This is a genomic window from Rhizobium chutanense (assembly GCF_002531935.1).
Lineage (GTDB): Bacteria > Pseudomonadota > Alphaproteobacteria > Rhizobiales > Rhizobiaceae > Rhizobium > Rhizobium chutanense.
The window spans coordinates 57,197-279,541 of the sequence record NZ_NWSV01000006.1; the positions used below are offsets into that span (position 1 = coordinate 57,197).

General features: G+C 62.3%; 223 protein-coding genes, 2 tRNA genes, 1 other RNA gene and 3 pseudogenes (1 of these 229 running past the window's edge). 90 read left to right on the forward strand and 139 right to left on the reverse strand.

What is annotated here, in order from left to right:
• The 7 genes from truB to rimP form a co-directional block, all read right to left on the reverse strand.
• Positions 1-275: the start of a tRNA pseudouridine(55) synthase TruB gene (truB, locus tag CO666_RS11915; protein ID WP_097612338.1), read on the reverse strand. Its footprint begins 658 nt before the window's first position; the window shows 275 of its 933 coding nt (coding positions 1-275); it begins with the start codon at positions 273-275; the stop codon falls past the left edge of the window.
• 13 nt (positions 276-288) lie between these two features.
• Positions 289-693 carry a 30S ribosome-binding factor RbfA gene (gene rbfA / locus CO666_RS11920; RefSeq protein WP_097612339.1) on the reverse strand — a complete coding sequence of 135 codons (405 nt, stop codon included), beginning with the start codon at positions 691-693 and terminating at the stop codon, positions 289-291.
• 113 nt (positions 694-806) lie between these two features.
• Positions 807-1,439 (reverse strand): YcxB family protein, encoded by a 633-nt coding sequence (locus CO666_RS11925; protein WP_097612340.1) that lies wholly within the window; start codon positions 1,437-1,439, stop codon positions 807-809.
• A 7-nt stretch (positions 1,440-1,446) separates the two neighbouring features.
• Positions 1,447-4,206, reverse strand: a complete 2,760-nt coding sequence (gene infB / locus CO666_RS11930) for a translation initiation factor IF-2 (RefSeq protein WP_097612341.1) — start codon at positions 4,204-4,206, stop codon at positions 1,447-1,449.
• A gap of 102 nt (positions 4,207-4,308) precedes the next feature.
• Complete coding sequence (locus CO666_RS11935; RefSeq protein WP_179869667.1) at positions 4,309-5,004, reverse strand: RNA-binding protein; 696 nt, start codon at positions 5,002-5,004, stop codon at positions 4,309-4,311.
• Positions 5,001-6,608, reverse strand: a complete 1,608-nt coding sequence (nusA, locus tag CO666_RS11940; protein WP_097612342.1) for a transcription termination factor NusA — start codon at positions 6,606-6,608, stop codon at positions 5,001-5,003. Before nusA ends, CO666_RS11935 begins: the two co-directional genes overlap by 4 nt.
• 59 nt (positions 6,609-6,667) lie before the next feature.
• Entirely contained in the window at positions 6,668-7,273 is a 606-nt protein-coding gene (rimP, locus tag CO666_RS11945; RefSeq protein WP_097612343.1) for a ribosome maturation factor RimP, read from the reverse strand.
• Positions 7,274-7,470: 197 nt separating this feature from the next.
• On the opposite strand from rimP, the gene CO666_RS11950 reads away from it, so the two are divergent.
• The gene (locus tag CO666_RS11950; RefSeq protein WP_179869668.1) at positions 7,471-9,150 is read left to right on the forward strand and encodes an MFS transporter; all 1,680 of its coding nucleotides are present in this window, start codon (positions 7,471-7,473) and stop codon (positions 9,148-9,150) included.
• Positions 9,151-9,163: 13 nt separating this feature from the next.
• Here CO666_RS11950 and CO666_RS11955 read toward each other — a convergent pair whose 3' ends face one another.
• Positions 9,164-10,423 (reverse strand): lytic murein transglycosylase, encoded by a 1,260-nt coding sequence (locus CO666_RS11955; RefSeq protein WP_179869669.1) that lies wholly within the window; start codon positions 10,421-10,423, stop codon positions 9,164-9,166.
• A gap of 11 nt (positions 10,424-10,434) precedes the next feature.
• Positions 10,435-11,040 carry a recombination mediator RecR gene (gene recR / locus CO666_RS11960; protein WP_097612345.1) on the reverse strand — a complete coding sequence of 202 codons (606 nt, stop codon included), beginning with the start codon at positions 11,038-11,040 and terminating at the stop codon, positions 10,435-10,437.
• Between the two features lie 57 nt (positions 11,041-11,097).
• Here recR and CO666_RS11965 point away from each other — a divergent pair, with 57 nt between their 5' ends.
• Positions 11,098-11,715 (forward strand): MOSC domain-containing protein, encoded by a 618-nt coding sequence (locus CO666_RS11965; RefSeq protein WP_179869670.1) that lies wholly within the window; start codon positions 11,098-11,100, stop codon positions 11,713-11,715.
• A 43-nt stretch (positions 11,716-11,758) separates the two neighbouring features.
• Here CO666_RS11965 and CO666_RS11970 read toward each other — a convergent pair whose 3' ends face one another.
• From CO666_RS11970 to ffs, 4 genes are all read right to left on the reverse strand, one after another.
• Positions 11,759-12,334: a hypothetical protein gene (locus CO666_RS11970; RefSeq protein ID WP_097612556.1), complete on the reverse strand. Its 576-nt coding sequence runs from the start codon at positions 12,332-12,334 to the stop codon at positions 11,759-11,761.
• A gap of 164 nt (positions 12,335-12,498) precedes the next feature.
• Complete coding sequence (locus CO666_RS11975; protein ID WP_004676719.1) at positions 12,499-12,822, reverse strand: YbaB/EbfC family nucleoid-associated protein; 324 nt, start codon at positions 12,820-12,822, stop codon at positions 12,499-12,501.
• 23 nt (positions 12,823-12,845) lie between these two features.
• Positions 12,846-14,720 carry a DNA polymerase III subunit gamma/tau gene (locus tag CO666_RS11980; protein WP_097612347.1) on the reverse strand — a complete coding sequence of 625 codons (1,875 nt, stop codon included), beginning with the start codon at positions 14,718-14,720 and terminating at the stop codon, positions 12,846-12,848.
• A 46-nt stretch (positions 14,721-14,766) separates the two neighbouring features.
• Positions 14,767-14,863: signal recognition particle sRNA small type (ffs, locus tag CO666_RS11985), an RNA gene on the reverse strand.
• 89 nt (positions 14,864-14,952) lie between these two features.
• Between ffs and CO666_RS11990 the strand changes: the two genes are divergently transcribed.
• From CO666_RS11990 to CO666_RS12010, 5 genes are all read left to right on the forward strand, one after another.
• Entirely contained in the window at positions 14,953-15,363 is a 411-nt protein-coding gene (locus CO666_RS11990; RefSeq protein WP_097612348.1) for an HIT domain-containing protein, read from the forward strand.
• On the forward strand, positions 15,360-16,319 hold the full coding sequence (nudC, locus tag CO666_RS11995) for an NAD(+) diphosphatase (RefSeq protein WP_097612349.1): 960 nt from the start codon (positions 15,360-15,362) through the stop codon (positions 16,317-16,319). Before CO666_RS11990 ends, nudC begins: the two co-directional genes overlap by 4 nt.
• A 4-nt stretch (positions 16,320-16,323) precedes the next feature.
• On the forward strand, positions 16,324-17,019 hold the full coding sequence (locus tag CO666_RS12000; RefSeq protein WP_097612350.1) for a helix-turn-helix transcriptional regulator: 696 nt from the start codon (positions 16,324-16,326) through the stop codon (positions 17,017-17,019).
• A 68-nt stretch (positions 17,020-17,087) separates the two neighbouring features.
• Positions 17,088-17,348 (forward strand): hypothetical protein, encoded by a 261-nt coding sequence (locus CO666_RS12005; protein WP_097612351.1) that lies wholly within the window; start codon positions 17,088-17,090, stop codon positions 17,346-17,348.
• Positions 17,349-17,480: 132 nt separating this feature from the next.
• Positions 17,481-17,849 (forward strand): VOC family protein, encoded by a 369-nt coding sequence (locus CO666_RS12010; protein ID WP_097612352.1) that lies wholly within the window; start codon positions 17,481-17,483, stop codon positions 17,847-17,849.
• A 21-nt stretch (positions 17,850-17,870) separates the two neighbouring features.
• On the opposite strand, the gene CO666_RS12015 is transcribed toward CO666_RS12010, so the two are convergent.
• Positions 17,871-18,725 carry a prephenate dehydratase gene (locus CO666_RS12015; RefSeq protein ID WP_085735542.1) on the reverse strand — a complete coding sequence of 285 codons (855 nt, stop codon included), beginning with the start codon at positions 18,723-18,725 and terminating at the stop codon, positions 17,871-17,873.
• Positions 18,726-18,735: 10 nt separating this feature from the next.
• Positions 18,736-19,491 (reverse strand): 3-deoxy-manno-octulosonate cytidylyltransferase, encoded by a 756-nt coding sequence (locus CO666_RS12020; RefSeq protein ID WP_097612353.1) that lies wholly within the window; start codon positions 19,489-19,491, stop codon positions 18,736-18,738.
• Between the two features lie 154 nt (positions 19,492-19,645).
• On the opposite strand from CO666_RS12020, the gene CO666_RS12025 reads away from it, so the two are divergent.
• Positions 19,646-20,212: a c-type cytochrome gene (locus tag CO666_RS12025; protein WP_085735546.1), complete on the forward strand. Its 567-nt coding sequence runs from the start codon at positions 19,646-19,648 to the stop codon at positions 20,210-20,212.
• Between the two features lie 67 nt (positions 20,213-20,279).
• Here the strand turns inward: CO666_RS12025 and CO666_RS12030 are convergent, their stop codons facing one another.
• A complete protein-coding gene (locus CO666_RS12030; RefSeq protein ID WP_097612354.1) occupies positions 20,280-21,227 on the reverse strand; it encodes an AEC family transporter in 948 nt (315 codons plus the stop codon).
• 416 nt (positions 21,228-21,643) lie between these two features.
• On the opposite strand from CO666_RS12030, the gene CO666_RS12035 reads away from it, so the two are divergent.
• A complete protein-coding gene (locus CO666_RS12035; RefSeq protein ID WP_097612355.1) occupies positions 21,644-22,636 on the forward strand; it encodes an adenosine kinase in 993 nt (330 codons plus the stop codon).
• Here the strand turns inward: CO666_RS12035 and CO666_RS12040 are convergent.
• Complete coding sequence (locus CO666_RS12040; protein ID WP_097612356.1) at positions 22,629-23,168, reverse strand: SH3 domain-containing protein; 540 nt, start codon at positions 23,166-23,168, stop codon at positions 22,629-22,631. The genes CO666_RS12035 and CO666_RS12040 overlap by 8 nt on opposite strands.
• Before the next feature lie 184 nt (positions 23,169-23,352).
• Between CO666_RS12040 and CO666_RS12045 the strand changes: the two genes are divergently transcribed.
• Positions 23,353-24,354, forward strand: a complete 1,002-nt coding sequence (locus CO666_RS12045; RefSeq protein ID WP_097612357.1) for a 2-hydroxyacid dehydrogenase — start codon at positions 23,353-23,355, stop codon at positions 24,352-24,354.
• An 8-nt stretch (positions 24,355-24,362) separates the two neighbouring features.
• Here the strand turns inward: CO666_RS12045 and CO666_RS12050 are convergent, their stop codons facing one another.
• The 3 genes from CO666_RS12050 to recF are packed head-to-tail and all read right to left on the reverse strand — an operon-like array spanning position 24,363 to position 26,793.
• The gene (locus CO666_RS12050) at positions 24,363-24,851 is read right to left on the reverse strand and encodes a GNAT family N-acetyltransferase (RefSeq protein ID WP_097612358.1); all 489 of its coding nucleotides are present in this window, start codon (positions 24,849-24,851) and stop codon (positions 24,363-24,365) included.
• Complete coding sequence (locus CO666_RS12055) at positions 24,848-25,672, reverse strand: molybdopterin-synthase adenylyltransferase MoeB (protein WP_097612359.1); 825 nt, start codon at positions 25,670-25,672, stop codon at positions 24,848-24,850. The genes CO666_RS12050 and CO666_RS12055 overlap by 4 nt, the downstream gene beginning before the upstream one ends.
• A complete protein-coding gene (gene recF, locus CO666_RS12060) occupies positions 25,669-26,793 on the reverse strand; it encodes a DNA replication/repair protein RecF (protein ID WP_097612360.1) in 1,125 nt (374 codons plus the stop codon). Before recF ends, CO666_RS12055 begins: the two co-directional genes overlap by 4 nt.
• Positions 26,794-27,241: 448 nt before the next feature.
• Here recF and CO666_RS12065 point away from each other — a divergent pair, with 448 nt between their 5' ends.
• Positions 27,242-27,604, forward strand: a complete 363-nt coding sequence (locus CO666_RS12065) for a helix-turn-helix domain-containing protein (protein WP_097612361.1) — start codon at positions 27,242-27,244, stop codon at positions 27,602-27,604.
• A 135-nt stretch (positions 27,605-27,739) separates the two neighbouring features.
• On the opposite strand, the gene CO666_RS12070 is transcribed toward CO666_RS12065, so the two are convergent.
• The 6 genes from CO666_RS12070 to CO666_RS12095 all read right to left on the reverse strand — a co-directional run bounded on the left by CO666_RS12070 (position 27,740) and on the right by CO666_RS12095 (position 35,605).
• Complete coding sequence (locus CO666_RS12070) at positions 27,740-27,940, reverse strand: hypothetical protein (RefSeq protein ID WP_097612362.1); 201 nt, start codon at positions 27,938-27,940, stop codon at positions 27,740-27,742.
• Positions 27,941-28,255: 315 nt separating this feature from the next.
• Complete coding sequence (gene dnaJ / locus CO666_RS12075) at positions 28,256-29,386, reverse strand: molecular chaperone DnaJ (RefSeq protein WP_085735555.1); 1,131 nt, start codon at positions 29,384-29,386, stop codon at positions 28,256-28,258.
• An 85-nt stretch (positions 29,387-29,471) separates the two neighbouring features.
• The gene (gene dnaK, locus CO666_RS12080; protein ID WP_097612363.1) at positions 29,472-31,388 is read right to left on the reverse strand and encodes a molecular chaperone DnaK; all 1,917 of its coding nucleotides are present in this window, start codon (positions 31,386-31,388) and stop codon (positions 29,472-29,474) included.
• A gap of 384 nt (positions 31,389-31,772) precedes the next feature.
• Entirely contained in the window at positions 31,773-34,127 is a 2,355-nt protein-coding gene (locus CO666_RS12085) for a transglycosylase domain-containing protein (protein ID WP_097612364.1), read from the reverse strand.
• Between the two features lie 143 nt (positions 34,128-34,270).
• Positions 34,271-34,492: a hypothetical protein gene (locus CO666_RS12090; RefSeq protein WP_097612365.1), complete on the reverse strand. Its 222-nt coding sequence runs from the start codon at positions 34,490-34,492 to the stop codon at positions 34,271-34,273.
• A gap of 441 nt (positions 34,493-34,933) precedes the next feature.
• Positions 34,934-35,605 carry an SH3 domain-containing protein gene (locus CO666_RS12095; RefSeq protein WP_097612366.1) on the reverse strand — a complete coding sequence of 224 codons (672 nt, stop codon included), beginning with the start codon at positions 35,603-35,605 and terminating at the stop codon, positions 34,934-34,936.
• Between CO666_RS12095 and CO666_RS33625 the strand changes: the two genes are divergently transcribed.
• Positions 35,568-35,912, forward strand: a complete 345-nt coding sequence (locus CO666_RS33625) for a hypothetical protein (RefSeq protein WP_143540291.1) — start codon at positions 35,568-35,570, stop codon at positions 35,910-35,912. The two genes, CO666_RS12095 and CO666_RS33625, sit on opposite strands and share 38 nt — an antisense overlap.
• 84 nt (positions 35,913-35,996) lie before the next feature.
• Here the strand turns inward: CO666_RS33625 and CO666_RS12100 are convergent, their stop codons facing one another.
• Positions 35,997-37,385: a dipeptidase gene (locus CO666_RS12100; RefSeq protein ID WP_097612367.1), complete on the reverse strand. Its 1,389-nt coding sequence runs from the start codon at positions 37,383-37,385 to the stop codon at positions 35,997-35,999.
• Between the two features lie 214 nt (positions 37,386-37,599).
• On the opposite strand from CO666_RS12100, the gene CO666_RS12105 reads away from it, so the two are divergent.
• A complete protein-coding gene (locus CO666_RS12105; protein WP_097612368.1) occupies positions 37,600-39,978 on the forward strand; it encodes a bifunctional diguanylate cyclase/phosphodiesterase in 2,379 nt (792 codons plus the stop codon).
• Positions 39,979-39,984: 6 nt separating this feature from the next.
• Here CO666_RS12105 and CO666_RS12110 read toward each other — a convergent pair whose 3' ends face one another.
• A complete protein-coding gene (locus CO666_RS12110) occupies positions 39,985-40,401 on the reverse strand; it encodes a MarR family winged helix-turn-helix transcriptional regulator (RefSeq protein WP_097612369.1) in 417 nt (138 codons plus the stop codon).
• A 427-nt stretch (positions 40,402-40,828) separates the two neighbouring features.
• On the opposite strand from CO666_RS12110, the gene polA reads away from it, so the two are divergent.
• Both polA and CO666_RS12125 read left to right on the forward strand, forming a co-directional pair.
• The gene (gene polA / locus CO666_RS12120; protein WP_097612371.1) at positions 40,829-43,828 is read left to right on the forward strand and encodes a DNA polymerase I; all 3,000 of its coding nucleotides are present in this window, start codon (positions 40,829-40,831) and stop codon (positions 43,826-43,828) included.
• 273 nt (positions 43,829-44,101) lie between these two features.
• The gene (locus tag CO666_RS12125) at positions 44,102-46,459 is read left to right on the forward strand and encodes a DNA translocase FtsK (protein WP_097612372.1); all 2,358 of its coding nucleotides are present in this window, start codon (positions 44,102-44,104) and stop codon (positions 46,457-46,459) included.
• Between the two features lie 56 nt (positions 46,460-46,515).
• Here CO666_RS12125 and CO666_RS12130 read toward each other — a convergent pair whose 3' ends face one another.
• The 4 genes from CO666_RS12130 to CO666_RS12145 form a co-directional block, all read right to left on the reverse strand.
• Positions 46,516-47,304: an ABC transporter permease gene (locus CO666_RS12130; RefSeq protein ID WP_097612373.1), complete on the reverse strand. Its 789-nt coding sequence runs from the start codon at positions 47,302-47,304 to the stop codon at positions 46,516-46,518.
• Position 47,305: 1 nt separating this feature from the next.
• Entirely contained in the window at positions 47,306-48,475 is a 1,170-nt protein-coding gene (locus CO666_RS12135) for an ABC transporter permease (RefSeq protein WP_097612374.1), read from the reverse strand.
• Positions 48,472-49,545, reverse strand: coding sequence for an ABC transporter ATP-binding protein (locus CO666_RS12140; protein WP_097612375.1), 1,074 nt, complete (start codon positions 49,543-49,545; stop codon positions 48,472-48,474). The genes CO666_RS12135 and CO666_RS12140 overlap by 4 nt, the downstream gene beginning before the upstream one ends.
• Positions 49,546-49,655: 110 nt before the next feature.
• Positions 49,656-50,681 (reverse strand): ABC transporter substrate-binding protein, encoded by a 1,026-nt coding sequence (locus CO666_RS12145; RefSeq protein ID WP_179869671.1) that lies wholly within the window; start codon positions 50,679-50,681, stop codon positions 49,656-49,658.
• Positions 50,682-51,228: 547 nt separating this feature from the next.
• On the opposite strand from CO666_RS12145, the gene CO666_RS12150 reads away from it, so the two are divergent.
• Positions 51,229-52,167, forward strand: coding sequence for a LysR substrate-binding domain-containing protein (locus tag CO666_RS12150; RefSeq protein ID WP_245436781.1), 939 nt, complete (start codon positions 51,229-51,231; stop codon positions 52,165-52,167).
• Here the strand turns inward: CO666_RS12150 and CO666_RS12155 are convergent.
• The 15 genes and pseudogenes from CO666_RS12155 to phnG all read right to left on the reverse strand — a co-directional run bounded on the left by CO666_RS12155 (position 52,097) and on the right by phnG (position 64,750).
• Positions 52,097-52,632 (reverse strand): annotated as a pseudogene (locus CO666_RS12155) (GrpB family protein). The gene CO666_RS12150 and the pseudogene CO666_RS12155 overlap by 71 nt on opposite strands.
• Positions 52,633-52,652: 20 nt before the next feature.
• Positions 52,653-53,246 carry a phosphonate metabolism protein/1,5-bisphosphokinase (PRPP-forming) PhnN gene (phnN, locus tag CO666_RS12160; protein WP_097612378.1) on the reverse strand — a complete coding sequence of 198 codons (594 nt, stop codon included), beginning with the start codon at positions 53,244-53,246 and terminating at the stop codon, positions 52,653-52,655.
• Positions 53,243-54,382, reverse strand: a complete 1,140-nt coding sequence (locus CO666_RS12165) for an alpha-D-ribose 1-methylphosphonate 5-triphosphate diphosphatase (protein WP_097612379.1) — start codon at positions 54,380-54,382, stop codon at positions 53,243-53,245. The genes phnN and CO666_RS12165 overlap by 4 nt, the downstream gene beginning before the upstream one ends.
• Before the next feature lie 13 nt (positions 54,383-54,395).
• Entirely contained in the window at positions 54,396-55,091 is a 696-nt protein-coding gene (locus CO666_RS12170) for a DUF1045 domain-containing protein (protein ID WP_097612557.1), read from the reverse strand.
• Between the two features lie 141 nt (positions 55,092-55,232).
• The gene (phnE, locus tag CO666_RS12175; RefSeq protein WP_097612380.1) at positions 55,233-56,576 is read right to left on the reverse strand and encodes a phosphonate ABC transporter, permease protein PhnE; all 1,344 of its coding nucleotides are present in this window, start codon (positions 56,574-56,576) and stop codon (positions 55,233-55,235) included.
• A 7-nt stretch (positions 56,577-56,583) separates the two neighbouring features.
• Complete coding sequence (gene phnE / locus CO666_RS12180; RefSeq protein WP_097612381.1) at positions 56,584-57,543, reverse strand: phosphonate ABC transporter, permease protein PhnE; 960 nt, start codon at positions 57,541-57,543, stop codon at positions 56,584-56,586.
• Positions 57,544-57,609: 66 nt separating this feature from the next.
• Entirely contained in the window at positions 57,610-58,515 is a 906-nt protein-coding gene (phnD, locus tag CO666_RS12185; RefSeq protein ID WP_097612382.1) for a phosphonate ABC transporter substrate-binding protein, read from the reverse strand.
• 83 nt (positions 58,516-58,598) lie between these two features.
• Entirely contained in the window at positions 58,599-59,444 is an 846-nt protein-coding gene (gene phnC, locus CO666_RS12190) for a phosphonate ABC transporter ATP-binding protein (RefSeq protein WP_179869672.1), read from the reverse strand.
• A gap of 117 nt (positions 59,445-59,561) precedes the next feature.
• The gene (locus tag CO666_RS12195) at positions 59,562-60,179 is read right to left on the reverse strand and encodes a DapH/DapD/GlmU-related protein (RefSeq protein ID WP_097612384.1); all 618 of its coding nucleotides are present in this window, start codon (positions 60,177-60,179) and stop codon (positions 59,562-59,564) included.
• The gene (gene phnL / locus CO666_RS12200) at positions 60,176-60,883 is read right to left on the reverse strand and encodes a phosphonate C-P lyase system protein PhnL (RefSeq protein WP_097612385.1); all 708 of its coding nucleotides are present in this window, start codon (positions 60,881-60,883) and stop codon (positions 60,176-60,178) included. Before phnL ends, CO666_RS12195 begins: the two co-directional genes overlap by 4 nt.
• Positions 60,884-60,909: 26 nt before the next feature.
• Positions 60,910-61,686: a phosphonate C-P lyase system protein PhnK gene (phnK, locus tag CO666_RS12205; RefSeq protein WP_097612386.1), complete on the reverse strand. Its 777-nt coding sequence runs from the start codon at positions 61,684-61,686 to the stop codon at positions 60,910-60,912.
• Positions 61,683-62,558 carry an alpha-D-ribose 1-methylphosphonate 5-phosphate C-P-lyase PhnJ gene (locus CO666_RS12210; RefSeq protein ID WP_097612387.1) on the reverse strand — a complete coding sequence of 292 codons (876 nt, stop codon included), beginning with the start codon at positions 62,556-62,558 and terminating at the stop codon, positions 61,683-61,685. The genes phnK and CO666_RS12210 overlap by 4 nt, the downstream gene beginning before the upstream one ends.
• Positions 62,555-63,661, reverse strand: coding sequence for a carbon-phosphorus lyase complex subunit (locus CO666_RS12215; protein WP_097612388.1), 1,107 nt, complete (start codon positions 63,659-63,661; stop codon positions 62,555-62,557). Before CO666_RS12215 ends, CO666_RS12210 begins: the two co-directional genes overlap by 4 nt.
• A 4-nt stretch (positions 63,662-63,665) precedes the next feature.
• Complete coding sequence (gene phnH / locus CO666_RS12220; protein ID WP_097612389.1) at positions 63,666-64,274, reverse strand: phosphonate C-P lyase system protein PhnH; 609 nt, start codon at positions 64,272-64,274, stop codon at positions 63,666-63,668.
• The gene (gene phnG / locus CO666_RS12225) at positions 64,274-64,750 is read right to left on the reverse strand and encodes a phosphonate C-P lyase system protein PhnG (protein WP_097612390.1); all 477 of its coding nucleotides are present in this window, start codon (positions 64,748-64,750) and stop codon (positions 64,274-64,276) included. The genes phnH and phnG overlap by 1 nt, the downstream gene beginning before the upstream one ends.
• A gap of 115 nt (positions 64,751-64,865) precedes the next feature.
• On the opposite strand from phnG, the gene phnF reads away from it, so the two are divergent.
• The gene (gene phnF, locus CO666_RS12230) at positions 64,866-65,603 is read left to right on the forward strand and encodes a phosphonate metabolism transcriptional regulator PhnF (protein ID WP_097612391.1); all 738 of its coding nucleotides are present in this window, start codon (positions 64,866-64,868) and stop codon (positions 65,601-65,603) included.
• 39 nt (positions 65,604-65,642) lie between these two features.
• Here the strand turns inward: phnF and CO666_RS12235 are convergent, their stop codons facing one another.
• The 6 genes from CO666_RS12235 to mepA all read right to left on the reverse strand — a co-directional run bounded on the left by CO666_RS12235 (position 65,643) and on the right by mepA (position 71,686).
• Positions 65,643-66,278: a 2,3-bisphosphoglycerate-dependent phosphoglycerate mutase gene (locus CO666_RS12235; RefSeq protein WP_097612392.1), complete on the reverse strand. Its 636-nt coding sequence runs from the start codon at positions 66,276-66,278 to the stop codon at positions 65,643-65,645.
• A gap of 21 nt (positions 66,279-66,299) precedes the next feature.
• Positions 66,300-67,124: a 4-hydroxy-tetrahydrodipicolinate reductase gene (gene dapB, locus CO666_RS12240; RefSeq protein WP_097612393.1), complete on the reverse strand. Its 825-nt coding sequence runs from the start codon at positions 67,122-67,124 to the stop codon at positions 66,300-66,302.
• 19 nt (positions 67,125-67,143) lie between these two features.
• Entirely contained in the window at positions 67,144-68,931 is a 1,788-nt protein-coding gene (locus CO666_RS12245; protein ID WP_097612394.1) for an ABC transporter ATP-binding protein, read from the reverse strand.
• Positions 68,932-69,082: 151 nt separating this feature from the next.
• Positions 69,083-70,108, reverse strand: coding sequence for a glucokinase (locus tag CO666_RS12250; protein ID WP_097612395.1), 1,026 nt, complete (start codon positions 70,106-70,108; stop codon positions 69,083-69,085).
• A gap of 17 nt (positions 70,109-70,125) precedes the next feature.
• Entirely contained in the window at positions 70,126-70,506 is a 381-nt protein-coding gene (locus CO666_RS12255; protein ID WP_088676452.1) for a methylglyoxal synthase, read from the reverse strand.
• 85 nt (positions 70,507-70,591) lie between these two features.
• Entirely contained in the window at positions 70,592-71,686 is a 1,095-nt protein-coding gene (gene mepA / locus CO666_RS12260; protein WP_097612396.1) for a penicillin-insensitive murein endopeptidase, read from the reverse strand.
• Positions 71,687-71,975: 289 nt separating this feature from the next.
• On the opposite strand from mepA, the gene CO666_RS12265 reads away from it, so the two are divergent.
• From CO666_RS12265 to pncB, 7 genes are all read left to right on the forward strand, one after another.
• On the forward strand, positions 71,976-73,808 hold the full coding sequence (locus tag CO666_RS12265) for an extracellular solute-binding protein (RefSeq protein ID WP_097612397.1): 1,833 nt from the start codon (positions 71,976-71,978) through the stop codon (positions 73,806-73,808).
• Positions 73,809-73,958: 150 nt separating this feature from the next.
• A complete protein-coding gene (locus tag CO666_RS12270; protein WP_097612398.1) occupies positions 73,959-75,047 on the forward strand; it encodes a microcin C ABC transporter permease YejB in 1,089 nt (362 codons plus the stop codon).
• Positions 75,047-76,195 carry an ABC transporter permease gene (locus CO666_RS12275; protein ID WP_097612399.1) on the forward strand — a complete coding sequence of 383 codons (1,149 nt, stop codon included), beginning with the start codon at positions 75,047-75,049 and terminating at the stop codon, positions 76,193-76,195. Before CO666_RS12270 ends, CO666_RS12275 begins: the two co-directional genes overlap by 1 nt.
• Positions 76,192-77,829: an ABC transporter ATP-binding protein gene (locus CO666_RS12280; protein WP_097612400.1), complete on the forward strand. Its 1,638-nt coding sequence runs from the start codon at positions 76,192-76,194 to the stop codon at positions 77,827-77,829. The genes CO666_RS12275 and CO666_RS12280 overlap by 4 nt, the downstream gene beginning before the upstream one ends.
• Before the next feature lie 8 nt (positions 77,830-77,837).
• Positions 77,838-78,797 (forward strand): 2-hydroxyacid dehydrogenase, encoded by a 960-nt coding sequence (locus CO666_RS12285; protein ID WP_097612401.1) that lies wholly within the window; start codon positions 77,838-77,840, stop codon positions 78,795-78,797.
• Between the two features lie 91 nt (positions 78,798-78,888).
• The gene (locus CO666_RS12290; RefSeq protein ID WP_179869673.1) at positions 78,889-79,227 is read left to right on the forward strand and encodes a hypothetical protein; all 339 of its coding nucleotides are present in this window, start codon (positions 78,889-78,891) and stop codon (positions 79,225-79,227) included.
• A 200-nt stretch (positions 79,228-79,427) separates the two neighbouring features.
• Positions 79,428-80,732, forward strand: coding sequence for a nicotinate phosphoribosyltransferase (pncB, locus tag CO666_RS12295; RefSeq protein WP_097612403.1), 1,305 nt, complete (start codon positions 79,428-79,430; stop codon positions 80,730-80,732).
• Here the strand turns inward: pncB and CO666_RS12300 are convergent.
• Positions 80,714-80,953 (reverse strand): CrpP-related protein, encoded by a 240-nt coding sequence (locus CO666_RS12300; protein WP_097612558.1) that lies wholly within the window; start codon positions 80,951-80,953, stop codon positions 80,714-80,716. The genes pncB and CO666_RS12300 overlap by 19 nt on opposite strands.
• Before the next feature lie 357 nt (positions 80,954-81,310).
• On the reverse strand, positions 81,311-81,520 hold the full coding sequence (locus CO666_RS12305; protein ID WP_097612404.1) for a KTSC domain-containing protein: 210 nt from the start codon (positions 81,518-81,520) through the stop codon (positions 81,311-81,313).
• A 285-nt stretch (positions 81,521-81,805) separates the two neighbouring features.
• Between CO666_RS12305 and CO666_RS12310 the strand changes: the two genes are divergently transcribed.
• Positions 81,806-82,564 carry a hypothetical protein gene (locus tag CO666_RS12310; RefSeq protein ID WP_097612405.1) on the forward strand — a complete coding sequence of 253 codons (759 nt, stop codon included), beginning with the start codon at positions 81,806-81,808 and terminating at the stop codon, positions 82,562-82,564.
• Positions 82,565-82,806: 242 nt separating this feature from the next.
• On the opposite strand, the gene CO666_RS12315 is transcribed toward CO666_RS12310, so the two are convergent.
• Positions 82,807-82,896, reverse strand: a tRNA-Ser gene (locus tag CO666_RS12315).
• Between the two features lie 229 nt (positions 82,897-83,125).
• On the opposite strand from CO666_RS12315, the gene CO666_RS12320 reads away from it, so the two are divergent.
• The 9 genes from CO666_RS12320 to deoA all read left to right on the forward strand — a co-directional run bounded on the left by CO666_RS12320 (position 83,126) and on the right by deoA (position 91,833).
• Positions 83,126-83,443, forward strand: a complete 318-nt coding sequence (locus CO666_RS12320) for a hypothetical protein (protein ID WP_097612559.1) — start codon at positions 83,126-83,128, stop codon at positions 83,441-83,443.
• Between the two features lie 316 nt (positions 83,444-83,759).
• On the forward strand, positions 83,760-84,752 hold the full coding sequence (locus CO666_RS12325) for a BMP family lipoprotein (RefSeq protein ID WP_097612406.1): 993 nt from the start codon (positions 83,760-83,762) through the stop codon (positions 84,750-84,752).
• An 88-nt stretch (positions 84,753-84,840) separates the two neighbouring features.
• Positions 84,841-86,352 (forward strand): ABC transporter ATP-binding protein, encoded by a 1,512-nt coding sequence (locus tag CO666_RS12330; RefSeq protein WP_097612560.1) that lies wholly within the window; start codon positions 84,841-84,843, stop codon positions 86,350-86,352.
• Positions 86,353-86,359: 7 nt separating this feature from the next.
• Positions 86,360-87,463, forward strand: coding sequence for an ABC transporter permease (locus CO666_RS12335; protein WP_097612407.1), 1,104 nt, complete (start codon positions 86,360-86,362; stop codon positions 87,461-87,463).
• Positions 87,464-87,473: 10 nt separating this feature from the next.
• A complete protein-coding gene (locus CO666_RS12340; RefSeq protein ID WP_097612561.1) occupies positions 87,474-88,445 on the forward strand; it encodes an ABC transporter permease in 972 nt (323 codons plus the stop codon).
• 1 nt (position 88,446) lies between these two features.
• Positions 88,447-88,836, forward strand: coding sequence for a cytidine deaminase (locus CO666_RS12345; protein WP_097612408.1), 390 nt, complete (start codon positions 88,447-88,449; stop codon positions 88,834-88,836).
• Entirely contained in the window at positions 88,833-89,633 is an 801-nt protein-coding gene (locus CO666_RS12350; protein ID WP_097612409.1) for a purine-nucleoside phosphorylase, read from the forward strand. The genes CO666_RS12345 and CO666_RS12350 overlap by 4 nt, the downstream gene beginning before the upstream one ends.
• Before the next feature lie 114 nt (positions 89,634-89,747).
• Positions 89,748-90,524, forward strand: a complete 777-nt coding sequence (gene deoC, locus CO666_RS12355) for a deoxyribose-phosphate aldolase (protein ID WP_097612410.1) — start codon at positions 89,748-89,750, stop codon at positions 90,522-90,524.
• A 1-nt stretch (position 90,525) separates the two neighbouring features.
• Positions 90,526-91,833 (forward strand): thymidine phosphorylase, encoded by a 1,308-nt coding sequence (gene deoA / locus CO666_RS12360; RefSeq protein WP_097612411.1) that lies wholly within the window; start codon positions 90,526-90,528, stop codon positions 91,831-91,833.
• A 3-nt stretch (positions 91,834-91,836) separates the two neighbouring features.
• Here the strand turns inward: deoA and CO666_RS12365 are convergent, their stop codons facing one another.
• From CO666_RS12365 to CO666_RS12395, 7 genes are all read right to left on the reverse strand, one after another.
• A complete protein-coding gene (locus CO666_RS12365) occupies positions 91,837-92,406 on the reverse strand; it encodes a TIGR02281 family clan AA aspartic protease (protein WP_097612412.1) in 570 nt (189 codons plus the stop codon).
• Between the two features lie 127 nt (positions 92,407-92,533).
• Positions 92,534-93,163, reverse strand: coding sequence for a uracil phosphoribosyltransferase (gene upp / locus CO666_RS12370; RefSeq protein WP_097612413.1), 630 nt, complete (start codon positions 93,161-93,163; stop codon positions 92,534-92,536).
• A 102-nt stretch (positions 93,164-93,265) separates the two neighbouring features.
• A complete protein-coding gene (locus CO666_RS12375; protein WP_097612414.1) occupies positions 93,266-94,234 on the reverse strand; it encodes an adenosine deaminase in 969 nt (322 codons plus the stop codon).
• Positions 94,231-95,451, reverse strand: a complete 1,221-nt coding sequence (locus tag CO666_RS12380; protein WP_097612415.1) for a phosphopentomutase — start codon at positions 95,449-95,451, stop codon at positions 94,231-94,233. Before CO666_RS12380 ends, CO666_RS12375 begins: the two co-directional genes overlap by 4 nt.
• A gap of 109 nt (positions 95,452-95,560) precedes the next feature.
• Positions 95,561-96,142, reverse strand: coding sequence for a TadE/TadG family type IV pilus assembly protein (locus tag CO666_RS12385; RefSeq protein WP_097612416.1), 582 nt, complete (start codon positions 96,140-96,142; stop codon positions 95,561-95,563).
• Entirely contained in the window at positions 96,142-96,777 is a 636-nt protein-coding gene (locus tag CO666_RS12390) for a TadE/TadG family type IV pilus assembly protein (protein ID WP_097612417.1), read from the reverse strand. Before CO666_RS12390 ends, CO666_RS12385 begins: the two co-directional genes overlap by 1 nt.
• Before the next feature lie 114 nt (positions 96,778-96,891).
• Positions 96,892-97,302 (reverse strand): pilus assembly protein N-terminal domain-containing protein, encoded by a 411-nt coding sequence (locus tag CO666_RS12395; RefSeq protein ID WP_097612418.1) that lies wholly within the window; start codon positions 97,300-97,302, stop codon positions 96,892-96,894.
• Between the two features lie 379 nt (positions 97,303-97,681).
• Between CO666_RS12395 and CO666_RS12400 the strand changes: the two genes are divergently transcribed.
• The 10 genes from CO666_RS12400 to CO666_RS12445 all read left to right on the forward strand — a co-directional run bounded on the left by CO666_RS12400 (position 97,682) and on the right by CO666_RS12445 (position 107,296).
• Positions 97,682-97,870 carry a Flp family type IVb pilin gene (locus tag CO666_RS12400; RefSeq protein WP_003555874.1) on the forward strand — a complete coding sequence of 63 codons (189 nt, stop codon included), beginning with the start codon at positions 97,682-97,684 and terminating at the stop codon, positions 97,868-97,870.
• A 122-nt stretch (positions 97,871-97,992) separates the two neighbouring features.
• Entirely contained in the window at positions 97,993-98,505 is a 513-nt protein-coding gene (locus CO666_RS12405) for an A24 family peptidase (RefSeq protein WP_097612419.1), read from the forward strand.
• Positions 98,506-98,615: 110 nt separating this feature from the next.
• A complete protein-coding gene (gene cpaB, locus CO666_RS12410) occupies positions 98,616-99,431 on the forward strand; it encodes a Flp pilus assembly protein CpaB (RefSeq protein ID WP_097612420.1) in 816 nt (271 codons plus the stop codon).
• A gap of 12 nt (positions 99,432-99,443) precedes the next feature.
• Entirely contained in the window at positions 99,444-100,943 is a 1,500-nt protein-coding gene (locus CO666_RS12415) for a type II and III secretion system protein family protein (protein ID WP_097612421.1), read from the forward strand.
• Positions 100,940-101,698, forward strand: coding sequence for a CpaD family pilus assembly protein (locus CO666_RS12420; protein ID WP_097612422.1), 759 nt, complete (start codon positions 100,940-100,942; stop codon positions 101,696-101,698). Before CO666_RS12415 ends, CO666_RS12420 begins: the two co-directional genes overlap by 4 nt.
• Before the next feature lie 14 nt (positions 101,699-101,712).
• Complete coding sequence (locus CO666_RS12425) at positions 101,713-102,990, forward strand: CpaE/TadZ family protein (protein ID WP_097612423.1); 1,278 nt, start codon at positions 101,713-101,715, stop codon at positions 102,988-102,990.
• A gap of 110 nt (positions 102,991-103,100) precedes the next feature.
• Entirely contained in the window at positions 103,101-104,576 is a 1,476-nt protein-coding gene (locus tag CO666_RS12430) for a TadA family conjugal transfer-associated ATPase (protein ID WP_085735648.1), read from the forward strand.
• Positions 104,577-104,581: 5 nt separating this feature from the next.
• Positions 104,582-105,589: a type II secretion system F family protein gene (locus tag CO666_RS12435; RefSeq protein WP_097612424.1), complete on the forward strand. Its 1,008-nt coding sequence runs from the start codon at positions 104,582-104,584 to the stop codon at positions 105,587-105,589.
• 15 nt (positions 105,590-105,604) lie between these two features.
• Positions 105,605-106,591, forward strand: a complete 987-nt coding sequence (locus CO666_RS12440) for a type II secretion system F family protein (protein ID WP_097612425.1) — start codon at positions 105,605-105,607, stop codon at positions 106,589-106,591.
• 72 nt (positions 106,592-106,663) lie between these two features.
• The gene (locus CO666_RS12445; protein WP_097612426.1) at positions 106,664-107,296 is read left to right on the forward strand and encodes a LysE family translocator; all 633 of its coding nucleotides are present in this window, start codon (positions 106,664-106,666) and stop codon (positions 107,294-107,296) included.
• A 41-nt stretch (positions 107,297-107,337) separates the two neighbouring features.
• On the opposite strand, the gene CO666_RS12450 is transcribed toward CO666_RS12445, so the two are convergent.
• Entirely contained in the window at positions 107,338-108,177 is an 840-nt protein-coding gene (locus CO666_RS12450) for a tetratricopeptide repeat protein (protein WP_097612562.1), read from the reverse strand.
• A 142-nt stretch (positions 108,178-108,319) separates the two neighbouring features.
• Between CO666_RS12450 and CO666_RS12455 the strand changes: the two genes are divergently transcribed.
• The 3 genes from CO666_RS12455 (at position 108,320) to CO666_RS12465 (ending at position 111,111) form a co-directional block, all read left to right on the forward strand.
• The gene (locus CO666_RS12455; protein ID WP_097612427.1) at positions 108,320-109,711 is read left to right on the forward strand and encodes a leucyl aminopeptidase family protein; all 1,392 of its coding nucleotides are present in this window, start codon (positions 108,320-108,322) and stop codon (positions 109,709-109,711) included.
• 168 nt (positions 109,712-109,879) lie between these two features.
• Positions 109,880-110,230: a MarR family winged helix-turn-helix transcriptional regulator gene (locus CO666_RS12460; RefSeq protein ID WP_097612428.1), complete on the forward strand. Its 351-nt coding sequence runs from the start codon at positions 109,880-109,882 to the stop codon at positions 110,228-110,230.
• Between the two features lie 23 nt (positions 110,231-110,253).
• The gene (locus tag CO666_RS12465; protein WP_097612429.1) at positions 110,254-111,111 is read left to right on the forward strand and encodes a C40 family peptidase; all 858 of its coding nucleotides are present in this window, start codon (positions 110,254-110,256) and stop codon (positions 111,109-111,111) included.
• On the opposite strand, the gene CO666_RS12470 is transcribed toward CO666_RS12465, so the two are convergent.
• The 12 genes from CO666_RS12470 to CO666_RS12525 all read right to left on the reverse strand — a co-directional run bounded on the left by CO666_RS12470 (position 111,112) and on the right by CO666_RS12525 (position 126,958).
• Positions 111,112-112,503, reverse strand: coding sequence for an amidase (locus CO666_RS12470; RefSeq protein ID WP_097612430.1), 1,392 nt, complete (start codon positions 112,501-112,503; stop codon positions 111,112-111,114).
• A gap of 31 nt (positions 112,504-112,534) precedes the next feature.
• The gene (locus CO666_RS12475) at positions 112,535-113,395 is read right to left on the reverse strand and encodes an ABC transporter permease (protein WP_097612431.1); all 861 of its coding nucleotides are present in this window, start codon (positions 113,393-113,395) and stop codon (positions 112,535-112,537) included.
• Positions 113,396-113,398: 3 nt separating this feature from the next.
• A complete protein-coding gene (locus CO666_RS12480; protein WP_097612432.1) occupies positions 113,399-114,346 on the reverse strand; it encodes an ABC transporter permease in 948 nt (315 codons plus the stop codon).
• Between the two features lie 394 nt (positions 114,347-114,740).
• Positions 114,741-116,270 carry an ABC transporter substrate-binding protein gene (locus CO666_RS12485; protein ID WP_179869676.1) on the reverse strand — a complete coding sequence of 510 codons (1,530 nt, stop codon included), beginning with the start codon at positions 116,268-116,270 and terminating at the stop codon, positions 114,741-114,743.
• 139 nt (positions 116,271-116,409) lie between these two features.
• Positions 116,410-117,330 (reverse strand): LysR family transcriptional regulator, encoded by a 921-nt coding sequence (locus CO666_RS12490; RefSeq protein WP_097612434.1) that lies wholly within the window; start codon positions 117,328-117,330, stop codon positions 116,410-116,412.
• Between the two features lie 56 nt (positions 117,331-117,386).
• Positions 117,387-118,382, reverse strand: coding sequence for a P1 family peptidase (locus tag CO666_RS12495; RefSeq protein ID WP_097612435.1), 996 nt, complete (start codon positions 118,380-118,382; stop codon positions 117,387-117,389).
• Between the two features lie 230 nt (positions 118,383-118,612).
• Entirely contained in the window at positions 118,613-118,807 is a 195-nt protein-coding gene (locus tag CO666_RS12500) for a hypothetical protein (RefSeq protein WP_008525170.1), read from the reverse strand.
• A gap of 521 nt (positions 118,808-119,328) precedes the next feature.
• Positions 119,329-122,250: an aminotransferase gene (locus CO666_RS12505; protein ID WP_097612436.1), complete on the reverse strand. Its 2,922-nt coding sequence runs from the start codon at positions 122,248-122,250 to the stop codon at positions 119,329-119,331.
• A gap of 115 nt (positions 122,251-122,365) precedes the next feature.
• On the reverse strand, positions 122,366-123,250 hold the full coding sequence (gene purU, locus CO666_RS12510; RefSeq protein ID WP_097612437.1) for a formyltetrahydrofolate deformylase: 885 nt from the start codon (positions 123,248-123,250) through the stop codon (positions 122,366-122,368).
• Between the two features lie 311 nt (positions 123,251-123,561).
• Positions 123,562-124,578 (reverse strand): acyltransferase family protein, encoded by a 1,017-nt coding sequence (locus CO666_RS12515; RefSeq protein WP_097612438.1) that lies wholly within the window; start codon positions 124,576-124,578, stop codon positions 123,562-123,564.
• Positions 124,579-124,625: 47 nt separating this feature from the next.
• Entirely contained in the window at positions 124,626-125,906 is a 1,281-nt protein-coding gene (locus tag CO666_RS12520) for a hypothetical protein (protein WP_097612439.1), read from the reverse strand.
• Positions 125,907-125,908: 2 nt separating this feature from the next.
• A complete protein-coding gene (locus tag CO666_RS12525) occupies positions 125,909-126,958 on the reverse strand; it encodes a glycoside hydrolase family 5 protein (RefSeq protein ID WP_097612440.1) in 1,050 nt (349 codons plus the stop codon).
• A 135-nt stretch (positions 126,959-127,093) separates the two neighbouring features.
• On the opposite strand from CO666_RS12525, the gene CO666_RS12530 reads away from it, so the two are divergent.
• Both CO666_RS12530 and CO666_RS12535 read left to right on the forward strand, forming a co-directional pair.
• Positions 127,094-128,731, forward strand: a complete 1,638-nt coding sequence (locus tag CO666_RS12530; protein WP_097612441.1) for a GumC family protein — start codon at positions 127,094-127,096, stop codon at positions 128,729-128,731.
• A gap of 71 nt (positions 128,732-128,802) precedes the next feature.
• On the forward strand, positions 128,803-129,135 hold the full coding sequence (locus CO666_RS12535; RefSeq protein WP_097612564.1) for a hypothetical protein: 333 nt from the start codon (positions 128,803-128,805) through the stop codon (positions 129,133-129,135).
• Positions 129,136-129,148: 13 nt separating this feature from the next.
• On the opposite strand, the gene CO666_RS12540 is transcribed toward CO666_RS12535, so the two are convergent.
• The 8 genes from CO666_RS12540 to rfbF form a co-directional block, all read right to left on the reverse strand.
• Positions 129,149-129,814 (reverse strand): GNAT family N-acetyltransferase, encoded by a 666-nt coding sequence (locus CO666_RS12540; RefSeq protein WP_097612563.1) that lies wholly within the window; start codon positions 129,812-129,814, stop codon positions 129,149-129,151.
• Positions 129,815-129,836: 22 nt separating this feature from the next.
• Positions 129,837-130,595: a cephalosporin hydroxylase family protein gene (locus tag CO666_RS12545; RefSeq protein ID WP_097612442.1), complete on the reverse strand. Its 759-nt coding sequence runs from the start codon at positions 130,593-130,595 to the stop codon at positions 129,837-129,839.
• Positions 130,596-130,627: 32 nt separating this feature from the next.
• A complete protein-coding gene (locus CO666_RS12550) occupies positions 130,628-131,776 on the reverse strand; it encodes a DegT/DnrJ/EryC1/StrS family aminotransferase (RefSeq protein ID WP_097612443.1) in 1,149 nt (382 codons plus the stop codon).
• A 76-nt stretch (positions 131,777-131,852) separates the two neighbouring features.
• The gene (locus CO666_RS12555; RefSeq protein WP_097612444.1) at positions 131,853-133,091 is read right to left on the reverse strand and encodes a glycosyltransferase family 2 protein; all 1,239 of its coding nucleotides are present in this window, start codon (positions 133,089-133,091) and stop codon (positions 131,853-131,855) included.
• On the reverse strand, positions 133,088-133,630 hold the full coding sequence (gene rfbC / locus CO666_RS12560; RefSeq protein ID WP_097612445.1) for a dTDP-4-dehydrorhamnose 3,5-epimerase: 543 nt from the start codon (positions 133,628-133,630) through the stop codon (positions 133,088-133,090). The genes CO666_RS12555 and rfbC overlap by 4 nt, the downstream gene beginning before the upstream one ends.
• Positions 133,627-134,862 (reverse strand): class I SAM-dependent methyltransferase, encoded by a 1,236-nt coding sequence (locus CO666_RS12565; protein WP_097612446.1) that lies wholly within the window; start codon positions 134,860-134,862, stop codon positions 133,627-133,629. Before CO666_RS12565 ends, rfbC begins: the two co-directional genes overlap by 4 nt.
• Positions 134,859-135,923 carry a CDP-glucose 4,6-dehydratase gene (rfbG, locus tag CO666_RS12570; RefSeq protein ID WP_097612447.1) on the reverse strand — a complete coding sequence of 355 codons (1,065 nt, stop codon included), beginning with the start codon at positions 135,921-135,923 and terminating at the stop codon, positions 134,859-134,861. The genes CO666_RS12565 and rfbG overlap by 4 nt, the downstream gene beginning before the upstream one ends.
• On the reverse strand, positions 135,914-136,687 hold the full coding sequence (gene rfbF / locus CO666_RS12575) for a glucose-1-phosphate cytidylyltransferase (RefSeq protein ID WP_097612448.1): 774 nt from the start codon (positions 136,685-136,687) through the stop codon (positions 135,914-135,916). Before rfbF ends, rfbG begins: the two co-directional genes overlap by 10 nt.
• A 370-nt stretch (positions 136,688-137,057) precedes the next feature.
• On the opposite strand from rfbF, the gene CO666_RS12580 reads away from it, so the two are divergent.
• On the forward strand, positions 137,058-137,354 hold the full coding sequence (locus tag CO666_RS12580; RefSeq protein ID WP_097612449.1) for a DUF982 domain-containing protein: 297 nt from the start codon (positions 137,058-137,060) through the stop codon (positions 137,352-137,354).
• Between the two features lie 145 nt (positions 137,355-137,499).
• Here the strand turns inward: CO666_RS12580 and CO666_RS12585 are convergent.
• Positions 137,500-137,586 (reverse strand) — tRNA-Leu (locus CO666_RS12585).
• A 168-nt stretch (positions 137,587-137,754) separates the two neighbouring features.
• Here CO666_RS12585 and CO666_RS12590 point away from each other — a divergent pair.
• On the forward strand, positions 137,755-138,171 hold the full coding sequence (locus CO666_RS12590) for a BA14K family protein (RefSeq protein ID WP_097612450.1): 417 nt from the start codon (positions 137,755-137,757) through the stop codon (positions 138,169-138,171).
• Positions 138,172-138,220: 49 nt separating this feature from the next.
• On the opposite strand, the gene CO666_RS12595 is transcribed toward CO666_RS12590, so the two are convergent.
• Complete coding sequence (locus CO666_RS12595; RefSeq protein ID WP_071084390.1) at positions 138,221-138,514, reverse strand: Rdx family protein; 294 nt, start codon at positions 138,512-138,514, stop codon at positions 138,221-138,223.
• A 125-nt stretch (positions 138,515-138,639) separates the two neighbouring features.
• Here CO666_RS12595 and CO666_RS12600 point away from each other — a divergent pair, with 125 nt between their 5' ends.
• The 4 genes from CO666_RS12600 (at position 138,640) to CO666_RS12615 (ending at position 141,064) form a co-directional block, all read left to right on the forward strand.
• Entirely contained in the window at positions 138,640-139,377 is a 738-nt protein-coding gene (locus CO666_RS12600; RefSeq protein ID WP_097612451.1) for a type 1 glutamine amidotransferase, read from the forward strand.
• 11 nt (positions 139,378-139,388) lie between these two features.
• Positions 139,389-139,937: a sugar O-acetyltransferase gene (locus CO666_RS12605; protein ID WP_097612452.1), complete on the forward strand. Its 549-nt coding sequence runs from the start codon at positions 139,389-139,391 to the stop codon at positions 139,935-139,937.
• Between the two features lie 73 nt (positions 139,938-140,010).
• Positions 140,011-140,493, forward strand: a complete 483-nt coding sequence (locus CO666_RS12610; RefSeq protein WP_097612453.1) for a GFA family protein — start codon at positions 140,011-140,013, stop codon at positions 140,491-140,493.
• Positions 140,483-141,064 carry a hypothetical protein gene (locus tag CO666_RS12615; RefSeq protein WP_143540292.1) on the forward strand — a complete coding sequence of 194 codons (582 nt, stop codon included), beginning with the start codon at positions 140,483-140,485 and terminating at the stop codon, positions 141,062-141,064. Before CO666_RS12610 ends, CO666_RS12615 begins: the two co-directional genes overlap by 11 nt.
• A 33-nt stretch (positions 141,065-141,097) precedes the next feature.
• On the opposite strand, the gene CO666_RS12620 is transcribed toward CO666_RS12615, so the two are convergent.
• The 4 genes from CO666_RS12620 to tenA form a co-directional block, all read right to left on the reverse strand.
• On the reverse strand, positions 141,098-141,397 hold the full coding sequence (locus tag CO666_RS12620; protein ID WP_097612455.1) for a CcdB family protein: 300 nt from the start codon (positions 141,395-141,397) through the stop codon (positions 141,098-141,100).
• On the reverse strand, positions 141,397-141,627 hold the full coding sequence (locus tag CO666_RS12625) for a type II toxin-antitoxin system CcdA family antitoxin (RefSeq protein WP_097612456.1): 231 nt from the start codon (positions 141,625-141,627) through the stop codon (positions 141,397-141,399). The genes CO666_RS12620 and CO666_RS12625 overlap by 1 nt, the downstream gene beginning before the upstream one ends.
• Positions 141,628-141,685: 58 nt before the next feature.
• The gene (lepA, locus tag CO666_RS12630) at positions 141,686-143,518 is read right to left on the reverse strand and encodes a translation elongation factor 4 (protein ID WP_097612457.1); all 1,833 of its coding nucleotides are present in this window, start codon (positions 143,516-143,518) and stop codon (positions 141,686-141,688) included.
• Between the two features lie 76 nt (positions 143,519-143,594).
• Complete coding sequence (tenA, locus tag CO666_RS12635; RefSeq protein WP_097612565.1) at positions 143,595-144,293, reverse strand: thiaminase II; 699 nt, start codon at positions 144,291-144,293, stop codon at positions 143,595-143,597.
• 139 nt (positions 144,294-144,432) lie between these two features.
• Between tenA and CO666_RS12640 the strand changes: the two genes are divergently transcribed.
• Complete coding sequence (locus CO666_RS12640; RefSeq protein ID WP_097612458.1) at positions 144,433-145,002, forward strand: helix-turn-helix domain-containing protein; 570 nt, start codon at positions 144,433-144,435, stop codon at positions 145,000-145,002.
• Between the two features lie 23 nt (positions 145,003-145,025).
• Complete coding sequence (locus tag CO666_RS12645) at positions 145,026-145,544, forward strand: GNAT family N-acetyltransferase (RefSeq protein WP_097612459.1); 519 nt, start codon at positions 145,026-145,028, stop codon at positions 145,542-145,544.
• A 15-nt stretch (positions 145,545-145,559) separates the two neighbouring features.
• Here CO666_RS12645 and CO666_RS12650 read toward each other — a convergent pair whose 3' ends face one another.
• Positions 145,560-146,171, reverse strand: a complete 612-nt coding sequence (locus CO666_RS12650) for an HAD family hydrolase (protein ID WP_097612460.1) — start codon at positions 146,169-146,171, stop codon at positions 145,560-145,562.
• A 145-nt stretch (positions 146,172-146,316) separates the two neighbouring features.
• On the opposite strand from CO666_RS12650, the gene CO666_RS12655 reads away from it, so the two are divergent.
• The 3 genes from CO666_RS12655 (at position 146,317) to CO666_RS12665 (ending at position 148,888) form a co-directional block, all read left to right on the forward strand.
• Entirely contained in the window at positions 146,317-147,342 is a 1,026-nt protein-coding gene (locus CO666_RS12655) for a histone deacetylase family protein (protein ID WP_097612461.1), read from the forward strand.
• Between the two features lie 7 nt (positions 147,343-147,349).
• Entirely contained in the window at positions 147,350-147,901 is a 552-nt protein-coding gene (recX, locus tag CO666_RS12660) for a recombination regulator RecX (protein ID WP_097612462.1), read from the forward strand.
• Between the two features lie 93 nt (positions 147,902-147,994).
• Positions 147,995-148,888: an EamA family transporter gene (locus tag CO666_RS12665; RefSeq protein WP_097612463.1), complete on the forward strand. Its 894-nt coding sequence runs from the start codon at positions 147,995-147,997 to the stop codon at positions 148,886-148,888.
• Positions 148,889-148,891: 3 nt separating this feature from the next.
• Here the strand turns inward: CO666_RS12665 and CO666_RS12670 are convergent, their stop codons facing one another.
• A complete protein-coding gene (locus CO666_RS12670) occupies positions 148,892-149,359 on the reverse strand; it encodes a group III truncated hemoglobin (RefSeq protein WP_097612566.1) in 468 nt (155 codons plus the stop codon).
• A gap of 170 nt (positions 149,360-149,529) precedes the next feature.
• On the opposite strand from CO666_RS12670, the gene mbfA reads away from it, so the two are divergent.
• Positions 149,530-150,513 carry an iron exporter MbfA gene (mbfA, locus tag CO666_RS12675; protein WP_085735703.1) on the forward strand — a complete coding sequence of 328 codons (984 nt, stop codon included), beginning with the start codon at positions 149,530-149,532 and terminating at the stop codon, positions 150,511-150,513.
• Between the two features lie 374 nt (positions 150,514-150,887).
• Here the strand turns inward: mbfA and CO666_RS12680 are convergent, their stop codons facing one another.
• Positions 150,888-151,487 (reverse strand): transglutaminase-like cysteine peptidase, encoded by a 600-nt coding sequence (locus CO666_RS12680; RefSeq protein WP_097612464.1) that lies wholly within the window; start codon positions 151,485-151,487, stop codon positions 150,888-150,890.
• A 164-nt stretch (positions 151,488-151,651) separates the two neighbouring features.
• The gene (locus tag CO666_RS12685; protein ID WP_097612465.1) at positions 151,652-152,476 is read right to left on the reverse strand and encodes an alpha/beta hydrolase; all 825 of its coding nucleotides are present in this window, start codon (positions 152,474-152,476) and stop codon (positions 151,652-151,654) included.
• Between the two features lie 179 nt (positions 152,477-152,655).
• On the opposite strand from CO666_RS12685, the gene infC reads away from it, so the two are divergent.
• The 5 genes from infC to pheT all read left to right on the forward strand — a co-directional run bounded on the left by infC (position 152,656) and on the right by pheT (position 157,921).
• Complete coding sequence (infC, locus tag CO666_RS12690) at positions 152,656-153,192, forward strand: translation initiation factor IF-3 (protein WP_097612567.1); 537 nt, start codon at positions 152,656-152,658, stop codon at positions 153,190-153,192.
• Positions 153,193-153,504: 312 nt separating this feature from the next.
• Positions 153,505-153,708: a 50S ribosomal protein L35 gene (rpmI, locus tag CO666_RS12695; protein WP_003570998.1), complete on the forward strand. Its 204-nt coding sequence runs from the start codon at positions 153,505-153,507 to the stop codon at positions 153,706-153,708.
• A gap of 38 nt (positions 153,709-153,746) precedes the next feature.
• Positions 153,747-154,151 carry a 50S ribosomal protein L20 gene (gene rplT / locus CO666_RS12700; RefSeq protein WP_097612466.1) on the forward strand — a complete coding sequence of 135 codons (405 nt, stop codon included), beginning with the start codon at positions 153,747-153,749 and terminating at the stop codon, positions 154,149-154,151.
• Positions 154,152-154,398: 247 nt separating this feature from the next.
• Positions 154,399-155,481: a phenylalanine--tRNA ligase subunit alpha gene (pheS, locus tag CO666_RS12705; RefSeq protein WP_097612467.1), complete on the forward strand. Its 1,083-nt coding sequence runs from the start codon at positions 154,399-154,401 to the stop codon at positions 155,479-155,481.
• A 16-nt stretch (positions 155,482-155,497) separates the two neighbouring features.
• Positions 155,498-157,921: a phenylalanine--tRNA ligase subunit beta gene (gene pheT / locus CO666_RS12710; protein WP_097612468.1), complete on the forward strand. Its 2,424-nt coding sequence runs from the start codon at positions 155,498-155,500 to the stop codon at positions 157,919-157,921.
• Positions 157,922-157,975: 54 nt separating this feature from the next.
• Here pheT and CO666_RS12715 read toward each other — a convergent pair whose 3' ends face one another.
• Positions 157,976-158,335 (reverse strand): nuclear transport factor 2 family protein, encoded by a 360-nt coding sequence (locus tag CO666_RS12715; protein ID WP_097612469.1) that lies wholly within the window; start codon positions 158,333-158,335, stop codon positions 157,976-157,978.
• A 104-nt stretch (positions 158,336-158,439) separates the two neighbouring features.
• The gene (locus tag CO666_RS12720; protein ID WP_097612568.1) at positions 158,440-159,435 is read right to left on the reverse strand and encodes an aldo/keto reductase; all 996 of its coding nucleotides are present in this window, start codon (positions 159,433-159,435) and stop codon (positions 158,440-158,442) included.
• A 178-nt stretch (positions 159,436-159,613) separates the two neighbouring features.
• Here CO666_RS12720 and CO666_RS12725 point away from each other — a divergent pair.
• Positions 159,614-160,527: pseudogene (locus CO666_RS12725) on the forward strand (LysR family transcriptional regulator).
• Between the two features lie 22 nt (positions 160,528-160,549).
• Here CO666_RS12725 and CO666_RS12730 read toward each other — a convergent pair.
• The gene (locus tag CO666_RS12730) at positions 160,550-161,047 is read right to left on the reverse strand and encodes a YciE/YciF ferroxidase family protein (RefSeq protein WP_097612471.1); all 498 of its coding nucleotides are present in this window, start codon (positions 161,045-161,047) and stop codon (positions 160,550-160,552) included.
• Positions 161,048-161,195: 148 nt separating this feature from the next.
• On the opposite strand from CO666_RS12730, the gene CO666_RS12735 reads away from it, so the two are divergent.
• Entirely contained in the window at positions 161,196-161,813 is a 618-nt protein-coding gene (locus tag CO666_RS12735) for a hypothetical protein (RefSeq protein WP_097612472.1), read from the forward strand.
• Here the strand turns inward: CO666_RS12735 and CO666_RS12740 are convergent.
• The 3 genes from CO666_RS12740 to CO666_RS34140 form a co-directional block, all read right to left on the reverse strand.
• Complete coding sequence (locus CO666_RS12740) at positions 161,803-162,246, reverse strand: GNAT family N-acetyltransferase (protein ID WP_097612473.1); 444 nt, start codon at positions 162,244-162,246, stop codon at positions 161,803-161,805. The genes CO666_RS12735 and CO666_RS12740 overlap by 11 nt on opposite strands.
• An 11-nt stretch (positions 162,247-162,257) precedes the next feature.
• A complete protein-coding gene (locus CO666_RS12745) occupies positions 162,258-163,205 on the reverse strand; it encodes an aldo/keto reductase (RefSeq protein ID WP_097612474.1) in 948 nt (315 codons plus the stop codon).
• Positions 163,206-163,283: 78 nt separating this feature from the next.
• Positions 163,284-163,430 carry a hypothetical protein gene (locus CO666_RS34140; protein WP_164740569.1) on the reverse strand — a complete coding sequence of 49 codons (147 nt, stop codon included), beginning with the start codon at positions 163,428-163,430 and terminating at the stop codon, positions 163,284-163,286.
• Here CO666_RS34140 and CO666_RS12750 point away from each other — a divergent pair.
• Positions 163,429-164,415 carry a Gfo/Idh/MocA family protein gene (locus CO666_RS12750; RefSeq protein WP_097612475.1) on the forward strand — a complete coding sequence of 329 codons (987 nt, stop codon included), beginning with the start codon at positions 163,429-163,431 and terminating at the stop codon, positions 164,413-164,415. The two genes, CO666_RS34140 and CO666_RS12750, sit on opposite strands and share 2 nt — an antisense overlap.
• Positions 164,416-164,516: 101 nt before the next feature.
• On the opposite strand, the gene CO666_RS12755 is transcribed toward CO666_RS12750, so the two are convergent.
• Both CO666_RS12755 and CO666_RS12760 read right to left on the reverse strand, forming a co-directional pair.
• The gene (locus CO666_RS12755) at positions 164,517-164,894 is read right to left on the reverse strand and encodes a GtrA family protein (RefSeq protein ID WP_097612476.1); all 378 of its coding nucleotides are present in this window, start codon (positions 164,892-164,894) and stop codon (positions 164,517-164,519) included.
• The gene (locus tag CO666_RS12760) at positions 164,891-165,901 is read right to left on the reverse strand and encodes a glycosyltransferase (RefSeq protein ID WP_097612477.1); all 1,011 of its coding nucleotides are present in this window, start codon (positions 165,899-165,901) and stop codon (positions 164,891-164,893) included. Before CO666_RS12760 ends, CO666_RS12755 begins: the two co-directional genes overlap by 4 nt.
• A 159-nt stretch (positions 165,902-166,060) precedes the next feature.
• On the opposite strand from CO666_RS12760, the gene CO666_RS12765 reads away from it, so the two are divergent.
• Complete coding sequence (locus tag CO666_RS12765; RefSeq protein WP_097612478.1) at positions 166,061-167,902, forward strand: hypothetical protein; 1,842 nt, start codon at positions 166,061-166,063, stop codon at positions 167,900-167,902.
• Positions 167,903-167,925: 23 nt separating this feature from the next.
• Here the strand turns inward: CO666_RS12765 and CO666_RS12770 are convergent, their stop codons facing one another.
• The gene (locus CO666_RS12770) at positions 167,926-168,171 is read right to left on the reverse strand and encodes a hypothetical protein (protein WP_097612479.1); all 246 of its coding nucleotides are present in this window, start codon (positions 168,169-168,171) and stop codon (positions 167,926-167,928) included.
• 298 nt (positions 168,172-168,469) lie between these two features.
• Here CO666_RS12770 and xseA point away from each other — a divergent pair, with 298 nt between their 5' ends.
• Positions 168,470-170,050, forward strand: a complete 1,581-nt coding sequence (gene xseA / locus CO666_RS12775) for an exodeoxyribonuclease VII large subunit (RefSeq protein ID WP_097612480.1) — start codon at positions 168,470-168,472, stop codon at positions 170,048-170,050.
• Positions 170,051-170,397: 347 nt separating this feature from the next.
• Here xseA and CO666_RS12780 read toward each other — a convergent pair whose 3' ends face one another.
• Positions 170,398-170,895: a MarR family winged helix-turn-helix transcriptional regulator gene (locus CO666_RS12780; protein ID WP_097612481.1), complete on the reverse strand. Its 498-nt coding sequence runs from the start codon at positions 170,893-170,895 to the stop codon at positions 170,398-170,400.
• A gap of 81 nt (positions 170,896-170,976) precedes the next feature.
• On the opposite strand from CO666_RS12780, the gene CO666_RS12785 reads away from it, so the two are divergent.
• Entirely contained in the window at positions 170,977-171,900 is a 924-nt protein-coding gene (locus CO666_RS12785) for an EamA family transporter (RefSeq protein WP_097612482.1), read from the forward strand.
• Here CO666_RS12785 and CO666_RS12790 read toward each other — a convergent pair.
• Together CO666_RS12790 and CO666_RS12795 are read right to left on the reverse strand one after the other, a co-directional pair.
• Complete coding sequence (locus tag CO666_RS12790; RefSeq protein WP_097612483.1) at positions 171,848-173,101, reverse strand: aminopeptidase; 1,254 nt, start codon at positions 173,099-173,101, stop codon at positions 171,848-171,850. The two genes, CO666_RS12785 and CO666_RS12790, sit on opposite strands and share 53 nt — an antisense overlap.
• Before the next feature lie 250 nt (positions 173,102-173,351).
• On the reverse strand, positions 173,352-174,035 hold the full coding sequence (locus tag CO666_RS12795; RefSeq protein ID WP_097612484.1) for a glutathione S-transferase family protein: 684 nt from the start codon (positions 174,033-174,035) through the stop codon (positions 173,352-173,354).
• 79 nt (positions 174,036-174,114) lie between these two features.
• Here CO666_RS12795 and CO666_RS12800 point away from each other — a divergent pair, with 79 nt between their 5' ends.
• Positions 174,115-174,558: a MarR family winged helix-turn-helix transcriptional regulator gene (locus tag CO666_RS12800; protein ID WP_097612485.1), complete on the forward strand. Its 444-nt coding sequence runs from the start codon at positions 174,115-174,117 to the stop codon at positions 174,556-174,558.
• Here CO666_RS12800 and ybaK read toward each other — a convergent pair whose 3' ends face one another.
• From ybaK to CO666_RS12820, 4 genes are all read right to left on the reverse strand, one after another.
• Positions 174,559-175,032, reverse strand: a complete 474-nt coding sequence (ybaK, locus tag CO666_RS12805) for a Cys-tRNA(Pro) deacylase (RefSeq protein WP_097612486.1) — start codon at positions 175,030-175,032, stop codon at positions 174,559-174,561.
• A gap of 3 nt (positions 175,033-175,035) precedes the next feature.
• Positions 175,036-175,386, reverse strand: a complete 351-nt coding sequence (locus tag CO666_RS12810) for an ArsC family reductase (protein WP_097612487.1) — start codon at positions 175,384-175,386, stop codon at positions 175,036-175,038.
• A 100-nt stretch (positions 175,387-175,486) separates the two neighbouring features.
• Complete coding sequence (locus tag CO666_RS12815) at positions 175,487-176,548, reverse strand: M14 family metallopeptidase (RefSeq protein WP_097612488.1); 1,062 nt, start codon at positions 176,546-176,548, stop codon at positions 175,487-175,489.
• A gap of 91 nt (positions 176,549-176,639) precedes the next feature.
• A complete protein-coding gene (locus CO666_RS12820; protein WP_097612489.1) occupies positions 176,640-177,248 on the reverse strand; it encodes a 2'-5' RNA ligase family protein in 609 nt (202 codons plus the stop codon).
• A gap of 169 nt (positions 177,249-177,417) precedes the next feature.
• Between CO666_RS12820 and CO666_RS12825 the strand changes: the two genes are divergently transcribed.
• Positions 177,418-177,981, forward strand: coding sequence for a methylated-DNA--[protein]-cysteine S-methyltransferase (locus CO666_RS12825; RefSeq protein ID WP_097612490.1), 564 nt, complete (start codon positions 177,418-177,420; stop codon positions 177,979-177,981).
• 16 nt (positions 177,982-177,997) lie between these two features.
• Here CO666_RS12825 and CO666_RS12830 read toward each other — a convergent pair whose 3' ends face one another.
• Together CO666_RS12830 and CO666_RS12835 are read right to left on the reverse strand one after the other, a co-directional pair.
• Positions 177,998-178,732, reverse strand: a complete 735-nt coding sequence (locus CO666_RS12830) for an SDR family oxidoreductase (protein WP_097612569.1) — start codon at positions 178,730-178,732, stop codon at positions 177,998-178,000.
• Positions 178,733-178,787: 55 nt separating this feature from the next.
• Positions 178,788-179,027 (reverse strand): annotated as a pseudogene (locus CO666_RS12835) (Atu4866 domain-containing protein); the annotation flags it as partial.
• 110 nt (positions 179,028-179,137) lie between these two features.
• Here CO666_RS12835 and CO666_RS12840 point away from each other — a divergent pair.
• Positions 179,138-180,034, forward strand: a complete 897-nt coding sequence (locus CO666_RS12840) for a LysR family transcriptional regulator (protein ID WP_097612491.1) — start codon at positions 179,138-179,140, stop codon at positions 180,032-180,034.
• 55 nt (positions 180,035-180,089) lie between these two features.
• Here CO666_RS12840 and CO666_RS12845 read toward each other — a convergent pair whose 3' ends face one another.
• Positions 180,090-182,582, reverse strand: a complete 2,493-nt coding sequence (locus CO666_RS12845; RefSeq protein ID WP_097612492.1) for a DEAD/DEAH box helicase — start codon at positions 182,580-182,582, stop codon at positions 180,090-180,092.
• 322 nt (positions 182,583-182,904) lie between these two features.
• On the opposite strand from CO666_RS12845, the gene CO666_RS12850 reads away from it, so the two are divergent.
• Together CO666_RS12850 and CO666_RS12855 are read left to right on the forward strand one after the other, a co-directional pair.
• Positions 182,905-183,759, forward strand: coding sequence for an AraC family transcriptional regulator (locus CO666_RS12850; protein WP_097612493.1), 855 nt, complete (start codon positions 182,905-182,907; stop codon positions 183,757-183,759).
• Positions 183,760-183,798: 39 nt separating this feature from the next.
• Positions 183,799-184,344, forward strand: a complete 546-nt coding sequence (locus CO666_RS12855) for a YbhB/YbcL family Raf kinase inhibitor-like protein (protein WP_097612494.1) — start codon at positions 183,799-183,801, stop codon at positions 184,342-184,344.
• On the opposite strand, the gene CO666_RS35150 is transcribed toward CO666_RS12855, so the two are convergent.
• The 3 genes from CO666_RS35150 to CO666_RS12870 are packed head-to-tail and all read right to left on the reverse strand — an operon-like array spanning position 184,332 to position 186,140.
• A complete protein-coding gene (locus CO666_RS35150) occupies positions 184,332-184,517 on the reverse strand; it encodes a hypothetical protein (protein WP_179869674.1) in 186 nt (61 codons plus the stop codon). The genes CO666_RS12855 and CO666_RS35150 overlap by 13 nt on opposite strands.
• Positions 184,518-184,549: 32 nt before the next feature.
• Positions 184,550-185,452 (reverse strand): MBL fold metallo-hydrolase, encoded by a 903-nt coding sequence (locus CO666_RS12865; RefSeq protein ID WP_179869675.1) that lies wholly within the window; start codon positions 185,450-185,452, stop codon positions 184,550-184,552.
• Between the two features lie 55 nt (positions 185,453-185,507).
• On the reverse strand, positions 185,508-186,140 hold the full coding sequence (locus CO666_RS12870) for a DsbA family protein (RefSeq protein ID WP_097612496.1): 633 nt from the start codon (positions 186,138-186,140) through the stop codon (positions 185,508-185,510).
• Between the two features lie 114 nt (positions 186,141-186,254).
• Between CO666_RS12870 and CO666_RS12875 the strand changes: the two genes are divergently transcribed.
• Positions 186,255-187,160, forward strand: a complete 906-nt coding sequence (locus tag CO666_RS12875; RefSeq protein WP_097612497.1) for a LysR family transcriptional regulator — start codon at positions 186,255-186,257, stop codon at positions 187,158-187,160.
• Positions 187,161-187,356: 196 nt separating this feature from the next.
• On the opposite strand, the gene rpiB is transcribed toward CO666_RS12875, so the two are convergent.
• The 4 genes from rpiB to CO666_RS12895 all read right to left on the reverse strand — a co-directional run bounded on the left by rpiB (position 187,357) and on the right by CO666_RS12895 (position 190,631).
• Positions 187,357-187,806 carry a ribose 5-phosphate isomerase B gene (gene rpiB / locus CO666_RS12880; protein ID WP_097612498.1) on the reverse strand — a complete coding sequence of 150 codons (450 nt, stop codon included), beginning with the start codon at positions 187,804-187,806 and terminating at the stop codon, positions 187,357-187,359.
• Between the two features lie 60 nt (positions 187,807-187,866).
• A complete protein-coding gene (guaA, locus tag CO666_RS12885; RefSeq protein ID WP_097612499.1) occupies positions 187,867-189,429 on the reverse strand; it encodes a glutamine-hydrolyzing GMP synthase in 1,563 nt (520 codons plus the stop codon).
• A 117-nt stretch (positions 189,430-189,546) separates the two neighbouring features.
• Positions 189,547-190,185 (reverse strand): 5'-methylthioadenosine/S-adenosylhomocysteine nucleosidase, encoded by a 639-nt coding sequence (locus CO666_RS12890; RefSeq protein WP_097612500.1) that lies wholly within the window; start codon positions 190,183-190,185, stop codon positions 189,547-189,549.
• Complete coding sequence (locus tag CO666_RS12895) at positions 190,182-190,631, reverse strand: PaaI family thioesterase (protein ID WP_003544704.1); 450 nt, start codon at positions 190,629-190,631, stop codon at positions 190,182-190,184. The genes CO666_RS12890 and CO666_RS12895 overlap by 4 nt, the downstream gene beginning before the upstream one ends.
• Before the next feature lie 219 nt (positions 190,632-190,850).
• Here CO666_RS12895 and CO666_RS12900 point away from each other — a divergent pair, with 219 nt between their 5' ends.
• Positions 190,851-191,927: a DUF2252 family protein gene (locus tag CO666_RS12900; RefSeq protein WP_097612501.1), complete on the forward strand. Its 1,077-nt coding sequence runs from the start codon at positions 190,851-190,853 to the stop codon at positions 191,925-191,927.
• On the opposite strand, the gene CO666_RS12905 is transcribed toward CO666_RS12900, so the two are convergent.
• From CO666_RS12905 to CO666_RS12945, 9 genes are all read right to left on the reverse strand, one after another.
• The gene (locus CO666_RS12905) at positions 191,909-193,006 is read right to left on the reverse strand and encodes a DUF1513 domain-containing protein (RefSeq protein ID WP_097612502.1); all 1,098 of its coding nucleotides are present in this window, start codon (positions 193,004-193,006) and stop codon (positions 191,909-191,911) included. The genes CO666_RS12900 and CO666_RS12905 overlap by 19 nt on opposite strands.
• Before the next feature lie 4 nt (positions 193,007-193,010).
• A complete protein-coding gene (locus CO666_RS12910; RefSeq protein WP_097612503.1) occupies positions 193,011-194,111 on the reverse strand; it encodes an imelysin family protein in 1,101 nt (366 codons plus the stop codon).
• A complete protein-coding gene (locus CO666_RS12915) occupies positions 194,111-195,886 on the reverse strand; it encodes a di-heme oxidoreductase family protein (RefSeq protein ID WP_097612504.1) in 1,776 nt (591 codons plus the stop codon). The genes CO666_RS12910 and CO666_RS12915 overlap by 1 nt, the downstream gene beginning before the upstream one ends.
• 46 nt (positions 195,887-195,932) lie before the next feature.
• On the reverse strand, positions 195,933-197,210 hold the full coding sequence (locus CO666_RS12920; protein WP_097612505.1) for an imelysin family protein: 1,278 nt from the start codon (positions 197,208-197,210) through the stop codon (positions 195,933-195,935).
• Positions 197,211-197,538: 328 nt separating this feature from the next.
• Entirely contained in the window at positions 197,539-198,828 is a 1,290-nt protein-coding gene (locus tag CO666_RS12925; protein ID WP_097612506.1) for an RsmB/NOP family class I SAM-dependent RNA methyltransferase, read from the reverse strand.
• A 196-nt stretch (positions 198,829-199,024) separates the two neighbouring features.
• Positions 199,025-199,387, reverse strand: a complete 363-nt coding sequence (locus tag CO666_RS12930; protein WP_097612507.1) for a septal ring lytic transglycosylase RlpA family protein — start codon at positions 199,385-199,387, stop codon at positions 199,025-199,027.
• Between the two features lie 408 nt (positions 199,388-199,795).
• Entirely contained in the window at positions 199,796-200,665 is an 870-nt protein-coding gene (locus CO666_RS12935; protein ID WP_097612508.1) for an SDR family oxidoreductase, read from the reverse strand.
• Positions 200,665-201,825, reverse strand: a complete 1,161-nt coding sequence (queG, locus tag CO666_RS12940) for a tRNA epoxyqueuosine(34) reductase QueG (protein WP_097612509.1) — start codon at positions 201,823-201,825, stop codon at positions 200,665-200,667. The genes CO666_RS12935 and queG overlap by 1 nt, the downstream gene beginning before the upstream one ends.
• Before the next feature lie 12 nt (positions 201,826-201,837).
• Positions 201,838-202,530 (reverse strand): glutathione S-transferase family protein, encoded by a 693-nt coding sequence (locus CO666_RS12945; RefSeq protein ID WP_097612510.1) that lies wholly within the window; start codon positions 202,528-202,530, stop codon positions 201,838-201,840.
• 230 nt (positions 202,531-202,760) lie between these two features.
• On the opposite strand from CO666_RS12945, the gene CO666_RS12950 reads away from it, so the two are divergent.
• Entirely contained in the window at positions 202,761-203,558 is a 798-nt protein-coding gene (locus tag CO666_RS12950) for an undecaprenyl-diphosphate phosphatase (protein ID WP_097612511.1), read from the forward strand.
• 703 nt (positions 203,559-204,261) lie between these two features.
• On the opposite strand, the gene CO666_RS12960 is transcribed toward CO666_RS12950, so the two are convergent.
• The 6 genes from CO666_RS12960 to dnaN all read right to left on the reverse strand — a co-directional run bounded on the left by CO666_RS12960 (position 204,262) and on the right by dnaN (position 208,933).
• On the reverse strand, positions 204,262-205,242 hold the full coding sequence (locus CO666_RS12960) for a complex I NDUFA9 subunit family protein (RefSeq protein WP_097612512.1): 981 nt from the start codon (positions 205,240-205,242) through the stop codon (positions 204,262-204,264).
• 109 nt (positions 205,243-205,351) lie between these two features.
• On the reverse strand, positions 205,352-205,639 hold the full coding sequence (locus CO666_RS12965; RefSeq protein WP_085735767.1) for a DUF1330 domain-containing protein: 288 nt from the start codon (positions 205,637-205,639) through the stop codon (positions 205,352-205,354).
• Positions 205,640-205,661: 22 nt separating this feature from the next.
• Positions 205,662-206,369 (reverse strand): orotidine-5'-phosphate decarboxylase, encoded by a 708-nt coding sequence (gene pyrF, locus CO666_RS12970; RefSeq protein ID WP_097612513.1) that lies wholly within the window; start codon positions 206,367-206,369, stop codon positions 205,662-205,664.
• A gap of 6 nt (positions 206,370-206,375) precedes the next feature.
• On the reverse strand, positions 206,376-206,957 hold the full coding sequence (locus CO666_RS12975) for a histidine phosphatase family protein (protein ID WP_097612514.1): 582 nt from the start codon (positions 206,955-206,957) through the stop codon (positions 206,376-206,378).
• Entirely contained in the window at positions 206,958-207,557 is a 600-nt protein-coding gene (gene pmtA / locus CO666_RS12980; protein ID WP_097612515.1) for a phospholipid N-methyltransferase PmtA, read from the reverse strand.
• Positions 207,558-207,814: 257 nt separating this feature from the next.
• Positions 207,815-208,933: a DNA polymerase III subunit beta gene (gene dnaN, locus CO666_RS12985; RefSeq protein WP_097612516.1), complete on the reverse strand. Its 1,119-nt coding sequence runs from the start codon at positions 208,931-208,933 to the stop codon at positions 207,815-207,817.
• Between the two features lie 93 nt (positions 208,934-209,026).
• Between dnaN and CO666_RS12990 the strand changes: the two genes are divergently transcribed.
• The 4 genes from CO666_RS12990 to CO666_RS13005 all read left to right on the forward strand — a co-directional run bounded on the left by CO666_RS12990 (position 209,027) and on the right by CO666_RS13005 (position 211,076).
• Complete coding sequence (locus CO666_RS12990) at positions 209,027-209,185, forward strand: methyltransferase (RefSeq protein WP_097612571.1); 159 nt, start codon at positions 209,027-209,029, stop codon at positions 209,183-209,185.
• Complete coding sequence (rsmI, locus tag CO666_RS12995; protein ID WP_097612517.1) at positions 209,182-210,099, forward strand: 16S rRNA (cytidine(1402)-2'-O)-methyltransferase; 918 nt, start codon at positions 209,182-209,184, stop codon at positions 210,097-210,099. The genes CO666_RS12990 and rsmI overlap by 4 nt, the downstream gene beginning before the upstream one ends.
• The gene (locus tag CO666_RS13000; RefSeq protein WP_097612518.1) at positions 210,089-210,457 is read left to right on the forward strand and encodes a YraN family protein; all 369 of its coding nucleotides are present in this window, start codon (positions 210,089-210,091) and stop codon (positions 210,455-210,457) included. Before rsmI ends, CO666_RS13000 begins: the two co-directional genes overlap by 11 nt.
• A gap of 115 nt (positions 210,458-210,572) precedes the next feature.
• A complete protein-coding gene (locus tag CO666_RS13005; RefSeq protein WP_097612519.1) occupies positions 210,573-211,076 on the forward strand; it encodes a cupin domain-containing protein in 504 nt (167 codons plus the stop codon).
• On the opposite strand, the gene CO666_RS13010 is transcribed toward CO666_RS13005, so the two are convergent.
• Complete coding sequence (locus CO666_RS13010) at positions 211,073-212,095, reverse strand: LacI family DNA-binding transcriptional regulator (RefSeq protein ID WP_097612520.1); 1,023 nt, start codon at positions 212,093-212,095, stop codon at positions 211,073-211,075. The two genes, CO666_RS13005 and CO666_RS13010, sit on opposite strands and share 4 nt — an antisense overlap.
• Before the next feature lie 335 nt (positions 212,096-212,430).
• Here CO666_RS13010 and CO666_RS13015 point away from each other — a divergent pair, with 335 nt between their 5' ends.
• The 5 genes from CO666_RS13015 (at position 212,431) to CO666_RS13035 (ending at position 218,975) form a co-directional block, all read left to right on the forward strand.
• Positions 212,431-213,414: a sugar ABC transporter substrate-binding protein gene (locus tag CO666_RS13015; RefSeq protein ID WP_097612521.1), complete on the forward strand. Its 984-nt coding sequence runs from the start codon at positions 212,431-212,433 to the stop codon at positions 213,412-213,414.
• Between the two features lie 144 nt (positions 213,415-213,558).
• Positions 213,559-215,094 (forward strand): sugar ABC transporter ATP-binding protein, encoded by a 1,536-nt coding sequence (locus CO666_RS13020; RefSeq protein ID WP_097612522.1) that lies wholly within the window; start codon positions 213,559-213,561, stop codon positions 215,092-215,094.
• Positions 215,078-216,112 (forward strand): ABC transporter permease, encoded by a 1,035-nt coding sequence (locus CO666_RS13025; RefSeq protein WP_097612523.1) that lies wholly within the window; start codon positions 215,078-215,080, stop codon positions 216,110-216,112. The genes CO666_RS13020 and CO666_RS13025 overlap by 17 nt, the downstream gene beginning before the upstream one ends.
• 85 nt (positions 216,113-216,197) lie before the next feature.
• Positions 216,198-217,145, forward strand: a complete 948-nt coding sequence (gene gshB / locus CO666_RS13030; RefSeq protein ID WP_097612524.1) for a glutathione synthase — start codon at positions 216,198-216,200, stop codon at positions 217,143-217,145.
• 297 nt (positions 217,146-217,442) lie between these two features.
• Entirely contained in the window at positions 217,443-218,975 is a 1,533-nt protein-coding gene (locus tag CO666_RS13035) for a YifB family Mg chelatase-like AAA ATPase (protein ID WP_097612525.1), read from the forward strand.
• A gap of 205 nt (positions 218,976-219,180) precedes the next feature.
• On the opposite strand, the gene CO666_RS13040 is transcribed toward CO666_RS13035, so the two are convergent.
• The 3 genes from CO666_RS13040 to CO666_RS13050 form a co-directional block, all read right to left on the reverse strand.
• Positions 219,181-219,642 carry a hypothetical protein gene (locus tag CO666_RS13040; RefSeq protein ID WP_245436782.1) on the reverse strand — a complete coding sequence of 154 codons (462 nt, stop codon included), beginning with the start codon at positions 219,640-219,642 and terminating at the stop codon, positions 219,181-219,183.
• Positions 219,643-219,844: 202 nt separating this feature from the next.
• A complete protein-coding gene (gene cysK / locus CO666_RS13045) occupies positions 219,845-220,807 on the reverse strand; it encodes a cysteine synthase A (protein WP_097612526.1) in 963 nt (320 codons plus the stop codon).
• A 143-nt stretch (positions 220,808-220,950) separates the two neighbouring features.
• The gene (locus tag CO666_RS13050) at positions 220,951-221,568 is read right to left on the reverse strand and encodes a LysE family translocator (protein ID WP_097612527.1); all 618 of its coding nucleotides are present in this window, start codon (positions 221,566-221,568) and stop codon (positions 220,951-220,953) included.
• Positions 221,569-221,800: 232 nt separating this feature from the next.
• Between CO666_RS13050 and CO666_RS13055 the strand changes: the two genes are divergently transcribed.
• The gene (locus CO666_RS13055; RefSeq protein WP_097612528.1) at positions 221,801-222,313 is read left to right on the forward strand and encodes a Dps family protein; all 513 of its coding nucleotides are present in this window, start codon (positions 221,801-221,803) and stop codon (positions 222,311-222,313) included.
• Positions 222,314-222,345: the final 32 nt, after the last annotated feature.

Genomic DNA, 222,345 nt, shown 5'->3' on the forward strand with positions numbered 1-222,345 from the left:
AGATCGTCGGTCGCGCGTTCCTCGCCCCAGCTGACTGTGAATTCATAGACCTTGCGGCCGTCCATCACATAGGGAACGGTCTTCGTCGCATCGCCGAGCGCGATCGGCAGCATGCCGGAGGCCAGCGGATCGAGCGTGCCGGCATGACCGGCCTTCTGTGCCTTGTAGAGCCACTTGATCTTGGAAACAGCTTCCGTCGAGCCGAAATCCACCGGCTTGTCGAGGATCAGCCAGCCGGAAATCGGCCGGCCCTTGGGTTTGCGTGGTTTGGACATCAGTCTCTTCTGTTTATTGTTCGTCATTATCGCTGTCGAGGTCGCGGCGCACCTCGGGCGAGCGCAGCAGCTCGTCGATCTTCTTGTAGTTGTCGAAGCTGGTATCATCGCGGAAGCGCACCTCCGGCATGTATTTCATTTGCCGAAGCTGCTGCCCGAGCCGGCCGCGGATATACTTCGCATGACGGTTCAAGGCCTCGATGACGACGCTGTGGTCGGAAACGCCGAGCGGCGTCACGTAAGCCGTGGCGATCTTGAGGTCGGGCGACATGCGCACTTCCGAGATCGAGATCACGGTCGCTTCGATGACGTCGTCGCGCACTTCGCCCCGCTGCAGCACCTGGGTGATTGCGGCGCGAACCTGTTCGCCAACGCGCAGCATGCGCTGCGAAGGCGCGGAAGAAGTTGCTCTGGTCATTGTTATCTCTATTTGCCGCTGCGGCTGGGAATCGAACCCGTCAAAGGAGAGCGTCCATGACTCTTTTGGCCGAAAAGGTCAAGTCGGCAGGTATCAAAAGTGAAGCCACCATCCTACTGACTACGGGCGGCGGCAAGCGCATTACGGCACAGCTCTGCGAAAGAGGCGGCATCGGCTTCGTTCAAAAATGCGGATCGTGGAACAGCGACGAAGTAGCCGACCGTATGAGTTATGAAAAAATAGCTTTTTGTCTCGATGAACTCCGAGACGGCAGTCCAATGCCACTCGCTTCTCGCGTTTGGCAGTTCGTTGACGATCGTATGTTTCCCTATGATTTGGACTCGCGGAAGTGTGACCTTGCTACCGGGCGGCAACATAGAACGGTTATGGTATCGATAGAGATTTGGAAGCAGCAGATAGAGCGACAGCATCGCTGCCCAGAACAGGAAGGCGAAATAATGTCCGAACAACGCCGTGTCGAAGCTGGAGGGGCTGAGCTTGAAGACAACGCCGGCGATCAACAGCGACGAAGCAAAAATCGCTGCGAAATAAAATAGGATAAGCCAAATGACAAAAATCCGCGTTACGAACGTCCAGATTTTCGGTCGGTTCAATCGGCGAACGACATCCAGCGCTTGAGAGGCCGCTGTCGTATCGCTCAAACTCGATTCGGTTTCGACATGCCAAAAGCCATCCACCAATTTGGCGGATGGCTTTCTTAGGAGCTTGCTGTCGTGTTGAGACATTTACCGTTTAGAGCGTGCGCGTAATATGCTCGACGCGGAAGCACTCGATGACGTCGCCGGCGCGCATGTCTTCGTAGTTTTCGAAGGCCATGCCGCATTCCTGGCCCATCGGCACTTCGGACACTTCGTCCTTGAAGCGCTTGAGGGTCTTGAGCTTGCCTTCGTGAACGACGACATCGTTGCGGATGAGACGCACGCCCGCACCGCGTTCGACCTTGCCTTCGACGACGCGGCAGCCTGCGACCTTGCCGACCTTGGTGATGTTGAACACCTCGAGGATTTCGGCATTGCCGATGAAGGTCTCGCGCCGTTCCGGAGACAGGAGGCCCGACATCGCTGCCTTCACGTCATCCACCAGGTCGTAGATGATGTTGTAGTAGCGGATTTCGATGCCTTCGCGCTCGGCGAACTGGCGTGCCTGGGTATTGGCACGAACGTTGAAGCCGATGATGGCGGCGTTCGAAGCTTCGGCGAGCGAGATATCCGACTCGGTGATGCCGCCGGCGCCCGAATGGACGATGCGGGCACGGACTTCGTCGGTGCCGAGCTTTTCCAGTGCGCCGGCAATCGCTTCGATCGAGCCCTGCACGTCGCCCTTGATGACCAGCGGGAACTCCTTGATGCCGGCGCTCTGGCGCTGCATCATCATCTGTTCCAGCGAGCCGCGCTGTCCCGACTGGCGGGCAGCCGCCTTGTCGCGGGCAAGACGCTGACGATATTCCGAGATCTCGCGGGCGCGGCTTTCGCTTTCGACGACGGCGAACTTGTCGCCCGCCTGCGGCGTGCCGGAAAGACCGAGAACCTCGACCGGGGTTGCCGGGCCGGCTTCCTTCACATGGTCGCCCTTGTCGGTGACCAGCGCACGCACGCGGCCCCAGACGTCGCCGGCGACGATGATCTGGCCCGGACGCAGCGTGCCCTTCTGGACGAGCACGGTCGCGACCGAACCACGGCCACGATCGAGCTGGGCTTCGATGACGGTACCTTCCGCCGTCCGGTTCGGATTGGCCTTGAGGTCGAGAATTTCGGCCTGCAGCAGGATCGCTTCGAGCAGCTTGTCGAGGTTCTTGCCCGTCTTGGCCGAAACCTCGACGTCGAGCACTTCACCGCCCATGGATTCCACGAAGACTTCGTGCTGGAGCAGCTGGTTGCGGACCTTCTGCGGATCGGCCTCGTGCTTGTCGACCTTGTTGATCGCAACGATGATCGGAACACCGGCCGCCTTGGCGTGGTTGATCGATTCGATCGTCTGCGGCATCACGCTGTCGTCGGCCGCGACCACCAGGATGGCGATGTCGGTCGCCTGCGCACCGCGGGCACGCATTGCCGTGAAGGCGGCGTGACCGGGTGTGTCGATGAAGGTGATCTTCTGGCCGTTCTGCTCCACCTGATAGGCGCCGATATGCTGCGTGATGCCGCCGGCTTCGCCGGAGACCACGTTGGCATGTCGGATGGCGTCGAGCAGCGAGGTCTTGCCGTGGTCGACATGGCCCATGATGGTGACGACAGGCGGGCGCGAAACCAGTTCGCCATCCTCGTCGGACACGTTGAAGATGCCAAGCTCGACGTCGGATTCCGACACGCGCCGGACCGTATGGCCGAATTCGCCGGCGATGAGTTCGGCAAGGTCGGCGTCGATGACGTCGCCCGGCTTCATCATCTGGCCTTCCTTCATCAGGTACTTGATGACGTCGACGGCGCGTTCGGACATGCGCTGCGACAGTTCCTGAATGGTGATGGTCTCAGGCAGAACGACCTCGCGCGAGATCTTCTCGCGGGTTTCCTGCATCTGGCCGCGGCGAAACTTCTCCTGCCGGCGGCGCATCGCCGAGAGCGAACGTCCGCGAGCATTGTCCTCGCCGTCGACGTTGGCGGTGGAGATCGTCAGCTTGCCGCGACGGCGTTCGTCATCGGTCTTCGGACGGGTCGTGACCGGCTTTGCCGGTTCCGGGCGAACGACGCGGCCACGGACGGGACCGCCGCGCGCTGCGCCGCCACGATCGTCGTCTTCTTTTTCGTCGCGACGGCCGCGAACGGCGCCGGGGGCAGCCGCGCCCGCTGCCGGACGGGCAGCAGCAGGTGCTCCAGCCGCATCGGACCGGCGGGCGGCAGGTGCCGACGAAGCAGGCTGCTGCGGACGCTGCGTTTCAGAGCGTGCTTCGGCCGGAGCCGGTGCGGCGGCTGCCGGCTCGGCAACGGTGGCCGGTGCCTCGGCCTGCCGGATCGCCTCTTCGGCGGCCCTGCGGGCGGCTTCTTCGGCTTCGGCTGCCTTGCGGACAATCTCTTCGGCGGCCCGGCGCTTTTCTTCCTCGGCGCGGCGGATCGCATCCTGGGCGTCACGCGCCTGGGCGTCGGCCAGCGCGCGGCGGCGGGCGTCCATCTCTTCCGGCGACAGATGGTTCAGCACCACCGGCCGCGGGCGATCGTTCTGGCGCGGCGCCTGGTAAGACTGCTGCGGACGCTGGTTGGCCTGGCTGCTATTGCTCGGCTGAACCCGCGGTGCCGGCGTCGGCTGGGGTGGGCGGGCCTGCACGGGTGCGGGCGCCGGTTCGGCAGCACGGATGGGGGCCACCGGCGCGGCTGGTGTAATCGGCTTTTCGTCTTCCGGGCGCATCGGGCGCCGCTTGCGGGTCTCGACGACGACCGCCTTGGTGCGACCTCGACCCATATCCTGGCGAACGGTGCCCTGGCTCATCCCCGATGGTTTCAGGGTAAGCGTCTTTTTGCCCGTCACGCTGATTGTCTTGTCGTCGTTACTATCGGTCATTCGTTCCCGTTCCTTCGGACAGGGAGCGATGACTAGATCAGACCCTGTCGTTCAAATACTGTCGATCAATGAGAATAGGACCGGCCGATGCCGGTGACCGCCTCATTGTTTTTGCCGGCCAGCGCCGCCCGCTGCCCGGGACTGACCGCCAATACGGTACTGTTCGAGCATCTTTGCGCGCTTCACTACACCCTCACCCGCCTGCCCTGCAAGCACTGCGGCATGGATAAAAGCATTCTGGCCCATCAGGCCTTCCATTTCGCTCTCCGAGAAGAGACGGAAGGAAGGTATCTCCTCCTCGGTCTCCATTCCGAGGTGCCAGGCCTTGCGGGCCTGGTCGATTTTCCGCACACCGTCGTCCGCTGCATCGGTCGCGTGGAACACCGCAACGGCTGCTCCGCTTCTGACCGCGGCATCCACTTTCGCGGACCCGCTGACGAACTGGCCGGCTTTGCGCGCCATGTTCATCATCTGCATCAACTGCGCTGCGAGCAGCCGGTCGACGCTCGCACCGAGATCGTCCGCCGCCTTCACATCCATTTTCAGCGCGCGGGCGAAGAGTTTCTTCGCCACCGCCCTGTCGACCAGCGACCGGTCGATCTTCACCCAGCATCCGCGTCCCGGAAGCTCGCGCTTCAGGTCGGCGACGATGGTTCCATCGGGAGCGGCAACGAAGCGGATCAGTTCTTCCGGCGATCCGCTTTCGCGCGTCACGATGCACATGCGTCCGTTCACGTCATAACCTGCAAGATCGTCGTCCTCATCAGGGAGAGCGTCCGGCTCATGCGCGGTCATCATGCTTCTTGTTCGGCTTCAGCGTCGGTGACCTCTTCTTCGGTCTCCTTCGCCAGATCCTCTTGCGTGATCCAGCCGGCCGAAAGGCGGGCCTGGACGATCATCTGCTCGGCCTCGACGCGCGAGACGTCGAACTTCGAGAACAGGCCTTCGAACTTCTTGGTTTCGCCGTTCTTGCGTTCCGTCCAGCCGACCAGATCGTCGGCGGCGCAACCGGCAAAGTCTTCGATGGTCTTGATGCCGTCTTCGCCGAGCGCCACCATCATCTGGGCGGTGATGCCGTCGATTTCGCGCAACTCGTCCTGAACGCCGAGCGCCTTGCGCTTCTCGTCCATCTCGGCTTCGAGACGCTCGAGGAATTCGCGGGCGCGCTGCTGGATTTCCTGCGCCGTCTCTTCGTCGAAACCGTCGATCGAGGAGATTTCGTCGAGATCGACGTAAGCCAGTTCTTCAACCGCGGCAAAGCCTTCCGAAGCCAGAACCTGGCCGACCATTTCGTCGACGTCAAGCGAATCCATGAACAGGTTGGTGCGCTCGTTGAATTCCTTCTGACGGCGTTCCGATTCCTCGGCTTCCGTCATGATGTCGATATCCCAGCCGGTCAGCTGCGAGGCGAGGCGGACGTTCTGGCCGCGGCGGCCGATCGCCAGCGACAGCTGCTCGTCGGGAACGACGACTTCGATGCGCTCGGCATCCTCGTCGAGAACGACCTTGGCGACTTCGGCCGGCTGCAAGGCGTTGACGACGAAGGTCGCCGGATCCTGGCTCCACGGAATGATGTCGATCTTTTCGCCCTGGAGCTCGCCGACGACGGCCTGGACGCGCGAGCCGCGCATACCGACGCAGGCGCCGACCGGATCGATCGAACTGTCGTTCGAAATCACGGCGATCTTGGCACGCGAACCGGGATCGCGGGCGACCGACTTCACCTGGATGATGCCGTCGTAAATTTCCGGCACTTCCATGGTGAACAGCTTCACCATGAACTGCGGATGCGTGCGCGACAGGAAGATCTGCGGGCCGCGCTGCTCGCGACGGACGTCGTAGACATAGGCACGGACGCGGTCGCCGTAACGGACGTTTTCGCGCGGGATCATTTCGTCGCGGCGGATGATGCCTTCGCCACGGCCGAGATCGACGATGACGTTCCCGTATTCGACGCGCTTGACGGTGCCGTTGACGATTTCGCCGGTGCGATCCTTGAATTCGTCGAACTGGCGGTCACGCTCGGCTTCACGCACTTTCTGCACGATCACCTGCTTGGCGGACTGTGCGGCGATACGGCCGAAATCCATCGGCGGCAGCGGATCGGCGATGAAATCGCCGAGGGCGGCGTCCGGGTTGCGGTCGCGGGCGAGTTCCAGCGGGATCTGCGTCGAATAATCCTCGGCCTTGTCGACGACTTCGAGCAGGCGCTGCAGACGGATTTCGCCGGTCTTCGGATTGATGTCGGCCCGGATGTTGGATTCGGTGCCGTAACGGGAGCGTGCCGCCTTCTGGATAGCGTCGGCCATTGCGGCCAGCACGATCTCGCGGTCGATGACCTTTTCGCGCGCCACTGCATCTGCGATCTGCAGAAGTTCGAGCCGGTTCGCACTGACTGCCATTGTCTTGTTTCTCCGTCTTTACTCCAGGGTTCCCGTCCCTGGAGCGGTCTGTTGATCGGTTATTCCTGGTCGTCCGCTTCGTTCTGGTTGGCGGCCTGGGCTTTCGCCAGCTTGTCGGCGCGCAACGCGTCGCGGATCAGGTCGTCGGTCAGAATGAGCTTCGCATCGCTGAGCGCCGTGAAGGGAATGGTGACCTTCTGCTCTTCCCCGTAAGCGACCTGGTCACGCTCGAGCGTGAAACCATCTGCGCCTGCTTCGACGATCTTGCCGCGGAAGCGCTTGCGATTATCGATCAGGATCGACGTTTCGCATTTCACAAGGTGGCCCTGCCAGCGGACGAAATCAGATTTCCGCACCATCGGACGGTCGATGCCGGGCGAAGACACTTCGAGATGATACTCTTTATCGATCGGATCTTCCACATCGAGGACGGGAGAAATCGCCATCGAGACTTCTTCGCAGTCCTGAACCGTCATCGTGCCGTCGTTGCGTTCGGCCATGACCTGCATCGTCGCGCCGTTCTGGTTCAGCATCCGGACGCGGATCAGCCGGAAGCCCAGGCCGATGAGGACGGGTTCGATGATATCGGCAAGACGCTGGTCAAGCCCGGTTTCGGTAATCAGCCGCGGCTCAAGTTCGTTGTCTGCGTTCGTCATGTCCGACAAGCGGTGTGCTCCTCGCAATTTCATGCTGTTCGGGCGATCGAGCTAATAAAAAAGAGCGGGTCCTTGCGGCCCACTCTTCATCAAGCGATCAAGAATTTGAGAGCCATATAGTCGGGTTTTTCCGAAATTGCAAGGTCCGCGACCGATTCCGTCAATTCGCTCGCCGCGCGTCAACAGACCTATGGCCAGCGCCGGTCTTGCGCATATATTGCCGGTGCGGCGCAATAACAAAAACGGGAGAAATCGTGGCCTACACTTCCTCGACCTTGGCGCCGTTGCGCCACGATACCTACCGCACCATCTGGTTCGCCAGCCTGTCCTCGAATTTCGGCGGCCTGATCCAGGCGGTCGGTGCTGCCTGGATGATGACGACGATCACCGCCTCGGAGGATATGGTGGCGCTGGTGCAGACGTCGACCGCGTTGCCGATCATGCTGTTTTCGCTGATATCGGGCGCCCTGGCCGATAATTACGACCGCCGCCGGGTCATGCTGACGGCGCAGTGCATGATGCTGGCGGTTTCTGCGCTGCTGACAGCCACAGCCCTTCTCGGCTGGATTACCCCCTGGCTGCTGCTCTTTTTCACCTTCCTGATCGGCTGCGGCACCGCGCTCAACAATCCCTCCTGGCAGGCCTCGGTCGGCGACATGGTGCCGCGCGCCGATCTGCCGGGCGCCGTCACCCTAAACAGCATGGGTTTCAACATCACCCGCAGCGTCGGCCCGGCGATCGGCGGCGTCATCGTCGCAGCCGCAGGCGCCGCCGCGGCCTTCGCGGTGAACACCGCAAGTTACCTCGCATTGATCTATGCTCTGCTGCGCTGGCGCCCGAGTACGCCGGTCTCTACTTTGCCGCGCGAGGCGCTCGGCAGCGCCATCTTCGCCGGCCTGCGTTATGTCTCGATGTCGCCCAATCTCGAGAAAGTTCTCGTCAGGGGATTGCTCTTCGGCATCGGCGCCAGCTCGATCCTGGCACTGCTGCCGGTCGTCGCCCTCAACCTGGTTGCCGGCGGCCCGCTGACCTACGGCTTCATGCTCGGCGCCTTCGGCATCGGCGCGATCGGTGGCGCGGTGCTGAGCGCGAGAATTCGCCAGGCGTTTTCCAGCGAGACGATCATCCGCCTGGCCTTTGCCGGCTTTGCGCTGAGCGCCGTCATCGCCGCCTTCAGCCCAAGCGCTATCCTCACCTCCGCCGGGCTGCTCGTCTCCGGCGCCTGCTGGGTCTCCGCCCTGTCGCTGTTCAACACCATCGTCCAGCTGTCGACGCCGCGCTGGGTGGTCGGCCGGGCGCTGTCGCTCTATCAGACCGTCACCTTCGGCGGCATCGCCGGCGGCAGCTGGCTCTGGGGCGTGGCCGCCGATCGCTACGGCGTCGCCGACGCGCTGTTGATGTCATCCGTTGTCATGTTGCTCGGCATCGCCATCGGGCTGCGTTTTTCCATGCCGGCCTTCGCCTCGCTCAACCTCGATCCGCTGAACCGCTTCACCGAGCCGGCCTTGAGCCTCGACATCACGCCGCGCAGCGGCCCGATCGTCATCCAGGTGGATTACGAGATTGGCGATGACGACCTTGCCGAGTTCATGGAGCTGATGGGCGAGCGCCGCCGTATCCGCATCCGCGACGGCGCCCGCAACTGGGCGCTGATGCGCGATCTCGAAAATCCCGGGCTCTGGACGGAAACCTACCATACGTCGACCTGGGTCGAATATATCAGGCACAACCAGCGGCGCACGCAGGCCGATGCCGAAAACATCGACAGGATTCGCGCCCTTCATCGCGGCGAAGGTCTGCCGCATGTCCACCGCATGATCGAACGCCAGGCGATCCCGCCCGACAACGACGTCTTCCATAAGGCGCCGATCGATCTGCATCATTGAGAACAGAAGCCGGTTACTTCAGCTTGCCCTTCATCGTCGCCTCGGGAAAACAGGTCGGCTTCATGCCGTTCTTTGCCTGCCACTGGCCAATCGAACGCCGCGTCTTGTAGCCCGGCAGGCCGTCGGAACCGCCGACATCGTAGCCCTGCCGTTCCAGCGCCTTCTGCATGGCGGCGACATCCGAGCGCAGCATCTTGCCGACATCGCCCCATTGGCCCTCGAAGGTGCCGCCGTTGGAGGCAATGCGGTCGGCGAGATTGCCGATATAGAGGGCATAGAGGTCGGAGTTATTGTACTCTTTGATGACGTAGAAATTCGGCGTGACGATGAATTCCGGCCCGTCGCGGCCGGCCGGAACCAGCATCATCCCCTGAGCCTTCATCTCCGACGACGGAAAATCCTTGCCGGAGATGCGCTCGATGCCGAGCGAGGCCCAGTGCGACAGCGGTTTTGCCAGATCGGGTCCTTCCTGGGCGCAGGAGACCGCTTCGGGGATCGACACCTCGAAGCCCCAGTCGCGGTCGCGCTGCCAGCCTTTCCTAACCAGGAAATTGGCGATCGAGGCGAGCGTATCGGGCACCGAGGTCCAGATGTTGCGATGGCCGTCACCGTCGAAATCGACGGCATATTTCAGATAGCTGGTCGGCATGAATTGCGGCTGGCCGAGCGCGCCGGCCGACGACCCTTTGAAATCGGCAGGTGTGACGTCGCCGCCGTCGAGAATATGCAGCGCGGCCACCAACTCGGTGCGGAACATCTCCTTGCGCGTCGACATGAAAGCCTTGGTCGCCAGCACCTCGACCGCCGAATTCGGGATCTTCGCCGCGCCGAAGCCGGTCTCCCGGCCCCAGATGGCAAGCACGATCGAGCCCGGCACGCCATAGGTCTTCTCGATCCGCTTCAGCGTCGAGCCGTATTGCGCGGCAAAGCTCCGCCCTGTCGCGGCAAGCTTCCTCAGCCGGTCCTCGTTGAAATAGGGACCGGGCGAGGAAAACTCGGCCTGCGTCTGCTTCTGCTCCTTCGGCGGCGGGAAGCCGGGCGGAGCGAGATCGGGCAGGTTCCAGTTCAGCGTGACGCCGGAGAAAGCCGCCTGGAAAGTTTTTTCGGAGATACCACCCGCCTTCGCCTCGGGCCAGAGGTCTTTCTGCACCCAGGTTTCGAACTGCGCTTCGACATCGGCTTTCGAAGGGGCTGCGTAGCAGGGGAGAGGGAGGAGGGCGGCTGTTATAGCGAGTGCGAGTATTCGCAGCCGGCGTGGAATACTCTTCGGCATACGAATCCCCCTCATATCACCGTCCGCGCCCGAAGGGCCGCTGCCAGCGTGCCCTCGTCGAGATAGTCGAGTTCACCGCCGACCGGCACGCCATGCGCCAGCCGGGTGATCTTCACCTCGAGCCCCTGCAACTGGTCGGTGATGTAATGCGCCGTCGTCTGACCCTCGACGGTCGCATTGACTGCGATGATCAGTTCCCGGATACCGCCTTCGCCGATCCGGTCGATCAGCCCGCGAATATTGAGATCGTCGGGCCCGATCCCGTCGAGCGGCGACAGCGTGCCGCCGAGCACATGATAGGCAGCGTTCATCGCGCCGGCCCGCTCCAGCGCCCAGAGGTCCGAAACGTCCTCGACGACGATGATGACGGACTGATCGCGCTGCGTATCGGTGCAGACGGTGCAGGGATCTGTTGTATCGACATTGCCGCAGCGCGAGCAGATTTTCACCTTGTCATAGGCCTCGCCCATCGCATTCCATAGGGGCCCCAGCAGCTGGTCCTTCTTCTTGATCAGATGCAGCGCCGCTCGGCGGGCCGAGCGCGGCCCGAGGCCCGGCACCTTCGCCAGAAGCTGGATGAGTTTTTCGATTTCGGGGCCGGTGACTCGTTTTGCCATGCGCCGTTCTTAGCTGATATGGAACGAAAACGGAATCGCGGAAGGATCGGCCATCCCATGAAAATCCTGGCGCTCTGCACCGGCAATCCGGAAAGGCTGGCCGGCAAGAACTACAAGACCGGCATCTTCAAACACGCGGTCAACGGCGCGGTGATGATCGATACCGAAGGTCTGGTCGGCGATGCCATCTGCAACCGCAAACACCATGGCGGCGTCGATCAGGCAGTCTATATCGAGGGATCGCTGACACTCGACTGGTGGAGCAGGGAATTACGCAGGCCATACGAGCCCGGCACCTTCGGTGAAAACCTGGTGATCTCAGGTCTCGACAATCGCGACGTTGCCGTCGGCGACCGCTTTGTGTCAGGCGATCTCACCCTCGAAGTCACGTCGTGCCGCATGCCTTGCGCCACCTTCGCCGCCAGGATGGCCGATCCGAAATTCGTCAAGCGCTACACCGCCGCCGCCCGCCCCGGCCTTTATTGCCGCGTTATCAGCGGCGGCGTCGCCGAGGCCGGAACGCCGGTGGAGCATCAGCCCTTTTCCGGAGAGAAGGTGACGATGCCGGAGCTGATGAAAACATTCGGGCGGCAGCTTTCGGAGGTGGACCGGGCGCGATATCTCGCCGCTCCAATTCACTACAAGCTGCGGGCGATTCTGGAAGCGCAGTGCTAAAAGCAGTTTCTAGCCGCGCATCGAAGCCGTGGATAAGTATCAGTTATTTCAAGCACGGAACTCGCCGGACGAAAGAGGGCAACAGGAACATACCCTTTCGCTCATCCTCATTTAGGAGCGCCTTCCGTTCAACGTGAATGTTCATATGCTTGCCGCACGCTACGGATAGAGCAGTCAAAAAGCCGAATGCGATGTGCGACGTTTCGTCTTTTGCGGAAATCTCGGTCACGGGGATCGCAAAGGATATCGCTACTTTCGGCGTGTCCTGCTCCTGGTTCTGTTCTAACTCCTTAAGGCAGTCGTAAACCGCAGAATCGGGTTCACTTTTATTGGAGGAGGCCAAGGTCAAATTGCAGATCGGAATGACATCGCTGCATATTACATTGCCATCGATAGACCAGACTAGCCTGGATTTTCGCCAGGTTTCAAATTTGACCAGCTCCATATACCACTTGTGTTCGCCATCGCGAACTTTGTAGAAAATCTTGGTGTCGTCACCCGGTTTAAATTGGTCAAAGACATAAACGGGTTTGCTTGGATCGCATTGACTTGCATTGACAGCAGTTGGCGCGGCCAGGGTAGCGGCGAGGAAAAGGCGAAAAACGCCCGCGATCTTCATGAAAAACCTTATGAGATCTGTGAAATTACTTGCTGAAAAATTGAGAGCAATTCCAGCAAAAGTATGGCGTGGCTTCGCGCCAGGAATTGCTTGAAACAAACGTATAGAGCATTTCCCGTGATCTGCGGAAAACGGAAATGCTTTGAGGGTCGACCCGCTGCTTGTCAGAACGGCAGCTTGAAGCCCGGCGGGATCGGCAGGCCGGCGGTCAGCGCCTTGGTCTTTTCGGCGGCGAGCGCCTCGGCCTTGTCCTTGGCGTCCTTGTGGGCGGCGACGATCAGGTCCTCGAGGATCTCGACGTCGTCTTCCTTGAACAGCGAGGGGTCGATCTTCAGGCTCTTGAGTTCGCCCTTGCCGGAGATGACGACGGTAACGAGGCCGCCGCCCGCCTTGCCTTCGGCCGTGAGCTCGGCGATCTCCGCCTGCATCTGCTCCATCTTGGCCTGCATTTCCTTGACTTTGCCCATCATGCCCATGATGTCGCGCATCGTCTCGCTCCTTGTTGAAACTTCTAAAATTCTATGTCGTCGCCCGGCAGGATGTCGCCTTCCTCGGATTCGGCGGCATCAGGCGGTTTGACCTCGCCTTCCTCCTCCGGTTCGGGCGCCCGCACCCGCACGTCGATGATTTTCGCGCCCGGAAAATGCGCCAGGATCGCCGCCACGTCGGGGTCCTGGCGGGCATCGATGACGTGCTGTTCCCGGGTCCTGGCTTCCGCTTCGACAAGCGTCGGCTGGCCCGCGTCGCGGCTGAGGCTGACGATCCAGTGGATGCCGGTCCATTCCTTCAGCTTGACGGCAAGCTCGTTGAGCAGCGTCGTCGGCGCGCCCTCGCTGAGGCTGACGTCAAGCCGGCCGGGCTCGATCCGCACGGGGCGCACGAAATTGCGCACCAGTGCCTTCAGCTTGACATCCCGTTTCTCGGTGGCGAGGTTGACGATATCGCTGACCGAATTGACTCGAACGAGGGGCTTCGGGGCTTCCGCCGGTTTCGCCTCGATCCGCCCGACAGGCATCGTCTCCGGCTGGCTGCTCGGCACGGCGCGCAGCATCGCCACCGGCGCCGAAGGCTGCGGCTTGCTCGGCGCAATCTCAGGCGCCCGTGCCGCGACACTGCTTTGATAGGGGACTCGCGTGCCGCCGCCGCCATTGCCGGAAGGCGGGGAGGAGGGCCGCTGGCCGCCATTGTCGCCGGAAAAATCGGCAAGCCGCCGTGCCGCATCCTCGGGCGCCGGCAGATGCGCGGCATGCGCAAGCCGGATCAGCACCATTTCGGCAGCACCTGACGTCCGCGACGAGCCTTCCGTTTCCGGAATGCCCTTCAGCAGCATCTGCCAGATGCGCGACAGTGTCGTCACCGCAACGCCCTTGGCGAATTCCGCCGCCTTGGTGCGCTCGACTTCGCTGAGCGAGGGATCGTTTGCCGCATCCGGCACATATTTCAGCCGGGTCACCAGATGAGTGAAATCGGCAAGATCGGTCAGCACCACCACCGGATTGGCGCCGGCCTCGTACTGGTTCTGGAATTCGCCGAGGGCGGCGGCGACATCGCCTTTGATCACATGCTGGAAGAGATCGACGATCCGGGCGCGGTCGGCAAGGCCGAGCATGCCGCGCACGGCTTCCGCCTGCACGGCGCCGGCGCCATGGGCGATCGCCTGGTCGAGCAGCGACAGGCCGTCGCGGGCCGAGCCTTCGGCGGCGCGCGCGATCATTGCCAGCGCGTCCGGCTCCGCCTCGATGCCTTCCTTGGCGGCGATCGTCGAAAACAGCCCGACGAGATCCGACGCGCTGATGCGGCGCAGGTCGAAGCGCTGGCAGCGCGACAGCACGGTGATCGGCACCTTGCGGATTTCCGTGGTGGCGAAGATGAATTTCACATGCTCCGGCGGCTCTTCCAGCGTCTTCAACAACCCGTTGAAGGCCTGTGTCGACAGCATGTGCACTTCGTCGATGATATAGACCTTGTAGCGCGCCGAAACCGGACGGTAGCGCACCTGCTCGATGATCTCTCTTATATCGTCGATGCCGGTATGGGAGGCGGCGTCCATTTCGATCACGTCGACATGCCGGCCTTCCATGATCGCCTGGCAGTGCTCGCCGGGGACGCGCAGGTCGATCGTCGGCTTGTCTATGTCAGCCGTCTTGTAATTCAGCGCCCGCGCCAGAATGCGCGCTGTCGTCGTCTTGCCGACGCCGCGCACACCGGTCAGCATATAGGCCTGGGCGATGCGGCCGGTCTCGAAGGCGTTGGTGAGCGTGCGGACCATCGGCTCCTGGCCGACCATCAGGTCCGTAAAATCCTTGGGGCGGTATTTGCGAGCCAGCACCCGGTATCCGGTGCCCGTCGAGGCGGCATCTTTTGACTGTCGCTCGGTGTCGCTCATCGCCCTGCTTGTCGCCCGGGATCGTCGGGCATTTCGTGGAGAGAAGGTGGGAGGCTGGCACGATGACCCGTGCCGGGCTCGTTAGGGCTGCTTCCTTCCGGACCTGACCCGGTTGGCGAGTGGCTCGTCCACCACCAACCTCCCGAATGCACATATCGGCAATATCGTCATCAAAAGCAAGCCAACATGCAAAAAAACTGCTAGTCGTTGGAAAAGACAGGAGGAATGCCCCTTGAACGGCTTTACGCTCGACCCTCGGCTGGAAAACGACAGCATCAGCGTCATGGTCACCGGTCTCTGTGATCTGAGATTATCGCGGGATGCCCGCTGGCCCTGGCTCATTCTGGTGCCGCGCCGGGCCGATATCACCGAAATCTTCGAACTGACGCCGCTCGACCAGGTGCTGCTCACCTTCGAGACGGAGGTGGTCGCCAAGACCTTGAAGGAGATCACCGGCGCGACAAAAATCAATGTCGGGGCTCTTGGCAATATCGTCCGCCAGCTTCATGTTCATGTCATTGCCCGCTTCGAAGGCGATGCCAACTGGCCAGGCCCCGTCTGGGGCTTCGGGCGCGCGGAGCCTTACGAAGACGGAAAAAGAGACGAATTCATAGCGAAGCTGCGGGAAGCCCTTTCATCATGAGTCATTCGCTTTTCGATTCGGATGTGCCGCATCCCGAACCCAGCAATCTCACGGCCTTTGCCGCCAACGACCTCAATCGCGATTCCGAGCATCGCGACGAACGCTCCGTCGAAAAGGCGCTGGCCAAGGACGGCACCCATATCTTCGCCTTCGCCGGGGATAAGCTGGTGCTGAAGCATGACGGCCAGGTGCTCGATCCGCTCTTTGCCCGTTACGAACTCCAGGAATTGCAGCCGGATTGGGACGAGACGGTGCTTCTCGGCTACCGCAAATCCGGCGAGCCGCGCCTTGCCGTGCCCGTCGGCATCGGCGTCGACGACCTCACCAGCCAATACAAGCCTTCCGACGGCCGCACGCTGTTTCGCGAAATGCTGATCGACGAGGTGCTGCTCGGCGAATTCGCCCAGGCCGCAAGCCTCATCCGCTGGAATGGCGACAACCGCTTCTGCGGCCGCTGCGGCGCGGCGATGGAGATCCATATCGGCGGCTACAAGCGTGTCTGCGCCGCCTGCGAACACATGATCTTCCCCCGTACCGACCCCGTCGTCATCATGCTGACGATCGATGAGAGTCGCGACCTCTGCCTGCTCGGCCGCAGCCCGCATTTCGCGCCCGGCATGTATTCCTGCCTTGCCGGCTTCCTCGAGCCCGGCGAGACCATCGAGAATGCCGTGCGCCGGGAAACGCTGGAGGAATCCGGCATCCGCACCGGCCGCATCCGCTATCACGCCTCGCAGCCCTGGCCGATGCCGCATTCACTGATGATCGGCTGTTACGCCGAGGCCAAATCCACCGAAATCAGCCGCGACGAGACGGAACTCGAGGATTGCCGCTGGTTCACCCGCGAGGAAACCATCGAGATGCTGGAACGCCCGAGCGCGACAGGCAAGGCCTCGCCGCCGAAAGGGGCGATCGCCCACCGCCTGATGCGCGACTGGGTGGAGTGGAAGCGCTAGCGCCATGCCGGTCGCCCGCTCGGAACGGCTGCTGACGCTGCTCCAGACGCTTCGGCGTTACCGGCGGCCGGTGACCGGCACGGTTCTCGCCCAGGAGACCGGCGTCAGCCTGCGCACGCTCTATCGCGATATTGCCAGCCTCCAGGCCCAGGGTGCGATGATCGAAGGCGAAGCCGGCATCGGCTACGTGCTGAAGCCGGGCTTCATGCTGCCGCCGATGATGTTTTCCGAAGAGGAGCTGGAGGCGCTGGTGCTCGGCTCGCGCTGGGTCGCCCGCGCCGCAGAACCGCGCCTTGCCGGCGCCGGCGCCGATGCGCTTGCCAAGATTGCCGCCGTGCTGCCGGCGGATATGCGGGAGACGATCGATTCGGCGACACTCTTCGTTGGCCGCAAGCGCCAGGACGAGGACAAGGCCGACGTTTCGGCCATCCGCAAGGCGATCCGACTGGAGCGTATCCTGGAACTGCATTATGGCGACGAGCAGGGCCGGATCTCGCGCCGCCGCGTCTGGCCTTTCGCGCTCGGTTATTTCGAGCATGTGCGCATCATCATGGCCTGGTGCGAATTGCGCCAGGATTTCCGCCATTTCCGCACCGATCGCATCATCGATATGGCGGTCCATGAGATGCGCTATCCGCGCCGCCGCACCGCGCTCCTCAAGGAATGGCGCGAGACCCAAGACGTACCGCTGGAGACCTGAACGCTGCTGCCATAAACTGTCAGCAGGTAGCGTTATTATCAGTCTCAATTCACCAAGGAGCACTGATCATGGTAACGCCTCCAGTCATTCAACGGGCCGGCGATCGCTTCGCCTCCGATAGTTTTGCCGATATTATTTCGGCTGAAACCTTTGCCGACGTTCGGCAGTCGGCGCACTTCGGCCTGTTGCGCCTGGCCATGGACCTGTTCCGTATACCCAGGGGAAACCGCTCCAACCTCGACCTTGAGGCGATGCCGGATTCCCGCAAGCGCGATCTCGGCTTCATCGATGGACGCGACCCGCGCCGCGGGGGCCGTTTCTCGCTCTAATCCGTCTTATCATCGACATTCCGCCCGACGAGACCGGGGCGTTGCGATGGCAACGCCCTTGGCATGCTGCTGCCAGAAATTGTCAGCAGCTGATCCTCAGCGACCGCATTTCACAGCAAAGGGAGAACCGAAATGACCAGCCCCAACCTGATTATCCTCTACGTCAAGGACCCGGGCGAAAGCGCCAGCTTTTACCGGAGCCTGCTGAACCGCGAACCGGCGGTGGAAGCGCCGAATTTCGTCGCCTTTCCGCTGGAAGGCGGCTTCACGCTCGGCCTCTGGCGGCGCAGCAAGGTCGAACCGCAGCCCTCCGCCATCGGCAACCGCGGCGAAGTGGCCTTCATGGTGGCGGGCGAAAACGCCGTCGCCAGGCAATATGAGGATTGGCGCCAGCGCGGCCTGCCGATCGCCCAGGAATTGACCGAACTCGATTTCGGCCCGACCTTCGTCGTGCTCGATCCCGATGGTCATCGCCTTCGCGTCTGTGAGCCGGACAAATAACTGCCGAATGACGCGGCCTGCCTAAAGCAGGCCGCGCATCACATGTCCCTTGTAGACGCCGAGGATGCGGACTTTCTCGGAGAAGAACCGCAGCTCCTCCAAAGCCCGGCGGACGTTCGGATCGTTCGGATGGCCTTCGATATCGGCGTAGAACTGCGTCGCCACGAATTTTCCGCCGAGCTGATAGCTTTCCAGCTTCGTCATGTTGATGTTGTTGGTGGCGAATCCGCCGAGCGCCTTGTAGAGCGCGGCCGGAATGTTGCGGACGTTGAAGACGAAGGTGGTGACGACCTTTTCCTCGGCCGAATTGCGTTGCGCCCATTCCTCGTCGCGGGACAGGATCACGAAACGGGTGACGTTGTTTTCCGTATCCTCGACATTCTCGGCGACGATCTCCAGTCCATAGAGATCGGCCGCAAGGCGCGGGGCAAGCGCCGCCATCGACCGGTCGCCGGTTTCCTTCACCAGCTTTGCCGCCCCCGCCGTATCACCGGCGATGACAGGCTTCCAGCCGTGAGAGCGCACGATCTTGCGGCACTGGCCGAGTGCGTGGATATGGCTGTGCACCGTGCGGATCTCGTCCTTGGTCACTCCCGGCAGAACCATCAGCTGGAAGCGGATCGGCATGAAATACTCGCCGATGATGTGGAGGCGCGATTCCGGCAGCAGATGGTGGATATCGGCGACGCGGCCGGCGATCGTGTTCTCGATCGGGATCATCCCGATATCGGCGTCGCCGTTGTCGACCGCCGTGAACGCATCCTCGAAGGTCTGGCAGGGCAGCGGCTCCATGGTCGGAAACATGTCGCGGCAGGCCATGTCGGAATTGGCGCCGAATTCGCCCTGGAAGGCGATCCTGTTGGTCTTGATGTTCATGATGGTTCCGTCAGTTCGACTTTGCGGAGAGGATGCGCCGCGCTTTTTCGAGATCGGCCGGAGTATCGACACCGAGCGGAACCGTGTCAACGATCTCGGCGTCGATGCGCATGCCGGCCTCCAGTGCCCGCAATTGCTCCAGCGATTCGCGCCTTTCGAGCGTCGAGGGACCGAGCGAGACGAAGCGTTCGAGTGCGGCGCGCCGATAGGCATAGAGGCCGATATGATGGTAGAGCGGCCCTTTGCCGTAAGGCGCCGTGGCGCGGGTGAAGTAGAGGCTGCGCAGGCGGGTGGCGGAAATCGGCGATCCGATGACCTTGACGATGTGTGGCGCGGTCTTGTCCTCTTCATTGTCGATTTCGATGGTCAGCGTGCCGATATCGACCGCTTCGTCCTCGAGGGGGCGCAAAGCCGCCCGCACCGTTTCCGGCTCGATCGTCGGCAAATCGCCCTGGACGTTGACGATGAATTTCGCCTTCCCCTCCGGATCGACCTTGGTCAGCGCTTCGAAGATACGGTCTGAGCCCGATTGATGATCCCTGCTGGTCATGACGACCTCGAAGCCGGCGGCAGAAACGGTATCGAACACCTGCTGATCGTCGACGGCAACGACCACGCGGCCGATCGCTGCTTCCTTGGCGCGCAGCGCTACCTGCACAATCATCGGCAGGCCGCAAATGTCGGCGAGCGGCTTGCCCGGAAGCCGCGTGGAGGCCATGCGCGCCGGGATCAACACGAGCACGCCGTCTAAATTTGAATCACTCATTGTTCGGGCCTTCTATTCCGGGCTGAAAAGTGTCAAAAAGTCTCACGCACAAGACCATTTAGACAGTTGCAACGATCAACCAAAAGACATAGGTTCCGCGCGATTTCAAGATGGTCCGGTTTATGGTCTGCCGGCTGCAAGGGGAGCATTGCAGATGAATTCATACGTCAATACGGCCGTGGGGGCGCTGCTCGGAACGATTTTCGTTCTGATGTCGGTCTCTATCGCGTCCGAGGGGATCTTCCATTCCGAAGCGCCGGAGAAGGAAGGTTTTGCGATCGTTGCCGAAGAGGCCTCCGCCGCTGGCGGTGAAGCTGCGCCTGCCGCTGCTGCCGTTCCGATCGCGCAATTGCTCGCTTCTGCCGATGCCAAGGCCGGTGAAACGGTCTTCAAGAAGTGTCAGGCCTGTCATGACGGCACCAAAGGGGGACCGAACAAGGTCGGTCCCAACCTCTTTGGTGTCGTAGATCGCCCGATCGCCTCGCATGAAGGCTTCGCCTATTCCGCCGCCATGAAGGATTTCTCCAAGGGCAGCAGCGAGAAGTGGACTTTCGAATTCCTCAACAAATTCCTGATGGCGCCGAAGAAGGACGTTCCCGGCACCGCCATGGGCTTTGCCGGTCTCCCGAAGGATCAGGACCGCGCCAACGTCATCCTCTATCTGCACACGTTGGCCGATTCGCCGGTACCACTGCCGGATCCGAAGACGGCGACGCAGTAACGCTGCACCATCTTCCGATGACACTCGAGCCCGGCCACAAGCCGGGCTTTTTCATATGCGGTGAATTTCACGCGCCGAGGAAATAGGCCCAGAGCGAGACCGTGATGGCGCCGAGCGCCGTCGTCACGGTGATCGTCGAGGCGGCGAGGCTGTGGCCGACGCCGAAGCGATTGGCGATCAGCCAGGCGTTGACCCCTGTCGGTACAGAAGAGGTCAGCACGATCGCTGCCGTCCATTGGGGGCTGAGGCCGAGCAGGCGGCTCGCGGTCCAGACGCAGCCCGGCAGCAGCAGCAGCTTGCAGGCCGAGGTGACGCTGGCGATGCCGAGATTGCCGGAGACGCCGTATTTCTCCAGCGCCATGCCGAGCGAGATCAGCGCCGCCGGACCGGCAATGCCGGCGATCTGCCCGACGACCGATGCCATCGCCGTCGGCATGGTGAGACCGGAAAGATGCACGGCCATGCCGGCTGCAAGCCCGATCACCAGCGGATTGCGGATGAGATTGATGGCAATCTGGCGAAGGACGAACACCATGCTGCGGTCGCTTTTGCCGGCGATCTTCCGCTCCGCATGCTCCATCAACACCGTGCCGGCGACCATCATCACGGGCAGATGCACGGCGAGCAGGATCGACAATGCCACCAGCCCCTCGTCGCCGACGGTCCGCTGGACGAGCGGCAGTCCGATGAAAACATTGTTGGCGAAGGCCGAGGAAACGCCGGCCAGCACGCCGATCCGCTCGTCGCGGCCGAAAAAGCGGGTGGCGGCGACATGGCCGGCCGCCCAGGTGATGGCAACGCCGGAGAAATAGACGATCCACAGCCGGAAAGGCGAGGCGCCGTGAAAATCCGCCTCGGCGATGGTGCGGAAAAGTAAGAGCGGCACGGCGATCTTGAAGACGAATTCGCTGAGCGCATCGCCGACATTCGACGCCATCAAGCCGCTGCGGACGATCACCCAGCCGATGAGGATCAGGATGAAAATGGGAAGGACATCGAGAATGATGGCTGACATTGGGGGGCTGCTTTGCGCGGGGGGGAGTATCTGACCTCTAGCAGCAAACCGTCTGGATTGAAAAGGCAATCGCCGCCGATCGGGCAGCGGCGGCATCCGCAAAGCAAAAAAAGCGGGCATGGCCCGCTTTTCCGCTCCGGCGCTGCCGGAAGGATCGCGAAGCTGCCAGTTCATCCGTGGTCAGCATCGCGCCGGTAAGATCGAAGGGATCATCCCTCGTGCGCCCGGCTGCAATTGAAAGCTGCTCATGCCGGTCTTCCTGCGAGTATATCTAGATTTTGAAGATGACGGAGACATGACGAATAAGCGGCACTTTTGCGAAGAAATAGGCGGCGATGCGCCATTTATCCTTCCAAACCGCGGAAATATCGCTAAGACCGAACCCCGGCTATCACTAATCCGGGACTCCCCATTTCATGACAAGATTCGACGTTCTGACAGTCGGCAACGCAATCGTGGACATCATCGCCCGCTGCGACGACCAGTTCCTTATTGATAATCAGATCACCAAGGCGGCGATGAACCTCATCGATGCCGAGCGCGCCGAACTCTTGTATTCGCGCATGGGGCCGGCGCTCGAAGCCTCCGGCGGCAGCGCCGGCAATACGGCGGCGGGCGTGGCGAACCTCGGCGGCAAGGCCGCCTATTTCGGCAATGTCGCTGCCGATCAGCTCGGCGACATCTTCACGCACGACATCCGCGCCCAGGGCGTCCACTACCAGACGAAGCCCAAGGGCACGTTCCCGCCGACGGCGCGTTCGATGATCTTCGTCACCGAGGACGGCGAGCGTTCGATGAACACCTATCTCGGCGCCTGCGTCGAGCTCGGTCCCGAGGACGTCGAGGTCGATGTCGTGGCCGACGCCAAGGTCACCTATTTCGAAGGTTATCTCTGGGATCCGCCGCGCGCCAAGGAAGCGATCCTCGAATGTGCCCGCATCGCCCATGCAAACGGCCGCGAAATGTCGATGACACTGTCCGACAGCTTCTGCGTCGGTCGCTATCGCGGCGAATTCCTCGATCTGATGCGCTCCGGCAAGGTCGATATCGTCTTCGCCAATCGCCAGGAAGCACTGTCGCTCTACGAAACCGACGATTTCGAAGAGGCGCTGAACAGGATCGCCGCCGATTGCAAGATCGCCGCCGTGACGATGAGCGAGGACGGCGCCGTCATTCTCAAGGGCAACGAGCGTTATTACGTCGATGCGATCAGGATCAGGGAAGTTGTGGATACCACGGGCGCCGGCGATCTCTTCGCCTCCGGCTTCCTCTATGGCTACACGCAGGGACGGTCGCTGGAAGATTGCGGCAAGCTCGGCTGCCTTGCCGCCGGCATCGTCATCCAGCAGATCGGTCCGCGCCCGATGACCTCGCTGTCCGAGGCCGCCAAACAGGCTGGGCTTATTTGAAGGCTTCGCCGGGATAGGCGCCCCAGATCTCCGACTGCGCCACCCAGCCAGAGGCGCCGTCGGTTTCGGCGCGGCACCAGTCGCCGTTGCACTCGCCGATCGTCACCATCACGCCGGGTTCCAGCTTGGCGACGATCGAGGCGGAGGGCAACGCCTCGCGGCGCAGATTGACAAAGACGCCCTTGCCCTTGGCCTTCATCCACGGCGCGGCGATCGCCGCGCGCTGGCCCGACAGCAGCGACTGGTTGACCCAGCCTTCGGTGCCGTCGGCATCGCGGATGCGGCGCCAGTTGTCGTATTCCTGGATGATCTCGACCGGTAGGCCTGATTTCAGATACATCCATGAAACCGCGTAATCCGTTCCCGGGCCGATGCGCAGGTTGACGCGTTTGGATTTCAGCGTGACGAAACGCGGCAATGGCAGCCCGCTTGGCCCCTTGGCGGCCTGCGCATGGGCAAATTCGACGGTTCCCATGGATGCGGCCAGAGCGATGACAAGGGCGAGGCAGGACTTCAGGACTTTGCTGCGCATGGAAGTTTCCGTTTGCTCGAATTCGCGGGCAGGCCCGGCCTGTTCGCGGTCCGGGTTCTGACATTCCCCGGCTGCACCGCGAGTTTTGTTTGTCTTCGCGTGCGGGTCTGGTAGAAAATGCCCGGATGGGAAAATTATCACCCCTCTTGGTTAAAGACCTCTGAACAAGGCACCACAGTCAGCCATGACAGCGAAGAAAAAACCGAAGGTCTACATCACCCGCAAGTTGCCCGACGCCGTCGAAACCCGCATGCGGGAACTCTTCGACGCCGAGCTGAACATCGATGATACGCCGCGCTCCGTTCCCGAGCTGATCGCCGCCGTCAGAACCGCCGACGTGCTGGTGCCGACCGTCACCGATCGTATCGATGCGGCGCTGATCGATGCGGCGGGGCCGCAGATGAAGCTGATTGCGAGTTTCTCCAACGGCACGGACCACATCGACGTCGAGGCGGCGGCGCGCAAGGGCATCACCGTCACCAACACGCCGAACGTCCTGACCGAGGACACCGCCGACATGACGATGGCGCTGATTCTCGCGGTTCCGAGAAGGCTCGGCGAGGGCGCCCGGGTGCTGACCGACAAGCCGGGCGAATGGGCCGGCTGGTCTCCCACCTGGATGCTCGGCCGCCGCATTCACGGCAAGCGCATCGGCATTGTCGGCATGGGCCGCATCGGCACGGCGGTCGCCCGCCGCGCCAAGGCCTTCGGCCTGTCGATCCACTATCACAACCGCAAGCGTGTCAATCCGGCCGTCGAGGACGAGCTGGAGGCGACCTATTGGGAAAGCCTCGACCAGATGCTCGCCCGCGTCGACATCGTCTCGGTCAATTGCCCGTCGACGCCGGCGACTTTCCATCTGATCTCGGCGCGCCGTCTGGCGCTGCTGCAGCCGACGGCCTATCTCGTCAACACCGCGCGCGGCGACGTGGTCGATGAAGCCGCGCTGATCAAGTCTCTAAGGGAGGGCCGGATCGCCGGCGCTGGCCTCGACGTCTTCGAAAACGAACCCGCGGTCAATCCGAAGCTCGTCAAGCTCGCCAATGAGGGCAAGGTCGTGCTGCTGCCGCATATGAGTTCAGCGACGATCGAAGGCCGCATCGACATGGGCGACAAGGTGATCATCAATATCCGCACCTTCATCGACGGCCACAGGCCGCCCAACCGGGTGCTGCCGGGGCGTTAAAGGCTTAATCAGGCGGTGCGGGTCCGAGATGCAAGGACCTTGCGCATCTCGACGAAGGTCGTCCTGGCAAAGCCGGGATGCGCCTTCTCGACGGTTCTGGAAAATCCCCAGGCGGCAAAGACGGCGTGATTGTCGGTGAGCTCGATGCGCGTCTCGAGCCGCAAGGCGGCAAGCCCCAGTGACGCGGCCGTCTCTTCGGCAATTGCCAGCAGCCGTTTGCCGAGGCCCTTGCCCTGCACCTCAGGCAGAACGGCAAGCTTGCCGACATAGAGACAATCGGTTTCCGGCCGCAGGAACAGGCAGCCGATCAACTTTTCGCCGTCGAGGACGACATGGCCGATCTCGGCCCTGGCCTTTTCCGCCAGTGACTCGGTCGTCAGCTTGAGCGCCGAGGATGGGGGATCGATCCTGCCGTTCATCGAGGCGAAGGCGGCGAGGATGAGCGCCAGCAATTCGCCCCAGCGTGTGAAGTCCTGGTCGAGCCGGACGATCGTCATACGGCCTGTCTTTCCCGCGTGCGGCGTCTTCTATAGCGGACGGTGTCGAAGCGGGCCGCAAGCGCGTCATAGAGTAGCAGCCGTCCGACCAGCGGCTCGCCGGTGCCGGTGACGAGTTTGATCGCTTCCATCGCCATCATCGTGCCGATGACGCCGGTGAGCGCGCCGATGACGCCGGCCTCGGCGCAGGCGGGAATGAGCCCTGCCGGCGGGGCTTCCGGAAACAAGTCACGATATCGGGGGTTGGGGGTTCCGTCCTCGCCGCTCTCATAGGGCTTGAGAACCGTCAGCGAACCGTCGAAGCGCCCGACGGCCCCGGTGACAAGCGGGATGCGCGCATCTTCCGCCGCATCGGCGGCGGCGTAACGCGTGTCGAAATTGTCGGAGCCGTCGATCAGCAGATCGAAGCCGGAAAGTTGCCGGCGGGCAGCCTCTCCGGAAAAACGTTCCTCGAAGCGGATCAGCCGGACATGCGGATTGAGTCTCGTGATGGCAAGCGCGGCACTTTCCGTCTTCAATTCTCCGATCGTGCCGGAATCATGGATCACCTGGCGCTGCAGGTTCGAAAGCGACACTCGGTCGTCATCGACGATGCCGAGCGTGCCGACGCCGGCTGCCGCCAGATATTGCAGGATCGGTGCGCCGAGGCCGCCGGCGCCGATCACCAGCACGCGGGCGGCCTTCAACCTCTGCTGGCCCGCGCCGCCGATCTCCGGCAGCAGGATGTGGCGGTGATAACGGGCGATTTCGTCGGGGCTGAGCGGTTCCATGGCGCCGATGTTATCATGACGCGCGAGGCTGGGAAAAGCCGCTTCAGTCATTCGAACACCCTTCCGTCGGCCACTGTGAAGACCTGCGCTCTGTCGCCCAACGCCGAAAACATCGAGCGATCCGTGCCGGTCATGAAGGCCTGGCCGCCGAGACCGTCGATGAGATCGAACAGCGCGGCGCGTCTGTTCTCGTCGAGATGGGCGGCGATCTCGTCGAGCAGCAGGATCGGTGCGTGGCCGGTGAGATTGCCGACGAGGCGCGCATGCGCAAGCACCAGGCCGACAAGCAGAGCTTTCTGCTCGCCGGTCGAGCAGCGTTCCGCCTCCATCGCCTTTTCGCGGTGGTGCACGATGAGATCGGCCCGGTGCGGCCCGTCAAGCGTGCGCCCCGCCCCGGCGTCGCGGTAGCGACTCTCTGCCAGCATTGCCGCATAATCCTCCTCGAGATCGACCGAAGGGCGTGAAAACTGACCGTCCATGAAGCCCGAGAGCTGCAGCGAAGCCGATGGAAAAGGCGAACTCTCGCGGGTCTCCTCGATCAGCCGGGTCAGCAGGCCGAGCATTTCCTGCCGGGCGAGTGCCATGGCGATGCCGAGGCTTGCCATCTGTTCCTCGATGCCGGCAAGCCAGGAGGGATCAAAGCGGCCTTCATCCAGCAACTTGTTGCGGCTGCGCATGGCGCGCTCGAAATCGCTGGCGCGGCGGCCATGGGCGGGATCGAGCGACAGCACCAGCCGGTCGAGAAAGCGGCGCCGGTCGGAGGAGGCGCCGGTAAAGAGGCCGTCCATCGCCGGTGTCAGCCAGAGAAGACGCAGGTGGTCGGTCAGTTCGTCTGCTGTTTTGGCTGGGGTGCCGTTGATCCGCAGTCTGCGGGCGGTGTTTTCCTCGCCGGTTTCGATGCCGGTGCCGATCTCGACCTCGCCTTCCATGCCGTCGATCGCCGCGAAGATCGAAAAACCGCCGGCCGCGCCGACACGGGTAATGTCGCCATAGGCAGCGCGGCGCAGGCCGCGGCCAGGCGAAAGCAGCGAGACGGCCTCCATGAGATTGGTTTTGCCGGCACCGTTGTCTCCCGTCAGCACGGCATGCCGGCCGTCAAGGGTGAGCGCCGCCGATGCATAATTGCGGAAGTCTGTCAGCTTCAGACGGGAAAGAGAAACCTTGTGCGGCATCGAATGTCCGGAATCGTGAAACGTGACAGCTAAGCCTAAGCGGCGTTGATGGCAAGGCACTGAGCTTTGCCGCCCCGGATCGCCCACTGCTGCCGGAGGCAGGCAGCGGTAGTGGCGGATAGGGTAGGCTGCGGCCGACAAGGAGTACACGGAGGGATTTCGCAGAGGTCTCGTAACCGAGGTCCGGCTCCCCTTGATATCGCCGCTTTGCGAATTCTTCAAAAATACAACCACCGCGCGGATAGGCTGGCTTCATTGAGCCGGTCCGGCCCACCGCTAGTATCCGTCACCTCAAGCCCTGGATATCCGGGGTTTTGACGCGTCACTCCGCAGCTCCTGACGTAACGTAAAGCCCAAAAAAAGTCGGTTGAATTTTGCAACTGTAGGGTTGAGTTATCCTGTAAAAACGATATGGTAAACGAACTGTTAAGTATTAGAGAGCAATGAAGTGCCAGATCCGGTTGATATTATCGTTGGTCGCAACGTAAGGCAGTTCCGCGCCCTTCGCCGTGTTTCGCAGCTTGAGCTTGGCGAAGCACTCGGACTGACTTTCCAGCAGATCCAGAAATATGAAAAAGGCGCGAACCGCGTTTCCGCCAGCAAGCTGCATCAGATCGCGGTTTTTCTCGATGTCGAGATCTCTGCTCTTTTCGAGGGCGTATCGCAATTCGGCAGCCGGGTCGAACTCAGCCCTGACGCCTATGCGCTTGCTCTGACCTACGACAAGCTGAACTCATCGGCGGGCAAGGAAGCGGTCAAGACCATCCTCACCCTCATGGTTGGCGAAGCGGCCGAAGAAACCGCCGCCTGATTCCACCGCGTCTCACGGACAGCATGACCTCGGTCCGGGTGATATCCGGACACAGGCATCTGTGCGGCAATTTTGGGGGGCATCAAGACAAAGACCGGAAGCATCTCCGGGGCGTGCGGTTTTATGCCGTGCGCTTCAGTGAATCTCGCATTCGTGCAACGCCACCAGCAGATCGTCCTGCGTCTGGTAGCCGGCATGATAGAGGTCGATCGCGATACTGGCGATTGAGAGGCCCTGCTGGCTGCGAAGCTTGATGTTGCGCTCGGCGCACCATGTGTAGAGGGCGCCGGCGAGAACGTCGACATCTTCGGACTGAGAGGAAAAGGCTGACGCCATGGCAGATACCCTTGATTTTTTGTTGTTCCCGACTGACGGCAGAGACTGAATTCATTTGGAAAACTTGCAAGCGGCATCATCTGGCTGCGTTAACGTAAGTCATGCTCCGCCCCGTCGCCGTGCCGATCCGGGACAAATTGCTCAGCGCAAGCATCAAGTGTCGCAAATTGGAGCAATAGCAAAGCGCCTGAAGCGGGTCGCGCAAAAATGTGCAGCGGTTTGCGACAACGACATCCGTAAAAACAAAGATGGCGAATCAAAAAAGCCGGAGACGTTTCCGCCCCCGGCTTTCGAGATGGACCTATCGATCTCGGCTCAGCCTTCGAAAAATTCCTTCATGCGGGCAAAGAAGCCTGTCGATTCGGGATTGTTCTCCTTGGAGGAAAGCTGCTCGAATTCCTGCAGCAGCTCGCGCTGGCGCTTGGTGAGCTTTTGCGGCGTCTCGATCTGAATCTGAATGTAGAGGTCACCCGTCTGCGCCGAACGCAGCACCGGCATGCCCTTGTTTTTCAGGCGGAACTGTTTGCCGGCCTGCGTGCCCTCGGGCACGCTGACGCGCGACTTGGTGCCGTCGAGCGTCGCCACATCGAAGGTTCCGCCGAGAGCGGCCGTCGTCATCGAGATCGGAACGGCGCAATAAAGATCGGCTCCGTCACGCTGATAGAATTCATGCGGTTTGACGGACAGGAAGATATAGAGGTCGCCCGCCGGCCCGCCACGGGTGCCGGCTTCGCCCTCGCCCTGCAGGCGGATGCGCGTACCGTCCTCGATGCCGGCGGGAATATTGACCGAGAGCGAACGCTCTTCCGTCACCCGGCCCTGGCCGTGGCATTTCGGGCAGGGATCGGGAATGATCTGGCCGCGGCCGTGGCAGGTCGGGCAGGTCCGCTCGATCGAGAAGAAACCCTGTGCTGCACGCACGCGCCCGCTTCCCTGGCAGGTGCCGCAATTCTTCGGCTGCGTGCCGGGTTTGGCGCCCGAACCCGAACAGACGTCGCAGGTGATCGATGTCGGAACGCGGATCTGCGCCGTCTTGCCGGAGAAGGATTCCTCCAGCGTAATTTCCATATTGTAGCGAAGATCGGCGCCGCGCTCCCGGCCTCCCGACGAGCGCTGGCGCGCACGCCCTCCACCCATCATCTCGCCGAAAATATCCTCGAAGATATCGGAAAAACCGCCGCCGGCAAAACCGCCGCCACCGCCGCCGCCCATGCCGCCATGCTCGAAGGCCGCATGGCCGTAGCGATCATAGGCCGCCCGCTTTTGCGGGTCCTTGAGCATCTCGTAGGCTTCGTTGATTTCCTTGAACTTGCGTTCGGCGTCCTTGTCATCCGGGTTCTTGTCCGGATGGTATTTCATCGCCAGTTTGCGGAAGGCGCTCTTCAGCTCTTTCTCGTCCGCCGTCTTGGCTACACCCAGAGTTTCGTAAAAGTCCGCTTTTGCCATTAAGGATTAAACCCCGGAAATGGATTTCCGGCTGCCATGGTGAGCAGCCGGATCAGGTGTTGAAGCATAACCACGCCGTCGCGGATTACGCGGACTTCTTGCGGTCGTCGTCCTTGATTTCCTCGTAGTCGGCATCGACGACATTGTCGCCGCCTTCCGCGGAGGCATCACCGGCAGCGCCGCCTTCGGCCTGCTGCGCTTCGTAGATCGCCTGGCCGAGTTTCATCGACACTTCCATCAGGGTCTGGGTCTTGGCCTTGATGTCTTCGGCATCGGCTTCGGTTGCCTCGGTGGCGGACTTCAGAGCGGCGATCGCATCGGAAATCGCGGTACGGTCGGCTTCGGAAACCTTGTCGCCGTAATCCTTCAGCGACTTTTCCGTGGAGTGGATCAGGCTTTCGGCCTGGTTCTTGGCCTCCACGCCTTCGCGCCGCTTCTTGTCCTCGGTCGCATGGACTTCGGCATCCTTGACCATCTTTTCGATGTCGGCGTCGGAAAGACCGCCGGAAGCCTGGATGCGGATCTGCTGTTCCTTGCCGGTGCCCTTGTCCTTGGCCGAAACCTGCACGATGCCGTTGGCGTCGATGTCGAAGGTGACTTCGATCTGCGGCATGCCGCGCGGCGACGGCGGCAGACCGACGAGGTCGAACTGGCCAAGCAGCTTGTTGTCGGCAGCCATTTCACGCTCGCCCTGCGAAACGCGGATGGTCACGGCCTGCTGGTTGTCTTCGGCGGTCGAGAAGGTCTGGCTCTTCTTCGTCGGGATCGTCGTGTTGCGTTCGATCAGGCGGGTGAAGACGCCACCGAGCGTCTCGATGCCGAGCGACAGCGGCGTGACGTCGAGGAGCAGCACGTCCTTGACGTCGCCCTGCAGAACGCCGGCCTGGATGGCGGCGCCGAGAGCGACGACTTCATCCGGGTTGACGCCCTTGTGCGGCTCCTTGCCGAACAGCTGCTTGACGACTTCCTGGACCTTCGGCATGCGGCTCATGCCGCCGACCAGAACGACTTCGTCGATTTCGGCCGCGGTGACACCGGCATCCTTGAGGGCTGCCTTGCACGGTGCGATCGTGCGCTGGACGAGATCGTCGACCAGGCTCTCGAGCTTGGCACGGGTCAGCTTCAGCGTCAGATGCTTCGGGCCGGAGGCATCGGCGGTGATGAACGGCAGGTTGATTTCGGTCTGCTGCGAAGAAGACAGCTCGATCTTTGCCTTTTCGGCAGCTTCCTTGAGGCGCTGCAGGGCAAGCTTGTCGTTCTTCAGGTCGATGCCGTTGTCCCGCTTGAACTCGCCGACGAGATATTCGACGAGGCGCATGTCGAAGTCTTCACCGCCGAGGAAAGTATCGCCGTTGGTGGACTTCACTTCGAACACACCGTCGCCGATCTCGAGGATCGAAATATCGAAGGTGCCGCCGCCAAGGTCGTAGACGGCAATCGTCTTGCCTTCTTTTTTGTCGAGGCCGTAGGCGAGTGCGGCAGCGGTCGGCTCGTTGATGATGCGCAGCACTTCAAGACCGGCGATGCGGCCGGCATCTTTGGTTGCCTGGCGCTGCGCGTCGTTGAAGTAGGCGGGAACGGTGATGACGGCCTTTTCGACCTTTTCGCCGAGATAGGATTCGGCGGTTTCCTTCATCTTCTGAAGGATCATCGCGGAAATCTGTGCGGGCGAGTAGCCCTTGCCATTGGCTTCGACCCAGGCGTCGCCATTGTCGCCCTTGACGATGGTGAAGGGAACGAGATGCTTGTCCTTCTCGACGGTCGGGTCTTCGTAGCGGCGGCCGATCAGGCGCTTGACCGCAAAGAGCGTGTTCGTCGGGTTGGTGACCGCCTGGCGCTTGGCCGGCTGGCCGACGAGGCGTTCGCCATCATCGGAAAATGCCACCATGGAAGGCGTCGTGCGGGCACCTTCCGCATTCTCGATGACCTTCGCATCCTTGCCGTCCATGACCGCGACGCAGGAATTCGTCGTTCCAAGGTCGATACCAATTACTTTTGCCATGTCATTCTCTCCTTGAAGCAAGCTGTCGGAACCCCCAGAAGGCATTTCCCTGACAGCCCCTTACGGGATGGGTCTACTTAAGATTACGCAATAGTGATTGCGGTGATGCGGCGTATATAAGGAGCGGTTTTCGGGACTGCAAGGCGGGAAATGGCCCGGAATCCAGCAAAACGAATGTGTTGCATTCAATTTTCATCATCGCCGGGAACGAGGTCGTCCCATAAGCGGAAGGCAGCCGATTGCCCATGCGTGTCGCGCCGAAACGTGCAGCGGTTCCAGGATGAGGCCATCCATCGAAACCAAGCGCGAAAGGGCCTCGCTCGATCAAATCCGGGGCGACCCGTTTTGCGGCGTCGCGCGTGCATCGGTCCCGCAGCAAGGCTCTCACTTGCCCATGATCAGATCGAGCAGCGTCGTGCGCCGGGGCTGGACGGAAGAGGTCGTCGGCGGCGACCCGACATCCCCCGGCGGAATCATGTTCTCGTCGCCCGAACCGCCGCCTTCGGCAATGTCTGCAGGCGGAACAGGACCGTTGCCGGAGGTTGCCGACGGCTGCCGGACAGGCGCTTGCGGATAGCGGTTGGCATTGTCGTTGCCGCCGAAGACGCCGGAAATGATGCCGCTGATCGTCGATGGCGGCGCTTCGGCCGTCATCGGTTGCCCGCTTCCCGCTTGTCCATCACCCCCTTGTCCATCACCAGGGGCTGCCTGCGCCATCGGCTGGCCGCTGTTCGGATCGCCGATCAGCTGGCCGTTGCCGAAGAGCGGCGCCGGTGAAAGACCCTTGTGGGCGGCGATCATGAATTCCTTCCAGGCCTTGGCCGGCAGGCCGCCGCCGGTCACCTTCTTCATCGGCTTGCCGTCGTCATTGCCGAACCAGACCCCGGTGGTGAGGTTGCTGGTGAAGCCGACGAACAGGGCGTCGCGGGAATTCTGCGTCGTGCCGGTCTTTCCGGCCGCCTGCCAGCCCGGGATCTTGGCGCTCTTGCCGGTGCCGTTGTCGATGACGCCCATCATCATCGTGTCCATCTGGGCGGCGATCTGCTCGGACAGCACGCGCGGCGGGCTGTCATAGGTATTTTCGTAGAGAACCTTGCCCTCGGCGGTCGTCACCCGGCGGATGACGTGCGGCGTTGCCTTGTAGCCGCCGTTCATGAAGGCGGCATAGGAGGCGGTGAGCTCCATCAGCGACACTTCCGAGGTGCCGAGCGCGATCGAGGCGTTCGGCTGCAGCTCGCTTTCGATGCCGAGCCGATGGGCGAGTTTGATCACCTGGTCCGGCCCGTCATACATCACCAGCTGCGCGGCCACCGTGTTCAGCGATTTGGCGAGCGCTGTCGCCAGCGTCACCTCGCCATTGTATTTCTTCTCGTAATTTTCGGGCGTCCAGTCGCCGATGCGGATCGGCGCGTCGTTGAACACCGAAAAGGGCGTCAGCCCCTTTTCAAGCGCTGCGGCATAGACGAAGGGCTTGAACGAGGAGCCCGGCTGGCGTTTGGCCTTGACGGCGCGGTTGAACTGGCTCGCCGCATAATCCCTGCCGCCGACCAGCGCCCGGATCGCGCCGGTGCCGTCGATCGAAACGAGGGCCGCCTGCGAGGCGTCGAGCTTGCCGCCTTCCTTGTCGAGTACGTCGACCAGCGATTGCTCGGCCTTCTTTTCCAGCGATTTGTCGATGGTCGTGTCGACGACGACGTCTTCCTTGACGTCGCCGATCAGGCCCGGCAGCTCGTCCATCACCATGTCGGCGACATAGTGGCCGGCGCCCGACCAATAGCTTTTGGCCGAAGCCGGAGTCTGCGACATCGCCGTCTTGACTTCGGAATCGGTGATGAAACCCTGTTCGCGCATGGCCGCGAGTACAAGCTGGGCGCGTGCATTGGCGGCGTCCGCATCGCGGGCCGGCGAAAGCCGCGACGGCGCCTTGAGCAGGCCGGCCAGCACTGCGGCCTCGCCGAGGTTCACGTCACGCGCCGATTTGTTGAAATAGCGGCGTGAGGCCGCCTCGACGCCATAGGCGTTCGATCCGAAGAACACCCGGTTGAGATACATCGCAAGGATCTGGTCCTTGGTGTATTTCTGCTCCAGCCAGAGCGCCAGCAGCACTTCCTGCACCTTGCGTTCCAGCGTTCTCTCGGGGGAGAGAAAGAGGTTCTTGGCAAGCTGCTGCGTCAGCGTCGAGCCGCCCTGCACCATGTGGCCGGCCGTGAAGTTGGTGACGATGGCCCGGCCGAGACCGAGCGGATCGACGCCGAAATGCGAATAGAAGCGCCGGTCCTCGATGGCGATGACGGCTTCCGGAATATAGGGCGACATGTTTTCGAGCGACAGCGCCTCGCCGCCGGTGGCGCCGCGATTGGCGATGACACTGCCGTCGACGGCGGTGATTTTGACGTTCGGCGGCCGTTCCGGGATCGCCCATGTGCTGGCGCTCGGCATGCGCGAACCGTAATAGAGCACGAGCCCGGCAACACCGATGCCGGCCCAGATGAACAGCACGACGCACCAGTAGATCACGCGGCGCATAAAGCCGAACAGGCCGCCGCTTTCGCGCTCGCGCGGTTCTCGCCGCCGCCGCGGGGTGGGGCGTTCCGGCGGCGGTTTGGAACCGCGGCGCGGCGAAGATCTGTTTCCGACAACACGGTCATCGGCATCGAGCGAAAATTCGTCATCGTCGCGTGCCGGGCGGCCGCTGAAGGACGGTTCGATTCTGTCGCCTGATCTGCCTCTGCCTGCCATCGCCGACCGGTGATACCCCATGTTCGATCGCGCCCGACCTCGCGGGCGACGTAATCATCCGGTTGAACTGTAATTGCGGCGATTTAACGGGGTATTAAGGACGGCGCGCGAAGGGATCGCAGCACTTTCCTGAGAGCGGACTTTCAGAACTGGCGGGCTTCGTAATCGTCGAGCGTTTCCGGGTCCTGCTTATATTCCCATTCGCCCAGATGAAAGCGGCGCCAGATCTGGCCGGAAGGGTTGAGCCGTGCCCCATCGACAAGCCGCACAGGAAAGATTGGATTGTGTTTATGCCAGAGGGTCACATCTGTAGCGGCTGCCCGAGAGCCGAAAAGCCTTGGGAAAGCCAGGTAGTCTTGCGTCATCGGGATCCAGCCTCGAGCGGATCGAAATCAATCCGCAACGCCACAAAATTGCAACAAAGAATCCCGCAAGACAAGGGCATCACGATGCCCTCACAGCAAATTGTCGGCAATCTCTCGCAGGCGTAAATGCCGTTCATCGCGACTGTCACAAAAAAAGCATGTATCCCGTCGGCTTGCGCCCGCCGGCGCCGCGACAGACCGCTTTCGGCACTCCGCCGAATATCTTCTGTCAGGTTGGCGGAACCAATAGGCTCCGCGATTGTTTAAGAACAAGCGGGACAACCCCTCACGTCCCGCGCATGATCGGCCCGTCTCCCCTCAACACGTGCCGATCGACATCAGGCCCGGTGCATCCCTCACGGGAGCGCCGGGCTTTTTCTTCAAATTTTCCCTCGGTTTGGCAAAACTCGAAAGAGGGAGGCGTCGCCGCCCCTCTCGGCTTTATTCGTCACAGGAGGGATCGCCGGGGCGGCAATCGAAATCCCTGCGGTCCGGTCTGCGATCATCGCCTCTCCGGTCGTCCCATCGCCGGCCATCCCGTTGCCGGTCACCCCTTTGCCGGTCATCCCCTTGCCGGTCATCCCCTTGATTGTCGTCGCGCCAGTCCCGGTCACGATTGCGGTCGCGCCAATCTCTGTCGCGATCCCGGTTATCCCGATCACGATCTCGGCCATCCCGATCCCGGTTGTCGCGATCGCGGTAATAATAATCCGGGCCGCGGCTCCAGCGGTCACGCTCGCGATAGAAATCGCGATTGCGGTAGTAACGGTCCCAGTAATTGTCGACGTTGAAGCGGATCATCGGAATGCCGAGCGGGCGGTAATATTGGGGCCCGACATAGATCCGGCGCTGCTGATAGAGGGCCTGCACATACTGGCCGGAAACCCAGCCGCGGCCGCCATAAAACTCGACGTCGCACCAATTGACCTCGGAGAGGCATCCGCGGATTTCGACGGAAGAGCCTGCCGGTATGACTGCGACGGCGGGATATCGGGTGCTTGGACCCGCTCGCATATTGACGTTTGCCGTCGAGTAGCCTTCGGCGGCCTGCGCGATGGCAGGAGCCAGCACGAGCATGCCGATCGCTGCGATTTTAACAAAGAGATTTTTCACGCTTCTCAGTCCTTGTTGGCACGGTATTCAGCAGCGCCTGGCCGCGTTTCCGTGGCATCAGCGGCTGAAACAAAAGACGGAAGTGATGGCCCGCAATTGTCCGATTCGGGCATCATTCATCTTTTCTTTCAATGGCTTATATGCAGTTCGCGATGAACGCAGCTTGAACGGTGAAACTTTTGTCGGCGCCTTGCAGCCGCAAATAGCCGAACGGCGGCCGGCCGTTAACCGCCCATTAACCTTTCGGGGCCAGTCTCACGGCAATACCGCTTTCTCCTTGACCACGGATGAACTGGCACTGAGGTGAGCGGACGACGAAAGGCCGGTTTGCACCGGCCTTTTTGTCATAGCGATTGCATCGCGTGTCTTGACTGAGCGCGTGCCGTTTCCCTCAGGCGGCGAGCGCCTGAAGAATCCGCACCCAGGAACGGATGCCCTTGTGGTACGAGACAAGCTCGTATTTCTCGTTCGGCGAGTGGATTCGATCATCGGCGAGGCCGAAGCCGACGAGCAGCGATTCCATGCCGAGCATCTTCTGGAAATCGCCGACGATCGGGATCGACCCGCCCATGCCGATGACGATGGCGGGTTTCGGCCACTCATCGGAAAGCGCGGTCTTCGCCTTGGTCAGAACCGGCGAATCATAGGAGAGGTGGATCGCCGGCGAACCGCCATGCGGATGGAATTCGACCGAGCAATCGGCCGGAATCTTCGACCTGACATAGGCGCGGAAAGCTTCGCGGATGGCGGCCGGATCCTGCGTGCCGACGAGACGGAACGAAACCTTCGCCGAAGCCTTGGCGGCAATCACCGTCTTGAAGCCTTCGCCGGTATATCCGCCCCAGATGCCGTTGACCTCCGCGGTTGGCCGCGCCCAGGTGAGTTCCAGCACCGAGCGGCCCTTTTCGCCGGAAGGAATGGAAAGGCCGACGTCGCCGAGGAAGCTCTCGGCGGTCTTGCCGAGCGTTTCCCATGAGGCCTTGATATTGTCAGGAGTTTCCTCGACGCCGTCGTAGAAACCGTCAAGCGTGATGCGGCCCGTCTCGTCATGCAGGCCGGCCAGAGCCTCGACCAGAATATGAATCGGATTGGCCGCAGCACCCCCGAAGAGGCCGGAATGCAGGTCGCGGTCGGCGGCCGTGACCACCACTTCCTCGCCGACGAGGCCGCGCAGTGCCGCGGCAATCGCCGGCGTGTCGCGGTCCCACATGCCGGTATCGCAGACCAGCGCATAATCGGCCTTGAGCTCGGCGGCATTGGCCTCGAGGAAGGGCTTCAGCGACGGCGAGCCGGATTCTTCCTCGCCTTCGAAGAGAATGGTGATGCGGCAGGGAAGCGCGCCGTTGATTTCCTTATAGGCGCGGCAGGCCTCGACGAAGGTCATCAGCTGGCCCTTGTCGTCGGAGGTGCCGCGGCCGGTCAGGATCTTGCGGCCGTCGCCGACATCCTTGATCGACGGCTCGAAGGGGTCGTTTTCCCAGAGCTCGATCGGGTCGACCGGCTGCACGTCGTAATGGCCGTAGAAGAGAACATGCGGCGCATCGGCGGAAGCGCCGGCATGGTGGGCGACCACCATCGGGTGGCCTGGGGTGTCGCGCACCGAAGCCGTAAAGCCGAGCGTCTGGAGATAGGCGACGAGCCATTCGGCGGCTTTGCGGCATTCGGCCTTGAAGGCGGGATCGGTGGAAATCGACTGGATGCGCAAAAGCTCGAACAGTTTTTCGAGGCTCGATGAAAGGTTCTGGTCCGCGCGTGCAAGCACCTGTTGTACATCGGTCATTTTCGACTCCTTCTTGAAATTCGGCCGGACGATAGACCAAACCGGCAAGGCAGGCGAGGCGGAAAAAGCAAAAATGGACGGCGTGACAGGTGACCGGATTTAGATCGGCGTCGAGAAGATTTGCCGGTTAATATAGAAGGGTTCTCTAATTCAATTTACAGTTATTTAGTACAACCTAAATAACCTGACTGAATTCAACTGTTCGGGGGGACGGATGTTTTCGGTCATTACATGTATTCGGGATGATCACGATTGGCGGCTGGTGCTCGCGGCGGCCGTGGTTTGCCTGATCGGGGCGATGGCAGCGATGCTGCCGCTTTCCCGCGCTCAAGGATTCGATGGCGGGCGGCGCAAGCTCTGGATCGGCGCCTCGGCTTTCGCCTTCGGCACCGGCGTATGGGCAACGCACTTCATCGCGATGCTGGCCTATGACGGCGGCATGCCGATCAGCTACCGGCTGGGCCTGACGGCCCTTTCCTTCCTCCTGTCGGTTGCCGGTTCATGGGCGGCTATCCTCATCGCTTCGCAAAGCCGCAGCAGATTTTCGCACATCCGCGGCGGCGTCCTGATGGCGTTCGGCATCGCCTCGATGCATCTGACCGGCATGCAGGCGATCGAGACACAGGCGGTCATCCGCTACGATCCCATGATGACGCTGAGTGCGGTTCTCGCCGGAGCACTGCTGTCGAGCGCCGCCTTCCACGCCTTCTTCCGGTTGAAGGGACTGAGGCGCCTTCTCACCTCGTCCGTCACCTTCGTCCTGGCGATCTGCGCTCTCCACTTCATTTCGATGGCCAGCATCACGCTCGTGCCGGACCCCGGCAAGGAGCTTCCGGCAACCGTGCTCGATACCAGCCTGCTCGCCGCGATCGTCGTGGTGGCGGCGACGGCTCTCATTCTGATCGCTATCGCGGTGGTCTTTATCGAAAGTCGCCTGACGGATCTGAGGGGGCTCGCAAATGCCTCGCAGGAAGGGCTGCTGATCCTGCGGGAAGGCAGGATCATCGACGCCAACGAACGCTTCCTGGGGCTTTCCGGCTGGAAGCTTGCCGATCTCTCGGGCAAGGCGCCATCGGTTGTTCTGACCGCCGCCCAGGGACAGAACAGGCCCGGCGAGACGCTGCTCAACACCAGGAGCGGCAAGGAGATCGCCGTCGAACTGAATACGAGCAGGATCGTCTATCGCGGCCATAACTGCGATGTGCTGGCGGTGCGCGATCTCACCGAGCGCAGGCAGGCCGAGGAGCTGATCGAACACCTTGCCCACCACGATGTTCTCACCGATCTTCCGAACCGGTCGTTGTTCGACACGCGCATCCGCCAGGCGCTGCAGATGGCCGAGCGAAAGAACAGCGAGGTTGCTCTCTTCTATATCGATCTCGATCGCTTCAAGACCGTCAACGATATTTTCGGCCACGCCGAGGGCGACCGAATTCTCTGCAAGGTCGGCTCGATCCTGCGTCGCGTGGCCGATGAAAGCGATACGATCGCCCGCCTCGGCGGCGATGAATTTGCCATCATCCAGCCCGCCGGACAGCAACCGGCGGCCGCCCAAAAGCTTGCGGCTGATATCATCGACGAATTCGCCGCCGAGATGGACACCGCCCGTGACCCCACGGCCGTCGGCGTCAGCCTCGGCATCGCGCTCTTTCCAAGAGATGGGCGCACGGCCGAAGAACTCTGCAACAACGCCGATACCGCGCTCTACCGCGTCAAGCATGACGGTCGCGGCAGAGCCTGTTTCTTCGACGCGGAAATGGACGAAGCGGCGCGGAACCGCCGCCAGATCGAAAGCGACCTGCGCCACGCCATTACCCGCAACCAGCTCAATGTCAGCTATCAGCCGATCCTCAATGCCCAGAGCGGCGAGATCACCGGCTACGAGGCCTTGATGCGCTGGCATCGGCCGGGCCACGGCATGACGGAGCCCGACGTTTTCATCCCGATCGCCGAGGAAAGCGGGTCGATCGTTCAGCTCGGCGAATGGATATTGCAGCAGGCCTGCATGGAGGCCGCGCGCTGGCCGCAGCCGCTGACGATTGCAGTCAATGTTTCGCCGGTGCAGTTCATGCTGCCCAACCTTTGCGAACGGGTCGAGGCGGTTCTCGCCGAAACGGGGCTCGCACCCGATCGGCTGGAACTCGAGATCACCGAGGCGGCCCTGATCCGCGATCGCGACCGGGTGATGGCAACGCTGCAGCGCCTGTATAAGTTAGGGGTGCACATCGTCATGGACGATTTCGGCACCGGCTTCTCTTCGCTCTCGAACCTGCGCTCGTTTCCCTTCGACAAGATCAAGGTCGACCGCAGCTTCACCGGCGTGCTGGAGCATGATGCGGCGGCGCGATCGATCGTGCGCGCTATCATCGGTCTCGGCCACAGCCTCGGCATGCCCGTCGTCACCGAGGGTGTGGAAACGGAGATGCAGCGGCAGATCGTCGTCGAGGAAGGCTGTGCGCAGGTGCAGGGACTGTTGCTCGGCAAACCGGACATCGAGCCGAGCATGAAGCAGGCCGCCCGCAAGAGCTTCCTGTCGGGGCAGGCCGGGACCGGCATGCAGCCGCCGCGGCGCACACGCCTTGTCAGCGAATGATCCCGGTCAGAGCGCCTTGGCGTTTTCCAGAAGCCGGCGGATATATTCGAGCGTCAACTCGCGCTCGAAAACCCGAAAACCTTTGAACAGCGCAAGATCGGCCTCACGCGCCGTCTCGATCGCTTGCGCTTCCATGGCGCGGGCCTTCGGCGTCAGGAAGAGCAGTTGCGCCCGCTTGTCGGATGGATGTGGCCGGCGTTCGATCAACCCGTCGCGGACCATGCGCGAAAGCGTGTTGGCCATGGTTGCCTGCTCGATATCGACCCTTTCGAGAAGCTGTTTCTGGGTCAGCCCGTCCTCGGCCCAGAGTTCCAGCAGAATGGGGAACTGACCCGGAGAAAAACCGAGCCCGACCGCGCGCTGGTGCAGCGAGCGGGCAAAACCCTTCGCCAGCTGGCTGGCAAGGTAAGCTCCCGATTCCATGCGGTTAAATCCCATGATTGCAAGTTAGGCTCAAAACCATGCCGGAGACAATGCAGCAAATCGCATGCGATGCTCCAAAATATGCAAGCCGCGACGATAATTTCGAGTGCCTGGAAAAACAAAAGTCGCCATGGCCTGGAGGTTGGCCATGGCGACCTTAAAGTGGGGACAAAGGCCCGGAGAGGGGGATAAGGCCTTTGTCCAAGCCTGACGCGGCGGGGGACAAGCCGGTGATCAGACCCGCGGCGCGATCAAGCGCCGGTGACATCGATTTGTGTCCGCAAATGTGGTTTTTCAAGGGTCACGCCACGTTACAAATCGGTAACAGTTTGGTGAGCCGGGCTCCTGACCGCCGAGCGTGGGGAATCGATTTCACGCACCGAACTTTATATGGACCTCGTCCCGTGCCCGCGCTATCCATGCACGCATGAAAAAAGGCGATCACCTCTTCCTAGTCGATGGTTCCGGATTCATCTTTCGGGCGTTTCATGCACTGCCACCGCTGACCCGCAAGACCGACGGCCTGCCGATCGGCGCCGTTTCCGGTTTCTGCAACATGCTGTGGAAGTTGTTGAGAGATGCGCGCAATACCGATGTCGGTGTCACGCCGACCCATCTTGCCGTCATTTTCGACTATTCCGCCAAGACCTTTCGCAAGGATCTCTACGACGCCTATAAGGCGAATCGCTCCGCGCCTCCGGAAGAACTCATCCCGCAATTCGGCCTGATCAGAGAGGCGACCCGCGCTTTCAACCTGCCCTGCATCGAGACCGAAGGCTTCGAGGCCGACGACATCATCGCCACCTATGCCCGTCAGGCCGAGGCATCGGGCGCCGATGTCACCATCGTCTCCTCCGACAAGGATCTGATGCAGCTCGTCACATCCAACGTCCACATGTATGACAGCATGAAGGACAAGCAGATCGGCATTCCCGACGTCGTCGAGAAATGGGGCGTGCCGCCGGAAAAGATGATCGACCTGCAGGCGATGACCGGCGATTCCGTCGACAATGTTCCCGGCATCCCGGGCATCGGCCCGAAAACCGCCGCCCAGCTGCTCGAGGAATATGGCGATCTCGACACGCTGCTCGACCGTGCCGCCGAGATCAAGCAGGTCAAGCGCCGCGAGACGATTCTGGCCAATATCGAGATGGCGAGGCTCTCGCGCGAACTCGTGCGGCTGCGCACCGATGTGCCGCTCGATCTCGATCTCGACGCGCTGGTGCTGGAGCCGCAGAACGGCCCGAAGCTGATCGGCTTCCTGAAGACGATGGAATTCACGACGCTGACGCGTCGCGTCGCCGAAGTCTGCGATTGCGATGCCAACGCCATCGAGCCGGCAATCGTCCGCATCGAATGGGGCAAGACGGCCCACGGGCCCGATCTCGATGCAGTGGAGCCGGAGCCCGTTGCCGGCGGCATCCCCGAGGTCTCGGGCGAATCGGTGCCGGTACCGCCGCGTGCCAAGGCGAAACCCGCCGTCGAAGGCGCCTTTTCGCCCGCCGATCTTGCCAAGGCGCGGGCCGAAGCCTTTGCGGCGCTGCCCTTCGATCATTCGGCCTATGTGACGATCCGCGATCTGGCCACACTCGACCGCTGGATCGCCGATGCGCGCGCTACCGGCCTCGTCGCTTTCGACACCGAAACCACGTCGCTGGATGCGATGCAGGCCGAGCTTGTCGGCTTTTCGCTGGCGATCGCCGACAATGTCGCCGATCCCACCGGCACGAAGATCCGCGCCGCTTACGTGCCGCTCGCCCACAAGAACGGCGTCGGCGACCTGCTTGGCGGCGGCCTTGCCGACAATCAGATCCCCATGCGCGATGCCTTGCCGCGGCTGAAGGCATTGCTGGAGGATCCTGCGGTTCTGAAAGTCGCGCAGAACCTGAAATACGACTACCTGCTAATGCAGCGCTACGGCGTCGAGACCCGGAGTTTCGACGACACGATGCTGATCTCCTACGTGCTTGATGCCGGCACCGGTGCGCATGGCATGGATCCGCTCTCGGAAAAATTCCTCGGCCACACGCCGATCCCCTACAAGGATGTGGCCGGCAGCGGCAAGGCGAACGTCACCTTCGATCTTGTCGATATCGACCGCGCCACCCATTATGCCGCCGAAGACGCCGACGTGACGCTGCGCCTGTGGCTAGTGCTGAAGCCGAGGCTGGCCGCGGCCGGGCTGACCAGCGTCTATGAACGGCTGGAGCGGCCGCTGCTGCCGGTGCTGGCGCGCATGGAAGCGCGGGGCATCACCGTCGACCGCCAAATCCTCTCGCGCCTGTCCGGCGAGCTGGCCCAAGGTGCCGCGCGCCTGGAAGACGAAATCTACCAGCTCGCCGGCGAGCGGTTCAATATCGGCTCGCCGAAGCAGCTGGGCGATATCCTGTTCGGCAAGATGGGCCTTGCCGGCGGCAGCAAGACGAAGACCGGGCAATGGTCCACCTCCGCCCAGGTGCTCGAGGATCTGGCCGCCGCCGGTTTCGAGCTGCCGCGCAAGATCGTCGACTGGCGCCAGCTCACCAAGCTGAAATCCACCTATACCGACGCGCTCCCCGGTTATGTCCACGCCGAGACCAAGCGGGTCCATACCTCCTATTCGCTGGCATCGACGACGACGGGGCGCTTGTCTTCCTCCGAGCCGAACCTGCAGAACATCCCCGTGCGCACCGCCGAAGGCCGCAAGATCCGCACCGCCTTCATCTCGACGCCGGGCCATAAGCTGATTTCTGCCGACTACAGCCAGATCGAATTGCGCGTGCTTGCCCATGTGGCCGAGATCCCGCAGCTGACCAAGGCCTTCGAGGATGGCGTCGACATTCACGCCATGACCGCGTCGGAAATGTTCGGCGTACCGGTCGAAGGCATGCCCGGCGAAGTGCGCCGCCGCGCCAAGGCGATCAATTTCGGCATCATCTACGGCATCTCGGCCTTCGGTCTCGCCAACCAGCTGTCGATCGAGCGTTCGGAAGCCGGCGATTACATCAAGAAATATTTCGAGCGTTTCCCCGGCATCCGCGACTATATGGAAAGCCGAAAAGCGATGGCGCGCGACAAGGGCTATGTCGAGACGATCTTCGGCCGGCGAATCAACTATCCCGAAATCCGCTCGTCCAATCCGTCCGTGCGCGCCTTCAACGAGCGTGCGGCGATCAACGCGCCGATCCAGGGCTCGGCTGCCGACGTCATCCGCCGGGCGATGATCAAGATGGAGCCGGCCCTTGCCGAAGCCGGCCTTGCCGAGCGTGTCCGCATGCTGCTGCAGGTGCATGACGAACTCATCTTCGAGGTCGAGGACGAGGATGTCGAAAAGGCGATGCCGACAATCGTCTCGGTGATGGAAAACGCCACAATGCCGGCGCTCGAAATGCGCGTGCCGCTCAAGGTCGATGCGCGCGCCGCCAGCAATTGGGACGAGGCGCATTGATCCCTCCCGCCCGGACGCGCAGCGGTTCCGGGGTGACGGCATGCATGAAAACAGTAAGCTGAAGCACGTCTGCAGGAACCACATTCGCTGCACCGCGCTTCGGCCGCCGCCCCAAAATGGCAAAGATTTTTCCGCCTAACGCAAATCATTGAAAGAACAGCACTTTATGTCAGGCAGCCGTCTCGGAACGATACGGCAGGAAGGAACTTATTAACCTTCCTTTTCTATCCCGGTAGGGTCGTAATTTGTTAGGCATGAGTGAGTAGCGGACGCATGCGTTTTCCCAGAACCAATTTGACGGACGCCGGTGACTTTTCCAGCGGGATTGAAACGGAGCTTCCGGAGGTAGATCCGGGAGAAAAGCCGGCGGCGCCGATCTGGCAGAGCAATTTTTCCCTCGCGCCGAATGTCCGATTCACCCGCACGCCGGAAACGCTGATCAGCAGGCGCCGCGGGCCGAACGAGCCAGTTCGCGATGATTCGCAGATTGGACAGCAGGCGATACGCATAGAGCCGGTCGCCGTCGACGTGCCGTTCGATATCTATCTGCCGGAGCCGGAAGAAATTTCCGCAGCGCCCGTGGTCGAACTGCAGCCGCCCCCCTTGGCTGAAGAGGCCGCCGCGCCGGCCTTCCGCGCCACCGCCGAGCTTTCCTCCATTTCGGATTTCGCCTTCTGGGAAGTCATGGCCTTCGAAGAGGCCGAGCCGGTTCGCGCGCCGCCCTTGATCTCGTTCCCGAAGGCTGAGACCGCACCCGAATCGATCACATCGCTGTTCCGTATCATGGAATGGCGCCCCGGCCGACCGGCTCCCGCTCCGGCCGCCTCCCGCCCGGTGCCGCCGCCGCCGGTCTCCGCAAAGGTTGCCATACGTCCTCCGGTCGCCCCTGCTCTGGAAAAACCCAGGCGCATCCCTGTCGAGGCACCGGTCGTGTCGGCACCGCAGGCAATACAGGCGCTTCCGATCGCGCCAGCCCCCCAGATCGCGCCAGCCCCTCAGATTGCGTCGGCTCCCCAGGTCTCGCCACCGCCGCAGCGCACGCCGCCTGTCGCCGCGGTTCTGCCGTCGCCGCGCCTCGTCGCGCGGCCCGAAAGGATCGACGCCTCAGGCTATGAATTCCCGCCGCGCGCCCTGTTGCAGGAGCCGCCGGAACGGCTCGGCGAGATCATGTCGCAGGAGACGCTGGAGCAGAATGCCGGGCTGCTGGAAAGCGTGCTCGAAGATTTCGGCATCAAGGGCGAGATCATCCATGTCCGCCCCGGCCCGGTCGTCACCCTCTATGAATTCGAGCCGGCCCCGGGCGTGAAGTCGTCGCGCGTCATCGGCCTTGCCGACGATATCGCCCGCTCGATGTCGGCGCTTTCGGCCCGTGTCGCCGTCGTGCCCGGCCGCAACGTCATCGGCATCGAATTGCCGAATGTCACCCGTGAAACCGTTTATTTCCGCGAGATGATCGAAAGCCAGGATTTCGACAAGAGCGGCTACAAGCTGGCGCTCGGTCTCGGCAAGACGATCGGCGGCGAACCTGTGATCGCCGAGCTTGCCAAGATGCCGCATCTGCTCGTTGCCGGCACCACCGGCTCGGGCAAATCGGTCGCCATCAACACGATGATCCTGTCGCTGCTCTATCGCATGACGCCGGAACAATGCCGGCTGATCATGGTCGACCCCAAGATGCTCGAACTCTCCGTCTATGACGGCATTCCGCATCTCCTGACGCCCGTCGTCACCGATCCGAAGAAGGCGGTGATGGCGCTGAAATGGGCCGTGCGCGAGATGGAGGAGCGTTACCGCAAGATGTCGCGCCTCGGCGTGCGCAATATCGATGGCTACAACGACCGCGTGGCGCAGGCGCGCGACAAGGGCGAGACCATCCACATCATGGTCCAGACCGGCTTCGAGAAGGGAACCGGTGCGCCGGTCGAGGAAAGCCAGGAGCTGGATCTCGCGCCGATGCCCTATATCGTCGTCATCGTCGACGAGATGGCCGACCTGATGATGGTCGCCGGCAAGGAGATCGAAGGCGCGATCCAGCGTCTGGCGCAGATGGCGCGCGCCGCCGGCATTCATCTGATCATGGCGACGCAGCGCCCCTCGGTCGACGTCATCACCGGCACGATCAAGGCGAACTTCCCGACCCGCATCTCCTTCCAGGTGACCTCGAAGATCGACAGCCGCACCATTCTCGGCGAACAGGGCGCCGAGCAGCTGCTCGGCCAGGGCGACATGCTGCACATGCAGGGCGGCGGACGGATTTCCCGCGTCCATGGTCCCTTCGTCTCCGATCTCGAGGTCGAAAAGGTCGTTGCCCATCTGAAAACGCAAGGGCGCCCCGAATATCTCGACACCGTCACGGCCGATGAAGAGGAAGAGACGGAAGAGGAAGAGGCCGGCGCCGTCTTCGACAAGAGCGCCATGGCCTCGGAAGATGGCAATGAACTCTACGAACAGGCGGTCAAGGTCGTCATGCGCGACAAGAAGTGCTCGACCTCCTACATCCAGCGCCGCCTCGGCATCGGTTACAACAGAGCCGCTTCGCTCGTCGAGCGCATGGAGAAGGAAGGCCTCGTCGGCCCGGCCAACCACGTCGGCAAGCGCGAGATCGTCTCGGGCCGGGGTGACGGCGATTGATCGGCATGAGCAGCGCCGTCACGGCTCGACGTGAGGCGCTGCACTCCATTGGCACGTCATCCCGCGACTGCGGAACGGGTGGCGCGTTTGTGCACGATGGCAAGCAGACCGCCGAGCAAGATCGTTCCGAGGATGAAGAGAAATGCCGCGGCGACGATGGCCGGGCTGATGTTTTCGCGAATGGACGAGAACATCTGGCGCGCGAGCGTCAACTGGTTTGGGCCGGCGACAAACAGGGTTAGCACGACTTCATCCAGCGAGGTGGCAAAAGCCAGCACCGCGCCTGACAGTACACCCGGCATGGCGAGCGGCAGCGTTATTTTCCAGAAGACCTTTGCCGGAGAAGCCCCCAGGCTCGTCGCCGCCCGCTCGACCCGGTGGTCGATGCCGTCAAGCGCCGCGGTGACGCTGATCAGCACGAAGGGTACGGCGACGACGGTATGCGCTGCGATGACGGCCGCAAAGGTGTTCGGAAATCCGAGCTTGGCAAACAGGATCTGAAGCCCGACGCCGAGCACGACCGCCGGAACGACCATCGGCAGAAGGAACATTGTCCGCAGTGCCGAACCGAAGACAATGCGCCGGCGTAGCGCAAGTGAGGCCAGCATGCCGAGCACGGTTGAAAGCAACGTGGTCCCCGTGCCGATCAGCAGGCTGTTGACGATGGATCGGCGCCAGGCGTCTCCGTTTGCGAGTTCCGCAAACCAGCGGGTCGAAAAAGAAGGGATGGGATAGGCCAGGAAACTGCTGGAGGTAAATGCGATCGGCAGGATCGCCAAAAGCGGGGCCAGCAGAAAAATCACCGTCGCCGCACCGTACAGAAATTTAAGCAAACGAACTGTCATGTCAGGCACCTGCCGTCTTCGTCGAGAGCCGGCCATAGACGCCGTAGAGCACGATGGTCGCGGCGAGCAGCACGATGCCGAGCGCGCCGGCCATGCCCCAATTGGCGGAGCCGGTGGCATAGAAGGCAATCACCGAACTGATCATCTGGTCTTTCGGCCCGCCGATGAGCGCCGGCGTGATGTAGTAACCGAGTGCTGCCATGAAGACGAGCAGCCCGCCGGAAGCGATGCCGCGCAATGTCAGAGGCAACAGGATTTGCAGGAAGGCCCGGATCGGCCGTGCGCCGAGAGAGGCTGCCGCCGGCATGAGATTTCGGGGGATTGCGATGAGGACGCTGTAGATCGGCAGGACCATGAAGGGCAGCAGAACATGCGTCATGGCGATAATAACACCCGTTCGGTTGAAGAGAAGCGGCAGCGGGTCGCGGACGAGGCCGAGCGAGACGAGGAAGGAATTGATAAGCCCCTTGTCCTGCAGGAGGATGTACCAGGCCGCGGTACGCACCAGCAGCGATGTCCATAGCGGCAGGAGCACCGCGGCAAGGAGAAGCTGTCGCCGCCAGCCGCTGGAGGCTGCGACCAGCATCGCATATGGCAGGCCGATCAGGCATGTCGCCACGGTCACGACGGCAGCCACAGTGAACGTTCTGAGAAGGATTGCCCGATTGGCCGACTCGCCATCCGGCATCGCCACGATGGTTCCCGACGTGTCGTGCTGAAGGTCAACCGCGGCAAGGAGATTGCGATCGGTATAGGGATAGGTCGCTTCGGCGATGGCCCGCCAGAACGCGGGATCGTTCCATCGCGCGTCCACCTCTCCAAGTTTTATCGGTTCGGCGCTGTCTTTCACGGCGGCGACGGTCTTTCTCATCAGCGTGCGGAAACCCGGCTGGGCGCTGTTCAGTCTTCGGACCACCTCGCCCAGATTCTGGTCGTCGTCGATCGATTTCAGGTCTTCGGCAAGTGCGATCTGCATTTCGTCGGACGGCTCGGAATTGCGGTTCCAGGCCGAAACCGCGGCTGTCGTTCGGGGCAGGTTCTGGCTGACGACCGGATCTGACACCGCCTGCTCGAGCACCGTCAGCAGTGGCCAGAGGAAAAAGACAGCCAGGAACAGAGTAAGAGGAAGGACAAGGGCGAAGGTGCCGATGTTTTGACGGAACGCGCTCATGCCGCAATCACCCAGCAATCGTCCGGTGCGAAATGCGCCACCACGTCGGCGCCAGCTGGCCACTCCATCGATCGCCTGTCGGTCCGAACCACGAAGCGGAAGGCATCGTGGTCAAGCTGCACTCGCAGGTGATCGCCTTGGTATACGCTGTCGAGTATTTTCGTCGGCAAGGCGTTCGTCGCAGACCCACTCCCGCGGGCCGCCAGAGAAATCCGCTCAGGACGCACCGAAATATGGACGCGGCTTCCGACCGAGAGGGAGCCGTTGCCGGATACGATCACATGCCGCCCATCGGCGATCTCGATTGAGGCCCCGGCTGTTCCGGTCGTCTTCACCGTTCCTTCTATCAGATTGGTTTCGCCGATGAATTCGGCGACGACGCGTGTTTGCGGGCGGTCATAGATATCACGCGGCGAACCGATCTGCTCGATGTTCCCATGGTCGAAGACTGCGATGCGATCGGACATGGTCAGCGCCTCGGCCTGATCGTGGGTTACGAACACCACGGTCAGCTCCAGACGCTTGTGGAGCGCGCGGATATCGAGTTGCATCTGTTCCCGCAACTGCTTGTCCAGCGCCCCCAGCGGCTCGTCCATCAGCACGACGGCCGGCTCGAACACCAGAGCGCGGGCGAGTGCCACACGCTGCTGCTGCCCGCCGGAGAGCTGGGCCGGCTTGCGGCTGCTCATCGCAGACAGCTGCACCATGTCGAGCGCCCGTTTTACGCGATCGTCGATCTCGCTGCGGCCGACGCCGCGCATCTTCAGCGGAAAGGCGATGTTGTCGGCGACCGACATATGCGGAAAGAGCGCGTAGTTCTGGAAAACGACGCCCATTTCGCGCCGATGCGGCGGCAGATGATCGATACGGCGGCCGTCGAGACAGATGCTGCCGCCGGTCGGGTTTTCGAAACCCGCCGCCATCATCAGCAAGGTTGTCTTGCCGGAACCCGAAGGTCCGAGAAGGCTGACGAACTCGCCCCTCTCGATGTCGAGCGACAGGTCTTTGACGACCTGAAGCGTGCCAAAGGATTTGGAGACTCTTTCAAAGCGTATGCGCGGCGTAGCCAAGGCGGCCCTCCGTTCGGATTATCGGTGCTCAAGGAGACGAAGTGACGAGGATGTGCGGAAGCCCCCATGGATCCTCGGCACGAGCGATCCGTGGGGGCGATATTCTGCCGCTACTGTGCCAACCAGGCGTCGAATCTTTTGGTCAGCGCTTCCGAATTGTCGATCCAGAAGTCCGTATCGAGGCTGACGGCGCCCTGCATGTTGGCCGGGGTCGTCGGCAGGTCCGCCAGTTGGTCGGGCGGCAGGGTCTTGCCGGCTTCCGTGTTCGTCAGGCCGTAGGCGATATATTGCGGCAGCTTTGCCTGATTTTCCGACTTGCTGGCGAAGGCAACGAAGTCAAAGGCCGCATCCTTGTTTTCGGCACCCTTCAGGACGACCCAGCTGTCCACGGCGTAGATGCTGCCCGGCCAGACAACCTTGAACTTCCTGCCTTCCGTGCGGTTGATGCCGGTGATACGGCCGTTATAGGCGCTGGTCATGGCAACCTCGCCGGAGGCAAGCAGTTGCAGTGGCTGGGCGCCCGAGGTCCACCAGACCAGGCTCGGCTTCAAGGCGTCGAGCTTGGCGAAGGCGCGGTCGACGCCTGCCGGTGTCGCCAGAACCTCGTAAACCTGGTCGGCCGGCACGCCATCGGCCATCAGCGCGGATTCGAGCGTGTATTTCGGCCCCTTGCGCAGCGCACGCTTGCCCGGAAATTTCTTCACGTCCCAGAAATCGGCCCAGGATTCCGGGCCCTTGGCAATCTTTGCGCCGTCATAGGCGATCGCAGTCGACCAAACGATGGAGCCGACGCCGCAATCGCTCACGGCGGATGGGAGGAATGCATCTTTGCCGCCAAGCTTGCTCCAGTCCACCTTTTCAAAAAGACCGTCGGCACAGCCGAGCGCAAGCTCATCTGCTTCGACTTCCACGGCATCCCAGGAAGGATTGCCGGCTTTGACCTTCGCCTGAAGGACGCCGATGCCGCCATCCCAGGCCTCATCGAGCAAGGGCTTGCCGGTGCCTTCGGAGAAGGGTTGGAAAAAAATCTTTCGTTGAGCATCCTGAAAGTTCCCACCCCAGGAAGCTATGGTGAGGTCCCTGGCCACGCTCGGCCCCGTAGCAACTGCCAATGACAGCAGTCCCAGAGCTGCCATTGTAGACCTGTTCTTGAGTTTCATTCGCTTCCCCTGTTTGTTGAGCGTCTGGTAGACGCCTGGTTGACAGCCACGATCTTTTTGATCGTTGGCGATCTCGTCGGCCGCGCCTGTGGGATAAGCAAAGCCCGGCTGCAGCAGGCTTGCCGTGTGTCATCTCCAAGAGGCGGACGGTTTTGCTACGGACAATGCTGGCCGATGTCCCCAGGGGCGGAAAGGCGCTTTTTGTTGCCCTCGGTGGAGACGTGGATGCACCGCTCCCAATCGACCTCTCCGGTCAGACATTGCTCAAGCCCCCGAATTCGACGGGACTCGCCGGTGAAGAGGGGCCGATACTGCAATTGTCAATTGGCCGGTAAGTGGTGCATCATATGCACCACCGTGCACCACTCTTCGTTACACCGAAGGTCCGAAGCCTATGTAATATGGACGGCGTAAACGGCATTCCGACTTCGGTTCGGTCGAACCACTTTCCTTGTGAGGGACAGGATTGCGCAGAGGGAAATCGTTGGCAGATGAACCGGAAGGGGTTCAGAAACGCGGACGTTTGCCACCATTATCCATGGTGCGCGCTTTCGAGGCGGTCAGCCGGCTGGGCTCGATGCGCAGGGCCGCGGACGATCTCAATCTCAGCCACACCGTCATATCCCGTCACGTCCGCAACCTCGAAGCCTGGCTTGGCACGCGGCTTGTCGATGCCGGACCGCGCGGCATCAGGCTGACGGCGGAAGGCCGGGTTTTTGCCGAGACCGTCGGAACCGCTTTCGACCTCATTGCCAAGTCGACGGCGGAATTGCGCCCAGCGGTCAACCGCACCGTCTTGCGCATCTGGTGCGTGCCAGGCCTCGCAACGCGTTGGCTGACGCCGCGCTTCAATCAGCTCCAGCTTGCCTTGCCCGGAATCGATTTCGTGATGCGCGCCACCGATCTCGAACCGGATTTCACGCGTTATGAGGCCGATGTGGACATCCGCTACTCCGACGAGCCAAGAGGAAATGTCCGCTGGATCTTGCTGGAGAGGCCCCGCATGTTTCCGGTGACAAGCCCCGAATGGATCAGCAGGAATGCGCCAATACGTACCCTCGACGATCTGGTGCGCCAGCCGTTGATCCACGAGGAAAGCCGCGACCAGTGGCGGCAATGGTTTCATAAGGCCGGCTTCGAGCATGAAGTGGTTTTGAATGGTCCGCGGTTGTGGTCGGCCAATCTGACGGTCGATGCGGCGGTCGCAGGCCAGGGAATAGCGCTTGCCACGCGTTTGATCGCCGCAGACGACCTGCGCGCCGGGCGGCTGGTCGAATTGCTCGAAACGGATGTTCGGCTCGGCGGCTATTATTTCGTCGGATCGCGAGAACGCTGGAATGAAGTGACCTTGGCGCGGTTCCGCACATGGATGCAACAGTCAATCGCTGAAACTATTGGCGGTCATTCGTCTGATGAAACCAGCAGGCCGGGGCGGATATGGCCAGCCGCACCGTCTCGCTGACGAACCCAGTCTTCCCATCGGTGTAGAAATCCAAATCGCCGCCTGCCTCCACAGCCAGGCGGCGTTTCAGCTCGGCATAGGCCCGAGCTCTTTCCGGGTGCTCCCGGAGATAGTCGCGGAACAGGATGCGCTGGCGATGCGCATGATTGTCGGGTCCGCAGAGATAGAGCTTGAATCCGTAACCCTGGTCATCCCGGGTGAAGGCCCAGCGATTCTCTCCCCGATCGCCGTGAAGACGAAATCGGCCGCGCGCACCGCTTCGACCGCCGTCGGCAGAACCTCGTCGGAGGTCGTGACGATATCGAGGTCGATCTTCGGCTTGGCGGCCAGACCCGGCACAGACGTACTGCCGATATGATCGATGGAAAGCACGAGGTCGCCGAGCAGAGTGGAGATTTCGGCGCTGATTTCGGCAAAGAGCCGCGGCCAGGACGGGTTGTAGTCGACCACTTTGACGGCGCGCATGCCCTTCCTCGCGATCTCCGTCAGTGCACCTGGGCAAGCAGCCCGTCGAGGATCCCGATCATCTTCTGCTCGGCCTCTTCGAGCGAACCGCTATTGTCGAGCTCCGTTACGTCGTAGTCGCCGCGCACCGTCAGCGGCCCGCGGGCGAGCCGTGCCATGATATCCTCATGCGTTTCGCGCCCGCGCGCCTCCAGCCGGCCGGCCAGCACTTCGGGGCGGGCGGTGACGTTGATGACCTTCAGCCGCGGGAAGGCGGCCTGGAAGCGGTGAAGTGCGGAGCGCGAGCCATTGGCGACGACGACGTGACCCTTCGAAAGGGCGACGGAGACTTCGGCCGGAATACCGTATTTCAAGCCGTGCGCTTCCCACCAGACCGCGAAGGAGCCCGACTGCTCCATGGCCGCAAAACCTTGGAGAGAGACCGAAAGATGATTCTCGCCGCCGGCATCGCGGTGGCGGGTAATGACGCGGCGGATGAAATGCACATTGTCACGCCCGGAAAATCGCTTGGCCGCGAGGTTCATCAGCGTGTCCTTGCCGGCGCCGCTCGGTCCGACGACGACGACCATGATTCCGCGCTCGGCGCCAGCTCCCGGATGAGGTTCGTGCGTCATGCGACACGGCGTCCCTGGCGCCATACGGAGCGTGTCACCGGCACGCCATGCGAACGGTGGACGCGGACGAGATCGGCGCGCAGCCCGGTGGCGATCCGGCCGCGATCGTCGAGGCTGACGGTGCGGGCGGGCGTCGACGTCACCATGGCGATCGCCTTCGGCAGTGTAATGCTTTCGACCTCGTCGGCAAGGATGAAGGGCGCATGCAGCAGGCTGAGCGGCACGTAGTCGGAGGACAGAACGTCGAGCACGCCCATTTCGGCGAGGTCGCGGGCGGCGATATTGCCGGAGTGGGATTTGCCGCGCACGATGTTCGGCGCCCCCATCAGCACGCTCATGCCATGGCCGTGCGAGGCCCGGGCGGCGTCGAAGCTGGTCGGGAATTCGGCAAGCCGCACGCCGTTGTCGATCGCCTCGTCGACATGCGAAAGCGTCGCGTCGTCATGGCTGGCGACGGTGATGCCGCGCTCGGCGCAGACCTTGGCGATGGCGTTGCGATGCGGCGTCGAATTGCGCGCCGATTCCGCCTGGCGCTTGGCGACGAAACGGGCAAACACCTCGTCGCTCAAGCCCCGCTTCTTCTGGTAATAGAAGATATATTGATCCATCGTCTGGAACTGACGCTGGCCGGGGGCATGATCCATCAGCGAGACGAGCCGCACGTGCCGGTCGTTTTCGAAATCGGCGAAATGTTCGAGCACATTGTCGGCCGAGACCTCGCAGCGCAGGTGCAGCAGATGCTCGGCGCGCAGCCGGCCTTCCTTCTCCGCCGACTGGATGGCATCGGCCATCTCGCGCATTTCGCCGTGTTCGAAGCCGCCGTCCTCGTCCGCACCCATGCGCAGGCAGTCGAACACCGTGGTGATGCCCGATGTGACGATCTGGGCGTCATGCGCCTGGACCGCGGCCGTCTTGTTCCAGCGAATGCCGGGGCGCGGCTGGTAATGGCCTTCGAGATGGTCGGTATGCAGCTCGACGAGGCCGGGAATGATGTAGTCGCCTTCAAAATCTTCGCCGGCTACCGAATTTCCCTCGGAAATGTCGGCGATCTTGCCGTCGCGAATGAGAATCGAGCCTGCGAGGATGTCATCCTCGAGAACGATGCGGGCGTTGGAAAACACGGTCTCTTTGCTCATCTCGTCAGGTCTTTCAGCTTTTGGCGCCGGCAAGCGGCAGCCAGGAATGAACTTTGAACGGGGCGCCGCGCGTCTCCTCGGTGAAGACGGCAAGGCCGGAAATCGAAAGCGGCCGGCCGGTGAAATCGGCGAAACGCTCGGTCAGAATCGCTTTCATCACCTCGGCGCGTGTCTCGGGCACTTGCCCGCTCAGCGTCATGTGGAAGCCGAAATCCTGCATGACGTAAGGATAACCCCAGCGCTGCAGATTGGCGCGCTGGCTGTCGCTGAGCTTCTCCGGGTTGCGCCGGGCGATATCGGCCGGAGAAAGCGCGGCGCGGAACGGCTCGAAGGACTTTACCACCTTCGCGGCGAAATCCTGAAGAGGTTGATGAAGAGAAGAGGGAATGAGGGCAAAAAAACGGCCGAGCTGGCCGAGCACGAGCTCGGGAATCTCGAAGGCGGGCGTGCGCGCGGCAAACTCCTCGGCAACCGTCAGGAGATCCTTCTCGGTGACCGAAGCGGCGAGCGCAAACGGCGCCTTGATCGTCGCATGAAAGCCGTAGCGACGCGGATCGGCGGTCAGTTCGAACTGCTCCGCTTGGCCGAGCTGCTCATGGTCCGGCGCGGCATAGGTCTCACCGCTGAACGCATCGCGGCCGAGCCAGAGCGAGGCCGCGCCGGTCAGGGGATCATCCTTCGGCGGCGAGAAATAGAGAGCGTAGCGCAAGGCTTTTATCCTGGGGATCGTCGAAACGGGGAGCGCAATGTGCAGTGATTTGGCGGCGAACCGCAAGCAGGTCCCGGCTAAAAGATTTCCGTGACAGAATGATGATGACGGCAGCGCCGCCATCGCCTTTCGACCGGCGGATCAGTGCGCTTTCGTGCCCATCAGCCGATGGCGCAGGGCATTCGAGGCGGCGTCGAAAAGGAAGACGACGATCAGAATCAGAATGACCATGTAGGCGACGTTTTCCCAGTTGGCATTGGTGCGCATGGCCTCCCAGAGTTTGAGGCCGATGCCGCCCGCGCCGACGGCGCCGATGATGGTCGCACCGCGCACGTTCGATTCCCATTGGTAGAGCGTCTGGCTGACGATGACGGGAACGATCTGCGGCATAATGCCGTAACGATGGACGAGCACGGTCTCGGCGCCGGTCGATTTGATGCCTTCGCGCGGCTTGTTGTCGATATTTTCGAGCCCTTCGGAGTAGAGCTTGCCGAGCGTGCCGGTCTCGGTGAGGAAGATCGCGCCGCTGCCGGCAAGCGGGCCGGGACCGAAGGCGCGCGTCAGGAACAGCGCCCAGATCAGCATGTCGACCGAACGCAGGAAATCGAAGAAGCGTTTCAGCACCTGGTTCAGGAAGCGGTTCGGCGTGATGTTGCGCGCTGCCATGAAGGCGAGCGGGAAGGCGGCGAGCGCGCCGAGCAGCGTTCCGAGGAACGCCATGACGATCGTCTGGAAAAGCTTGGTCCAGACGTCGCCATGCTGCCATTCGCTGTTGTTCCAGATGTCGTCGAAGGCGAGCGACAGGTTGGTCTGGTCGGGCTTGATGCGCGGACCGGAGACGATGAGGCTGAGAACCTCGCCGACCGGCTTGTCGAAGAAGGACGATTGCGTGTCGAAGATGAAATTCGCCCAGCCGATGAAACGCTTGCGGATTTTCACCCGGTCGACGGAAATGGCGACATTGCCGGCAAAGCCGAGATCGGCGAGCACATTGTCGTCATAAACGGTCATCCAGTCCGGCACCGGCCCGACGACCTCAGGCGCACCGCCGGCAAGCTCGACGGGGACGCTGAGCCCATGCGCGGTCACGATCGTCTCATTCTTCGACACGGTGACGCTGCGGCCGGTGCCGCTGATCGAGATGGTGATGCTGCCGTCGGGATTGTTCACCAGCCAGTCCGGGTGCGGATTGTCGCCGAGCGGCGAGAAACGCGGATAACGCACCTCGATCGAGCCGTCATCCCCGATGCGGAGTTCCGGCTGCACGTCGTAGCTCACCCATTGGCTGAGATAGATGCCGACGCGCTCCCAATGGGCTTCGGCGAAGAGCTTGGGCAGGTCGAAGAACCAGACGGCATAGAGACCGTAGAGCAGCGTCGCGATGACGATCATCAGCCCGCCGAAACGCTGGCGGAACGACCGGTGAAAATATTCCGGATAGCGCGCTTCGATCTCATGCATGCGGTTGGCGTCGATCACCGTCATGGCGGCCTCAATGTTGCAGGAGGAAGGCATGATCGCCGACCAAGCGGCGGCGCAACCATGCGGAGAACTGGTCGACGGCGACGATCGTCACGAAGAGCAGCAGAACCAGCGCCATCGTCTTGGCGCCGAAGCCGCGCGAGATCGAAAGCTTCAGTTCCTCGCCGATGCCGCCGCCGCCGACGGCGCCGATGATGGTCGAGGCGCGCACATTGATCTCCAGGCGCAGCAGCGCATAGGAGGTGAAATTCGGCAGCACCTGCGGCAGGGCGGCGAAGCGTACGCGCTCCCACCAATTGGCGCCGACGGCTTTCATGCCCTCGTCGGGCTTCATGTCGATATTCTCGGCGACCTCGTAGAAGAGTTTGCCGAGGGCGCCGATCGTATGCAGGGTGATGGCGATGATGGCGGCGACCGGCCCGATCGACAGGATCGCCGAAAACAGGCCGGCGATGACGATCTCGGGGAAGGCGCGCAGGAATTCCATCAGCCGCTTGGTGAAGACGCGCAGCGGCCATGAAGCCGTCAGGTTGCGGGCGGCAAAGAAGCTCAAGGGAACGGCAAAGACGAAGGCGACGATCGTCGAGATCAGCGCCACGTTGATCGTCACGATCATCAGCTCGAAATATTCTGGAATGTAGAAGGCGCCCCAGACGTAGACGCGGCCCTTGTCGAAATTGAATTCCTCGCCGCCCTTGTCGTTCACGCTCGCTATGTCGAACAGCGCGCGCCAGACGTCGTTCCAATCCTTGGGAATGAGCCAGCTCAGGAAATCGAAGAGATGCGGCAGGCGCTCGAAGAAGTGCCCGGCGTTGCTCTCGTCGGCGAAGCGGACGGAGCTCACGAAAGCTGCAATAAGGATAACCAGGCCGAGGATGGTGTAGAAGCGGCGCTTGGCGATCATCCGATCCCAGGCGGTGCCGATCTCCTGCGTGCTCTGCATGTGCGGCTGTGTATCGGCAACAGTCATCAACGCCTCGCCTGGTCACTAGAAAAAAGGCGGCCGTTTCCGGCCGCCCCGCATTCGAAAGGCCAATCAGCCGCCGATGGCAGCCTTACGGACTTCGACGACAGTGTTGTAGAAGTCGTGCTTGACGGGCGAGTAGCCCTTATAGTCGCCGCCTTCGATCGCCGCGAAGCACTTGTGATCCTTTTCCGGCAGAGCCGTGAAGAAGGCCGCGAGCTTCGTCTGCCAGTCCTGGCCGAGAGCGTTGCGAACGACGAGCGGGCCGTTCGGGATCAGCGGCGAACGCCAGACTTCAACGAGCTTGTTCGGGTCGACGGCGCCCTTGTCGACTTCCTTGCGGAAGGTACCGGAGGTGTAGCCGTCCTTGAAATCGCCGATGCCGGAGCTATCGTCGACGGCAACGTCGACCTTGCCGTCATAGGCGGCAAGCAGGTTGTTCTCGTGGCCGCCGTTGAACTGCGTGGAAGCGAAGAACTTGTCGTTCGGCATGCCGGTGTCCTTCGGGATCTGCGTCAGCGGAACGAGGTAGCCCGAGGTGGAGTCCGGATCGGCGTAGCCGAGCTTCTTGCCCTTGGCGTCCAGGATGGTCTTGATGCCGGAGGACTTCAGCGCGAGGCCGATCGAGTGGTAACCCGTCGAGCCGTCCTTCTGCTGCGTCGTCAGGATCGGCGTGACAGCTTTCGGATCCTTGAGGTAGACGGCCGCATAGCCGGAAGCGCCGAGTTCGGCGAAGTCGAGCGTGCCGCCGAGCAGGCCCTGGATCACGCCGTCATAATCGGCGGCCGGAAACAGCGAAACCTTCTCGAAGCCGAATTCCTGCTTCAGGTGGTCGGCGAGGCAGGCATAGTTGCGCAGGCGGTCGGTTTCGTTTTCGCCGCCGAGGATGCCGATGCGGAATTCCTTGAGATCGGCAGCATGGCCGGCGCCGGCGAGCGCTAGGAGCGCCGTTGCCGCAAAGAGTGCTTTCTTCAACATATGTCTCTCCTATTGACCGGTGTTTCCGGTCTCCCGTTACGAAGAAGTGTGCCCTTGACGCGGGCGCTCGATCGCGGCCGTCTCTAAAGACCGGCCAGCGCCAGCGGTTGGATGCCGGCGGATTGATTGTCTGCCCGTTCGCAAGCGATATTGATGGAGGTCGAGGTCATCGTTTCGTCGATGCCGGCGCCGTCCTTGTCCGTCCCGTAGATCGCCTTCACCGCTTCGGCCGTCAGCTCCGAGGGCTTGCCGTCGAAGACCACGCGGCCGCCGGCCATGCCGACGATACGCTCACAATAGTTGCGGGCCGTATCGAGCGTGTGGAGGTTGGTGATGACGGTGATGCCCTCGCGTTCGTTGATATCGCGCAGCGCATCCATGACGATCTTGGCGTTCAGCGGGTCGAGCGAGGCGATCGGCTCGTCGGCAAGCACCATCTTCGGGTTCTGCATCAGCGCGCGGGCGATCGCCACGCGTTGCTGCTGGCCGCCTGAAAGCGTGCCGGCTGCCTGCAGCGCCGTCTGCTCGATGCCGAGGCGTTCCAATGCCGCGATCGCATGCACGCGTTCCTCGCGGGTGAAGATGTTGAGCAGGCTCATCAGCGTCGAACGGTGATTGAGGCGGCCGAGCATGACATTGGTGAGAACATCGAGGCGCGGCACCAGGTTGAACTGCTGGAAGATCATCGCGCAGTCGCGCTGCCAGTTGCGCAATGCCCGGCCGCGCAGCCCGGAGACCTCGACGCCGGAAAAATGAATGGAGCCGGAGCTTGGCTCCTGCAGGCGGTTGATCATGCGCAGCAGCGTCGACTTGCCGGCGCCGGAGCGGCCGATGATGCCGACCATCTGGCCCTGTGGAATGGTGAGTGTGACGGCATCGACGGCGAGCTTTTTTCCGAACCGACGTGTGACATTCCTCAGCTCGAACATCATGCTCTTCCCTTGCGATCAGGCCTTGGTCAGCATCGCATTAGTCCCGCTTGATGAACCTCCAATGTCATATTTGTGTAAGTCGTGTCACAAATCCCGGCACCGTGGCGGCAGTATCTAGCCCTCGTAGCGCGACAGAAAATCTTCCGCGCTCAGGTTGCGGAAATCCTGCAGCGCCAGACGCAGACGGTCATGTTCCCAGTCCCACCAGGCGAGCCTGTCCATGCGCTCGCCGATCCCTTTGGGAAAGCGCTCGCGGATCAATTTAGCCGGCACACCGCCGACGATCGCATAGGGCGCGACGTCCCGAGACACGACGGCGCCGGCGCCGATCACCGCGCCGTTACCGACGCTGACGCCGGGCAGGATGGTCGCACCATGGCCGATCCAGACGTCGTTGCCGATCGTCACCCGGTTTACGCGCCGCCAGGCGAAGAAGTCCTCCTCCATGTCGCCGTCCGGCCAGTAATCAGCGGCACGATAGGTGAAATGGTGCAGCGTCGCGCGCCAGGTCGGATGATTGGTGGCGTTGATGCGCACGGCGGCGGCGATATTGACGAATTTGCCGATCGTCGCGCACCAGACGGAGCCGTCCTGCATGATGTAGGAATAGTCGCCGAAACTGGCCTCGCTGATACGGCAGCGTTCCGAAACTTCCGTATAGCGCCCGAAGCTGGAATCGCTGATCGATGCCGTCTCGTGGATATAGGGCTCGACACCCAGCTCGCGGCTCATGCGGCGATCTTTCCAGGTGAAAACTGCTGGACGTCGAGGATGCGGTCGGCGACCGCCTCGCGCACTTCCTCGTCGTGGAAGATGCCGAGAAGGGCGACATCCGCCTTCTTCTTCTCGGCGATCATGCTGACGACGACGGCGCGGTTGCGAGCGTCGAGCGAGGCTGTTGGTTCATCGAGAAGCAGGATCGTGTGATCGGTGATGAAGCCGCGCGCGATGTTGACGCGCTGCTGCTCGCCGCCGGAGAAGGTGGCGGGCGGAAGCTGCCAGAGCGTTTCCGGCAGGTTGAGCCTGGCGAGCAGGGCGCCCGCCTTTTCCCGCGCCCTCGCGGCCTCTTCGCCGCGTGCCACCAGCGGTTCGGCGACCACGTCGATCGCCGCCACGCGCGGCACGGTGCGCAGGAACTGGCTGACATAACCGAGCGTATGGCGCCGCACGTTGAGCACGGTGCGCGGATCGGCGGAGGCGAGGTCGACGATGCGTCCGTCGTGGCGGATCAGGATCTGGCCGGTGTCGACGGCATAATTGCCGTAGATCATCTTGAGCAACGAGCTCTTGCCGATGCCCGAGGGGCCGCCGAGCACGACGCATTCGCCTGACGAGACCGAGAAGGCAACATCGGAGACGACGGGCAGTTTGATGCCGTCGCGCAGGTGCATGGTGAAGCTCTTCGAGACTTCGGAAACGACGAGGGGCGTTGGCATGATTTATTCTTCCTTGGTTCCGGACCTCAGACCTGCAGGATCGAGGAGACGAGCAGCTGCGTGTAGGGTTCTCTGGGATCGTCGAGCACCCGGTCGGTGAGCCCATGTTCGATGACGCAGCCGTCCTTCATCACCATCATCCGGTGCGACAGCAGCCGGGCGACGGCGAGATCGTGGGTGACGATGATGGCCGAGAGGCCGAGATCGTTGACGAGGCCGCGCACGAGATCGAGCAGGCGCGCCTGCACCGAGACGTCGAGGCCTCCGGTGGGTTCGTCCATGAAGACCAGGCGCGGACCGGTGACGAGGTTGCGGGCGATCTGCAGGCGCTGGCGCATGCCGCCGGAAAAGGCGCGTGGCTGGTCGTCGATGCGGTCGGCGTCGATCTCGACGCGTTCCAGCCAGTCGATCGCCGAAGCGCGGATCTTGCCGTAGTGCCGGTCGCCGATCGCCATCAGCCTTTCACCGACATTGGCGCCGGCCGAGACCGCCATGCGCAACCCGTCGGCCGGGTTCTGGTGCACGAAGCCCCAGTCCGTGCGCATCAGGAAGCGGCGCTCTGCCTCGTTCATGCGGTAGAGATCGCGGTAGCTGCCGTCGCGCATATGATACTCGACGCTGCCGGTGGTCGGCATCAGCCGGGTGGAGATGCAGTTGAGCAGCGTCGTCTTGCCCGAACCGGATTCGCCGACGATGGCCAGCACCTCGCCGGGCCAGAGCTCGAAGGTTACGTTCCGGCAACCGATGCGCTTGCCGTAGAACTTCGAGAGGTCGTTGACTTTGAGAAGCGGTGTGTCGGTCATTCTGCAGCCTCCCGGGCCAGCATTTCGCCGGCATGCCCATGGGCCCGGCGATCCTCGCAATGGTCGGTATCGGAGCAGACGAACATGCGCCCGCCCTTATCGTCGAGAATGACTTCGTCGAGATAGACCTCCCCTGCGCCGCAAAGGGCGCAAGGCTTGTCGAAGCGCTGGATCTCGAAGGGGTGATCCTCGAAATCGAGACTGACGACATCGGTATAGGGCGGCACGGCATAGATGCGCTTTTCGCGGCCAGCGCCGAAAAGCTGCAGCGCTTCCGACCTGTGCATCTTCGGATTATCGAATTTCGGTGTCGGCGACGGATCCATGACGTAGCGGCCATGAACCTTGACGGGATAGGCATAGGTCGTGGCGATGCGGCCGTTGCGGGCGATATCCTCATAGAGCTTCACATGCATGAGGCCGTATTCCTCGAGCGCATGCATCTTGCGCGTCTCGGTCTCGCGCGGTTCGAGGAAGCGCAGCGGTTCCGGGATCGGCACCTGATAGACGAGCACCTGGCCGGAGCTAAGCTTTTCCTCGGGGATGCGGTGGCGCGTCTGGATGATCGTGGCCTCGCCGGTGTGCGTCGTCACCGCGACATTGGCGACCTTCTGGAAGAAGGCGCGGATGGAGACGGCGTTGGTCGTGTCGTCGGCGCCCTGGTCGATGACCTTCAGCACGTCGTCAGGCCCGATGATGGCGGCCGTCACCTGCACGCCGCCGGTGCCCCAGCCGTAGGGCATCGGCATTTCTCTGCTGGCGAAGGGCACCTGGTAGCCGGGAATGGCGATCGCCTTCAGGATGGCGCGGCGGATCATCCGCTTGGTCTGTTCGTCGAGATAGGCGAAGTTGTAGCTGGCGAGATCACTCATTCGGCGGCCTCCTTCATGTCTTCGCCGCCGCTGCGGGTGGCTTCGAATTCACGGCGCATGCGGCGGACGAGATCGAGTTCGGCCTGGAAGTCCACATAATGCGGCAGCTTCAGGTGCTCGACGAAGCCCGTCGCCTGAACGTTGTCGGAATGGGAAATGACGAATTCCTCGTCCTGCGCCGGCGCGGTGATATCCTCGCCGAGTTCTTCGGCGCGCAGCGCCCGATCGACGAGCGACATCGCCATCGCCTTGCGCTCGCTCTGGCCGAACACCAGGCCGTAGCCGCGGGTGAATTGCGGCGGCGCCTTGGCCGAACCCTTGAACTGGTTGACCATCTGGCACTCGGTGATCTGGATTGTGCCGAGCGAGACGGCGAAGCCGAGTTCCGGCACGTCGAATTCCACCGCGACCTCGCCGATGCGGATTTCGCCGGTGAAGGGGTGGTTGCGGCCGTAGCCGCGCTGGGTGGAATAACCGAGCGCCAGCAGAAAACCTTCGTCGCCGCGGGCAAGCGCCTGCAGGCGCAGATCCCGCGTCATCGGAAATTCCATCGGCTCGCGGGTGAGGTCGCCGATCTCGTGATCTTCGGGCATGTCGCCGTCGGCCTCGATCAGGCCTTCCTCGCCAAGGATCTCGGAGACGCGCATCACGCGGCCGGTCTCGGCCGGACGCTGGGCGGGCGCCTCGACCGCCTCGTCGGCCAGCAGCGAGGGATCGAGCAGGCGGTGGGTGTAGTCGAAGGTCGGCCCGAGCAGCTGGCCGCCCGGCAGATCCTTATAGGTCGCCGAGATCCGGCGCTCGATCGTCATATCGGCCGTGTCGAGCGGCTTCGAATAGCCGAAGCGCGGCAGCGTCGTACGATAGGCGCGCAGCAGGAAGATCGCCTCGATCATATCGCCGCGCGATTGGCGGACGGCAAGCGCTGCGAGCGTGCGGTCGAAAAGCGAGGCCTCGGCCATGACGCGGTCGACGGCGAGGGCCAGTTGTTCGACGATCTGCTCGATGCCGATCGCCGGCAGCGACCGGTCGCCGCGGCGGCGGTCGGCGAGCAGCCGGTGGGCATTGGCGATGGCGGCCTCGCCACCTTTGACGGCAACATACATGAGCTCAGATCTCCGTTGCTGTGATCTTGGTGGTGCGCGGCAGGCAGAGGAAACGCCTGCCCGCCGTCAGCACGATGTCGATGCCGCGCGGAAAGAGGGCGCGGTTCTCGGTCCAAAGCCTGAGGAAGGTCTCCGGCAGGCCGATAGGCGCGATCTCCGTCACGCTCTGGATGCCCGGACCCATCAGCGCCAGCCTGCGGCCGCCCTCGAGTTCGGCGAGCTCGATGATCAAGGTCGTCGAACGGTCGGGATATTCCTGCGTGCCCGCGGCAAAAAGCCCGAAGGGGCAGAGCGCGGTGCCGGCCTCGGCGAAGGCAAAGCGTGCCTCGGCTTTTTCGGTGGTCAGAGGCGCGCCGGTGTGGAAGCCGAGCCACTCCGGCACGGTGGATTTCGCCAGTCCCTGGGAAAGCCAGACTGATGTGTCGTGGTCGCAAAGCGTCAGCGCGATCGCGCCGGCGGCGATGCCGAGGGGTGCGGGCGGCGCGGCATCGGGCTGAACGGTCTGGATCGTACCGGGGCGGGCCATGCCGTCCATCAACATCTTGAAGACGCTCTGGGCGTGGAAAACCGGCTCGGCAAAGCCGCCGGTCAGCGCTTCTGTCTTCAGGCCCATCAGTTGTCTCCCCGCACCATGGTGAAGAAATCGACGCGGGTCGCCGCCGTCTCGTCGGCCTTGCGGCGCTCAGTAGCGGCGATCCGCCCGGCGATCGGCAAAAGCAGCGCCTGTTCGACGAAATCCTGCGTCGCCTCCTCCTGCCAGAGCGCGTCGAAGATCGCCGCAAGCCGGGCCTTCTCACGATCGGTGCCGAGCGCCTGCGCATGGCCGACCGAGCCGGAATCCAGCCGGACCGTCGCCCGTGTCACCGTCACTTCGCCGAGATTGAAGGGCGCTCCGCCGCCGCCGATGCGCCCGCGCACCATCACCAGCCCGGTCTCCGGCCCGCGCACCGGATGTGCCGCCGGCTTTTGCGGCAAGGCATCCCAGACTGCCTGGAGTTCGCTGCGTTCTGCCCGCGCCAGCAGATCGGCGGCGCGTTTGCGCCCGGATGCCGTCTGTGACGCAGCGTCTTTCCTGTCCGCTGAGATCATCGCCGCTCCTCTAAATGTCTATTGATATAGACAACTATACAAGATATACCTACGCTTAAATCGATGTCGTGACAAGCGTGTGACGTCGTCGGTTGGAATGACAGGACAGGGGCGAATGGCGGGATTGAAGCAGGTGCAAAGGCAGACCGGCGTGGCGCTCTGGCGCCAGATCGCCGATCGGATTCGCGAGGCGATCGGCAACGGAGCCTATGACGAAACCGGAATGGTGCCGCCCGAAACCGTCCTGGCGCTGCAGTTGGGCGTCAATCGGCATACGGTGCGCAGCGCGCTGGCAGCCTTGGCGCAGGAGGGGATCGTGCGTGCGGTACAAGGTCGCGGCACGCTGATCGAGCGTAAGGAGCGGCTGAATTTCCCGATCACCCGGCGCACGCGCTTCACCTCAGGCATCGGCGATCAGGCGCGCGAGATGCGCGCCCTCCTGCTGGATGAAGCGACGGAGGAGGCGAGCGCCGAGGTTGCCCGCTGGCTGGGCTTGAAGCAGGGAGAAGAGGTGATCCGGCTGGAAACCTTGCGCCATGCCGACAGGCGGCCGGTTTCAAAGGCGACGAGCTGGTTTCCCGCCGCACGCTTCGCCGGCATCGGTGAGGCCTATCGCAAGCGCGAATCGATCACCAAGGCCTTTGCCGACCTTGGCCTGCCGGACTATGTCAGGACGACGACAGAAGTGACGGCCGCCCACGCGAACACATCAGACCTAGCCGACCTGGAGCTCACCCCTGGTGCGATCCTGCTGATCGCCAAGGCGATGAATACCGATCTCGACGGTGTGCCGGTGCAGTATTCGATCAGCCGCTTCGCAGCCGACCGCGTGCAGTTTACCATCGAGAATTGAGGGCAGCCTTCCCCGTCGGGACAGGGAAGGCCGCTGGATTCAATGTGCGCCGGACATGTCGCCGAGCACTTCCTTGGAAGCGACGGTGGAATCCGCCTTCAGCTTGTAGACCATCGGCACGCCGGTCGCGAGGTTGAGGGCGAGCACGCCTTCCTTGCTTAGCTTGTCGAGCACCATGACCAGCGAGCGCAGCGAATTGCCGTGTGCGGCAACCAGCACCTTCTCGCCGCGCAGCACGCGCGGCAGGATCTCGGTGAGGTAATAGGGCCAGACGCGGGCGCCGGTGTCGCGCAGGCTTTCGCCGCCCGGCGGCGGCACGTCATAGGAGCGGCGCCAGATATGCACCTGCTCCTCGCCCCATTTGGCGCGCGCATCATCCTTGTTGAGGCCGGAGAGATCGCCGTAGTCGCGTTCGTTCAGCGCCTGGTCGCGGATCGTCTCGAGATCGGGCTGCCCGACCTTGTCGAGGATGAGCTTCAGCGTGTGCTGGGCGCGCACGAGTGCGGAGGTATAGGCGACGTCGAATTTGATCCCGTATTCGGCAAGTGCGGCGCCGCCGGCTTTGGCTTCCTGAATGCCGAGCTCGGTCAGATCGGGATCCTTCCAGCCGGTGAAGAGATTCTTCAGGTTCCAGTCGCTCTGGCCGTGGCGAACGAGGACGAGGGTACCGCTCATGAATATGCCTCCGTAGTATCGTTATTGGGAAGAAAGCCCGAGCACGTCGAGCATGGAATAGAGACCCGGCTTCTTGTCGCGCGCCCAAAGCGCCGCCTTGATGGCGCCGCGCGCGAAGATCGAGCGGTCGGCCGCACTGTGCGACAAGGTGACGATTTCGCCTTCGCCGGCAAAAAGCACCGAATGTTCGCCGATGACGGAGCCGCCGCGCAGCGTCGCAAAGCCGATCGTGCCGGCTTCGCGGGCGCCGGTATGGCCGTCGCGCACCCTGACCGATTTCGAGGCAAGATCGATATTGCGGCCCTTTGCCGCCGCTTCGCCGAGCAGAAGCGCCGTGCCGGAAGGGGCGTCGACTTTGTGCTTGTGGTGCATTTCCAGGATCTCGATATCCCAGTCGGCAGGCTCGAGCGCCCGCGCTGCCTGCTCGGTCAACACGCTGAGCAGATTGACCCCGAGGCTCATATTGCCCGACTTGACGATGCGGGCATGGCGGGCGGCCGCGGCGATCCTGGCATCGTCGTCTGCCGAGCAGCCGGTCGTGCCGATCACATGAACGATGCGCGCCTGCGCGGCAAGCCCTGAAAATTCCACGGTTGCGGCAGGCGAGGTGAAGTCGAGCACGCCTTCGGCATCGAGAAAGGCGTTGAGCGGATCGTCGCCGATGATGACGCCGGTCGGGCCGAGACCGGCAATCTCGCCGGCATCCTTGCCGATAAAGGGCGAGCCGGCGCGCTCGACCGCGGCATGCAGCGTCACGCCTTCCATGGAATGAATGAGCCGGATCAGCGTCTGACCCATGCGCCCGGCTGCGCCAACCACCACCAGTTTCATCGCAGCATCGCTCATTTCAGTCTCTCATGTCAGGTCAGTTTGAATCGGAGGCCGAAGGCCTCTGCAGATTGTTGAGACGAGCGTAAAGACCGTCGCTGACCTTCGCAAGCGTCTCGTGATTGCCTTCTTCGACGACGCGGCCCTGCTGCATGACGACGATCTTATCGGCGCGCACCACGGTCGAAAGCCGGTGGGCGATGACGACGACGGTGCGTCCGGTCATCGCCTCGTCGAGCGCCTTCTGAACCGCCGCCTCGGATTCGGTGTCGAGGGCCGACGTCGCCTCGTCGAGCAGCAGGATCGGCGCGTTGCGCACCAGGGCACGCGCGATCGACAGCCGCTGGCGCTGGCCGCCCGACAGCGTCACGCCGTTTTCGCCGACGGCCGTCTCGTAACCCTGCGGCTGTGCCGAGATGAAGTCATGCGCATAGGCAAGCCGGGCCGCTTCTTCCACCTCGGCATCGGTCGCTTCCGGCCGGCCGTAGCGGATATTGTCGCGGATCGTGCCCTCGAACAGATAGGGCTGCTGCGAGACATAGGCGAGCTGCTGACGCAGCGACTTCTTGGTGATATGGGCAATATCCTGGCCGTCGATCAGGATCTCGCCTTCGCGCGGATCGTAGAAGCGCGGAATGAGGCTGATGACGGTGGATTTGCCGGCGCCCGAGGGACCGACCAGCGCGGTGGTGGCGCCGCCCTCGGCGACGAAGCTGACGCCGCTGAGCACGCTGTCATTGCCGTAGGCGAAGGACACGTTGCGGAATTCGATCCGCGCCTGCGTCACCGCCAGCGGCTTTGCATCCGGCAGGTCGCGCTGGCGCGGTTCCATGTCGAGCAGTTCGTAGATCATCCGCGCATTGACGACGGCACGCTCCATCTGCACCTGCAGGCGGGCAAGCCGGCGGGCCGGATCATAGGCCAGCAGCAAGGCGGTCACGAAGGAGAAGAAGGCGCCCGGGGCCACATTGTAGTAGATCGAGCGGTAGGCGGCATAGGCGAGCACGCTGGCAACGGCAAAGCCTGCGAAACTCTCCGTCAGCGGCGACGTGCGTTCGGAAAGCCGAGCAATCCGGTTTGCCCGGCTTTCGGCGCCGGTGATGAGTTTGTTGACCTTGCGCTCCAGTTCGTCTTCCATCGTGAAGGCTTTGACGATGGCAATACCCTGGATCGTCTCCTGCATGGCGCCCAGCACATGGCTGTTCAAATGCACCGCCTCGCGGGTCGCCGAGCGCAGCCGCTTGGACACATAGCGCAGCGCATAAAGCAGCGGCGGCGCCATGATGAACACGGCAAGGCTGAGCAGCGGATCCTGGAGGATCATCACGCCGATCAGCGAGATGAAGGTCAAGAGATCGCGCACCGTCGAGGTGATCGTCAGGTTGAGCACGTCGCGGATGCCGCTGACGTTCTGGCTCACCTGCGCGGCGATATGGGCGGAGCGCGCCTCGCTGAAGAAGCCGACCGAAAGCGTCATCAGATGCGAATAGAGCCGGCGCTGGTACCGCGCGACGATATTGTTGCCGACCTTGGAAAGCGCCACCGCCTGGCCGTAGCTGGCAAAACCGCGCAGCACGAAGGCGATGAAGATCGAAAGACAGATGATCCAGACGACGTCGGCGCGGCGGTTGGCGAAGGCCTCGTCGATGATCGCTCGCATGATCCAGGCGGTAAACGCCGTCGAAAGCGCCACCACGATCAGACAGACGATCGCAAAGACATAGCCCCAGAGATGGTCGCGGCCGTTTTCAGCGATGATCCGCTTCAGGATGCCGGTTACGGTATCGCTGCTGACGCTCTGCGTTCTGCTTTCCGCCGCTTCCAAAAATGAGGTTTCCTGTCTCGGACCAAGCGCTCGCGAAGGCGAGGCGCACTTTTGCCGGGGTCTATAAAGAGTTGGGACCGGTTTGGCTAGAGCGCCCAGGCGTCCGGATAGGACGCACCGGGAACGCTCTCTTTGCCGTGCGCCCCGGAGCCTAACGCCGCCAGCGGCGCCCCTCCGTCGAGACGCCGAAATTGGCCGGCATGCGGGCATAGGAGGAAAGCCCGGCAAGCGCTGCCAAGGGATGCGTCACCACATAGGTCGGGATGGTGCGCAGCAGGGCCGTATGCGGCGCTTTGTCCTCGAAAGCCAAACGGAATTCCGGTTTCTTCAGCGCCGGGAGGATCTTCTGCGAGATGCCGCCGGAGAGATAAACGCCGCCGCGCGCCATGAACACCATCGCCATGTCGCCCGCCACGCGGCCGAGATAGGTGGCAAACAGCGAGACGGTCTCGACGGCCGCCTTGTCGCTGCCGGCAAGCGCGTGCGAGGTGATGTCGGCCGGATCCTTCATCGTCGGCTGGATGCCGTCGACGATGCAGATGGCGTTATAGAGGTTGACGAGACCGCGCCCGCAGAGAATCTGCTCGGCCGAAACACGCCCCTCGATCGTCTCGATATGCGGGAAGAGCTGATAGTCGCGCTTGCTGCGCGGCCCGAGATCGATATGGCCGCCTTCGCCGGGAACCGGGATCCAGCTATGCTGGGCATGCACCAGCCCGCCGACGCCGAGCCCGGTGCCCGGTCCGAGCACGACGCGGGACGCGATCATGTCGCCGGTGGCGTCGCCGATGCGTTCGCGGTTCTCGTCCGAAAGGGCGGCGACGGCCAGCGCCTGCGCCTCGAAATCGTTAACGACGAGCACGTCCTCGATGCCGAGGCCTTCGATCATCGTCTTTGGCCGCACCACCCAGTCGCAATTGGTCAACGGGATCTCGTCGTCGTTGATCGGGCCGGCGACGGCAAGGATCGCCGAGCGCGGCTGCACCGCCGTTTTGTCGAGCACGCCCTTTTGGATCGCTTCGTCGATCGTGGTAAAATCCGCCGTGCGCACGTTCGGAAACTGCTTCGGCTCGGCATAGGCATCGGTCAGGATGGAGAAGCGGGCATTGGTGCCGCCGATATCGCCGATCAGGATCGGGAAAGGCATGGGAGCGGTGCTGTTGTTCGGTTTTGGCATGGCCGGTTCCGTGCTGATCAGGCTTCGAGTGTCGGAAGAAGTTTTATAGCGGTCGCGTGGTTGAGCGCCATCGGAATATCGTAAACGATCGCGAGCCGCATCAGCGCCTTGACGTCGACATCGTGCGGCATCGGCGTCAAGGGGTCGACGAAGAAGATCAGGGCGCCGACCTCGCCGGTCGAAATCAGCGCGCCGATCTGCTGGTCGCCGCCGAGCGGTCCGCTTTTCAGCCTCGTGACGTCGAGATCGGGGGCGGCGTCGAGCACCCGCCCGCCGGTCGTGCCGGTGGCGACGATCTTCCAGCGGGAGAGAACGTCCCGGTTAGCGCGGGCGAAGTCCGCCATGTCGTCCTTCTTCTGGTCATGCGCAATCAATGCAAGGCATTTACCGCCGGCCATCAACCCCTCCGCCCAAGCAATTCAATCGATTTGACCGCTTCTATACCAACAGTTTGCGATTTGAAAGACAAGGCGCCGGCGCTTCTTATTGGATCGCCGGCTTGTCGTTCGGAACCGGGCCGACATCGGGCAGTTCCCCGTCGGCATCGGCAGCCGGCTCCGCGGCCGGAGCGGCGGTGAGCGCGCTGGCGGCGGAGGGCCCGCTCACGGCGGAAAGTCCGCCGTAGGTGGCGGCCTGCATCGAGGCGACAGGAGCGGCGTCGAGCACGGCGGCGCAGGCCTTCGGCAGGTCGGAGACCATCATCTCACGCGGCGGCTTTGGCGGCTTGGCGCCGGGCTGGGGCGGTTTCGGCGCCGCCCAGGGTGCCGGCGTGAACCACCAGGCGAGCGACTTGTCGCAGCCGTCGCCGGCGGTGACAGGGGCCTGCGGCGTGCACCCCGCGGCACCCGGCGGGCACTTGATGCGGATGTGGAAATGCGAGTCATGGCCGTATTCCGGCCGGAGCTTGCCGAGATTGGTGCGGTCGCCCGTCCAGGTGTCGCACATCTTCTTCTTGATCGCCGGATTGACGAAGATGCGCTCCACTTCGGGATAACTTGCCGCCAGCATCAACAGCCGCGCCCGCGATGGCGTCCAGACCTTGGGGTCGACGGTCAGAAACTTGTCCTTCTGCAACATCGAGGTGAAGGGCAGGTCCTCGCGCTCCTGGGCGCTCATGCGGCGCGCCGGCATCGGCGTAAACCAGACATCGGCATCGAGGCCGATCTGATGCGAGGCGTGACCGTTCAACATCGGCCCGCCGCGCGGCTGCGCAATGTCGCCGACGAGGATGCCCGGCCAGCCGGCATATTTGGCCCCATCCTCAGAAAGACGTTCGAGCAGGGCGATCATCGCCGGATTGCCCCAGCGGCGATTGCGCGAAAGCCGCATCGCCTCCCAGGTCGGCCCGTCGGTCGGCAGCGCCACCGCGCCGGTCATGCAGCCTTTCGCGTAAAAGCCGATCGGCTGCGCCGGTCCCTGCGTCGGCAGGCTGACGGCGCCGAACTGCCCCTTGGCACTGCCGGGGCTCGGCGTCTTCTGCTCGGCGCCGACGTCGCCGGCCGCAAGGCTTGCGCCGATTGCGCCGGCAAGCGTCAGTTTGCCGAATGTCCTGAAAGCCTGAGCGAAGCCGAAAGCCATATTATTCCCTTGAAGCGCTGCCGAAGTGATTTGCGTTCGAACCTATCGTGAAAAGCGATTTTGGTGAATCGATGATTTGCCGGCCGGGCGCAGGATCAGCCGGTGACGGATCGCCGCAGCGCCTCAACCATCGACAATCCTTCGAGAGGGACTGGCCTTCGACAGGAACTGGCCTTTGGCCGGAGCCGGCGGCTCAAAATTTCGCGAGCCCGGCAAAAACCAAACTCTCTCCTGTTTTTCGCCCCTATTTCTCGTATTGTCGAATCCGTCAATATTCAGGGGAAATGGCATGGCGGTTCTGTGGTCGAAAATCGGTCTGTTTCTGGCACTTGCGGGTGTTTTGACGCCCGTGATGGCAGTGGCTGAGGACCAGCCGTTTCAAATGGGCAGCTCGGTTATCAGCGACATGAAGTACAAGCCGGGTTTTGCGCATTTCGATTACGTCAATCCCGATGCCCCAAAGGGCGGCGACCTGCGCCTTTCCGCAAGCGGCGCCTTCGACACCTTCAATCCGCTGCTTGCCAAAGGCCAGACGGCGGTCGGTCTGACGCTTGTATACGACACTTTGATGAAGCCCGCCGATGACGAGCTCCTTGTCTCCTACGGCCTGCTTGCCGAAGGACTGTCCTTTCCTTCTGACGTTTCCAGCGCGACCTTTCGGCTGCGCAAGGAGGCGAAATGGGCGGATGGTCAGCCGGTAACGCCCGAAGACGTCATCTTCAGCCTTGATAAGGCCAAGGAACTCAATCCCGTCAACGCGAACTATTATCGCCACGTGGTAAAGGCCGAAAAGACCGGCGACCGCGATGTCACCTTCACCTTCGACGAGAAGAACAATCGGGAGCTCCCGAATATTCTCGGCCAGTTGGTGGTCGTGCCGAAACATTGGTGGGAGGGGCAGGGACCGGACGGCAAGCCGCGCGACATCTCAAAGACGACGCTCGAGCCGGTGATGGGTTCGGGACCTTACAAGATCGCATCCTTTTCGCCCGGCGCGACGATCCGTTATGAACTGCGTGACGACTATTGGGGCAAAGACCTCAACGTGAATGTCGGCCAGAACAATTTCCGCAACGTCCTCTATACCTATTTCGGGGACCGGGATGTCGAGTTCGAGGCGTTTCGCGCCGGTAACAGCGACTACTGGCAAGAGACGACGGCCGCCCGCTGGGCGACGGGATATGATTTTCCCGCGGTGAAGGAGGGACGCGTCAAGAAGGAGGAGGTGGCCAACCCGCTTCGCTCCACCGGCATCCTGCAGGCGCTGGTGCCCAACATGCGGCGTGATCTCTTCAAGGACATCAGGGTTCGCGAAGCCTTGAACTATGGGTTCGACTTCGAGGAACTGAACCGCACCGTTGCTTTCAACAGCTACAAACGCATCGACAGCTATTTCTGGAACACCGAACTTGCCTCTTCCGGCCTGCCGCAGGGGAGAGAGCTGGAAATTCTGCAGGGCATGAAGGACAAGATTCCCTCTGAGGTCTTCACCACGCCCTACACCAATCCGGTCGGCGGCGATCCGCAGAAAAGCCGCGACAACCTCCGCAAGGCGATTGCGCTGCTGAAAGATGCCGGTTGGGAGATCAAGAACAATCGCATGGTCAATACCAAGACCGGCCAGCCGATGAGCTTCGAGATCCTATTGTCGAGCCCGATACTGGAACGTTGGGCCGTGCCCTATGCCAATAATCTCAAGAAAATCGGCATCGATGCGCGGGTGCGGACGGTCGATGCATCGCAAGCTGTCAATCGCGAACGCAGCTTCGACTATGACATGATCTGGAATGTCTGGGCGCAGAGCATGAACCCCGGCAACGAACAGGGCGATTATTGGGGATCCACTTCGGTCAACCAGCAAGGCTCCCACAATTATGCCGGCATTGCCAACCCGGCGGTCGATGAACTCATTCGCATGATTATCTTCGCGCCGAACCGGGATGAACAGGTTGCAGCCATCAAAGCCATGGATCGGGTATTGCTGGCAAATCACTACGTCATCCCGCTGTTCTACCGCGATACCTACAACATCGTCTATTGGAACACGGTCACGCATCCGGCCGAGTTTCCGGCCTATGGCCTGGGTTTCCCGGAGGCCTGGTGGTCCACCTCGGCAAAATGAGCGGGCTTGCAATAGAGGGGCCCTCGGCTCCAAATGGCACGAGCGAATCACCACACGCCGGCGGGGCCGGCAAGGGAAGGCTGACGGATTGAGCGGCATTGGACTGGACGGCAGGCAGACGAGAAGAAGATTTCCGGAGGCTGAAGGCTGATGGGCGCCTATGTCATTCGCCGCCTGCTTCTGATGATCCCGACCATTATCGGCATCATGGCGATTTCCTTCACTGTCATTCAGTTCGCCCCCGGCGGTCCCGTCGAGCAGGTGATCGCCCAATTGAGCGGCCAGGCCGATGGCGCCGATCAGCGCTTGTCCGGCGGCGGCGACCTGCTGGGTGATGGAGGAGGGGACGAAGGTTCGAAATATCGTGGCGCCCAGGGCCTTGATCCGGAGCTGATCGCCAAGCTCGAAAAGCAGTTCGGCTTTGACAAGCCGCCGCTGACGCGGTTCGGCGAGATGATGTGGAATTATATCCGCTTCGATTTCGGCGAGAGCTTCTTCCGCAACACCTCGGTACTTGAACTCATCAAGGAAAAACTGCCGGTCTCGATCTCGCTCGGCATCTGGATCCTGATCTTCTCCTACGCCATCTCCATCCCGCTCGGCATCCGCAAGGCAGTGAAGGACGGATCGACCTTCGATGTCTGGACATCAGGCGTCATCGTCGTCGGTTATGCCGTGCCGAGCTTCCTCTTCGGCATCCTGCTGATCGTGCTTTTCGCCGGTGGTTCCTTCTACGACTGGTTTCCGCTGCGCGGCCTCGTCTCCGACAATTTCGACCAGCTGGCCTGGTGGCAGAAGCCGCTCGATTATTTCTGGCATCTCACCTTGCCATTGATCTCGCTTTCCCTCGCCGCCTTCGCCACCACGACGCTTCTGACCAAGAACTCCTTCATCGAGGAGATCAAGAAGCAATATGTCGTCACCGCCCGCGCCAAGGGCCTGAACGAGCGGCAGGTGCTCTACGGCCATGTCTTCCGCAACGCCATGCTGATCATCATCGCCGGTTTTCCCGGCGCCTTCATCTCCGCTTTCTTCACCGGCTCGCTGCTCATCGAGAACATTTTCTCGCTGGATGGCCTCGGCCGCCTCGGTTACCTCTCGGTGGTCAACCGGGATTATCCGATCGTCTTCGCGACCCTCTACATCTTCTCGCTGCTCGGCCTCGCCGTCAGCCTGATCTCCGACCTGATCTACACCTGGATCGATCCGCGCATCGATTTCGAGCGGAGGGATGTCTGATGGACGCCGCCGCAAATCCTGTCGTCGCAACTCCCGTCAAGCCGCCGCGCAAAGGGCTGTTGTCGCCGACCAATATCCGCCGCTGGAAGAATTTCCGGGCAAACGGCCGTGGTTACTGGTCGCTGTGGCTGTTCCTGCTGCTGTTCGTGCTCAGCCTGTTTGCCGAATTCCTCGCCAACGACCGGCCGATCATCGCTTCCTACAAGGGCGAAATTCTCTTTCCCGTGCTGATCGATTATCCCGAGGAGAAGTTCGGCGGCTTCCTGGCCGAAACCGACTATCGCTCCTCGGTGATCTCAGACGAGATCAATGCCAATGGCTGGATGATCTGGCCGCCGGTGCGCTATTCCTACCGCTCGGTCAACTCGAACATCCCGCATTCGGCGCCGACCGCTCCCTTCTGGCTGATGACCAAGGAGGAGCGCTGCTCCGGTTATCCGCAAGGGGTGAACGATCCCGGCTGCACGCTCGGCAATGTCAACTGGCTCGGCACCGACGACCAGGCGCGCGACGTGCTGGCGCGCGTCATCTACGGCTTCCGCATATCGGTGCTCTTCGGCCTGGCGCTGACCATCTGCTCGGCGATCATCGGCGTAACGGCCGGTGCCGTGCAGGGCTATTTCGGCGGCTGGACCGATCTCTTGCTGCAGCGCTTCATCGAGATCTGGTCGTCGATGCCGGTGCTTTACATCCTGCTGATCATCGCCGCCATTCTGCCGCCCGGCTTCTTCGTGCTGCTCGGCATCATGCTGCTCTTTTCCTGGGTCGGCTTCGTCGGCGTCGTGCGCGCCGAATTCCTGCGCGCCCGCAATTTCGAATATGTCCGCGCCGCCCGCGCCCTCGGCGTCAACAATCGCACCATCATGTGGCGCCACCTGCTGCCGAACGCCATGGTGGCGACGCTGACCTTCCTGCCTTTCATCCTCTCCGGCTCGATCACCACGCTGACGTCGCTCGATTTCCTCGGCTTCGGCATGCCGCCGGGCTCACCTTCGCTCGGCGAGATGATCGCCCAGGGCAAGTCTAACCTGCAGGCGCCATGGCTGGGGCTGACGGCCTTCTTCGCCATGTCGATCATGCTGTCCCTGCTGATCTTCATCGGCGAAGCCGTGCGCGATGCCTTCGATCCGAGGAAGACGTTTCAATGAGTGATATGACAGAACCGCTCCTTTCCGTCCGTGATCTCTCGGTGGCCTTTCACCAGGGCGGCGAGACATCGCTTGCCGTCGATAGCATCTCCTTCGATATCGCCAAGGGCGAGGTGGTGGCGCTCGTCGGCGAATCCGGTTCCGGCAAGTCGGTTTCGGCCAATTCGATCCTGCGGCTTCTGCCCTATCCCTCGGCAAGCCATCCCTCCGGCGAAATCCTGTTCAAGGGCAAGGACCTCCTGAAAGCGTCGGAGCGGGCGCTGCGCGAGGTGCGCGGCAACGACATCACCATGATCTTCCAGGAGCCGATGACCTCGCTCAATCCGCTTCATACGATCGAGAAGCAGATCGCCGAGATCCTGGCGTTGCACCAAGGTCTCAGCGGTGAGCCGGCGCGGGAGCGCGTGCTGGAATTGTTGAACCAGGTGGGTATCCGCGAGCCGGAAAAACGATTGAAGGCCTATCCGCACGAACTCTCAGGCGGCCAGCGCCAGCGCGTCATGATCGCCATGGCGCTTGCCAACCGCCCGGAACTGCTGATCGCCGACGAACCCACAACCGCGCTCGACGTCACCGTGCAGGCACAGATCCTCGAATTGCTGCGACAGCTCAAGGCCGTGCACGGCATGTCGATGCTGTTCATCACCCATGATCTCGGCATCGTGCGCAAATTCGCCGATCGCGTCTGCGTCATGACCAAGGGCCGGATCGTCGAAACCGGAACGGTCGACGAGGTCTTCGCCGATCCGAAGCACGAATACACCCGCCATCTTCTCGCCTCCGAACCGCGTGGCGAACCGCCGCTTGCCGATCCGGCGAAGCCGGTGGTGATGGAAGGCTCCGATATCCGCGTCTGGTTCCCGATCAAGGCGGGGCTGATGCGCCGCGTCGTCGATCACGTGAAGGCGGTCGACGGCATCGACCTTTCGCTGCGCGCCGGCCAGACGCTCGGCGTCGTCGGTGAATCCGGTTCCGGCAAGACCACGCTGGGTCTCGCGCTCACCCGGCTGATCTCCTCGCAAGGGCGGATCGCCTTTGTCGGTAAAGATATAGCCGGCTATTCGTTCAACGAGATGCGGCCGCTGCGCAATCAACTGCAGATCGTCTTCCAGGATCCTTATGGCTCGCTCAGCCCCCGCATGTCTGTCGGCGATATCATTGCCGAAGGCCTGAAGGTGCATGAGCGCTCGTTGACGTCGGAAGAACGCGACCAGCGCGTCTGCTGGGCGCTGGAGGAGGTTGGCCTCGATCCGCTGACCCGCTGGCGCTATCCGCACGAATTCTCCGGCGGCCAGCGCCAGCGCATCGCGATTGCCCGCGCCATGGTGCTGAAGCCGCGTTTCGTCATGCTCGACGAGCCGACCTCGGCCCTCGATATGAGCGTGCAGGCCCAGGTGGTCGATCTCCTGCGCGATCTGCAGCAGAAGCACGATCTCGCCTATCTCTTCATCAGCCACGATCTGAAAGTGGTGAAGGCGCTCGCCAACGACGTCATCGTCATGCGGTTCGGCAAGGTGGTGGAGCAGGGTCCGTCATCGGAAATCTTCCGCGCGCCGAAGGACGATTATACCAAGGCGCTGATGGCCGCCGCCTTCAACATCGAGGCGGTGCCGACCCCCGCCGTGCAGCAATAAAGAAGATCATGTCCGCACACCCTCCCATCCTCGTCGATATCAAGTTCAATCCCGAAGGCGTCGCCCGGGTGCTGAAGACGGCCTTTGCCGATCGCGGCAGCATCAATCTCGCCGATCCGTCCGACCGGGCGCGCGATCTCCGCGAGGCCGAATATGCGCTGCTCTGGAAGCCGGACGCCGACCTTTTCGCGCGGGCACCGAACCTCAAGGTGATCTTCTCGGGCGGTGCCGGTGTCGACCATATCATCGGTATGGCCGGCCTGCCCGCGATCCCGATCGTCCGCTTCGTCGACCGCAGCCTGACGGCTCGCATGAGCGAATGGGTGGTCATGCAATGCCTGATGCATCTGCGCGGACAATATGCCCATGACAGCCACCAGCGCCGGCGTGAATGGGCAAAATTGATCGCGCCTGAGGCGGCGGAGATCACGGTCGGCGTGATGGGCCTCGGCATTCTCGGCCAGGATGCGGTCGCCAAGCTGAAGGTCATGGGTTTCAACGTCATCGGCTGGTCGCGCACCCGCAAGGAGATCGCCGGCGTCGAAACCTTCGATGCCGCCGAGTTGGACAGCTTCCTCGGCAAGACCGACATCCTCGTCGGCCTGCTGCCGCTGACGCCTGAGACGACAGGATTTTACGATAGCGGGCTATTCAAAAAGCTCCACAGCTATGGCGCGCTGGGGCGCCCGGTCTTCATCAATGCCGGCCGCGGCAAGAGCCATGTCGAGGCCGATATCGTTTCCGCCGTCCGGGACGGTATTCTCGGCGGCGCTTCCCTCGATGTCTTCGAGGCGGAGCCGCTTGGCCCCGACAATCCCCTGTGGGCGTTGGAGAACGTCTTCATCACGCCGCATGACGCGGCGGTCTCCGAAGAAAACGCCCTGTTCCGTCATGTCGAAGCGCAGATCGCCCGTTTCGAACGCGGCGAACCGCTGCAATTCGTGGTCGACCGCGCCGTCGGCTATTGAGCTCCTCCCGGAACCTTCCCGACACCCACCCGTTTCTTCTGCGGAAATTCTTTCGGGCCGGACCGGCCCGTCAAGACAGCGGAAGGAGACGATGATGGCGCATCAGACCGAAACACGCTGGGAAAAGTCCGACGGCAAGCTTCATCGCGAAGAGCAGATCCCGCCGGTGAAGGCAAGGCAGGGGCGCATGGGTTATCGCATCCTGCTGGTGCTGCTTGCCGCGCTCGTGCTCGCTTTCGTGGTCTGGATACCGGTCGAGATCTGGGGCAAGCGCGAAGCAAGCGAGGTGGCGCCGCAGCAGCCCGGCCAGCAGCTGCAGTCGCGGCAGCCTGAGACGGCGCCTGCGCCAACGCTGCAGAACGGCACTGCCCCGGCAGCCCCCGGTGCCACGCCTGCAACGCCGGTCCAACCTGCCGCGCCGGCGCAATGAGCGCCGGAATGAGCGTTGGCCAGATGATCACCCGCGTCCCGCCGCCGTAACGCGGCGGGACGTTTATTGATTTGTCTGGACTTTCTCTGCCGATTTTTCGATAAGAAGGCGCACGAGCCGGTTTCGTGCGCCGGCCCAGCACTTGGCAGCACTCGGGAACTTGGCAGCACCTGACCGGAGTGGACAGGGGCAGGAATTTCATGGCCAGGACGGATATCGCAAGACGCGTCTACAATCACGCTTGGAAGCTCGATCCGATCGTCCGCAGCCTGATCGATACCGACTTCTATAAGCTGCTGATGCTGCAGATGATCTGGAAGCTCTACCCAGACGTCAACGCGTCCTTTACGCTCATCAACCGCACCAAGCGCGTGCGCCTCGCCGATGAGATCGACGAAGGCGAATTGCGCGAACAGCTCGACCATGCCCGCACGCTGAAACTCTCCAAGAAGGAGATGATCTGGCTGGCGGGTAACAGCTTCTACGGCCGCGCGCAGATCTTCGAGCCGGAATTCCTCGCCTGGCTTTCCAACTTCCAGCTTCCCGAATACGAGCTGTCGAAGAAGGACGGGCAATATGTTCTGGATTTCCACGGGTCCTGGAAGGAAACCACCATGTGGGAGATCCCGGCGCTCGCCATCGTCAATGAACTCAGGTCGCGCTCGGCGATGAAGGCGCTCGGTCCCTTCACCCTCGACGTGCTTTATGCCCGCGCCAAGGCGAAGATGTGGTCGAAGGTCGAACGGCTGAAGGAACTGCCCGGCCTGCGCATCTCCGATTTCGGCACCCGCCGCCGTCACAGTTTCCTCTGGCAGCGCTGGTGCGTCGAGGCGCTGAAGGAAGGTATCGGCCCGGCCTTTACCGGCACCAGCAACGTATTGCTGGCGATGGATTCCGATCTCGAAGCCGTTGGCACCAATGCCCACGAACTGCCGATGGTGGCTGCCGCCCTTGCGCAAACCGACGAGCAGCTGCGCAATGCGCCCTACAAGATCCTGCGCGACTGGAACAAGCTTTATGGCGGCAATCTTCTAATCGTCCTGCCGGATGCCTTTGGTACGGCTGCCTTCCTGCGCGACGCGCCGGAATGGGTGGCGGACTGGACCGGCTTCCGCCCGGACAGCGCGCCGCCGATCGAGGGCGGCGAAAAGATCATCGACTGGTGGAAGAAGATGGGCCGCGACCCGCGCCAGAAGCTGTTGATCTTCTCCGACGGTCTCGATGTCGACGCCATCATCGACACCTACCGGCATTTCGAAGGCCGCGTGCGCATGAGCTTCGGCTGGGGCACCAATCTGACCAACGATTTTTCCGGTTGCGCGCCGACCGAAATATCCGGCCTCAACCCGATCTCGGTCGTCTGCAAGGTCAGCGACGCCAACGGCCGTCCGGCGGTAAAACTCTCCGACAATCCGCAGAAGGCGACCGGCGAACCGGCGGAGGTCGAACGTTACCTGAAATTCTTCGGCGCCGAGGACAGGGTCGATCAGACCGTCCTGGTATAGGCTCGAGCCGAGGCTCGGCCGTCCCGGGGCATATCGATATGCCCCGCCATCGCATCCTCGATCGACCAGCCGAAGCGCCAGGCGTCGAACATCGAATACCATTCCTGGAAATCGGTGATCGGCAGGACATCCGGCTTCGACATCGGATTGTCGTCCAGGCTGCGGCCGCGCGCGCGGTCCCGTACGCCTCGCTCCTGCATCTCCAGCAGATTCTCGAACATCATCACCCCCCGGTCCTATCCGATAGGATTTATGCAATCATGCTAATAAAGCATTGTCGAGTCCGGAGTCGATAATTCGGGTTTTTCACAGGATTAGCCCCAATGCGCTAATTCGGGGGTGACTAGGGCTCACCCGGCCCAGGTGACGGGGAGGCTCGGCTTCCTGGCTGGGGTCCGCCGCCAAGCCTCCCGGGCTGACCGACCTTGAACAGGCCGGCAGCGCCGACACGTTGCCGCGTTCCGGCCGGTGCAATCCAACCCAGATGTTATCGATGGCTAACGGCCGGTTAATATCCACCGGACCTGTTCCGATCCCGCGCAGTCCTGCACCGTGGGGCCGGCAGCATCCCCAGGCTTTCAGGCCGCCAGTCTGCGAAACCGGGTTCTGATCCGGTCGAGATAATAGTGGCCTGGAGACGGCGCTGCCGTCATCGCGTGGGCTTCCGAGGAGGGAACACCATCGAACAGGCGCTCCTCGCCATTCTTGAAACAAATCCTCAGCCGCCCGTCGTCCTGGCTGAAATAGACGGATTTGATGATCTTCGACTTCACCGAAAGTTCTTCCACCTGTTTTACCTCTATTTTTTGGTTTGGCAGAACCTAAACCCAAACGTGCAAAGACGCGGTGAACTCGCATGGTAAAAAATCAGGAATCTTGCGAGAGTCGTCAGGGTGTCGATGGGGGCGGTGCCGTCGGCGAACACCTCGACGGATGCGGCTGCCGATGGGCTTTTGCGGGTTCGCTTGATCCGCCCTTCCGTGCACGAACTTGCCAATAAAGACTCAGCGTTTGACAGCGTCATGCTTTAATGGCGATATCTTCCATCCAGAGTCGAGGAATGGCGGGGTGCAATGTTAGGTGAAGCGATTTCTTTTGTAAGACGTAATCTGTCGTTTGTGTGTGTTGTTGTTGCAGCCAATTGCGCACTGGTTGCTTTTGATGATTACAGCGGTGGAAACAAAAGCAATTCAGCGCAATTTTTCGTTGCCTTGTCTTTTGGATTCTTCATTCAGAACGCAATATTAAATGGAGAGGGGAAAGTTTCAAACCTGACCAGCGGCATGCGTGGGTTTGGCGGCTACATCTGGAAGAACTTGCTTATCATGCTGGTCGTCATTGGAATCGGGATTGGTGTCCCTGTCGCATTCGGCGCCACTTCCCTATCAAAGAACGTGTTTCTGCTCCTATGTCTTGCGATGATCGCAATCATCCTGCCGCTGCTTCTTGCCCTTGTCGGAACCTGGCCTATTGCCGGAATTGCGGGCTCTAAAAGCGGGCTTTCAGCTGCCTTCAGCCGAGGGAAACGCGGCTTGGTTCCCACCTTTTTACGGTTGTTTGCCGGACTTTTTCTTCCCTTCATCGGTGGTTTGCTATTGATGACGGCAGCAACATCGATGTCATACGAACCCGATAGCATCTTCTCGGACGGAAAACTGAACCTCATCGCTTTGGCAATACTGGTGATTTGCCAATGGGCGTCGATATTCGGCCTGTGCTACGTTTCGATCGTCCTGGCTCGCAAACTGCTGAGTTCCGCGGCTCCGCGGCCAATCGGAGGACGTCAAGGGAATGCGGTTGCAGCGACGAGCGTCTCGGAAATTTTCGAATAGGACCTACAATGTGGCACGTCTTTTTAGACGCGCAAAGCGTGCTGTAACACTCTGAATCTACGCGCCGGCCCTAAGCGATCCGATTTTCGGGCCGACGCGCTAGTCGCGATCATCCTGAGCCGCTGACAGGTTTTCCAATATCTGCAAGAATCAGGAGCGTTGAGCCGCTGCCACACGCAATGGATTGTTACGAAAGGCTGGCACGGCCCTGCGAAGGAAAGAAGCGGCGGTTTTAATGAAAATGGCGGACAGGGTGGGATTCGAACCCACGGTACGCTTTCACGTACACACGCGTTCCAGGCGTGCGCCTTAAACCACTCGGCCACCTGTCCTTCTTGGGCGTTCGCGCCTGGATAGGAGCAAATCGTCGGAACGGCGCGATATATACCGATGAATTTTTGTCGATCAACCGAAATCTAACAGTTTTTTGACTTCTTCCGATAAAACTCGCTTCCGCCCGTCCATTGTGCTTCACCTCATCGAAGACTATGTAATTCTCCAGGTGGAGAATGGCGCGGGTTGGCCGGGATTGTCCGGCATAGCGAAGCGTCGGAGGAATTGATGCGTTTCCTGTTGCGTCTGGCCAGCCTTGTCGCGCTTGCGGCGGCCGTTATTGCCGGGACCATCGATTCGATCCAATCGGTTGCGGCGTCCACCGTGGTGATGACGCCGATTTCCGATGCCTGGCAGGATGTCAGCCCGACAACCCTGACGTCGCTGCAATCCTTACTTTCCTATTATATCCATCCGCGCTTCTACACCTTCATCTTCCAGTGGTTGATGCTCCAGCCGGCCTTTGCGGTTTTCCTGGTGATCGCGCTGCTTCTCTGGATGATCGGCTATAAGAAGCCGCCGGTGGCCGGTCGTTTCACGGCATAAGCAAGCCGACCTTGCCACCATGGCCCGGGGCCGGGTCGGATCGGCCGCCGATGTTTCCGTAAGCCCGCCATGGCTGTCGGATTGGCGGGAAATTTTGCATTCCGGCGGCGGAAATGTCTAAAAATCAGCCCCGGGGAATGGATTTTCAGCAATCGCTGCAAATCTTTACCACCTGAAAAATTTCTGGTGAATTTTTCCGTGAGCCATGCAAGGATGCGCGCAGCCAGGCCTCCGGGGGGAGGTCGGTGGTTCCGCAGACATGTCCGAAAAGGGCTTGCGGGAGGACCCCAACGAATAGCAACAACAGGGCTGCACAATGAAAAAATCCCTTCTCACTCTCCTTGCCGTGGCTGCCATGTCGACGACGGCGCTTGCCGCCGATGTCAAGCCGGCGCTGGTTTACGGCACCGGCGGGAAGTTCGATAAGTCTTTCAACGAAGCGGCCTATAACGGCGCCGAGAAATTCAAGGCCGAGACCGGCATCGCCTATCGCGACTTCGAGCCGACCGGCGACACCCAGGGCGAACAGGCCATCCGCAACTTCGCAAGCCGCGGTTTCAATCCGGTGGTTGCCGTTTCCTTCGCCTGGACTTCGGCGATCGAGAAGGTCGCGGCTGAATTCCCGGATACCAAGTTCATCATCGTCGACTCGGTCGTCGACAAGCCGAACGTCCGCTCGGTGGTCTACAAGGAAGAAGAAGGCTCCTACCTCGTCGGCATTCTCGCCGGCATGGCATCGAAATCAGGCAAGGTCGGCTTCGTCGGCGGCATGGACATTCCGCTGATCCGCAAGTTCGAATGCGGTTACGAGCAGGGCGCGCGCGCTGCCAAGGCCGATGTCGAAGTGTTCCAGAACATGACCGGCACCACCGGTGCTGCCTGGAACGACCCGGTTCGCGGCGGCGAACTCACCAAGAACCAGATCGACCAGGGCGCCGACGTCATTTACGCGGCAGCCGGCGCCACCGGCCTCGGCGTTCTGCAGACCGCTGCCGACAACAAGAAGCTGTCGATCGGCGTCGATTCCAACCAGAACCATCTGCATCCGGGTTCGGTGCTGACCTCGATGGTCAAGCGCGTCGACCTCGCCGTCTACAACGCCTATAGCGACACCAAGAACGACAAGTTCACCGCTGGCGTCCAGGCGCTCGGCGTCAAGGAAGACGGCGTTGGCGCAGCGATCGACGACAACAACAAGTCGCTGATCACGCCGGAAATGCAGGCGGCCGTCGACAAGGCCAAGGCCGATATCATCGCGGGGACCGTCAAGGTTCACGACTATACCTCGGACAATGCTTGCCCGAAGTGATCCGCGCCCTGATGTAATCGACGATTGAGATCGGGCGTATGGCGGAGGGGATTTTCGCCATACGCCCTTTTCTTATTTGGAGCCTGCCGTGACAGATAAGCCCGCTATCGAGCTTGTCGGCATCGATAAGAAATTCGGTGCCGTCCATGCCAACAAGGACATCAACCTTACCGTTGCCAAGGGGACGATCCACGGCATCATCGGCGAAAACGGCGCCGGCAAATCGACGCTGATGTCGATTATCTACGGTTTTTACCATGCCGATAGCGGCGAGATCCGCGTCAACGGCAATCCGGTCACCATCCGCGACAGCCAGGCGGCAATCGCCACCGGCATCGGCATGGTGCACCAGCATTTCATGCTGGTCGATAATTTCACCGTGCTTGAAAACATCATGCTCGGCGCCGAAGGCGGCATGCTGCTGGCGAGAGGGGTGGCCTCGGCCCGTGCCGAACTCAAGCGGCTGGAAACGGAATACGGTCTCGAGGTCGATCCGGACGCGCTGATCGAAGAGCTTCCTGTCGGCCTGCAGCAGCGTGTCGAAATCTTGAAAGCCATGTATCGCGGCGCCGAGATCCTGATCCTCGACGAGCCCACAGGCGTGTTGACGCCGGCTGAAGCCGATCACCTCTTCCGCATCCTCAAGGTGCTGCGCGACCAGGGCAAGACGATCATTCTCATCACCCACAAGCTGCGCGAGATCATGGCGATCACCGATACGGTTTCCGTCATGCGCCGCGGCGAAATGGTGGCGACCCGCAAGACGGCGGAAACGACGGTGGAAGAGCTTGCCGAGCTGATGGTCGGCCGCCGCGTGCTGCTGCGCGTGCAGAAGGGCGAGGCCAATCCCGGCGCCGCCGTGCTCTCCGTCCGCAACCTGACGGTCAAGGACAATCGCGGCGTCACCATGGTCGACAATGTTTCCTTCGACGTGCGCGCCGGCGAGATCGTCGGCATTGCCGGTGTCGCCGGCAACGGCCAGTCCGAATTGCTGGAGGCGATTGCCGGCATCCGCAAGCCCGCCTCCGGCGAAATCCTTCTCGACGGCCAGACGATCGACAAGGCAGATCCCGCCCGCCTGCGCGACCTCGGCCTCGCCCATATTCCCGAGGACCGCCACCATATGGGCCTGGTTCTGAAGTTCGAAGAATATGAAAATTCCGTGCTCGGCTACCATCGCCGCCCGGGTTACAGCCGCGGCCCGTTGCTCGATCTCGAGGCGATCCGCAGGGATGCGATGGAGAAGATCGAAAAATACGACATCCGCCCGCCGAACCCGCGGCTGAAGACGGCGAATTTCTCCGGCGGCAACCAGCAGAAGATCGTCGTCGCCCGCGAGATCGAACGCGATCCGAAGATGCTGATCATCGGCCAGCCGACCCGCGGCGTCGATATCGGCGCCATCGAATTCATCCACCGCCGGATCATCGAAATGCGCGATGCAGGCAAGGCGATCCTGCTCGTCTCCGTCGAACTCGATGAAATCCGCTCCCTTTCAGACCGTATCCTTGTCATGTTTGCCGGCCATGTCGTCGGCGAGAAGACGCCCGATGCCGGTGAACAGACCCTCGGCCTGATGATGGCCGGCATTGCCGCGTGAGGCCTTTATGAGCACTGCTTCCGTTCCGCTACCAAACTGGATCAATTACGGTCTGATCCCGCTTTTGAACCTGATCGTCGCCTTCCTGATCTCCGGCTTCGTCGTCTGGCTGATCGGCGAAAGCCCGCTGGCCGCTCTCTCGCTGCTCATCGAAGGTGCCTTCGGTAGCGGTGAAGGCATCGGTTTCACGCTCTATTATGCGACGAGTTTCATCTTCACCGGCCTGTCCGTAGCCGTTGCCATCCATGCCGGCCTCTTCAACATTGGCTCGGAAGGCCAGGCCTATATTGGCGGCCTTGGCTGTGCGCTGGTGGCGCTGGCGCTCGACAAATATGTGCCATGGTATGTGACGATGCCGATCGCCGTTATCGGCGCTGGTCTCTTCGGCGCCGCCTGGGCCTTCATTCCCGCCTTCCTGCAGGCCAAGCGTGGCAGCCATATCGTCATCACGACGATCATGTTCAACTACATCGCCGCCGCTGTCATGGTCTATCTGCTGGTGCATGTGCTGATCGTGCCTGGCAAGATGGCGCCGGAAACCCGCACCTTCCTCGAAGGCGGACAGCTTCCGAAACTCGGCTGGATCATGACCATGTTCGGTTCCAAGCTCGGTGCGGCCCCCTTCAACGTCTCCTTCATCATCGCCCTGTTCGCCGCCTGGTTCGTCTGGGTACTGGTCTGGCGCAGCAAACTCGGCTTTGATATGCGCACGCTGGGCATGAGCCCGACAGCCGCCGACTATGCCGGCACGCCGCATGCGCGCACCATCATCATCGCCATGCTGCTCTCTGGCGCGCTCGCGGGCATGATGGCGCTCAATCCGGTCATGGGCTCGTCGGCCCGCCTGCAGGTGGAGTTCGTCGGTGGCGCCGGCTTCGTCGGCATCGCCGTGTCGCTGATGGGACGAAACCATCCGCTCGGCATTATCTTCGCTGCTATCCTTTTCGGCGTGCTCTATCAGGGCGGCGACTGGATCTCCTTCGAAATGCCCAACATCACCCGCGAGATGATCCTCGTCATTCAGGGGCTGGTGATCCTGTTCGCCGGCGCGCTGGAATATATGTTCCGCCCGGCAATGGTGCATATCTACCAGCAGTTCAAGCGAGCCTGAGGAGCGGATGATGGAATATTATGAAATTTTCATCAGCGTTCTGAGCTCGACGATCCGGCTCTCCATTCCGCTGATCTTCACCGCCCTTGCCGGCCTGTTTTCCGAACGCGCCGGCATTTTCGATATCGGTCTCGAAGGCAAGATGCTTGGCTCGGCCTTCGCCGCCGCCTGCGTCGCCTATCTCACTGGTTCCGCCTGGGCAGGCCTTGGCGCCGGCGTGGTCTGCTCGGTGGCCCTCAGCCTCGTGCATGGCTTTGCCTCGATCACCAATCGCGGCAACCAGATCATCTCGGGTGTGGCCATCAACTTCTTCATCGCCGGCATCACCATCGTGCTCGGTCAGGCCTGGTTCGGCCAGGGCGGTCGCACGCCGCAGTTGCTGCCGGAGGCGCGCTTCGCACCGATCACACTCCCCGGCGCCGATACCCTCCATGATATACCGATCGTCGGGCCGCTCTACGCCAACGTCGTCTCAGGCAACAATATCCTCACCTATCTCGCCTTCCTCGCGGTGCCCTTCTCCTGGTGGGTGCTGTACCGCACGCGATTCGGCCTCAGGCTGCGCGCCGTCGGCGAAAATCCGGGCGCGGTCGATACAGCCGGCATTTCGGTTGCCTGGCTGCGCTACCGCGCCGTCATGTGCGCCGGCATCCTCTGCGGCTTTTCCGGCACCTATCTGGCGATCGCCCAGTCCGCCGCCTTCATCAAGGACATGTCGGCCGGCAAGGGCTATATCGCGCTCGCCGCTCTCGTCTTCGCCAAGTGGAAACCGGTGCCGGTGATGTTTGCCTGCCTGCTCTTCGGCTTCCTCGATGCGCTGGCGAATTTCATGCAGGGCAAGCAGGTGCCGCTGATCGGCGAAGTGCCGGTTCAGGTCTTCCAGGCGCTGCCCTATATCCTCACCTGCGTCCTGCTTGCCGGCTTCATCGGCGTGGCGATCCCGCCGAAGGCCGGCGGCGTGCCCTATACGAAGGAGCGTTGATATGTCTCACGACCTGTTCGAAGCGGCCCGCGGCGCCATGGCCTTTGCCCACGCGCCCTATTCGAAATTCCCGGTCGGCGCGGCGATCCGCGCCGAGGACGGCAAGGTCTATACCGGCGCCAACATCGAAAACCTCTCCTTTCCGCAAGGCTGGTGCGCCGAACCGACGGCGATCAGCGCCATGATCATGGGCGGCGCCAGGAAGATCGTCGAAATGGCCGTGATCGCCGAGAAGCTGCCGCTCTGCCCGCCTTGCGGCGGCTGCCGCCAGAAGATTTCCGAATTCGCCTCGAAAGACACAAAGATCTATCTCTGCGACGAGGCGGGCGTGAAGAAGACCATGACGATGGAAGAGCTTCTTCCCTTCAGCTTCGAGACGGAACTCGGATGAAGGCGACGGTCAACCTGCTCGCCGCATTGCTCGGCGGCATCAAGCCGCGCCACGGCATCGTGCTCGGCTCGGGTCTCGGCTCGCTCGTCGAAGAGGTGGACGATGCCGTCCGTGTTCCCTACAAGGATCTGCCGGGCTTTCCCGTCAGCGCCGTTTCCGGACATGCCGGCGAAGTCGTCGCCGGCCGTCTCGGCGGCGAGCCTGTGGTCATGCTTTCCGGCCGGGTGCATTATTACGAAAAGGGCGATGCCAATGCCATGCGCCTGCCGATCGAGGTGCTGAAGGCGCTCGGCGTCGAAGCGTTGATCCTGACCAATTCGGCCGGATCGCTGCGCGATGACATGCCGCCCGGTTCGCTGATGCAGATCACCGATCACATCAATTATTCCGGCATGAACCCGTTGATCGGCGAGGAAAGCGATCACCGTTTCGTCGGAATGACCAATGCCTATGATGCCGGCCTGGCCGCAGCCATGCAGAAGGCGGCGGCGAAGCTCAAGATCGAGCTGTCGCAAGGCGTCTATATGTGGTTCTCCGGTCCGAGCTTCGAAACGCCGGCCGAAATCCGCATGGCGCGCATCCTCGGCGCCGATGCCGTCGGCATGTCGACTGTGCCCGAGGTCATCATTGCAAGAATGCTGGGCCTGAGGGTTGCAGCCGCCTCCGTTATCACCAACTATGGCGCAGGCATGACCGGCAACGAACTCAGCCATGAAGAAACCAAGGACATGGCGCCCGTCGGCGGCGCCCGTCTCGCCGCCATACTGAAAGACATGATTGCGGCTAGAACAGGATGATTTTAGGCCGGGCCGGCCTAAAATCTGAATCCTGTTCTCAATTATATAGTTAGAGCATGATGGCGTCCAAAAACCGCTCACACTTTTCGGCATCATGCTCTAGAGGACACGAAAATGAATAGCCATTCCAGCCGGGAGACGGCGGCGGTCGCCCTTTCCCTTCTCGATCTCACCAATCTGAAGGACGATTGCACCGAGGCGCAGATCGAGACGCTCTGCGCCCGTGCGCAGACGCCTTTTGGCAACAGCGCCGCGATCTGCATCTGGCCGCGCTTCGTCGCTCAGGCCCGCAATATCCTCGGCACCGGCCATGCCGTGCGAATCGCCACCGTCGTCAATTTCCCCTCCGGCGATATGGAAGTGGCCGATGTCGCCGCCGAAACGCGCGAGGCGATTGCCGACGGCGCCGACGACATCGATCTGGTCATCCCTTACCGCAAGCTCATATCAGGCAATGAGAAGGCGGTGACCGACATGGTCAGGGCGGTGCGCGCCGAATGCACCGGACCAGTTCTCCTCAAGGTCATTATCGAGACCGGCGAGTTGAAGGATGCGGCGTTGATCCGCCGCGCCTCCGAACTCGCGATCGAGGCCGGCGCCGATTTCATCAAGACCTCCACCGGCAAAGTTGCCGTCAACGCCACGCTCGAAGCCGCCGACATCATGATCCGCGCCATTCGCGAAAGCGGCCGCAAGGTCGGCTTCAAGCCGGCCGGCGGCATCGGCTCGGTCGCCGATGCAGCGCTTTATCTGAGCCTTGCCGAAACCATCATGGCCCCGGACTGGGCGATGCCCTCGACCTTCCGCTTCGGCGCTTCCGGTCTGCTCGACGATATCCTGGCGGTTCTCGGCGGAGCGCAGCCGGCATCGGCGGCGGCGTCGAGCTATTGAGATGATTCCGCAGGAGATCATCCGGCGTAAACGCGACGGCGAGGAACTCGGCCCCGCCGACATCAACTCCTTCATCGCCGCACTTGCCGCCGGTCAACTGTCTGAAGGTCAGATCGGCGCTTTCGCCATGGCCGTCTGGTTCAAAGGCATGTCGCGCCAGGAAACCGTCGCCTTGACGCTGGCCATGGCCGACTCCGGCGATCGGCTGCAATGGGCTGACATCGACCGTCCGATCGCCGACAAACACTCGACCGGCGGCGTCGGCGACAATGTTTCGCTGATGCTGGCGCCGATCGCCGCGGCCTGCGGCCTCGCCGTGCCGATGATATCGGGGCGCGGCCTCGGCCATACCGGCGGCACGCTGGATAAGCTCGAATCCATTCCAGGCTATATGATCACCCCGGATGCCGATCTGTTCCACAAGGTCGTAAAAGAGGCGGGATGCGCCATCATCGGCCAGACCGGCGCCTTGGCGCCTGCCGACGGCAGGCTCTATGCCGTGCGCGACGTAACCGCCACCGTCGATTCCATTCCGCTGATCACTGCGTCCATCCTCTCGAAGAAACTGGCGGCCGGGCTCGAGACGCTGGTGCTCGATGTCAAGGTCGGCAACGGCGCCTTCATGGCCGACCGCGCCCAGGCCGAGATCCTGGCGCGGTCGCTGGTGGAGGTTGCCAATGGCGCCGGTGTAAAGACCTCGGCGCTGATCACCGACATGAACCAGCCGCTCGCCGATAGTGCCGGCAATGCGGTTGAAATGCGCAACTGCCTGGATTTCCTGGCGGGTGGGAAGGCGGAGACACGGCTTGCGACCGTCGTTCTTGCCTTCGCCGCCGAAATGCTGGTGAAGTCAGGCATTGCCGCCTCGTCCGGGGAAGCTGACGGGATGGCGCGCCGGGCCTTGTCGTCGGGGAGGGCGGCCGAGATCTTCGCGCGCATGGTCTCCATGCTCGGTGGCCCGGCCGATCTCGTCGAAAATCCCGACCGATATTTGGTCAGGGCGCCGGTGGAAAAACCTGTCCCGGCCGGCCGGTCCGGCTGGCTTTCCGCCTGCGATGCCCGCGGTATCGGTGTCAGCGTCATCGATCTCGGCGGCGGCAGACGCCACCCTAAAGACCGGATCGACCACCGCGTCGGCTTCTCCGAACTTCTGCCGCTTGGCACCCGCGTTAGCGCCGGCGACCCGATCGCGCTGGTTCATGCCGCCGACGAAGCAGCGGCGGAGAAGGCGGCGGCTGCCCTGGCCGCGCATTACCGCATCACCGAGGACAGGCCGGAGCCGACACCGGTAATCACAGGCCTTATCTGATCCCTACTGTTTGAGGCTGAGCGAACCGTCGGCGACGGAATAGGAGGCGAGTTTCCGCAGGAAGCTCATGCCGACCAGCGTCGTCGTCAGTGCATTGTCCTTGAGGACGAAGGCTTCGACCTCGCGCACGCGGATTCCGCCGATCTCAACCCGGTCGAGCATCACATGCGCCGCCTTCGTCTGACCGTTGGCGGTGTTAACGCCATAGCGGAAATCGAGCTGGTTGGCCGTGTAGCCGAGCCGGCGGGCAAGCGTCTCGTTGAGCGCGACATAGGTGGCGCCGGTATCGATGAGGCCCTGCACCGGCTTGCCGTTGATCTTGAAGCTGCCGGTATAATGGCCCTGCGCATCCGCCTGCAGGCGGATCGCATTGCTGGCGGAGACCGGCGCGGGTGCGGCGGGCTTGTCGCTTTCAGGCGATAGGTAATTGGCGGAGAGGGCGTCGGCAGGCTGCTGGCTGGTGCTTCCGAAGAAGGAGGGCGCCTGTGTGGCCAGCACCGCGGCGATGCTGGCAAATATGACGGTACGCACGAGCATGAAACAGAAATCCTTCCTGTATAAACCCGGCTTCATGCAGGGCCTCATGCTTCAAGCTTGCTAAGCCTCAAATCCTGATAAGTCGCTAATATCGATACAAAAAGGCCCGGAACGAACCATCCGGGCCTTAAAACTCTTTCGATTTGGTAAAGGAAGGCTGAAACTATTTGGTGCCGTACATGCGGTCGCCCGCATCGCCGAGGCCGGGCACGATGTAGCCCTTCTCATTGAGATGACTGTCGATCGATGCGGTGAAGACGGGAACATCGGGATGGGCGGCGCGGAAGTTGCGGATGCCTTCCGGGGCGGCAAGCAGGCAGAGGAAGCGGATATTGTGAGCGCCGCGTTCCTTGAGCTTGTCGATCGCCGCGATCGACGAATTACCGGTTGCCAGCATCGGGTCGACGACGATGATCAGGCGCTCGGCCACATCCTCGGGCGCCTTGAAGTAGTACTCGACCGGCTGCAGCGTCTCGTGGTCGCGGTAGACGCCGATATGCGAGACGCGGGCTGATGGTACGAGATCGAGCATGCCTTCGAGCAGGCCGTTGCCGGCGCGCAGGATCGAGGCGAAGACCAGCTTCTTGCCTTCGAGGATCGGCGAGTCCATCGTCTGCAGCGGCGTCTCGATCGTTTCCATCGTCAGTTCGAGATCGCGGGTCACTTCGTAACAGAGAAGCGTGGAAATTTCGCGCAGCAACCGCCGGAAACTTCCCGTCGATGTCTCCTTGCGCCGCATGATGGTGAGTTTGTGCTGCACCAGCGGGTGATCGATGACCGTAACGCCGTCCATGGGGAAGCCTTTCATTCTTTCTATCGAATGTTTCTTTCACGGAAATCGGCCCGACTGCAAGAGTGGAGGCCAATTTGCGCCGATCATCCCCAGCCTCTCCCCTTAAATCCGGGCGAGCAGGGCCTTGCGCGTCTCTTCATCGACGAAGGCAGCCTCGATCGCCGTGCGCGTCATGGCATCGATCTCGGCGTCGCTGAAGCCGAAAGCCCCGGCGGCAAGTTCGTATTCTCGCTTGAGCGAAGTATGAAAGAAAGGCGGATCGTCCGAGCTGATCGTTACCCGCACACCGGCTTCCTTCAGCCGGCGCAGCGGATGCGATGCGAAATCGGGAAAGACCTTAAGCGCAATATTGGAGCCGGGGCAGATTTCGAGCACGGTGCCGAGATCGGCAAGCCGCTTCACCAGATCGAGGTCCTCGATGGCGCGCACGCCATGGCCGATGCGCGAGGGGCGCACGGCATCGAGCGCGTCGGCGACACTGAAGGCGCCGCAGACCTCGCCGGCATGGATGGTGAGCCCCAGGCCGGCATCGCGGGCGATATCGAAGGCTCTGATATAATCGGCGACGCGTCCCATGCGCTCCTCGCCGGCAAGATTGAAGCCCGTTATCAAAGGATTGCCGGCCTTGGCCGCGTATTCGGCAGCGCCGATCACGCTCTCAGGGCCGAAATGCCGCTCGCCGGTGACGATCAGCCGGGCCTCGATGCCGCTCTTTTCCCTGGCCCGCCGGATGCCCTCGCAGACACCTGCTATGTAGGCATCGGCGCCAAGCCCGATGCGCTTGCCGTGGTCGGGCGACACGATGAGTTCGCTATAGATCGTATTGATACCGGCGAGTTCGTCGAGATAGGTTTCGGTCAGAAGCGCATAGTCCTCCTCGGTCCGGTAGACCTCGGAAACCTTGTCGTAACATTCGAGGAAGCTTGCGAAATCATGCCAGACATAGGCGCCGCCACGAAGCTCGCCGCTGATGTCGACGCCGTATTTCAGCGCCTGCGCCTCGGTCAGAGCAGGAGGTGCCGCACCCTCCAGATGGCAGTGCAGCTCGACCTTCTTCAAATGCAATGTCACAGAAAACTCCTCCCATGCGGTCCGGCCGGAATGCCGAGATGGCGCGCGACGCTCTCGCCGATATCGGCATAGCTGCGGCGCACGCCGATCGAGCGCGACCGGATGCCGGGCCCATAGGCGATGACGGGCACGCGTTCGCGCGTATGGTCCGTACCGCGCCAGGTCGGGTCGCAGCCATGGTCGGCGGTGAGCACGACGAGATCGCCAGGCTGCAGCTTCTTGTGGACCTCAGGCAGGCGTGCATCGAAGGCTTCGAGTGCGGCGGCATAACCCGGCACGTCGCGGCGATGTCCGTAAATCATGTCGAAATCGACGAAATTGGTGAAGACGAGATCGCCGTCCTCGGCCTCGTCGATAGTGGAAAGCGTCGCATCCATCAGTTGCTCGTTGCCGGTCGCCTTGATGACCCGCGAAATGCCCTGATGCGCGAAGATGTCGCCGATCTTACCGACAGCATGCACATGCCTGTTGTGCTCGATGAGCCGGTCGAGCAGCGTCGGCTCCGGCGGCAGCACGGAGAAGTCGCGCCGGTTTCCGGTGCGTTGGAAGGTAGAGGCGGACTGGCCGACGAAAGGCCGGGCGATGACGCGGCCGATATTGTAGCGATCGAGCATCCCGCGGGCCAGACGGCAGAAAGTCAGCAGACGATCGAGACCGAAATGCACCTCGTGCGCCGCGACCTGGAAGACGGAATCCGAGGAAGTGTAGCAGATCGGCTTGCCGGTGCGGATATGCTCCTCGCCAAGCCGGGCGATGATCTCCGTTCCCGAGGCATGGCAGTTGCCGAGAATGCCGGGCACATCGGCCTCCCTGCACAGTGCTTCCAGCAGCTCCGGCGGAAAGGCGTCGCCCTCTATCGGGAAATAACCCCAATCGAAGTTGACGGGTGTTCCGGCAATTTCCCAATGGCCGGACGGCGTATCCTTGCCGCGGGAGATTTCGGTGGCGGCGCCATAAATGCCGTAGACCTTCTCGGGCACCGGCATGCCGGCCGGGAACCGGCCGGAGGCCGAGCGTGCGATCTGCATCAGCCCGAGTTCCGACAGGTTGGGCAGGGAAAGCGGCCCCTCGCGCAATCCGGCGCGGTCTGCGGCGCCCGCTGCGCAGAACTCGGCAATATGGCCGAGCGTATCGGCGCCCTCGTCGCCATAGGCCGCCGCATCCGGTGCTCCGCCGACGCCGAAAGAATCCAGAACGAAAAGAAAGGCACGCGCCATTTTACACCCGAGAGAGCCGATCGTCCGCCTCCGGAATGTCGGCGGCGGTGAAATCCAGCCATATAATGCCGAGCCTGGCTTGGCAAATTCCAGAGGAGGGATAAGGGCGTCAGCAATCGCCGCAGGGGATCGAGTCGCCTTGCCGCTGCCGGTAGAAGTAACTGCGGCTGATGGTGATCGTGCGCATTCCATCCGGCATGAAGTTCGGCGCAAACAGGAACATCGTATAGGGGATGCTGAGCTCGGTGCGAACCAGGAAGCTGTTTGCCGTCTTCATATCGGACGGCACGTCGGACACGGCGGTGTTCTTGGCGTAGGGCGCCGTGCCGTCCTGCGCCCAGGACCACAGCACCTTCGCATTGGCGCCGGCGTCGACGGTAATGCCGGTGATCTTCAACGTCAGCGACGTCGAGTTGTAAGGCACGAAGATCGCGGTTGCGACCGAGGGCATCTGCGCAAGCGCGCTCTTGGTGACGGATTGCTGCTGGGTGACGAGGTCGGCGATCGAACCTGCGGCGCGTGTTGCCCGCTTGCTGACGCTGAGGCCGATCGTGATCTCGAAAGCGCCGATATAGAGCATGACGAGCACGGGAAAGAGGATGGCGAATTCGATCGCGCCGGCGCCCTTGCGGTCTGCGATGAGCCGCCGCGCTGACAGTACCAGTCTGGTGAACGGGTTGCGCAACGCCATTATGGATACTGCTCGTTCTGGAAGGCTGCGGTCGCGACGATCAGATATTCCCTCGGCATCGAACCGTCGGAGGGACGGATCGTCGTGATATAAGGCCGGACCAGGTCCGTGATAATTTCCCAGCGGTAATAGGCGCGCACCATGTTGACGGTGCCGGCACCGCCCGGCGTATATTTGAAGGCCGCCGTGTTGATATCGGCATATTTGTCGGTGGAAAGCTTGGGGATCGTCGTTGGAATGGCCGAAAAGCTGCTGAACGTCTGCACATCCAGGTAGAGCTTGCTCGGCGTGGCGACTTCGCTCGCCGAGCAGCGGATCAGGATCGAGATCTCATTACAGAAAGCCTGGCGGAACTGCGCCTGGGTCATATCGGTCGTGCGGCCGAGATTATAGGTAATCTGCCCGGTTCGCATCTTGCGGCTCATCGTATCGACGCCGTTGGAGACCAGTTCTTCGGCAGCAAAGGCGACGAAAGTTTCGAGGATTGCGAAAATCACCAGGAAATAGGGGATGGCGAGCAGGGCGAATTCGATCGCTGCCGCCCCCTCGCGCGAGCGGGCGAGAGCGCGAAACCGTGAGAAACGGAACGGCGCTAGGGAGTGCGCTTTATCCATCTTCTGATCAATTACCGTCATGGCCTGGACCCGAGCGACATTCTGTGTCCGTCACACTAGGGTCCGTTCGTTGATTTTCCGTTTCAATCTGATGCGACGATTTTAACGAATGGCCGAAGACGTGCGGTAAGTCGATCAGGGCGAGGTGGTGCTGGTGGTCGCCTGCTGTGCATGCTGCTCGCAGTTCGGCGTGCAGGACAGCACGGAGCGTTCGGTCTGCCGGTAGACGCGCACCGTATTGCCCTCATCGATCGACACCAGAATACGCTCGTCGAGGATTGCATTGCCGTCGGCGTCGAGCAGCACCAGATTGGTGGTGCCGAAGCTGCGTCCGGTCAGCACGATTGTCTTGGCGTCGGCGACGGTCGCGTCCGCGACCTTGGCATTGCCGACGATGACCTTGCTGACCGCGCGGTCGAGCTTCAATACGCGCGCGTGATCCATATAGACGCGCAGCATGTCATCGTCTGCGGCCGCGGAAATTCCCGAAACACCGAAAACGGCGATCATGCCGGCAAAGAAAATGGTTTTGCCGCTCGATGACATTTGGTCCTCTTTCACGATCACAGCGCAATATTCGCATAGAATGGGAAAAAATGGTGAACGAAGCCTTAAGCCCTCCCTTTTGTTCCGCTATGAGGCGTGATGATCCGATTTGGTGCGGCGTGCGGGCCCGCGCGCGCTCGGTTGAAGCCGCGCTTGTTCCGTTTCTGGATGAATTCAGCGATAATCTCAGAAGTATTGTTAAATATTGAGGTGAGTCGGTAATGAAATACTTACTGTGTATAGGGCCTTTTGTCTCGTTCGCATCTCGTTAACTCTTTTCCTTAAGTCGATGGAAACGGCCATTCGCTAGGTTGCAGTCATCCGATCAACGGCAACAGTTGGCGGACGTGCTGAACATCAACTGGAGTTAGGAGTTACCATGACCAAGCTTTTTAGCCGCTTTCTGAAGGACGAATCCGGCGCGACCGCAATCGAATACGGCCTGATCGCCGCCCTCATTTCCGTAGCGCTCATCACCGGCGCAACGAGCCTTGGCGGCAAGATCGGCAACACGTTTAACGGCTTGAGCACCAAGATGGACAGCTCGGTCACGGCGAGCGGCGGCTAATCGCTGCTGGCTAACGGCATTGGCATATGCCGGCCGGATTTCCTCCGGCCGAACTATTCGAGCGGGCTCACAGGCTGAACGGCCGTGAGCCTTTTCGCATCTCGTTATGATCGGGAATATCGATGATCGCAGCTGCAGTCTTCCTGATACTGCCACTCTGCCTCGCCACGGCGGCTTTCTCGGATCTGTTCACCATGACGATCCCGAATCGTATTTCCCTGGTCCTCATTTCTTCCTTCTTTCTCCTTGCACCGCTCTCCGGCCTGGGCTGGGAGATGATCGGCATGCATCTCGCCGCAGCGGCCATCGTCTTCTGCATCTGCTTCGCCCTTTTTGCTTTCAATGTGATGGGCGGCGGCGACGCCAAGCTCTTGAGCGCCACCGCGCTCTGGTTCGGCCTGAACGAATCGCTGGTTTTCCTGATGACCGACGTCGCCATGATCGGCGGCCTGATCACCTTGCTGATCCTGCTGGTCAGAGCGCAATCGCACATCATCCTCGCCATCGGCCTGCCGGTGCCGAACTCGGTTCTGCTGGCCAAGAAGATTCCCTACGGCATCGCCATCGCGATCGGCGGCTTCATGGCCTTCCCCTCCTCGCCGCTGTTCCTCGCTGCGTTGGAAAGCCTGAAATAACGGCATTTTAAATGCCCGTTAACTTAAAATCTAAGCGTTCCATTAACCATAATTATACCATTTGCTGAGCATTCTGCGGGGCGAACATATCGTGCCCTGAGGAATGATCGATGAAACCGGCCCGCCTTATAATTCTCGCTGTCGCTGTGGCGGCAGCCGGCCTTGCCGGCCTGCTGGCGATGCAAATGGCAGGCAGCGGCGGTGTCGTCACCCAGGTTCAGTCGGTCATCGAGAAGGAACCGACGGTCAACGTCCTCGTCTCCACCGGCAATCTGGCGGTCGGCGCAAGGATCGAGGACGGGTCGGTACATTGGATGGCCTGGCCGCAGGGCGGCGTCGTCCCGGGCCTCATCACCGAAACCGACAAGCCGGATGCGATCAAGGATCTGCAGGGCGCCGTCGTGCGTCTGCCGATTTTCGAAGGTGAACCGATCCGGCCGGAAAAGATCGCCGATTCCAGCAGCCGCATCCTGTCGTCGCTGTTGCCGGCCGGCAAGCGCGCCGTGGCGACCGAGATATCGGTGGCGACCGGTGCCGGCGGTTTCATCCTGCCGAACGACCGCGTCGATGTCATCATGGTCCGCAAGGGCACCGAAGCCGACAAGCTCATCACCGAAACCGTGCTCAGCAATGTCCGCGTCCTCGCCATCGATCAGCAGATCCAGGAAAAGGACGACGGCTCGAAGGCCGTGGTCGGCACCACCGCCACCCTCGAGCTCACCCCTGACCAGACGAAGGTTCTCGCCGTTGCCCAGCAGATGGCGGACCGGTTGTCTCTGGCGCTGCGCTCGGTCGCCGATGCGCAGGAGCAGGATACCAGCGCCGCCGATTATCTGCTGAGCGGCGACAACGGCAGTGCCATCATTCAAGTCATCAAATCGGGCGCCATCGTTACGGATGCCAGCAGCGCGCCGAAGGCGGAGTAAAAGGACGTGCAAATGGGCAATGCAACGCGGCGCACCCGGCTTCTCCTGACAGGCTGCCTTTCGCTGGCAGTCGGCGTCTCCGGAGCGGCGCCGGCCTCTTTCGCGCCGTTTCTCGGGGCAGGCGAGGCACGCGCCGATTCCGAGAACCTGATCCGCATCTCTCAGACCGGCCGCGATGCCCACCGCCGGCTGAAGCTCGGGCTGAACAAGGCCGTTGTCGTCGATCTGCCGGAGGATGCGCATGATATCCTCGTATCCGATCCGACCATGGCCGATGCCGTGACCCGCACCTCGCGGCGCATCTACCTGTTCGGCAAGAAGGTCGGCCAGACGAATATCTTCGTCTTCGGCGCCGGCGGGCAGGAGATCGTTAATCTCGACATCGAGATCGAGCGTGACGTCTCCGGCCTCGAAGTCAATCTCCGCCGCTTCATTCCAGATTCCAACATCAACGTTGAAATCGTCTCCGACAACATCGTGCTGACCGGCACCGTGCGCACGCCGCAGGACGCCACGCAGGCGGCCGATCTGGCGCAGGTCTTCCTGAAGGGCGGCGAGGCGACGACCAGAACCGAGACGGCATCCGGCACCGGCGGTGACAGCTCGGTGGCGCTCTTTGCCGAAGGCCGCCAGGCCTCGCAGGTCGTCAATCTCCTGCAGATCGAGGGTGAGGACCAGGTCACCCTCAAGGTGACGATCGCCGAAGTGCGCCGCGAGGTGCTGAAGCAGCTCGGCTTCGACAATCTCGTTTCCAATTCCTCCGGCATGACGGTCGCCCAGCTCGGCAGCCCCAGTGCCGACAGCGCCACATCGACGGTTGGCGGCGGCCTGGCGGCGCTCTTCAAGAGCACGATCGGCAAATACGACATCTCTACCTACCTCAACGCGCTGGAGCAGGCCAAGGTTGTCAAGACGCTGGCGGAGCCGACGCTGACGGCGATATCGGGCCAGGCCGCGACCTTCAATTCCGGCGGCCAGCAGCTTTATTCGACGACGGACAGCGACGGCAATGTCACCGTCACGCCGTTCAACTACGGTATCAACCTCGCCTTCAAGCCAGTCGTGCTGTCATCGGGACGCATCAGCCTTGAGATCAAGACCAACGTCTCCGAACCGGTGGCCGGCAGCGGCAACGCCACCTATCAGCGCCGTTCGGCGGAGACTTCGGTGGAGCTGCCCTCCGGCGGTTCGATCGCGCTCGCCGGCCTGATCCGCGACAACGTTTCCCAGACGATGGGCGGCACGCCCGGCGTCTCGAAGATCCCGCTGCTCGGGACGCTGTTCCGCCAGAAAGGTTTCGAGCGTCAGGAAACCGAGCTCGTCATCATCGCGACTCCGTATCTCGTGCGCCCGGTGGCGCGCAATCAGCTCAACCGGCCGGACGATAATTTCAGCCCCGAGAACGACGGCGCAACCTTCTTCCTCAACCGTGTCAACAAGGTCTACGGCCGCCGCGAGGCGCCCGTCGCCGATGCGCAATTCCACGGCTCGATCGGGTTCATCTACAAATGAGCGGGACAGGATCGGCAGCAATGGACGAGAACAGAGATCAGGCGATGGCCCATATGAAATCGACGACACCCCGCCTCGGAATCTCGAAGGCGCTGCTGTCCGCAGCCGCCATTTCGGTGGCGATCCTTTCCGGATGCGCCGGCCCGCACGACCAGCTGACAACAGGCGGTATTCCGGATGATTACCGCGCCCGCCACCCGATCATCGTGACCGAGGCCGAGCAGACGGTCGATATACCCGTCGCCTCCACCGATCGCCGCCTGACCAGCGCTCAGCGTGACCTCATCCGCGGTTTTGCCGCAAACTACACCGCGCGCGCCTCGGGTCCGGTTTACGTGCTGTCGCCGCAAGGCTCGCCGAATTCGGCGGCAGCCTATCAACTGCGCAATCAGGTCCGCGCCGAGCTGGCTTCGCGGGGGATAGCAAGCTCGAAAATCATCTACACCTCCTATGCCGCAGCCGGGCCCGGCGATGCGGCGCCGATCCGGCTGAGCTTTACCGGCACCACCGCAATCACGACGCAATGCGGTCAGTGGCCAAAAGACATTTCGAGCGATCTCACCAACCAGAATTACTATAATTTCGGCTGCGCCTCGCAGAACAACCTTGCCGCCCAGGTCGCCAATCCCGAGGATCTGGTGGCGCCTCGCGGCATGACCCCGATCGACGCGCAGCGGCGCAACAACGCGATCCAGGAATACCGGACGACGACATCGACGATCGAAGAGGTCGCCGGCAGCGACAGCAGCTTCTGAGGCGGAACGGGACGATGAGCGCGATCGAATACGACATCAAGAATCCCAGCGAGCTTCGCCACGCCGAAGAGGCGGTGCGCATGGCGGATCTGGAAAATATGCGGCCGCTGCCGCGCATCTCTGTCCATGCCTTCTGCGAGAGCGAGGCGCTGCAGCATATCATGGAACGCTGCGCCAACGATCGGCGCGTGGCCAAGGTCAGCATGCGCATCACCAGCGGCGGCATCGCCGCTGCCGCCAATATGTTTTCCGGCGCCCCGACGCCGAACCTCATCATCCTCGAGACCAAGGCGAATGCGGCAAACCTCCTCGGCGAACTTGCGCCGCTCGCCGCCGTCTGCGATCCGACGACCAAGGTCGTCATTATCGGTTACTACAACGATATCGGGCTTTATCGCGAGCTCATCCGCAACGGCATTTCCGAATATATGGTCCAGCCCGTCGCCATGCCCGATATCCTGGCGTCGATGGCATCGATCTTCGTCGATCCGGAAGCCGAGCCGCTCGGCCGCAGTGTCGCCTTCATCGGCTCGAAGGGCGGCACCGGCGCTTCGACCATCGCCCACAATTGCGCCTTCGGCATTTCCAATCTCTTCTCCACCGAGACGATCCTCGCCGATCTCGACCTGCCCTATGGCACGGCCAATATCGACTTCGACCAGGATCCGGCCATGGGCATCGCCGAAGCGGTCTTCGCGCCCGATCGTCTCGACGAGGTCTTCCTCGACCGCCTGCTGACGAAATGCTCCGAGCATCTTTCCCTCCTTGCGGCCCCTTCGCTGCTCGACCGTGCCTATGATTTCGACGGCCAGGCCTTCCAGCCGGTGCTCGATGTCCTGCAGCGCAGCGCGCCCGTTACCGTGCTCGATGTTCCGCATGCATGGTCGGAATGGACGCGCTCGGTGCTATCAAGCGTCGACGAAGTGGTCATCACGGCGGTTCCCGATCTCGCCAACCTGCGCAATGCCAAGAACATGCTCGACGCGCTGCGCAAGATGCGGCCGAACGACAAGCCGCCGCATCTCATCCTCAATCAGGTCGGCATGCCGAAACGCCCGGAGATTTCGCCGTCGGATTTCTGCGAGCCCCTGGAGATCGATCCGATCGCCATCATTCCCTTCGACATCAATCTTTTCGGCAATGCCGCCAATAGCGGCCGGATGATTTCGGAAGTCGACCCGAAGTCGCCGACGGCGGAAACTTTTTCGCAGATATCGCACATCGTCACCGGCCGTGTCGCGATCAGGAAGGCGAAGAAGGGCGGACTGCTGGGCCTCCTGAAGCGCAAGTAGACGATGAGCAATTCCAGCAAAACAGCAGCGGTTCTGCCAGGCAATGCGCAAAGCGCTTTTGCCGGGAATTGCGTGAAAACAAAAAGATAGAGCAGATTGGATTAAGCGGCATGTTTGGAAAACGCGGAAACGAAGGTTCCGGAAAGGTCGGAGGAGCGATTGCTCCCCCGCCGCCGGCTCCGGCCGCAGCCCCTGCGGCCTCTTCCCCCTCTATTCTGGTCGAACCCTCGCGCGAGCCTGCACGACAGCAGGTGACGCCGCCGCCGATGCAGACGCCGCAGCGCAAGCGCCCTGTTCGCACCGATGAATATTACGACACCAAGGCGCAGGTCTTCTCCGCGCTGATCGATACGATCGATCTCTCGCAGCTTTCCAAGCTCGACGGCGAAAGCGCCCGCGAGGAAATCCGCGACATCGTCAACGACATCATCACCATCAAGAATTTTGCGATGTCGATTTCCGAGCAGGAAGAGCTGCTCGAGGATATCTGCAACGACGTTCTCGGCTACGGTCCGCTGGAGCCATTGCTGGCGCGCGACGATATTGCCGACATCATGGTCAACGGCGCCGGCCAGACCTTCATCGAAGTCGGCGGCAAGACGATCGAATCGGAAATCCGCTTTCGCGACAATGCGCAGCTTCTCTCGATCTGCCAGCGTATCGTCAGCCAGGTCGGCCGCCGCGTCGACGAATCGAGCCCGATCTGCGACGCCCGCCTGCCCGATGGCTCGCGTGTCAACGTCATCGCGCCGCCGCTGTCGATCGACGGGCCGGCGCTCACCATCCGCAAGTTCAAGAAGGACAAGCTGACGCTCGATCAGCTCGTCCGTTTCGGCGCGATCACGCCGGAAGGCGCGACCGTGCTGCAGATCATCGGGCGGGTGCGCTGCAACGTCGTCATTTCAGGCGGCACCGGCTCGGGCAAGACGACGCTTTTGAACTGCCTCACCAACTATATCGACAGGGATGAACGCGTCATCACCTGCGAGGATACCGCCGAACTGCAATTGCAGCAGCCGCATGTCGTGCGTCTGGAAACACGCCCGCCGAATATCGAAGGCGAGGGCGAGATCACCATGCGCGATCTCGTCAAGAACTGCCTGCGTATGCGTCCCGAGCGCATCATCGTCGGCGAAGTGCGCGGACCTGAAGTTTTCGACTTGCTGCAGGCGATGAACACGGGTCACGACGGCTCAATGGGCACCATCCACGCCAACACGCCGCGTGAATGCCTGAGCCGTATCGAATCGATGATCGCCATGGGCGGCTTCACCCTGCCGGCAAAGACGGTGCGTGAGATTATTTCGAGTTCGGTGGACGTCATCGTTCAGGCAGCACGTCTTCGCGACGGTTCGCGCCGTATCACCCAGATTACCGAGGTGATCGGCATGGAAGGCGACGTCATCATCACCCAGGACCTGATGCGTTACGAGATCGAGGGCGAGGATGCGGGCGGCCGCCTGATCGGCCGGCACATGTCGACCGGCATCGGCAAGCCGCATTTCTGGGATCGCGCCCGCTACTTCAACGAGGAAAAGCGTCTTGCCGCCGCCCTCGACGCGATGGAAGCGAAAACGAAGGAATAGGCGAAATGTTCGGGTTCGATCCGATAGTGCTGGCAATCACCGTCCTCGCCGCCGTCTCCGCGGCGGCGGTCGCCTATGCCCTGTTGTTTTCCCGGATCGAGGCCGACAAGAAATCGGCAAGCCGCATCAACCGCGTCAAATCGGCCGAAGTCGACCGGGTCAAGGTCAAGGCTGCGCGCGATCGGGTGCAGGAGCTGTCGAAGCGCCGTAAATCGGTGCAGGACAATCTCAAGGATCTGGAAAAGCGCCAGCACGAAAAGACCAAGAAGACCCTGTCGCTGAAGTCTAGGCTGGTGCAGGCCGGTCTGGCGATCACCGTGGCGAAATTCTATCTCATCAGTGCCATCTTCGCCTGCGTGCTGCTGCTCGTGGCCTTTGTCGTCGGGGCATCCCCTATGGTGATGATCGGTATCGCCGTCGTCGCCGGTCTCGGCCTGCCGCGCTGGATCGTCGGCTTCCTGATCAAGCGCCGCCAGAACAAGTTCCTCAACGAGCTCCCCAATGCGCTCGACGTCATCACCCGCTCGATCAAATCGGGGCTGCCGCTCAACGATGCGATCCGTCTGATCGCCACCGAAGGCACCGAGCCGGTCAAGAGCGAGTTCCGGCGGGTGATCGAGGCGCAGCAGGTGGGGCTCAGCATTCCCGACGCCTGCGGGCGCATGACGCTCCATATGCCGCTTCAGGAAGTCAACTTCTTCGCCATCGTCATCGCCATCCAGTCGCAGGCCGGCGGCAATCTCTCCGAAGCGATCGGCAACCTCTCCAAGGTGCTGCGCGAGCGCAGGAAGATGAAGGCCAAGGTCTCGGCATTGTCGATGGAAGCCAAGGCGTCGGCCGTCATCATCGGCGCTCTGCCCTTCATCGTTGCGACCCTCGTCTATCTCACCTCGCCGAATTACATGATGATCCTTTTCACTGATCCGCGCGGCCATCTCATCATGGGCATCTCGGGGATCTGGATGTCGATCGGCATCCTCGTCATGCGCAACATGGTCAATTTTGACATCTAGCCGGAAGGACGCACCATGTCGCAGGACCTTGCCGCAACCCTGACCAATCCGAGCATGCTGATCGCGCTCCTCGTCGCGATCGCCGTCTTCGCCACCTTTTACACGATTGCCATTCCTTTCTTCGAACGTGGCGATCTCAACAAGCGGATGAAGGCCGTATCGACCGAGCGCGAGCAGATCCGCGCGCGCGAACGCGCCCGCATGAATGCCGAACCCGGAGCCGGCAAGGCATCGCTCCGGAGCCAGAACAACCGTTCGGTCCGCCAGATCGTCGAGCGCTTCAACCTGCGCAAGGCCCTCGTCGACGAGAATACGGTCAACAAGCTGCGTGCCGCCGGTTTGCGCTCGGAAAATGCGTTGAATACCTTCCTCGTCGCGCGTTTCCTGCTGCCCTTCCTGTTCCTGGCGCTTGCCGCCTTCTGGGTCTTCGGCCTCGGCAATCTTGCCGAAAGGGGCACGCCCATCCGCCTCTTCGCCATCATCGGCGTCGGTTATCTCGGTTTCTACGCGCCGAACATCTATATCTCGAACCGCATGGGCAAACGCCAGTATTCGATCAAGCGCGCCTGGCCGGATGCGCTGGACCTGATGCTGATCTGCGTCGAATCCGGCATCTCGATCGAGGCTGCGATGCGTCGTGTGTCGGAGGAGCTCGGCGAGCAGTCGCCGGCGCTCGCCGAAGAGATGGTGCTGACCACGGCCGAGCTCTCCTTCCTGCCGGATCGCCGCGTGGCGCTCGAAAATCTTGCCACGCGCACCCAGATCGAGCTGGTCCGCTCGGTGACCCAGGCGCTGATCCAGGCCGATCGCTACGGCACGCCGGTCGCCCAGGCGCTGCGCGTTCTCGCCCAGGAAGGACGCGACGAGCGCATGAACGAAGCGGAAAAGAAGGCGGCCGCCCTGCCGCCGAAACTGACAGTGCCGATGATCCTGTTCTTCCTGCCGGTGCTGATCGCTGTCATTCTCGGTCCGGCCGGCATCCAGGTGTCGGACAAGTTCTGATGCCTGCTGCGGTTAAATCGATTCCGATTTAGGCGATTATGCAGTACCTTCTATCGCAACGAGGGTTCTGGGATGTCTTCTGCAGGCGTTTTCATCAGCATCATGGCGGCCCTGGCAGTCGGGGCCATGAGCCCCGGCCCGAGCTTCGTCGTCGTCTCCAGGATTGCCGTTTCGCGGTCGCGGCTGGACGGTTTTGCGGCCGCGCTCGGCATGGGCGCCGGCGGTGTGGTTTTTGCCGTGCTGGCGCTTGCCGGTCTGACGGCGCTGCTGTCGCAGTTCGAATGGCTCTATGTGCTACTGAAGGTCGCAGGCGGCGCCTATCTCGTCTATATCGCCGTCAACATCTGGAGAGGCGCCGCACAGCCGCTCGAGGTTTCCGACGCCGTCCATAGCCACCGCGCGCCGATGCGCAGCTTCACGACCGCGCTGCTGACCCAGCTCAGCAACCCGAAGACCATCATCGTCTATGCCAGCCTCTTTGCCGCGCTTCTCCCCAGGACGGTACCGCTTGATCTCATCATTGCGCTGCCGCTCGGCGTCTTTGCGGTGGAAGCTGGGTGGTATTCGACCGTGGCCTTCGCCTTTTCGGCCCGCCACCCACGGCGGCTCTATCTCGCCGCGAAGAGCTGGATAGACCGGACCGCCGGTGCCGTCATGGGCGGCCTTGGCCTTCGTCTGATACTTTCGGGCCTGAGCGCCCGCTGAGAAGGCCCCGGACTGCCGGATGACACGATCCGGGTCATTCGTCAGTTGGTATTGCTGCCGTCCGCCGCTGCCGGCGTCTTGTCCTTGGCGGCGAGTTTCTGCCAGGAATTCTGCTGCGAGAGCATGCCTCTGATATAGGCGACATTGGCATCGGCCTGCTGCGGCGAAAGTTCGCGCCGGGCGATCTGCTCGGCCTCCGGGAAACGTCCCTGCAGGCCGACGACGAGGGCAAGGTTCTGCCTGACGCGGCTGTCGGCGGTGGGCTGGCTGGCGGCCGAGCGGAGATAGGTTTCGGCCGTGCGCAAATCGCCGGTCAGCACATAGGACATGCCGAGGTTGGAAAGGATCGACGGCTCGTTCGGCTGGATGTCGAGCGCATCGCGATAACGCTGCCGGGCATCGCTCGCCCGGCCCATCTGGTCGAGGATCGCGCCCTGCGCCGAGATCAGCCTCCAGTCCGGACGGTCCGGCGTCTGGGCGCGGCCGATCGTGTCGAGCGCCTGCTGGAACTGGCCGGCCGCCGCCTGCGCCTTGCCGTAGGCGGCCAGCACGTTGCGGTCGCTGGGATTGGAGATCGCAACCTGCTGCATGACGGCGAGCGCCTGCGTGTCGCGGCCGTTCATGCGCAGGAGATTGGCATAGTTGACGCCGTTGACGGGATCGCGCGGGTTCTTTTCATAGGCTTGGCCGAGCCGGTCGGTCGCCGAGCGCAGCTCGGTCGCGTCCATCTCTTCAACCGGCTTGGTGAGCTTCGGCACCGAGCCTGTCGTCATCCGGTCCTTGGTCGTCGTCGAGCAGCCGGCAAGCGCAAGGACGATCAGCGATGCCGCAGCGCCCCGCAGGATACGATTGGTGAATGTGGTTGTGAGCGAGGCAGGCATGATGCGTTCCTGGATTCCGAAATCGGCGCCTGACCTCGAACGCGGAACAGGAAAGGTTTGACGCAATCTTCGCTCCAGCAATAGTCTGTTAACCCTAACAGACCGTTAAGGAACGATTCCTGACGCGCGCCGAAGGACAATCATGGCCCCCTATCAGTTTATCGAGAGACCGACCCCTTTCAACACGAAGGGCGGTTCGACGCTGCCGATCTTTGCCGTCACCCCTGCCCATATCGAGACCGGCACGATCGATCCGATCGCGCTCGATTGGGCTCGCAGGGCGGGTTACAGGGCCGAAAGCGGATCGCTGCTGCTGATCCCGACGGCCGAAGGCCATCTCGGCGGCGCGCTTTTCGGCCTCGGCACCAATCCGTCCGAGCAGCCTTACATCACCGGCCGGCTCGCCCGCGCGCTGCCGGCCGGCGACTGGCACATCGAAACCGCGCCGCTGACGGCCAATCGCCTGGCCCTTGGCTTCGGGCTCGGCAGCTACCGTTTCGACCGCTACAAATCGGAAAAATCGCCGGCGGCGACGCTGATGATCCCCCGTGATGCCGACAGTGCCGACATCAAGCGCCAGCTCGCCGGCGTCTTTCTCGCCCGCGACCTCATCAATACGCCGACGAACGACATGGGGCCGAACCAGCTCGAGGCCGTCTTCCGCAGCCTGGCCGCACATTACAAGGCAGAGGTGTCGGTTATATCGGGCGACGACCTGCTCACGCAGAACTTTCCGCTGGTCCATACCGTCGGCCGCGCCAGCGCCGATGCACCGCGCCTTCTCGAACTGCGCTGGGGCAAAAAGGGCCATCGCAAGGTGACACTCGTCGGCAAGGGCGTCTGCTTCGATACCGGTGGTCTCGACATCAAGCCCGCCGCCTCGATGCTGCTGATGAAGAAGGATATGGGCGGTGCGGCCAATGTCATGGGCCTCGCCCTGATGATCATGGACGCCAAGCTGAAGGTCGATCTGCGCGTCATCGTCCCCGTCGTCGAAAACGCCATCTCCTCCAATGCCTTCCGCCCCGGCGACATCTACCGCAGCCGCAAGGGCCTGACCGTCCAGATCGACAATACCGACGCCGAAGGCCGCCTGATCCTAGCCGATGCGCTGGCCTATGCCGACGAGGAAGAACCCGAACTCTTGATCGACATGGCGACGCTGACGGGTGCAGCCCGCGTGGCGCTGGGTCCGGATCTGCCGCCCTTCTTCACCGATGACGGCAATCTGGCGCATGACCTGACCGAAGCGAGCCTGGAAACCGACGATCCGATCTGGCGCCTGCCGCTTTATTCCGGCTATGAAAAGGATATCCGCACCAAGTTCGCCGACCTCACCAATGCGCCAGCCGGCGGCATGGCGGGGGCGATCACCGCGGCCCTCTTCCTCAAGCGTTTCGTCAGCAAGACGAAGAGCTGGGCGCATTTCGACATTTACGGCTGGGCCCAGTCCGAACGGCCGCATTCGCCGGGCGGTGGTGAGGCGCAGGCGATCCGCGCGCTCTTCCATCATATCCGCGAGAGCCTGCGCTGAGGCCGTGCGCGAAAGGTGTTAGGCGCGTCGCGTGTTCACGCGTTGCGCCTCGCTGCCGATCGTTAAAATTTTATTCACCTTGCCGGGCGGCAATTTCCAGTGCCCCTTGCATGTCCATGGCAACTGCCGGAAAATGGAACGCTAGCGTAACGATCTTCCGGAGGGGCCGTGCCGATCGAACTGACCGCCTCGCAGGCGCTGGGGCTCTGGCATGGCGTGGCGCTCGATCAGGTCCGCCACGACGACCGCGATTTGACGTTGCGCCAGATGGCGATCCTGCTGCATATTTATCTGGTGCCGCCGCCGCATACGGTGCGCGGGCTTGCCGCGACACTTGAAGTCACCAAGCCGGTCATCACCCGGGCCTTGGACACGATGGGCGAGATGGGCCTGGTCGACCGGGTGCGCGACGAGGCCGACCGACGCAACGTGCTTATCAAGCGCACCGTCGACGGTGCGCTTTACCTGGAAAAGCTCGGCGATCTGGTTCGCGATCAGGGCCGCCGGCTACCGATCTGAAGGGCGATCTGAAAGGAATGCCAATGACGATGCTTGACCGCCGCCTGCATGCCTATCGGCCCGATCTCGCGGAAGCGGGGCTCGAAGGCAAGGTCGAGGCTTTGCGCTTCGTCGAAGGTGCGGCGGCGCGAGTCGCCGTTCCGGTCGTAGGCTTGCGTCCTGAACCGGATCTTGCACGCGGCATCGATACGGAACTGCTTCTCGGCGAGGATGTGACGGTTTTCGATCGCGCCGACGGCTGGTGCTGGGTGAAGGCCGCCTCGGACGGTTATGTCGGTTATATCACTACAGACGCGCTCTTGGAGGGCAGGCCCGCGCCGACCCATATCGTCACCGTTCAGCGCAGCTTTCTCTATCCGGAACCGGAACTGCGCAAACCCCACCAGGCCATCCTGTCGATGGGAAGCCGCGTCCATGTCGCCGGCGAGGCGGAAGCGCGCGGCAATCGCTATGTTGTGCTCGAGGACGGAACCGCGATCTTCGCCAGGCACGTCCAGCCGATCGGAGCGCTGGATGGCGCCGATTACGTCGACATCGCAGGCCGTTTTCTGGAGACGCCCTATCTCTGGGGCGGACGTTCCGGCCTCGGCATCGATTGCTCCGGTCTCGTCCAGCTGGCGATGCTGATGACCGGCAGAGCTGCGCCCCGCGATACCGACATGCAGGCAGCCGGCCTCGGTGAGCCGATCGACCGCTCCGACATCCGCCGCGGCGACCTGGTGTTCTGGAAGGGCCATGTCGCCGTCTTCGAGGATCCGGAAACCATCCTCCACGCCAACGGCCACAGCATGACGGTGGCGCGCGAGAATTTCGAGGCCGCCGTCAAGCGCATTGGCTGGCTCTACGAGCAGCCCACAGGCTATCGCCGCCCGATCATCTGATCAGATGATCGGCGGCTGCGGCCAGGATCTCACCCCGCCCGTCCAGTCCTCGAAGGCTTTCGATAGTCTCAGAACCCGCATGTCGTCGAAGCGCGGCCCGACGATTTGCAGGCCGATGGGCATGCCTGATCGGGAGAAGCCGCAATTGATCGAGGCGGCCGGCTGCTCCGACATGTTCCACGGCACAGTGAAACCGATATGCTCGAACGGCAGGGCCGGATCGTTGGTCGGCGATGCCCATTCGGCCGGATAGGAGACAATCGGATTGGTCGGCGACAGCACGGCGTCGACTTGCGTGAACAGCCGTCCGCAGCTTTTGCGCATCTCGATCGTCTGGTTGAAGCCCTTGACCGCATCGACGCCCGAGATGCCGGCGCCGCCTTTTGCCCAATCCCCGATATAGGGCAGGATGCTGTCGCGCCTGTTGTCGTCGAGATCGGCGATATCGCCCCAGAGCCGGCACCGCCAGAAAGTGTCGAGCCCATCCAGCATCGCGCGTGTCAGCACCGGCTGCACGGATACGATGGTTGCGCCGGCCTTCTCGAAATGTTTCGCCGCCGATTCGACCGCGACCCTGATCTCGTCCTCCACGGCAAGCCCGCAGCCGGCATCGAGCATCAGCCCGATCCTTATGCCGGCTACGTCGATGTCGAGATCCATCCAGTTGAAATTATTCGGCGCCAGGCTGGTGCCGTCGCGCCAGTCCGGCCGGGACAGCGTCGCCATCGAGAAGGCCGCATCCTCGACCCTGCGCGCCATCGGCCCGACGCAGCGCCCGACATAATAAGGGTCGGCCGGAATGCGCCCATGGCTCGGCTTGAAGCCGAAGATGCCGGTCCAGCCGGCGGGAAGCCGCACCGAGCCGCCGATATCGGTGCCGATATGCAGCGGTCCGTAACCTGCCGCCGCCGCGGCCGCCGCCCCGGCGCTCGATCCGCCGGGATTCTGCGTGATGTCCCAGGGATTGCGGCTGAGAGGATGAAAGCTCGAAAGCCCGGAGGACAGCATGCCGTAATCCGGGCAGGTGGTCTTGGCGAAGATCACCGCTCCATCTTCCCGCAGCCGGGCGGCGGCCGGCGCATCTGCCTCCGCGGGCTTCAGTTCCATCGCCTTGGTGCCTGATGGTACCGGCTGGCCCTTCGTGGCGATCAGTTCCTTCAGCGTCACCGGAATGCCGTCGAGCGCGCCGAGCGGTCGTCCTTTCGCCCAGCGCGCCGTCGAAGCCTTCGCCTGCGCGCGCGCCGCTTCCGGATCATAGAGGTAGAGTGCCGAAATCGAAGGCTCCCAGCCGGCGATATGGTCTTCAAGGGCAAGCCAATATTCGAGCGGGGACAGGGTTTTATCGGCAAAGCGTCGGCTGGTCTCGCGGATGGTAAGGTCGGTTTCGGTCATCACATCGTCTTTCGGGCATCTCGGGAGGACATCAGCGGCTCGCCTGGCGCGGGTCGAGAAGATCGCGCAAGCCATCGCCGAGCATGTTGAAACCGAAGACGGTGAGCGCGATGGCAAGGCCGGGCAGGATCGCCAGCCAGGGAGCGAGCCCCAGATAGGTCTGCGCATCGGCAAGCATCCGGCCCCATGTCGGCGCCGGCGGCGCCATGCCGAGCCCGAGGAAGCTGAGACCCGCTTCGGTGAGGATGGCCAGCCCCAGCTGGATGGCGCCATGCACGATGATCTGGTTCAAAATATTCGGCAGCACATGGCGCAGCGAAATGGTCAGGCGCGTATTGCCGATCGCCCGCGCAGCCGTCACATAGTCGCGGCTCCAGGCCTGCAGCGAGGTTGCAAGCGTCACCCGGGCAAAGACCGGAATCATGAAGACGGCGATCGCGGTGATCGCGGTGAACCGCCCCGGCCCGAGAAAGGCTCCGAGCACCATGGCCGACAGGATCGGCGGCAGGGCGAAGATGACGTCGCAGATGCGCATCAGCAACGCTTCGAAGGGGCCGCGGAGCGCTGCCGCCGAAATGCCTGATATCGAGCCCAGCGTCCCGCCGATCGCAACCGCGGTGATGGCGATCGACAGCGAATTCCAGCATCCCACCATCAGCATCGACAGCACGTCGCGGCCGAGCTGGTCGGTGCCGAGCAGGCCGAAGGCAAGCGGCGGCTGCAGCTTGTGGACGATCTGTATCTTTGCAGGCGCCACCGGCGTCCAGACGAGCGACAGCAGCGCCACCGCGACCAGCAGGCCGATGATCACCGCTCCGGACACCAGGTTTATTCGCCGGCTAAGCCTAGAGGTCCGGCGGCCGGCAGTGACGGCGGAAACGACGGAGGTCATGCGTCAAGCCGCCTTTCTCATCCTGGGGTCGATCGCCAGATAGGAGAGATCGACGAAGAAATTCACCACAATGACGAGGCCCGCGAAGAACAGCACCACGTCCTGCATGACGATGACGTCGCGCTGGGAGAGTGCCTGAACGGCGAGCCGCCCGAGGCCCGGCAGGTTGAAGACATTTTCCACCAGCACCGCGCCGGCGACGAGAAAGGTGAATTGCAGCCCGATCATCGTCAGGATCGGGATCAGCGCGTTCGGCACGACATGCCGCCACAACACCGAACGACGTGAAAGCCCCTTGGCGACCGCAGTCCGGGCAAAATCCTCATGCATCGTCTCGAGCACCGCCGAACGCGCCACCCGCGTCAGCACACCGGTCTGCGGCATCGCCAGCGCGACGGCCGGCATGACAAGCGCCTGCAACGCCGGCAGCAGACCGGCGCCCCAGCCCGGGAAGCCGCCGGCCGGCATCAGCCCGAGCATCGTCGAAAACAGGATGATGAGGAGCAGCGCCACCCAGAAGGCGGGCACGGCGATGCTGATCTGCGAAAACAGCGTGGCGACGATGTCGAAGATACCGCCGCGGCGCGAGGCGGCCAGCACGCCGAGCGGCAAGGCAATCGCTACCGAGAGCATGATCGCTATCAGCGCCAGCGGCAGCGTCACCGCCAGCCGCTCGACGATCAATCCGGCGACCGGCACGCCGTAGGTATAGGAATTGCCGAGATTGCCGGAGAGCACGCCGGTCAGCCATTGCCCGTAACGCAGGAGAAGCGGCTGGTCGAGCCCGAGATCGTGGCGCATCGCCGCCAGCGTTTCCGGGCTCGCGGAAGTGCCGAGCAGGATCGAGGCGGGGTCGCCGGGCAGGAGGTCCATGACGGCGAAGATCAGCAGCGAGACGATGAGAAGCGTGACGAGGAGACCGGCGACGCGGCGGGCGAGGAGGGTGATCATGTCGGGTCGCGCACCGCGGTAACCGAACGCGGCACGCCCCCTCCGCCCTCACGCGGAGCACCCGACGCGCCGGCGGCGAGTTTGGCGAGAACGCTAACCCCACTCTCCGTCATCCCAGGCCTTGAGCCTGGGATCCATGCCACTGCTGTCGATGGATGTGGTGTGGATGCTCGGGTCAAGCCCGAGCATGACGGAGTGTGGGGTTGGCGGGAGGGGCCAATCGGGGCGCAGATGCCCGTGTCAGAAATGCCATCCGCCAGCGAAACCAGACAATGCCGGCTGAGATTGACCTCACCTGGTGAGGGAGGGAGAGGGCTGCGTGCCATATCGGCCAAATACATGTCGGATCTCTCCAAGGCCATCACCTCATCGCATCCCGCCCCAGACCCGCCGCTCACTCGTCCCAGGAAACCCCCGACAGCACATTCGACGGGATCGGCTCGTTCTCCCACAGCCCCTTCAGTTTCCTGTCCCAGACGCCGAGTTTCGGCATGACGAAGAGGTAGAGCGCCGGCACGTCCTCGGCGAGGATCTTCTGCGCCTCGCCGTAGATCGTGTTCTGCGCGGCGGGATCGGTCGTCTCCTGGACCTTCTTCATCAGCGCGTTGAAGGCGGGGTTCTTATAGTTGAAATAATAGGGATCCCTGGCATAGATGTCGATGTCGAGCGGCTCGGCATGGGCGACGATCGTCATGTCGAAGTTGCGGTCCTTCATGATGTCCTGGACCCATTTCGCCGGGAATTCGGTCGGCTCGATGTTCATCGTCACGCCGATCTCGGCAAACATCGCCTGCATCACCTCGGCACTGCGCGGCGCATAGGCCATCTGCGGCGATTTGATCGTGAAGGTGAAGCCGTTGGGATAGCCGGCTTCGGCAAGCAGCGCCTTCGCCTTTTCGACATCATAGGGCAGCACGCCTGTCATGTCCTGATAGCCCGGATCGTTCGGCGTGTAGTGGCTGCCGATCGGCGTGCCGAGACCGGACCACGCGCCGTCGATCACCGTCTTGCGGTCGATCGCCATCATCAGCGCCTGGCGCACGCGTTTGTCGTCGAACGGCTTCTTGGCATTGTTCATGCCGGCGACGACCTTGAGCTCGGTATTGCCGATCCGGGTGACGAGCCTGGCATCGCCGTTGAAGGAGCTCATCAGCTCGGGTGCGGCAAATTCCGGAAAGGCATCGAGATCGCCGGATTTCAGCGCCGCCGCCTGTGCCTGCGGATCGGCGATGAAGCGGAAGGTCACCTTGTCGAGCTTGGCGGCCGCATCCTTGTTCCAGTAATCGCCATTCCTGGCGAGTTCGACCTTGTCGCCCTTCGCCCAGCCGGCGAATTTGAACGGACCGGTGCCGATCGGCGTCACCTTGTCGTCGTCGGCCGTCTTCGGGGCGACCATGACCGAGGCCGGCCAGCCGAGCCAGTAGATCAGGCTGCCGGTCGGCGCCGAGAGATGCAGCACCAGCGTTTCGGCATCGGGCGTATCGATCGAGGCGATCGAAGCGAAGAAACGTTTCTGCGGATTGACCGAATCCGCGCCGCGGGCGCGGTCGAGCGAAAACTTGGCGCTCGCGGCATCGAAGGCCTCGCCGTCATGGAATTTGACGCCGGTCTGCAGCTTGAACGTATAGGTCAGGCCATCGGTGGAAATTTCCCAGCTTTTCGCCAGCTGCGGCTGGATCTTGCCGGCCTGGTCGATCGTCACCAGCCCCTCGAACACGTTTTGCCAGGTCACCTGGCCGATCGCCACGGGTGCTGCGATCGTCGGGTCGAGGCCGGCCGGCTCGACGCTCATGCCGAGATTGAGGCTGGTCTTGGCCGCTTGCGCCGGCGTCATGACCGTCATTATGAGACCGGCCGAAAGCGCGGCACCGAGAGAAAGCTGTCTGATGAAACGTGCTGAAGGCGCAAACGAAAGTTTGGTCATCATGTCCCTGTCCGGCCGCGTCGAAGGCCCTTGCGATGAGAATGTCATTGCGACAGTGCACACACAATGGCGATTTTGTGTGCTCAGTGTAGCCGAAAAAGCTACACCGCAAATTCGCGGCCAATGCAAGCCGCAAGCGTCAGGCTTTTGTCTCGGTCCGGCGGTTCGTGCGCTCGCGCATGAACCTCTCGATGAAGTCGAGCAGCTTGGTCGCCGCGAAGGACAGCTGCCGGTCCGGTGCGACGCAGAGATCGACATGGGTGCGGATACCGGTCTTGCCGGCGAGCGGAATGGCAAGCAACTGGCCGGCCTCGATTTCGCGGCGGACGGTCAGTGCCGGCAGCAGTGTCGCCGCCGCCCCGCTGAGCACGAGTTCCTTCAGCATCTCGAGCGAACTGGTGATGAAGACCGGATCGAGGCTCAGCCCCTCCTTCTCGAACAGCGCGTCGAAGGCCTGGCGGAAGCCGAAGGATTGATCCGGCAGCGCCAATGCGTAGTCGGCAAGTTTCCGGATAGGGATTTCGGCATAGGCCGCGGCCGGATGCTGCGGTGTGGTGATGAGGTCATAGGCGATCTCGGATCGCAGCCGCACCTTGGTGCCTGACATGACCGGCGCAAACAGCGTCACCGCGATATCCGCTTCGGCGCTGTTAACGGCATCGACCGCCTGCCGCGCGCTGGTGATCGTCACGCTGAAACGCAGCTGCGGATATTTCAGGCTGAATTCGGCCAGTGCAGGAGCCAAGAGATTGGCGACGGTCGCACCATTGGCATAGATGCTGACACGGCCGCGCTGCAGGCCCTTCAGGTCCTCGATCAGCTGCTGCACGTGATCGAGTTCGCGCAATGTGCGGCCGGCGCGGGCAGCGAGCAGCTCGCCGGCGGCCGTCAGTTTGACGCCGCGGGCGCTGCGTTCGACGAGCGGCGCGCCGAAATGATATTCGAGGTTCTCGATCTGCCGACTGATTGCGGTCGGCGCGACATTGAGGTTCTCGGCGGCCTGGCGCATGGAATTGGTCCTGACCAGCTCGTCGAAATACATCAGCGCCCGGATCTGCATTCACGTCTCTCCGCCATTCGGCCTATTCGATCTGTCCGGGTTTTGACCCTATCCAATCAATCGGCGTTCGGGTAGCGGTCGCGCCAGGCCTTTTGCGCGCCCTCGACCGGCAAAGCGGTTGCCGCGTAGACGCCACGGGCGATCGCCCGCGCCATGATGATCGTCGCGAGGTGGCAAAGCTCCATCAGGCTCGCCATGTCGTCTCTTGCATGCTTGGCCGTCGACGCGGCAAAGACGGTATCGCCGTCGAGCGGCAGATGCGCCGGCAGCAGCGCTCGGGCAAAGCCGTCATGGCCGGCCAGCGAAAGCCGGTGTGCCTCGACCTTCGTCAGCTGGGCGTCGGTGACGACGGCGCCGATCGTCGTCGCCGGCGTGTTCATGCCCTTCAGCCGCATCCGGTGGTCGACCACACCAGGCATGCCGAGCCCACCGAATTCGCCATCCTGCTCGAAGGGCGCCGCCCAGAAATGCGGCCCCTCGCCGATTGTCGCCGAACCGAGCGCATTGACGGCAACGATCGCCGCAACGCGATGCCCGGCGCTGCTGACGGCACTGGCCGAGCCGATCCCGCCCTTGAAGGTGGCTGTCGTCGCCCCGGTGCCGGCGCCTGTGGTGCCGAGCGCGAAGGCGCCCTTGGCGGCGGCCTTCAAGGCTTGATAACCCATGTCGCGATAAGGCGCGTGCAGCCCCCAATCCTTGTTGCCGCCATTCAAGAGGTCCATCAGGATCGCCTGCGGCACGATCGGTATGCGGACCGGCCCGACCGCAAAACCACGGCCGCGTTCGCGCAGGCCCGCCTGCACGCCGCCGGCGGCATCGAGCCCGAAGGCGGAGCCGCCGGAAAGTACGAAGGCATCGACGGCGTTGACGGTCATCGACGGGTCGAGCAAGCTCGTGTCGCGCCCGCCCGGCGCCCCACCGAGCACCGTGCCGGAGGCGACAGCCGGTTCGTCGAAGACGATGACGGTGACGCCGGAGCCGAGCGCAAGGTCGGTCGCATGGCCGACGGAAACACCTTCGATATCGGTGATGAGGTTGAGAAGATCGGGCAAGGGTGCGTCCTTAAAGCAATTCCAGGAAAAGTGCGAAGCGGTTTTCCGTCCGGAATTGCGTCAAAACAAAAGGATAGAGCGGTTCTGCGCTTTCGCTAAAGCTGAACTGCTCTAGACGCAAAGGCCGCCGATAGGACTGCAATTGCCCTCAAAAAACAAGACCGGCCCCATTTGGCGGGACCGGTCGGACATCGGGGAAAGCCGTGAATGCCAATCGCGGCTGCACGCCGTCAGGCATGAAGCGGCTTCGGATGACGGCGGGTCATCAGATCGTGGATGGCCAGCCGCACCTCGTCGGGCGAGCGGAAACGCTGCTCGTCAAGGTCGTGGACATGGAATTTCACGGCGATGAACTTCAGCCGATCTTCATCGGGAATGACGATCCCGACGGGAACGCCTGCATATTCGATAACTTGCTTCTTCATAGATAGAACTCCTGCCGCGCGACATGCGCAGCCATGGCGAATTGACTTGTCTGGTACCGTTGAAAGGAGGACGAACGTCACATTCGACAGTTCGGGCGGGAGAGGGCGCCCGGACGGTCATTGCCAAGCACGGATCGCCCAAGCAGATCGGCGAGAATATCGATGTCTATCATGTCTCGTTCCTTGCGTTGGCGTTGCGCTTGAGTGGTCCCGGAAGAGCCCGGAGCCGGTGATGGCTGCCTTTGGTAATCTACTAACTTGGTAGAGATTACTCGATAGCCTGCCAGAAACATATTCCGAAACGTGTCAAAATATCGACGATCCGAAAAAATTCATTCCGCCGAACTTTGAACTTACAGAAAGAAACATATCAGCTCTTCGTAAAATTCGCATGACAGAATCAGAGTTTCATCGATCACCGCGGCAGAGATAGGAAGCCTGACTGTTTCAGGCAATGGGCCGTTTCGTGAAAATTCGAAAAGCCTCGAAATGACCGATTTGGTTAACGCCGTGGCCCTGTGTCACCAGCCTTCGTCGAGCACCTTTTCCAGCATGTCGGCGAAGAAATCGGCGCTTTCGATGCTGAGGCAGAGCGGCGGCTTGATCTTCAGCACATTTTGGTGATCGCCGGTCGGCTGCATGATGACGCCGAGGGCAAGCAGACGGTCGCAGATGGCAGCCGTCTCCTCCGTCGCCGGCTCCAGCGTCGTTCTGTCGCGGACGAATTCGAGGCCGAGATAAAGGCCCATGCCGTGCACGGCGCCCGCCACCGGATAGCGGTCGATCAACGCCGCAAGCCGCGCCTTCAGATGATCGCCGACCGTCCGGGCATTTTCCTGCAGCTTTTCCTCGGCGATGATGTCGAGCACCGTCATGCCGGCGACGCAGCTGACCGGGCTGCCGCCGGTGGAGGAAAAGAACGTGCCTTCCTTCTCCAGCGACTGGGCGATCTCCCGCGTGGTAATGACGGCGCCGAGCGGATGGCCGTTGCCCATGCCCTTGGCGATGGTGATGATATCGGGCACGACCCCTTGCTGTTCGAAGCCCCAGAAATAATGTCCGAGCCTGCCGTAACCGACCTGCACCTCATCGGCGATGCAGAGGCCGCCGCGGGCGCGCACCTCGCCATAGACTTGCTGGAGATAACCGTCCGGCAGCGGAATGCCGCCGGCATTGCCATAGACCGCTTCACAGATGAAACCTGCAAGACCTCCGCCGCCGGCGTCGATCGCCTCCAGCACCGGCGTTACGGCGCTGAGATAGGCGCTTGCCGTATTGGGACCGCGGAATGCGCCGCGATAAGTATTCGGCGAGATGACGGCATGCACCCAGTCGGGCCGGGTGGTCAGTGCCTGCGGATTGTCGGCGATCGAGGTGGAGACGGCGTCGCTCGCCGCCGACCAGCCATGATAGGCTTCGAGCAGGCAGAGCATGTTGCGGGCGCCGCTATGGGCTTGCGCCAGCCGAAGCGCCAGATCGTTCGCCTCCGAGCCGCTGTTGACGAGGAAGACCGTGTCGAGCTCATCCGGGGCCAGTGCGGCGAGGCGTTCGGAAAATTCCGTGATCGCGGCATAGTGGAAGCGTGAATTGGTGTTGAGCCGCAGCCATTGGGCGCCGATCGCCGCCGCGAGCTTGGGATGGCCGTGGCCGAGAATGGAGACGTTGTTGACCATATCGAGATAGGCGCGGCCCTCGACGTCGAACAAATGCTCCCGCCAGCCGCGCTCGATCTGCGGCGGCGCCGCGTAATAGTTCTTCTGCGCGCCGGCGAGATGCGCCCGTCGCCTGGCGAGCAGCTCGGTGCTATCGGCTCGCGGCGCATCCGCTTCCGGGCCGAGAAGCAGCGAGGGAGAAGGGCAGAGCGCCGACCAGGCCGCCGCCTCGCGCGGTGTGGCAAAGAGCGGCGGCTCGAGCCCGGCGACGCTGCAAAGCTGGACGCGCAGCCCGCCGAGCGATGAAGCCTCTCCGACAACCGTGCCGAGCGGGTCGCCGGCAGCAATCTCGGCTTGATCCTCGACCGAGAGGTCGAGCCCGTCGAGATGCAGGGTCACGCTGTCGCCGGTTAGCGTCAGATGCTGGTCCTTCCAGCCGATGCGGCCGGCAAAGGGCGCAGCGACCGCGCTGCCTGCGGCAAGGCAGGTGTCGACATGCAGGGCGCAGGTCGCCTGCTTTTTGGCGGTTCCCGCTCGGGACAGCCGATATTCGCCGTAGCGCGTCGCTGCCGTCCCGTTTTCGGTCGCAGCGCGGGCAAGCAACCGCCAGTCCATGTCGGAATTCAGCCAGTTGCCGGCAGAAAAATGCGGGCTCTGCACCCCAAGGTCGACATAGGCGATTCCGGCGGGATCGATATCGGGCAGCAGCGGCAGCCATCCCGATGTTTCCGGGGCGGCAACATCCGCGCCGGCCGCCTTGAGGATCGCGGCTTCCATCAACTCGAAGGGCACGGACATCGCCGTATCGAAGATCGCCCACTCGCGGTCGAGATTGCCGCGGACATAATCATTCTCCGGATCGACCGAAATCTGCTGTTCGCCGCTGGCGACGAGAATGACCGCGCGCGCGACCACCAATGGCCAGAGCGCTTTCAGTTCCTCCGCGGTCAGCGGATAGATCGCCTGATAGGCGGTGACGGCGGGCAGGATATGAAAAGGGTCGCCCTCTGCCTGATGCAGCAGCGAAGCGCAGGTAACGGCGAGGTCGCCGACCAGCCAGCCGCGGATGATGTCGCCGAAATCGATCACCCCGTCGGGGATGGTATGGCCATGGGCATTGCGGTGACCGACGACATTGTCGCCGGTGACGTCGTGATGCACCGCCTGCAGCCGAAGCGACGGCGCCAAGGGCTGAATGCGGCGAACGGCCATCACCATGGTCTTGGCGATCCGGTCGCGCGCCGCGCTGTCGGTGATGGCGGAAAGCAGCTGCACCGCGACCGGCCCGGCGCGCCTGAGATCCCATTGCAGGCTGCGGTCGAGACCCGGATGGTTGAAATCGGCCAGCGCCTGCGCCAGCCTTGCGCACAGCGCGCCGAGGGCTGCGACCGAAGCCGGCGCCACATATCTCAGTTCGGTCAGCCCCCGGCCTTCCAGATATTCCAGCAGCCGCACCTGGTAGCCCTGCCCGCGCACGGTCAGGACGACGATCTCGCGGCCGTCATTCGTGGCGATCACATTGGGAACGCGTGGCGCATCCGGCTTGCTCTTGAGGTGATGGATCGCCGCATTCTGCGCTTCGAGTTCGCGGGTCTCGTAGGCGGCGTGGCAGATCTTCAGGACATAGCGGCCGCGATCGCTATCGACGCGATAGTTACGGTCCTGCTGGCTGCCGAGTTCGACAAGCGTGCCGGAGAGGCTGTAATGGGCAAGGAGAATCTCTTCCGCGTCCGCGACGGTGACGTCGGGACGCGGCAGCGCCATGCGATCAACAAGCCCCTCGTCGGTCATGGCACCCCTCCCGCAGCATGATTCGATTACCTCGCGCGATAATCAAATACTTGCCGCTGGCAGGCAACGGGAGATTGTCGCTTGCCAGCAAAAGAGATGCGAGATCCGCCGGCGCTCAACCCATGCGTTCGGAGGCGTAGCTGCCGGGGCTCGCCGGGAAGACGACGGTGCGGTTGCCGTTGATGAAGGTGCGGTGATGGATATGGGCGTGGATGGCACGCGCCAGCACCTGGCTTTCGACGTCGCGGCCGATCGAGACGTAATCGTCGGGCGACTGCGCATGGGTGATGCGCGCCGTGTCCTGCTCGATGATCGGGCCTTCGTCGAGATCGGCGGTGACGTAATGCGCCGTCGCCCCGATCAGCTTGACGCCGCGCTGGTAGGCCTGCTTGTAGGGATTGGCGCCCTTGAAGCTCGGCAGGAAGGAGTGGTGGATGTTGATGATCTTGCCCGACATCTGCTTGCAGAGCTGGTCGGAGAGGACCTGCATGTAGCGGGCGAGCACGATCAGCTCGGTGCCGGTCTGGTTGACGAGCTCGACGAGCTGGCTTTCCGCCTGCGGCTTGTTTTCCTTGGTCACCTTGATGTGGTGGAAGGGGATGTCGTGATTGACCACGACCTTCTGGTAATCGAAATGGTTGGAGACGACGCCGACGATGTCGATCGGCAGGGCGCCGATCTTCCAGCGGTAGAGCAGGTCGTTGAGACAATGGCCGAAGCGCGACACCATCAAGAGCACCTTCATGCGGCTCTCGCTGTCGTGAAAATCGTAGTCCATCGCGAAGGGCGCGGCGACGGCTGCAAAATCCGCGCCGATCTCGGCACCCGACAGACCTTCTTCGGAAATGAAGCTGACGCGCATGAAGAACTTGCCGGTGTCGAGATCGTCGAACTGGCTGGAGTCGATGATGTTGCAGCCCTTGTCGGCCAGATAGCTCGAAATCGCCGCCACGATGCCGCGCGTCGATTTGCAGGATACCGTCAATACGTAGCTTTTCATGTCTTTCCCTCTTCCCTCTGCAAGGCCGCCGCCGTGCTTAGATCAAAGCCCGGGTCGCGAATAGGCCGGCGCGCTTTCATTCATGCGACAAATTGCAAGAGAAACCGTCACGTGTCTGCAAGTTCTCTCATCGCCGGTATCAGCTTAGGAGAAGTTGCGCGAAAAACTGTGCCGCCAGCGCCGCTTGGATGCGTATTCTCGCCTCAGGAGCTGAAATAAAGCATGTCGCGCAAAGTCGCTGAGCAATTTGCGACATCGACATGCCAAGGATGTGAAGCGCGGTCAGCGAATCCCAGGGGTCGCGACATGTTTTAGGCCGGCGGACGGCTGGCGGCCGCCACCTTCCGGCGCGGCGTTGTGATTTCATGGATGATGGCGCCGCCGATCGACGAGAGCACCAGCGCCAGGACGACGAAGAGCACCGGCTGCTGCAGGATGGCGAACGGCAGGCGGTCGGCGGCGACCCTCAGGAAAGCCAGCGCGAAGGCGTGGGTGATATAGATGCTGTAGGAACAGTCGCCGAGATAGTTCAGCCAGTCGATGACCGGCAGCCTGGAAAAGTCGATGGAAACAGCGCTATAGACGATGAAGATCGCCGGGATACCCCAGGCGTAGAACCGGCTTTCCGGCTGCATCAGCGCCTCGTTGATGAAGAGGAACGCAAAACCCAGGGCAAGCGCCGCCCAGGCCCAGCGGTTCGGCAAAAGCAGCTTCTGCCCATAGAGCCAGCCGAGCACGACGCCGGCGAGGAATTCCAGGATGATCGGCTCGCCGTAGAAGCGGCTGGCCGTCGTTTCCGGCGAGAGCCGGCAGGCGACCAGGACGACGGCGAAGACGGCGAACATTGCCGGGATGCGACGGATTTCCGGGAGCGGCAGCAGCAGCGCGAACACGAAATAGAAGAACATTTCGTAATTCAGCGTCCAGCCCGGCACGACCACCGGCGTGATCGTAGCGGGATCGGCGGGATTGGCCCACGGCAGGAAGAACAGCGAGGCGACGAGATGCGGCAGGTTGAACACCGTCGATTTCAGCAGTGACGGGGCGACCAGCGCCACGGCAGCCGAAAACAGCGTTGCCAGCCAATAGAGCGGCACGATCCTTTTGATGCGCCGGCGGGCGAACTCGATCGGGCTCATCGCCCGCCCGCTCGTCGTCAGCCACATGACGAAACCGCTGAGCACGAAGAAGATGTCGACGCCGGTTTCACCGTAGACGAAGGCGGCGGCGTCGACCGCCGGATTGACCTTGCCAAGCTGCAATATCGCGTGGAAATAGACGACCATCAGCGCCGCAACGGCGCGCAGATATTGAAGCTGGACAAGCATCTGGCGTCTTGCTCCCTCGGATTTCGGTCTTAACCGTGCCGCTGCGGTCAACTCTCTACATCTGCCGGACCACCCCGCCGGATGCGCGGGCTGTCGTGGAAGCGCATATATCCGACGACGAACCAGAGGAGGCCGGCGATCTTCATCGAGAAAACCGCGGTTCCCCCGATCATCATATTCAGAAAAATGAAAAGAGAAAGTGAATGGGCGCAGCGCCGCTGCGCCGCGGTGCGCCCGGCGGGAAAGAGGCAGACGAACAGCCAGAGGGCGATGACGCCGAAGATCGTGGCCGCATAGATCAGGTAGACATAGCCGCTGTCGGCGAATTCCGCGACCCGGTCGACCGATAGCCCGAGGATGGCGAGAGGATCGAGCTCCATGATCTTCTTCATCGTCAGGTTGATGCGGCCGGTGAAGTTGTCGCCGGTCGCATTGGGTTTCAAGGTGTAGACGAGAAACCCGGCAGCGACGATCAGCGGCATCAGGGCCAGATTGAAATTCCTCGGGATCTTGGGAAAAACGAAATAGCCGACGATGCAGGCAAAACAGAAGATCAGCATCGTGCGCGTGTCGTTGGTCACCAGGATCAGTACCGCCGTGCCGATCATCAGCAGCCGGTCCCAGCGGCCGAGCTTTTCCCACATCGAAATCAGATAGACCGCAATCACGCCGCAGAAATTGGCAAGCGACACCTGTTCGAGGAAGATCGACGAGGAACGGTGGTCGATGATGCCGAAGGAGAAACGCTCGGGAAAGCCGAGCGCGTTCTGAAACAGGCCCGTTTTGTTGTAGCTCAGCGGCAGCAGCCCGCGCGTATTGGCGAAATAATCTGACGGATGCACGATGCTGACAAAGAACGGCACGCTGATGATCTCGAAGATCAGGAAGATCAGCACCGTAAGGCTTGCCCAGCGAAAGGCGAGCTTCATCGTCTTCTCGTTGCTCCAGCCCCCGAGCCCGGTAAAGCAGAAGATGATCAGAATGTTGCGGAAATGATCGATGAACAGCATGCGGTTCAGCACGCTGACATAGATGGTCACGATGAGTGTGAACAGCAGGAACAGAAAGGCCGGCAGGTCGGTCTCGTAGATCCCCTTGTGCAGGATGTAGATGATGGCGCTCGCCATGATCAGGCCTTCGCTGGCGGCAACATGCGTCATCGACAGCGGCATGATGTTGTGGTTGATGAAGGCGAGAATGCCGTTATAGAGCACCGACAGCAGGCCGAGCCAGAGCACCGGGTAATCGACGCGCGACGCCGCGCCTGTGGCATCGAGCCGGTTGCCGGCGACGGCAAAGGTCGCCGCTCTGTGATCGCTGACCGCCATTCTCATTTCCCCACCGGCTTGACGGCGGAACACGTGCCGGCATCGGCCTTTGCCGCCTCGGCCAGAAGCCGCATCTGTGGTCGCTCGGGGCCTTTGTGCGGCTGGACGTTGAACGGCTCGTCCGCCGGCCACCAGTCGCCCGCCGCCCAATAAGACCAGCCGAGCCAGGCGTCGCCATTGCCGGTCAAGGTGGCGTAGATCTCGGTCAGCCCGCTCATGCAATCCTTGTCGGCGGCGGCGCCGAATTCGCCGAGAAAGCCGCGCTTGTGGTTCCGCTTCAGCCAGGCGGTGACGCCGGCGATCGCTTCGACCGCGCCGTCCGCACCTTCGCAGGTCGGGTGGGTTCCGGAGGAATCGACGTCGAGATACTGGTGGACCTCATAGGCGTAGAAATCGAGCGGATCGCGCACGCCGAGCATGACAGTGCCGTTGGCGCCGCCGATCACGTCCTTCTCCCAGCTGTGAGCGCCGCTCCACGCCGTACCCGGCACCAGAATGAGATTGCGGGCGCCGACGGCGCGGATGCTGCGGATCGCCGCATTGGCGGCAGTGAGCCAGTCCGTCGCCTTGATGTCGTGCGGCTCGTTCATCAACCCGAAGAGAATGCCGTCCTGATTGGCGAATTCGACCGCGAGCCTTGCCCAGAAATCGGCGAAGGCGGCATCCGTCGCCGGCGCCGTGCCGACCTGGGTCTTGTCGTAATAGCCGAAATTATGCGGGTCGAGCAGCACGGCCATGCCCTGCCTGCGGATCAGGCCGACGGTATCCTTGATCCGCTTGAGTTCGTCCTCGTCGAGCCGTCCGCCGAGCGCCGGCTGCAGCCGCTCCCAGCGGAAGGGCAGCCGGACGATCGTCAGGCCCTTTTCGGCGAAATAGCCGATCGTCTCTTCGCTGGGATAGGTGTAGTTGGTGCCGTAGGTGCCGTCGCGTTCGCCATATTCGCCGCCGGAAAGATTGACGCCGCGGTAACAGGGCGCGTCCGCCGCAAGCGCCGGCGAGGGAATGAGCGCGGCGGCAAGCAGCAGCGCCGTCAGATGTCGTCTCGCCCTCATCGTTACCCCTCGCAACCGCGTCAAATCGCAACATCGCGTCGCTGAAATTATTTTAACGGTCCGTTAGCTAAGAATTTCTAAAGTCTCGGCACCTCGGCTTCAGTCTTTCACGCTGGGCGGGACACGAGTGCGCGTATGAACCAGTATGACAGGAACAGGGTAAGCCGGCTCCCCGGCTGGCGCAGTTTTGAGCCGCCTCAGACTGCGCCGGAAGGCGTGCGCATGCGCAGCCCTGTCGTCCGTCCGGACGATTTCGTCCCTCCGCCGCCTGAACCCGCCCCTCCACCTGCCTTTGTGCCGCCGCCGGCAAGGGTTGCACAAACCCGGCAATCCGAGCGTCCGGCGCCTCCACCTCCACCTCCACCTCCACCTCCACCTCCGAAGCAGCCTATCGTCGACGCGCCGTCGAACGCTGCACCTGCGCCTGACGCGCCCTTGCTCGATCTGCGCTCCAGTATCGCCGCGATCTGGAGCCGACGGTTGGTCGTGCTCGCTCTGGCGCTTCTCGGCGGCGTTGCCGGCGGAGCGCTGGCGCCGTTCATCGGGCAGAAATTCACCGCCGTCAGCAGTCTCTATTTCGATCCGCGCCAGATCGGCCTTGCCGATCCGGGCGCGCAATCTTCGGGACCCTCGCCGGAAATGATCTCGACGCTGATCGACAGCCAGGTGCAGATCCTGACCTCGGGCAATGTGCTGCGCCGCGTCGTCCAGGCTATGAAGCTCGATCAGGATCCGGAATTCACCGGCGGCCGCACCGATGGCGCCGCCGTGATCGGCACGCTGCAGAAGGCGCTGGTTATCACCCGCGAGGCCAGCACCTATGTCGTCTCGCTTGCCGCGACGACGAATGATCCGGAAAAATCCGCAAGGCTTGCCAACCAGGTCGTCACCTCCTTCACCGAGGAAGAAAACAGCGCCTCGAACGGCATCTACGAAAACACCTCCTCGACGCTCGACGGACGCCTCGACGATCTGCGCCGGAAGGTGCTGGAGGCCGAACAGGCCGTCGAAACCTTCCGCGCCGACAACGACATGGCCGCGACCGAGGGCAATTTGATCTCCGATCAGCGGCTGGTCTCGCTGAACACGCTGCTGGTAACCGCGCAGGAAAAGACCATCCAGGCGAAGGCCCGTGCCGATGCCGTCGCCAATCTCCGCGTCGAGGACGTCGTCGCCGGCAACCAGGCGGAAGGCGGCGTCACCTCGCCGCTCGTCAGCCTGCGTCAGCAATATGCCACCCAGGCCGCCGCCGTCGGCAGCCTCGAAAGCCAGATGGGCGCGCGTCATCCGCGCCTGCAGGCGGCCCGCTCCTCGCTGCAGAGCATAGCAGGCGAAATCAAGGGCGAACTGCAGCGCCTCGCCACCTCGGCAAGGGGCGAATACGAGCAGGCAAAGGCTGCCGAAGACAGCGTCGCCAAGGAGCTCGCCGTGCAGAAGGCCTTGCAGGCGAGTACCTCCGACAAGCAGGTGGAACTGAACGAATTGCAGCGCAAGGCGACGGCGGCGCGCGATATCTACGAGACGGTTCTGAAGCGCTCCAGCCAGACGAGCGAAGAGCAGAACCTCAACCAGAGTAACATTCGCGTCATCTCGCCGGCCGAGCCGCCGGTCAAGGCCGACGGTCCGAGCAAGAAAATCCTGCTGGTCGCCGGCATTATCGGCGGTCTTCTTGCCGGTTTCGTCGTCGGCGCGGGTTTTGCGATCCTCGCCGGCCTCTTCGGCCACCCCGTCATCAGAAGTTATTTCAGGAAGCCGCCCGCTGCGGCCGCTTGATGCCGGCCTTTGCTTTCCCTACATCCTGAGAGCGGCCTGTTGCCGGCAGGAGAGTTGCCATGCGGCTTCTGATGCGGTTTGTGATGATGTTTCCGATACTGCTCGTTGCCGTGTCCGGCCTTGCCCCGTCGTCCGCCCTTGCCGTCGACTGGACGAAGTCGGTCGATTCCGGCGGGCAATCCCTCTATCCCTACAAGGGCCTTCCCGGCGTCAAGGCGCAGCCCGACAAGAAGGAAGAAGAATCCTATAATTGCCGCACCGAAACCGTTCAGATCCGCCGCCGTTACGACGAGATCTTCCGCTCCGGCGGCATGCCGACGCTGATGTATGTCTGCGAACGCGACGGTTTCATCTCGATGGACGACAAGGTGCCGCTGCGCGGCCATTATCAGCCGGTGCGGTGAGGGTTGGGGGCGTTCAAGAGCGCCTGCGAATGCGATCCTCCAAACGTTCGATGGGAAGCTCCATCCTCAGATAGTCGAAGCCCGCATTTGCTTGCGATCGATCGACGATCGAATATTTGACCGCGCCGTCTTCCTCGGTTCGCCGCAGCGGTAGGCTTTCGGCCGCCGCAAAACCCAGCCGGTTGTAAAGGCCGATCGCTTTTTCATTATGGGAAAAAACATGCAACTCGGCCATCCTCGCGCCGAGCCCCGAAAACATCCACTCCAGCAATGCCTCGCCGCAATGGAACATCAGATTACCGATACTGCTCATACGGCCACGGATGACGTTGTCAAATTCGGCCGCGCCAGGCCGGATATTGCAGACGCCGAAATTGCCGAGCCGGTTGCCCTCGGGATCGCAAATGACGAACAGGATCCGGTCGGCAGCCGGTAACGAAATGCTTTCGAGCCAGCTACGTGTACGTTCCTCGGTGGCGGTGAACTGTGTGAGGAAGAACGGCATCGACTGGTTTCGCCATGCCGTCAGATCACAGATCAGGCCGGGCTCGCCGAGCATCGACCTGTCGATGCATTGCAGTTCGCCCACGAGCCGGCCGCTATCGCTTCTGATTGGCAGACGGAGCCGTTTGCTCGGGTCTGCATTCTCTTTCAGGCTGACGATATCGACCTGCGCCATGGCGATCACATCTACTATCCGCTCAGGCCTTTCGGCAGACGCAATAGCCGCCTGGCGAGGAAGACAGAACGAGCTTGCCGTTGAGGACGGGATCGACTTCGAAACGGTCAGTTTCCGCCAGATAGTCCGTAACCGCCTGTAGCGGCTCATTGCCACGCAGCCAGACCTTGGAACGTTTGGTGAATGCCTGCTCCTCGGTGAGGTGGCCGATGAGGGTGTCGGCGACGACAAGGTAACAGCCTTCGCTCACCAGCGGGCCGTAGGCGCGGCATTCGGCAAGAACATGCTCATAGGAATGGTCGCTGTCGAGCACCACCATCACGCGGGCGCCGGGTGGGATCTCGGCTTTGACAGCGGCAAGCACGTCGTCATCGACGGAGCCGCCCTGAATCATCTTGATCCGGTTCGACATCGGATGGGATTCGATCGACTCGCGATTATGGGCGCGGATGTCGATATCGACGCCGATGACCTTGGCCTTGTCGTTGCCCATGGCGGCGAGGATCGACGCCATAAAGATCAACGAGCCGCCGCGCGCCACACCGGTTTCGATGATGACGTCGGGCTTGGTCGCCCAGATGACTTCCTGGGTCGCGAGAATATCGGCGGGAAGCTGGATGATCGGCACGCCCATCCACGACCAGAGATAGAAATAGTCGAACTTGTCGAGCCCGATCAGCGTGTTCAGCGATTGCTGGAAGCTTGCTTCGTCTTTACCGAGCGCAAGCGACATTTCCCGCTTGTGGGCTTCGAATTCGAGGCGGTCGTCCTTGGTAGTCATAACTGTTCTTTGTCCTTCGCTCTATGGCTGTCTTAGGCCGACTGCTGTAATGCCGCGCTGTTGTGATAGATCCGCGCGGCCGCCACATCGAGCAGCGTCGCCGCCACCCGGTCGATATCGGCTTCGCTCATGTCGTGATAACTCGGCAGGTTGATCGCCCGCCCCGGAATGCTCCAGGCATTCACGTTCTCCGGCCGGTCCTCGAACATGGAGAGGCTGGAGAGGGGATAGAAGAAGACGCGCGCGTCGATATTGGCGGCCTCGAAGGCCTGCTGCATCATCTCGCGGGTAATGCCCGTCGACGGATGAAAGACCGCGGTCGGCATCCAGGCGCCGTTGATCGTGCCGCTGTATTCCGGATTCATCGAGATGCCGGGCAGGGCGGAAAGCCGAACCATGTAGGCGGCGAGGATTTCCCGCTTGCGGGCAACGAGCTCGTCGATGCGCTCGATCTGAGCGCAGCCGATGGCCGCCTGGATGTTGGACATCTTGTACTTGAAGCCGATCTCGTCGGGCCAGAACTGCTTGGTCTGGCCGCGTGCGCGGCCGTGGTTGCTGAGCGTCAGCACCCGTTCGTGAAGCACAGCGTCGCTGGTGACGAACATGCCGCCTTCGCCCGTCGTCAAAGTCTTCGTGCCGTGGAAGGAGAAGGTGCCGAAGGCGCCCATCGAACCGGCACGGCGGCCATTCCAGACGGAACCGATCGCTTCCGCCGCATCCTCGATGACAGGAATGCCGGTGCGCTTGCCGATCTCGAGCAGTGCGTCCATGTCGCAAAGATTGCCGTAGATATGGGTCGCGATGATCGCCTTGGTTTTCGGCGTGATGTGTCGCTCGACCTCACCCGGATCGATGCACCAGGAATCCGGCAGCACGTCGACGAAAACAGGCTTGGCGCCGAGGTGGACGATCGGCGAGACGGTGGCGACCCAGTTGGTGTCGGCGAGGATCACTTCATCGCCTTCGCCGACGCCGAGCGCAGCCAAGCCCATGTGCATGGCGCCGGTGCAGCTCGATGTCGCGATGGCGAAGTCGCTGCCGAGATAGGTCTTGAAGTCGCGTTCGAAGCGGTTGATGTAGTCGTAACAGCGTGCGCCCCAGCCGGTTGCTGCCGCGTCCGTGGCATAGTCGGTTTCAAGCTGAGTGATGGAGGGCTTGGTGTAGAAGATCCTGTTTGTCATGCCGCTAATTTCTGTTGAATTGAAATCAAGACGCAGGCGCCTGCCATGACCCTAGTTTTTGAAACTGGCGCGAGGCTCACATGATGATGTGCCGGGCGAGATCGTGCTCGTGCAACACGAGATTGGGCAGGTAGCCGAGTGCTACGAAATATTCTCGATCACGTTCGACGCTGACGAAGACGGCAGTGCTTTCCACCGGACTGTCGCTGAGTTCCTTTGTCACCTTCACCTTTTCGCTCAGCCCGAGTTCCCGCATCAGATTTTCGAGCGCCGGGATCTCCGTGAAACCGGCGAGAAGCAGCGTGTTGATCCCGATCGCCGAATTCACTTCGCTGACCAGCGTCTGAATGGCGACCATCAGCGGCAGCCCTTCGCGGAAGGGGCGGATTTCCGGGTGATCGAGCATCCCACCCCACATGATGCGGGTATAGAGCTCGTAGGCCTTGATGAAGTTCTTGCGCTCTGCCCAGAAGCGGAAGGCGACTGCCATGCGGTTGAGCGTGAAAATCCTGCACATCTCCTCATACTTGAGACGTGTCTCGGGCGTCAGGTTCACGGCCCCGCGCCTGACCCCGGTATAGAGGAAATATTCAAGCCCGCCGCGATACCGGTCCCAGCTCGTCATGACGTCGTTGGTGCCTTCCTGCGGCCGATCGCGAACGATCGCCGAATTGGCGATGGAGCGATAGAACGGCCGCTGCAGGAAGGTGACCGCGCCCTGATCGAGGAAATGCGCGAGGAACGGGAACGGATAGAAGCAGATATCCCGCGGGATCCAGGCCGACCGCAGGGCCGACGCGCGGTAGATGGCGATTTCCGGAAAGATGTTGCGTTCGAAGATATATTGGAAGACCTCGGTGAAGCTGCCATGCGCAAACTTCCGGTCCTCCTCGACATTGTAGAATTTCGTGATGTCGTTTTTGGCGACTTCGTCATAAAGGAACCAGGGCGCGTGGGCGCAGGTTACCTCACGGTTCTGATCGAGATATTTGACCGTATCGGCGACCGCATCCGCAATCAGCATGTCGTCGTCGGCGAGATAGATAAGATATTCACCCCTGCCGAGGCGCAGAGCACTCGTGACATTAGCGCTGGCACCCGCATTGACCTCACGCCTGCAATAGCGGATCGGTAATCCGCGACCGATGAACTCCTCGACAACCTGCTGAGTGCCATCCGTGGAGGCGTTGTCGCAGATGACGATCTCGAAAGGAAAGTCGAACTTATAGTCATTGCGGCAATAGGTGAGCGCGTTTCTGAGATAGGCTTCGCGATTGTATGTCGGGATGCAGATGCTGAGTTTGATGCCGCTCAAAAGGCTTTCTCCTGGCCGTAGCTTTCAAGTGCCGCGTCGCGCTCGCTGATGACGCTCGGCGTGAACGGCCAGGCGATGGAAAAGGCGGCATCGTCCCAGCGGACGCCGCGGGCAAGCTCCGGCACATAGACTTCCGACATCTGATAGAAGAGTTCGCAATCGTCCTCGAGCGTCAGGAAGCCGTGTGCGCAGCCGGCGGGAATGTAGAAGGCATTGTGTCTGATAGCATCGAGCTCGACCGAGGCCCATTGGAGATAGGTCGGCGAATCCCGCCTCAGATCGAGCGCCACGTCGAAGACTCTGCCGCGCGTGGCGCGCACCAGCTTGATCTCCGGCCGGGGATCGGCTTGGTAATGCATGCCGCGCAATGTCCCGCGCTTGTGGTTCTGCGAGATATTGCACTGCGGGTAGACAGGCGCCAGACCGCGGTCGGCAAAGCTTCTGGCATCGAAAGTTCGCGCGAACAGTCCGCGTTCGTCGGAGCGCGCGTCGACTTCCACGACAAAAGCACCCGAAACCGCGGTCGCAACGAATTTCATCCGATCACCGTCAGTTCCGGCACCGCCACGGCGAAGCGTCCGCCCCAGGCGCCGACCCTGTCATTGGCCGCCACGACTTCGTTCTTGATATTCCACGGCAGGATAAGAACGTAGTCCGGCTTCGTCTCATCCATTTTTTCCGGCGCGTAGATCGGCAGCTTGCTGCCCGGCAGGTAATGTCCCTGCTTGTGCGGGTTGCGGTCGACGACGTAATCGATGAGGTCGGTGCCGACGCCGCAGAAATTCAGCAGTGTATTGCCCTTGGCAGCAGCGCCATAGGCCGCGACCGTCTTGCCGCCGCGTTTGGCTTCCTTGAGGAACGCCAGCAATCCATCCTTGATCGGCGCCACGCGACTCTGGAAGGCCTCGTAGGTTTCGACCGTGTCGAAGCCGGCCGCCGCCTCGTCGGCGCGCACTTTGGCGACGCCGGCGCCGGTCGGATGAGCGGCCGATGTCGTGCGGCAGGCGAGCACACGCAGGCTGCCGCCATGGGTCGGCAATTCCTCCACGTCGAACACCTTGAGGCCATGCGCGGCAAAAACCTTCTCGACGGCCAGCAGCGACAGATAATAAAAGTGCTCGTGATAGACGGTGTCGAACTGGATATTTTCCATCAGCCGCAGCAGATGCGGGAATTCGACGCTGACGACGCCATCCGGTTTCAGAACGCCAGAGAGCCCACCGACGAAGTCGTTAATGTCAGGCACGTGCGCCAGCACGTTGTTGCCGATGACAATATCGGCGGCGAGGCTGCGGGAGACGAGATCGGCAGCCGTTTCCTTGCCGAAGAAGCGCGCTTCCGTGGGAACGCCGATCTGTCGCGCCACATCGGCGACGTTCTCGGCCGGCTCGATGCCGAGCACCGGCACGCCGGCCTCGACGAAATGCTTGAGGAGATAGCCGTCATTGCTCGCCACCTCGATCACCTGCGATGCCTCGCTGAGACCGAAGCGCTTGCGCGCCATGACGGTGAACTGGCGGGCGTGCTCCACCCAGCTGTCGCTGTAGGAAGAGAAATAGGCGTAGTGGCTGAAGATATCTTCCGGCGGCACGAAGGCGTCTGCCTGCACCAGCCAGCATTCGGAGCAGACGAAGGCGCGCAGCGGATAGGAAGGCTCCGGCTGCTTCAACTGCTCTTCCGTCAGATAGGCATTGGCGAGCGGCGTCGAGCCCAGATCGACGAAACGATGCATCAGCGGGGCGTTGCAGAACCGGCAATTATGCGCTGTCATGATATTGCTTCCTCATAGGCCGCGATCTGGCCGAGCGAGAAGGCGCGCATGTCGGCTCCCTCGCGGTTGGCCTTGTACCAGGCGGCTGTCCAGTCGATTGTCTGTTGCAGGCTGAGACGCGGGCGCCAGCCGATGGTGTCGAGCGCCAGCGCCGAACTCAGCGTCAGCGCTGGCGCTTCCGGCAGATGTTCGCCGGGCGCCAGCCGCCACACGTCTTTGACGCGGTGTGCGCGTCCGAGCGCCTCTGCAAGTTCGGAAACGGTGGCGAAGCTTTCGGGATGCGGACCGAAATTCAACGCATCCGGCAGATCGCGGCCACGCTTCTCGGTCAGCGCCTGCGCGAAGCTGAGATAACCGCCGAGCGGTTCCAGCACATGTTGCCAGGGACGGATCGCTTCGGGATAGCGCAGCAGGATCGGTTGATTGCTTTCAAAGGCGCGGATGAAATCGGGGATCAGCCGGTCTCTGGACCAGTCGCCGCCGCCGATGACGTTGCCGGCGCGCACCGTGGCGAGCCTGAGATCGCGCCCTTTGAAGAAACTGTCGCGGTAGCTCTGGCAGACGAGCTCGGTGCAGGCCTTGGAATTGCTGTAGGGATCCTTGCCGCCGAGTATATCGGTCTCGACGAACGGGATACCGCTGCCGTTATTCGCATAGACCTTGTCCGAGGTGATGACGAGCACGGTCTTGACCGTGGGCGTTTGTCTGATGGTATCGAGAACATTTGCCGTTCCCATGACGTTGGTCGAGAAGGTCTCGGCTGGATTCTCGTAGGAGCGCCGTACCAGCGCCTGCGCGGCCATATGGATGACGATTTCCGGCTCGAAACGCCTGGAGACAGCAAGAAGCGCCTCAGCGTCGCGGATATCGACGATATGATGACCGCGATCGTCCCAGGGAGCGAGTTTGCGGTAGAGCGACGGTTCGGTCTCGGGCGCCAGCGACACCGCGGTGACCTCTGCGCCGAGCCGCTCCAGCCACAGGGAAAGCCAGGAGCCCTTGAAGCCCGTGTGCCCGGTGAGGAAAACCCGCCGTCCTTTCCAGAAGTCCGTCAGGCCCATAGCTTCCACGGCGCCTTTCCGGAATTCCAGAGTTCTTCCAGATGGGTGCGCTCGCGCAGCGTATCCATCGGCTGCCAGAAGCCGTCATGCTTGAAGGCGGCAAGCTGGTTGTTGGCGGCAAGCCACTCCAGCGGCCCGGCTTCCCAAATCGTGTCGTCGCTTGGGATGAGGTCGACCACGGAAGGGTCGAGCACGAAGAAGCCGCCGTTGATGCGTTGGCCGTCGCCCCTCGGCTTCTCCACGAAGGAGGTGATGAACTGGCCTTCGATATTCGTGGCGCCGTAACGTCCGGGCGGGGTTACCGCGCACATCGTCGCCTTCAGGCCATGATTGCGATGGAAGGCGACTTCCGCGGCAATGTCGATGTCGCCGACGCCGTCGCCATAAGTCATGCAGAAGGGTTCGCCTGGTGTCAGATGGTCGCGAATGCGCCCGAGACGGCCGCCAGTCATCGAATGCATGCCGGTATCGACCACGGTCACGCGCCAGTTCGGTCGTTTGCCGCCGTGATAGTTGATGCTGTTGGCGCCGAGATCGACGGTGATGTCGCTGTGGTGCAGAACAAGGTTTACGAAATATTCCTTGATCATATAGCCCTTGTAGCCGGCGCAGATAATGAAATCATCGAGCCCGTGATGGGCATAGATGTTCATGATGTGCCAGAGGATCGGCATGCCGCCGATTTCGACGAGAGGCTTGGGGCGGATACTGGTTTCCTCGGCAAGACGAGAGCCAAGGCCACCGGCGAGAATTACGACTTTCATCCCAAGCGAACTCCAGAGTGTCTAGTCAAGCTTTCCGCTCCTCTTTGAGCCGCCCGGGCTCCTTTCAGACGGAACGAGAGTATTTCATCCTTGTCCCGTTATCCGATTTCGTTCTTGTGCGAGGCTTGCAGCGCTGGAACCGGCCTGCGGATTTAGTGGATGCGGTGCCGACGGCAACGCTGTAACCGGCATTAGAACACCGTCGACCGCTGCCAGCGCGGCCGAAGCTCGCACGTTGTGAAGGCCACTTCGCGAAAGTCTCTGCGGGTGCTCGGGTGGATGGAACGAGACCTCCAGAAAGCGCCTCGACCGGTTGACGGCACGCTTCTTGCATTGTTACTAATATTCTAACCTTTGGGGAGAAAGTGCCATGCAATGGAACACATCGGCGGATTTTGCGCCTCTTGTTCTCTTTCTCGGTGGCCGGCACAAACGCAGGATCGTCAGGACGCTGCGCGACGCCGCCGAGGTGCTGATGGTGGATTGGCCGTTTGAAGACGGAGAGGAATATGTCGTCGCCGTGAAGGCTTGCGCCGATGCCATCATCGGCCAGATCGGGATGGACGAACTCCGGGAAATGCTCCTCAGCGCCGCCAGGGAAGCCGGTATGGGGGTTCTAACCGTTATTCCCGACAGCCGGAAGACGTCGCCCCATATGGCCGCGTGACGGACGTCGACCCATTGGCCTTGGCTCGGGGCATTATTTGATTTTAATGCCAACCAAGTGTCTGGATGGAGACAATAAAAAAACCCGGTAGACCGGGCTTCTTTGGGGTTGTTTCTGGGCCGCTTTTGGCGGCCTGAAACGGGAATGGTGCCCAGAAGAGGACTCGAACCTCCACACCCTTTCGGGTACCAGCACCTGAAGCTGGCGCGTCTACCAATTCCGCCATCTGGGCGACGGAGAGCGATGTAAGGGGGCGGCTTCTGACTGTCAACTGGGTTTTTGAAGTTTTTCTGACAGTTGACGAAAAAGCAGCCGGCCGCCGGCGGCGAACGGCCGGAAGCCAGGCATAGCGCTCCAGTCGGCACGCCCTATATAAAGGAAATATCGAAAGGAATGCCGCATGCCCATCTCCCGCACCCTGTTGCTTGCCGGTCTTTTAGCCGGTCTCGCGCCCGCCATGGCAGCTGCTGATTCGCTGAAGCTGGGCAAGCCGGGGGTCGGGCCGCTCAACACTGGATCGACGCTTTGCGATTTTCGCGGTTGCTTCGGTTTCGGGCCGCAGCAATGGCATCGCCCCGCCTATATCCAGCCGAATTACCGGCCGCGCGGCGCGACGGGGCCGACCTATTACCTGCCGGGCGCGGCCGGGCGGCCGCAGCTGACCTATGATCCGCCGCCGGTGCAAAGGATTCAGCCGAAGGCTCCGAACAAGCATATCGCCTGGTGCACCAATGAATACCGCTCCTACAATCCGAGGACGGATCACTTTCTCACCTATGAAGGCGTCTATCGGGTCTGCCGCTCGCCCTATCGCTGACGCCGCTCGCGCTAGCGCTGAGCCCGCTCGCGCTGGCGCTGAGCCCTGATCAGCTTTCCAGCGAGGCGCGGTCGACATGGCCGAGATCGCGGCCGGGCTCGACGATGTCGCGGACGCGCTGCTTTAGCTCCTTCGGCCCGGGAAAGCCGCCGTCGCGCTTGCGTTCCCAGATGAGATCGCCATTGACGCGGATCTCGAAATTGCCGCCGGTGCCGGGGATCAGCGCCACCTCGCCGAGACTGTCGGAAAAAGTGTGCAGCAGCTCCTGCGCCATCCAGGCGGCGCGCAGCAGCCAGTTGCACTGGGTGCAGTAGAGGATCGAGACGCGGGCTTTTTCGGTCATGATGGTTCCTTTCGTTTGCATGGATTTAAGCCTTTGCAGCGCGCCCATGCAATGGCGCGCTTAAGCATCTTGCGCGCCGTTCTCCGGCATGGTCTCTTCCCGTCGTCACCAGCCGGGAAAAGCCCATGCGAGTCGCTGTCGTCGAAAATATGCGCAATACCGGTCTCGGTGCGCTCGCCAGAGCGCTGGACGAGGCGGGAGCCGACCTCGAGTGGTTTCGCGTCTGGCAGGATGGCATCCTGCCGCAGGACATATCCAGGCATGACGCGCTCGTTGTCCTCGGCGGCGAGCAGAGCGCCCTGGATGACGAGGCGCATCCCTACCTGCCGGAACTCGCCCGGCTGGCGCGCCGTTTCGGCGATGCCGGCAGGGCCGTGCTCGGCATCTGTCTCGGTAGCCAGATCCTCGCCCGTGCCTATGGCGCCGACAATCTGCTGGACGCTGCCCGCGAGTTCGGCTGGCATAACATCGGGGTCACCCGCGAGGGGCGGGCCGATCCGCTGCTACAGGCGCTCGGCGGCGAATTCACCATCTTCGAATGGCATGCCGATACCTTTACCCTGCCGGAAGGCGCCGTCCGTCTCGCCACCAGCCCCGTCGCCGAGAACCAGGCCTTCCGCATCGGCCGCGCCGTCTATGGCACCCAGTTTCATTTCGAGGCCAACACAAGCGTCGTCGCGGAGTGGAAGGCCGATTTCCCCGAGACGATCGCGCGCATCGCCCCCGGCTGGCTGGAAAACCATGCCGAACTGGCGGCAAGGCATGGCGATGCTGCCGATGCCGCTGGCCTTGCCATTGCCCGTGCATGGGTCAACCTGATCGAGCGCCAGGAGATCGCGTCGCTGACTGAGGCTTCCGCGTGAGAGGCGACGCGATGCCGGCAAGCGAACGCGAGAAGATGGCGGCGGGTGAATGGTATTGCTGCCTCGATGACGCGCTCGATCTCTTGCGCCGGCAGGCGCGCTTGGCCGTCCACGCGCACAATACGCTGCCGCCGGACCAACGCGGTGCGCTGGCGCCGGCCCTGCGGGCGCTCTTTGCCGGAACGGCGCAGGATGTCTTCATCGAGGCGCCGTTTCACTGCTCCTACGGCATCAATATCGTTCTCGGCGAGCGCGTCTATTTCAATGCCGGCTGCACCATCCTCGATTCCGGCCGGGTGACTATCGGCGACCGCACCATGTTCGGCCCCGGCGTGCAGATCTATTGCGCCGAGCATCACAGGGATGCAGCGCTTCGCAGCCAGGGCATCGAGATCGCCCGGCCGGTCACGATCGGGCCCGACGTCTGGATCGGCGGCGGTGCGATCGTCCTCGGCGGCGTGACGATCGGCGAGCGTGCGATCGTCGGCGCCGGCGCCGTGGTGACGAAGGATGTGCCTGCCGGTGTAACCGTGGTCGGCAATCCGGCCCGCATCCGATAGGCGCTTCGCTATCCCGCCACCTCGACAGCGGCGATCATTCCGCTAGATGAGAAGGCAAAACGGGAGGAAAATCATGAGCGGACTGAAGCTACCCATGGAAGGCGGCTGCCGCTGCGGCCGGGTGCGGTTGAAGATCAGCGCTGCGCCGCTGCTGACCATGGCCTGCCATTGCACGGGCTGCCAGAGGATGACCGCGAGCGCCTATTCGCTGAGCGCCGCCATCCCCAGCGAAGGCTTCGAGGTCACCAAAGGCGAGCCGGTGATCGGCGGTCTGCACGGCGTCACCAAGCATTACTTCTGCCCGCATTGCATGAGCTGGATGTTCACCCGGCCGGAAGGCATGGATTGGTTCGTCAATCTGCGCGCAACCATGCTGGATGATCCCAGCTGGTTTACGCCCTTCATCGAGACATGGACGCGCGAGAAGCTGTCTTTTGCCGAGACGGGTGCGGTGTACAGCTACGAAGCGCTGCCCGCAATGGACGCCTATGAGGGGCTGGTGAAGGAGTATATGGGTCGTAGAAACCAATCCGGAGATAATAAGGGTGTTGAATGAACTAGCCGTCGGTCTTTCGGCCTGGATCATCCAAGATGGAAACTACGGTGAATTCCAAAAGGGGCAGCGAGCGCCTTTTGCCCTGGAATTCTACAATGAAACGTCGTTGAGGGTTGCCGAGCATCGCGGTGATGCTTTCATGCGGCGGGAGAGCGGATCGTTCTATCAGGCCCGCGGGCGTGTCACCCACATATCCGAAGATTGGTGGGCTATGGATTTCGGAATAGCCGCATTTCAAAATGCGCCGCCGCCCGAGGACGTGCGCCCGGGAACATGGCTGGAAGGCCGTGTGTATATAGGGATCGACCCGTTCTTCTATTTCGAGCAGATCAGCCATTCCGGTGACGCACCCGACATGATCCATGATTGGATCATCGAACGGATCGAGATGCAGACAGCGCCGTTTGTCGATGCGGGCGAAAACCGGATGGTTCGCGATCCCACCCTGAGCGGATGGCGGGAAATTCCGCAGACAGATGCATGGAGCGATGACAATCGCTCTGCGGAATATCTTCTGCATTGCCGGCGGATTTCCGAGACTCCGCGAAGGGCTCTGGTGGCCGATAGCTAGAGCCATGATGCCTAAAAGCGTGCAGCGTTGATTTCAGAAACCCTGGAAGAGAAAATCGACGGCGGCCACGATGCGGTCGCTGTCGGTGGTAAGATTCGCGACGACGCCTCCGATTTCAGCGACCGGGACCGATGCCATGCGCTGAGTGGCCATGACATAGGTTTCCCCCTCTATGGGAAAGCGTGGGTTCAGCCGCGAGATCGACCAGCTCAGCTCGTGCACCGGATGCAAGGGAATCATGACTCGCGAAGGCAGGTCGTCAAGCAGATTGGCTTGTAGATCGATGGCCAGGAGATTTCCGCCTTTAAGGCGATAGACGTGGAAGCGGGCCATTAAAACTGACGATACTTGGCGAACGGCAAGCCGTGCTTTTCAACATATTCGTTTTCCAGCCGGATCGCCTCGGCGTTCTCGATACGCCACAGCCGCTCGCGCTCGGCTTTTATAGCCTGCGCGATCCCATCTTCCGCCGCCCGGGATATATTGATCTTGAGTTCGCGCGCCTGAGAGACGAGGCCTTCGTCAAGAGACAGGTTCGCTGCTTTTCTCGTCTGCTGCGCCATAACGATCTCCTCAATTTTATGCGCAGATCATATGCGCATAAAATCTCATTGAGAAGCGTTATTCGTCGCCCATCTTCAGTGCTGCAATAAACGCTTCCTGCGGAATCTCGACCTTGCCGAACTGGCGCATGCGCTTCTTGCCGGCCTTCTGTTTGTCGAGCAGCTTGCGCTTGCGGGTGGCGTCGCCGCCGTAGCATTTCGCCGTCACGTCCTTGCGCAGCGCCGAGATCGTTTCGCGGGCGATGACGTTGCCGCCGATCGCCGCCTGGATCGGGATCTTGAACATGTGCTTCGGGATCAGCTCCTTGAGCTTCTCGCACATGTCGCGGCCGCGCTTTTCGGCAGCGGTCCGGTGCACCATCATCGACAGCGCGTCAACCGGCTCGCCGTTGACGAGGATCGACATCTTCACCAGGTTGCCCTCGCGGTGGTCGGTCAGCGTATAATCGAAAGAGGCATAACCCTTGGAGATCGATTTCAGCCGGTCGTAGAAATCGAAGACGACTTCGTTGAGCGGCAGGTCGTAGGTCAGCATGGCGCGCGTGCCGACATAGGTAAGCTCGATCTGGATGCCGCGCCGGTCCTGGCAGAGCTTCAGGATGCCGCCGAGATAATCGTCGGGGGTCAGGATCGTCGCGCGGATCCACGGTTCGTGGATTTCGGAGATTTTGACGACATCGGGCATGTCGGCCGGGTTGTGCAGCTCGCGCTCCGTGCCGTCGGTCATGTACATCTTGTAGACGACGGAGGGCGCGGTGGCGATCAGATCGAGGTCGAACTCGCGTTCCAGCCGTTCCTGGATGATTTCCAGGTGCAGCAGGCCGAGGAAGCCGCAGCGGAAGCCGAAGCCGAGGGCGGCCGACGATTCCATCTCGAAGGAGAAGGAGGCGTCGTTGAGGCGAAGCTTGCCCATGGCGGCGCGCAGGTCTTCGAAATCGGCGGCATCGACCGGGAAGAGGCCGCAGAACACCACCGGTTGCGCCGGCTTGAAGCCCGGCAGCGCCTGCGCCGTCGGCCGCTTGTCCTCGGTGATCGTGTCGCCGACGCGGGTATCGGCCACTTCCTTGATCGAGGCGGTGATGAAGCCGATCTCGCCGGGGCCGAGGCTGTCGACATTGACCATCTTCGGCGTCAGCACGCCGACGCGCTCCACCTGGTATTTCGCATCCGTGCCCATCATGCGGATCGTCTGGCCCTTGGTCAGCACGCCGTCGATGATGCGCACGAGAACCATGACGCCGAGATAGGTGTCGTACCAGCTGTCGACCAGCAGCGCCTTCAACGGCGCCTTGTCGCCGCCCGGGCTCTTCGGCGCCGGCAGCTTGTTGACGATCGCTTCCAGCACGTCGGGAATGCCGAGACCTGTTTTGGCCGAGATCAGCACGGCTTCCGAGGCGTCGATGCCGATCACTTCCTCGATCTGTTCCTTGATCCGCTCGGGCTCGGCGGCCGGCAGGTCGATCTTGTTGAGGACGGTGACGAGCTCGTGATTGTTGTCGATCGCCTGATAGACGTTGGCGAGCGTCTGCGCTTCGACGCCCTGGCTGGCGTCGACGACGAGCAGCGATCCCTCGCAGGCCGACAGCGAGCGCGAGACTTCATAGGCGAAGTCGACGTGGCCGGGCGTGTCGATCAGGTTGAGAATGTATTTTTCGCCGTTGTTTGCCTGGTAGTGCAGGCGCACGGTCTGGGCCTTGATGGTGATGCCGCGCTCGCGCTCGATATCCATATTGTCGAGCACCTGCTCGGACATTTCGCGCTCGGCAAGGCCGCCGGTCGTCTGAATCAAACGGTCGGCCAGCGTCGATTTGCCGTGGTCGATGTGGGCCACGATCGAAAAATTGCGGATATGGGATAGCGGAGTGGTCGAATTGGTGCTCATGCGCGCCATATAGCAGCGCCGCCCCCTGCCGCAAAGCGGTAATTATCCTGCTGTTTACGCTATTTTGCGGCCGGTCGCACGCTTGTCAGACCGGCCACGTCTCCAGCCGCCAGGCCGAATCCCAGAACATCCATTCATATTGCGAGGCGCGCACGAAGACATCGGTCATTTGAGCGCGCTCCACCGGTGATGCGGCGCGGGCGGCGATGTCGGTCAGCGCGATCACCTCGCGGGCGCCGGCGGCAAATTGCGGGTCGCCATAGGTATTGATCCAGGCCTGGAAGGCATTGCCCGCGATCGCAGGCCGGTTCTTGATCGCCTCGCCGACGTGCCAGTAGATCCAGAAGCAGGGGAGGATGGCAGACAGCGCCACCGCATAGGAGCTGTGATAGGCGGTGGCGAGCAGGAAGTTGGTATAGGCAAAGCAGGCAGGCGAGGGTTCGGCTGACGTCACATCGTCGGAGCTGATGCCGAACTGGGTGAGGAAGCCGGCATGCAGGCCCTGTTCGACGGTGATCGCCTTTTGCGCCGAACCGAGGAAGCGCAGCACCTGCGCATTGTCGGGCGCCTTGGCCGCGACGATGGCAAGGCATCGCGCATAATGCTTCAGATAGAGCGCGTCCTGCAGGATGTAGTGCCGGAAAACCTCCGGCGGCAGCGTGCCGTCCGAAAGCCGCGTCAGCAGCGGCAACACCTCGATCTCGGCCATGATGGGCGCGATCCGGTCCCAGGCGGCAGCCGTGAAGCTTCCCGTCGTGTCCGTGCTCTGGCTGCTGGCGTCCATCATTCTCTCCTCCGATTTCGGCTGCCATATATCGATGCCGGAGTGGTGAAAGCAAGGCACGACCTGCCCTATCGAGACAGGCTTGATTCCATCATCGGATAATGTATTTCTCTTATAGTAGAATCGCGGGAATCGAACGATGGAACAGCAGCTCGAACAGGCGATCGGTCTTCGCATCCGCGCGCTGCGGCTCAAAAAGGGGCTGACGCTGGATGATCTGGCTGTCGCCTCCGGCGTCAGCCGGGCGATGATCTCGCGCATCGAACGGGCGGAGGCAAGCCCGACCGCCTCGTTGCTGGCAAGGATTTGTGCCGCTCTCGGCCTGTCGCTGTCGGCCTTCTTCGCGGAGGAGGGAGAGCAGGCCTCGCCGCTTGCCCGCCGCCAGGAGCAGCAGGTCTGGCGCGATCCGGAAACCGGTTATCTCAGGCGCTCGGTGTCGGCGCCGGGCACGGCCTCCGACGTCGATATCGTCGAAGTCGAATTCCCTCCCGGCGCCCGCGTCAGCTTTCCCCCGCATGCCGCATCCCATGGCATGACGCAGCATATCTGGCTCTTCGACGGCGAGCTGGAGATGACGGCGGGCGAGACCGTTTACCGCCTGCGCCCCGGCGATTGCCTCTTCATGCCGGTCGGCGAGGGCCATGTCTTCCACAATCCCGGCAACGCGCCGGCGCGTTATTGCGTCGTGCTCGATCGCGGCGGCCGATGACAGCTTCATTTCAGGAGACCAACATGCCGGACATTCGTATCCTTTCCGCCGAGGAGGCGCGCGCCGCCATTCCGGCTCTGTCGGCGGTGCTTGCCGATTGCGTCGCCGGCGGCGCCTCCGTCGGCTTCATGCAGCCCTATGGGCCTGACGATGCCGAGCCCTATTGGCGCGATGTCGCCGACGCGGTCGCCACCGGCGGCAGCCTGCTGCTGGTCGCCGAACTGGAGGGCCGGATTGTCGGCACGGTGCAGGTGGGGGCCGCGCAGATGCCGAACCAACCGCATCGCGGCGATCTGAAGAAGCTGCTGGTGCATCGTTCCGCCCGCGGGCGCGGCCTCGCCCGTCTGCTGATGGAGGCGGCCGAACGCGAGGCGGTCAGATGCGGCAAGACGCTGCTGGTGCTCGACACGGCAACCGGCAGCGATGCCGAGGCGATCTACCCGCGTCTCGGCTGGCAGCGTGTCGGCGTCATCCCCGATTATGCGCTGTGGCCGCAAGGCGGCTTCTGCGACACCACCCTTTTCTACAAACGGCTCGCCTGATTGCGCCCGCGCCGCCTATGCCCATTTTGCGAATACGGGAAGCGTCCCGGTCAGCGTCGCGCCCGCCGTCCATTGCGCCGCATTCCACCCGAACTGCCGCGCCGCTTCGATATTCGCCGCCATATCGTCGATGAAGGCGATTTCCTGCGGCTGCACGCCGGCACGTTCGGTCGCCAGCCGGAAGAAGTCGGGCGAAGGCTTGCTGTGACCGAGTGCTGCGGAATAGATGATGTCGTCGAAATATTCGACAAGGCCCAGTTGCTCCATCAGGTAGCGCGCCCGCCTGTGCTCCTGGTTGGTCGCCAGGAAGAGTGTGACGCCGCGTTGCCTGAGCCTGGCGAGATCCGCCAGCAGATTGTGGTCGAGGCGGGAATCGTTCTCGAACCAGTAGTCGATCAGAACAGTGGCGCTGAGATGCGGCGCGATTTTGGCCAGCACGCCGGCGAGCCTTGGTTCCAGCGGTTCGCGGCCGATGATGATGTCACCCCAGCAAGTCTGGAAGAACGCCTGTTGCAGCACGTCGGGCCGCAGCCCGAGATCGCGTTCCAGATAAGTGAAGTGGGGCAGCCCGTCGGCCGGACGGCCATGGATGAGCACGCCGTCGACATCGACCATCAGCACTGTCATGCGGAAATTTCCTTCGGTCTCCAAACATCGGGCCAAACATCGGGAAGGTGAAGTTATCCCCCGTGTCGATCAAGGGCGCCGCGCCGGCTTTTTTGTCGCGGCCGAGCCATGTAAGTCTAGAATCTAAATCGAGGACGAATCCGAAATGCGCGTCATCTATTCCGAGGACCATAAGCTGCGCGATGCCAGGACCGAGCTCTATGCCGGCCAACTGGTGACGCCTTTCGAGGCGCCGTTCCGGGCCGAATGGATCCTGGCGGCGCTGAAAGAAGCAGGTTTCCGGGATATTGTGGCGCCGGATGCGCATGGGCAGGAAACGGCCCGAAAGGTCCATGATCCCGCCTATCTCGATTTCCTCGCCACCGTCTGGGAGCGCTGGGTGGCGGCCGGTTTTACCGGTGAGGCGATCGCCAATTCCTTCCCGGTCCGCCGCACCAGCCAGCGCGTGCCCGACAATATCGTCGGCGCGATCGGCCATTATGCCAATGCCGCCGATACCTCGATCACCAAGGGCTCCTATGAGGCGGCGATCGCCTCGATGCGCTGCGCGGTGACGGGCGCCGATTGGCTGAATGCCGGCAACCGCTTCGCCTTCGCACTCTGCCGCCCGCCCGGTCATCACGCCGGCATCGATCTCTTCGGCGGCTATTGCTTCATCAACAATTCCGGCGTGGCGGCCCAGCGTCTGCTCGATCGTGGCGCGCAGAAGGTCGCCGTGCTCGATGTCGATTTCCATCATGGCAACGGCACCCAGGATCTCTTCTATCACAGAGGCGATGTCTTCACCGCCTCGCTGCACGGCGATCCCATGCACGCTTTCCCTTATTTCCTCGGCCATGCCGACGAGCAAGGCGAAGGGGAGGGCACTGGGGCCAACCGCAACTATCCGATGCCGCCGCACACGCCTTGGCATGTCTGGTCTTCGGCGCTTGCCGACGCACTCGCCCGCATCAAGACCTTCGGCGCCGAGGCGATCGTTTTGGCACTCGGCGTCGACACGTTCGAGCGCGATCCGATTTCCTTCTTCCAGCTGAAATCGGAAGACTTCATTCGCATGGGAGAGATGATCTCCGCCGCCGGCCTGCCCGTCGTTACCTGCATGGAGGGCGGTTACGGCGTGCCGGAGATCGGCCTCAACGTCGCCAATGTCCTCAAAGGTCTGGAAGCCTGATTGCTTGATGACCGACGAGACCGTTCCATCCGATATCCCGACACCCCGTATGCTGAGCTGGGCCCGCAACTCTGCCATCTATCGCCTGGAGCGGCGGATGATGACGGAAAAGCAGCTGTTTGACGCCATCACCCGAAAGGCCAAGGAAAAGTTCGAGGATATCAGCGCGGCGCAGCTCAAGGCCGTTGCCGCTTTCGCCGTCAAATTTGCCTATGACAACAAGGTGCTCGACGATAGCGCCTATGCCGAGATCAGCACGCGCTCTGCCGTGCGCGGCGGCAAATCGAAGCGCGCCATCGCCCAGAAGCTTGCCGCCAAGGGTGTCGCGAGCGACAAGGTCGAGGCTGCCCTTGGAGAGGCCGACGATTTCTATGCCGCGGCGATATTTGCCCGCAAACGCGCCTTCGGCCCGTTCCGCCGGGTCGAGCTTGACGAAAAGCGGAAGGCCAAGGAGCTTTCGGCTTTCGCCCGCAACGGCTTCAGCTTCGACATCGGCAGAAAGGTTTTCGAGATGAGCCTCGAGGATGCCGAAGAGGTCATTCTTGCCGGCCGTCGCTGATTTCGCATCAAGGCTCTTTCTGCCTGGATCAGAAGTTTGAATTTGTCGCTCGCACGCCGTCTTTGTAGGAAGAGCGCATCATCGGGGGCGAGCATGGAAGAAAAAGCAAATGGCGGAGCGGGCACGCTGACCGCGGAGGGATCGGCGGCATTCGGCGGCGTGGCAGCCGGCGGGCTGATGTGCCTCATGTCCATGTCGTCGATCCAGTTCGGCGCGGCATTGTCCTCCTCGGCCATTGCCACCTATGGACCGGCCGGCGCCTCTTGGCTGCGCCTCGCCTTTGCGGCCATCATTCTCGCCATCTTCGTGCGGCCGCGTTTCGCCAGCTACACCAGGGCGCAATGGACGAGTGCTCTGGTTCTCGGCACGACGACCGCGCTGATGACCATGAGTTTCTTCGCAGCCATCGAGCGCATTCCGCTCGGCCTTTCCGTGGCGATCGATTTTCTCGGTCCGCTTTCCGTGGCGACCATCGGCTACGGCCTCGGCCGGCGTCTGATCTGGCCCCTGCTTGCCGGGCTTGGCGTTCTGGCGCTCGCCCATGACGGCCACGGTTGGGTTGGCAATATCGAGGGTATTTTCTTTGCGCTCGGGGCGGGAACCGGCTGGGCGATCTATATCGTCCTGACGAAAAAGATCGGTGCGAGCTTCAAGGGGCTGGAAGGGCTTTCCATGTCGCTGATGGTTGCCGCGCTGGTCGCGACACCCTTCGGCTTTGCCGGCGCCGTGCCGGCGCTCGATGGCTATGGTCTGATTGAAATGGCGGGCCTTGCCATTCTGGTGCCGCTGCTGCCCTACACGCTGGAACTGATCGCCTTGCGGCGGATGCCGACAGCCTCCTTCGGCATTCTGATGAGCCTCGAACCGGCTATCGCCGCACTCGCAGGCTTCGTCATCCTGGCTCAGCCGATGACGCTTCTGCAGATGGCCGGGACGGCCCTGGTCGTCGCCGCAAGCGCCGGCGCCACCTTTTCGGCCAGGCAATAAAGATCAGCCCGTCTTCTTTGCCGGATCGTCGAGCGCAGGATTGTAAAACAGCGACAGCGTCAGGCTCTTGGCGATCCGCTCCGCCGTCGCCATGAACCAGGCCTTGGCTTCCGGTGAGGGCGCGATATCGTCGAGCGTTGCGGCAAACAGCGCCAGCCATTTCGGAAAGAGATCGGGCGTCAGGTTCGAGACGCCGGTATGCGCCTGCACCGGCTTGCCGCCATAGGCGCCGCTGCGGAAGGCGACGGCCGACCAGAAGCTTTTCATCTTTTCCATATGCTCCGGCCAGCGGCCGGAAAGCCTGGCATCGAACACCGGTCCGAGATCGGGATGGGCAAGTACGCGCCCGTAAAAAGTCTCGACCAGCCTGTCGATGAAGGCGTCGTCGACCCCGATTGCCTTCATCTCGGCCTCCGCCCTTTCGCGGATCGCCGCGACATGGGCTGGGCGGCCCTGAATCTCATTGTCCATCATAAACCCCGGCGCCGCGTGATGCGGCAGCCCTCATATAGGTGTTTGTGGCGGCGAGCCAAAGTCGCCTGTGCCGCTTGCGGCAATCTGTCAGCCGGCCTGCGGCATGCCCTTGACCGTCACCGCCGCCTTCTCTAGATTTAGAATTATTCTAAATTATGGAGAAGGTCATGCTGGCGCGGTTTTTCAGATCCTCGAAACGGTCTTTCGACTCGCTGTCCGAGCAGGAAATCCTTGCCCTGGCGATCGCCTCCGAGGAGGACGATGCCCGTATCTATCTCGCCTATGCCGACAGGCTGCGCCGCGACTTCCCGGCCTCGGCCAAGGTTTTCGAGGATATGGCCGAGGTCGAGGACACGCATCGCAAGTCGTTGTTCGAAATCCATCGCCAGCGTTTCGGCGAGCGCATTCCGCTGATCCGGCGCGAGCATGTGCAGGGCTTTTACGAGCGCAAGCCCGATTGGCTCAGGGCAAACCTGTCGCTGGATGCGATGCGGCAGGAGACGGAAGCCATGGAGGAGCAGGCCTACCGTTTCTACGTCGAAGCGGCAAAACGCACCTCGGATGCCTCGACGCGCGAACTTCTCGGTGATCTGGCACTGGCCGAACAGGGGCATGAAGATATCGCCCGCATGCTGGGCGACAAACATACGCCCGAGGATGTCAAGCGCGACGAGAACGAGGCGGTGCATCGGCAATTCGTGCTGACCTATGTGCAGCCGGGTCTTGCCGGGTTGATGGACGGCTCGGTCTCGACACTGGCGCCGATCTTCGCTGCCGCCTTCGCCACGCAGGATACCTGGCAGACCTTCCTCGTCGGCCTTTCCGCCTCCGTCGGTGCCGGCATTTCGATGGGCTTCACCGAAGCCGCCCACGACGACGGCAAGATCTCCGGCCGGGGCTCGCCGGTCAAGCGCGGCCTTGCCTGCGGCATCATGACGGCGCTCGGCGGCTTGGGTCACGCACTGCCTTACCTGATCCCGCACTTCTGGACCGCAACGATCACCGCCGCCATCATCGTCTTCTTCGAACTCTGGGCCATCGCCTTCATCCAGAACCGCTACATGGAAACCCCATTCCTGCGCGCCGCCTTCCAGGTTGTGCTCGGCGGCGGTCTGGTGCTCGGTGCCGGTATTTTGATTGGGAATGGGTGAGTTGCGGTCGGCGGAGCCGAGCAATCGATCCAGTGAACCGATTGCAGCGACGAACGCCCTGAGCCTAAAGCGAAGGGCCGGGAAACGGCCGCTCCTTCCTCATTCCTGTGCTCGTCACAGGAATCCAGCAGCCGCGCGTCCGCGCGGCAGGAGACTCCGGAGATCAGAGAAATCTGGTGATTTGGGCTTCATTGCCTGACGGAGCAATAGCCGAAGAGCAGCGCAGCCTTAAGCACCGAAGTCATTCACGGCGCAGACGCGCCGTGGCTGGATTCCTGTGACGAGCACAGGAATGAGGGAGGAGAGGTGAACCCAACTCCCAAAAGCAAAAGGCCGGCTTTCGCCGGCCTTTTCCCACATTCCCCCCGAAATTCTTACCGCAGCGCGCCGACCAGAACGTCGCGGCCGTTCTCGATGGTGACCCAGCGGCCGGCATTGTAGCTCGACTGGCGCTTGACGAACGAATAGGGCGTGCCGAACCACGGCTTGACGTCGGAAGCGAGGTTGTCGAGCACGAAATCGCCCTCGGCGGTACGAAGCGTCAGGACGGCATGGCCTTCGCCGTCGGGCTTGCGCACGACGGTCATCAGCAGGTCAGCTGCCGAAAAGCCGCGCTGGATCAGCATGCGGCGCTTCAGAAGCGCGAAGTCCTCGCAGTCGCCCGCCGTGGTCGGATAGGCCCAGACCTCGTCCTTGCCGTAGATTTCCTTGTCGGTCATCGGCGTGATCGTGCGGTTGACGGTGGCGTTGACCGAACGCACGAGCGACCATTTTGCCGGGGTCATCTCGACCGGGCCGGAATTCCGGTTCGGACCGCATTCATTGCGGTGAATCTGACAGAAATCATAGTGGCCGATCGGCTGCGAAGTGGCATTGCCCGTGACCATCGAAGCATTTCTGCTTGGGGCCGGTACGGCGGCTGTCGCCATCGCAAACACGGCCATCATGGCCACGAAGATACCCTTGATCCGCACGCCCGCTCTTCCTCGCATCGCCCCTTAATTATTAACAAAGTGTTAATGGAGAGGGCCGAGAAGAGTCAATCGTTACTTCTTGGGAGCACCTTGCGACTCGCCGGTATGGTTAAAATGCCACGGGCGGGGGACTTACTTTAGCGGGATTTATCCGCCGTTGCCATTCAGGCGGGCACCTTCATATCCGCCGCCGAATGGATGATGCCTTTGACGGCGCCGAGGAGAAGCGCAATATCGCCGGGGCGGGAAAGGCGGTGGTCGCCGTCGCGGATGAAAGTCAGCACGACGTCGTCGGCGGGAAGATGCTCGACCAGTTTCATCGCATGCGCATACGGCACGTCGGCGTCTTTCATGCCCTGGAGGATATGCACCGGGCAGCCCGTTTCGATGATGCCGTCGAGCACCCGGTTGTCGCGGCCGTCCTCGATCAGCGCCCGGGTATAGATGTTCGGTTCGGGGCTGTATTGCGAACGCTCTTCGAAATAGCCGCGCTCGGCAAGCGACTTGCGCTCCCTGGCCTTGAGGTTCGGCTCGATCAGCTCGGAGGTGAAATCCGGTGCCGGTGCGATGAGCACCATGCCGACAAGCTTCGGGCCGCCCTGCCGGGCAAGCTCCTGCGCCAGCCTGAGCGCAATCCAGCCGCCCATCGAGGAGCCGACGAGGATCACCCGATCGGGGGCGACATGGCGGATGACGGCCAGCGACTCCTCCAGCCAGCGCGAGATCGTGCCGTCGCGGAAGCTGCCGCCTGAAAGCCCGTGACCGGAATAATCGAGGCGGATGCAGGCGAGCCCAAGCTCCGCCGCCAGCCCGTCGAGTTCCACGGCCTTGGTGCCGCTCATATCGGAGCGATAGCCGGATAACCAGACGAGCGCCGGTGCGTCGCTGCCGGCTTGCGCCGGGCGGACGATGATAGCGATATCACGCGCCGCCTCACCTTCGCCGACCGTCAGGAACTGCGGCTGGGCATTCGGCATCTGATCGGACATCGGCGAAAACTCCTGTTGTTTTGGCCTATAAAACAGATTCTTGGCAGGCTGACAGCGGGTGATTTTTCCGCTAAAGGATGATATTGACTCCGTTGCAGCAATGACGCGACACGTTTGTGCACCCTGATCGGGAGCGCGAGGCTGCAACATTCCGAAAACAACGCGAGGAGAATACGACCATTCGCAGACCTTTTAAAACCGACGCACCCGTGAAGGACGGACCGCGCTCGAACCGTGAAATCCGCATTCCGAAGGTTCAGCTGATCGGGGCTGACGGCGAGAATATGGGTGTCGTGCCTACCGACCAGGCCCTGAGAATGGCTGAGGAAGCCGGCCTCGATCTCGTCGAAATTTCCCCCAATGTCGAGCCGCCTGTGTGCAAGATCCTCGATCTGGGCAAGCTGAAATATGCCAACCAGAAGAAGGCTGCCGAGGCGCGCAAGAAGCAGAAGATCGTCGAAGTCAAAGAAATCAAGATGCGCCCGAACATCGACACTCATGATTATGACGTGAAGATGAAGGCGATGGGTCGCTTCTTCGACGAAGGCGACAAGGTCAAGGTGACGCTGAAGTTCCGCGGCCGTGAAATGGCCCACCAGGAACTCGGCATGAAGCTTCTGCAGCAGGTCAAGGCCGATACGACCGAATTCGCCAAGGTCGAAGCCGAACCCAAGCTCGAAGGCCGCCAGATGATGATGGTGCTGGCGCCGAAGTAAGCGCCAGGCACTTTTTCGCCCCAAGGCCGTCCGCAAGGACGGCTTTTGTGCTTTCGGCCCCGGTGCTTTCTGAGCGTGCGAAGATTCCTCCGCCGCCCCGTTGCACTTTCAGGACGCTGCGGTTATAAGCGCGCGTCCGAACTGACCGGCAGGGCATGCCGTGGCAGTTTCGAATGCTTGCGGAACGGTTCGTCGCCGATGCCGCAGATCAACAACAAACGCTCCCGCACCTTGTTGCGACGGCCGGAGAACCGGACTTCGCGAGAGGGCTTTTTTGATAAAGCGCGCAGGGAGGACAGAAGGAGTAGCAAAATGCCCAAGATGAAGACGAAGTCCTCTGCCAAGAAGCGGTTCAAGATCACCGCGACCGGCAAGGTCAAGGCAGCCGCTGCCGGCAAGCGCCATGGCATGATCAAGCGTACCAACAAGTTCATTCGCGATGCACGTGGCACCATGGTTCTCGCAGAACCGGATGGCCGCAAGGTTATCAAGAATTACCTGCCGAACGGTCTCTGAGACTCGTCCGCGAACGCTAGATTTAAGGAGATCATGATATGGCACGTGTAAAAAGGGGCGTCGCTGCCCATGCCAAGCATAAGAAGGTTCTGAAGGCCGCCAAGGGCTTTTACGGCCGCCGCAAGAACACCATCCGTACCGCCAAGGCTGCCGTCGATCGTTCGAAGCAGTACGCCTACCGCGACCGCAAGGTCAACAAGCGTAACTTCCGTGCGCTCTGGATCCAGCGCATCAACGCTGCTGTGCGCGAATTCGGCCTGACCTACGGCCGCTTCATCGACGGCCTGAACAAGGCCGGCATCGAAGTCGACCGCAAGGTTCTCTCCGACATGGCGATCCACGAGCCGGAAGCATTCGGCGCCTTGGTTGCTGCCGCCAAGAAGGCCCTTGAATATCTCAAGGAAGCCGGCACGGCGAACGAGTTTGAAGGCGCGGTCCGTTGAGCCGCGCGCGTTCGTAAGAACGCGCAAAAGCTGGCTCAACTGCTTTTAGTGGCGCATGTACCTTTCGAGCGGGCTGCGCCCGCACGGGACATGCGCTACCAGCGCTTCCCAAGCTTTGAATTTATGATTTTGGGAAACCCGCGCTGGTTTGGGCTAGCGCGGGTTTTTCTTTCTTTATATTCCTGGCGCCGGCCGGCGCCGCCTGCCTCCCGATCGCCCGCCTGATACTGGACGGAAAGAAGTGACAATGTCAGATATCGACCAGCTCAACTCATCGCTGCTCGCGGAAATCGCCGCCGCCAATGACGAGACGGCGCTCGAAGCCGTGCGCGTTTCTGCCCTCGGCAAGAAGGGCTCCGTTTCCGAACTCCTGAAGACGCTCGGCGCCATGACGCCGGAAGAACGCCAGACCAAGGGTGCGGCGATCAACGTTCTGAAGAATGCGGTGGCCGAGGCGCTCACCGCCCGCAAGACGACGCTCCGGCAAGAGGCGATCAACGCTCGCCTGAAGGCCGAGACGGTCGATGTCAGCCTGCCAGTACGCTCTTCGCCCGCCGAGCGCGGCCGTATCCATCCGATCAGCCAGATCGTCGACGAGATCACCGCTATCTTCGCCGATATGGGCTTCTCGATCGCCGAAGGTCCCGACGTCGAGACGGATTATTACAATTTCACCGCACTGAATTTCCCGGAAGGCCATCCGGCCCGTGAGATGCACGACACCTTCTTCTTCAATCCGGATGAGAATGGCGAGCGCAAGGTGCTGCGCACCCATACCTCGCCGGTGCAGATCCGTACCATGGAGACGCAGAAACCGCCGATCCGCATCATCATTCCCGGCAAGACCTACCGCCAGGATTCGGACGCCACGCATTCGCCGATGTTTCATCAGGTCGAGGGCCTGGTCATCGACAAGAAGGCCAATGTCGCCAACATCCGCTGGGTGCTGGAAGAGTTCTGCAAGACCTTCTTCGAGGTCGACAGTGTGACGATGCGCTTCCGTCCGTCCTTCTTCCCCTTCACCGAGCCTTCTTTCGAGGTCGATATCCAGTGCGACCGCTCCGGTCCGATCGTCAAGTTCGGCGAAGGCACGGACTGGATGGAGATCCTCGGCTGCGGCATGGTCCACCCGAACGTGCTGCGTTATGGCGGGCTCGATCCGGACGAATATCAGGGTTTTGCCTGGGGCATGGGCCTCGACCGCATCGCCATGCTGAAATACGGCATGCCCGACCTGCGCGACTTCTTCAACGCCGACGTCCGCTGGATGACGCATTACGGTTTCCGCCCGCTCGACATGCCGACATTGTTCGGCGGCCTCAGCGTTTGAACGGAGAATTGAGACGATGAAATTCACGCTCTCCTGGCTGAAAGAGCATCTGGAAACCGATGCCACGCTCGATGAAATCTGCACGCGCCTCACTGAGATCGGGCTGGAGGTCGAGGATGTCGACGACAAGGCGGCGTTCAAGCCCTTCGTCATCGCCAGAGTGGTCTCGGCGGAAAAACATCCCCAGGCCGATCGGCTGAAAGTGCTGATGGTCGATACCGGTGCCGGTGCGCCGGTCCAGGTCGTCTGCGGCGCCCCGAATGCGCGCGCCGGTCTCGTCGGCGCCTTCGCGGCGCCCGGAACCTATGTTCCCGGCATCGACGTGACGCTTACCGTCGGCAATATCCGCGGCGTCGAAAGCCGTGGCATGATGTGCTCCGAAAAGGAGTTGCAGATTTCCGACAGCCACGACGGCATCATCGATCTGCCGGAAGATGCGCCGGTCGGTCAGAGTTATGCGACTTATGCCCACCTTGATGACCCGGTCATCGAGATCAATCTGACGCCGAACCGGCCGGACTGCACCTCGATCCACGGCATCGCCCGCGATCTCTCGGCGTCTGGCCTCGGCACCCTGAAGACCCGGCCCGTCCCCTCCTTCGCGACCGAAGGCGAGACGCCGGTAAAGCTGACGCTCGATCTCGACGATCCCAGGCTCTGCCCGGGCTTTTCGCTGCGTCTCGTGCGCGGCGTCAAAAACGGCCCGAGCCCGCGCTGGATGCAGCAGCGGCTCACCGCCATCGGCCTGCGTCCGATCAACGCGCTGGTCGATATCACCAACTACATGACCTTCGATCAGGGCCGGCCGATGCATGTCTTCGACGCCGCCAAGGTCAAGGGCAATCTCACCGTCCGCCGCGCCGCCGAAGGCGAGACCGTGCTGGCGCTGGACCAGCGCGAATACAAGCTCGGCCCGAACAACGTCGTCATATCGGATGAAGACGGCATCGAATCGATCGGCGGCATCATGGGCGGCGAACATTCCGGCTGCGATGAAAACACCGTCGACGTGCTGATTGAATCGGCCCTCTGGGACCCGATGAACATCGCCAAGTCGGGCCGCAGCCTCGGCATCATCACCGATGCCCGCTACCGCTTCGAACGCGGCGTCGATCCGGAATATATGGTCCCCGGTCTCGAACGCACCACGGAACTGGTGCTGGAGCTTTGCGGCGGCACTGCTGCCACGGCCGAGGTCGTCGGCTACAAGGGTTACGAGCTGAAGATCGTCGATTTCCCTTATTCCGAAGTCAAGCGCCTGACCGGCCTCGAGGTTTCGAATGAGGAAAGCGATACGATCCTGACGCGTCTCGGCTTCAAGGTTTCCGGTTCCGGCGAACGCGTTTCCGTCGCCGTTCCCTCCTGGCGTCCCGATGTCGACGGCAAGGCCGATCTCGTCGAGGAGGTCATGCGCATTCACGGCGTCGACAATATCAAGCCGGCGCCGCTCGAAAGCCATGCCGCCGTCAACGGCAGGATCCTGACGACACTGCAGATCCGCACCCGCATCGCCAAGCGGGCGCTTGCGTCGCGCGGCATGCTCGAAGCCGTCACCTGGTCCTTCATTCCGGAAGATCAGGCAAAGCTCTTCGGCGGCGGTTCGCCGGCCTTGAAGCTTGCCAATCCGATCGCCGCCGAAATGTCGGATATGCGCCCCTCGCTTCTCCCTGGCCTGTTGAGCGCGGCCCAGCGCAATGCCGACAAGGGTTATGCCGACGTCTCCATCTTCGAGGTTTCCGGCACCTATGATAATGACAGGCCGGAGGGTCAGCGCCGCGTTGCCGGCGGCATCCGCCGCGGCACGGCCTCACTATCAGGCGCCGGGCGCATGTGGTCGAACGCCGCCAAGGGCGGCGGCAAGCCGGTCGACGTCTTCGACGCCAAGGCCGATGCGCTTGCCGTCATCGAAGCCTGCGGCCTGCCGATGGGCAATATCCAGATCGAGCAGGGTGGCCCGGAATGGTATCATCCCGGCCGCTCCGGCACGATCAAGATGGGGCCGAAGGTGGTGCTCGGCTATTTCGGCGAATTCCATCCGCTGACGCTGGAGGCGCTCGATGTCTCCGGCGCGCTCTGCGGCTTCGAAGTCTATCTCGACGCGATGCCGGAAGCCAAGCGCAAGGCAACGCGCACCAAGCCGGCGCTCGAACTTTCACCTTTCCAGGTCGTGCGGCGCGATTTCGCCTTCGTCGTCGATAGGACGGTGGAAGCAGGCGCCATCGTCAAGGCCGCCACTGGCGCCGACCGCAAGCTGGTGACCGGGGTCAACGTCTTCGACATTTTCGAGGGCGCATCGGTTGGCGAGGGCAAGAAGTCGGTGGCGATCGAGGTTCAGATCCAGCCGGTCGAGCGCACGCTGACAGACGAGGATTTCGAAGCGCTGACCCAGAAGATCGTCGCCAGCGTGACGAAATTCACCGGTGGCGTTCTCAGAAGCTGAGCTCTGCCCGTCTTCCCGCAAACGATGGACCGGTCGCGAAAGCGGCCGGTCTTTTCACAGATGCAGATGGTAGAGCTTGCTGACGATCGTCCAGCGGCCGTCGATTTTCAGCAGTGAGAGATAGTCCGTAAAGCGCATTCCGGCAAAATCGTCGGTGACCTTGACGCTGGCCGCATCGCCTTCGACATCGACGTTCTGGATGTCCATGAAGGGCTGCGTGCCGGGCGGTGCCGGCTCCTCCGCCAGGATGGCGGCGATGAATTCGTCGCGCGTCAGCCATTCCACCGCATTCTGGTAATGGCCGATGATCGAGCTTTTCGGGTGAAAGGCCTTTTTCAAGGCTGCCTCATTGCCGAAGGCCATGCCTTCGACATAGAGGTGAACCGTCTGTTCGACTGCCTGCCTGTCCGACATGTTTTCATCCCGTTTTCCGAGATGACGTTAGATAGTTTCGCCTGCCGCGAAGGCAAGCCCGGCCGTTGCATCAGGCCGGGCTTTCGCTGTTTGTTTCGTCAGGCTCAGAGGTTGGTCATGGAAAGCAAGGCGTCCGAATAGCGCTTGCCGGCCACCTCGCCGAGGGGGATTATCCGGCCAAGCTGCTCGAGTTCCGCCGCGCTGAGCGTAATATCGGCCGCAGCGGCGTTCTGTTCGAGATGGTGAAGCTTGCGCGCGCCGGGGATCGGCACGATGTCGTCACCCTGGCCCAAGACCCAGGCGAGCGCCAGCTGGGCTGCCGTCACGCCCTTCTCGGCGGCAAGCTCTTCGAGCGTGGCGACGAGAGCGGCGTTGGCGTCGAAATTGTCCGCCTGGAAACGCGGCACCTGGCGGCGGAAATCGTCGGCGGCAAGATCCTCCGGTTTGCGGATCGCGCCGGTAAGGAAACCGCGGCCGAGCGGACTGTAAGGCACGAAGCCGATGCCGAGTTCGCGGCAGGTCGCAAGCACATCCTCCTCGGGATCGCGCGTCCAGAGCGAATACTCGCTCTGCAGCGCTGCAATCGGATGGACGGCATGGGCGCGGCGGATGGTGGCGCTGCCGGCCTCCGAGAGGCCGAGCGCGCGGACTTTGCCTTCCCTGACGAGCTCAGCCATGACGCCGACCGTCTCTTCGATCGGCACATTGGGGTCGACCCGGTGCTGGTAGAGCAGGTCGATGGTCTCGATGCCGAGCCGCTTCAGCGAGGCCTCAGTGACCTCCCGCACATGCTCGGGACGGCTGTCGACGCCGGCAATGGCCGCGGCGCCGGCCTGGCTGGTATCGATCTTGAAGCCGAATTTGGTGGCGATCACCACGCGGTCGCGGAACGGTTTCAGCGCCTTTCCGAGAAGAACCTCGTTGGTGAAGGGGCCGTAGACCTCGGCGGTGTCGAAGAAGGTGACGCCGAGGTCGACGGCGCGATTGAGGGTCCTCACCGATTCCGCCTCGTCGCTGGCGCCATAGGCAAAGCTCATGCCCATGCAGCCGAGGCCGACGGCAGAGACGGTGAGTTCGTTTCCGAGTTTCCGGGTTTTCATCATGGGCTCCTTTGTGAGCTGATTTCGAACCGCTGGAGCATGATGCCGAAAAGCGCGGGCGGTTATCGGACAACATCATGCTCGGAGAGGGTCGTTGCGGTACGGACAAACCATATCGCTGCGGCATCGATCAGAAAATACATGCAGTTTTTAACGGGCTGTTCTATCATTTCGATCAATGAACAGAACCCAGCTCTCACAACTCGCCGTTCTCGCCGCCGTCTCGGAGCATCGCAGCTTCCGCGCCGCGGCCAAGGAACTTCTCGTTGCGCCCTCGGCGATCAGCCATGCGATCTCCAGCCTGGAGGAAAGCCTGGGCGTCAGGCTTCTGGCGCGCACCACCCGCAGCGTCGCACCGACGGAAGAGGGCCGCCTGCTGCTCGAACGGCTGCGTCCGGCGCTGGAGGAGATCGATATTGCCCTTGAGGCCGTCCGCGACACCCGCAGCAAACCGGCGGGAAACCTGCGCATCACAGCGCCGCGCTTTGCCTCCGATCTTCTGCTCGCCCCGCGCCTCGGCGATTTTCTCAATCTCTATCCCGATATCACCCTGGAGATCGCCAATGAGGATGGTTTCACCGATATCGTCAAGGAAGGTTTCGACGCCGGCTTAAGGCTGGAGGAGAGCCTGGAGGCCGATATGATCGCGGTGAGGTTCTCGCCCAATCTGACGACTGTCATCGCCGCGTCGCCCGAATATTTCGAGCGCTATCCGAAACCCGAACACCCGCGCGATCTCGTCCATCACCGCTGCATCAAGCGGCGCTTCACCAATGGTTCGATCTATCGCTGGGAATTCGAAAAGGATGGGCAGGAACTGGTCGTTGCGGTCGACGGGCCGCTGGTTGTCAGCGAAGACCGGCTGGCTCTGCTGGCGGCGCTGAACGGCGCCGGCCTTGCCTATCTCTTCGATATGCGGGTGCATGCCGAACTGGCGGGCGGCAGGTTGGTGCGGGTGCTGGAAGACTGGTGTGCGCCCTATTCCGGGCCGTTTCTCTATTATCCCAGCCGCCGGCAGATGCGGCCGGCGCTGCGCGCCTTCATCGATTTCTTCAAGATGTAGAGAAGGATACGGGCGGCCGGTCGGGCTGAACCGCCGCCCGTTCGCAAGCCGTCAGGCAGCTCTAGCCTTCTGGTTTGCCGCCGTGGTGGCAAGCTGCGAGAGGGTCTTGTCGGTGGCCGTTTCTTCCTGCAGCGTCTGATCGAGCAGGCGGACGGCATCCTTGAGGCCGAGCGTCGCAGCCCAGGTCTTCAGCGTGCCGTAACGGGCGATTTCATAATGCTCGACGGCCTGGGCCGCGGAGATCAGACCGGCATCGAGTGCCGGGGTACCCTTGAATTCCTCCATGATTTCCTCGCCCTCGGCGATAATGCCCTGGATCGCCTCGCAGGTTTTACCCTGGGCGCGCTTGCCGATCAGTTCGAAAACTTGCTGCAGGCGTTCGACCTGACCTTCGGTTTCCTCGCGGTGTTTTTCGAAGCCTGCCTTCAGTTCGGAAGACTGGGCGGCGCGCGTCATCTTCGGCAGGGCGCGTAGGATCTGCCTTTCGGCAAAATAGATGTCCTTCAGCGTATCGTAGAAGAGATCTTCCAACGTCTTTTCCTTGGCCATTTTTCTCGATCCTTGTTCCGGGAAAGGCCGCGAATGCGGCGACACATTAAGAAGTGAAGATCACGCAAATTGTTCCCGGTCGATTTCGGGTGGACTGGAAATCTGCGCCAGGCAATGGTTCCTGCCATCGATGCAGAGGAGAAAAGTCATGCGAAAGCCGGGTTCGATGAAGGGTCTGGAAGATCTCGGCCGCGTGCGGCTGTCGCAAAACTTCTTCTTCCGCGATTTCCTGCATTCCGAAATCGCCGATTTCTATCGCATTCCCAATATTCCCGAGGATCCCGATCTGGCGATCGAGGCGGGCAGGAGGCTTTGCCAGGAATTGCTGGAGCCGCTGGAAGCGACATTCGGTCGGCTGCACATCCGCTCCGGCTATCGCTCGCCCGCCGTCAACCGCTTCGGCAACGAGAACAATCTCAACTGTTCGACCAATGCCGCCACCGCAGCACATCACATCTGGGATGTCAGGGACTTCGACGGCTGCATGGGCGCGGCAGTCTGCATCGTCGTGCCGTGGATGCTCGACCGCTACCACGACGAAAGCGACTGGCAGCGGCTCGCCTGGTGGATCCACGACCACCTGCCCTACGCCTCGCTCTGCTTCTTTCCGAAGCTATGGGCCTTCAATATCCAATGGCACGAACGGCCGAAGCGGGTGATCCAGAGTTATATCAGCCCGCGCGGCATCCTGACCAAGCCGGGCATGGCGAATTGGGAAGGCGATCATTCCGAATGGTATGAGGGATTTCCGGCGCTCAGAGAGTGATGCGGTAGCGGATATGGCCGTCGCTTTCGACATAGCTGTCGTAGAGCGCCCGTGCCGTCTTGTTCTCTTCGCTCGTATGCCAGTAGAGCCGCGACCACCCCTCCGCCTTGCCGAGCGCGACGAGATCGTCGATCAGCGCCCGCCCGACGCCTTTTCCCCGAGCCTCGGGATCGACGAACAGGTCTTCGAGATAGCAGTCCCTGTTGCGGATCCACGTACCCTCATGGGTGAGATAGAGCGCAAAGCCCATGACCCTGCCGTCGACCTCGGCGACGCGCATTGAAATCGCCGACGCCGGATCGAAAACCCGGCGCCATGTCAGATCGCTGATATCGGCATCGACCGTGACCTCGTAAAAGGCGAGATAATCAGCCCAAAGTTCGCGCCAGCGCGCTTCGTCCTCGGGGTGGGCATCGCGGATCGTCACGGTCATGGGGGTCCTTTTCAGGCGCCGGCTTCGTCGAGCAGCGCCATCGCCACATCGGAAAGCGCAAGTGTCGCCGATTTCACCAGGCTTTCAAGCTGCGAAAGGCTGGTGGCGCTGGCGATCGGCGCCGTCACGCCCTTTTTGCGCAACAGCCAGGCGAGCGAAATTTCCGCGGGCTTGGCGCCGGTTTCGGCGGAAACCTTGTCGAGCGCGGCCAGAATGCGCAGGCCCTTGTCGTCGAGATATTGCGAAACCCGGCCCTCGCGGGCGCGGCCCTCAGTATCGGCCTTGCTGCGGTATTTGCCGGTGAGGAAACCGGCGGCGAGGCTGAAATAGGTGATGACGCCGATATCTTGGCCAACGCAGAGATCGGCGAGCGGCCCCTCGAAGCTCGCGCGCGCGTAGAGATTATATTCCGGCTGCAGCACATCGTACCGCGGCAACCCTGCCTTTTCGGCAGCGTCGAACGAGGCCTGCAGGAGGTCAGCATCATAATTCGAGCAGCCGATGGCTCGGATCTTGCCCTGCTGCTTCAGCTTGGCATAGGCGCCGAGCGTTTCTTCGTGCGGCGTATCGGCATCCGGCCAATGCGAGAGATAGAGGTCGATATAGTCGGTCTGCAGCCGGCTGAGCGAATCCTCGACCGCCTTCAGGATATAGCTTTCCTTGAGCGTCTTTCCCTGTCCCATGTCCGAGCCGACCTTGGTGACGATAACGGCCTTGTCGCGGGAAATTTTGGCCTGCCTCAGCCAGCGCCCGATAATCTCCTCGGAATCGCCGCCCTTGTTGCCGGGCACCCATGCCGAATAGACATCCGCCGTATCGATCGTGTTCAGGCCGGCATCGAAAAAGGCGTCGAGAATGGCGAGGGATGTTTTTTCGTCGGCCGTCCAGCCGAAGACATTGCCGCCGAAGACGATCGGTGAAATCGAGAGACCTGTTTTTCCAAGCCGGCGCATTTCCATGACGCTCTCCAATAAGGTGATGCGATTGAAATCGTGGGATCGGCAGAACGCCGCCCCGGAGCATGATGCCGAAAAGTGTCAGCGGTTCGGGACGACATCATGTTCAGAACCTAGCGCGATCCCGGCATCAGGGAAACCAAACTTCCGTGATTTCCAGTCGCGCCATTGCGCCGCAGCTGGGGCCTGAATAAGGTTCGCGAACATCAGCTTTGGGAGATTGATCATGTTGCGCTTCGGTATCCTTTCAACGGCGAAGATCGGCCGCGACAATGTCGTTCCGGCGATCCAGGATGCGGAAAACTGCGTCGTCACGGCGATTGCCAGCCGTGATCTCACGCGCGCCAGGGAGATGGCAGACCGCTTCTCGGTGCCGCATGCCTTCGGTTCCTATGAGGAGATGCTAGCCTCCGACGTCATCGACGCCGTCTATATCCCGCTGCCCACCTCGCAGCATATCGAATGGTCGATCAAGGCAGCCGATGCCGGCAAGCACGTGCTCTGCGAAAAGCCGATTGCGTTGAAATCAGGCGATATCGACGATGTGATCGCTGCCCGCGACCGCAACCGCGTGGTGGTCAGCGAAGCCTATATGATCACCTATTCGCCGGTCTGGCAGAAGGTGCGCGCGCTGATCGCGGAGGGTGCGATCGGTTCGCTCCGGCATGTGCAGGGCGCCTTCACCTATTTCAACCGCGACGCCGCCAACATGCGCAACATTCCCGAACTTGGTGGTGGCGGCCTTCCTGATATCGGCGTCTATCCCGTCATGAGCACCCGTTTTTCCACCGGCAAGGAGCCGCTCAGGATCCAGGCGATCACCGAGCGGGATGCGGATTTCGGCACGGACATCTATTCCAGCGTCAAGGCCGATTTCGGCGATTTCGAGTTGAGCTTCTATATCTCGACGCAGATGGCCAACCGCCAGGTCATGGTCTTCCACGGCACCGACGGCTATATCGAGGTCAAGTCGCCGTTCAACGCCAATCGCTGGGGGCCGGAGGAGATCGAGCTCACCGATCGCAGCCACAATGAATCGCGCATCTTCCGCTTCCAGGACAGCCGGCAATACCGGCGTGAGGTCGAAGCCTTCGCCCGGGCGGTGAAGGATGGCAAGGAAGAGATCGTCACGCTCGAAAATTCGAAGCTGAACCAGAAGGTGATCGACGCAATCTATCGCGCCAGCGAAAAGGACGGCTGGGAAGCGGTCTAGCGCGTAACCCCGAAAATCGGACGAGTTTCGGAAAGGATTACGCGCAGATTCAAGGTGTTACAGCGTCCTTTGCGCGTCCGAAAAGACCCGCGGCGCTGTCATTATTCGGCGCGGAAGACGAAGCGCGAATAGCCGAAGAAGCTGAAGACCATCGAGGCGACGCTGGCGATCACCATGGCCGCAAGCGGCTGAAGGGCCGGCAGCGATAGCAGAAGTGCGGAATAGAGTCCGTAATTGACCAGCGCTGCCGTCACCCCGACCGAGCCGTAACGGAAACCTTCGGCGGCAAGCGAACGGCCCGAGCGGTCGAAGGTGAAGCTCCGGTTGAAAGCCCAGGTCGCCGTCATTGCGAAGGCGATTGCGACGAGCCGCGCGAGAAACGGCCCGAGCGGCGTCAGCTCGAGCAGCATCGAAAGGATGCCGGCATCGACGAGGAAACCGATGCCGCCGGCGATGGCAAAGCGGATGAGCTTTCTCATGCCGCATCCGCCTTGCCGCGACCGGGGCGCGCTGTCGGCCCTGTGTCGCTGAGTGGCGGCGCCTTCATCGCGCTCGGCGTCTCCAGGTTCATATAATGGATGCGAAGCTGTTCGGCGCGGGCGCGTGCAACGGAATCCAGGATGACGCCGGCGGTGAACAGCATGAAGGAGATCATCATCAGCGCCATCGACAGCACCCAGGTCGGCATGCGGCTGACCAGGCCTGTCTGGAAATATTCCGCCAGCACCGGGGCCATGAAACCGAGGCTCGTCAGCATGAAGGCGGCGCTGATCGCGCTGAAGAAGGCGAAGGGCCGCGTCTCCTTCATCAGCATCGCGAACATCCAGAGGATCTTGGCGCCGTCGCGAAAGGTCGAAAGCTTGGAATGCGATCCTTCCGGCCGGCGGCCGTAATCGAGCTCCAGCTCGCTGACCGGCAGTTTCAGCCGGGAGGCGTGCACGGACATTTCGGTCTCGATCTCGAAGCCGCCCGACACCGCCGGGAAGCTTTTGACGAAACGGCGCGAGAAGGCGCGGTAGCCGGAAAAGATGTCGGTGAAATCGGGGCCGAAGATCATCCGATAGAGCAGGTTGAACAGCCGGTTGCCGAGCGCATGGCCCTGACGCCCGGCATCGTCATGCACGCCGCGCCGGGTGCCCACCACCATGTCGGCGCGCTCCGTCAGCAGCGTGCGCACCAGTTCCTCGGCATCGGCGGGCGTATAGGTCCCGTCGCCGTCGGCGATGATATAGATGTCGGCCTCGATGTCGGCGAACATGCGGCGCACGACATGGCCCTTGCCTTGGCGCCGCTCGCGCACGACATGCGCGCCGGCAAGCATCGCCTGCAGCGCCGTCCCGTCGGTGGAATTGTTGTCGTAGACATGGATCGCCGCATCCGGCAGCGCCGCTCGAAAACCTCGCACGACAGGGCCGATCGTCGCGGCCTCATTATAGCAGGGAAGCAGGACGGCAATGTCCAGTTTATCGGTACGCGATCGGGCCATGACTTTACTCGTTACACAAAAGCCGTGCCGAGCCTAAACCACCCGGCGTTAATAAGACCCTATGACGCAGGCGAAATCCGTGGCGGCGGCCAACAGCTTTACACTTTCTTGATCGGCGGCGGCTAAGGTTTGGCATCTGGAAACGGACCGCTAACCACGATGAACGCTGTGCAGCCGATCGCCAATGCATCATTCGCGACCGCCACCCCCAAGGGAAAAGTGTCCGCCCTGCTGACGCGGCTTTGGCCAACCGTCATTGCCTATAGCGTCATTTTTGCCGCGGTCATCCTCGTCGCCAAGTTTTACCGCGCCACCGATTATGTCGGCCCCGACAATGACGACGGAATGCGTCTCGTCGAGGTGCGCGATCTACTGGCCGGGCAAAGCTGGTTCGATCTGATGCAATACCGTCTTGGCATCGACGGCGGCACGCTGATGCACTGGTCGCGGCTGATCGATCTGCCGATCGCCTCGCTGATCCGGCTCTTTGGCCTGTTTGCGCCCCCCGAGACGGCCGAGGCGCTGGCACTCGCCGTCTGGCCCCTGTCGCTCATTCTGCCCGCCATGCTCGCCATGGCCGTTGCCGGCCGGCGAATCGGCGGGGTTGCCGGCATGCACATCAGTCTCGTCCTGACTGGTCTTGCCATCTATACCGGAAGCCGTTTCGCGCCGGGCGCCATCGACCATCACAATGCCCAGCTGGCTCTGGTCGCGACGATGGTAGCGATGCTGCTGGACCCGGAGCGTCGCGGCTGGAATTATGCGGTGGCCGGTATCGCGGCGGCCATCGCCATTGCCATCGGCGCCGAGACGACACCCTTCGTCGCTGCCGTCTGCCTGACCGTTGCCCTGCTCTGGGCATGGGAGGGTGAAAACGTCGCCGTCGCCGCTCGTTCCTTCGGACTGGCGCTGGCGATTGCGATCAGCATCCTCTTTGTCGCAACGGTGCCGCCCCGGCTTTATTCGATGGTCACCTGCGATAATCTCTCGCTCGGTTACTACAGCCTGGCGGCGATCGGCGGCGGACTATTGCTGTTTTCAGCAGTTTTTGCGAGCCGCCTGCGCCGGCCCATGCGCTTTGCGGTGCTGGCCGTCGTCGGCGCCGGCGTTCTCGGTTCGGCTGTTGTGATCGCCCCGCAATGCCTGAGCAATCCGCTGGCCGGTCTCGATCCGATGCTGGTCGAACTCTGGCTGAGGAATGTTACGGAAGCGCAGTCGATTTTCGGCCTCGCACGGACCGATTCCTTTTCGGTCGGCGCCTTCTATGCGGCGGGTCTGTTCGGCATCGCCGTCTGCATCTTCCGCATCATCAGGCGCGACCGCACCCAGATTCACCTGATCCTGTTCGTCCTGCTCGCCACGAGCTGGGCCATCGCGCTGGTCCAGGTGCGCGGCTCCACCTTCTCGAACCTGCTTTCCATTCTGCCGCTTGCTTTGCTGATCATCGATGTCAGGCGCATCTCCAACGACGACAATGAGAATGTCGCCGCCGCCTTCGTCTATGTCGTGACCGTGCTCGCAAGCGTTCCGGCCGCCTGGGCTGTTGGCGGCGGGCTTGTGTCGCGGCAGGTGGAAAATGATGTGCAGAAGCAGGCGGCGGCAAAAGAGCATTCCTGCAAATCGAAAGCAGCGCTGGCGCCGCTTGCCGGGCTTCCGGCCGGGCTGATCGCCGCCCCGTCGGAAATGGGCGTGCCGATCCTCCGCTTCACGGAAAACCGGGTTCTCTCCGCCCCCTATCACCGCAATCAGGGTGGCATGCTGACGGAATTGCATATCGGCCTGGCGGAGCCGCAGGAGGCGGAAGCCTTCCTGAAAGGCGCCGGCGTCACGATGCTGGCCTTCTGCCAGGATGACCCGCAGACGCGTCAACTCGCCCAGCTGAAGCCGGATGGGCTCTATGCCGAGCTCGGCAAGGGGAATATCCCGCCCTATCTGGAGCCGCTGCCGAAGGCGCCGGATGCCGGCGTTCAGTTCTTTCGCTATCGGCCGGCGGCGAATTGACGCCGCCAGCTGTCGGGCAGTCTTTAGTGGGAAACGCGCGGCGCGCGGCGAAGACGCGCACTGGCGTAGAGGCCGAGAACGAAGAGCATAAGGCCGCCATTATAGCCGAGAACGGCATAGACGAATGCCAGAATTGACACCGGCCCGGGCGAGGTGATCGCCGCTACCGCGAATGTCATTCCGATCAGCGCGGCGACCAACGCGATCGCGGCGGCCGAGCGCATTTGCCCGGCGCTGACGCCCAATGCTGCTGCTGTGAGAATAATCATTTCAGCACCTTCCCAGAGATAACGAGGGGAAGCATAGGAAGCGCCAGCTAACGAAGACTTACCGGCCATCGCAGCAGAAAAGCCTTTGTATTGCGGTGGTTAGCAATCCCTTTCGTGTAAAACGCGAATTGTAACTATCCGTTCCGCAACCAAACGAATTAAGTGATTTCGCTGTCGGTCGCCACGCCGTCCAGGCTCGACGACGACATCGGCCCGCTGACAATTTCAATAGCCGGGAAAACGGCGTCGGCATTGATGTCGACCTTCCCGTTTGCCGCCGATGCGCTAGAAAGAAGGAATGAGCAATGTCTTCGACAGCGATTCGCCGACCAACCTTGCCGAATATTCGGTTTCGGAGCTTTCCGGCTCGATCAAGCGCACCGTCGAAACGGCCTTTGACCAGGTTCGCGTGCGCGGCGAAATATCGGGCTATCGTGGTCCGCACTCCTCGGGCCATGCCTATTTCGCGCTGAAGGACGACCGTGCCCGCATCGACGCCGTCATCTGGAAGGGCACCTTCTCGCGGCTGAAGTTTCGCCCGGAAGAGGGCATGGAGATCATCGCGACCGGCAAGGTCACGACCTTTCCCGGTTCCTCCAAATATCAGATCGTCATAGAGACGCTGGAGCCGGCCGGCACCGGCGCGCTGATGGCGCTGATCGAGGAGCGCAAGCGCAGGCTCGGTACCGAAGGCCTGTTCGACGCCGCCCGCAAGAAGCGGCTGCCCTTCATGCCCCGCGTGATCGGCGTCGTCACCTCGCCGACCGGCGCCGTCATCCGCGATATCCTCCACCGCATCTCCGATCGTTTTCCCGTGCATGTCATCGTCTGGCCGGTGAAGGTCCAGGGCGAAGGATCAGGCGAGGAGGTGGCGAACGCCATCCGCGGCTTCAACGCGATGGAGCCGGCCGGTGCCGTCCTGCGCCCGGACGTGCTGATCGTCGCCCGCGGCGGCGGCAGCCTGGAAGATCTCTGGAGCTTCAACGACGAAGTTGTCGTGCGCGCCGCCGCCGAAAGCCGGATACCGCTGATCTCGGCGGTCGGACACGAAACCGACTGGACGCTGATCGATTATGCCGCCGATGTCCGCGCGCCGACGCCAACAGGGGCTGCGGAAATGGCGGTGCCTGTTAAGGCGGAACTCGAGGCGCAGCTTGCGGCTCTTGCCGCGCGCCTGCAAGGCTGCATGAATCGGCAGATGGATCAGCGCCGCCAGTCCGTCCGCGCCCTGATGCGGGCCTTGCCGTCGCTCGATCAGCTTCTCGCCCTGCCGCGCCGTCGTTTCGACGAGGCGGCGGCCGGCCTCGGCCGCGGGTTGGAACTCAACACCATCAACAAACGCCGCGGCTTCGAGCGTGTCGCCTCGCATCTGCGCCCTGATGTGCTCTCCAACCGCATCGCCGAGCGCCGCCAGACCCTGAACGAGCGCATGGTGCGGGCCGAACGCATGGTCGAGCGGCTGATCAACCGCTCGACATCGCGCGTCGAGCGCGCCGAGGCCATCCTCGCCTCGCAGCCGGCACGGTTGAAGACCCAGACCGACCGCAGTCGCGAACGCCTCGGCAATCTTTCGCGTCATGCCGATACGGCGATCCGCCATCAGCTGACGCGCGCCCGCGCCGAACTTTCCGCGCAGGACCGCGTGCTGCAGTCGCTGTCCTACAAAAACGTGCTGAAGCGTGGCTACGCCGTCATCCGCGACGACGATAACAGGCCGGTCTCGCAGGCCGCTAGCCTCTCTGCCGGCATGGGCATCGCCATCGAATTCGCCGACGGTCGCGTCGGCGCGATGACCACGGAAGGTGGCGTCCCGCCAGCCGGCGCCAAGAAGCGCGGCGCAAAACCCGCAGACGCACCGAAGCAGGGAAGCCTGTTCTAGGACCGTTCCCGCGTAGCGTTTTTGCTTAAAACAGAGATAGCGCATAGCCACCCGCCCTCGTCCTTCGAGGCTCCGGCCTGCGGCCTCCGTGCCTCAGGATGAGGGCTGATCGTGGTGCCCTGGAGCTGGCACGCCGTCTCTTCGGTCTCATTCTGAGGCACGCCCGCCCATCCAACAATGCCGCTTCGTCTCCCCTTGAGCCGAGTCGCCACCTCTCTCCAGCCTCATCCTGAGGTGCCCCGCAGGGGCCTCGAAGGACGGGGCTGGCCACCGGCGTCTGCTCCGGTTTTAACAGGCCCGCGCCTCGATAAATCAGCGTCCGCAAAATGCTGTCGGTGATCAGATAATTATTCGAAATCGGACAGGAATTTCTTGAGCAGCCGGTCGAATTCGGCCTTGTCTTCGGCTGTCAGGTTGCGCGTCAGCCGCTGCTGGTTAGCGACATGGGCGCCGACCGCTTCCTCCACGGCTGCGAGCCCCTTATCCGTCAACGCGATCAGCACGCTGCGTCGGTCTTCCGGATTGAGGATGCGCTCGACGAAGCCGGCCTTTTCCAGCTGGTCGATCCGGTTCGTCATCGTGCCCGAGCTGACCATCGTCATCTCCAGAAGCTCGCCCGGCGAAAGCCGGTGCGGTGCGCCGGAGCGACGAAGTGTGGCCAGAACGTCGAAGGCCGAGGTGGACAGCCCGTGCTTCAGCAGCACGGCTTCGACTTCGCGGCCGAGATGGGTGCCGAGGCGCTTCAGGCGCCCGAGGATGCCCATCGGTTCGACGTCGAGGTCCGGCCGCTCGCGCCGCCATTGCGCCAGGATCCTGTCGACGTGATCTTGCTTCTCTTCATCCATGCCACATTGATACCAGTAGATATCTTGACGTCAAGATAAGATGCGCTATATTGAATTTGTCTTGACATAGAGATTCTTGATATGAAGATAAATTCGCGCTATTTCGCCGATGTGCTGACGACCGCCGTCGCTCCCGCCATCTGGGGCAGCACCTATTTCGTCACGACATCCTTCTTGCCGCAGGGCTATCCGCTGACGGTCGCCATGCTGCGCGCTCTGCCGGCAGGCCTGCTTCTGCTGCTGATTGTCCGGACGCTGCCGACGGGCGTCTGGTGGGGCCGCGCCTTCATTCTCGGCGCGCTGAACTTCTCGTTTTTCTGGGCGATGCTCTTCGTTTCTGCCTATCGCCTGCCGGGTGGCGTCGCGGCCACGGTCGGCGCCGTGCAGCCGCTGATCGTCATCGCCTTGTCGCGTCTCTTCCTCGGCAGGCCGATCAGCTTCCTCGCCGTCGTCGCCGGCCTGATCGGCATGGCGGGCGTCGGACTGCTGATGCTGACGCCGAATGCGGCGCTCGACCCGGTCGGCGTCGCCGCTGGTCTCGCCGGTGCCGTCTCCATGGCTTTCGGCACGGTGCTGACCCGCCATTGGCGGCCGCCCGTTTCCAGCCTGACCTTCACATCATGGCAATTGACTGCGGGCGGCATTCTGCTCGTGCCCGTCGCCTTGCTGTTGGAGCCGGCACTCCCGGTGCCGACGGCAGCCAATATTCTCGGCATCGCCTGGCTCGGCCTCATCGGTGCGGCCTTCACCTATCTGCTCTGGTTCCGCGGCCTGTCGCGCATCGAACCTTCGGCCGCCGCATCGCTCGGCTTCCTGAGCCCCGTTGTCGCGACTTTGCTTGGCTGGCTCGCGCTCGGCCAGAGTCTGGCGCCGGCGCAGATTACCGGCTTCGCCATGGTGCTTGCCAGCGTCTGGCTCAGTCAGCGCGCGATGATGCCGAAGACGGGCGGTGTCAGGCCCATTCGCCCTGCCGCATCACCGGCACCCGCGAACCATCCGGTGTGACGCCGTCGATATCGACCTTATCGGAGCCGATCATCCAGTCGATATGGATCAGGCTGGAATTGCCGCCCTGCGCCTTGATCTGCTCCTGGCTCAGCGAAGCGCCGTCGAGGAAGCACTTGGAATAGCACTGGCCGAGCGCGATGTGGCAGGAGGCGTTTTCATCGAACAGCGTGTTGTAGAACAGGATGCCGCTGGCCGAGATCGGCGAGGAATGCGGCACCAGCGCCACTTCGCCGAGCCGGCGTGCGCCCTCGTCGGTATCGAGCACCTTGTTCAACACCTCTTCGCCGCGCGAGGCCTTGGCCTCGACGATGCGCCCGCCCTCGAAACGCACCTGGATATTGTCGATCAGCGTGCCCTGGTGCGAAAGCGGCTTGGTGCTCGACACATGGCCTTCGACACGCAGCGCATGCGGCGTGGTGAAGACTTCCTCGGTCGGGATGTTCGGATTGCAGGTCACGCCGTTCTTGGCGGTGGAAGCACCGCCGTGCCATTCGTGCCCGTCGGCAAGGCCGACCGTCAGGTCGGTGCCCGGTCCCTTGAAATGCAGCGAGGCGAAGCGTTCGCCGTTCAGCCAGGCGGAGCGCTTGGCAAGATTGGCATTGTGCTCGGCCCAGGCGGCGACGGGATCGCTGACATCGACGCGCGAAGCGGCAAAGATCGCCTTGGCGAGCTTGGCGACCGCGATCGGTTCCGGATCGTCGGGGAAAACCACCTTGGCCCAGGACGGGTTGGGATAGGAGACGATGTTCCAGTTGATGTCGAAATTCGAGATCTTTTCCAGCGCCGGCTTGTAGGCGGTGGACATGGCACGATTGGCGCGGCCGACCTTGCCGGCATCCTGCGCCGACAGCAGCAGCGGATTGTCGCCTGATACCGCAAGGCGGGCCGCTCCGTTGGCATAGGCCTTGGCCATGCCTTCGTAGAGCCAGCCGGAGGCACGGTCGAAACTCTCGTCGCTGCCATACTGATAGCGCGCCAGCGTCGTTTCCTCGTCGGAATAGAAGGCGGTCACCAGTCCGGCGCCGGCCTGGTAGGCCTGTTTGGTGATCAGGCGAACCAGCGGCAGCGCCACGACGGGGGCGGTGATCACCAGATCCTGACCCCTCTGCAGCTGCAGCCCGACCTTTACGGCGACTTCCGCAAGCTTTTCCAGCTTGTCGGGATCAATGGTGTTCTGGCTCTGGGGCATGAAAGTCATGGTTCAACCTGCCTTCTGTCATCGACGCTAGAGCAATTCCAGGAAAAGTGCCAAGCGGTTTTCTCAGGCAAAGCGCGAAGCGCTTTTGCCGGGAATTGCGTAGATTCAAAAAGATTGGAGCGGTTCTGCGCTTCCCTCAAAAGCTGAATCACTCCAAGAGGATGGAAGACTTAGACCCGTTTGCGGCGAAAATGAAGCGTCCTGCTGGCGAATTGAAGCGGCCGGATATCTGTCCGGCCGCTGCCGGAGGTCAAGCGGCGGCAGGCTGCCTGAGCAGGATCGAGCTGTGTTTCTCGAGGAATTCCGTCAGCCGCTGTGGGTAATCCTCGCCAACGCAGTTCTTGACGCTCGCCCGCGCCGCCAGCGCCTTGCGCCAGCGCTTGACCCGCTCAAGGCCGTCGAAGATGCCGCTATCGCCCAACGTGTCGAAGAGATCGAAATAACGAAAGACCGGCGCGAAGACGGCATCGACGAGGCTGAAGCTGCTGCCGGCGAAATAGGGTCCGTCGGTCAGCGCGCCGTCGATCGTCGCGAATTTCGAAATCAGCGCCTTGCGCTTGGCCTCCAGCTGCACCGCATCCTGCGCCGTTTCATAACCCCAGAGGTCGGAAAGCACGGAGGAGCCGAATTCCATCCAGCCGCGATGACGGGCGCGGATGAGCGGATCGGCGGGATGCAGGGCAGCACCCGCCTGCGTTTCCTCCAGATATTCGCAGATGACGCTGCTTTCGAACAGCACGGCCTCGCTGCCATCCTCCTCCTCGATCTTGAGCAGCGGCACCTTGCCGAGCGGCGAGATCTTCAGGAACCAGTCCGGCTTGTCGGCAAGATCGATATTGATGCGCTCGAAGGCTACGCCCTTTTCAAGGAGAGCGATGGCGGCGCGCTGCACATAGGGGCAGAGATGATGGCTGATGAGGGTAAGTCTGCTCATGGAAATCTCCTGGTCACAATCCATGCAAATGCATCTAATATCGCTTGCGGCAGAATTCAAGATAGATGTAATTGCATTTATGTCCGAAAAAGCATTAGAGCCGAGCGAAGCCTCCACCCGCGCCTGGACGAGTGTCATGCGCGCCCGCGAACGGCTGCTTGCTGCGATTGAAGCCGACCTGAAAGCCGCCGGCATGCCGCCGCTTGCCTGGTATGACGTGCTGTGGGAATTGGCGCGCGCGCAAGATGGCAGGCTGCGCCCCTATGAAATCGAAGAGCGGACATTACTGGCGCAGTATAATCTTTCCCGCCTGATCGACCGTTTGGAAAGAGAGGGTCTCGTCCGGCGCGAAGTCTTCGCCAGGGATGGACGCGGCCGCTGGGTTGTCATCACCGAGGCCGGCCGGCAACTGCGGGAGCGCATCTGGACCGTCTATGCCGGATCGATCGAGACCCATGTCGGCCGCAAGCTTGCCGAAAGCGAAGCGAAGGCGCTCGCCGGCCTGCTCGACCGCTTCCTTTGATCAGGCGATCAATGGCGCAGCGATCGCCTTCAAAGCCTTCAACGCATCCTTCGGATCGAGCCGCACCTGCAGCCCGCGCTGCCCGCCATTGATATAGACGAGCGGTTCGGCAAGGGCGGTTTCCTCGATCGCCGTCGGCACGGTCTTCTTCTGGCCGAAGGGGCTGATGCCGCCGACATGATAGCCCGTCAGCCGTTCGGCGTCGGCAGGCTTCATCATATTGGCCGATTTGCCGCCAAAGGCGCTCGCAAGCTTCTTCATGCTGACTTCGCGATCCGATGGCACGACGACGCAGACCGGCTTGCCGTCCACCTCGGCCATCAGCGTCTTCAGCACCCGATGCGGGGCTTCGCCGAGCGCCTCGGCCGCCTGCAGCCCGACGCGTTCGGCGCCGGGATCATAATCATAGGCATGGACGGTGAAGGCGACGCCTGCCTGCGAAAGAAGCTGTGTCGCGCGCGTGGTCTTGGACATGGCTCAGCCCTTGAACATATCCGCGTAAATCTCCGGCTTGAAGCCGATCAGCAGCTTGCCTTTCGTCTCCAGCACCGGCCGCTTGATCATCGACGGCTGGTCGAGCATCAGCGCGATCGCCTTTTCCCGGCTCAGATCCTCGCGCTCGGCATCGGGCAGCTTGCGGAAGGTGGTGCCGGCGCGGTTGAGCACGGTATCGAGGCCGGCCTGATCGATCCAGGTCTCGAGATGAGCGCGGTCGATGCCGAGCGACTTGTAATCATGAAATTCATAGGCGACGCCGTGGTCTTCCAGCCAGCTGCGCGCTTTCTTCATCGTGTCGCAATTCTTGATGCCATAGATGGTGGCGGCCATGCCGATCGATCTCCTGTGATGGCGGCGAGATAACACGGGCGAAGGCCGGCGCAAACGCCCCGCGGCGTTTTATCCCCGAACGCGCAGACACCCCGACGGCTCAATTCTCCAGCGTGCCGGCCTTGCGCGAGGCCTTGCTGGGATTGTCGCAGGCGATCTTCATCAGGTCGCCGCGCCGCCGCACCAGCCGGTCGGAGGTTCGGGTCAGGATCAGCCCGGCCTGCGGCGCATGCAGGTCGATGCCGCCGCCCGGCTGTCCCGGCCGCGTGACGATCGTCGCCAGAAGGTCGCCTTCCGCAATCCTGTCGCCGATATTGCGATGGAAGAGCACGGCGCCGCCTTCGGGAGCACGAAGGATCTCGACATTGTCGAGCGGCACGGCCGGCCCGGAAAATCCGGCAGGCCACGCCTTCTCCTCGCCGACAATCCCCCGCGTCACCAGGAAACGCCAGAGCCCGTCCGCATCCTTCTTCGCCAGCACCGGATCGACATCGCGCCTGCCGCGCAGCTCGACGGTGACGGAAAGCCTGCCCGGCAATCGGGATCGGCGCTCGCCGGGAATTTCATATTTCCAGGCAAAGCCGACAGCTTCCTCGAAGGCCGAACTTTCGCCATCGGAAAGCAGCACGGCCTGCATGTCGAGCGCGGCGGCAAGATCGGCTGCCTCCGGCCAGAAGGCCTCGTCGATATAAGCATATTGCAGCGATTCGTCGTCGCAATGCAGATCGAGCACAAGATCGGCGCCGAGCGCCATATGCAGGAGCTGTCGTTTCAATCTGTCGGTAGCCGGGTAATTATCAAGGCCTTCGATCAGCGTGGCCCGGTCACTAATGGAAATCAGCGGGAAATCCCGGTTGAAATTGGTGCGTGAGCCCAAGTCGAAGCGACCTTGCAACTCGCCGAAATGCGATTGTGCCGCGCCGATCGGATTGGCCTGCGGGACGATGGTGATGTCGCCCGCGATCCGGCCTTCGTTTTCCGCCTCCCGCAGCTTCTCGCAGAGAAAATGCAGCAGCACCGTTCCCGGCAGCTCGCCGGCATGCAGTGCCGCCTGGATATAGACCTTCGGCGCCTTCGGATCGCGGCTGGCAAAACGCAGCACCGGCAGCCGCCACGCCGTTCCCGGCGTATCGCCGGGGATAGTGATCTCTGAAACGTCCATGTTTGGTCTCGCTTGCAATCGAACAGCTTCTCCGAGTTTTATGCGCGGAAATCCCGCTCGCGCAAGCCGCGGTCGAGAGACATCATTGCGATCAGCCGAGCAGCGGCCATCGATCGATGATGTGGTGTTCGGTTTTTCCGAGAAGGCTGTGAATGAGCAGGAACTCCTCTGCGCCCCATGAAACCGGCCTGTCGAGGCTCGCCGGCGGCACCGCCTTGCGGTCGTAGAGCAGCGTCATATGCGGCGTGAAATGCGGGTCGATATTGTGCGGCAATCCGGCATTGTGCATGCCGACCCCGAGCTGGACATGCAGTCGGGTGAGAGCTTTCCGTCCGCCTTCGCCATAGAGCACCAAAGGTCGCGCCTTGCCTTCCCGTCTGAAGCTCATGATCCTGTCGAAGGTGATCGCGATCGGCGCGCCCTCGACTGTGGCGCCGGCGTGGCGCGCCGCGAAGACCGCGTCCTCCGGCAGCGCATCGTAGTCGCCGATGCCGATGACGCTGACATGCAGCGTCGTCAGCCGCGGCCTTGCGGAAAGCGAATAAGCTTTGCCATAATCGTCGGCGATCGAAGCCGCTTGTCGTTCGACGATCGCAGGAACGCTGATTGCGAAGAAAAGCCGGTGCCCGCCGCTGTGGCTTTCACCCGGTCGCCCAGGCGGACTTTGACCGTCGTCGAAATCGAAGGAAATCTGGTTCATGCGCTGTCAGGTCGTCATGACCCACCTCGTCGTTCCAAAAACGGGATGAAAGATACGCCGGCTAAACCGAATATCAAGAACAAAAAAAGAACATGGTGCGCAAGAAACGGGTTGAAACAGCGGTCGCCCCGTACGATTTTGGTGTAAATCGAAACACGGAGGCTGTGTCATGGCTGAGACGACGCACCACTATCTCATCTTCGAAACTTCAGGCGGTTTCTGCGGTATCGCCTGGAGTGACGTCGGCATTGCCCGCTTTCAGCTGCCGACCAAATCAGCGGAAGCGACCGAGCGGCTGCTGTTGCGCCGCCTGCCGGATGCCCAGCCCGGCGCGCCGACGCTTGGCGTGCTCGAGACGGTCGCGGCCGTGAAGCGCTATTTCCAGGGTGAAGTAACCGATTTTTCCGGCGTCGAACTCGATCTTGCCGGCCAGGATGACTTCTTCCGAAATATTTACGCGGCAGCCAGACGCGTCGGTTGGGGCCGCACGACCACCTATGGCGCGCTGGCGAAGGAGCTCGGCGCCGGGCCGGAAGCCGCCCGCGACGTCGGCCAGGCGATGGCGAAGAACCCCGTCGCCCTGATCATCCCCTGTCACCGGGTGCTGGCCGCCGGCGGCAAGATCGGTGGCTTCTCCGCTCCCGGCGGCTCGTCATCGAAGGCCCGCATGCTGGAACTCGAAGGCGTCAGCCTCGCCCCGCCGCCGCCTGCCCAGCAGTCGCTGGGCTTTTAGGCGACATGCCGGCTGCTCAATGCGGGCTGGCCGTCGGCCGGATGACGATCTCGCTGACATCGACGTCGTCAGGCTGGCTGATGGCGTAGAGGATGGAATTGGCGACGGCCTGGGGGCTGATGGTGACCGCCCTGAAGGCCTTCATCGCATCCCGCGCCGTCGGATCGGTGATCGTCTCGGCCAGTTCCGATGTCGTCGTGCCGGGAGAAATAACGGTGACGCGGATGCGATCGGTCTCCTGCCGCAATCCGTCCGAGATTGCCCGCACCGCGAATTTCGTCGCGCAATAGACCGCAGCCGTCGGCGAGACACTGTGGCCGCCGATCGAAGACAGGTTGATGATCTGCCCGGATCCCTGCGCCTTCATGATCGGCAGCGCCGCCGCGATGCCGTAGAGAACGCCCTTGATGTTGACGTCGACCATCCGGTCCCACTCCTCGACCTTGAGGGCATCGAGCGGCGAAAGCGGCATGACGCCGGCATTGTTGATGATCACATCCAGCCGTCCGAATTCGGATCTGGCAAAGCCTGCGAAGGCTTCCACCTGGGCGCGGTCGGTGACGTCAAGCGGCCGCAGCCGCACCGTCCCGCCTTTTGCGGTGATGTCGCGGGCAAGTTCCTCCAGGCGTTCCGTGCGGCGCGCGCCGATCACGACATGCGCGCCTGAGGCAGCCAGCACCTTGGCCGTGGCCTCTCCGATGCCGCTGCTCGCCCCGGTGATGGCAATGACTTTTCCGTCGATAGCAGACATTTCAAGCTCCATTGCAGGTTGAGGTTTTCGGGGTGATCACTCTTCGGGCGGCACGTCATTTGCGCCGGAGCACCATGCCGTCATGATGGAGGGTATTGCCGTCGACGAAATCGCCGTCGGCCGTGAAACCCGTGTCGTCCCAGTATTCGATATGCGTTCCGGTCACTTCGTAGCGTCCTCGATAGGCGCTTTCCCGGTTTCCGCGGGCTTCGTCATAACGGCCATTGGCCAGAAGTTCATGGCGGACGCGACCGTCATCCGTCACCCACATGCCGACATAGGGATGCTGCTGCATTTGCATCGCTCTTCCTTTCGAAGCTTGCTTGATCTCGACTGAAAGATAGCTCGCTCATCCCCGGCGATTAAGTTGCCAATCCGAGATGGGTTGGTTAGTAATGCTAACCAATGGTCGACGATCTAGAAGGGATTTCAGTCTTTCTTGCGGTGGCGGAGGCGCGCAACTTCCGGCTCGCCGGCGAGCGGCTCGGCGTGACCCGCTCCGCCGTCAGTCAGGCCCTGCAGCGCCTGGAGGATCGGGTCGGTGTCGCCCTGGTCCAGCGAACGACGCGCAGCGTCAGCCTGACCGAAGCCGGCGAAGTGTTCTTCGAGGCCGTTCGCCCCTCGGTCCGGCAGGTCAAGCATGCGATGCAGACGGTCCGGGACATGCAGGCGCGCCCGAGCGGCTGGCTGAGGCTCACCGTTTCCTCGATCGCCGAGAGCTTCCTGTCCGGCACCTTGCTCGCCGGCTTCATGCAGGCCTGCCCCGACATCAAACTCGATATCACCATCACCGATGCCGAATTCGATATCGTCGAGGCCGGCTTCGACGCCGGCGTGCGGCTCGGCGAAGTGATCGAGCAGGACATGGTGGCGATTTCAGTCTCGCAAGAGCAGCGGCAATGCGCGGCCGCATCCCCTAGCTACCTCGAGCGCTGCGGCCATCCCCGCCATCCCCGCGAATTGCAGAACCATGCCTGCATCGGCTGGCGGCCGCGCCCGGACACCGCGCCTTATCGCTGGGAGTTCACCGAAAATGATCGTGACTTCGATGTCGCGGTCGATCCCGCCGTCACCACCAACGACATGGGCATGATGATCCGCATGGCCTGCGCCGGGGCAGGGGTCACCTTCGGCATGGTGGAAACCTTTGAGCCCTATGTCGAACGCGGCGAACTCGTGCCGCTGCTGGAGGATTTCTGTCCGTCGTTTCCAGGCTTCTATCTCTATTACCCCAGGCGCCAGCGGCAGCCGCTGAAGCTGCGCGCATTGGTCGATTATATCGGCCGGTCCCGCAGGCGGTAGATGCCGTCCTACCCAGATGCTTTCGGGTCATGCGCCATCCTCTGCCCGTCGGCGATCACACAATCCGGCCTCGCAAGCTGTCGGCGAGCGCGGAAAGAGCATTGGCGAGTTGCGCCGCGGTTTCCGGCGGCGGCAGCGGGATCTTCAGGCTCCGCGCACCCGTGGCCGCATCACGTTCGACCCAGGGATGCGCTGTCGCATCGGGGTCGCTGGCCGCAGCCAAGGCGGCAACGACCTGCGTGCCGATCTGGGCCAAGGCCTGCCACGGATCGGAAGCCGCATTGGGCGGCGGCGCTTCGGCGGCTTCGGCTCGCGCGGTCGCTTTGGCGCCCGTGTCGCGCTCGACATCGGCTTTGAGATCGTCGGCGGATACGGTCTCCTCGGCGGTGACGAAGTTCGACACTTCCTCGGCCGGCGTCACGGCCTCGCCTTCACCCATGTTCCCGGTGACGCTCTCCACCTCCTTCATGAAGCGGTTGAGGCGCGAGCCGCCGAGCGAGATCTCGCCAAGGCCGCCGTCGAGAATGCCGGCCGACAGAGAGCGTTTGAATGCCAGAACCGAAAGCATGCCCTCTTCGATGGTGCCCTTTGAGACGAAATTGATGACCTGCACCGGCCGCGGCTGGCCGATGCGATGGATGCGGGCGATGCGTTGCTCGAGGATCGCCGGGTTCCACGGCAGATCCATGTTCACCAGCGTCGAGGCATTCTGCAGATTGAGCCCGGTGCTGCCGGCATCGGTGGATAGGAACACGCGGCAAGTGGGGTCGTTGCGAAACCGCTCGATCAGCGCCGGACGTTTTTCCGACGGCACGCCGCCATGCAGGCTGACATAGCCGATCCCGCGCGCTTCGAGGCGGCGGATGACGATATCGTGCGTGCGGGTCCATTGCGAGAACACGACAGCCTTGGCTTCGGGGTCGGCGATCAGTTCGTCCAGCAGCGCTGCCAGTTCGTCCGCCTTGACGCCGTGATCGGTCTCCTGGTCCAGGAGATAAGTGCTGTTGCACGACATGCGCATGTTCTGCAGCGCGCAGGTCAACCGGCGCTGATCCTTGTCCGAAAGGAATTTCGTCTTGTGCCAGCGCTGGACGATTCTCGCCACGACATCGGCATTTTCCTGGTGGCAAAGCATCTGCCCTTCCGTCATCGGCACCAGGAAGTTCTGGTCGGTCCGGCTGGGCAATTGCCGCAGCACTTCGGACTTGCGCCGGCGAATCATGATGGGCGCCAGTGTCTGGCCGATCTTTTCCAGGCCCGTATAGCCGGTGACGCGTCCGCTTTCATCCTTGACCTGATGCTCGTGCAGCAGCTTCCAGGTCGGCCCCAAACGGTGCTGGTCGACGAACTGGACAATGGAAACCAGTTCCTCCAGCTTGTTCTCCAGGGGCGTTCCGCTGAGGACGATCGCATAAGCGCTGTCGATGCTTTTCAAGGCGCGCGCCGCAATGGTGTTCCAGTTTTTCACCCGCTGCGCTTCATCGACGATGACGAGGTCGGGCGCCCAGGCGGTGATCAGGTCGAGGTCGGGTTTGAGTTTTTCGTAATTCGTGATCTTGCAGAAGTCATCCAGAGCGAAGTCCTTCTGGCGTTCCGCCCGGCCACCATTGATGACGCGCGCCGCATTCTCTCCGCCCCGGCCCGAAAAACGCGCAATTTCGCTTTGCCACTGATATTTGAGCGAGGTCGGGCAGATCACCAGCACTCTGGAAACGCCGAAATGCCGTGCCAGGATCTCCGTCGCGGCGATCGCCTGTATGGTCTTGCCCAGCCCCATCTCGTCGCCGATCAGCGCCCGGCCGGCCCGCGTCGCAAACAGCGCGCCTTCGGCCTGATAGGGATAGAGCGGCACCTTCAGGAGCGTCTGCAGCCCAGGGTCGGCGGCGCCTTGCGGGAAAAGTTGATCGAGCTTTGAGGCCCGCCGCTCCGCATCCCTTTTTCCGGCGACGAAATCGAGCGCATCGTCATAGGCGCGGAACTCATGGTCGCTGTCGGACGCCATCGCCATGAAAGGCTCCAGTTCGCCGAAGCGGTCGTCCGGCAGCATGCCGTTGCGCTCGGCGTCGAACAGGGCGGCTGCGGCCTCCTTCACGGCAGGAGGGCATTGGCTTCCGGCGCGGAAATGGATGCGCCTTTGACCGTCATTGCGCAGGTAGAGTTCGGAAAATACCGGTTGATAGCCCCGCGCGAACGCCGTCTTGGCGCCGCGCTTCTTCTCCAGCCGGGCAAGCGTGAATTCGAGGTGCTTGCAGGTGCCGAGTTCGCTGGTGGTGTAATCGGGGCATGAGCAGAAATTGCCGCCGGGGCCGCGGCCGCGTATGACGACGCGGTAGCTGGAATTCGAAACGGGATTGCTGACCCTGAACTCGGAGAAGAAGGGCTCCTCGGTCAGATTTTCGAGCCCGAAAGCCTGCTCCCGGCCGAATTGGCGGCGCAAACCACGCTGCCAGTCCACCGGCGATAGGTCGGTGGGCGCGTGGGTGCGCGACAGCTTGGGTTCCTGGTTCGGCTTGGCCGCTGCTTTCAAGCTTCGGGGCTTGGATTTCATCGAAGCACATCCATTCAGAAGGGTTTTTCGCCTGACATTCTTCCGCGTTTACCCCGTCGCATCGGAGAGCTCTCCTCCCGTAGGGTAAACCGTTGCTGCAGAAGACCTATCGAGATTCGAAGCTCGATGCACCCTCTCTTCCGAGAAATATATGCAGGGTCCGACAGGCGATCGATACGGTCCCGTGGCTCCTGGCGCGAGGTTGCCGCTGGCACGTGGTTTTGATATTTCCGATCCGCAAGAGGTCGGCGAGGTAGCAAGGCGGGCGTCTTCATGCCGGTTCTGCCGGTCGCCCCTCGATCCATCTGTTGCCGGAGACCATATGCTCGACGACGTCTTTCCCCTTCCGGCCAGGGCCTTGATCCGCCAGGGTGGGCGCGCCTGTTTTTATCGTCTCGTCAATACCAGCCCCCTGTTGTTCCAGGTGCAATCGGGAACGAAGATCGTCATGGCGGATGATAAGCCTTTGCGCTTCGAGACAGGCGCCTATGGTCTGTTGCCGGACCATCAGCCGTTGACGATGGAGAATATTCCGAAGGCTCCGCAGAAGTATCAGACCTTGGCGCTACCCATTCCCCGGCAGTTGTTCGAGGACGCCTATACAAGAATGGGATCAATTGTCGTTCCATCCCGGCCTGTTTCGGCGAGCGTCAAATGCCTGCCGAAGGAGGCGGCGGCATTGTTCGACTATTGCTGTCGGCCCGGCAACCTCGCAAGCCTTCCCGGCGCCATTGCCAAGGCCCGTTTGATGGAACTCGCCACCTGGTTTGCGCTGTGCGGAGCCGTGCTCGGCCAAAGCCATAGTCCGCGATTGGAGGATCGGCTGAGGCAGATGATCGAAACTGATCCGGCCTTTGACTGGACGCTGGCGCATGCGGCGGGCGCATTCAACATGAGCGAAGCGACGCTCAGGCGCAAGCTGGCGGCCGAACAGACCGGTTTCAGTGAGGTCTTGAGCGACACGAGAATGAATCGGGCCTTGGGGCTTATTCATACGACGACCCTGCCGATGGCGCAGGTGGCTCTTGAGGTCGGTTACGATTCGCCGTCGCAGTTCTCGGCCCGCTTCAAGGAGCGCTTTGGTGTCAGTCCGCGCCATGTGCGGAGCGGGTCCGGGCATGTTGAGCGGATTGGGGCAGAAGTTGAGCAGAGCGGGGCAGATATGCTCGCACGCTGACGATAGTTCTCCTGCATCGTCAACCGCAGGAAAACAAAAATGCGTTTCATCACAGCAGCACTTATCGCCGCGTCCGTCTTCGGCGCCACCGCCGCGCAGGCCGAAATGAAGCTTACCTCGAAGGATTTGACCGCCGGCAAGACGATGGCCGATGCGCAGGTCTTCAACAGCTTCGGCTGCTCGGGCAAGAACATCTCGCCGGAACTGACCTGGTCGGGCGCTCCCGAGGGAACCAAGAGCTTCGCCGTCATGGCTTACGATCCGGATGCCCCGACCGGCTCGGGCTGGTGGCATTGGTCGGTGTTCAACATTCCCGCAGATGCTTCGAAGATCGCCACCGGCGCCAGCGGTGAGAAGAAGCTTCCGGCAGGCGCCGTGGAAGGTCACACGGATTTCGGTACGTCGGGATATGGCGGCGCATGCCCGCCGGCCGGCGATGCGCCGCACCACTACCAGTTCACCGTCTACGCGCTCTCGGTCGACAAGCTGCCGCTTCCCGATACCGCGCCGGGCGCCATGGTCGGCTTCTATGTCAGGGCGAATACGCTCGGCAAGGCCTCCCTCGAAGTCACCTACGGCCGCTGAACCTGGCTCTGGGGCCGGCCAGCCGGCTCGATATGATCGTTGCCGCTGTCGCTGTTGCGAACGGGTGCGTCGGGGTGACGGACAATCAGAAGGACTTTGCCGGTCTCCAGATCGTCAGTCCGATCGGCGGCGCCGTCTGACGCGGCGAGCGCTCCTCTCGGAGGACCCTTCACGGGTCCTCCGAATCAGGTCGGGATCGGCAGTCTTAGCCCCACTTCATTTCGCCTTTGGCGACCTTCGAGCCGATATCGAGGGCGACACCCATGCCGAGGCCGGGGAAGCGGGCTTCCATGGCCGCCTTCAGCGCGGCGGCGTCCGGGGCCTTGAGTAGCTCCTCCTCGAAGGCGAGGAGATAGGCCTTGGTGTGGGCGACGCCGGAGAGGTCGGTCGTCGCCTCGGGCGCGAGGTGTCCGGGCACCACGACGGCCGGCTTGCGGGCTGCGATCTTGTCGAGCGTGGCGATCCAGGCGGTGCGCTGCTCTTTGGTCTGCGTGTCGGCCGTCCAGACATGGGCGCCGGAGAAGATCATCACGCCGCCGAACACTGCCTGCAGCGACGGCACCCAGAGATAACGGCGGTTGGCGAGGCCGGCTTCGGCCGCGACGATCTCCACCGTCTCACCGTCGACGGTCAGGCTCGGGCCGTCGAAGGCTTCGGGAAGGACGATATCGGCGAGTGTCTGCGGGCCGTTTTCCTTGAGCTGCGGCCCCCAGACCGCCAGTTTCTTCTCCACATTGCCCTTGATGGCATCAAGCGTATCGGATGCGGCAAGCACCTTGGTGCCGGGGAAGGCCTCGAGAACCGGCTTCAGGCTGAAATAATAGTCCGGATCCGACTGGCTGACATAGATCGCGATGAGCTTTTTGCCGGTCGCCTTGATGGCGTCCGCCAGCGCCCGGCCGTCGGGATAGCTGAAGCCGCCGTCGATCAGAAGGGCTTCCGACGGGCCGCTGACGAGGACGGGAGCGCGGAAAAAACCGTTGGGACCGGCCGGGAAGTGTTTCCAGGACAGCGTCGATCCGGCGGCGTGGCCGAGATCGGCGGGCGCAAAAACGGCGCCGGCGCCGATGGCAAGAGTGGTCTTCATGATCTGTCTCCGCGAAAACATGTGGAACTCCAGGGAATGTGATGTGAGAATGGCATCCTTGACGCAGGGGCAGCGGTCAGGCTGCCCGCACCTGCGCTACCACAAGGTCGAAATGGCCGAACAGGACATTGCCGCGCAGCAGACGCCGCCCGGCGCCATCGTCGAGCACGAGAGCCGGCACGCCGTCGACGCCGAAGCGCCGCATGTCGGCACGGGCAGCGTCGATCCGCCGTTGGTAGGCCGAAAGCAGTTCCTCGTCGGGTGAGCGGACACGCTGGGCCGCGTCTGTGAGGACGGCTTCGGCAAGCAGGTCGGCGACGACGGCGCGATCGGCAATATCGCGGCCCTCTTCGTAGCGGGCGTGCTGCAGCCGCTTCAGGATCTCGATTTCGCGGCCGGGCGCCTCGATGCCGGTCGCGACGATCCCGAGGGTGGCCGGCGCCGAATCGAACAGGGAGCCGGTCGCCCCCAGAACCTGGCTGCGATAGATCTCCGTGAACGGCTGTCCGGTTAGCCGGGCGATGCGCTGGTCGTTTTGCCAGGCATAGGCCGCAAAGCCCGCATCCATCGATCGCGCCGCAGGCCCGGCGAAGAGCCCGGTGGGGGCGAGTTCCACCGTCACGTCCTCGAGCGCGGCCAGACGCTCGAGGGCAGGGCCGGCGCCGTAGCACCAGCCGCAAAGGGGGTCGAAAAGATAGGTGATCCGCATCTGCGCCTCCGAACTGTGTGGAGGAAGAAATAGCCTTGCGCCTGCCATGGATAAACAGCACTCAGTCTGACATACTGTAAGCTATAAGCTAACAATGAGACGGTCAGGGCGACCATGGAAGCGATCAATCTCAACCGGCTCGCCTATTTCGCGGCGGTCGTCGACACCGGTTCCTTCACCAAAGCGGCCGACCGCCTGGGCATCACCAAGACGGTCGTCAGCCAGCAGGTCGCCCGGCTGGAAGTCGAACTCGAGACCAGCCTGCTGATCAGGACGACACGCCGGGTGGAACCGACGGAGGCGGGCCGCATGCTGTATGCACGCTGCGTCATGATCCTTCGCGAAGCGGAGGACGCCGTCGACGAACTGTCCGAGGCCCGGGCTGAACCGATGGGCGTGTTGCGCATCGCCGCGCCCCATGACTATGGCGCCTCGATGATCGCGCCGCTGGCGGCGGGCTTTGCCCGGCGCTTCCCAGCCTGCACCGTCGACCTCGTTCTGTCCGACGCGAGAGCCGATCTCGTCGCCGATCATATCGACGTGTCGATCCGGGTCGGATGGCTCGATGATTCCACCCTGCAAGCCAGGCGGATCGGCTCATTCCGCCAGCGTCTGGTCGCCCCGGCAAACCAGTTCGGCGCGATCGCCGCCCGGGAGCCGGAAGATCTCGCAGCCTTGCCCTTCATCGCCAATGGAGCGCTGCGCGAGCCGCTGCTCTGGCACTTCGCCAGGGGGGATTTCGACCGCCGCGTCGTGCGCATGCGTCAGGGGCTCAGCATCAACACGACGCCGGCAGTGCTGGCGGCAACGCTCGCCGGCGGCGGCCTGTCGGTGCTGCCTGATTTCCAGGTCGCCGACCATCTCGGCAGCGGCCGGCTCGTCGAGGTTCTGCCTGAATGGACCCTGCCGTCCGGCGGCATTCACGCCGTCTATCCCGCCGCCCGCTTCCGCCCGCCGAAAGTGACGGCCTTCGTCGCCATGCTGGTCGAGGAGATCCGGCGTTCGGAGGGGAAACGGTAAGACTGGCCGTCGCAGCTTTGCGGCCAGAAGCGCAAGATCGGTGGAGCGCTGTCTTGCCTGAGGGATCGAGTTTGAGTTGCCACGCAGACCAAGACGAATGACCGCAGCGCTTCGGAACCATCATGAGCGAAGTGGTCCACCGCAGGTCAGCCTCGCTGCGGCAAAGCTGCCTGTTCGGTTCGGGAAAAGAACGGCGCTAACTTTCCAGCGCCCCGATCATCTCCACCCGCGTCGCATGCCGGCCGCCCTCGAACTGGGCGGAGAGGAACGCATCGACGATATCGAGAGCCAGCCCTCCGCCCACCACGCGCACGCCGATCGACAGCATGTTGGCATCATTGTGCTGGCGGATCATGCGGGCTGAGAATGTGTCGGTGCAGACGCCGCAACGGATGCCCTTGACCTTGTTCGCCGCCATCATGATGCCCTGGCCGGTGCCGCACAGGATGATGCCAAACCGGCAATCGCCGGAGGCGACGAGCCGCGCTGCCGCTTCGCCGTGCTTGGGATAGGGGGTGCTCTCCGGTGTCGTCGGTCCGATGTCGACCACCACCCAGCCCTGTGCCGCGATATGAGCGGCAATGGCTTGCCGGAGCTCAATGGCGGCGTGGTCGCTGGAGAGGACGATGCGGTTGCTGGCAGTCATAGAAGTCGTCCCGTTTCCCGAAGCAATTCTGCGGCTTGGCGGAGGGGATCAATTCACCTCTCACTCCCACTCGATCGTCCCCGGCGGCTTCGAGGTGACGTCGTAGACTACCCGGTTGATGCCGCGGACCTCGTTGATGATGCGGGTGGCGGCGCGGCCGAGGAATTCCATGTCGTAGTGATAGAAATCCGCCGTCATGCCGTCGACCGAGGTGACGGCGCGCAGCGCGCAGACGAACTCGTAGGTGCGGCCGTCACCCATGACGCCGACGGTCTGGACGGGCAGCAGCACGGCGAAGGCCTGCCAGATGGCGTCGTAGAGGCCGGCCTTGCGGATTTCGTCGAGATAGATCGCATCGGCCTCGCGCAGGATCTCCAGCTTTTCGCGGGTGATGCCGCCGGGGCAGCGGATGGCGAGGCCCGGGCCCGGGAAGGGGTGGCGGCCGATGAAGCTGTCGGGCAGGCCGAGCTCGCGGCCGAGCGCGCGCACCTCGTCCTTGAAGAGTTCGCGCAGCGGCTCGACGAGCTGCATCTTCATGCGCTCCGGCAGGCCGCCGACATTGTGGTGCGACTTGATCGTCACCGACGGGCCGCCGGTGAAGGAAACGCTCTCGATCACGTCGGGATAGAGCGTGCCCTGGCCGAGGAAATCGGCGCCGCCGAGTTTCTTCGCCTCTTCCTCGAAGGTCTCGATGAACAGCCGGCCGATGATCTTGCGCTTGGTTTCCGGGTCGGAAACGCCTTCGAGTTCGCCGATGAAACGGTCGGAGGCGTCGACATGCAGCAGATGCAGATTGTAGTGCTCACGGAACATGGCGACGACGTTGGCCGCCTCGTCCTTGCGCATCAGCCCGTGGTCGACGAGGATGCAGGTCAGCTGATCGCCGACCGCCTCATGGATGAGCAGCGCAGCAACCGAACTGTCGACGCCGCCCGAAAGCGCGCAGATGACGCGCTTGTCGCCCACCTGCTTGCGGATCTCGTCGACCGCCTTCTGGCGGTAGGCCGACATCGACCAGTCGCCCTTGATGCCGGCGATATTGTGAATGAAGTTGCCGATCAGCTTGGCGCCGTCGGGCGTATGCACGACTTCCGGGTGGAACTGCACGCCGTAATATTTGCGCTTCTCGTCGGCGATGAAGGCGTAAGGCGCGTTGGAGGAGGTGGCGACCACCTCGAACCCTTCGGGCAGCGCCGTTACGCGGTCGCCATGGCTCATCCAGACCTGGTGGCGCGAGCCGGAGGACCAGAGGCCCTCGAACAGCTGGCAGTCCTTGTCGACCTCCAGGAAGGCGCGGCCGAATTCGCGGTGATGGCCGCTTTCGACCTTGCCGCCGAGCTGCATGCACATCGTCTGCTGACCGTAGCAGATGCCGAAAACCGGCAGGCCGCTGTCGAAGATGATTTGGGGCGCCCGCGGCGATCCTTCGTCCACCGTCGAAGCCGGGCTGCCGGACAGGATCACGGCTTTCGGCTGCAGGCGCTTGAAGCCCTCTTCGGCCGATTGGAAGGGAACGATTTCGCAATAGACGCCGGCCTCGCGCACGCGCCGTGCGATGAGCTGGGTCACCTGGCTGCCGAAATCGACGATGAGAACGGAGTCGGGATGTGCTGTCTGGGTCATGTCGAGGCTTTAATGAAAAGCGCTTCGCCTGGCAATCCGGGAAATCGGCGGCATCGGGTTTTTATTGTTCCGATTGTCCCTCGCGCGTCTGAAAAGACGCGCGGCGACATCGAGGGTTCAGAACCAGAAAACCCCGTCTTCCAGCGCCGTGAACAGGCTGTCGACGCCATAGGAGAGTTTGCGGTCGACGATATGCAGATATTCCGTCCAGCCGGAGATATGCTGCAGCTCGACCGCGCCGTCGGAAATGCCGCGAAGGCCGATCAGCGGCAGCTTGTAGCCCTGGCAGGCGCGCAGCACCGCAAAGGTCTCCATATCGACCATGTCGGCGTCGATAGCGGTATAGGCCGCCCCCGAGATGACGTTGCCGCCGGTGGAAAGGCTGGCTTCGGCAATGCCGGGAATGCGCAGCGGCAGCTCGATCACCGCCGGCAGGTCGAGGAAGGGTGTCCGGCCCTTTTCGAAGCCGAGCGGCGAAGCGTCCATGTCGCGGTAGGAAACCGAGGTCACCTGATAGATTTCGGTCTGTTCCAGTTTCGCCGAGCCGGCCGAGCCGAGGGAAACGACGAGATCTGGCAGATCGTCGGCCGCATCGAGCCGCGCCAGCGTCTTGGTCAGCACGACCGCGGCCTCGACCGGGCCGACGCCGGTCATCAAGGGTTCGATGCGCGACCGCAGGAAGGGACCGTATTCGGCCTCGGCCGCCATGACGAAAAGGATGGATTTCCCCGCGACCGATTTCAGTTCGAACTTCATCCCGTAATTCCTTCCCTGCCGCGGATCACCATCATCGTTCCGGTCATGGAGGCGATGAGTTTGGCCGGCCCGTCGCTGATCGCGTAGCCTCGCCCGTCGGCGACGATGATGGTGGAGCCGGGTTTGGTGATTTCCCCGCGAAACAGGAAACGATCACCACGCCCCGGCGACATGAGATTGACCTTGAACTCGATCGTCAGGATCGAGGCTTCGGGGTCGATGACGCTGTAGGCGGCAAAACCGCAGGCCGAATCGAGCGCGGCGGAAATGATGCCCGCATGCAGGATGCCGTGCTGCTGTGTCAGTTTGACGTCGAAGGGAAGCTCGATCTCGACGACGCCGTGTTCGACACGTGTCAGTTCCGCGCCGATCGTCTCCATCGCCGCCTGCCGCGCAAAATTGCGGCGGATTCGCGCGCGGAAATCGCCCCTGTCAGTCTCGCTCATGTCTGCCCCTCTTGCAGCGGCGAAAGTGGCATGGCGGGCCGGATTCGACAAGCTGCACATTGCCGAAATCGGTCTGGACGGCGGCGGAAAGCGCGCACCGTGTCGCCCGGGCCACCTTTCGACTTTCTATCGCTGTGCAAGCCGGTGCGAAGACGATTGCAGCTTCGCGCTCAGCGGGTATTCTCCGCGTCAGGTCTCGAAACGACGGAGCGCCGGCGCATGACGACGATATCGCAATCGGTGCGGAATTTCGAGACCTGGCTGGCTGGCGAACTCGGGGCCGATCTCGTCGAGGACGATCTGCGCGAGAAGCACGAGAAGATGCGCAGTGACGATTTCGTCTTCCTGCGCGCCACCTATTGGCGCTGGTGCGAAATCATCCTCGATATCCGCCCGGAACTCGCAAGCGCGCCCGAGGTGCTGGCGATCGGCGATACGCATCTGGAGAATTTCGGCACCTGGCGCGATGCCGAGGGCCGGCTCGTCTGGGGCGTCAACGATTTCGACGATGCGGCGGTCATGCCTTATGCGCTGGATCTCGTCCGCCTGGCGGCAAGCGCCATCCTGGCGCGCAACGGCGACGGCCCCTCGGTCCCGATGATCGGCGAACTGATCCTTGCCGGCTATCGCCGGGGCCTTGAAGATCGGCTGCCCATCATCCTTGAGCGCGATCATAAATGGCTGCGCAAGGCGCTGATGCTGCCGAATTCCGAACGTCGGCAATTCTGGGAGAAATACGAGACGCTGACGCCGGGCAAGACCGAGGCGTCCGCCGCCTATACAAAGGCGCTCGCCGATGCACTGCCGCCCGGCTCAGGACCCTTCGTGGCGAAGCCCCGCAGCGCCGGCACCGGCAGCCTCGGCCGACCGCGTTTCGTCGCTTACGCCGAATGGCAGGGCGGGCCGGTGCTACGCGAGGCGAAGGCGCTGCTGCCGTCGGCCTGGTCGCTTCGCCACAGGCCGCAGGACACGGCGATCCATGCGGGCGAAATCGCCGGCGGGCGGGCGCGCTCAGCCGATCCCCATTATAGCGTCTCCGGCCGTATTCTCCTGCGCCGGCTTTCGCCGAACAGCCGCAAGATCGAGATCGACAAGCACCCGGAAGTCCTGCTTTCGCCGACGATGCTCGAGCTGATGGGCTTCGAGATCGCCAATTGCCATTCCGACGACGCTGCGGCCGCAGCAACGATCCTGCAGGACTTGCAGGCCAGGGGATCCGAATGGCTGCATGAGGCGGCAAGGGCCGCCGCCTCATGCGTCAGCGCCGAGCAGAAGGCCTACGCGCGCGGCCGTTGAGAAATCCGGACGATGTGCTGGTCCCAGGCGACATCGCTGCGGGTCGACAGGAAATCGCCGTCATAGGAGGAAACGGCAAAGCCGCTTCTTGCCGGCGCGATGCCCGCGGCATCCGGGATGGTCGTTTCCGCTAGCACCTTGCCCGACCTTGCATCGATGGTCACCGAGGCACCGCCTTTCGGCGACGTCACGCCGACGAGGCCTTCGCGGCGGTTGACGGCGATTGCGCCGACATAATTGGCAAGCCTGCGCGTCGTCTCTTCCGGCAGGTCGATGAAGGTGAGATCCTCTCCCTTGGCAAAATGGCCGACAAGCGGCGGCAGGTCCTTACGGTGGCCTTCATACTGGCAGGCAAACCAGATGCGGCCCTGATCGTCGAGATCGACATGGCGGGTGGAGAGTTGGGCCCATTGCGCCGGCAGCACGTGTTTTTCGACCAGCGCCCCGGTCGCCGCATCGATGAGGACAAGCGACGGCTGCATCGCCCCGAGATTGAGCTTGGTGCGGCCGAAATCCGGATGTGTCTCGATGCCGCCATTGGCGACGATCAGAAGGCGTCCGTCGTCGGAAACCGTCATGTCGTGCGGACCGATGCCGTAGGTTTCGAATTCGCCGATGCGGCTGAAGCGGTCGGTGGCGTCGTAGAGGCCGATCATGCCGCGATTGCCGTCGAAGTCGTTTTCGCTGGCGTAGAGCACGCGGCCATCGGGCGAAAAGGCGCCATGGCCGTAGAAATGCCGGCCCTCCGCAGAGCTGATAACGATCGGTTCGCGCCTATTGCGGGCATCGAAAATCATCGCATAGGTGCCGGGCCGGCGGGCGAAGGCGACGGTCATGCCGGTGATCGCACTGAAGGCCATGCCGTGCGCCCGGGCCGGAAGCGCCACCTGATCGACGACCTCGCCGCGCTCCGTCACGGTGGCGACGGCATAGGAGCCGTCGGCGACACGCATGCCCGAAGCATAGACCGCATCGGCCTGCTCCAGGGCCAGAAGCGACTTTGGCGTCAAGGCTGCAAGGAAGCCGATCCCGGCCGCCTTGACGAAACTGCGTCGGTCGATTGCGGCACTTCGCATCATCGCTTCAGTCTCCATCCGAAAAGGAAAAGCCGGCCGAAAGGCCGATCGCCGCGCCATATTCGTCGCTGATCCGGGTGATCAGGTCGCGGCTCTCGGCAAGCAGCGTATCCAGCTTGGCCTTCTCCGCATCGCTTGTCGCGGCGTCGATGTCGGGGTTGAGCTTCGGCACGCTGTCGAGCAGCGATTTGAAATCCTCGTCGATCGAGGCGGCAATCGCCTGTTTGTCCGGCGGCAGAAGCTCGGCCATGCCGGCCTTCTGCCAGAGCGTGCGCAGGCCGTCGATATTGGCGGCCATCGATTTCCAGGTGTTCTTGGAGCGCCAGTAGATCGCCATGCGCGGGCGCGGCGCGGTGTCCTTGCCCTTGTAGAACTGCTCCAACCGCTGGTCGCGGACATTTTCCGCACCGTGGACGAGAATGCCGAGCAGCGCGGTCACGGCTTCCTTGTTGTCCATGAAATCGTTGCTCTGCGGGCCGGGATGTTTCCAGCTCGCCTGCACGCCGTCGGGTTTTTCCCAGGCGGCGACGACTTCGCCGGCTTCCCGCTGGATATTGCCGGCGACCGCCTGGCCGTAAAGGCAGCGGAAGCCGCCCTTCTGCTTGACGAGATCGTCGGAACCATTGCCGTAGAGCACGTATTCCAGCGCCGTCAGGCCCTGCAGGGCGACGCTCTTGCCGGCGATCGCATCGACCGTCGCATCCTTCGGGTCGGCCTTGGCGATCAGCGCCTGCACCTGTTTCAGGCCGACGCCTTTGCGGTCGGGATAAAACAGGATGTGCTCGAAGAGATTGTCCTGGATGACGGGGCCGGTCTGCACGATCTCGATGATCGACCAGTAGCGGATCGTATCGTCGAAGGCGGATTTCGCCTTGTCGAGCGACTGCGGCGTGCCGTCGGCGCAGAGGTCCTTCATCGCCGTCGTCAGCCGGGCAGACGATTGCTGCATGTTGCGATAGCCGGGACGGATCACCTCGTCGACGGCGCGCTGCATGACGGCGGCAACGGCATCCTCGTTCAGCCCTGCCGGAGGAGCAGCGGTCTGGGCGGCCGCTGACGTGGCGAGGCCGAGCAGAGAAAGGCAGAGCAGGGGGTGCCATAGGCGCATCAAAGTGACTCCAGGAATGTAATCAGGGCCGCCCTGTCATCTTTCGACAGGACGGAGAAAGCGTTGCGGGCCTTTTCAGCTTCGCCGCCATGCCACAGGATCGCCTCGGTGAGATCCCGCGCACGGCCGTCATGCAGGAAAAAGCTGTGTCCGCTGACAGTCCGGGTCAGTCCTATACCCCATAGCGGTGGCGTGCGCCATTCACGTCCGCTTGCAAGGCCGACCTGCTGCCCGTCGGCAAGGCCGTCGCCCATATCGTGCAGAAGGAAGTCGGAATAGGGCCAGATCAGCTGGAAGGATTGCGCCTTGTCCGATGTATCCCGGCGGGTGACGAATTTCGGCACATGGCAGGAAATGCAGCCGGTTTCGTAGAAGATCCGCTTGCCCCGCAGCGTCTCGGGGAAGCTCGCCTTGCGGCGCGAGGGAACAGCAAGATTTTCGGAATAGAAGGTCACGAGGTCGAGAATGGGACCCGGCGCTTCTTCCTCGCCCAGCCGTTTCTGCACGCCGGTCGGCATGGCCCGACATTTCTCCTCGGCCTTGGTGCAATCGCCATGCGCGTCCGGGTGGTCGGGCGTCGAAATACCGATATCATTGGCGAAGGCGTCGGCATTCTGGTCGCGCACCGTGGCGTTCTGCGCCTTCCAGCCGAACCGGCCGAGCGCGATCTCGCCGCTGCGGTGGTCACGCACGATCGCCGCCTTGCCGGAGATGCCGTCGCCATCGGCATCGTCGGGATCGGCATGGGCAAGAATATCCGCCTCGGATATCGCCTCGATCAGCCCGAGGCCGATCATCGCGGGGGCAACTCGCGCCGAGATCGTCGTCGCCGGATCAAGCGGTCCGTAGGCAAGGTCGGTCACCGCATAATGCGGCCGGCGCAGCGGCACGGTCTCGCCGTCGCCAAGCGTCGCCGTCTCCTCGTCATAGCGGATCGTCATCCGGCCTTCGGCGGCAAGGCCGGGAACGGCAAGATCCTGCAACTGGTGACCATAGACCGGATCGGGGAAATTCAGGATATCGGCGCCCGCAATCGCCTTTTCTTCCTCGGGTGTTTTGGCTGCGCGGGACAGCCGCAGGAACATCGAGACGGCGCTTGGACCGCCTTCCGGCGGTTTGCCGCGGCCGTCATTGACATGACAGCTCATGCACGAGCGGGCGTTGAACAGCGGCCCGAGACCATCGGAGGCCTGTGTCGAGGACGGAGCGGACACCCAGAGCTTGCGGAAGAGCGCATTGCCGAGTTTGAAATTCTGCTCTTCTTCGAAGGGGATGTTGGCCGAAATATGCGAGAAGCTATCCTCGGTGACCGGGTCGATCGAGGTCGTAGCCCCCGCCTGCATCGCTTCATATGGTTCGGCCTTGGAAAAATCCTCGGTCGGCCGCGTCACATCGGCGACGCGTTTCAGATCCGCTTCGGAAAGATCGGTGCGTTTCGCCGGCAGATCGAAACCGGCGGCAAGAGCGACAGGCGCTCCCGCAAGGGTGGCAAGAGTGGCGACGCGAAGGGAGAGGCGGACTTTTGAAAGGAGGCGATAATCCCCAGCGGCAAACTCAAGGGTGCCGGTACGCACTTCCCTCGCAGCTCCCTCATTCCCTTCCTCGGGCTTTGCCCGAGGGATGTCACAGGAATCCAGTGCGCCCAAGTCCTTGGGCGCGGAAGACTCCCCTTGGACCGAGTCATTCACGGCGCCGACGCGCCGTGGCTGGATTCCTGTGACATCCCTCGGGCAAAGCCCTGAGGGCACAGGAATGAGGGAAGTAATGAACCGCATTTCAGAGTCCGGGCCGCTCCGGCTGTCGAAGCGGCCCGCCTTTTGCTTATTTGAAGACGGCGTTAGGATTATCCAAGCTGTCGGAACCTTCAAGCTGAACCGTGCCGAGATCGAGTGCGGCAATAACGCGCTGTACCGATTTCGTCTGGTCGATCAGACCGTCGATGGCCGCCTGGACGACGGCGTTGCCTTCCTTGTTGCCCTCGCCGATCATCTGGTCGTACTTCTCGACCGTCTCGCCTCGCTTGGCCATGGCGTTCATCGCGTCGAGCGTCTTGTTGAGCTTGCCTTCCATCTCGGCATCGAGCGCCTTGTCCTTGGCGGCGACGAGATCGTGCAGCGACGGGCCGCTGAGCTTGGTGCCGTCGACGCGGGTATAGTTGCCGGTATAGGCGGCGGCGATGCCGATCGCGTCGTTGAGATGCGAGTTGTAGGTATTGTCGGAAAAGCAATCATGCTCTTCTTCCGGATCGTGCAGCAGCAGGCCCAGTTTCATGCGCTCGCCGGCAAGCTCGCCGTAGGAGAGCGAACCCATGCCCGTCAGGATCGCCACGAGGCCGGCCTTCGGGTCGGCCTCGACATTCTTCGTCGCAGCCCCGTCCGGCTTCCAGTTGTCGGTCATTTCCTGCAGGTCTGAAACGAGCAGGGTGGAGGCGGACTTCAGATATTCGGCGCGGCGGTCGCAATTGCCGTGCGTGCAGTTCTTCAGATCGTAATCGGTGGCCGGGCGGTCGCCGGCGCCGGGTCCGGTGCCGTTCAGATCCTGGCCCCAGAGCAGGAATTCGATGGCGTGATAGCCGGTCGCGACATTGGCCTCGATGCCGCCGGCCTCGGCGAGCGTGCCCGAGAGGAATTCCGGCGTCAGCTTCGAGGCGTCGATATCCTTGCCGTCGATCTTGATCGTCTTGTTGGCGATGACATTGGCCACGTAGAGCGAATTTTCGTCGCTCTCGGTGCCGTAGGAGGCATCGACATAGTCGATCAGGCCTTCATCGAGCGGCCATGCGTTGACCTTGCCTTCCCAGTCGTCGACGATCGGATTGCCGAAACGATAAACTTCCGTCTGCTGGTAGGGAACACGCGCCTTGATCCAGGCGTCCCTGGCGGCTTTCAGCGTCGCATCATCAGGCGCCTTCAGGAAGGCGTCGATGGCGGCGTCGAGCGCCTTGGCCGTCGTCAGCGAGTCCTCGTATTTCGCATACGCCACGTCGGCATAATGTTTCACCACGGCGCCAGCATCGGTCTCGGCATGGGCGGGTAGGGCGAGCAGGGCGGCGGGGGCAATCGCCAGCACGGCTGCGCGGAATTTGCGGTTGAGCTTCATAATCCTCTCCTGTGACGGGATTTTCCGTCTAGCGCATCGGCCCGAAAATCGAATCGATTTTCGGAAAGCACGATGCGTCGAGTCAAAGTGTTACAGCGTCCTTTGCGCGTCTGATAAGACGCGCGGCGCTGTAATCGGGCTCCGTCTCTTCGCGCAAAAGTAAACTGGTGTCAAACGCTCTAGTTTGGAATGGTTTTAAGGATGGATCGACGCCGGCCAACCGGTCTCTTTTGAACGGCATCTGCTTGAAAACCGGCAGCAACCGCCGCCGCGCAGCGTCATTGCGCCGCGGGTGTCTTCATTCATTGTTGGCTTTTGTCAGGCCGCGTCAGCCCTTACGCTGCATGCGGCAGAAGAAGAAGCCGTCCGTGTCGGTGGAGGCCGGTGTCAGCGTCACCGTCAGGCCATCGGAGGAATGCGGACGCGGCGCGTCCTTGCCGAACAGCCCGTCCCAGGCGGGCAGGGCGCTGACGATCTGGAAATCGGGATTGTCGGCCGCAAAGCGGCGCACCTGTTCCTCGTTTTCCTGAGGCAGCACGGAACAGGTGACGTAGATCAGCTCGCCGCCCGGTTTGACGAAACCGCTCGCCTGGGCCAGCGCGTCCTGCTGCTGGGCGGTGCGCTCGTCGAGGTTCTTGGCCGTCAGCCGCCATTTGGTGTCGGGGCGGCGACGCCATGTGCCGGTGCCGGTGCAGGGCGCGTCGACCAGCACCTTGTCGCAGCGCCCGGCAAGGCCGGAAAGCGCCTTGGCGTCGTCATGCACCTGGACATTGCGCGTGCCCGCCCGCTTCAGCCGCTCGATGATCGGCGCCAGCCGTTTGCGGTCGGCGTCGTAGGCGTGAACCTGCCCCTTGTTCTGCATGGCCGCCGCCATGGCGAGCGTCTTGCCGCCGCCGCCGGCGCAATAGTCGAGAATCTGCTCGCCGTCCCTGGCGAGCACCAGGTCGGCGACGATCTGCGACCCCTCGTCCTGAACCTCGAACCAGCCTTTCTGGAACGAAAGCTCGGCTGTCACGTTGGGAAGACGCGAGGCGCCTTCGCCGGCGGCAATCCGGATGCCGCAGCGGGCGATCTTCGCCGCCTGCGCGCCTGACCTTTCGAGCGCCTTGACGGCCTTGTCGCGCGAGGATTTCAGGATGTTGGCGCGCAGATCGAGCGTCGGCCGGGCGGCAAGCGCCTGCGCCTCGGCGAGCCAGCCGGCGCCGAAAGCCTGTTCGAAGGAGGATTGGACCCATTCGGGAATATCGCCGCTTATATGCGGCGGTGCATCGTCGAGCGAGCGGTTTTCGAAGGCCGAGACGGCCTCGGCCGAAAGCGGCGCCGGCGCAAACTTGTCGTCCGCCAGCTCCGTGGCAAGACTGTCAGGGGTGAACCCCCATTGGCGGAACATGACGGCATGGGCAATGGCGGCGGCACTGTCGTCATCCATCAACCAGGCATGGGAAAGCCGCATGCGCAGGGCGTCGTAGACGATGTTGCCGATGGCGGCGCGATCGCCGGAGCCGGCGAAACGATGTGCAAGGCCCCAGTCCTTCAGCGCGTCGGCGACAGGCCGCTTGCGGGCATCGATGTCCGCGAGCACAGAAATCGCCCCTTCGAGGCGGCCGCCCAGACGCATTCACAAGTCTCCTGTTGCCATGCCTGCGAAGGATCCTGTCAGCCGCGACAGTCGCGGAGCGGATTGTTCACAAGTCTCAACCGCGTGGTAACCGCGATTGACGGCAAGAGCAAGCGCCGCTGACGGCGCAGCCGGTTGTTGGCCTTAGCTGATCACCTCGGCTGTCAGCTCTAGCTGATCACCCCGGCTATAAGCTTTAGCTGATCACCTGGTAGCAGACCTTCGCCGTGCCGGAGCTTACCATGCCGATATTCTGTGCGGCGGCGCGCGACAGATCCAGCACCCGGCCGCGGATGAACGGACCGCGATCGTTGATGCGAACGACGACGGTGCGGCCATTGTTGCGGTTGGTGACCTTCACCTTGGTGCCGAAAGCGAGCGAACGATGGGCGGCAGTCAAGACGGCAGGGTTCATACGTTCCCCGGAAGCAGTTTTGGAGTGGAGTGCGTACCATGAAGCACCGCCACAACCATTTCCAGCAAAACTCTCCGCCGGAAGCAAGGAAGAGCAGGCTGCAATAGTTGCGGCAGCGATAATAGAACGACGTATTTTCTTCAAAACAGAGTATCCCTCAACTATTGAACTCAACGCCCTTGCAGGCGGCGGGGCTTAAATCCGCCGAAAAATGGCGAAAAAGTGCCGCGACCGATCACGGAATATTACAGACTGTAATATTCGTGAGGTCTTTGATAAAATATGAGAATTTGCCGCGTGCGGCAGAGTGTGGAAAAAACGCAATGAAATCAGCTAAAATTCAAATGATTTTTCCGAGGAGGCGTTAAACGGCGCGGCCTTCACAAAAATCACGAAATATTTTTTCTGACTTCGCCTTATTTCCCGCCACATTTGCGCAAATTCAAAGGCTGTTAACCATGATATGCGGCGAGAATTGTTCTGCCAACTGCAGAAAGTAGGAATTTCCTACTCATTTTGGGCGATAACCCTCGTTGCCAGCGGCGGCCCGGTTTAACCGCGCCAGCGTCCGTCCTGCCACAATTGCGCAAGCGACATCGGATAGTCGGGGAAGGACAATTCGAAGCCGGCGGCCTTGAGTTTCGCATTCGAAACCCGTTTGTTCTCGCCGTAGAAGGTGCGCGCCATCGGCGTCAGTTCGGCGGTCTCGAAGGCCTGTTCCGGCGGCGGTTCGACGCCCATCAGCCGGGCTGCCTCGACGATCACATCCTGCGGCGGACCGGGCCTGTTGTCAGTGACATTATAGATGCCGCTAAGGCCATGCTCCGACAGGAAGCGGGTCGCCGCACCGATATCCTCGACGCGGATGCGGTTGAACACCTGGTCCTTCTTGATCAGGCGCCGCGCCGTGCCCTTTTCCAGATTGCAGAAGGCATTGCGCCCCGGCCCGTAAATGCCGGAAAGGCGGAGCACCGCCGCCGGCACGCCGCGCTGCCTGCCCACAGCCAGCCAGCCCGCTTCCGCTTCGAGCCGCTCCTTCGAGCGCCCGGACACCGGCACGCACGGCGTCTCCTCATCGATCCAGGCGCCCTTGTGATCGCCATAGACGCCGACGGTGGAGAGGTAACCGATCCATTCGAGGCTGGGCAGCAGGCTTGCGCCGTCTTCGCCGAGCAGCCGCAACAGCGGATCGGCCTTCCCGGGCGCGATCGACTGCACGAGATGGGTGACATCGGCCAAAGCCTGGACGAGCCCCGCTTCCATGGTCTCGCCGTCGAAAAGGAAAGCTTCGATGCCGTTCTGGCCGAGCACGTCCATCTTATCAGGCGAACGCGTGGTGCCGGAAACGCGCACGCCGTCGCCTGCTAAGGCCTTGGCGATCGCCGTGCCGGAATAACCGCAGCCAAAGATCATCACATGCATCAGTCCACTCCTGCCAGCCGCCATTCGTCCAACACGTCATCATCGCGCTCATCCGCCCTTTGTGCGGCAAAGGCTGAAAATTCGCCAGCCTCCATCAGCCGCGAAAGCGCCCACACCGCCATGCCGCGCACGACTGGCGAGGGGTCGTGCGCGAGCATGCGACATTGCCCGATGAGTTCCCGTTCACCGGAATTGCCGGCGGCGATCAGCACGTTGCGGATAAAGCGGTCGCGGCCGATCCGTTTCACCGGCGAGCCGCTGAAGAAGGCGCGGAAGGCGGCATCGTCGAGCGTCAGCAGAAAGGCGATCGACGGTTCCTTCAGCTCTTCCCGCGCCTGCAGCTTGATCTCGGCGGCCGCACTTGCGAACTTGTTCCAGGGACAGGCGGCAAGGCAGTCGTCGCAGCCATAGATGCGATTGCCGATCAACGGCCGCAGATCGGCGTCGATCGGCCCCTTGTGCTCGATGGTGAGATAGGAAATGCAGCGCCGCGCATCGATCTGGTAAGGCGCCGGAAAGGCGGCCGTCGGGCAGGCGTCGAGGCAGGCGCGGCAGGAGCCGCAATGATCGATCTCCGGCGCATCGACGGCAAGATCGGCGGTGGTGAACATCGTGCCGAGAAACAGCCAGGAACCGTGGGTGCGGCTGACGAGGTTGGTGTGTTTGCCCTGCCAGCCGAGGCCTGCCGCCGCCGCCAGCGGCTTTTCCATGACAGGCGCGGTATCGACGAACACCTTCACGTCGGCGCCGGCCCGCGCCGCGAAGCGCGTGGCGATCTCCTTCAGCCGGCCCTTGATGACGTCGTGATAATCGCGGTTGCGGGCATAAACCGAGATCGCCGCTTTATCAGGCTTGTCGAGAATGCCGCGCGGGTCCTCCTCCGGCGCGTAATTGAGGCCGAAGACGACGACCGATTTCACCTCGCTCCAGAGGGTCAGGGGATCGCCGCGCCGCTCGCGCGTCTCCGCCATCCACTCCATCGTCCCGTGGCGCCCGGCATCGATGAACTCCCCGAGACGCTGCTTGGCTTGCGGGATCGCGTCCGGTCGCGTGATGCGGCAGAGATCGAAGCCCTTGGCGGCAGATTCCGCCCGCACGAACTCGGTCAAATTGTCGCGGCGGCGGCGCTCTTTGTCATCTCTTCTATCGGCTTCGGGCATGGAGAGCCCTCGTCAGAAATCCAGATCGGCATAATGCGAAACCGGCGTCAGGCCGCGCACCCGCTCCGTCAGCATCGGCCGGAAGGAGGGGCGCGATTTCAGCCGCTGGTACCAGTCCTTGACGACGGGCGCATCCGCCCATTCGATCTCGCCGAGATAGTCGAGGATCGAGATCGAGGCGGCGGCGGCAAGATCGGCATAGCTCATCCGCTCGCCCGCCAGCCACTGGCGCGAGCCGGCAAGCCAGGTGAGATAACGCATATGCTGGCGGATATTCGCGCGGGCCGTGCGCAAAATCTTCGAATCCGGCGCTCCGCCGCCCTGATCTGATGTCATCTGCAACTTATAGACACGCTCGCGGGCGAGCGGCTTGGTCACGTCGTTTTCCATCTTCTGCATGAACCACTCGGTCAGCCGGCGGATTTCCGCCCGCTGGAAAGGGTCTTCGGCGAGCAGCCGCCGGTCGCGTTTCAGCACGCCATGCGTCTCGTCCAGATATTCGGAAATGACGGTGGCGCCGCAGAGCGCCCGCATGCTGTCGTCGACATAGACAGGCAGCGTGCCGGCCGGGTTGAGCGCCAGGAAATCCCGGCGCTTTTCCCACGTCTGCTCCTCGATCAGATCCGCCTGATAGCCGTATTCCGCCAGGATCAGCCGGACGAAGCGAGATGCGGATGACATGGGATGATGATAAAGCGTGGGCATCGATACTCGGGCTTTGTGATTGCTGTTACAGGACTGTGTGGCAGCTCGATTATAGCGCCCTAGTCATGACTCATTGGTTGAAGCTATAGGAGCTTGGCCCCGCCAATACAAGCGAATCGGATTTTAGCCCATCTGACGATGGCGAAACACCGTCTAACGAACGAATGAAAGCGGCAGCCTGATCGACCCAAGCGCTCAGGCCCGGCCGCACTTTAAACCGGAGACAATGTATGGATTATATCAATGCTGCAATTCTCGGCGTCATCGAGGGGATCACCGAATTTTTGCCGATCTCGAGCACCGGCCACCTGATCATTGCCGAGCAATGGCTCGGGCACCGGTCGGATATGTTCAACATCGTCATTCAGGCCGGCGCCATCCTCGCCGTCACCATCATCTACTGGCGTCGTCTGCTGGATCTGGTGCTCGGCTGGCGCCAGCCGGAGAACCGCGATTATGCCGCCAAGCTGATCGTCGCCTTTCTCATCACCGCAATTCTCGGGCTTGTCGTCAAGAAGCTCGGCTTCGAACTGCCGGAGACGGCGACGCCGATCGCCTGGGCGCTGATCATCGGCGGTATCTGGATGATCTTTGCGGAATGGGCTGCGGCCCGTAAGGCTCCCCACAAGGAGATCACCTGGCTCGTCGCCATTCTGGTCGGTATCGCCCAGATCGTTGCCGGCATCTTTCCGGGAACGTCGCGCTCCGGCGCCACGATCTTCGTCGCCATGCTCGCCGGCACCGGCAACCGCGCCGCCGCGACCGAGTTCGCCTTTCTCGTCGGCATCCCCACAATGTATGCCGCAAGCGGCTATGAATTGCTGAAGACCTTCAAGGACGGCGGCGCGGCAAACGAAGATTGGACGGCACTCGGCATCGCCTTCGTCGTCTCGACGATCGTCGCCTTCATTGCCGTCAAATGGCTGCTCGCCTACATCAGAAGCAACCGGTTCACGCTGTTTGCCGTCTACCGCATCATTCTCGGCGTCCTGCTGCTCGGCATGGCCGCGACCGGCCTGATCGCCTGAGACAACCTCACTGCATTGCATTCGCGCAGGCTCCCAGGCGCGAATGCCAATGCCCTGTCGGGCTTCGTCAACAGAAGCCCGATGACCGGCGAGGTGCCGCTCTTGCAGATGGGGGATATTGAGAGAATACGGGTCGCCGCCGCTTTTGAAGCCGGCAAGACTGAGCACTCCAAAACGGAACACTCATTGTGAAGCGCCCTGATTCAGGCGCTCGGGTTGACTGCTTGTCTTTGATTAAGAATGGCGGCGCCGAGGCCAGCCTTTTCGTCAATGGCTGATCGAAGCCGTCGAGCAAGGATCGACGCCGTAGGCCGGCGAGCAATCGCCCTTGACCGCTGCGACAGAGCCTGGCGCAACGAAAGAGCCTGCCAGGATAATTAGCGCCGCACACGCAAAAAGGAGCGCGATTGACTTGCCCATCGAGAAATGCCTTTCACAGTGATTGCCGCATGCGATCCAAAGCGTTGAGTCCGTTGGAAGACGCGCGGGTTTGGTAGTCAGTGGAATGGCAAATAGCAATAAATGTTCCTGCTAAATTTGGCGTTAATTCCACAAATTTTCCGATGCGTCTTTTATGCAACTGCACTTCATATGGCCGGCACAACAACATTTCAAACTTGCGCCAGCTCTACTTCAAGCCACAACGGCAAAACGCCGTCCGCATTGTCTGCGAACGGCGTTGTCAGAAGGCTCACAAAATTGTTCAGGCGGCCTTGCCGGTGCCGGTGTACTGGCCGTGCGGACGATAGTGCACGAGATAGGAGCCGAGCACCGATGCGGCCATGGTCGGCGTAATGCCGAGGCCCTTCAGCGTGCGGCCTTCCGCTTCGGCTGCTGCGGAGACGATGTTGTCCTGCTTCAGCAGCCGCACCTGGTCAGGCGTGATCGGCGGCGTGATGAAGGGGATCAACGAGGCGATGCTGCCGATCAGCGAAGCGACGCCGAAGGGCAGGGAGACCAGCGGGTTCTTGCGGCTGGTCACCTTCAGCATCGTCTCGAGACATTCGCGGAAGCTCAGCACCTCAGGCCCGCCAAGCTCGTAGACCTTGCCGCCGGCGACCTTGCCGTCGACGGCGCGGGCGACGGCCTCGGCGACATCCTCGACATAGACGGGCTGGAATTTCGTCTTGCCGCCGCCCACCAGCGGCAGGATCGGCGACATGCGGGCCATGTCGGCAAACTTGTTGAAGAAACTGTCCTCCGGCCCGAAGACGATCGAGGGACGGAAGATCACCGCATCGGACTTGATGGTGTGGATGGCGGCTTCGGCGCGGCCCTTGGTGCGGCCGTAATCCGAAGCGGATTTGGCGTCGGCGCCGATCGCTGAAATATGGGTGAGTGTCGCGCCGGCGTTGCGCGCCGCTTCGGCGACCGCGCGGGCGCCGAATTCCTGCACGGCGTCGAAGGTGTTGCGGCCGGTCTCGTGCAGAATGCCGACGCAATTGACGACATGGCTTGCCCCGTCGACGGCGCGGTCGATCGAGCTGCGATAGCGCAGGTTTGCCTGCACGAAGGAGATCTGGCCGACATTGCCGAGCGGCTGCAGGAAGCCGGCGAGATCGGGACGACGCACCGCGACGCGGATGTTATAGCCGCGTTTGGCCAGCGCCCGAACCACGTGCCTGCCGACGAAGCCGGACCCTCCGAACACGGTGACGAGCGGCGGCAGGTTGGCAAGGGTCATGGCAGGTTCCTCGAAAGGCTTTGGGAGATGCTGATCGGCTCCGTCTTAACCGAATCCGGTCGCGACGGGAAGGCCCAACGCGCCGTCAGTTTTTAGCGATGCGAGCAGCTTAGATGCCGTCGACGACGACCATTTCCGCATCCGCCGCTTCCTGGCGGATTTTCGCGGCGATCTGGTATTCCGGCGAATTGTAGCAGTCGACGGCATGCTGCATCGAAGGGAATTCGATCACGACGTTGCGCGCGCGCGCCTTGCCTTCCAGTTCGGTGAAAGCGCCGCCGCGTGCGAGAAAATTCGCACCGTATTTTTCGAAGGCGGGCTTGGCCGCCGCCACGTAATCCTTGTAGCGCTCGGCATCGCGAACATCGACGCGGGCGATCCAATATCCCTTGGCCATGGTCTTCTCCCTTTGTTTGAATTCAGCGGTTGGCCGGCCAGAGCGCGCCTACCATTTCGTTGAGCACCGCGCGGGCGGCATCTCTCGGATCGGGCGCTTTGACGATCGGCCGGGCAACGACGAGATGGGTCGCCCCCGCCTTCAGCGCGTCGAAAGGCGTCATCACCCGCTTCTGGTCGCCGTGGTCGCTGCCGGTCGGGCGAATGCCGGGGGTGACGATCGCCATATCAGGCCCGACGATCTCGCGCACCTCGGCCGCTTCCGCCGCCGAACAGACGATACCGCCCATGCCGGCGGCGCGCGCCTGGCCGGCGCGTCTGAGCACCAGGCTGTGCGGATCCTGGTTGTAGCCGGCATCGGCAAGGTCGTCAGCGTCCATCGAGGTCAGCACGGTGACGCCGAGCAGGCAGAGGCCGGAGCCGGCCGCCGCCTCGACCGCCGCCTTCATCGCCTTGGGATAGGCGTGCAGCGTCAGCATCGACATGCCCATCTTGGCGATGTTTTCCACGCCAGACGCCACCGTGTTGTCGATGTCGAGCAGTTTCATGTCGAGGAAGATCTTCTTGCCGCTGGCAGAGAGATCGCGGGCAAATTCGAGGCCGCCGGCAAAGGCCAGCTGATAGCCGATCTTATAGAAGAGGATGTCGTCGCCGAGCGTCGAAACCAGTTTCTCCGCCTCGCCGACGGTTGGAACATCCAGGCCGACGATCAACCGCTCGCGTGCGTCCATTTCAAGTCACCCCCGCCAGTCTTCGATGGGCGTCCAGTCGCATGATAAGCGGCGATCCGCAAGGCCGAAAGCATAGAGATTGCCGCCGCCGCCCGGCTGGTCGCGGTCACGGCCGATCGGCCTGCCCGCCAGATGGCATTTGAGCAGCGTGCCGACGCCGCCGTGGCCGACGAAGGCGATCGGTGCTGCCGCATCATGGGCAGAGAGGATGGTCTCGACGGCAGAAACGATGCGGGCCTGCGCATCGACGGCGCGCTCCCAGCCCCTGAAGCTCTCCTGCGGATGAGCGAAGAACCAGTTGGCTGCCTCTTCGAACTTGTCCGGCGGCAGGAAACCTGTGGCCGAGCGATCGTTCTCATGCATGCCGTGCACGATCTCGATTGTCACACCGGCAGCTTCGGCCAGGATTTCCGCTGTTTCGATCGCTTTCGTCTCATCGCTGGAGATGATGCGGGTCAGCCGTTTCGCCCAATCGCTCGACACAGCCTTACGGGCGCGCTCGGCGCCGATGTCGGAGAGACCCCATTTGGGAACGGGCACCTCCGGATCGATTTTGACCTGGGGGTGGGTGATATAAAGTCCGAACATTCATCCTCGCCGATAGATCCAGAGTTGGGCTGGAGGAATATTGCGCACGACGAAATCAAAATGATGAATGCTGTAACGATCGGCGTTGGCGGCGATCGGCGAGATCGCGCCATAGGAAATCTGCACCACCGGCCGGCCGGCCGGCACGCGGTCGAGCAGGCTTTCGAGCAGCGAGACCCGCATTGCCATCGGGAAGTTCAAGAGCGGAATGCAGGAGATGACGCAATCGAACGTCCGGTCGCCGTAGTCGCCGAGCGTGGTCTTGAGATCGAAGGCGTCGCCGTTGATGAAGTGCACGCCGGGATAGGTCCGCAGCAGATGTTGATGGAAATCCGTCGAATATTCGATCGCCACCAGATTGTCCGGCTTCACGCCGCGGCCGAGAATGGCCTTGGTGATGGCGCCAGTGCCCGGCCCGAGTTCGAGCACCGGCAGCCCGGAATTGAGGTCGATGACGCTGGCCATGCGCTTGGCGGTGATCGAGGAGGTCGGCACGATCGAGCCGACCGTCTTCGGACCCTGCATCATGCCCCGGAAGAAGCGAATCTCGTCGTCGAACTTCTTGCCCAGCCGTTCTTTCACCTTGACCCGTAAGCGCATTCTCCACCCATCCGCATGTTGATCGACTGTCTTAATATGCCGCTTGTCGCTCCAAGGACAAGGATTTTCGCAAAGAGGACATCGGCATCAACAACTCATGCCGCTTTTGGGGCGACGAGGCATGAGATCGACGAGCCTTTGGCTTCAGTGATCGGCATCGACAGGCGTGCACAACTGCTTGTCGCTATTGTCGAAATAGAGACAGTCGCCGTTGACATAGAGCGGCTCGGACAGCAGGCGGGCGGGCTTCGTTCCCGTCAGACGCGCATCGGCATCAGCACGTAGAGCGCGTCGTCGCCCGCCGTGTCGCGGATCAGCGTCGGCGAGCCGGCATCGGCCAGCAGGAAGATCGCTTCCTCGCCGGAAAGCTGCGCGGTGATGTCGAGCAGATATTTGGCATTGAAGCCGATTTCCATCGCATCCGTATCATAACCGACGGCGACTTCTTCCGTGGCGCTGCCGGAATCGGGATTGTTGACGGTCAGCATCAGCTGCCCCTCGGACAGCGCCAGCTTTACGGCGCGGCCGCGCTCGGAGGAAATGGTGGAGACACGGTCGACGGCCTGGGCGAAGCTCGTGCAGTCGACGCGCATTTCCTTGTCGTTGCCGGTGGGGATGACGCGCTGGTAATCCGGGAAGGTGCCGTCGATCAGTTTCGAGGTCAGGACGATCGAGCCGATCGTCATGCGGATCTTGGCGTCGGAGACCTCGACGGTCACCACCGCTTCCGGGTTGTCGACCAGCTTCTGCAGTTCTCCCACAGTCTTGCGCGGAATGATGATGCCCGGCATGCCTTCCGAGCCCGAGGGCGCATCGACATCGGCGCGCGCCAGCCGGTGGCCGTCGGTGGCGACGGCCCTGAGCTTCAGGTCGCCCTTGCTCTCGATCGTGTGGAAGAAGATGCCGTTGAGATAATAACGCGTCTCTTCCGTCGAGATTGCGAACTGCGTGCGGTCGATCAGCATCTTCAGATCGGTCGCCTTCAGCTTGAAGCTATGGGTGAAGGTGCCGGCGGTCAGGTCCGGGAAGTCGGATTCCGGCAGGCACTGCAGCGAGAATTTCGAGCGGCCGGACTGCACGGTCATCGAGCTGCCGTCGGCGCTGGTGGCGAGCAGCACTTCCGAGCCGTCGGAAAGTTTGCGGACGATATCGTAGAGAAGATGGGCGGGAACGGTGGTGGCGCCTGCTTGTTCGACGCTTGCCGGCGTCGCCTCGGTGATTTCGAGGTCGAGGTCGGTCGCCTTCATGTCGAGGTTCTGGCCGTCGGCTTTCAGCAATACGTTGGACAGGATCGGGATCGTGTTGCGACGTTCGACCACGCGGTGGACGTGGTTCAGCGATTTCAACAGGTTTGACCGCTCAATAGTAATACGCATGGGATGCTACCGCTTTCGACCGTGACTGTCCGGGCGCGTCGAGCACCCGAGAATGCTGTCCCGGCCTTGAGACCGGGGGAGTGGACGGGCAAAATGGCAGACTTCAGCATTGCTTTGCAAGAGGCATGCAGGGTCAAGCGCCTGCATTTCAGGTTTTCCGGAGCAATGCTCACAGAAATCCGAACCCTTGCCGAAGCGCTGCCGCTCGCCCATAAGAGTTCGATGACGGCGGGACGAAAGCAAATGGCATGAATGAGGAAACGACAGCGGAAGCGACCACTCGGCGAAGCTTCCGCCTGCACAATATGGCGGTGCCGGCCCGGCCGCTGGAGCCGGCGCTTTATCTCGTCGCCACCCCGATCGGCAATCTCGGCGACATCACGCTGCGCGCGCTGGAAACGCTGGCCGGCGCCGATGTGCTGGCCTGCGAGGATACGCGTGTCACCCGCGTGCTGCTCGACCGCTACGGCATCCAGAATCGCCCCTTTTCCTATCACGAGCACAATGCCGACGAGGCCGGCCCGCGATTGCTGCAGGCGCTCGAAGCCGGCCGTTCGGTGGCGCTGGTGTCCGATGCCGGGACGCCGCTGGTGTCCGATCCCGGTTACCGGCTGGCACAGCAGGCGATAACGGCAGGTTACCGCGTCATTCCCATTCCCGGCGCCTCGGCGCCGCTTGCAGCCCTTGTCGGCTCCGGCCTGCCGAACGATGCCTTTCTTTTCGCCGGTTTCCTGCCGGTTAAGGACAAGGCCCGGCGCGACCGTCTCGGTGAATTTGCCGCAGCCCCCGCGACGCTGATCTTCTTCGAATCGCCGCATCGCATCGGCGCGACGCTGCTCGCCGCTGCCGATGTGCTCGGGGCCACGCGGCCGGCCTCCGTCTGCCGCGAGCTGACCAAGACCTACGAGGAGTTCCGCCGCGGTACGCTTGAAGAACTCGCCGCCCACTATCAGCAGGTGGAAAACGTCAAGGGCGAGATCGTTCTCGTCGTCGGCCCGCCGGAGCCGGTAGAGACCGATGAGGCCGATGTCGAAGCGGTGCTGGCGGATCTCTCGAAGACCATGCCGACGGCCAAGGCCGCGACGGAAGCCGCCCGCCTCACCGGCCTGCCGCGCAAACTACTCTACCAGCGCCTGCTGGAGTTGAAGGGCGCCGATGGGCGATAACGGTCTCACCGCCATCCGGCGGAAGGCGCTGCGCCGCGGCCTGATGTCGGAATATATCGCGGCCGTCTTTCTGATGCTGAAAGGGTATCGCATCCTGGCGCTGCGCCACCGCACCCGGCTCGGCGAGATCGACATCATTGCCCGCAAGGGCGATCTCGCCGTCTTCGTCGAGGTCAAGGCCCGCCATGGCGAGGCCGCGGCTGTCGACGCCGTCTCTGCCGCCTCGCAGAAACGGATAAGGGCGGCAAGCGATCTCTGGCTTGCCCGCCAGGCGGATCAGGCCCGCCTGTCCCAGCGCTACGATATCGTCGCGGTCATGCCCGGCCGGCTGCCGCGGCATTTTCCGGATGCTTTCTGACCCTTTTTTTCAACCGATCGCTTTCCGGATCGTTAAACTTTTAGTTCCCGCGTGAACCAGCTTCTTACGCCTCTCTGCTACCCCCACGGCAGGGATAACAATTGGGGATTGTTTCATGGCCTGGAAGATGATGCTTGCAAGTGCGGTCGCCATGGCCGCGCGCACGGTGCCTTATGCCGTGGCAAAGCCGGTCGGGAAATCCTTCGTCGCCCATGCAAGCGACCTGCTGCCGATGAAGCCGTCGCCGATCAATCCGGACTGGATCGTCAGCGGCAACCCTGAGGCCCGCACCGGCGAACATTCGCGCGGCCATGACGAGGCCTCGCTGACGGCGATCTGGGACTGCACGGCGGGTGAATTCCGCTGGCGCTTCGGCTGGGACGAGACCGTGATGATCCTCGAAGGCGAGGTTCATATCACCGCCGAGGATGGTACCGAACGAACGCTTAGCGTCGGCGACGTCGCCTTTTTCGCCGGCGGGACCTGGGCGAGCTGGCGGGTCGACAATTACGTCCGCAAGGTCGCTTTCCTGCGCAAGCCCTTCCCGAAGCCGCTGGCGATCGCCTATCGCCTCCGCAACATGCTGCGCAATGGCGGCAACCAGGGCATCGCCGCCTAATCGGGCTGGGGCGGGGCGGTCGTTTCGCCGTTCAAAACCTCGCAGGCAAACAGGATCGGATTGTCGAGCTCGGGTGCGGTCTGCTTGTTGAGCAGAACGGCGACCGCCGCTGCGGCCATGTCTTGGATCGGCTGCTTCACCGTCGTCAGCCGCGGCGTCGTCATGCTGGCGAGCGGGATGCCGTCGAAGCCGACGATCGAAAGGGCGGCGGGGACCGGGATACCGAGATCATGGGCTGCGCGCATGCAGCCGATCGCCTGCTGGTCCGAGCTGGCAAAAATCGCCGTCGGCCGCTCGTTGCGGGCGCGGGCCAGAAGATAATTTCCCGCTGAACGGCCGCTCTCATAGTCGAAGGCCGCCTCGGCAATCAGCGGCGGCCCTGCGATTTTCGTGCCGCCGTCGGCCAGCTCCCCCGCCTGCTCTATCGCATCGAGATAACCCCTGAGGCGATCGTTGGCGGGGACGGAGTGCCCGGGCCCCGAGATGAAGCCGATGCGGCGATGGCCGAGCTTCAGAAGATGTTCGACGCCAAGACGGACACCGTTGCGGTGATCGGCGGCAATGCCGGAATATCCCGGCATCAGCCGGTCGACGACGACGATCGGCACCCCCTTCGGCAGCTTGATCTTGTGGAAGTCATTGCTGGGAACGAGCATGATGCCGTCGACCTTCCGGCTCGTCAGCTGGCTGATGCGGTCGGCCTCTTTGGCCGCATGATCGAAGGACGTCATGACGATGATGTTGTAGCCGTGACTGGCCGCCGCCTGTTCTGCCGATTGGACGAGTTCGGCAAAGAACGGATTGGTCAGATCCGGAATGACGATGCCGATTAGCCGGCTGACCTTGCTGCGCATGCTTCGCGCCGACGGGTCGGGCGTATAGCCGAGGTCTTTGATGATCTCGCCGACACGGGCCCGCAATTCCCTCGTCACCGAGGGATGATCGTTCAGAACCCGCGAAACGGTGCCGGTGGAAACTCCCGCAAGCTTGGCAACGTCCCTAATCCCGACCTTTGACATGATAGAAACAGTGGTCCTTCATCTTCGCCTTTCGAAAAACGCCGGAGAGCGCCCGATCGAGGCTTTCAGCTAATGGTCTTCAGGTCCCTAGTCAAAGGCTGTGTGGCGATTTCGACGGCTGAACCTGCATGCGACGTCCGGCAAGGCGCTTTATGGAAACGGTTCATCGCGCATATGTCAATATGCGCGTGGCATGACGATCCGGCCTATTGCCAAGCCTGCTTTTCGGCCGCTTGACAATTCTGAGCGGCATGCTACCCAGATGGCGTTGGAAACGGTTCATTGCCGCGGGCAACTCAGATGGAGCTGAGCCCAGAGCCGTTCGGGAGGAAAAAATGTCCAATTCTAAGCGTGAATCCGTCATGATCAGTGCGTCGCGCCGTGCGGCCTTGAAGCTCGGGCTTGCCGGCACCCTGGTGCTGGCGCTGTCCAGCAGCGTCTCGCCCGCCTTTGCGGCCGAAAAGCCGAAGGTCGGCCTGATCATGAAGTCTCTGTCCAATGAGTTCTTCAAGCAGATGAAGGCCGGCGCCGACAAATATGCGGCCGAAAACAAGGACAAGTTCGACTTCAAGGCCGTCGGCATGAAGGACGAGCGCGATTTCGCCGCGCAGGTCGACGCGGTCGAAAACTTCGTCACCCAGAAATACGACATCATCGTCGTGGCGCCCGCCGATTCCAAGGCGATGGCGACGCCGCTGGCAAAGGCCGTCAAGGCCGGCGTCAAGGTCATCAACATCGACGTGCCGCTCGACGCCGATGCCAAGAAAAAGGCCGGGATCGATCTCGCTTTCTTCGGGCCTGACAACAAGGAAGGGGCAAAGCTTGCGGGCGATGCGCTTGCCAAGGATCTCGGCCCCGGCGCCAAGGTCGTCATCCTCGAGGGCAACCCCGAGGCCGACAATGCCAAGGAGCGTAAGGAAGGCTTCATGGATTCCGTCAAATCCGGCAAGCTCGAGCTTCTCGACAGCAAGACCGCCCATTGGGAGACGGAAGAAGCCAACACCGTGATGACGAATTTCCTGACGAAATATAAGGATATTCAAGGTGTGATGGCCGCCAACGACTCCATGGCCCTTGGCGTCGTCAAGGCTCTGGATGCCGCCGGCCAGGCCGGCAAGATCAAGGTCGTCGGCTTCGACAATATCCCGCCCGTCCAGCCGCTGATCAAGGACGGCAAGATGCTTGCGACAGTCGAGCAGTATGGCGCGCAGATGGCGGTCATGGGCATCGACTATGGCATGCGCGAACTGGCCGGCGAAAAATTCACCGGCTGGGTCAAGACCGACGTCAAGCTCGTCACCGCTGCCGATCTGAAATAGTCGGGATATCAGGCTCCCAAAAGCAAACGTGGCGCCGGCTGCCGGCCGACGCCATCGCCACCAACCGATTGACGCGTTGATCGCTTCGGGTGAGGCTCGTTTCGGGCCTCCCCGATGCGCGTTGCGCAGAGGTTTGAAGAGACCATGCATGAGGTCGCCGTGTCAGACAGAGCAGATGACGACATCCTGAGCCTTGAGGGGATCGGCAAGCGCTTCCCCGGCGTCGTGGCGCTCAGGGATGTGTCCATTCGGATCGGTCGCGGCAAGGGGCATGTTCTCCTCGGCGAGAACGGTGCCGGAAAGTCAACCCTGATCAATCTGCTCGGCGGCGTCTTCAGGCCGGATGACGGCCATATTCTGTTTGACGGCAAGCCCTATCATCCGTCTTCGCCGCTGGAGGCGTTCAGGGCGGGCATCCGGGTCATTCACCAGGAGCTGCACCCGCTTTCGAACCTGACGGTTGCCGAAAACCTGCTGTTTGAGCATCTGCCGCGCCGATACGGCCTGGTGAACTATAAGGCGATGAACGCCAGAGCGGCGGAATTGCTGGAAGAGGTCGGTCTCGACGTGGCGCCGACGACGCTGGCCAGCCGCCTCAGCGTCGCGCAGCTGCAACTGGTCGAGATCGCCAAGGCGCTTTGCTACGAAAGCAAGCTCCTCGTTCTCGACGAACCGACGGCGACGCTCACCTCCAAGGAGGTCGATCGCCTCTTCGAAATTCTGAAGCGCCTGAAGAGCCGCGGCGTCACCACGCTTTACATCTCGCACCGGCTGGAGGAGATCTTCGAGGTCGGCGACGATGTGACGGTGCTGCGCGACGGCCAGCACGTGATCACCCGGCCGCTCTCCGGACTTGAGATCCCGGAGATCGTCGAACTGATGGTCGGGCGCAAGCTTTCCGACCACGGCATTTTCAAGGGCGACAGCGCGGTTTCAGGCGAGGCGCTCGGCGTTTCCGGCCTGAAGGTGACACGGCATAGCCCGGAACTGTCCTTCTCCGTGGCAAAGGGCGAGATCGTCGGCATTGCCGGCCTGGTCGGCAGCGGCCGCACCGAGGCGGTGCGCGCCCTGTTCGGCGCCGACGTCAAGGCATCAGGCGAGATCCGCCTGAACGGCGAGCCGGTCGAGATCAATTCGCCCAAGGATGCCGTTGCGGCCGGGCTGTGCCTCGCGACCGAAGACCGCAAGATGCAGGGCCTGATGCTCGATATGAGCTGCGCCGAAAACGCCACCATCACCGCTCTCGACAAGATCTCCCGCAACGGTTTGATCAATCGAAGGGTGGAGGACGATCATTCGCAGCGCCTGGTGCGCGAGCTCAGGATCAAGACCCCGTCCATCCGTCAGGCCGTCCGCACCTTTTCCGGCGGCAATCAACAGAAGGTCGTCATTGCCAAATGGCTGTTCCGCGGCCCCAAGGTGCTGATTTTCGATGAGCCGACCCGCGGCATCGATGTCGGCGCCAAGGCCGAAATCTATGAGCTTTTGTGGAAGTTCGCCGCCGAAGGCAAAGGTGTCCTGGTCGTCTCTTCGGATCTGCCGGAGTTGATGGGCATCTGCCATCGCATCATCGTCTTCTCCGACGGCAAGATATCAGGCGAAATCGCCCGGGAACAATTTGACGAAAGCAGGATCCTTTCGCTCGCCTACAAGGAGTACAGCCGTGTCCGCCAACATTGAAAAACAGACCGAGGCGCAAACCGGGGCGAAACAGGTAAGCGTCTGGGACAAGCTTCTCCGGATCTCGATGAAGGAAGCCGGCGTCGCCATCGCCCTCGTCCTGATCCTGGCGTTTTTCTCGGCGACGGCGCCCTATTTCGCCACACCGGAGAACTTCCTGAAGATCTTCGTGCAGATCGCCATCAACACCGTGCTGGCCGCCGGCATGACCTTCGTCATCCTCATCGGCGGCATCGATCTTTCCGTCGGCTCGCTGCTGGCCCTCTGCACTGTCATCGGTGCGACGATCATGATCGATCCGGCGTTTTCGCCATGGCAGGCGATCGTTCTCGCCTGTCTCGCCTCGATGGGCACCGGTGCCGTGCTCGGCGCCGTCAATGGCTGGATCTGCGAGAAGTGGAAGCTTCCGTCCTTCATCGTCACCCTCGGCATGCTGAATGTCGCGAGCGGCCTGGCGCGCGTGGTCAGCGACAATTCGACGATTACGGGCCTGCCTCAGCCCTTCGTCGATTTCGGCAACCTGATCTTCTGGGGCATTTTCCCCTCGATCTTCCTGATTGCGATCGTCGTCGTGCTGATCGGCTGGTTCGTGCTGCGCTATACCGTCTTCGGCCGTTTCGTCTTCGCGATCGGCACCAATGAAGAGGCGGTCCGCCTGTCGGGGCATCAGCCGAAGAGATACAAGATCGCCGTCTTCACCATCTCCGGGCTGACGGCCGGCATCGCTGCCATGGTCTATCTGCTCCGTCTCAATGTCGGCAGCCCGGTTGCCGGTATCGGCTACGAGCTGAACGCCATCGCCGCCGTCATCATCGGCGGCACCAGCCTCTCCGGCGGCAAGGGCTCGATCGTCGGCACGCTCGTCGGCGCCTGCATTCTGCAGGTCCTGTCGACGGGGTTGCAGCTGCTCGGCGCCGACGACAATATCAAGCCGATCGTCATCGGCGCGGTCATCGTGCTTGCCGTCATTCTCGACAGCTATCGCGGCCGGTTGATGCGCATCCTCGAAACCCGGTGATCGCGGGTGCGCCGGAAGGCCTGATCGGCATTGCGTTTGATACCGGGCCGACCTACATCTGTCCGGCATTCAGCGAGGGACGGAAATGGCCAAGATCACCAATGTAGCGGTCCAGATGGACCATGTCGAAGGCATCAATATCGCAGGCGATTCCACCTTCGCCATGAGCCTGGAAGCGCAGGCCCGCGGCTACAGGCTGTTCCATTACACGCCCGACCGCCTGAGCTTCCGCGACGGCAAGCTCTTTGCCAGCGTCGAGCCGATGGTGCTGCGCGACGTCAAGGGCGATCACTTCGAACTCGGCACGCCCGAGCGCGTCGATCTTTCGACCATGGATGTGGTGCTGCTGCGCCAGGATCCGCCCTTCGACATGGCCTATATCACCTCGACGCATCTGCTCGAGCGCATCCACCCGAAGACGCTCGTCGTCAACGATCCGGCCTGGGTGCGCAATTCGCCGGAAAAGATCTTCGTCACCGAATTTGCCGACCTGATGCCGAAGACGCTGATCACCAAGGACCCGGCCGAAATCCGCCGCTTCCGCGACGAGATGGGCGACATCATCCTGAAGCCGCTCTACGGCAATGGCGGCGCCGGCGTCTTCCATTCGACCCGCGACGACCGCAACCTTTCCTCGCTGCTCGAAATGTTCGGCCAGCTCTTCCGCGAGCCCTTCATCGCCCAGCAATATCTGCCCGACGTGCGCAAGGGCGACAAACGCATCATCCTGGTCGACGGCGAATTCGCCGGCGCCATCAACCGCGTGCCGGCCGAGCATGACAGCCGCTCCAACATGCATGTCGGCGGCCGCGCCGAGGCGACCGAGTTGACGGCGCGTGAGCAGGAAATCTGCGCCCGCATCGGCCCGGCGCTGCGCGAGCGCGGCTTCCTGCTCGTCGGTATTGATGTGATCGGCGATTATATGACCGAGATCAACGTCACCTCGCCGACAGGCATCCGCGAGGTCAAAAAATTCGGCGGCGCCGATATCGCAAGCCTGCTCTGGGATGCGATCGAGCGCAAACGCGGTTGATCCTGCCGCGTGACCCCACGCGCCTGCTGTGACCGGTACAACCCCGGTCGCGGCCTGTATCCGAATAAGTTCCTTGATTGTTCTTGTTTTATTCCTGCTTCCATGCCAGATTGCAACCGCTGGCCCTGAAGGGTTGCAGGGCTAGAGCAATTCCAGCAAAAGTGCATCGCGGTTTTGCCTGGCAAAGCGCGAAGCCCCTTTGCCGGGAATTGCGTGAAAACAAAGAGATAGAGCATCTCCGTGGTTCGGAGAAAAACGGAAATGCTCTATAACGGTTTGCGGGCAGGGGATGGGTTTATGGTCGCGCGTGTCAGTACGGTGGCATTCCAGGGCATCGAAGGTGTGCCAGTCGAGGTCCAGGTCATGGTCGCTCCCGGCAAGATCGGCATGCAGATCGTCGGCCTGCCCGATAAGGCGGTGGCCGAAAGCCGCGAGCGCGTCCAGGCCGCCCTTCACGCCTCCGGCCTGGCGCTGCCGGGAAAGCGGGTGACCGTCAATCTGGCACCGGCCGATCTGCCGAAGGAAGGCTCGCATTTCGATCTTCCCATCGCCCTTGCGCTGATGGCCGCGCTCGGCGCCATTCCCGCCGATGCGCTGTCGGATTTTGTCGTCGTCGGTGAACTCAATCTCGACGGAACGATTGCCGCCATATCAGGCGCGCTGCCGGCCGCAATCGGCGCCAACGCGCTCGGCAAGGGTCTGATCTGCCCGGCCGAAAGCGGCGCCGAAGCCGCCTGGGCCGGCGCCGACGTCGACATCCTCGCTCCGCGCAGCCTGATTGCCCTTGCCAATCATTTCCGCGGCACGCAGGTGCTCTCCCGCCCGGAAGCGTCGATCCGCGCCAATGCCGCCAACCTGCCTGACCTTGCCGAGATCAAGGGCCAGGAAAGCGCCAAACGGGCGCTCGAGGTCGCGGCCGCCGGCGGCCATAACCTCCTGATGGTCGGTCCTCCCGGCTCGGGCAAATCGATGCTGGCGTCCCGGCTGCCGTCGATCCTGCCGCCGCTTTCGGCCGCCGAGCTGCTCGAAGTGTCGATGGTCCATTCGATCGCCGGCCAGCTCACCGGCGGCAAGCTTTCCGATCGCCGGCCCTTCCGCACCCCGCATCATTCCGCCACCATGGCGGCGCTGGTCGGCGGCGGCATTCGTGCCCGGCCGGGCGAGGCCTCGCTCGCCCATCACGGCGTGCTCTTCCTCGACGAATTTCCCGAGTTCACGCCGCAGGCGCTCGACGCGCTGCGCCAGCCGCTGGAAGGCGGCGAATGCGTCATTGCGCGTGCCAATCACCGCGTCTCCTATCCGGCCAAATTCCAGCTGATCGCGGCGATGAACCCCTGCCGCTGCGGCATGGCCGGCGAACCCGGCCACACCTGCGCCCGCGGCCCGCGCTGCATGAGCGATTATCAGGCCCGCATCTCCGGCCCGCTGATGGACCGCATCGATATCCGCATCGACGTACCCGCCGTCTCCGCCGCCGATCTCATCCGGCCGATGGCGGCTGAATCCAGCGCCGACGTCGCCCGCCGCGTCGCCCGCGCCCGCGAGATCCAGCAGCAGCGTTTCGAGGCCGCCGGCGCCAAAGGCATCGGCACCAACGCCCGCTGCTCCACATCCATGATCGAAAAACTCGCCGAACCCGACGCCGGCGGCCTGCAGCTCTTGCGCGACGCCGCCGAAAAAATGAAATTCTCCGCCCGCGGCTACCACCGCGTCCTCAAGGTCGCCCGCACGCTCGCCGATCTCGACGACAAACCGACGGTTGGCCGCATGCATCTGGCCGAGGCGATCTCCTACCGCATTGCGGGGGAGAGGTTGACGGCTGCGGCATAACAAGATGGGGGACCGCGGGCGCGCTGACGTCCTGCTCTTCTCGTTGATCAGGTGGGCACGGCGGTGCTCGGTGATAAAGCCTATGACAGCAATGCCCTGCTCACGCGACATCGGGAACAAGCCATGCTTTCAATCAACGACAAATTTCGGTCTAGACCGAATTCGATGGGACGAACGTCTGCGGCTAGCTCTGCGTAATACAGGGTCAGCGGAGACCGACATCTAATTCGGGGAATTTGTGATAGATGCAGTCATTGATCCTGAACCACCCTATACCATGGTCCATGTCGGCCTGCGAAAGTTCCCACTCGAACGTGTCATGGCCTTCGTAACCGTAGATTAGTGCCATGGTAGTCAACTCAGTAAACGGCCCAGGAGGAAATGGGATGCCGTACACTATCGCCTCCTTTGCAGGGAACTTTCCTTTGACGACCTTCTTGATCTCCAACTCTGCTCTTACCAACTGCCCTGGGAAATCTTTGTCGGTCGTTATCAAACCAGAAGGGCTGATGGAAAGTGATCTGACCCTCGCCTCCACGACGACCTCCGCCTTCGCAAGCAGTTCTTTCTGGCTAGGACATGGCGACATTGCCGCAGTCTGCCGCAGACCAATAGCTGACAGAACCAAAACTGCTGTACATAATAATCGCGCCTGCGCGTTCAGCATTCTTTCCTTCCCACACCAGTGCACTTAGCTTTCTTCGATCCAATAAGGATGAACGCAAATCCCCACTTAACAGTATAGAGCGCGACTTTGCCTCCAAGTTTTATCCAATTTTAAGTTCGCTCAAGCGGATTTCATCAGCAAGAGCAAGGGGCGCCGCAGCGCCCCAACATCCCCGCGAGGATTAAAAAGCCAAATCCCCGTCTCAGCTCCCCAACCCTTCAAACAACGCCGTCGACAGATACCGCTCCGCGAAAGACGGAATGATGATGACGATGTTCTTGCCGGCGTTCTCCGGACGGCTGCCGACCTTGATGGCGGCGGTGAGCGCCGCACCCGAGGAGATGCCGACCGGCACGCCTTCAAGCCTTGCGACAAGGCGCGCCTGTTCGAAGGCCTCGTCATTGGTGACGGTGACGACCTCGTCATAGATGCCGGTATCGAGGATTTTGGGCGCGAAGCCGGCGCCGATGCCCTGGATCTTGTGCGGGCCGGGGTTGCCGCCGGAAAGGATCGGCGAATCGGCCGGCTCGACGGCGATGATCTGGATCTCGGGCTTGCGGCTCTTCAGCACCTGGCCGACGCCGGTGATCGTGCCGCCGGTGCCGATGCCGGAGACGACGATATCGACGGTGCCGTCGGTGTCGTTCCAGATTTCCTCGGCCGTCGTCTTGCGGTGGATCTCCGGATTGGCCGGGTTTTCGAACTGCTGCGGAATGACGGCGTCGGGCAGCGACGCGGCCAGTTCCTCCGCCTTGGCGATGGCGCCCTTCATGCCCTTCGGTCCCTCGGTCAGCACCAGCTCGGCGCCGAGCAGCGCCAGCATCTTGCGGCGCTCGACCGACATGGTTTCCGGCATGGTCAGGATCAGCCGGTAACCCTTGGCGGCGGCGGCGAAGGCGAGCGCGATGCCTGTATTGCCCGAGGTCGGCTCGATCAGCACCGTCTTGCCTGATGTGATCTTGCCCTCGGCTTCGAGGCTTTCGATCATCGCCACGCCGATGCGGTCCTTGACCGAGGCGATCGGGTTGAAGAATTCGAGCTTGCCGATCAGGTTTGCCACCACGCCCTTTTCCCGCGCCAGCTTGTCGAAGCGCACGAGCGGCGTGTTGCCGATGGTTTCGGTGATCGAGGAATAGATGCGGCCGCGGCCGGGCTTGTGCGACATGGGTGCTCTCCCTTTGAAATCCTGCTCCTGAAATCGAGGGGAGAATAGGATCAAAGGCTTGAAGAGGCCAGCCCGCTCCATCCCGGGGGAGCGGAACGCGGAGAAAAAAACCTTTGGAAACCGGCTCTTGCCGAATATTTATTTCAGGCGGCCCGTGTGGCGATGAAGGCAGCGGTGCCGGCGAGGATGCCGGAGGCAACCCGGTTGAGCAGCTGCAGCGCGCGTGGCTTTTTCAGCATGGTGCGGGCCCGCGAGGCAAGCAGCATATAGGGCACGAGCACGACGATCAGCACGACGAAGGTGACGGCGAGCAGCAGCGCGTAGTCACGCAGCCCGATATTGCCGATATCGATCAGCGTCGGCGCCAGCGCGACATAGAACAGCATGGTCTTCGGATTGCCGAGCGTCACCAACAGGCCGGAGAGGAAGGACAGGCCGATATTGCTGGATTTCTTCGCCGCGATATCCTGCGGCAGCAATCCCGCCGTCCAGAGTTTCCAGGCGATATAGCCGAGATAAAGCGCGCCGGCGATCTTGATGGCGACGAACACCTCGGTGAAGGTCTGCGCCACGAAGGCAAGGCCGAGAATGACCGCGGTAAGATAGATCATGTCGCCGAGCACCAGGCCGAGACCCATGAAGAGGGTCTCACGGAAATTCGAGCCGAGCGCGCGGGCGACGACCGCGGTGATCCCGGGTCCGGGAATGGCGGCTGCGATGAACAGCGCTCCGGCATAGGCGATCAGGGCAGTCAGGCTCATCTGTCATATCCACTGGATTGGGTAATCTCTCTATAGGCGCGCGTTGCGGTCTCATCAATGCATCGGCGCTGATCTGTCCATCAGCATCAGGAATAGGTCTGCTGAACCATCATCCACTTGGAAAGCGTTCCGGCCTTGCTAGTTTTCTCTCTGCACGCGCCCCCGGCGTTCTCCGCGCTTCTCCAAGAGGAGCGCGGCGCTGTCGAGATTTTTCAGCACCAAGGAGAGAATGATGTCCCCTAGCTCCGCCGAAACCCGCAGACTTTCGCCCCTCAAGACGCCGTCCACCCTGTCGACCAACGCCGTCACCGACATTTCGGCGGCGCTGACCGCGCTGCTTGCCGATGTCTTTACCCTTTATGTGAAGACCAAGAATTTCCACTGGCACATGTCCGGCCCGCATTTTCGCGACTACCATCTGCTGCTCGACGAACAGGCCGAGCAGATTTTTGCCATGACCGACGACGTCGCCGAGCGCGCCCGCAAGATCGGCGGCGTGACCTTGCGCTCGATCGGCCAGATCGCCCGCCAGCAGCGTATTGCCGACAATGACGCGGATTTCGTCACGCCCGAGGATATGCTGTCGGAACTGCGCGAGGACAACGCCCAGCTGGTTTCGCTGCTGCGCGAAGTGCACGATCTCTGCGACGAGCATAAGGATGTCGCAACCGCCAGCCTGATCGAAAACTGGATCGACGAGGCCGAGCGCCGCACCTGGTTCCTGTTCGAAACGACGCGCAGATAGAAATAGAGCCGCAAGCCGGGCATGGCGCCGTG

What these genes read in the sequence shown, in the direction of transcription:
- CO666_RS12770 (WP_097612479.1), bottom strand. Translation starts at nt 168,171, where the DNA reads ATGATTATTCTCACAGCAGCAGCATTGGGCGTCAGCGCCGGGCAAATG.
- CO666_RS12540 (WP_097612563.1), bottom strand. Translation starts at nt 129,814, where the DNA reads ATGGCGCAGGTCGATATCGTCAGCCTGAAAGAGAATGCAGACCCGAGC.
- CO666_RS12110 (WP_097612369.1), bottom strand. Translation starts at nt 40,401, where the DNA reads ATGGAATCGGGAGCTTACCTTGCCAGCCAGCTGGCGAAGGGTTTTGCC.
- deoA (WP_097612411.1), top strand. Translation starts at nt 90,526, where the DNA reads ATGATTCCGCAGGAGATCATCCGGCGTAAACGCGACGGCGAGGAACTC.
- CO666_RS12745 (WP_097612474.1), bottom strand. Translation starts at nt 163,205, where the DNA reads ATGGAAATGCGCCGGCTTGGAAAAACAGGTCTCTCGATTTCACCGATC.
- CO666_RS12785 (WP_097612482.1), top strand. Translation starts at nt 170,977, where the DNA reads ATGAAGATAAATTCGCGCTATTTCGCCGATGTGCTGACGACCGCCGTC.
- CO666_RS12135 (WP_097612374.1), bottom strand. Translation starts at nt 48,475, where the DNA reads ATGAGCGCGTTCCGTCAAAACATCGGCACCTTCGCCCTTGTCCTTCCT.
- CO666_RS12825 (WP_097612490.1), top strand. Translation starts at nt 177,418, where the DNA reads ATGGCTGAGACGACGCACCACTATCTCATCTTCGAAACTTCAGGCGGT.
- CO666_RS12465 (WP_097612429.1), top strand. Translation starts at nt 110,254, where the DNA reads ATGACGATGCTTGACCGCCGCCTGCATGCCTATCGGCCCGATCTCGCG.
- CO666_RS12005 (WP_097612351.1), top strand. Translation starts at nt 17,088, where the DNA reads ATGGTAACGCCTCCAGTCATTCAACGGGCCGGCGATCGCTTCGCCTCC.
- CO666_RS12055 (WP_097612359.1), bottom strand. Translation starts at nt 25,672, where the DNA reads ATGACTGAAGCGGCTTTTCCCAGCCTCGCGCGTCATGATAACATCGGC.
- xseA (WP_097612480.1), top strand. Translation starts at nt 168,470, where the DNA reads ATGAGCAATGTCTTCGACAGCGATTCGCCGACCAACCTTGCCGAATAT.
- phnN (WP_097612378.1), bottom strand. Translation starts at nt 53,246, where the DNA reads ATGACGCACGAACCTCATCCGGGAGCTGGCGCCGAGCGCGGAATCATG.
- CO666_RS12870 (WP_097612496.1), bottom strand. Translation starts at nt 186,140, where the DNA reads ATGCGGATCACCTATCTTTTCGACCCCCTTTGCGGCTGGTGCTACGGC.
- CO666_RS12450 (WP_097612562.1), bottom strand. Translation starts at nt 108,177, where the DNA reads ATGCCTGCCTCGCTCACAACCACATTCACCAATCGTATCCTGCGGGGC.
- mbfA (WP_085735703.1), top strand. Translation starts at nt 149,530, where the DNA reads ATGCTGGCGCGGTTTTTCAGATCCTCGAAACGGTCTTTCGACTCGCTG.
- phnD (WP_097612382.1), bottom strand. Translation starts at nt 58,515, where the DNA reads ATGTTGAAGAAAGCACTCTTTGCGGCAACGGCGCTCCTAGCGCTCGCC.
- CO666_RS12195 (WP_097612384.1), bottom strand. Translation starts at nt 60,179, where the DNA reads ATGAGCCGCGAGCTGGGTGTCGAGCCCTATATCCACGAGACGGCATCG.
- CO666_RS12845 (WP_097612492.1), bottom strand. Translation starts at nt 182,582, where the DNA reads ATGAAATCCAAGCCCCGAAGCTTGAAAGCAGCGGCCAAGCCGAACCAG.
- dnaN (WP_097612516.1), bottom strand. Translation starts at nt 208,933, where the DNA reads ATGCGTATTACTATTGAGCGGTCAAACCTGTTGAAATCGCTGAACCAC.
- CO666_RS12300 (WP_097612558.1), bottom strand. Translation starts at nt 80,953, where the DNA reads ATGTTCGAGAATCTGCTGGAGATGCAGGAGCGAGGCGTACGGGACCGC.
- CO666_RS12485 (WP_179869676.1), bottom strand. Translation starts at nt 116,270, where the DNA reads ATGACCAAACTTTCGTTTGCGCCTTCAGCACGTTTCATCAGACAGCTT.
- CO666_RS12580 (WP_097612449.1), top strand. Translation starts at nt 137,058, where the DNA reads ATGCAATGGAACACATCGGCGGATTTTGCGCCTCTTGTTCTCTTTCTC.
- rpmI (WP_003570998.1), top strand. Translation starts at nt 153,505, where the DNA reads ATGCCCAAGATGAAGACGAAGTCCTCTGCCAAGAAGCGGTTCAAGATC.
- dnaK (WP_097612363.1), bottom strand. Translation starts at nt 31,388, where the DNA reads ATGGCAAAAGTAATTGGTATCGACCTTGGAACGACGAATTCCTGCGTC.
- CO666_RS12490 (WP_097612434.1), bottom strand. Translation starts at nt 117,330, where the DNA reads ATGCAGATCCGGGCGCTGATGTATTTCGACGAGCTGGTCAGGACCAAT.
- CO666_RS13000 (WP_097612518.1), top strand. Translation starts at nt 210,089, where the DNA reads ATGGGCGATAACGGTCTCACCGCCATCCGGCGGAAGGCGCTGCGCCGC.
- CO666_RS12335 (WP_097612407.1), top strand. Translation starts at nt 86,360, where the DNA reads ATGAGCACTGCTTCCGTTCCGCTACCAAACTGGATCAATTACGGTCTG.
- phnL (WP_097612385.1), bottom strand. Translation starts at nt 60,883, where the DNA reads ATGCCAACGCCCCTCGTCGTTTCCGAAGTCTCGAAGAGCTTCACCATG.
- CO666_RS12815 (WP_097612488.1), bottom strand. Translation starts at nt 176,548, where the DNA reads ATGGACGTTTCAGAGATCACTATCCCCGGCGATACGCCGGGAACGGCG.
- CO666_RS12215 (WP_097612388.1), bottom strand. Translation starts at nt 63,661, where the DNA reads ATGTATGTTGCCGTCAAAGGTGGCGAGGCCGCCATCGCCAATGCCCAC.
- CO666_RS12000 (WP_097612350.1), top strand. Translation starts at nt 16,324, where the DNA reads ATGCCGGTCGCCCGCTCGGAACGGCTGCTGACGCTGCTCCAGACGCTT.
- CO666_RS12645 (WP_097612459.1), top strand. Translation starts at nt 145,026, where the DNA reads ATGCCGGACATTCGTATCCTTTCCGCCGAGGAGGCGCGCGCCGCCATT.
- CO666_RS12455 (WP_097612427.1), top strand. Translation starts at nt 108,320, where the DNA reads ATGGCCCCCTATCAGTTTATCGAGAGACCGACCCCTTTCAACACGAAG.
- rfbC (WP_097612445.1), bottom strand. Translation starts at nt 133,630, where the DNA reads ATGAAATTCGTTGCGACCGCGGTTTCGGGTGCTTTTGTCGTGGAAGTC.
- CO666_RS12445 (WP_097612426.1), top strand. Translation starts at nt 106,664, where the DNA reads ATGTCTTCTGCAGGCGTTTTCATCAGCATCATGGCGGCCCTGGCAGTC.
- CO666_RS12350 (WP_097612409.1), top strand. Translation starts at nt 88,833, where the DNA reads ATGAAGGCGACGGTCAACCTGCTCGCCGCATTGCTCGGCGGCATCAAG.
- CO666_RS13055 (WP_097612528.1), top strand. Translation starts at nt 221,801, where the DNA reads ATGTCCCCTAGCTCCGCCGAAACCCGCAGACTTTCGCCCCTCAAGACG.
- CO666_RS12340 (WP_097612561.1), top strand. Translation starts at nt 87,474, where the DNA reads ATGGAATATTATGAAATTTTCATCAGCGTTCTGAGCTCGACGATCCGG.
- CO666_RS12320 (WP_097612559.1), top strand. Translation starts at nt 83,126, where the DNA reads ATGCGTTTCCTGTTGCGTCTGGCCAGCCTTGTCGCGCTTGCGGCGGCC.
- CO666_RS12070 (WP_097612362.1), bottom strand. Translation starts at nt 27,940, where the DNA reads ATGGCGTCAGCCTTTTCCTCTCAGTCCGAAGATGTCGACGTTCTCGCC.
- CO666_RS12420 (WP_097612422.1), top strand. Translation starts at nt 100,940, where the DNA reads ATGAGCGGGACAGGATCGGCAGCAATGGACGAGAACAGAGATCAGGCG.
- guaA (WP_097612499.1), bottom strand. Translation starts at nt 189,429, where the DNA reads ATGACCCAGACAGCACATCCCGACTCCGTTCTCATCGTCGATTTCGGC.
- CO666_RS12435 (WP_097612424.1), top strand. Translation starts at nt 104,582, where the DNA reads ATGTTCGGGTTCGATCCGATAGTGCTGGCAATCACCGTCCTCGCCGCC.
- CO666_RS12365 (WP_097612412.1), bottom strand. Translation starts at nt 92,406, where the DNA reads ATGAAGCCGGGTTTATACAGGAAGGATTTCTGTTTCATGCTCGTGCGT.
- phnH (WP_097612389.1), bottom strand. Translation starts at nt 64,274, where the DNA reads ATGGGCCTGAAGACAGAAGCGCTGACCGGCGGCTTTGCCGAGCCGGTT.
- CO666_RS12250 (WP_097612395.1), bottom strand. Translation starts at nt 70,108, where the DNA reads ATGCCAAAACCGAACAACAGCACCGCTCCCATGCCTTTCCCGATCCTG.
- CO666_RS12025 (WP_085735546.1), top strand. Translation starts at nt 19,646, where the DNA reads ATGAATTCATACGTCAATACGGCCGTGGGGGCGCTGCTCGGAACGATT.
- CO666_RS12345 (WP_097612408.1), top strand. Translation starts at nt 88,447, where the DNA reads ATGTCTCACGACCTGTTCGAAGCGGCCCGCGGCGCCATGGCCTTTGCC.
- CO666_RS12670 (WP_097612566.1), bottom strand. Translation starts at nt 149,359, where the DNA reads ATGGACAATGAGATTCAGGGCCGCCCAGCCCATGTCGCGGCGATCCGC.
- CO666_RS12850 (WP_097612493.1), top strand. Translation starts at nt 182,905, where the DNA reads ATGCTCGACGACGTCTTTCCCCTTCCGGCCAGGGCCTTGATCCGCCAG.
- infB (WP_097612341.1), bottom strand. Translation starts at nt 4,206, where the DNA reads ATGACCGATAGTAACGACGACAAGACAATCAGCGTGACGGGCAAAAAG.
- CO666_RS12760 (WP_097612477.1), bottom strand. Translation starts at nt 165,901, where the DNA reads ATGGCCCGATCGCGTACCGATAAACTGGACATTGCCGTCCTGCTTCCC.
- CO666_RS12890 (WP_097612500.1), bottom strand. Translation starts at nt 190,185, where the DNA reads ATGAAGTTCGAACTGAAATCGGTCGCGGGGAAATCCATCCTTTTCGTC.
- CO666_RS12290 (WP_179869673.1), top strand. Translation starts at nt 78,889, where the DNA reads ATGATGGCGCATCAGACCGAAACACGCTGGGAAAAGTCCGACGGCAAG.
- CO666_RS12945 (WP_097612510.1), bottom strand. Translation starts at nt 202,530, where the DNA reads ATGCCCACGCTTTATCATCATCCCATGTCATCCGCATCTCGCTTCGTC.
- CO666_RS12390 (WP_097612417.1), bottom strand. Translation starts at nt 96,777, where the DNA reads ATGACGGTAATTGATCAGAAGATGGATAAAGCGCACTCCCTAGCGCCG.
- CO666_RS12210 (WP_097612387.1), bottom strand. Translation starts at nt 62,558, where the DNA reads ATGAGTGATCTCGCCAGCTACAACTTCGCCTATCTCGACGAACAGACC.
- CO666_RS12990 (WP_097612571.1), top strand. Translation starts at nt 209,027, where the DNA reads ATGGCAGACTTCAGCATTGCTTTGCAAGAGGCATGCAGGGTCAAGCGC.
- rfbF (WP_097612448.1), bottom strand. Translation starts at nt 136,687, where the DNA reads ATGAAAGTCGTAATTCTCGCCGGTGGCCTTGGCTCTCGTCTTGCCGAG.
- CO666_RS12875 (WP_097612497.1), top strand. Translation starts at nt 186,255, where the DNA reads ATGGAAGCGATCAATCTCAACCGGCTCGCCTATTTCGCGGCGGTCGTC.
- recR (WP_097612345.1), bottom strand. Translation starts at nt 11,040, where the DNA reads ATGGCAAAACGAGTCACCGGCCCCGAAATCGAAAAACTCATCCAGCTT.
- CO666_RS12100 (WP_097612367.1), bottom strand. Translation starts at nt 37,385, where the DNA reads ATGACCGATGTACAACAGGTGCTTGCACGCGCGGACCAGAACCTTTCA.
- CO666_RS12865 (WP_179869675.1), bottom strand. Translation starts at nt 185,452, where the DNA reads ATGTTTTCGCGGAGACAGATCATGAAGACCACTCTTGCCATCGGCGCC.
- CO666_RS12145 (WP_179869671.1), bottom strand. Translation starts at nt 50,681, where the DNA reads ATGGCAGCTCTGGGACTGCTGTCATTGGCAGTTGCTACGGGGCCGAGC.
- queG (WP_097612509.1), bottom strand. Translation starts at nt 201,825, where the DNA reads ATGCCCGAAGCCGATAGAAGAGATGACAAAGAGCGCCGCCGCCGCGAC.
- CO666_RS13020 (WP_097612522.1), top strand. Translation starts at nt 213,559, where the DNA reads ATGCATGAGGTCGCCGTGTCAGACAGAGCAGATGACGACATCCTGAGC.
- CO666_RS12310 (WP_097612405.1), top strand. Translation starts at nt 81,806, where the DNA reads ATGTTAGGTGAAGCGATTTCTTTTGTAAGACGTAATCTGTCGTTTGTG.
- CO666_RS13050 (WP_097612527.1), bottom strand. Translation starts at nt 221,568, where the DNA reads ATGAGCCTGACTGCCCTGATCGCCTATGCCGGAGCGCTGTTCATCGCA.
- CO666_RS12800 (WP_097612485.1), top strand. Translation starts at nt 174,115, where the DNA reads ATGTCCGAAAAAGCATTAGAGCCGAGCGAAGCCTCCACCCGCGCCTGG.
- phnE (WP_097612380.1), bottom strand. Translation starts at nt 56,576, where the DNA reads ATGACGGTGATCGACGCCAACCGCATGCATGAGATCGAAGCGCGCTAT.
- CO666_RS12750 (WP_097612475.1), top strand. Translation starts at nt 163,429, where the DNA reads ATGTTGCGCTTCGGTATCCTTTCAACGGCGAAGATCGGCCGCGACAAT.
- CO666_RS12730 (WP_097612471.1), bottom strand. Translation starts at nt 161,047, where the DNA reads ATGGCCAAGGAAAAGACGTTGGAAGATCTCTTCTACGATACGCTGAAG.
- CO666_RS12505 (WP_097612436.1), bottom strand. Translation starts at nt 122,250, where the DNA reads ATGACCGACGAGGGGCTTGTTGATCGCATGGCGCTGCCGCGTCCCGAC.
- CO666_RS12965 (WP_085735767.1), bottom strand. Translation starts at nt 205,639, where the DNA reads ATGGCCAAGGGATATTGGATCGCCCGCGTCGATGTTCGCGATGCCGAG.
- CO666_RS12415 (WP_097612421.1), top strand. Translation starts at nt 99,444, where the DNA reads ATGGGCAATGCAACGCGGCGCACCCGGCTTCTCCTGACAGGCTGCCTT.
- dnaJ (WP_085735555.1), bottom strand. Translation starts at nt 29,386, where the DNA reads ATGGCAAAAGCGGACTTTTACGAAACTCTGGGTGTAGCCAAGACGGCG.
- CO666_RS12525 (WP_097612440.1), bottom strand. Translation starts at nt 126,958, where the DNA reads ATGAGGGCGAGACGACATCTGACGGCGCTGCTGCTTGCCGCCGCGCTC.
- CO666_RS12270 (WP_097612398.1), top strand. Translation starts at nt 73,959, where the DNA reads ATGGGCGCCTATGTCATTCGCCGCCTGCTTCTGATGATCCCGACCATT.
- pmtA (WP_097612515.1), bottom strand. Translation starts at nt 207,557, where the DNA reads ATGCGCTTACGGGTCAAGGTGAAAGAACGGCTGGGCAAGAAGTTCGAC.
- CO666_RS12830 (WP_097612569.1), bottom strand. Translation starts at nt 178,732, where the DNA reads ATGTCTGCTATCGACGGAAAAGTCATTGCCATCACCGGGGCGAGCAGC.
- CO666_RS12285 (WP_097612401.1), top strand. Translation starts at nt 77,838, where the DNA reads ATGTCCGCACACCCTCCCATCCTCGTCGATATCAAGTTCAATCCCGAA.
- phnF (WP_097612391.1), top strand. Translation starts at nt 64,866, where the DNA reads ATGGCGGGATTGAAGCAGGTGCAAAGGCAGACCGGCGTGGCGCTCTGG.
- phnG (WP_097612390.1), bottom strand. Translation starts at nt 64,750, where the DNA reads ATGATCTCAGCGGACAGGAAAGACGCTGCGTCACAGACGGCATCCGGG.
- CO666_RS12565 (WP_097612446.1), bottom strand. Translation starts at nt 134,862, where the DNA reads ATGACAGCGCATAATTGCCGGTTCTGCAACGCCCCGCTGATGCATCGT.
- CO666_RS12960 (WP_097612512.1), bottom strand. Translation starts at nt 205,242, where the DNA reads ATGACCCTTGCCAACCTGCCGCCGCTCGTCACCGTGTTCGGAGGGTCC.
- CO666_RS13005 (WP_097612519.1), top strand. Translation starts at nt 210,573, where the DNA reads ATGGCCTGGAAGATGATGCTTGCAAGTGCGGTCGCCATGGCCGCGCGC.
- CO666_RS12790 (WP_097612483.1), bottom strand. Translation starts at nt 173,101, where the DNA reads ATGACTTTCATGCCCCAGAGCCAGAACACCATTGATCCCGACAAGCTG.
- CO666_RS11980 (WP_097612347.1), bottom strand. Translation starts at nt 14,720, where the DNA reads ATGAGCGACACCGAGCGACAGTCAAAAGATGCCGCCTCGACGGGCACC.
- polA (WP_097612371.1), top strand. Translation starts at nt 40,829, where the DNA reads ATGAAAAAAGGCGATCACCTCTTCCTAGTCGATGGTTCCGGATTCATC.
- CO666_RS13040 (WP_245436782.1), bottom strand. Translation starts at nt 219,642, where the DNA reads ATGCTGAACGCGCAGGCGCGATTATTATGTACAGCAGTTTTGGTTCTG.
- nudC (WP_097612349.1), top strand. Translation starts at nt 15,360, where the DNA reads ATGAGTCATTCGCTTTTCGATTCGGATGTGCCGCATCCCGAACCCAGC.
- CO666_RS12020 (WP_097612353.1), bottom strand. Translation starts at nt 19,491, where the DNA reads ATGAGTGATTCAAATTTAGACGGCGTGCTCGTGTTGATCCCGGCGCGC.
- CO666_RS12425 (WP_097612423.1), top strand. Translation starts at nt 101,713, where the DNA reads ATGAGCGCGATCGAATACGACATCAAGAATCCCAGCGAGCTTCGCCAC.
- CO666_RS12500 (WP_008525170.1), bottom strand. Translation starts at nt 118,807, where the DNA reads ATGAAGAAGCAAGTTATCGAATATGCAGGCGTTCCCGTCGGGATCGTC.
- CO666_RS12085 (WP_097612364.1), bottom strand. Translation starts at nt 34,127, where the DNA reads ATGGCAGGCAGAGGCAGATCAGGCGACAGAATCGAACCGTCCTTCAGC.
- CO666_RS12685 (WP_097612465.1), bottom strand. Translation starts at nt 152,476, where the DNA reads ATGTCCGATCAGATGCCGAATGCCCAGCCGCAGTTCCTGACGGTCGGC.
- CO666_RS11955 (WP_179869669.1), bottom strand. Translation starts at nt 10,423, where the DNA reads ATGCCGAAGAGTATTCCACGCCGGCTGCGAATACTCGCACTCGCTATA.
- CO666_RS12520 (WP_097612439.1), bottom strand. Translation starts at nt 125,906, where the DNA reads ATGGCGGTCAGCGATCACAGAGCGGCGACCTTTGCCGTCGCCGGCAAC.
- CO666_RS12400 (WP_003555874.1), top strand. Translation starts at nt 97,682, where the DNA reads ATGACCAAGCTTTTTAGCCGCTTTCTGAAGGACGAATCCGGCGCGACC.
- pheS (WP_097612467.1), top strand. Translation starts at nt 154,399, where the DNA reads ATGTCAGATATCGACCAGCTCAACTCATCGCTGCTCGCGGAAATCGCC.
- CO666_RS12780 (WP_097612481.1), bottom strand. Translation starts at nt 170,895, where the DNA reads ATGGATGAAGAGAAGCAAGATCACGTCGACAGGATCCTGGCGCAATGG.
- CO666_RS12840 (WP_097612491.1), top strand. Translation starts at nt 179,138, where the DNA reads ATGGTCGACGATCTAGAAGGGATTTCAGTCTTTCTTGCGGTGGCGGAG.
- CO666_RS12810 (WP_097612487.1), bottom strand. Translation starts at nt 175,386, where the DNA reads ATGGCCGCCACCATCTATGGCATCAAGAATTGCGACACGATGAAGAAA.
- CO666_RS12515 (WP_097612438.1), bottom strand. Translation starts at nt 124,578, where the DNA reads ATGCTTGTCCAGCTTCAATATCTGCGCGCCGTTGCGGCGCTGATGGTC.
- CO666_RS12470 (WP_097612430.1), bottom strand. Translation starts at nt 112,503, where the DNA reads ATGACCGAAACCGACCTTACCATCCGCGAGACCAGCCGACGCTTTGCC.
- CO666_RS12910 (WP_097612503.1), bottom strand. Translation starts at nt 194,111, where the DNA reads ATGCGCCTATGGCACCCCCTGCTCTGCCTTTCTCTGCTCGGCCTCGCC.
- CO666_RS12430 (WP_085735648.1), top strand. Translation starts at nt 103,101, where the DNA reads ATGTTTGGAAAACGCGGAAACGAAGGTTCCGGAAAGGTCGGAGGAGCG.
- CO666_RS12795 (WP_097612484.1), bottom strand. Translation starts at nt 174,035, where the DNA reads ATGAGCAGACTTACCCTCATCAGCCATCATCTCTGCCCCTATGTGCAG.
- rplT (WP_097612466.1), top strand. Translation starts at nt 153,747, where the DNA reads ATGGCACGTGTAAAAAGGGGCGTCGCTGCCCATGCCAAGCATAAGAAG.
- CO666_RS12820 (WP_097612489.1), bottom strand. Translation starts at nt 177,248, where the DNA reads ATGAACCAGATTTCCTTCGATTTCGACGACGGTCAAAGTCCGCCTGGG.
- pyrF (WP_097612513.1), bottom strand. Translation starts at nt 206,369, where the DNA reads ATGGACGCACGCGAGCGGTTGATCGTCGGCCTGGATGTTCCAACCGTC.
- CO666_RS12925 (WP_097612506.1), bottom strand. Translation starts at nt 198,828, where the DNA reads ATGCGTCTGGGCGGCCGCCTCGAAGGGGCGATTTCTGTGCTCGCGGAC.
- CO666_RS12050 (WP_097612358.1), bottom strand. Translation starts at nt 24,851, where the DNA reads ATGACGATCGTCCGGCTCGACCAGGACTTCACACGCTGGGGCGAATTG.
- CO666_RS12595 (WP_071084390.1), bottom strand. Translation starts at nt 138,514, where the DNA reads ATGACCGAAAAAGCCCGCGTCTCGATCCTCTACTGCACCCAGTGCAAC.
- CO666_RS12920 (WP_097612505.1), bottom strand. Translation starts at nt 197,210, where the DNA reads ATGAAGCTCAACCGCAAATTCCGCGCAGCCGTGCTGGCGATTGCCCCC.
- CO666_RS12035 (WP_097612355.1), top strand. Translation starts at nt 21,644, where the DNA reads ATGACAAGATTCGACGTTCTGACAGTCGGCAACGCAATCGTGGACATC.
- pncB (WP_097612403.1), top strand. Translation starts at nt 79,428, where the DNA reads ATGGCCAGGACGGATATCGCAAGACGCGTCTACAATCACGCTTGGAAG.
- CO666_RS12755 (WP_097612476.1), bottom strand. Translation starts at nt 164,894, where the DNA reads ATGAGAAAGCTCATCCGCTTTGCCATCGCCGGCGGCATCGGTTTCCTC.
- CO666_RS12130 (WP_097612373.1), bottom strand. Translation starts at nt 47,304, where the DNA reads ATGACAGTTCGTTTGCTTAAATTTCTGTACGGTGCGGCGACGGTGATT.
- CO666_RS12640 (WP_097612458.1), top strand. Translation starts at nt 144,433, where the DNA reads ATGGAACAGCAGCTCGAACAGGCGATCGGTCTTCGCATCCGCGCGCTG.
- CO666_RS12480 (WP_097612432.1), bottom strand. Translation starts at nt 114,346, where the DNA reads ATGATCACCCTCCTCGCCCGCCGCGTCGCCGGTCTCCTCGTCACGCTT.
- CO666_RS12030 (WP_097612354.1), bottom strand. Translation starts at nt 21,227, where the DNA reads ATGTCAGCCATCATTCTCGATGTCCTTCCCATTTTCATCCTGATCCTC.
- CO666_RS12325 (WP_097612406.1), top strand. Translation starts at nt 83,760, where the DNA reads ATGAAAAAATCCCTTCTCACTCTCCTTGCCGTGGCTGCCATGTCGACG.
- CO666_RS34140 (WP_164740569.1), bottom strand. Translation starts at nt 163,430, where the DNA reads ATGATCAATCTCCCAAAGCTGATGTTCGCGAACCTTATTCAGGCCCCA.
- CO666_RS12045 (WP_097612357.1), top strand. Translation starts at nt 23,353, where the DNA reads ATGACAGCGAAGAAAAAACCGAAGGTCTACATCACCCGCAAGTTGCCC.
- CO666_RS12125 (WP_097612372.1), top strand. Translation starts at nt 44,102, where the DNA reads ATGCGTTTTCCCAGAACCAATTTGACGGACGCCGGTGACTTTTCCAGC.
- cysK (WP_097612526.1), bottom strand. Translation starts at nt 220,807, where the DNA reads ATGTCGCACAAGCCCGGCCGCGGCCGCATCTATTCCTCGATCACCGAA.
- CO666_RS11975 (WP_004676719.1), bottom strand. Translation starts at nt 12,822, where the DNA reads ATGCGCGACATCATGGGCATGATGGGCAAAGTCAAGGAAATGCAGGCC.
- CO666_RS12550 (WP_097612443.1), bottom strand. Translation starts at nt 131,776, where the DNA reads ATGACAAACAGGATCTTCTACACCAAGCCCTCCATCACTCAGCTTGAA.
- CO666_RS12545 (WP_097612442.1), bottom strand. Translation starts at nt 130,595, where the DNA reads ATGACTACCAAGGACGACCGCCTCGAATTCGAAGCCCACAAGCGGGAA.
- CO666_RS12405 (WP_097612419.1), top strand. Translation starts at nt 97,993, where the DNA reads ATGATCGCAGCTGCAGTCTTCCTGATACTGCCACTCTGCCTCGCCACG.
- CO666_RS12090 (WP_097612365.1), bottom strand. Translation starts at nt 34,492, where the DNA reads ATGACGCAAGACTACCTGGCTTTCCCAAGGCTTTTCGGCTCTCGGGCA.
- cpaB (WP_097612420.1), top strand. Translation starts at nt 98,616, where the DNA reads ATGAAACCGGCCCGCCTTATAATTCTCGCTGTCGCTGTGGCGGCAGCC.
- CO666_RS12275 (WP_097612399.1), top strand. Translation starts at nt 75,047, where the DNA reads ATGGACGCCGCCGCAAATCCTGTCGTCGCAACTCCCGTCAAGCCGCCG.
- CO666_RS33625 (WP_143540291.1), top strand. Translation starts at nt 35,568, where the DNA reads ATGCCGATCGCTGCGATTTTAACAAAGAGATTTTTCACGCTTCTCAGT.
- CO666_RS11935 (WP_179869667.1), bottom strand. Translation starts at nt 5,004, where the DNA reads ATGATGACCGCGCATGAGCCGGACGCTCTCCCTGATGAGGACGACGAT.
- CO666_RS12650 (WP_097612460.1), bottom strand. Translation starts at nt 146,171, where the DNA reads ATGACAGTGCTGATGGTCGATGTCGACGGCGTGCTCATCCATGGCCGT.
- CO666_RS12895 (WP_003544704.1), bottom strand. Translation starts at nt 190,631, where the DNA reads ATGAGCGAGACTGACAGGGGCGATTTCCGCGCGCGAATCCGCCGCAAT.
- deoC (WP_097612410.1), top strand. Translation starts at nt 89,748, where the DNA reads ATGAATAGCCATTCCAGCCGGGAGACGGCGGCGGTCGCCCTTTCCCTT.
- recX (WP_097612462.1), top strand. Translation starts at nt 147,350, where the DNA reads ATGACCGACGAGACCGTTCCATCCGATATCCCGACACCCCGTATGCTG.
- purU (WP_097612437.1), bottom strand. Translation starts at nt 123,250, where the DNA reads ATGAAAAGCTACGTATTGACGGTATCCTGCAAATCGACGCGCGGCATC.
- CO666_RS12040 (WP_097612356.1), bottom strand. Translation starts at nt 23,168, where the DNA reads ATGCGCAGCAAAGTCCTGAAGTCCTGCCTCGCCCTTGTCATCGCTCTG.
- CO666_RS12440 (WP_097612425.1), top strand. Translation starts at nt 105,605, where the DNA reads ATGTCGCAGGACCTTGCCGCAACCCTGACCAATCCGAGCATGCTGATC.
- CO666_RS12625 (WP_097612456.1), bottom strand. Translation starts at nt 141,627, where the DNA reads ATGGCGCAGCAGACGAGAAAAGCAGCGAACCTGTCTCTTGACGAAGGC.
- CO666_RS12605 (WP_097612452.1), top strand. Translation starts at nt 139,389, where the DNA reads ATGCCGGCAAGCGAACGCGAGAAGATGGCGGCGGGTGAATGGTATTGC.
- CO666_RS12010 (WP_097612352.1), top strand. Translation starts at nt 17,481, where the DNA reads ATGACCAGCCCCAACCTGATTATCCTCTACGTCAAGGACCCGGGCGAA.
- CO666_RS12105 (WP_097612368.1), top strand. Translation starts at nt 37,600, where the DNA reads ATGTTTTCGGTCATTACATGTATTCGGGATGATCACGATTGGCGGCTG.
- CO666_RS12665 (WP_097612463.1), top strand. Translation starts at nt 147,995, where the DNA reads ATGGAAGAAAAAGCAAATGGCGGAGCGGGCACGCTGACCGCGGAGGGA.
- CO666_RS12280 (WP_097612400.1), top strand. Translation starts at nt 76,192, where the DNA reads ATGAGTGATATGACAGAACCGCTCCTTTCCGTCCGTGATCTCTCGGTG.
- CO666_RS12935 (WP_097612508.1), bottom strand. Translation starts at nt 200,665, where the DNA reads ATGCATGTGATGATCTTTGGCTGCGGTTATTCCGGCACGGCGATCGCC.
- rfbG (WP_097612447.1), bottom strand. Translation starts at nt 135,923, where the DNA reads ATGGGCCTGACGGACTTCTGGAAAGGACGGCGGGTTTTCCTCACCGGG.
- phnK (WP_097612386.1), bottom strand. Translation starts at nt 61,686, where the DNA reads ATGACCGACACACCGCTTCTCAAAGTCAACGACCTCTCGAAGTTCTAC.
- CO666_RS12720 (WP_097612568.1), bottom strand. Translation starts at nt 159,435, where the DNA reads ATGAAAACCCGGAAACTCGGAAACGAACTCACCGTCTCTGCCGTCGGC.
- tenA (WP_097612565.1), bottom strand. Translation starts at nt 144,293, where the DNA reads ATGGACGCCAGCAGCCAGAGCACGGACACGACGGGAAGCTTCACGGCT.
- CO666_RS11970 (WP_097612556.1), bottom strand. Translation starts at nt 12,334, where the DNA reads ATGAAGATCGCGGGCGTTTTTCGCCTTTTCCTCGCCGCTACCCTGGCC.
- CO666_RS12915 (WP_097612504.1), bottom strand. Translation starts at nt 195,886, where the DNA reads ATGCGGTTCATTACTTCCCTCATTCCTGTGCCCTCAGGGCTTTGCCCG.
- CO666_RS12165 (WP_097612379.1), bottom strand. Translation starts at nt 54,382, where the DNA reads ATGAGCAAAGAGACCGTGTTTTCCAACGCCCGCATCGTTCTCGAGGAT.
- mepA (WP_097612396.1), bottom strand. Translation starts at nt 71,686, where the DNA reads ATGGCTTTCGGCTTCGCTCAGGCTTTCAGGACATTCGGCAAACTGACG.
- CO666_RS12015 (WP_085735542.1), bottom strand. Translation starts at nt 18,725, where the DNA reads ATGAACATCAAGACCAACAGGATCGCCTTCCAGGGCGAATTCGGCGCC.
- CO666_RS12610 (WP_097612453.1), top strand. Translation starts at nt 140,011, where the DNA reads ATGAGCGGACTGAAGCTACCCATGGAAGGCGGCTGCCGCTGCGGCCGG.
- CO666_RS12765 (WP_097612478.1), top strand. Translation starts at nt 166,061, where the DNA reads ATGAACGCTGTGCAGCCGATCGCCAATGCATCATTCGCGACCGCCACC.
- CO666_RS12655 (WP_097612461.1), top strand. Translation starts at nt 146,317, where the DNA reads ATGCGCGTCATCTATTCCGAGGACCATAAGCTGCGCGATGCCAGGACC.
- CO666_RS13035 (WP_097612525.1), top strand. Translation starts at nt 217,443, where the DNA reads ATGGTCGCGCGTGTCAGTACGGTGGCATTCCAGGGCATCGAAGGTGTG.
- CO666_RS11965 (WP_179869670.1), top strand. Translation starts at nt 11,098, where the DNA reads ATGAAAATCCTGGCGCTCTGCACCGGCAATCCGGAAAGGCTGGCCGGC.
- phnC (WP_179869672.1), bottom strand. Translation starts at nt 59,444, where the DNA reads ATGTTCGAGCTGAGGAATGTCACACGTCGGTTCGGAAAAAAGCTCGCC.
- ybaK (WP_097612486.1), bottom strand. Translation starts at nt 175,032, where the DNA reads ATGTCCAAGACCACGCGCGCGACACAGCTTCTTTCGCAGGCAGGCGTC.
- rpiB (WP_097612498.1), bottom strand. Translation starts at nt 187,806, where the DNA reads ATGACTGCCAGCAACCGCATCGTCCTCTCCAGCGACCACGCCGCCATT.
- lepA (WP_097612457.1), bottom strand. Translation starts at nt 143,518, where the DNA reads ATGGCGCGCATGAGCACCAATTCGACCACTCCGCTATCCCATATCCGC.
- CO666_RS12265 (WP_097612397.1), top strand. Translation starts at nt 71,976, where the DNA reads ATGGCGGTTCTGTGGTCGAAAATCGGTCTGTTTCTGGCACTTGCGGGT.
- dapB (WP_097612393.1), bottom strand. Translation starts at nt 67,124, where the DNA reads ATGAGCGATGCTGCGATGAAACTGGTGGTGGTTGGCGCAGCCGGGCGC.
- rsmI (WP_097612517.1), top strand. Translation starts at nt 209,182, where the DNA reads ATGAATGAGGAAACGACAGCGGAAGCGACCACTCGGCGAAGCTTCCGC.
- CO666_RS12255 (WP_088676452.1), bottom strand. Translation starts at nt 70,506, where the DNA reads ATGGCCGGCGGTAAATGCCTTGCATTGATTGCGCATGACCAGAAGAAG.
- nusA (WP_097612342.1), bottom strand. Translation starts at nt 6,608, where the DNA reads ATGGCAGTCAGTGCGAACCGGCTCGAACTTCTGCAGATCGCAGATGCA.
- CO666_RS12475 (WP_097612431.1), bottom strand. Translation starts at nt 113,395, where the DNA reads ATGACCTCCGTCGTTTCCGCCGTCACTGCCGGCCGCCGGACCTCTAGG.
- gshB (WP_097612524.1), top strand. Translation starts at nt 216,198, where the DNA reads ATGGCCAAGATCACCAATGTAGCGGTCCAGATGGACCATGTCGAAGGC.
- CO666_RS12950 (WP_097612511.1), top strand. Translation starts at nt 202,761, where the DNA reads ATGGATTATATCAATGCTGCAATTCTCGGCGTCATCGAGGGGATCACC.
- CO666_RS12715 (WP_097612469.1), bottom strand. Translation starts at nt 158,335, where the DNA reads ATGTCGGACAGGCAGGCAGTCGAACAGACGGTTCACCTCTATGTCGAA.
- CO666_RS12855 (WP_097612494.1), top strand. Translation starts at nt 183,799, where the DNA reads ATGCGTTTCATCACAGCAGCACTTATCGCCGCGTCCGTCTTCGGCGCC.
- CO666_RS12735 (WP_097612472.1), top strand. Translation starts at nt 161,196, where the DNA reads ATGCGAAAGCCGGGTTCGATGAAGGGTCTGGAAGATCTCGGCCGCGTG.
- CO666_RS12535 (WP_097612564.1), top strand. Translation starts at nt 128,803, where the DNA reads ATGCGGTTTGTGATGATGTTTCCGATACTGCTCGTTGCCGTGTCCGGC.
- CO666_RS12385 (WP_097612416.1), bottom strand. Translation starts at nt 96,142, where the DNA reads ATGGCGTTGCGCAACCCGTTCACCAGACTGGTACTGTCAGCGCGGCGG.
- CO666_RS12590 (WP_097612450.1), top strand. Translation starts at nt 137,755, where the DNA reads ATGCCCATCTCCCGCACCCTGTTGCTTGCCGGTCTTTTAGCCGGTCTC.
- CO666_RS13010 (WP_097612520.1), bottom strand. Translation starts at nt 212,095, where the DNA reads ATGTCAAAGGTCGGGATTAGGGACGTTGCCAAGCTTGCGGGAGTTTCC.
- CO666_RS12740 (WP_097612473.1), bottom strand. Translation starts at nt 162,246, where the DNA reads ATGACCGTGACGATCCGCGATGCCCACCCCGAGGACGAAGCGCGCTGG.
- CO666_RS12530 (WP_097612441.1), top strand. Translation starts at nt 127,094, where the DNA reads ATGAACCAGTATGACAGGAACAGGGTAAGCCGGCTCCCCGGCTGGCGC.
- rbfA (WP_097612339.1), bottom strand. Translation starts at nt 693, where the DNA reads ATGACCAGAGCAACTTCTTCCGCGCCTTCGCAGCGCATGCTGCGCGTT.
- CO666_RS12380 (WP_097612415.1), bottom strand. Translation starts at nt 95,451, where the DNA reads ATGGCGCGTGCCTTTCTTTTCGTTCTGGATTCTTTCGGCGTCGGCGGA.
- CO666_RS13015 (WP_097612521.1), top strand. Translation starts at nt 212,431, where the DNA reads ATGTCCAATTCTAAGCGTGAATCCGTCATGATCAGTGCGTCGCGCCGT.
- CO666_RS11925 (WP_097612340.1), bottom strand. Translation starts at nt 1,439, where the DNA reads ATGTCTCAACACGACAGCAAGCTCCTAAGAAAGCCATCCGCCAAATTG.
- CO666_RS12235 (WP_097612392.1), bottom strand. Translation starts at nt 66,278, where the DNA reads ATGAGCGGTACCCTCGTCCTCGTTCGCCACGGCCAGAGCGACTGGAAC.
- upp (WP_097612413.1), bottom strand. Translation starts at nt 93,163, where the DNA reads ATGGACGGCGTTACGGTCATCGATCACCCGCTGGTGCAGCACAAACTC.
- CO666_RS12600 (WP_097612451.1), top strand. Translation starts at nt 138,640, where the DNA reads ATGCGAGTCGCTGTCGTCGAAAATATGCGCAATACCGGTCTCGGTGCG.
- pheT (WP_097612468.1), top strand. Translation starts at nt 155,498, where the DNA reads ATGAAATTCACGCTCTCCTGGCTGAAAGAGCATCTGGAAACCGATGCC.
- phnE (WP_097612381.1), bottom strand. Translation starts at nt 57,543, where the DNA reads ATGACTGTTGCCGATACACAGCCGCACATGCAGAGCACGCAGGAGATC.
- recF (WP_097612360.1), bottom strand. Translation starts at nt 26,793, where the DNA reads ATGCCGCACAAGGTTTCTCTTTCCCGTCTGAAGCTGACAGACTTCCGC.
- CO666_RS12975 (WP_097612514.1), bottom strand. Translation starts at nt 206,957, where the DNA reads ATGTTCGGACTTTATATCACCCACCCCCAGGTCAAAATCGATCCGGAG.
- CO666_RS12905 (WP_097612502.1), bottom strand. Translation starts at nt 193,006, where the DNA reads ATGATGCGAAGTGCCGCAATCGACCGACGCAGTTTCGTCAAGGCGGCC.
- CO666_RS12900 (WP_097612501.1), top strand. Translation starts at nt 190,851, where the DNA reads ATGACGACGATATCGCAATCGGTGCGGAATTTCGAGACCTGGCTGGCT.
- CO666_RS12620 (WP_097612455.1), bottom strand. Translation starts at nt 141,397, where the DNA reads ATGGCCCGCTTCCACGTCTATCGCCTTAAAGGCGGAAATCTCCTGGCC.
- CO666_RS12395 (WP_097612418.1), bottom strand. Translation starts at nt 97,302, where the DNA reads ATGTCATCGAGCGGCAAAACCATTTTCTTTGCCGGCATGATCGCCGTT.